The sequence below is a fragment of the Actinacidiphila guanduensis genome (genome assembly GCF_900103985.1).
GTDB lineage: Bacteria > Actinomycetota > Actinomycetes > Streptomycetales > Streptomycetaceae > Actinacidiphila > Actinacidiphila guanduensis.
Genome location: NZ_FNIE01000012.1, coordinates 57,672 through 268,203, shown reverse-complemented (window position 1 = coordinate 268,203; position 210,532 = coordinate 57,672). Strand labels below are relative to the sequence as shown.

Annotated in this window: 126 protein-coding genes and 8 pseudogenes (1 of these 134 running past the window's edge); 40 read left to right on the top strand and 94 right to left on the bottom strand. The window is 73.1% G+C overall.

All coding sequences use genetic code 11. The features are described 5' to 3' along the window. Positions 1-380, bottom strand: a 380-nt coding sequence (locus BLR33_RS25710; RefSeq protein ID WP_176930470.1) for an SDR family NAD(P)-dependent oxidoreductase, incomplete at its 3' end; no start/stop codon positions are given. A gap of 38 nt (positions 381-418) precedes the next feature. After that, a complete protein-coding gene (locus BLR33_RS25705; RefSeq protein WP_093786969.1) occupies positions 419-781 on the bottom strand; it encodes a nuclear transport factor 2 family protein in 363 nt (120 codons plus the stop codon). A 78-nt stretch (positions 782-859) separates the two neighbouring features. Here BLR33_RS25705 and BLR33_RS25700 point away from each other — a divergent pair, with 78 nt between their 5' ends. The 3 genes and pseudogenes from BLR33_RS25700 to BLR33_RS25690 form a co-directional block, all read left to right on the top strand. Continuing rightward, on the top strand, positions 860-1,654 hold the full coding sequence (locus BLR33_RS25700; RefSeq protein WP_093786968.1) for a MerR family transcriptional regulator: 795 nt from the start codon (positions 860-862) through the stop codon (positions 1,652-1,654). Between the two features lie 113 nt (positions 1,655-1,767). Further along, positions 1,768-2,247, top strand: a complete 480-nt coding sequence (locus BLR33_RS25695) for an IS5 family transposase (RefSeq protein ID WP_407639724.1) — start codon at positions 1,768-1,770, stop codon at positions 2,245-2,247. 112 nt (positions 2,248-2,359) lie between these two features. Then, positions 2,360-2,627 (top strand): annotated as a pseudogene (locus BLR33_RS25690) (transposase family protein); the annotation flags it as partial. 90 nt (positions 2,628-2,717) lie between these two features. Here BLR33_RS25690 and BLR33_RS25685 read toward each other — a convergent pair. The 4 genes and pseudogenes from BLR33_RS25685 to BLR33_RS25670 all read right to left on the bottom strand — a co-directional run bounded on the left by BLR33_RS25685 (position 2,718) and on the right by BLR33_RS25670 (position 6,956). Further along, positions 2,718-3,170: a nitroreductase/quinone reductase family protein gene (locus BLR33_RS25685; RefSeq protein WP_093786967.1), complete on the bottom strand. Its 453-nt coding sequence runs from the start codon at positions 3,168-3,170 to the stop codon at positions 2,718-2,720. 98 nt (positions 3,171-3,268) lie between these two features. Further along, positions 3,269-3,406, bottom strand: a pseudogene (locus BLR33_RS25680) (transposase); the annotation flags it as partial. Positions 3,407-3,640: 234 nt separating this feature from the next. Further along, on the bottom strand, positions 3,641-5,878 hold the full coding sequence (locus BLR33_RS25675; RefSeq protein ID WP_093786991.1) for a SpoIIE family protein phosphatase: 2,238 nt from the start codon (positions 5,876-5,878) through the stop codon (positions 3,641-3,643). A gap of 244 nt (positions 5,879-6,122) precedes the next feature. Beyond that, a complete protein-coding gene (locus BLR33_RS25670) occupies positions 6,123-6,956 on the bottom strand; it encodes an alpha/beta hydrolase (protein ID WP_218136700.1) in 834 nt (277 codons plus the stop codon). Between the two features lie 872 nt (positions 6,957-7,828). Here BLR33_RS25670 and BLR33_RS25660 point away from each other — a divergent pair. Continuing rightward, positions 7,829-8,083: pseudogene (locus tag BLR33_RS25660) on the top strand (serine hydrolase); the annotation flags it as partial. A gap of 14 nt (positions 8,084-8,097) precedes the next feature. Beyond that, positions 8,098-8,666 (top strand): annotated as a pseudogene (locus tag BLR33_RS36315) (ABC transporter permease); the annotation flags it as partial. Positions 8,667-8,697: 31 nt separating this feature from the next. Here BLR33_RS36315 and BLR33_RS25650 read toward each other — a convergent pair. The 9 genes from BLR33_RS25650 to BLR33_RS25610 form a co-directional block, all read right to left on the bottom strand. Continuing rightward, complete coding sequence (locus BLR33_RS25650) at positions 8,698-10,323, bottom strand: SagB family peptide dehydrogenase (protein ID WP_093786965.1); 1,626 nt, start codon at positions 10,321-10,323, stop codon at positions 8,698-8,700. A gap of 109 nt (positions 10,324-10,432) precedes the next feature. Continuing rightward, positions 10,433-12,865: a TOMM precursor leader peptide-binding protein gene (locus tag BLR33_RS25645; protein ID WP_093786964.1), complete on the bottom strand. Its 2,433-nt coding sequence runs from the start codon at positions 12,863-12,865 to the stop codon at positions 10,433-10,435. Between the two features lie 11 nt (positions 12,866-12,876). Further along, positions 12,877-15,717, bottom strand: a complete 2,841-nt coding sequence (locus BLR33_RS25640) for a type 2 lanthipeptide synthetase LanM (protein WP_093786963.1) — start codon at positions 15,715-15,717, stop codon at positions 12,877-12,879. Further along, on the bottom strand, positions 15,714-17,927 hold the full coding sequence (locus BLR33_RS25635) for an ATP-binding cassette domain-containing protein (protein WP_093786962.1): 2,214 nt from the start codon (positions 17,925-17,927) through the stop codon (positions 15,714-15,716). Before BLR33_RS25635 ends, BLR33_RS25640 begins: the two co-directional genes overlap by 4 nt. After that, a complete protein-coding gene (locus BLR33_RS25630) occupies positions 17,924-20,320 on the bottom strand; it encodes an ATP-binding cassette domain-containing protein (RefSeq protein ID WP_093786961.1) in 2,397 nt (798 codons plus the stop codon). The genes BLR33_RS25635 and BLR33_RS25630 overlap by 4 nt, the downstream gene beginning before the upstream one ends. Continuing rightward, on the bottom strand, positions 20,320-21,375 hold the full coding sequence (locus BLR33_RS25625; protein WP_093786960.1) for an acetyl-CoA carboxylase biotin carboxyl carrier protein subunit: 1,056 nt from the start codon (positions 21,373-21,375) through the stop codon (positions 20,320-20,322). The genes BLR33_RS25630 and BLR33_RS25625 overlap by 1 nt, the downstream gene beginning before the upstream one ends. 1 nt (position 21,376) lies before the next feature. Continuing rightward, positions 21,377-22,852 carry a cytochrome P450 gene (locus BLR33_RS25620; protein ID WP_093786959.1) on the bottom strand — a complete coding sequence of 492 codons (1,476 nt, stop codon included), beginning with the start codon at positions 22,850-22,852 and terminating at the stop codon, positions 21,377-21,379. Between the two features lie 71 nt (positions 22,853-22,923). Next, positions 22,924-23,211 (bottom strand): hypothetical protein, encoded by a 288-nt coding sequence (locus tag BLR33_RS25615; RefSeq protein ID WP_093786958.1) that lies wholly within the window; start codon positions 23,209-23,211, stop codon positions 22,924-22,926. Positions 23,212-23,401: 190 nt separating this feature from the next. Continuing rightward, the gene (locus BLR33_RS25610) at positions 23,402-23,704 is read right to left on the bottom strand and encodes a hypothetical protein (protein WP_093786957.1); all 303 of its coding nucleotides are present in this window, start codon (positions 23,702-23,704) and stop codon (positions 23,402-23,404) included. A 328-nt stretch (positions 23,705-24,032) separates the two neighbouring features. On the opposite strand from BLR33_RS25610, the gene BLR33_RS25605 reads away from it, so the two are divergent. After that, a complete protein-coding gene (locus tag BLR33_RS25605) occupies positions 24,033-27,191 on the top strand; it encodes a type 2 lanthipeptide synthetase LanM family protein (RefSeq protein WP_093786956.1) in 3,159 nt (1,052 codons plus the stop codon). A gap of 206 nt (positions 27,192-27,397) precedes the next feature. Further along, entirely contained in the window at positions 27,398-30,394 is a 2,997-nt protein-coding gene (locus BLR33_RS25600) for a helix-turn-helix transcriptional regulator (RefSeq protein ID WP_093786955.1), read from the top strand. Between the two features lie 196 nt (positions 30,395-30,590). Here BLR33_RS25600 and BLR33_RS25595 read toward each other — a convergent pair whose 3' ends face one another. Continuing rightward, positions 30,591-30,863 (bottom strand): hypothetical protein, encoded by a 273-nt coding sequence (locus BLR33_RS25595; RefSeq protein ID WP_093786954.1) that lies wholly within the window; start codon positions 30,861-30,863, stop codon positions 30,591-30,593. 576 nt (positions 30,864-31,439) lie between these two features. On the opposite strand from BLR33_RS25595, the gene BLR33_RS35320 reads away from it, so the two are divergent. Beyond that, positions 31,440-31,586: a hypothetical protein gene (locus BLR33_RS35320; protein ID WP_176930465.1), complete on the top strand. Its 147-nt coding sequence runs from the start codon at positions 31,440-31,442 to the stop codon at positions 31,584-31,586. A 343-nt stretch (positions 31,587-31,929) separates the two neighbouring features. On the opposite strand, the pseudogene BLR33_RS25590 reads toward BLR33_RS35320, so the two are convergent. From BLR33_RS25590 to BLR33_RS25575, 4 genes and pseudogenes are all read right to left on the bottom strand, one after another. Continuing rightward, positions 31,930-32,177: pseudogene (locus tag BLR33_RS25590) on the bottom strand (amino acid permease); the annotation flags it as partial. Then, positions 32,096-32,487, bottom strand: a pseudogene (locus BLR33_RS37180) (transposase); the annotation flags it as partial. The pseudogenes BLR33_RS37180 and BLR33_RS25590, both read right to left, overlap by 82 nt. Positions 32,488-32,493: 6 nt before the next feature. After that, complete coding sequence (locus BLR33_RS25580) at positions 32,494-33,822, bottom strand: class I SAM-dependent RNA methyltransferase (RefSeq protein WP_093786953.1); 1,329 nt, start codon at positions 33,820-33,822, stop codon at positions 32,494-32,496. Between the two features lie 461 nt (positions 33,823-34,283). Next, positions 34,284-36,344 (bottom strand): APC family permease, encoded by a 2,061-nt coding sequence (locus BLR33_RS25575; RefSeq protein ID WP_093786952.1) that lies wholly within the window; start codon positions 36,342-36,344, stop codon positions 34,284-34,286. A 220-nt stretch (positions 36,345-36,564) separates the two neighbouring features. Here BLR33_RS25575 and BLR33_RS25570 point away from each other — a divergent pair, with 220 nt between their 5' ends. Together BLR33_RS25570 and BLR33_RS25565 are read left to right on the top strand one after the other, a co-directional pair. Further along, positions 36,565-37,233: a potassium channel family protein gene (locus tag BLR33_RS25570; RefSeq protein ID WP_093786951.1), complete on the top strand. Its 669-nt coding sequence runs from the start codon at positions 36,565-36,567 to the stop codon at positions 37,231-37,233. Beyond that, positions 37,230-37,907 carry a potassium channel family protein gene (locus BLR33_RS25565; protein WP_093786950.1) on the top strand — a complete coding sequence of 226 codons (678 nt, stop codon included), beginning with the start codon at positions 37,230-37,232 and terminating at the stop codon, positions 37,905-37,907. The genes BLR33_RS25570 and BLR33_RS25565 overlap by 4 nt, the downstream gene beginning before the upstream one ends. A 132-nt stretch (positions 37,908-38,039) precedes the next feature. On the opposite strand, the gene BLR33_RS25560 is transcribed toward BLR33_RS25565, so the two are convergent. From BLR33_RS25560 to BLR33_RS25535, 6 genes are all read right to left on the bottom strand, one after another. Next, positions 38,040-38,765: a DUF3159 domain-containing protein gene (locus BLR33_RS25560; protein ID WP_245771666.1), complete on the bottom strand. Its 726-nt coding sequence runs from the start codon at positions 38,763-38,765 to the stop codon at positions 38,040-38,042. 66 nt (positions 38,766-38,831) lie between these two features. Continuing rightward, entirely contained in the window at positions 38,832-39,230 is a 399-nt protein-coding gene (locus tag BLR33_RS25555) for an OB-fold nucleic acid binding domain-containing protein (RefSeq protein ID WP_093786949.1), read from the bottom strand. Positions 39,231-39,324: 94 nt separating this feature from the next. Beyond that, on the bottom strand, positions 39,325-40,083 hold the full coding sequence (locus BLR33_RS25550) for an ABC transporter ATP-binding protein (protein ID WP_093786948.1): 759 nt from the start codon (positions 40,081-40,083) through the stop codon (positions 39,325-39,327). 148 nt (positions 40,084-40,231) lie between these two features. Beyond that, positions 40,232-41,002 carry a DUF3710 domain-containing protein gene (locus tag BLR33_RS25545; RefSeq protein WP_093786987.1) on the bottom strand — a complete coding sequence of 257 codons (771 nt, stop codon included), beginning with the start codon at positions 41,000-41,002 and terminating at the stop codon, positions 40,232-40,234. A gap of 2 nt (positions 41,003-41,004) precedes the next feature. Continuing rightward, entirely contained in the window at positions 41,005-41,529 is a 525-nt protein-coding gene (gene dut, locus BLR33_RS25540; RefSeq protein WP_093786947.1) for a dUTP diphosphatase, read from the bottom strand. After that, the gene (locus BLR33_RS25535; protein ID WP_245771660.1) at positions 41,526-42,131 is read right to left on the bottom strand and encodes a PaaI family thioesterase; all 606 of its coding nucleotides are present in this window, start codon (positions 42,129-42,131) and stop codon (positions 41,526-41,528) included. Before BLR33_RS25535 ends, dut begins: the two co-directional genes overlap by 4 nt. Before the next feature lie 80 nt (positions 42,132-42,211). Here BLR33_RS25535 and BLR33_RS25530 point away from each other — a divergent pair, with 80 nt between their 5' ends. Continuing rightward, positions 42,212-42,715, top strand: coding sequence for a DUF3093 domain-containing protein (locus BLR33_RS25530; protein ID WP_093786945.1), 504 nt, complete (start codon positions 42,212-42,214; stop codon positions 42,713-42,715). Here BLR33_RS25530 and BLR33_RS25525 read toward each other — a convergent pair. From BLR33_RS25525 to BLR33_RS25510, 4 genes are all read right to left on the bottom strand, one after another. Next, entirely contained in the window at positions 42,657-43,436 is a 780-nt protein-coding gene (locus BLR33_RS25525) for a hypothetical protein (RefSeq protein ID WP_245771659.1), read from the bottom strand. The two genes, BLR33_RS25530 and BLR33_RS25525, sit on opposite strands and share 59 nt — an antisense overlap. An 11-nt stretch (positions 43,437-43,447) precedes the next feature. After that, the gene (locus BLR33_RS25520) at positions 43,448-43,747 is read right to left on the bottom strand and encodes a DUF4193 domain-containing protein (RefSeq protein ID WP_033173914.1); all 300 of its coding nucleotides are present in this window, start codon (positions 43,745-43,747) and stop codon (positions 43,448-43,450) included. A 648-nt stretch (positions 43,748-44,395) separates the two neighbouring features. Beyond that, entirely contained in the window at positions 44,396-45,733 is a 1,338-nt protein-coding gene (locus BLR33_RS25515; RefSeq protein WP_093786944.1) for a sensor histidine kinase, read from the bottom strand. Between the two features lie 6 nt (positions 45,734-45,739). Further along, entirely contained in the window at positions 45,740-46,393 is a 654-nt protein-coding gene (locus BLR33_RS25510; RefSeq protein ID WP_093786943.1) for a response regulator transcription factor, read from the bottom strand. Positions 46,394-46,656: 263 nt separating this feature from the next. On the opposite strand from BLR33_RS25510, the gene BLR33_RS35315 reads away from it, so the two are divergent. Next, positions 46,657-46,830 (top strand): hypothetical protein, encoded by a 174-nt coding sequence (locus BLR33_RS35315; protein WP_176930463.1) that lies wholly within the window; start codon positions 46,657-46,659, stop codon positions 46,828-46,830. A gap of 91 nt (positions 46,831-46,921) precedes the next feature. Here BLR33_RS35315 and BLR33_RS25505 read toward each other — a convergent pair whose 3' ends face one another. Together BLR33_RS25505 and BLR33_RS25500 are read right to left on the bottom strand one after the other, a co-directional pair. Beyond that, on the bottom strand, positions 46,922-47,758 hold the full coding sequence (locus tag BLR33_RS25505; RefSeq protein WP_093786942.1) for an inositol monophosphatase family protein: 837 nt from the start codon (positions 47,756-47,758) through the stop codon (positions 46,922-46,924). A gap of 14 nt (positions 47,759-47,772) precedes the next feature. After that, positions 47,773-48,960 (bottom strand): ferrochelatase, encoded by a 1,188-nt coding sequence (locus tag BLR33_RS25500; protein WP_093786941.1) that lies wholly within the window; start codon positions 48,958-48,960, stop codon positions 47,773-47,775. A 352-nt stretch (positions 48,961-49,312) separates the two neighbouring features. Here BLR33_RS25500 and BLR33_RS25495 point away from each other — a divergent pair, with 352 nt between their 5' ends. From BLR33_RS25495 to sepH, 3 genes are all read left to right on the top strand, one after another. Then, positions 49,313-50,635, top strand: coding sequence for an MFS transporter (locus tag BLR33_RS25495; RefSeq protein WP_093786940.1), 1,323 nt, complete (start codon positions 49,313-49,315; stop codon positions 50,633-50,635). Then, positions 50,625-51,914 carry a D-arabinono-1,4-lactone oxidase gene (locus BLR33_RS25490; RefSeq protein ID WP_245771658.1) on the top strand — a complete coding sequence of 430 codons (1,290 nt, stop codon included), beginning with the start codon at positions 50,625-50,627 and terminating at the stop codon, positions 51,912-51,914. The genes BLR33_RS25495 and BLR33_RS25490 overlap by 11 nt, the downstream gene beginning before the upstream one ends. Before the next feature lie 365 nt (positions 51,915-52,279). Continuing rightward, positions 52,280-53,350 (top strand): septation protein SepH, encoded by a 1,071-nt coding sequence (sepH, locus tag BLR33_RS25485; protein WP_093786938.1) that lies wholly within the window; start codon positions 52,280-52,282, stop codon positions 53,348-53,350. Between the two features lie 345 nt (positions 53,351-53,695). Here sepH and BLR33_RS25480 read toward each other — a convergent pair whose 3' ends face one another. Then, complete coding sequence (locus tag BLR33_RS25480; protein WP_093786937.1) at positions 53,696-54,556, bottom strand: sulfurtransferase; 861 nt, start codon at positions 54,554-54,556, stop codon at positions 53,696-53,698. A gap of 91 nt (positions 54,557-54,647) precedes the next feature. Beyond that, positions 54,648-55,871 (bottom strand): ROK family transcriptional regulator, encoded by a 1,224-nt coding sequence (locus tag BLR33_RS25475; RefSeq protein WP_093786936.1) that lies wholly within the window; start codon positions 55,869-55,871, stop codon positions 54,648-54,650. Between the two features lie 358 nt (positions 55,872-56,229). On the opposite strand from BLR33_RS25475, the gene BLR33_RS25470 reads away from it, so the two are divergent. Continuing rightward, positions 56,230-57,387 carry a Gfo/Idh/MocA family protein gene (locus BLR33_RS25470; protein ID WP_245771665.1) on the top strand — a complete coding sequence of 386 codons (1,158 nt, stop codon included), beginning with the start codon at positions 56,230-56,232 and terminating at the stop codon, positions 57,385-57,387. Between the two features lie 42 nt (positions 57,388-57,429). Beyond that, positions 57,430-58,437 (top strand): sugar phosphate isomerase/epimerase family protein, encoded by a 1,008-nt coding sequence (locus BLR33_RS25465; RefSeq protein ID WP_093786934.1) that lies wholly within the window; start codon positions 57,430-57,432, stop codon positions 58,435-58,437. Between the two features lie 279 nt (positions 58,438-58,716). On the opposite strand, the gene BLR33_RS25460 is transcribed toward BLR33_RS25465, so the two are convergent. The 6 genes from BLR33_RS25460 to BLR33_RS25435 form a co-directional block, all read right to left on the bottom strand. Beyond that, positions 58,717-62,727, bottom strand: a complete 4,011-nt coding sequence (locus BLR33_RS25460) for a glycoside hydrolase family 2 protein (RefSeq protein ID WP_093786933.1) — start codon at positions 62,725-62,727, stop codon at positions 58,717-58,719. 174 nt (positions 62,728-62,901) lie between these two features. After that, positions 62,902-66,558: a glycoside hydrolase family 3 C-terminal domain-containing protein gene (locus tag BLR33_RS25455; protein WP_218136699.1), complete on the bottom strand. Its 3,657-nt coding sequence runs from the start codon at positions 66,556-66,558 to the stop codon at positions 62,902-62,904. Positions 66,559-66,780: 222 nt separating this feature from the next. Beyond that, positions 66,781-69,051: an ROK family protein gene (locus BLR33_RS25450; protein WP_245771657.1), complete on the bottom strand. Its 2,271-nt coding sequence runs from the start codon at positions 69,049-69,051 to the stop codon at positions 66,781-66,783. Further along, on the bottom strand, positions 69,044-72,100 hold the full coding sequence (locus BLR33_RS25445) for an alpha-mannosidase (RefSeq protein WP_093786932.1): 3,057 nt from the start codon (positions 72,098-72,100) through the stop codon (positions 69,044-69,046). Before BLR33_RS25445 ends, BLR33_RS25450 begins: the two co-directional genes overlap by 8 nt. A gap of 234 nt (positions 72,101-72,334) precedes the next feature. After that, on the bottom strand, positions 72,335-73,618 hold the full coding sequence (locus BLR33_RS25440; RefSeq protein ID WP_176930461.1) for an enolase C-terminal domain-like protein: 1,284 nt from the start codon (positions 73,616-73,618) through the stop codon (positions 72,335-72,337). A 172-nt stretch (positions 73,619-73,790) separates the two neighbouring features. Next, positions 73,791-74,573, bottom strand: a complete 783-nt coding sequence (locus tag BLR33_RS25435) for an IclR family transcriptional regulator (RefSeq protein WP_245771656.1) — start codon at positions 74,571-74,573, stop codon at positions 73,791-73,793. 282 nt (positions 74,574-74,855) lie between these two features. Between BLR33_RS25435 and BLR33_RS25430 the strand changes: the two genes are divergently transcribed. From BLR33_RS25430 to BLR33_RS25410, 5 genes are all read left to right on the top strand, one after another. Further along, on the top strand, positions 74,856-76,187 hold the full coding sequence (locus BLR33_RS25430) for an ABC transporter substrate-binding protein (RefSeq protein WP_176930459.1): 1,332 nt from the start codon (positions 74,856-74,858) through the stop codon (positions 76,185-76,187). Continuing rightward, on the top strand, positions 76,184-77,215 hold the full coding sequence (locus tag BLR33_RS25425; protein ID WP_245771655.1) for a carbohydrate ABC transporter permease: 1,032 nt from the start codon (positions 76,184-76,186) through the stop codon (positions 77,213-77,215). The genes BLR33_RS25430 and BLR33_RS25425 overlap by 4 nt, the downstream gene beginning before the upstream one ends. Continuing rightward, the gene (locus BLR33_RS25420) at positions 77,212-78,108 is read left to right on the top strand and encodes a carbohydrate ABC transporter permease (RefSeq protein ID WP_093786928.1); all 897 of its coding nucleotides are present in this window, start codon (positions 77,212-77,214) and stop codon (positions 78,106-78,108) included. Before BLR33_RS25425 ends, BLR33_RS25420 begins: the two co-directional genes overlap by 4 nt. Next, entirely contained in the window at positions 78,108-78,941 is an 834-nt protein-coding gene (locus BLR33_RS25415) for an NAD-dependent epimerase/dehydratase family protein (RefSeq protein ID WP_093786927.1), read from the top strand. Before BLR33_RS25420 ends, BLR33_RS25415 begins: the two co-directional genes overlap by 1 nt. A gap of 144 nt (positions 78,942-79,085) precedes the next feature. Continuing rightward, the gene (locus tag BLR33_RS25410; RefSeq protein WP_093786926.1) at positions 79,086-82,199 is read left to right on the top strand and encodes an alpha-mannosidase; all 3,114 of its coding nucleotides are present in this window, start codon (positions 79,086-79,088) and stop codon (positions 82,197-82,199) included. Positions 82,200-82,274: 75 nt separating this feature from the next. Here the strand turns inward: BLR33_RS25410 and BLR33_RS25405 are convergent, their stop codons facing one another. The 4 genes from BLR33_RS25405 to BLR33_RS25390 form a co-directional block, all read right to left on the bottom strand. Beyond that, positions 82,275-82,949 carry a thymidine kinase gene (locus tag BLR33_RS25405; protein WP_093786925.1) on the bottom strand — a complete coding sequence of 225 codons (675 nt, stop codon included), beginning with the start codon at positions 82,947-82,949 and terminating at the stop codon, positions 82,275-82,277. A gap of 111 nt (positions 82,950-83,060) precedes the next feature. After that, complete coding sequence (locus BLR33_RS25400) at positions 83,061-84,257, bottom strand: alkaline phosphatase family protein (RefSeq protein ID WP_093786924.1); 1,197 nt, start codon at positions 84,255-84,257, stop codon at positions 83,061-83,063. Next, a complete protein-coding gene (locus tag BLR33_RS25395) occupies positions 84,257-84,841 on the bottom strand; it encodes a DUF5998 family protein (RefSeq protein WP_093786982.1) in 585 nt (194 codons plus the stop codon). Before BLR33_RS25395 ends, BLR33_RS25400 begins: the two co-directional genes overlap by 1 nt. 117 nt (positions 84,842-84,958) lie before the next feature. Further along, positions 84,959-87,868, bottom strand: a complete 2,910-nt coding sequence (locus tag BLR33_RS25390) for a bifunctional acetate--CoA ligase family protein/GNAT family N-acetyltransferase (protein ID WP_093786923.1) — start codon at positions 87,866-87,868, stop codon at positions 84,959-84,961. Positions 87,869-87,983: 115 nt separating this feature from the next. On the opposite strand from BLR33_RS25390, the gene BLR33_RS25385 reads away from it, so the two are divergent. Then, on the top strand, positions 87,984-88,265 hold the full coding sequence (locus tag BLR33_RS25385; RefSeq protein WP_093786922.1) for an HPr family phosphocarrier protein: 282 nt from the start codon (positions 87,984-87,986) through the stop codon (positions 88,263-88,265). Between the two features lie 209 nt (positions 88,266-88,474). Here the strand turns inward: BLR33_RS25385 and BLR33_RS25380 are convergent, their stop codons facing one another. The 4 genes from BLR33_RS25380 to BLR33_RS25365 all read right to left on the bottom strand — a co-directional run bounded on the left by BLR33_RS25380 (position 88,475) and on the right by BLR33_RS25365 (position 93,399). Further along, positions 88,475-89,149 (bottom strand): GntR family transcriptional regulator, encoded by a 675-nt coding sequence (locus BLR33_RS25380; RefSeq protein WP_093786921.1) that lies wholly within the window; start codon positions 89,147-89,149, stop codon positions 88,475-88,477. A 218-nt stretch (positions 89,150-89,367) separates the two neighbouring features. Then, positions 89,368-90,390, bottom strand: coding sequence for a M23 family metallopeptidase (locus BLR33_RS25375; protein ID WP_218136698.1), 1,023 nt, complete (start codon positions 90,388-90,390; stop codon positions 89,368-89,370). A 235-nt stretch (positions 90,391-90,625) separates the two neighbouring features. After that, positions 90,626-92,011: a M16 family metallopeptidase gene (locus BLR33_RS25370; protein WP_245771654.1), complete on the bottom strand. Its 1,386-nt coding sequence runs from the start codon at positions 92,009-92,011 to the stop codon at positions 90,626-90,628. After that, positions 92,008-93,399, bottom strand: coding sequence for a M16 family metallopeptidase (locus tag BLR33_RS25365; protein ID WP_093786920.1), 1,392 nt, complete (start codon positions 93,397-93,399; stop codon positions 92,008-92,010). Before BLR33_RS25365 ends, BLR33_RS25370 begins: the two co-directional genes overlap by 4 nt. Before the next feature lie 190 nt (positions 93,400-93,589). Between BLR33_RS25365 and BLR33_RS25360 the strand changes: the two genes are divergently transcribed. After that, positions 93,590-96,037 carry a DNA gyrase/topoisomerase IV subunit A gene (locus BLR33_RS25360; RefSeq protein ID WP_093786919.1) on the top strand — a complete coding sequence of 816 codons (2,448 nt, stop codon included), beginning with the start codon at positions 93,590-93,592 and terminating at the stop codon, positions 96,035-96,037. A 455-nt stretch (positions 96,038-96,492) separates the two neighbouring features. Then, on the top strand, positions 96,493-97,425 hold the full coding sequence (locus tag BLR33_RS25355) for a sucrase ferredoxin (protein WP_322987192.1): 933 nt from the start codon (positions 96,493-96,495) through the stop codon (positions 97,423-97,425). Positions 97,426-97,486: 61 nt separating this feature from the next. Here the strand turns inward: BLR33_RS25355 and BLR33_RS25350 are convergent, their stop codons facing one another. From BLR33_RS25350 to BLR33_RS25240, 24 genes and pseudogenes are all read right to left on the bottom strand, one after another. Then, complete coding sequence (locus BLR33_RS25350) at positions 97,487-99,172, bottom strand: solute symporter family protein (protein WP_245771653.1); 1,686 nt, start codon at positions 99,170-99,172, stop codon at positions 97,487-97,489. Continuing rightward, positions 99,169-99,582 carry a DUF485 domain-containing protein gene (locus tag BLR33_RS25345; protein ID WP_407639723.1) on the bottom strand — a complete coding sequence of 138 codons (414 nt, stop codon included), beginning with the start codon at positions 99,580-99,582 and terminating at the stop codon, positions 99,169-99,171. The genes BLR33_RS25350 and BLR33_RS25345 overlap by 4 nt, the downstream gene beginning before the upstream one ends. A gap of 278 nt (positions 99,583-99,860) precedes the next feature. Continuing rightward, positions 99,861-100,514 carry a response regulator transcription factor gene (locus BLR33_RS25340; protein WP_093786917.1) on the bottom strand — a complete coding sequence of 218 codons (654 nt, stop codon included), beginning with the start codon at positions 100,512-100,514 and terminating at the stop codon, positions 99,861-99,863. Continuing rightward, a complete protein-coding gene (locus BLR33_RS25335; protein WP_093786916.1) occupies positions 100,511-101,665 on the bottom strand; it encodes a sensor histidine kinase in 1,155 nt (384 codons plus the stop codon). The genes BLR33_RS25340 and BLR33_RS25335 overlap by 4 nt, the downstream gene beginning before the upstream one ends. Continuing rightward, positions 101,662-102,141 (bottom strand): DUF1453 family protein, encoded by a 480-nt coding sequence (locus tag BLR33_RS25330; RefSeq protein WP_093786977.1) that lies wholly within the window; start codon positions 102,139-102,141, stop codon positions 101,662-101,664. The genes BLR33_RS25335 and BLR33_RS25330 overlap by 4 nt, the downstream gene beginning before the upstream one ends. A 173-nt stretch (positions 102,142-102,314) precedes the next feature. After that, a pseudogene (locus BLR33_RS25325) lies at positions 102,315-103,010 on the bottom strand (aldo/keto reductase); the annotation flags it as partial. Between the two features lie 91 nt (positions 103,011-103,101). Then, a complete protein-coding gene (locus BLR33_RS25320; protein ID WP_093786915.1) occupies positions 103,102-103,695 on the bottom strand; it encodes a TetR family transcriptional regulator in 594 nt (197 codons plus the stop codon). A 197-nt stretch (positions 103,696-103,892) separates the two neighbouring features. Further along, complete coding sequence (locus BLR33_RS34825; protein ID WP_143031753.1) at positions 103,893-109,466, bottom strand: hypothetical protein; 5,574 nt, start codon at positions 109,464-109,466, stop codon at positions 103,893-103,895. Beyond that, the gene (locus BLR33_RS25315; RefSeq protein WP_093786914.1) at positions 109,463-141,553 is read right to left on the bottom strand and encodes a WXG100-like domain-containing protein; all 32,091 of its coding nucleotides are present in this window, start codon (positions 141,551-141,553) and stop codon (positions 109,463-109,465) included. Before BLR33_RS25315 ends, BLR33_RS34825 begins: the two co-directional genes overlap by 4 nt. Before the next feature lie 85 nt (positions 141,554-141,638). After that, the gene (locus tag BLR33_RS25310) at positions 141,639-142,475 is read right to left on the bottom strand and encodes a type VII secretion system-associated protein (RefSeq protein WP_093786913.1); all 837 of its coding nucleotides are present in this window, start codon (positions 142,473-142,475) and stop codon (positions 141,639-141,641) included. Between the two features lie 3 nt (positions 142,476-142,478). After that, positions 142,479-142,802, bottom strand: coding sequence for a hypothetical protein (locus BLR33_RS25305; protein ID WP_093786912.1), 324 nt, complete (start codon positions 142,800-142,802; stop codon positions 142,479-142,481). A 64-nt stretch (positions 142,803-142,866) separates the two neighbouring features. Then, positions 142,867-143,307 (bottom strand): YbaB/EbfC family nucleoid-associated protein, encoded by a 441-nt coding sequence (locus BLR33_RS25300; RefSeq protein ID WP_093786911.1) that lies wholly within the window; start codon positions 143,305-143,307, stop codon positions 142,867-142,869. Positions 143,308-143,466: 159 nt separating this feature from the next. Next, entirely contained in the window at positions 143,467-147,756 is a 4,290-nt protein-coding gene (locus tag BLR33_RS36780) for a hypothetical protein (protein ID WP_143031752.1), read from the bottom strand. Positions 147,757-147,802: 46 nt separating this feature from the next. Then, the gene (locus BLR33_RS25290) at positions 147,803-148,915 is read right to left on the bottom strand and encodes a hypothetical protein (RefSeq protein WP_143031751.1); all 1,113 of its coding nucleotides are present in this window, start codon (positions 148,913-148,915) and stop codon (positions 147,803-147,805) included. Positions 148,916-149,155: 240 nt separating this feature from the next. Then, positions 149,156-150,511 carry a hypothetical protein gene (locus BLR33_RS25285; protein ID WP_093786908.1) on the bottom strand — a complete coding sequence of 452 codons (1,356 nt, stop codon included), beginning with the start codon at positions 150,509-150,511 and terminating at the stop codon, positions 149,156-149,158. 45 nt (positions 150,512-150,556) lie between these two features. Then, complete coding sequence (locus tag BLR33_RS25280; RefSeq protein WP_093786907.1) at positions 150,557-150,847, bottom strand: WXG100 family type VII secretion target; 291 nt, start codon at positions 150,845-150,847, stop codon at positions 150,557-150,559. A 44-nt stretch (positions 150,848-150,891) separates the two neighbouring features. Next, the gene (locus BLR33_RS25275; protein ID WP_245771651.1) at positions 150,892-151,227 is read right to left on the bottom strand and encodes a WXG100 family type VII secretion target; all 336 of its coding nucleotides are present in this window, start codon (positions 151,225-151,227) and stop codon (positions 150,892-150,894) included. Positions 151,228-151,292: 65 nt separating this feature from the next. Beyond that, positions 151,293-154,718 (bottom strand): right-handed parallel beta-helix repeat-containing protein, encoded by a 3,426-nt coding sequence (locus BLR33_RS25270; protein WP_093786906.1) that lies wholly within the window; start codon positions 154,716-154,718, stop codon positions 151,293-151,295. Beyond that, entirely contained in the window at positions 154,715-157,867 is a 3,153-nt protein-coding gene (locus BLR33_RS25265; protein WP_093786905.1) for a hypothetical protein, read from the bottom strand. Before BLR33_RS25265 ends, BLR33_RS25270 begins: the two co-directional genes overlap by 4 nt. A 1-nt stretch (position 157,868) precedes the next feature. Next, a complete protein-coding gene (gene eccB / locus BLR33_RS25260) occupies positions 157,869-159,200 on the bottom strand; it encodes a type VII secretion protein EccB (RefSeq protein ID WP_093786904.1) in 1,332 nt (443 codons plus the stop codon). A gap of 18 nt (positions 159,201-159,218) precedes the next feature. Beyond that, positions 159,219-160,640, bottom strand: a complete 1,422-nt coding sequence (eccD, locus tag BLR33_RS25255) for a type VII secretion integral membrane protein EccD (protein WP_093786903.1) — start codon at positions 160,638-160,640, stop codon at positions 159,219-159,221. 94 nt (positions 160,641-160,734) lie between these two features. Beyond that, positions 160,735-164,709 carry a type VII secretion protein EccCa gene (gene eccCa, locus BLR33_RS25250; RefSeq protein ID WP_093786902.1) on the bottom strand — a complete coding sequence of 1,325 codons (3,975 nt, stop codon included), beginning with the start codon at positions 164,707-164,709 and terminating at the stop codon, positions 160,735-160,737. Between the two features lie 263 nt (positions 164,710-164,972). Further along, complete coding sequence (locus BLR33_RS25245; RefSeq protein WP_093786901.1) at positions 164,973-165,623, bottom strand: helix-turn-helix transcriptional regulator; 651 nt, start codon at positions 165,621-165,623, stop codon at positions 164,973-164,975. 155 nt (positions 165,624-165,778) lie between these two features. Beyond that, positions 165,779-168,694, bottom strand: coding sequence for an AAA family ATPase (locus BLR33_RS25240; protein ID WP_093786900.1), 2,916 nt, complete (start codon positions 168,692-168,694; stop codon positions 165,779-165,781). 880 nt (positions 168,695-169,574) lie between these two features. Here BLR33_RS25240 and BLR33_RS25235 point away from each other — a divergent pair. Next, positions 169,575-170,345 carry an RICIN domain-containing protein gene (locus BLR33_RS25235; RefSeq protein WP_143031750.1) on the top strand — a complete coding sequence of 257 codons (771 nt, stop codon included), beginning with the start codon at positions 169,575-169,577 and terminating at the stop codon, positions 170,343-170,345. Positions 170,346-170,368: 23 nt separating this feature from the next. On the opposite strand, the gene BLR33_RS25230 is transcribed toward BLR33_RS25235, so the two are convergent. Both BLR33_RS25230 and BLR33_RS25225 read right to left on the bottom strand, forming a co-directional pair. Continuing rightward, the gene (locus BLR33_RS25230; RefSeq protein WP_143031749.1) at positions 170,369-173,242 is read right to left on the bottom strand and encodes a helix-turn-helix transcriptional regulator; all 2,874 of its coding nucleotides are present in this window, start codon (positions 173,240-173,242) and stop codon (positions 170,369-170,371) included. A gap of 235 nt (positions 173,243-173,477) precedes the next feature. Beyond that, entirely contained in the window at positions 173,478-174,089 is a 612-nt protein-coding gene (locus BLR33_RS25225; RefSeq protein ID WP_093786897.1) for a TetR/AcrR family transcriptional regulator, read from the bottom strand. A gap of 265 nt (positions 174,090-174,354) precedes the next feature. On the opposite strand from BLR33_RS25225, the gene BLR33_RS25220 reads away from it, so the two are divergent. The 4 genes from BLR33_RS25220 to BLR33_RS25205 all read left to right on the top strand — a co-directional run bounded on the left by BLR33_RS25220 (position 174,355) and on the right by BLR33_RS25205 (position 178,153). Next, on the top strand, positions 174,355-175,287 hold the full coding sequence (locus BLR33_RS25220) for an alpha/beta hydrolase family protein (RefSeq protein WP_093786896.1): 933 nt from the start codon (positions 174,355-174,357) through the stop codon (positions 175,285-175,287). 41 nt (positions 175,288-175,328) lie between these two features. Beyond that, entirely contained in the window at positions 175,329-176,204 is an 876-nt protein-coding gene (locus BLR33_RS25215) for an LLM class flavin-dependent oxidoreductase (RefSeq protein WP_093786895.1), read from the top strand. Continuing rightward, positions 176,201-177,169 carry an alpha/beta hydrolase gene (locus BLR33_RS25210; RefSeq protein ID WP_093786894.1) on the top strand — a complete coding sequence of 323 codons (969 nt, stop codon included), beginning with the start codon at positions 176,201-176,203 and terminating at the stop codon, positions 177,167-177,169. Before BLR33_RS25215 ends, BLR33_RS25210 begins: the two co-directional genes overlap by 4 nt. Positions 177,170-177,256: 87 nt before the next feature. After that, positions 177,257-178,153: a cyclase family protein gene (locus tag BLR33_RS25205; RefSeq protein WP_093786893.1), complete on the top strand. Its 897-nt coding sequence runs from the start codon at positions 177,257-177,259 to the stop codon at positions 178,151-178,153. A 136-nt stretch (positions 178,154-178,289) separates the two neighbouring features. On the opposite strand, the gene BLR33_RS25200 is transcribed toward BLR33_RS25205, so the two are convergent. After that, positions 178,290-179,348: a Glu/Leu/Phe/Val dehydrogenase family protein gene (locus tag BLR33_RS25200; RefSeq protein ID WP_093786892.1), complete on the bottom strand. Its 1,059-nt coding sequence runs from the start codon at positions 179,346-179,348 to the stop codon at positions 178,290-178,292. A 79-nt stretch (positions 179,349-179,427) separates the two neighbouring features. On the opposite strand from BLR33_RS25200, the gene BLR33_RS25195 reads away from it, so the two are divergent. The 3 genes from BLR33_RS25195 to BLR33_RS25185 all read left to right on the top strand — a co-directional run bounded on the left by BLR33_RS25195 (position 179,428) and on the right by BLR33_RS25185 (position 180,939). Then, on the top strand, positions 179,428-179,901 hold the full coding sequence (locus BLR33_RS25195) for an Lrp/AsnC family transcriptional regulator (RefSeq protein WP_093786891.1): 474 nt from the start codon (positions 179,428-179,430) through the stop codon (positions 179,899-179,901). Positions 179,902-180,258: 357 nt separating this feature from the next. Next, on the top strand, positions 180,259-180,654 hold the full coding sequence (locus BLR33_RS25190; RefSeq protein WP_093786890.1) for a carboxymuconolactone decarboxylase family protein: 396 nt from the start codon (positions 180,259-180,261) through the stop codon (positions 180,652-180,654). Positions 180,655-180,714: 60 nt separating this feature from the next. Further along, positions 180,715-180,939 carry a helix-hairpin-helix domain-containing protein gene (locus BLR33_RS25185; RefSeq protein ID WP_245771650.1) on the top strand — a complete coding sequence of 75 codons (225 nt, stop codon included), beginning with the start codon at positions 180,715-180,717 and terminating at the stop codon, positions 180,937-180,939. A 190-nt stretch (positions 180,940-181,129) separates the two neighbouring features. On the opposite strand, the gene BLR33_RS25180 is transcribed toward BLR33_RS25185, so the two are convergent. Continuing rightward, complete coding sequence (locus BLR33_RS25180) at positions 181,130-181,732, bottom strand: hypothetical protein (RefSeq protein WP_176930457.1); 603 nt, start codon at positions 181,730-181,732, stop codon at positions 181,130-181,132. A 665-nt stretch (positions 181,733-182,397) separates the two neighbouring features. Here BLR33_RS25180 and BLR33_RS25175 point away from each other — a divergent pair. Next, positions 182,398-182,610: a substrate-binding domain-containing protein gene (locus BLR33_RS25175; protein WP_093786888.1), complete on the top strand. Its 213-nt coding sequence runs from the start codon at positions 182,398-182,400 to the stop codon at positions 182,608-182,610. A gap of 171 nt (positions 182,611-182,781) precedes the next feature. Here the strand turns inward: BLR33_RS25175 and BLR33_RS25170 are convergent, their stop codons facing one another. After that, the gene (locus BLR33_RS25170; RefSeq protein ID WP_093786887.1) at positions 182,782-184,053 is read right to left on the bottom strand and encodes an MFS transporter; all 1,272 of its coding nucleotides are present in this window, start codon (positions 184,051-184,053) and stop codon (positions 182,782-182,784) included. Between the two features lie 108 nt (positions 184,054-184,161). Here BLR33_RS25170 and BLR33_RS25165 point away from each other — a divergent pair, with 108 nt between their 5' ends. Further along, a complete protein-coding gene (locus BLR33_RS25165; protein WP_218136697.1) occupies positions 184,162-185,088 on the top strand; it encodes a LysR family transcriptional regulator in 927 nt (308 codons plus the stop codon). 116 nt (positions 185,089-185,204) lie between these two features. On the opposite strand, the pseudogene BLR33_RS36300 reads toward BLR33_RS25165, so the two are convergent. Continuing rightward, positions 185,205-185,623, bottom strand: a pseudogene (locus tag BLR33_RS36300) (transposase); the annotation flags it as partial. Positions 185,624-185,818: 195 nt separating this feature from the next. Here BLR33_RS36300 and BLR33_RS36295 point away from each other — a divergent pair. Next, a complete protein-coding gene (locus BLR33_RS36295; RefSeq protein ID WP_322987194.1) occupies positions 185,819-186,079 on the top strand; it encodes a tyrosine-type recombinase/integrase in 261 nt (86 codons plus the stop codon). Between the two features lie 94 nt (positions 186,080-186,173). Here BLR33_RS36295 and BLR33_RS25150 read toward each other — a convergent pair whose 3' ends face one another. Further along, complete coding sequence (locus tag BLR33_RS25150) at positions 186,174-188,297, bottom strand: DNA gyrase/topoisomerase IV subunit B (RefSeq protein ID WP_093786884.1); 2,124 nt, start codon at positions 188,295-188,297, stop codon at positions 186,174-186,176. Positions 188,298-188,722: 425 nt separating this feature from the next. On the opposite strand from BLR33_RS25150, the gene BLR33_RS25145 reads away from it, so the two are divergent. After that, complete coding sequence (locus BLR33_RS25145; protein WP_093786883.1) at positions 188,723-188,953, top strand: DUF7455 domain-containing protein; 231 nt, start codon at positions 188,723-188,725, stop codon at positions 188,951-188,953. A 125-nt stretch (positions 188,954-189,078) separates the two neighbouring features. Here the strand turns inward: BLR33_RS25145 and BLR33_RS25140 are convergent, their stop codons facing one another. The 5 genes from BLR33_RS25140 to BLR33_RS25120 all read right to left on the bottom strand — a co-directional run bounded on the left by BLR33_RS25140 (position 189,079) and on the right by BLR33_RS25120 (position 195,456). Continuing rightward, on the bottom strand, positions 189,079-189,915 hold the full coding sequence (locus BLR33_RS25140; RefSeq protein WP_093786882.1) for a S1 family peptidase: 837 nt from the start codon (positions 189,913-189,915) through the stop codon (positions 189,079-189,081). Between the two features lie 101 nt (positions 189,916-190,016). Continuing rightward, entirely contained in the window at positions 190,017-191,588 is a 1,572-nt protein-coding gene (locus BLR33_RS25135) for an RNA polymerase sigma factor (RefSeq protein ID WP_093786881.1), read from the bottom strand. Positions 191,589-191,855: 267 nt separating this feature from the next. Beyond that, positions 191,856-192,758 (bottom strand): FadR/GntR family transcriptional regulator, encoded by a 903-nt coding sequence (locus BLR33_RS25130; RefSeq protein ID WP_093786975.1) that lies wholly within the window; start codon positions 192,756-192,758, stop codon positions 191,856-191,858. Between the two features lie 104 nt (positions 192,759-192,862). Further along, positions 192,863-194,671, bottom strand: a complete 1,809-nt coding sequence (locus BLR33_RS25125) for an ATP-binding cassette domain-containing protein (protein WP_093786880.1) — start codon at positions 194,669-194,671, stop codon at positions 192,863-192,865. A 50-nt stretch (positions 194,672-194,721) separates the two neighbouring features. Then, positions 194,722-195,456, bottom strand: coding sequence for an NUDIX hydrolase (locus BLR33_RS25120; protein ID WP_093786879.1), 735 nt, complete (start codon positions 195,454-195,456; stop codon positions 194,722-194,724). Between the two features lie 211 nt (positions 195,457-195,667). Between BLR33_RS25120 and BLR33_RS25115 the strand changes: the two genes are divergently transcribed. Then, a complete protein-coding gene (locus BLR33_RS25115) occupies positions 195,668-196,978 on the top strand; it encodes an alpha/beta fold hydrolase (RefSeq protein WP_093786878.1) in 1,311 nt (436 codons plus the stop codon). Here BLR33_RS25115 and BLR33_RS25110 read toward each other — a convergent pair. Both BLR33_RS25110 and BLR33_RS25105 read right to left on the bottom strand, forming a co-directional pair. Next, positions 196,890-198,137: a DUF4192 domain-containing protein gene (locus BLR33_RS25110; RefSeq protein WP_093786877.1), complete on the bottom strand. Its 1,248-nt coding sequence runs from the start codon at positions 198,135-198,137 to the stop codon at positions 196,890-196,892. The two genes, BLR33_RS25115 and BLR33_RS25110, sit on opposite strands and share 89 nt — an antisense overlap. A 129-nt stretch (positions 198,138-198,266) precedes the next feature. Next, positions 198,267-200,417, bottom strand: coding sequence for a RecQ family ATP-dependent DNA helicase (locus tag BLR33_RS25105; RefSeq protein WP_093786974.1), 2,151 nt, complete (start codon positions 200,415-200,417; stop codon positions 198,267-198,269). Positions 200,418-200,812: 395 nt separating this feature from the next. Between BLR33_RS25105 and BLR33_RS25100 the strand changes: the two genes are divergently transcribed. Beyond that, the gene (locus BLR33_RS25100) at positions 200,813-201,394 is read left to right on the top strand and encodes a hypothetical protein (RefSeq protein ID WP_093786876.1); all 582 of its coding nucleotides are present in this window, start codon (positions 200,813-200,815) and stop codon (positions 201,392-201,394) included. A 4-nt stretch (positions 201,395-201,398) separates the two neighbouring features. Here BLR33_RS25100 and BLR33_RS25095 read toward each other — a convergent pair whose 3' ends face one another. From BLR33_RS25095 to nrdR, 7 genes are all read right to left on the bottom strand, one after another. Continuing rightward, complete coding sequence (locus BLR33_RS25095; RefSeq protein ID WP_093786875.1) at positions 201,399-202,064, bottom strand: hypothetical protein; 666 nt, start codon at positions 202,062-202,064, stop codon at positions 201,399-201,401. A gap of 54 nt (positions 202,065-202,118) precedes the next feature. Next, entirely contained in the window at positions 202,119-202,805 is a 687-nt protein-coding gene (locus tag BLR33_RS25090; protein WP_093786874.1) for a ribonuclease HII, read from the bottom strand. A gap of 48 nt (positions 202,806-202,853) precedes the next feature. Next, positions 202,854-203,762: an ADP-ribosylglycohydrolase family protein gene (locus BLR33_RS25085; protein ID WP_093786873.1), complete on the bottom strand. Its 909-nt coding sequence runs from the start codon at positions 203,760-203,762 to the stop codon at positions 202,854-202,856. A 74-nt stretch (positions 203,763-203,836) separates the two neighbouring features. Then, positions 203,837-204,499, bottom strand: coding sequence for a histidine phosphatase family protein (locus BLR33_RS25080; protein WP_093786872.1), 663 nt, complete (start codon positions 204,497-204,499; stop codon positions 203,837-203,839). 113 nt (positions 204,500-204,612) lie between these two features. Further along, positions 204,613-205,218, bottom strand: coding sequence for a DUF4937 domain-containing protein (locus tag BLR33_RS25075; RefSeq protein ID WP_093786871.1), 606 nt, complete (start codon positions 205,216-205,218; stop codon positions 204,613-204,615). 127 nt (positions 205,219-205,345) lie between these two features. Next, complete coding sequence (locus tag BLR33_RS25070) at positions 205,346-208,228, bottom strand: vitamin B12-dependent ribonucleotide reductase (protein ID WP_093786870.1); 2,883 nt, start codon at positions 208,226-208,228, stop codon at positions 205,346-205,348. Between the two features lie 117 nt (positions 208,229-208,345). Then, a complete protein-coding gene (nrdR, locus tag BLR33_RS25065) occupies positions 208,346-208,855 on the bottom strand; it encodes a transcriptional regulator NrdR (protein WP_093786869.1) in 510 nt (169 codons plus the stop codon). A 595-nt stretch (positions 208,856-209,450) separates the two neighbouring features. On the opposite strand from nrdR, the gene lexA reads away from it, so the two are divergent. Continuing rightward, on the top strand, positions 209,451-210,230 hold the full coding sequence (lexA, locus tag BLR33_RS25060) for a transcriptional repressor LexA (protein WP_093786868.1): 780 nt from the start codon (positions 209,451-209,453) through the stop codon (positions 210,228-210,230). Positions 210,231-210,423: 193 nt separating this feature from the next. On the opposite strand, the gene BLR33_RS25055 is transcribed toward lexA, so the two are convergent. Next, positions 210,424-210,532, bottom strand: the 3' portion of a protein-coding gene (locus BLR33_RS25055) for an ATP-dependent DNA helicase (RefSeq protein ID WP_093786867.1). 1,919 nt of this gene lie beyond the right edge of the window; the window shows 109 of its 2,028 coding nt (coding positions 1,920-2,028); its start codon lies off the right edge, out of view; its stop codon occupies positions 210,424-210,426.

The following is a 210,532-nucleotide window of genomic DNA, read 5'->3' as shown; positions in this document are numbered from 1 at the left end:
ACCATTGCCGGCAGCAGCGCTCGATCCAGTCGGACAGCTCCCAAGAAGTTCAGGTTGAGTTCCGCCAGCCAGTGCGCCTCAGTCGCTGCCGCGAACCCGCCAGGTGGGGTTGACGACCCTCCGACAACGTGCACCAGGATGTCCAGCGCACCTCCCTCAGAGATCTTGGACACCACAACCTCTGCACCACCCACCGTGGAAGTGTCCGCCTCGATGAATCGGTCGGGGCGCTCGTAGCCGCCGGGCATGGTGCGTGCCGTGGTCCACACGTCGGCACCCATCTCTCGCAGTCTCTCCACGACGGCCTTGCCCGAGCCCTTCGAACCGCCCGTGACCAGCGCCCTGCGACCGTCGAGACGATCGCGATCTGTACCGGACATTTTTCTCTCCACTGAAGATCGAGGTGGTGCGGATTCGGTCAGGCCGGATGGTTGGCGATGACGAGTTCGGCGATGCCGTCGTCCTGCAGCGCGAAACGGTAGTCAAGCTCGGCGACGCCACCAGGGAAGGTGCCCTCGAGCCGCACGGTTACCACCCAATGGGCGTCATCGACGCGGTGAGCGCCGATCTGCTCGGTCGTGTATTCGAACTCGGACCCGGCGTCCCGCAGGAACGCGTAGGTCTCCTCTCGGCCGCGGAAGGTCTCGTCCTGGTCGACGATCACCGCATCCTCGGCGAGGAACGACGAGGCGGTGTCGGCGTCGCGGACGATGTGGGCGGCGAAGAACTCGCGCACGGTGGTCGGGAGCAGATCGGACGGGAGATCGGTGTGCTGTGTCATGAGCCCACCGTGTGACCTCGCGGCGAGGGAGGGTCAAGCCGTGGACTCTCCCCCAAGGGGAGCGTTTAGATTGACGGAATGCTGACCATCGGGGAGTTCTCGCGACTGACCCACTTGAGTGTGCGGACCCTGCGTCGGTATCACGAGGCGGCCTTGCTGGAACCTGCCGTGGTGGACGAGACCACCGGTTACCGCTACTACGGCGTCGACCAAATCCCGACCGCGCAGGTCATCCACCGGCTCCGCGAGCTCGACGTCCCCCTGAGCGATGTGCAGCGGATCCTGCGGACCCCCGACCCCGGTGTCCGAGCAGCCCTGGTCACGGACCACCTGCGACGCCTCGAGGACGCGCTCGACCGTACCCGCGCTGCGGTCGTGTCGCTGCGCCGCCTACTCCGGCCCGACCCCGCGCCGATCGACGTCGAGCTGCGTGCGGAGCCCGCCCGGACGGTCGCAGCGGTGGAGGCCGTAGTCGGGCATCGGGACATGGCGACGTGGTTCGCAGGCGCGATGGCCGAACTGGAGGCGGCCGTCGGCGCCGCCGTGACCGGACCGCCGGGCGGCATATACGACAACGCCCTTTTCGAGCAGGAGCGCGGTCACGCGCTCGTCTACCTGCCGACCGCTGCGCCACCTCGCACCGGACGCGTGCACCCCACGGTTCTGCCGGCCGCAGAACTCGCCGTCACCACCCACGTCGGCGAACATGACGGCATCGAGGTCACGTACGGCGAGCTCGGGACCTGGGTGGTGGAGAACGCGATGTCGGTGGCCGGGCCGGTACGGGAGGTCTACGTCGTCGGCCCCCGTGACACAAGCGATCCCGCTGCGTGGCGCACCGAGATCGGCTGGCCGGTCTTCCGTGTCACCTGAAGCGGTCAGTGCGGTGCGGAGTCCTGGAACGACGGGGTGCACGCCTTAGAAGTCATCTCATTTGGCGATTCCGTAGTCTGCGGCCGTGGGGATCGTGGAGCGCCTGGTGCCAGATGAGCCGTGGGAGTAAAAAGGGGGATCTGACAGGTCCGAATCCTGTGGATCGGGGCAAGTACGGCTCGAAGATCCACTTGATCACCGAGCGGAGCGGCCTGCCCATATCCGTGGGGATCTCGGGGGCCAACCCCCACGACAGCCAGGCCCTCATCCCACTGGTCTGCGGCATTCCGCCGATCCGCTCCCATCGCGGTCCGCGCCGCCGGCGTCCCGCCGAACTGCACGCAGACAAGGGCTACGACTACCACCACCTGCGCAGATGGCTCGCCTTACGCGGGATCACGCACCGCATCGCCCGCAAAGGCATCGAGTCCTCCCAGCGACTCGGCCGTCACCGCTGGGCCGTCGAACGCACGGTGGCCCGGCTCGCCGGCTGCCGCCGCCTGCAGCGCCGCTACGAGCGCAAAGCCGACCACTTCCTCGCCTTCACCAGCATCGCCTGCACCCTCATCTGCTACCGCAGACTCACCAAATGAGACGGCTTCCAAGGGCTGTCGCGCAATGGTCCGGGGCAGCGTCAGGTTGGCGCGTTCGGGGCCCTACCCTTCGTTCGGTGACCGGTGCGCTCTGGTCGACTGGTCGGGATTGGCTCTCGATGATGGGCTGACGATCGCCGACGGCGGTTACCAGGACACCGGACTCGTGATTCCGCATCGCCGCCCCGCCGGCGGCGAGCTCTGCGTGCGGAAGCAAGAGCACAACCGTTCACACAAGCAGGTCCGGGCTCGCGTCGAGCACGTCTTCGCCAGGATGAAGACCTGGAAGATCCCGCGCGACTGCCGAGTCCGGGGGCGACGGCGTCCACCACGCCATGCTCGGCATCGCCCGCCTTCACAAGCTTCCCCAGGCCGCGTAGTCAGACCCCCGACTGGCCGGTTGGGCATTCGCCAGCACACCGCAAGATGGATTGCGGGACAGCCCTTGGCCTCACCACATGGAACATCGTCTAATTCGCGTCCCGTTCCGGTTTTCTGCGAACAATGAAAACCGGAATCAGCCGACCGGCTTTTCTTTCGTAATCGGCGAACTCACTTCTAACCCTGGTGGTCTGCGCATACAGATGTGCTCGTTCCGTCGGATCCTCCACCAAAGTGGCGACGGCTGGATACCTTTCGATGCCTCTTTCGATCAGCACGTCCGGGTGTGCTTTGAGATTGTGGTACCAGGATGGCGTTCGGGGCGCTCCTCCGGCACTGGCCACTACGAAGAAGTCGCCCTCTTCGAGAGGGAAGCATGTCAGAGGGACTACATACTGCGCGCCGCTTTTCGCTCCCTTCATCGTGATGAGCACCACTTCGACCTGAGCGAGGATCGCGTTGATCCCGGGCGAAATCTTCCCTCCGTTTTTCCGAAAATCGGCAATGATCTCCGCGTTGCGTTCTTTCCAGGACACCGGCATGGATCCTCTCTTTTTCGAACCGCCCCAATGCCGCGGACGCGGCTGGCCGCCCTCGACCAGTCCGGTCCGGCCGGCCCGCCTTATGCAACTCCTCCAGCAGCCAGGTGCAGCCTGTCCCACACCCCGGCCCGGTTGGGGTCCCGCAATCGGCGCCAGCAGGTCATCCCCGATCCGAAGCCCAACTCCTGCGGCAGCCACTCCCGCCGGATCCCGGTGTGCAGCACGGACAAGATCCCTGCAGACACCCACGCCGTGGTCAGCAGACGCTCCCGTGCGGCGGACGGCCGACGCGTCCCCGCGGGCTCGCCGCGTGTCTCGTTCCCAACCATTGGGGAGGATACAGAACGTTCCTTTCATCTGACGCGCTGCGAGTCCCGTCCGCTTGGACGCCGGCCCGTGTCCGAGCGGCGCGGTGGGACGGTACGCGGGTCGACATGTGGCGAACCCGACCGGTGACCGCGTCCAGGCCCCTACCGGGTGGGTGGCAGTCCGTGCTCGGACTCGCCGGGACGAGCAGGGTCGGCGCCTGCACCCTCACAGCCCGCCACGTCGCACCTCACCAGCAGCAGCGCCATGTCGTCGCTGCTGTCCTGGTCCGCCGTCTTCTGGGCGTGGGCGACGACTTCGTCGGCGAGCAAGTCCAGTCGCCCGTCGTGGGCCTCGGCGAACTGGTCGGCCAGAAGACCGATGGAGTCTCCGATGTCCTTGCCCGGCCGCTCCACGAGGCCGTCGGTGTAGAGGGCCAGCAGGGCTCCGCGCGGCAGGGGTATGTCGGCGGTCTGGAAGCAGGGGTCCTCGTCGACGCCCAGGAGCAGCCCGGGGGGCGGGTCGAGAACCTCCGCGCGGTGCGCGTGATGGCGGAGGATCGGCGGCGGATGGCCGGCGGAGGCCAGCAGGACACGGCGCCCGGGCACGTCGACGTGCGCGTAGAGGCAACTGCACAACAGGTCGCTGTCCAGTTCCAGGAGCAACTGGTTGGTGGCGGCGAGGACCTCCTCGGGTGGTGCCCCCGTCCTGGCGTAGCTGTGCATGGCGGTGCGGATCTGGCCCATCAGTGCGGCGGCTTGGACGCTGTGCCCCTGGACGTCACCGATCACCGCTGCCGCGCTGTGATCCGCGAAGTCGATCAGGTCGTAGAAGTCACCGCCGACGTCCAGGGCGTGCGTCGCGGGCAGGTAGCGGGCGGCGACCTCGACGCCGGGCACGTGGGGCAGGCAGCGGGGCAGCAGCCCCTCCTGGAGGCCCCGTGCCACCTGTGCGTTGACGTCGTGGAGCCGGGCACGTTCCAGCGCTTGCGCGATCACCCCAGCCAGCGAGACGAGTTCCGCCCGTTCGTCCTGGGTGAAGGGCCGCTGCCTGTCATATCCCAGGATCAGGCATCCGAAGGTCCGTCCGGAGACGGTCAACGGCAGGAAGGCGAAGGCCTTCACCGCGTCGAAGCCCTGGTCCCGGGAGTAGCTGCCCAGCAACGCCGCGTTGGTGCGGTGGAAGCGCGGGACGCCGGTCTCCACAGTCCGCACGCCCTCGGTCCGGGTCGCGGTGAGCCGGCCGCTGAAATACTCGGTCATCCCCGGGGGGAAGCCGCGTGAGCCGATCACCCGCAGCCGCCCCTCGTCCACCACCGTGAGGGCCAGCCCCTGAGCACCGAGGCCGGGCCGCATCTGCTCCATGAGCGCCTCGGCCACCTCGCCGACGCCCGCCGCCTCGGTGAGCGCGGCAGCCAGGTGCAGAAGGTGGAAGAGCGTGCCCGCGCGGACAGGCGTCGAAAGCACCTCCTCCTCGGCTCTCACGCCGCGATGGACGGAGCGCGGCATCTCCCCGCGTGAATCCCGCTCGTTCTCGCCGGAGTCCTCCGGCCTGATGCGCAAACTGATGCCGGTGGCGTCAGGGCAAAGGAGAAGAGAGAGCCAGACGCCGTCCGGCCTGCGGGCGGTGACAGCGGTGGGCTGACGGTTGACGAGCGCGGAGGTGAAGGCGTTCTCGTAGGCCGGGTCCCGCAGCCAGGCCGCTGCGTCCCAGGGGTCGGTGCCCGTCAGCTCGGCGCGGTCACCGCCGAGCAGGTGGGCGGCCCGCTCGGTGAGGAAGGTCATCCGGCCACGGCGGTCGAGTTCCGCGAAGCCGTCGGAGAAACGATCCACCAGGGCGGCCACGGGCACCGGCTCCCGGGGCTTCGGGTCCAGGACGAGCGGCTCCTCCCTCGGACGGACCGGTCGGCGGCGGGCAGTCGCGTCCCGCAGCACCTGGGCCATCCGGTCGGCGGCGGCACCGATCCGCCTCAGCTCGGCGGCGGACAGTCCTTCACGCCGGCTGCCAGGCCACATCAGCAGCAAGGCCCCCCAGCAGTCTCCGTCGGTTGCGAGCGGGACGGCGTACATGGCGACGGTATAGGGAAAGGCGAGGGCGACGCGCGGGAAACCTCGGGCCAGCTCCTGGCGGTCGGCAATCCAGACGGGGCTTCGCGACCGGACCGCCTCGGGCACCGGCGCTGGCGCCGCGAGTGCGATCCGGGACCACGACTGGGCCAACCTGTCGGGGGCTCCGATCGACGTGGTCATCTGCAGGACATGTCGCTCCGGGACCTGGAGATAGGTCTGCCCGATGTGCGCGCCGGCGGTCCGTGTGACGTCGTCCAGCAGGAGGTCAAGGCGCCGTTCCGCGTCATCCCCCGTCGCAACGCCGGCCTCATTCCGGTCGTGGTCCACTGCCATCACGCCAAACGTCCCGCATTGAGTACTTTGATCCATGATAATGGCTACCGACGGTGACGGTTGTACGCCCTGGTGATGTCCAGGCCCGGGCTCGTGCGTGCGCGGAACCGTCGCACGGTAGGGCGACGGAATCGGGTCGGGGCCGCCACTCACAGGTATGGGCCCCGCGTAGCGCATGCTCACCGGGTCTCCTGCACACGCAGGAGACCCGGTGAACCGGAGTGCTCGGGCTACCGTTCCCGCCTCAGCTGTGCTGAACGGCGCTGATGATGACGTTGGTCACCGCGTCCGGGTTGGACACCATCGACAGGTGCGGAGCCCGTACGCTCACGACGTGGGATCCAGCCCTGGCGGTCATGTTCCTCTGCTCGGCCGGAGGAATGGCCTTGTCCGCGGTGCCGATCAGGGCCCAGGACGGAATGGTCTTCCAGGCCGGCTGCCCAGAGGGTTCGTTCAGCGTGCTCGCTGCGATCGGCCGCTGCCCGGCGGCCAGCACGTCGGTCTTGTTGCGCGGGACGTCGGCTGCGAGGATCTTGCGGTACAGATTCGACTTGATGTACGCGTCCGCGTCTCCGTTGCTGTTCGGAATCGGTACGAAGTCGAAGACGGTATTGGGGTCGGGAACAGCCAGGAGAGATCCCGGCTCAGCCGTGGTCAACTGGTTCACTGTCTCCCCTGTGTCGGGGATGAAGGCGTCAATGAAGACAAGCGACTTGACGTTGCTGAGGCCCGTCGCTGCGTTCGTGACGACGAACCCACCGTACGAGTGCCCCGCCAGGACGACAGGTCCCTTGATCGTCTGCAGGTACGCCCTCAGGTTCGCGGAGTCCGTGGCGACTCCCCGCAGCGTGTTGGGCGGCGCCTTTACGGTGAAGCCGCGCTTTTGGAGCCGCTCGGTGACAGCGGCCCAGCTTGAGGCATCGGCCCACGCTCCGTGGACCAGGACAATAGTCGGAGTCTGACCGCTCGACGGCCCGCCGGCAGGAAGGCTGTTGCTGGGCGAGGCGGAGCTCAACGTCAGGGTCAGCGCCGCTGCCGTCGTCAGCAGAACAAATCCGAGTCTTCGCATTCTCTTCATGTGCTCCCTCTCTTGAATTCAGGGAAACGAGTGGCGGAAAGCCTGATGGTCGATTGGTCCGCGAGAGTCCATGGAAGACGAAAACATGTGCTTCGCCTTCTCCGCGCCAATGGATTTCAAGAATCCTGATCGACAGGGTCAAGCTATCCTCACCCATGGGAGATCCGCACTTCGGGTTCGGCCACCCGGGGAGGGGAGCCGCCACTGCCCCCGCGGCATCGCTGTCGCTCGAACGGGGGCGGCACAGCAAAGGCTCACGGGGGACGTGGGACCAGCGACCAGGACGGATCGGAGCCCTCCGCATCACCGAACGGCCCGTGCGTAGTCGGGCGTCCAGCAGTTCCGCGCGCGTGGCCGCGGCCAGACCGGCTGGGCGCAGACGGGCGGCGTTCCACGCACAACTCCCGGGCCGCTGCCGTGCTCTGAGCCTGGTCGTGGGGCGGGACGTCCGGGCTGATGGCGGCCGGCGACCGCCCCTGGACGTCCACCATCACCTTGAACACGAAACGGACCGCGAACAGCGCCAGTTCGTAGCCGACCGCGACGAGCGCCGCCAGAGCCCAATGCCGCGCCACCTCGTGGCGGCACCACCGGGTGACGGCAAGCCCCGCGGGAAGGAACGCCACCCCTCCCCACGCCACCCGGCCGCCGGCAGCCGTCCGGCGTCCGCCTCATCCATCGTCGCCCCTGCGGCCCTGGGCCCGGGCCCGCGTCCTCGCGCGCGCAACGCCTATCGACAACCTCGGTTCCGGCGCCTCGGGAACCGGGCGACGGGTGGGCGTCCGCGGCGGTGCCCGAGGTCGCGCCCCGGTCCGAGCCGGCCGACGCGGAAGTCCATGGTCAGGGCGGAACAGGGCTGCCAGGATGCAGGGATCACGATACTCAAAGGTGAGGTCGCTGCCGGGTTCGACGGTGCGCGGGAGGCGTTCGAGGCCAACTTCCGGCGGGGCGGGGACATCGGGGCCGCAGTGTGCGTCTACCGGGACGGACGGCCCGTGGTGGACCTGTGGGGCGGGCTCGCCGACACCGGCACCGGGCGGCCCTGGGAGCCGGACATGCTGCAGCTGGTGCACTCCGCGACGAAGGGCCCCCTTGCGACGGCGGCCCATCTGCTCGTGCAGCCAGGGAGTTGGACCGGGTACTGATCGTCGCCTACGGCTGTACCGCGGTCGGCCGTCAGAGCGAGCCCGTGGCCATCGGAGCAATCGCCGCCCACACCTACAACCCCAGTGCAGCACCCGAATAGCACCGCCTCGGAGGGGCCGGCGCCTCCAACGACGCCGTCAACTTGGCTCTGACCGGCGTGACCTCCGCATCCTTGGCCATCGGCGTCCTTGGCGTGCTGCTCTCTGCGGGCGAGTACAGCACCGGGATGATCCGCTCTACTCTCACAGCGGTCCCGCGCCGACTGCCGGTCCTGTGGAGCAAAGCCGCCGTTATCGGGCCCGTCGCACTGATCCTCACGACAGCGGGCGCCCTTGCCGCGTTCGAACTCGGTGTGCCGGGCCTGCGCGGCCAGAAGATCGCCATGTCCCTCGGCGACGACGGTGTGCTGCGCAGCCTGTCCGGTGCGGGGATCTACCTCGCCCTGGTCGCCGTGATGGGCGTAGCCCTGGGCATGCTCATCCGCTCCTCCGCCGGAGCCATCGCAGTCCTGGTCGGCATCCTGCTCATCCTGCCGGCCTGGCCTCGCTGCTGCCCGACTCCTGGGAGACCCCCAGCGCGGCGGGCGTCGGCGGGATCAGGCGGTCCCGGAGGCGTCCGGCGCGGCGATGACCGTACGGCGCACCTGGCACCACTCGGGTGCCTGCCCGCCCTGCCAGCGCGGGTCGCCGCTGGTGGCGCGGTCGCGCTCGGCGTCCAGGAGCGCGCCGGTGGGCAGGCTGCCGAGCGCGAAGTCGCCGACTGCGCCCTCCTCGAACGGGTCCACCCCGATCGCCCGCGCCACCAGGGCGCTGTCGCCGCCGCCGAGCCCGCACGGGGCCAGGCCCATCGCCGTCGCCACCAGGTAGAAAGTCTGGTACAGCGCGCCGACGTTCCGCAGCGTGGTGGCGTAGGCGATCCGCTCGTACTTCCAGGCGAGTCGGGAGAAGCGCGAGGTGACGGTGAGGACCGCGTCGGGGGTCTCGCCACCCTTGGAGAGGGTGGCGGCGGCGAGCATCGCGTCCACAGTGGCCGCCTCGGCGCAGACCTCCACAAGGACGTGGCGCCACGCGTCGTAGTGGTAGACGGCGCGCTCCAGCCCCTCGACGCGGTGAGCGGTGACGTAGACCTCCAGGTCTTGGGAGCCGCCACCACTGGGCGACGGCCGGTCCGCGGCCTCGTAGGGCATCTGCCGCTCCGGATAGGGGCCGAAGCGGGCCCGGGTCCTGGCGGTGCGGAAGAGGAACTCGCCGAGGCGGCGGACGGTGGGGCCCGCCGGGCCGTAGGAGCGGATCGACTGGCGCGCTTCGAGGATCTCGCTGAAGCGCGGCTCGTCGGGGGCCAGGCGCAGCTCGGCGGGGCGGTACAGCGCGACGGTGCGGCCGGTGTGCGGGGGACGGACGGCGGGCTGCGGCTCGACCTCGCCGAGGAGGCGGAAGGTGGCGCCATACGGGGTGTTCTGCCAGCCGAGGCGGGAGCGGGTGTGCATCAGCAGGTCGACCGGCGACCACTGGCCGAGCACTCCGGTGTCCTCGGCGAACCTCGCGCCGCCGGACTCCTCCTCGTCGGCGGCGACGACCAGGCCGTACGCGGCGAGCCAGCGGACGAGGTCGCGGGCGGCGGGCTCCGGCAGGAGTGACTGGTCCGCCACGTGCCGTGCGAGTGGGGCGGCGGTGGCCAGCGCGCCGAGCAGCGCGGTAACACGCGGGTCGGTGAGGACGACCGCGCTGGTGGTGAAGGCCGAGTCGACGACCGTCCGCCCGCCGACCGCGTGCAGGAAGGCGGCGCGCGAAAGCCGTATGGGGGTGCTGTCGGCGAGGTCGGCCGGGGCGGCGGGGGCGGCCCCGGTCATGGGCGCGGCCTGGATGAGTTCGGTGCCGCCGAGGTCGAAGTGGCGCCGTAGCAGGCCGGACAGCGCGCCGGCGAGCCGGTTGAAGCGGGCCAGCCGGTGCGCACAGAGCACCGGGTCGGGATCGTCGAGCAGCGACTCCTCGGCGGCCGTTCGGTCGAGGCCGGACGCGAATCGGGTCATTGCCTCGGCGAGCACCGGGTCGGCGGAGCCCAGTGGGGCGGAGGCTGTGTCGGTGCGCAGGAAGAGGCGGCCGTCCGCGGCGGCCAGGGTCACGCCGTCGGGCAGGGTGTGGCGCAGCGTGAGCGTGGTGGCGGCCGCAGGGTGCGGGGCCTGGGACTCGGCCGCCGCAGGGTGCGGAGGTGCGCTGGTCATCGACGTCTCCCGGCTCGTTGCAGAAGGGGGGCAGATGGCGCGGAGGTCGCTCCGGTGGACGGAACGGCCGCGGGTAGCGGGGCGCTCGTGTGCGGCGGGGCCGGGGACGTCACAGGAACATCGCCACCGGGTTGAGGTCGGCCTCCGCCGTGGGCGCGTCGAGCCAGCCGAGGGCGACCGGCACGTCGTAGAGGCGGCCGGGCGCGAACCGGGCCCAGAAGTGCCGCAGTCCCGGCACGATGGCCTTCATCACAGGCAGCCCGATGTCGGGCCGGGTGAAGTCCAACGCGTACGTCTCCAGGCCCGCCGTCGTGCACACGTCGATCGCGTGCCGGAGATCACGGGCGATGTCATGGCTCGGCCGATGGCCGAACGAGTCGAGCGACACCGCGGACCGCGCCGCGTCCGGTGCGAGGTAGGGGTGGTCGGCGAGGCGAGCGGTGGCCCACCAGCGCAGTTGGGTGGGGTCGGGGAAGCGGTAGCCGCTGCCGTCCGTGGCCACGTCCACCACCGCGGGCAGGAACTGGTTGAGCTCCGACAGTGCGCGGCGCAGCGCGACGCGCGGGTCGAGGTGCGCGCCGAACGCCATCAGGATGTCTTCGACTGGCTTGTCGGTGCGGCGCGAGGCCGCGACGAAGACGGGGACGCCGAGGTCGTTGGTCACGTCGAGCACCCACAGTTCGCGGCGGACGCTGCGGTACGCGTCACGGCAGCGCGCCACGAAGGGGTCGTCGGAGGTGTCCAGGTCGACCGCGGGGCGCGGCACCCGGTTGTACCACCACATGGCGACCGCGTCGCGTTCGAACAGCTCCATCATGCCCTGGAGCAGCGCGTCGTCCGGGGTCGTGCCGGCCGCGCAGCCGTTGGAGTCGGCCCAGGCGTAGATCTTGTCGTGTGGCTTCGGATAGAAGTAATAGTGCTGCATCGTGGGCATGTAGCGGGTCGGGCCGCCGGTGAGGGAGTGGATCGGGGACCACTCAAGCGGCATGTTCTCATCGAACGGCACGCCGACGTACGCGAAGCTGCTGTCCCCGGCGTTCCAGCGGTCGCGTTCGCGGTACTGCCGCTCGCTGAACTGCGCGAGGCTGTTGGGGTGGATCGCCTGCTCCCCCAGTTCCCGGTAGGTGGCGGTGATCCTGGCCTCGTCGCCGTGGAAGAGGCCGGAGTAGCGCTCCACGGCCTCGCAGACCGCGCCGACCCGGGCCTGGAGCGCGGTGCTGCCCTTGCCGGACGCACGGCTGCGCAGGCCCTCGCGGAGCGCGTCGAGTCCGACGGCGCCGAGCGCGAAGTTGTGGCCGGCGATGCAGGTGTGCACCACGCCGTCGGGCAGCCGGGTGTCGGCGATCCGCGGGGTCTCGATGCCCGCGATCACCCCGGTGATCGGGCTGATGAGCTGCTCCAACTCGGCCATCAACGCTTCGGGTTCCTTGGTGCGGTAGCCGCCTTCGGTGAAGACCACCGGGAGTTCGGCCGCGAGGGTGATCGGACGTCGGCCGAGGCGCGCCTGCAGGTCCGCCTCGCCGCACTCGGGGCACTGGGCGCGGTGGACCGGCGGGTGCTTCACCGTGGAGGCGGCCAGCGGATGCAGCACCTCCACGTGGCCGTGCCCGGCGTCGAGTTGCTCTCCTGAGTCGCCAGTGGCGCCCGCGCCCGCGACGCCCGCCGCCCAGCGCTGGACCCGCAGCGCGATGGACTGCGCGGCCAGTCGGCTGGTGGACGGGACAGCTGCGGGCACCGGCACCAGCCGCTGACCGGTGCGCTCCTCGACGTAGGTCTCGACCATGCGGTTGCGGCGCAGGCGGAAGGCCAGGCAGTGCCAGCAGCCGGTGGTGCCGGGCTCGAAGAGCGGGCCGATCCAGGTGGAAGTGCCCACCGGACGGGCGAGCAGCCAGGGCCGGCCGGTGGCCCGTGCGGTGCGGTCGATCTCGGCGAGGGCGGGGTGCAGGTAGTCGTCGGCGAGGACCACGCGGAGGGTACCGGGGGACGGGGCGGGGGGTGCGGCGGGGCGGCCCGTACTCCCCTCGTCACCGGTCCGGGCGGCCTCCGCGGTCCCGGTGTCCTCGGCCGTCCCGGCGCTCACCGCGGTCGGCGCCGCGGGCAGGCAGGTGATGCCGGCCTCGGTGAGGGCGCGCCGGACCGGCTCGGTGTCCACGTCACCCACGGCCACGACCTCGCAGGTCAGCGCGGTGGCCGCGGCCAGTGCCCGGTCGCCGACGAAACCTCCGCCCTCCCACAGGGCCGCGGCGACGGGGTCGACACAGTCGTCCCACTCGACGACGTAGCCGCGAGCCCGCAGCTTGCCGAGCGTGTGGTAAACGATCTCGGGCGGATGGGTATCGGCGAGCGCGGTGACGATCTCGTCCTGGGTGTGCTTGCCGGCGAGGTACGGCACCAGGCTCTGGGTCACGGCGCCCGGTATGGCGTAGGTCTCGCCCTCCGCGAACAGATAGGCGGCGTCGGCCGGCACCATCCCGACGGTCAGGTGCGGCCGGAACCGCAGGACCTTGCGCGCGGGTACGGCGTCGTCGGTGGCGTCATTCATGGGCACACTCCTCATCGGGTCGGGCCGAGCGTGGGTCCGCCCCGGCGCGTGTCATTCGGCGGTCCCGTCAACGGGCGGTGCCGGGTGGGCAGTTCGAGCAGGCTCACGGACGCGTAGGCGTGGCCCGCGCCACGCAGCAGGGCCAGCACGACGGCGGGGATGCCGTCGAACACCGACAGTTGGTGCTCGGGCGCCGCGCGCCGGTCGGGCAGGTAGCCGACGGAGTCGCCCCGCGCGCACAACTCCGCCGCCACCATGGAAAGCTGCCGTCGGGCCCGCCGCCGGTCGGCTTGCCCCGCGGTCTCGGAGCCGGCCACGACGGCGGCGAACTCGCTCTCGGCGAGGAGCCGCGTGCTGTCCAGATCCGCGAGCGCGGCGGAGGGCAGCAGCGCCGGTTCGCCCGGGCGTTCGGGGCCGCGCCAGGCGGCGAGGGCACCCGTGTCGGTACCGCACGGGCGGAAGTCCCCGAGCACCCGTGGTCCGGGCGCTTCGCCCGTGAGCAGGGCGGCTCGCCGGAGGGCGTGGGCGATGCCGGGGGCGGCCGTCGACGGGGACGGCCCGTCGGCCGCGTGCGCCGGGGGCCGGCCGGCCAGGTGGAAGGCGATCACGGCGGCGAGTTCGCGGGTGCGCGGGAGCCAGCAGTCGCGGTCGCCGGCGGCGGCGAGTTCGGCGGCGGCGACGAGGAGGCCGGACAGGCCCTCGGCCAGGTCGGGTCCGGCCGCACCCAGCACCTCGATGCCCAGGCTCGGGTCGCGGTGCAGGGCCACCCACCCGGGTCGGCCGTCCGCGTCCCGCAGTGCCCGCCGCCACACCCGGTCGAGCAGGCCGTCGGCGCGTGCCACGAGCGCGGCGGGCGGGACGGCCGGGCGGCGGACGGGGTGGGGCGGCACCGGGCGCCGGTTGCCGCTGTGTACGTCCACCAGGTGCTGGCAGGAGTAGAGCACGGCGAGATCGGCGCCGGGCCCGTCGGGCGCGTCGGCTCCCCCGTCCGTACGGCGCTGCGCGGTCGCCGACTCCCGCGCGAGGCGACGCAGGCGGCCGGGGAACGACCAGCCGCCCCGCGGCGCAAGCAGCCCGGGGACGCGGGCTCCCGTCGACGTGAGGACGTCCTCCTCGCCGACCACGTGCCTGTACAGCGGCACGTCGAGGCGCCGCAGGTCGTGGATCTCCGCTGCGGTCATCGCCCGTCTGGCGCTCTGCTCGGGCCCGCCGGCCGTGGCCCGGAAGAGGCGCGCGAGGACCGCCTCGCGCCGTCCGGCGTCGGTCAGTACGTTCGGCGAGCCGGCGGCGCGCATCAGCGTGTACGCGTCCCAGGTCCCGGACCACATCACCCGCACCACGGTCCCGGCGAAGGCGTGCGCGGCCCCGTCCTCGGCGAGCAGCCGTTCGGCCCGCGCGGCGAGCACTGACCCGGCCTCGCGGTAGCCCTCGGCGACCTCGTCGACGTGTTCCCGAGGATCGAGGGTCCGGGTGCCGGACCACGCCATGCTCTCCGGTTGCCAGGTCAACAGCCCGTCGCTGAGGCCGAGATCGCGCCCGGCGGCGGCGAGCCGGGGCACGCCAGGACGATAGGGCATCCGCTTGCGGTCGGCGGGACTGCACGAGCCGACGTCGACGGCCGGCTCGCCGGGGCCGAGGACCACCGGGGCGGTGACCAGTCCGGTCGGCATCACGGTGCCGTCGAGGAACGCGGCGACCGGGTCGCCGGACGGCGCGAACCGCGGATGCGCCAGCGTCTCCAGGTCCACGAGCACCGGCACGTCGCCGTGCGGCCGGATGTTGTCCTGCCACAGGTCGCGGCCCTGCAAGAGGGTGCAGATCCGGATGAGATGGCCCAAGCGGCGTGCGTAGGAGGGGAGTTCGGCGGGATCAGCGCACTCGGCGGTGGGGATGTACTCCTCCCACGCGTAGCCGTCACCGAGCACCAGACCCCTGCGGTGCGGGGGACGGCCGGGGAAGGCGTCCTCGATCTGCTCGAGCAGCGTGAAGTACGCCGCGGCGCACCGCAGATCGCGCGGCTTGTAGACGGCGCGGGCGCCGGAGGCAAAACGCAGGACGGCCACACTGCGGCCGTCGTCGTGCGGATCTCCGGCATCGCCCTGGACGTGCGCGAGCGCGCCGGGTGCCCGGCCGCCGAGGAGCTTCGCGCGCAGTCGGGGCAGGTCGCGGGCGAGCCGCAGCAGCATCTCCCGGGTGGCGGCGCGCCATTGGCGCACGGCGGTGCCCATCAGGTAGCCGAGAACCGGCAGCGACTCCAGCCGACGGCACCAGTCTCCGCGCGAACCGTCGATCTCGACCGGGCTCAGGAACCGCAGGTCGAAGTCGAGGCTGGGCCCGGCCACCACGCCCACCCGGTCGGTTCCCTGGGCCGCGAGGTCCGTCACGGCGCTGTCGGACACGTCGAGTTCCGTGCCCTGCGCGGCGAGACGGTCCAGGTCGCGCCGGAGCAGGGTCTCCAGCGCGTCGTGCAGGGTCCGTTGCGGCGCGCGCAGCCCCTGGTCTCCCACCGACTGCTCGGGCAGGGCGATCAGCAGCTCGCCCAGCTCGACGGCCCATCGGGGCGGTTCGACGATGCGCCCCGGGTCGAGGTCGGCGAGCGCGGCGAGCGGGTCGGCGCTGCCGAGCACCCCGGTGGCCAGCGCGGCGCGCACCTGGGGTGCATGCAGGTCGCGGGTGCCGGCCGCGGCCAGTGCCCACTGCTCCGCGCGCCGCCTGGTGCCGGCCGTGCCGGGCGTCGCGGCGGGTGAGCGCAGCCGGTCGTACGGTGTCGCGCCGGCGGTGGTGACCCGTATCAGCAGCTCGGCCACGTCGGGCGGGAGCGTGAGGCGCGCCGGGCGGTCCACCTCGGTCATGCGGTGCCTCCTGGCGGGGTGGCGACGGGTACAGGTACGGATGCGGGCCGGTGGGCACCGGAGCCGGGGCCGTCCGCAAGGGGCTGCGGGGCGGGTTCGGCGGCGGGTCCCGCGGCATGGACGAGGGTCGCGAAGACCGAGCACCCGGCCTGGAGCGTGGCGAAGTCGCCCGTGGCGACGACGCGGCCGGCGTCGAGGACCACGATGCGGTCGGCTGCGCGCAGCGTCTCGACCCGGTGGGTGACCACGACGCGGGTGACGCCGGTGGCGGCGACCCGGTCGAGCAGGGCCTTCTCAGTGGGGCCGTCGAGACCGCTGGTGGCCTCGTCCAGGACCAGCAGCCGGGGGTGACCGGCGAGCGCGCGGGCCATCAGCATCCGCTGGCGCTGACCGCCGGAGACCATGCGACTGCCGGTTCCGACCGGGGTGAACAGCCCCATCGGCATGGCCCGCACCTCCTGCGCGAGTCCGACGATGGCCAGCGCCCGCCAGATCTCGGCGTCGTCGACAGCCGGGCGACCGCCCGCGACGGTGGCACGGATATCGCCGCCCGCCGTGCTGGCGTCCTGGAGCACGGCGGCGAGCGAGCGCCGCACCGCGACCGCGTCCAGACCCTCCAGTTCCCTTCCGTCGAACCGGACTTCGCCCTGCGCGCACGGTGCGAGGCCGAGCATGGCGCGCACCAGGGTGGACTTGCCCGCACCGGAGGGACCCACCACCCCGACGAGTTCGCCCGCGCCGGCCGTCAGGTTCACCTCGTGCAACAACTCCGCGCCGTCAGGGGCGCGTACGGTCACGCCATGCAGCGACACGGTGCCCGGGGGATCGGGAACGGCGCCGGACGGCTCCTGTTCCAACCGGACCACCTCGAGGATCCGGTCGATCACGGGCACGGCCCCGTACGCGGCGGTGCCGAGGGTACCGGCCTGGGCCACGGCCATCACGAACTGCGACAGCGCGATGTTCACGGCCAGCAGCCGGCCGGGGCCGAGGCCGCCGCCGAGCAGGTGCGGGCCCTCGAGCAGGAGGGCGTAGAGCACGGCGGGCAGGGTGCCGAGCAGCCCGGCGGTGGCCGACTGCCATCCTGCGGCGCGCAGGTCGGCACGCTTCTGCTCCGCGAAGACCGCCAGCCAGCGGCGGAAGGCGTGCTCCTCGCGGCCGGCGACACGGATCTTGTCCAGGCCGCGGATGATCTCCAGCAGGGTGCCGGACGCCCGTCCGTATGCGTCGAACACCTGCCGGTCGTGGTGGAGTTGACGACGGCCGAAGCGGGTGACGAGCAGCACCGCGAGGAGCACGGCGCCGATGGCGGGGATGCTCGCGAGCGGTTCGAGGACGGCGAGCACCACGAGGCTGGTCACGCCGAAGACGAGGTTGAGCGCGGCGGAGAGGGTGACCGTGCCCAGCATCCGGCGGATCGTGTCCACCCCGGCCAGCCGCACCACCAGGTCCCCGGCGGAGTATTCACCCAGCCGCCAGGCGCGGGCCCGCAGCAGCCGGTCCAGGATCGCCGGTCCCAGGACGGCCTCGGCGTAGGACTCCACCCGGGCGACGGCGAGGTTGCGCAGCAGCACCAGCCCGGCGTAGACGACCAGGCCGAAGCCGCTCAGGACGGCCAGTTCGCGGATGGCACCGGAACGGTGGCCGAGGACCGCCGTCAGCGCCAAGGACCCGGTCGTCGGCAGCAGCCCGCCGAGCAGGGCGGCGGCGATGCCGGCCGTGGTCAGGTACCGGAGGTCGCCGCGGCGCCGGGCATGACCGAGGACGTCGCGCAGTCGGCCGGTCGGCAGCGGCACGGTGACCTCGAACGCCCACGGGGCGAGGTCAGCGGCCGTGGCGTCGTCCCAGTCGGAGAACTCGCCGAACTCCGGATCCACCAGGCGGTATCCGCGCCGCCCGCCGGGCAGCAGCGCCACGGGGGCGCCGTCCTTCCAGAAGCCGAGCAGCGGGTGCAGGCCGTCGCGGCGCCGGTCCGCGCCGAGGCGGACCGGACGCCCGCGCAGGCCGTACTGCTCCAAGCGCTGCGCCGCGGCGTCCGCCGCGGCCCCGGGCTGCCCGGTGGACGTGGACGGCGGCGCGGGGGAGACGCCGAGGTGTGCCGCGAGCAGGCGGCAGCAGTCGTCGAGCGGGGCCGCGGAGGAGGCCGCCACGGCCCCGGCGGCGGTGAACAGGTCGAGGGGGGCGAAGAGTCCGGCCGTGTCGGTGTTCATCGCACCCCCACCTCGGTCCGGTCCGCGTCGCCCTCGGCGGCTCCGCGGCGCTCCTCGTGTGCGCCGGGGGAACCGGGGCCGGTCCGCTTCGGGCCAGGGGTGGTGGCCCTCCCCGGGGCGGGTGCGAGGTCGGCGATCGCGGGGCCTGAGGTGCCGGGGTCGCCGCCGACCCGGGGGGCGCCGGGCGCGGCGGCGGGGCCATCCGGCGCGGCAGACCCCGAGCCGCCATTGTCCGGGCCGCCACCGTCCAGGTCGCCGGCCGGCGGCTGCGCCTCCCTCAGCGTGCCACCGCGCACGACCACCTCCCTGTCGCAGACGTCCACCGCCGAGCGGCGGTGCGCGAGCATGATCACCGTCACCCCGCGGCGGCGCAGCCGGGCGAACAACTCCCGCTCCACCGCGCGGTCGAGAGCGCCGGTGGCCTCGTCGAGGATCAAGATCGAAGGGTCGGTGAGGAGGGCGCGGGCGACCTCCAGCCGCTGCCGCTCACCGCCGCTGAAGTTGTCCCCGCCCTCGGTCACGACGGCGGCGTGCGGACCGCCACGGCGGGCGATCACCTCGTCGAGGCAGGCGTCGTGCAGCGCGCGGTCGAGGGCCCCGGGGGCGGTGTCGTCGTCCCACAGCGTGAGGTTGTCGGCGACGGTGCCCGCGAACAGCTCGATGTTCTGGTCGACCCAGGCGACGCTGCGCACGAGCACGCCGCGCGGCCAGCTGCGCGCCGGCCGGCCGTCCAACAGCACCTGTCCGTCCTGGGGTTGGAGCACGCCCGCCAGCAGCCGGGCCAGACTCGTCTTGCCCGCGCCGGTCGGGCCGGTCACGGCCAGCCACTCCCCCGCGCGGACGGTCAGGTCCACGTCGCGCAGGGCGGGCCGGGCGGGGGTGTACCCGGCCGTCACACCCTCCAGCCGCAGGTGTCCAGCGAGCCGTTCCCCGGTGTCCTCACCCACCTCACGGACCGCGCCCACGTCGCTCCGTTCACCCAACAGGTCATCCAGGACATCGAGTTGGGTACGTAGCCCCGGGATCTGGAGCAGTCCGAGCACGACCGCGGACGCCGCGGCGACGAAGGACCCGGTCAGGCTCTGGATGGCGAAGAGGGAGCCGAAGGTCATGTGCGTCGCCAGGATCCGGGGCGCGGAGACGAGGGCCACCGCGCCCGCTGCACCGACCGCGAGGACCGCGGCGGCGCTGTTGATGCCCTGCTGCTGCCGGGTGTGCAGCGCGCTCGCGCGGACCGCGACGGCGTGCCGCGAGGTCCAGTAGCCGGCCACCTCGGCCTCCCCGCCACTTCCCTTGACCGCGTCGATCGACCGCATCACGGCGAAGCCGACGGCGTCGCGGCGCATGGTGAGCCGCTGTTCGATCACGGCTGCGGCCGCCTGCCGGTGCCAGCTGAACACCGGGATCGCGACGGCGAGCAGGCCCAGGCCGACCGCGGTCAGACCGACCACCCGGTCCTCGTGCACCATCACCACGCCGATCAGGGCCGCGTTGACCACGGCGGCGAGTCCCGGCACGACCTGGTAGATCAGGCCCTGCGCGAAGGCGTCCGCGGACTGCACACGACTGGCCATCGCCCCCGGCTCGCGGCGCAGCAGCGCGGCACCCTCGATGTGCAGCAGCCGCCACACCAAGTCGACCGACAGCGTCAGCGACTGCCGGATCTGGAACCTGCCGAGTATCTGGTTGAGCGCGGCGGCCACTCCCCCGGCCAGCACGCCCGTCGCCAACAGCGCCGCGCCGAATTGCAGTTGTCCGGCCGAGCCGCCGGCCAGCAGCGCGCCGGCCAGCAGCTTCAGCACCATCGCGAGCGCCAGTCCGGCCGCGCACGCCACCAGGCTGAGCAGGACCGCGACGAGCACCCCGGTCCACTGCCCGGCGAGCAGCCCGGCGATCCGGCGCAGTGTGCCGGCCCGCGCGCCGCCGGGCCGGAAGTGCGGGCCCGGTTCGGCGACCAGCACGATGCCGCTCAGGTCGGGGGCGAGGTCGGCGACCGGTCGGCGGTGCCGGCCGAGCGCGGGGTCGACCAGGGTCGCCGTGCCGCCGGACACGCGCTCCAGCACCATGAAATGACGGTCCCTCAGGTGAACGATGACCGGCAGCGGGAGGTCGGCAAGGCCGGTGACCTCCGCACGGCCGTCGCGCCACGTGGTGGTCACCCGCACGGCCCGTGCGGCGAGACCGTATCCGCGCGCGGCGCGCACCAGCGTGAGCGCGTCCACGCCGTCCCGTGACGCGCCGGTCGCCTCCCGCAGTTCACGCAGCGGGACCCGGCGGCCGTGGCAGGCGAGCACGGACGCCAGGCACGCGGGAGCGCAGTCCGTCTCCTCGGTCTGCGGCACGTACGGCACACGGCGGACGCGGCGGCCGAGCGCGAGGGGCGCAGAGCGCATCAGTGGCCCCCCACCAGCGCGTCGATCGGCCGTACGGACCCGGTGCGCACGTCGGCGACCAGCGGGATGAGCGCGGGGACCTCGGAGGACTCCTGACCGCTCAGCGCCAGGTGCGCGGAGCCGGTCACGCCGAGGGCCCGCATCGACACGGTGACCAGCCGGTACGGTCCGTCACCGGACACGGCGAGCCGAGCGGGCAGGCCGCCGAGCATGCGGCTGATCTCGCTCCCGGTCATCGGATAGCTCCCGATGCCGCGGACCGTGCCGTCCACGGTGACCACGGAGTCGCCCGAGGACAGCCGCGCGGTCACGGAGGAACCGGCGGCAGCCGGGTAGCCCCGGTCGGCCCTGACGAAGAGCCAGCCGGTGAGGCCGCCGTCGCTGAGGTCGACCGACACGACCGGCGTCCCCGGCGCCACCGCCGTGCCGGGCGCGGACACCACGCCGAGCACTGTGCCCTCGGCGGTCGCCGTGACGGGGCTGCGGCGCCCGGACGCGGTCTGCACGACGGCGACCTTCTCGCCGCGCCGCACCGCCTGTCCGGGCCGCACCGCGACACTGACAACGGTTCCGGCGGCGGGCGCGGGCACCGGGCTCGGGCCGTCGCCGTGCACGAGGACGCCGGTGAGGTGCACGGAGCTGGGCACGGTTCCGAACACCGACCAGCTCACCAGGCCGAACAGCGCGACCAGGATCATGCTCAGGGCCAGGGCGTAGCCGCTCGGCACCAGCCGGATCCGTTCCCCGGCGGTGCGGGCGGCGAGGGCGAGGCGTCTGTCCGCCGCGGCGTCGGTGTCGTCGTCCAGGTCTTCGTCCGGGTCGCCGGCGAGGTCCTGGCCTGTGTGCGGGTCCGGTTCGGAACGGAGGGCGCCGTCGACCCCGTCCGCGGCGGTTACGGGGCGCTCGGCACCGTCGGTCGCGTCGGAGCGGCGGGGCGGCGGCTCCGCCCGTCCTGCCGGTCGTCCGGGCGCCAGGACCCGCCCGGACCGGGCATCGTCCGGCGCGGGTGGGAGGACGGGCAGCCCCTTCTCGGCCGTATCGGCCGTATCGGCCATATCAGGCACTCCGTTCGCGGGTAAAGGGGTCAGCGGCGTGCGGGACCGGGCGTACGGGGAGGTACGCGTAGCCGTTCACAGGGACGTGCCGGTGCGGCCTCGCTCCAGGGAGCAGGTCCACCCGGGCGCAGCGGGCGGCAAGATGGCGCAACACAGCCGCCCCGACGAGATCTGCGTGATGGCGGCCGAGGCAGACGTGCTTGCCGTGCCCGTAGGCCAGCGCGCCGTCCTGCCGGGCCCGGGGGCCCGGTGCTCCGGGCGGGCCCGGGGCGCGCTCGGCGTCCTCGGCGACCGCGGCGGCCAGCAGGACGACGGCGGTCCCGCCGAGGGCCAGTCGGCTGCCGCCGATGGTGACGGGGCAGCCGGCCCGCCGGGCCAGCATGCGCAGCGGCGGTTCTGTGCGCAGGGCGGCGCGGAACGCGTCGAGGGCGGTGGCCGGTCGCGCGCGCACGGCCGCGAGCCACGCCGGGTCCGCGGCGACCACACGTACGGCCTGCACCAGGGCCTGGCTCAGCGTCTCCAGACCATTGACGAGGAGCAGCACGAACAGCCCCACGGCTTCGTGCGGTCGGATGTTTCCCGCGCGCGAGGCCGCCGCGATCGCATGGAGCGGGCCGTCGGCCGCCTCGGCGATAGCGCGCTCGGCGTACCCGCGCAGTCGGGCCGTCCCGGCCACGGCGGCCCGCTCGACGTCGGGTGCCACGCCGCCGGTCTGCTGTGGGCTGAGCTGGTCGCGCAACAGCCGCGCCCACGACATGAGTTGCGGCTCGTCCTCGACGGGCAGCCCCATCGTCGTGCGGGCCAGCCGGATCGGCAGCGGGTCCGCGAAGGCCGCGACGAGGTCGAACCCGGCCGGTGCCGGCTCGTGTTCGGCGGCCACAGGGCCGGACGCGCCTTCGGATCCGGATTCGGTCGCGCCCGCCGCGGAAACGGAGCCGGAGCCCGCCGACACGGCCTCGTCCCAGGTCCGCTCGACAAGCGCGGTGATCGCGGGTTCCGTCGCCTGCGCCGCTCCAAGTGAGAAGTACGGCGCGACCACCTGGCGCAGCCGCGCGTGCGACGCGCCGTCCTGAAGGCTGAACATGGCGTGGTAGAGCGCGTCGATCTCGCCGACGGGGCTGACCCGTACGGCGGGCACGGCGGGTTCGTCGGAGCCGACGAGCAGCCGCGGGTCCGCGAGCAGCGCCCGCGCCTCGCGCGCTGCGGTGACCACGGTCAGACCGGGCGCGACGGCCACCACCGGTGCGATGCGGGCCAGTTCGGCGGGCGTGCGGTGGAAGGTCCCGCCCACCGGGGCGCGGTCTCCCCGCAACCGTGCCATGATCTCGCCGACCGCGTGCCGCCGTTCGGCGTCGTCACCCGGAACGACCGTGTTGGCCGCGGCGGCAGGGCCGACAGCCGCACCCGCACCACCGTCCGTACCCGCCCCGTCCCTCGAACTCGCCCGGCTGCCTTCGGTGTTCGCCGTGCCCGCCATCGATCACTCCTAACTGCGCGTGAGGTGGTCGGACGCGGGGCGGCCCACGTCCGACCGTGATGTGCCGCCGGTCAGCAGGCCGTCATGACACAGCCGATGCAGGCGATGGTCGTCGCCGAGCTGCAGCAGGCGGGCGCGAGACCGCCGACCGCGCTGAGCAGGCCCAGCGCCTCGTCGTCGATCTCCTCCACCGGAGCAGCCGGCACCTCCAGCGGCTCCGCCGACACGATGCCGCGCTCAGCGAGCACCGCCAGCGGCTCGGCCGCGTAGCGCGCCGCGAGGTCGCCGTCGTTCCACACATCGGCCACCAGTGCGCCGAACCGGCGCCGTTCCTCGGAAGTGAGTCGGACTTCGCTCATCGCGCATCCCATCTGTGGCGGGGACGCCCGGACCGCGCTCGGTCCGGGCAGGGGGAGGACCGGCACACACAGCGAGCGGTGATCCGTGTCCTACGAACCCGTGCCGCCCTGGGCGTCGGGGTTCCGGGGCCCGGGGGTCGGACGGGGAGCACAGGGGCTCCCCGTCCGACCCCCGGCGCAGCGATGTGACTCAGCAGTTGCCGCAGCCGAAAGTGCTCGCCGTGCAGCCGGGGCACGAGACGGAGCTCGCCGACCCGCAGCAGGCGGGCGCGAGACCGCCGACCGCGCTGAGCAGGCCCAGCGCCTCGTCGTCGATCTCCTCCACCGGCGCAGCCGGCACCTCCAGCGGCTCCGCCGACACGATGCCGTGCTCGGCCAGGACGACCAGCGGCTCGGAGGCGTAGCGCGCCGCGAGGTCGCTGTCGCTCCACACCTGCGCCACCAGGGCACCGAACCGGCGCCGTTCCTCCGAACTCAGTTGAACCTCGCTCATCGCACATCCCATCTGTGACAAGAGGAGCCCGGACCGCATGGTCCGAGCGGGGAAAACGGTCTCCCGCGCGCCCATCCCCCGGGGCGTGCCCGCGCCGTCCTCGGCAGGGCGTTCCGGGGCGGCGCCGGGCTCCGGCCGACCGCCTCCGTGCTCGGCCGCACCGAGACCGTCGTCGGGGTGCTCCGAGCATCGGCCGCCGCGCACCGGCTTCCTATGGGGACCGGCCCCCGTATTCCGCCGCGCCGGCCGGCCGCGGGCCCCGCTCCCGCCGGAATATGGGGGCCGGCCCCCATAGGAAGCGCGGGCCGCCAGTGGCACGATCGCGGGCATGATGGATCCGCAGACCTGGTGGGTCGGCGGCGTGGCTCTCGCCGAGCGTCTGCCGCCACCTCCGACGCCCGCCGGCACCGCCGACCCGGCCCGGACGTGGCAGTCCGCGTACTCCTCGCCCGCGCTGCTGCGGACCCGGCTGGCGGACACCGGGCTGGACGAGGAGGGGCTGAGCGCCCTGCTCGCCGAGGAGCCCGCGGCCCTGGCCGGCAGGATCGGCAGGCCCGCGTGGGTCGCCACGGTCGAGGACGCGCTGGCGCGGGCTCCGCTCGACCCGCCGTTGCCTGCCGTCGGCTCCTGGTCGGCGGGCTTCGCCGCGGTGCTCGCGCCGTTCACCGAGGCGGCGGCCGAGCGGCTGCTGATGACCATCGGCCGGCGCGGTACCGACGGGCCGGCCGACCTGGCGGCGGTCAGGGACTGTTTCACCGACCGGTTGGGCAGGGCGCTGGTGCAGCTCGCCCGCCGGACCCTGGTGCTGGAACTCAACGTCCTCCGGGAACGCGGGCAGTTGCGCGGCGACACTGCGGAACTGCGGTTCTGCGACTTCGTCCGACAGGCTTCCGCGCGGTCCGCGCTGCGCGCCCTGGTCACCGAGTACCCGGTCCTGGCCAGGCTGCTGGCGCAGTGCTGCGACCAGGCCGTGAACGCGTGGAACGAGTTGCTCGGGCGTTTCGCCGACGACCGGGCCGACGTGGTCGAAAAGCTCCTCGCCGGCGTCGACCCCGGCCGGCTGGTCCAGGTGGACACAAGCGCCGGCGACCGGCACCAAGGCGGCCGGGCGGTCGCCGTACTGTCCTTCGAGCACGGCGCCAAAGTCGTGTTCAAGCCCCGCCCGCTGAGCGTGCACGAGCACTTCAACGACGCCTGCGGCTGGCTCAACTCCCACCTGGCCGGCCTGGACCTGCGCCGTCTGGCCGTTCTCGGCCGACCGGGCTACGGCTGGGTGGAGTACGCCCCAGCCGCACCGTGCGCGGGCCCGGCCGACGTGCAGCGCTTCTACTGGCGGCTCGGCGCGTTGCTGGCGCTGATCCACGCGCTCGGCGCCACCGACATGCACTTCGAGAACCTGGTCGCCAGCGCGGACCAGCCCGTCCTGGTGGACCTGGAGACGCTCTTCCATCCCGAACTGCACCGGCACGCCTGCGCGGACCCGGCGCAGGCGGCGCTGACGGCGTCGGTCGCGCGGACCGCGCTCCTGCCGCTCTTCCTGGTCGGCGAACACGGCGCGTTGGACATCTCCGGCCTCGGCGGCGACCGGGACACCCCGCTGCCTGAGGAGGTGACCGGCTGGTCGGCACCGGGAACGGACACCATGCGCCTGGTCAGGACCGTCGGGATGTTCCGCGGCTCGGCGAACCGGCCCCGGCTGCGCGACGCGGAAGCCGATCCCTCGCTCCACGTGGAGCCGCTGGTCGCCGGCTTCCGGGCGGGCTACGACGCGATCGCCGGACACCGTACGGAACTGATCGGCCCCGGCGGCCTGCTCGCCCGCTTCACGCGGGACGTGACGCGGGCGGTACTACGCCCCACCCGCTGGTACGCGAACCTGCTGGACGAGTCCACCCATCCGGACGTACTGCGCGAAGCCCTGGACCGGGAGCGGCTCTTCGACGTGCTGTGGCGCGACTCGGCCGGCGGCCAGGGGCTGCGCACCCTGTCGGGCGCCGAACTGGCCGAACTGTGGGCGGGTGACGTACCCGTGGCCGTCTGCTCCCCCGGGGCGACGGACCTGGCGATCGGCCCGTTGACGGTCGACGGCCTGGTCGCCGAGTGCGGCCTGGCCCGTGCCGAGCACCGCGTCGCCATGATGGGCGACACGGATCGCTTCGACCAGGAGTGGGTGATCCGCGCGACACTTGCGACCCGCCGCCGCGGCAACGGACCGCGCACCTCCGCCGCGCCGCCCGGCCAGCCTGCCGCCACCGTGCCCGACGCCGAACGGATGCTCTTCGCCGCCTGCGGCATCGCCGACCGCATCCTGGCCCGCGCGCAGGACGACGGCCGACGCGTCAACTGGCTGTGCCTGGAGCCCCTGGACGACCGGATCTGGGCGGTCCGGCCACAGGGCGCGGGGCTGCCCCACGGCTACTGCGGCACGGCGCTCTTCCTGGCGCAGCTCGCCGACCTCACCGGCACCGAGCGGTACACCTCGGTCGCGCGACGCGCGCTGGCCCCGCTGCCGGATCTGCTCGCCTCGCTGGCCGGCCGGCCGGCCGACCTGCACGCCGTCGGCGCGGGCTTCGCGGGCCTGGGCGGCATCGCCTACGCGCTCACCCTGCTCGCCGGCCTGCTGGACGACACGGAGGTGGCCGGCTGGGCCGCCACGGCCGTGGACCTGGCCGCCGCGGCCACGGCCGCGGCCGGCGCCGACGCGCAGCCCGGGGTCCTCGACGGCGACGCCGGCTGCCTGGCGGCGATGCTCGCCGTACAGCAGGCCACGGGGTCGGCGACGGCCGCCCGCACCGCCCGGGCCTGCGCCGACCGGCTCGCCGCCCAGGCACCCGGGGGCCTGCCTGCCGGCGGCTTCAGCACCGGGGCCGCCGGCGTGGGGTGGGCGCTGCTGCGGTTCGCCGCGGCCGGCGGCGGCCCCGGGCACGCTTCAGCCGGCCTGGCGACGCTGCGCACCGCGGCGGCCCGGTGCGCGACGGCCCCGGTCGGGACCGGCTGGTGCGACGAAGCGTCAGGCGCCGCGCTGGCGATCGCCGACAGCGGGCCCGCGGCGGACGTCCCCGAGTTGACCGGGCTGCTGAATGACGTGGTCGAGCGGTCCGCCGCTCCGACCGCGGGCGACCACAGCCTGTGCCACGGAGAGGCCGGCGCCCTCGACCTGCTTCTCGCCGCGACCGGCCCGGGCAGCGCGGGCCCCGGCGCGGCCCTGCCCCGCGCTGCCGCGCTACTGTCCGCACTGGACCGGTTCGGTCCGCGCTGCGGGACGCCCGACTCGGTCAGCAGCCCGGGGCTGCTGACCGGTCTGGCCGGCATCGGGCACGAGTTGCTGCGGCTCGGCTTCGGGCCCCGTGTCCCCTCGGTACTGCTGTTGCAGTCGCCGGCCCCGCATCCGCCCACCCCGACCCCGAGAAGGAGAACGTCCGATGAGCGACAACCCCCTCGTCAACGCCTGGAAGAACCCGGCCGCCCGCGACGGGGCCGCCTCTGACCACCCTGCCGGAAGCATCCGGCTGGGCACCGGTGCGGTCGTCGGCCGTCGTGCCCAGCTGCTGGCCGGCCTGGCCACGACGGGAGAGGACCCCGACCAATTCCCTACTTACTCCTTTACATTCACCTCCTGGGGCCAAGCGGGCGCATACTGACGAACTCTCCTCACCCCTGGTAGATAGTCAGAACCGGAGCTATCCTCCGCTGGTGCTCATAACATCACCAACGGTGATCGGGCGCGGCGCCGAACTCGCCGTGCTCGACGCGAGTCTCGCCGGTGTTCGTGAAGGGGACGGCCGGGCGGTGTTCCTGCTCGGCGAGGCGGGGATCGGCAAGTCGCGGCTGGCCGCGGAGTGCGCGTTCCGCGCGTTCACCAGCGGCCTGGCGGTGCTGCGCGGCAGGCCGGGCGCCACCGGCGGCGGCGCAGCGCCGTTCCGCCCGATCGCGGAGGCACTGCTGTCGTTCGTCCGGCTCGGAGGTCTCCCCGAGGACCCCGGACTCGCCCCGTACCGCTCGGCGCTGGGCGGCCTGCTGCCCGAGTGGCGCACCGCCGGGTACACGGGCGCGCCGGCCTCGCCCGTGGAGACGGCCGAGGCGACGCTGCGGCTGCTGGCCACCATCGGCCGCGACCTGACACAGCACCGGCACCCCGGCTGTCTGCTGCTTCTTGAGGACCTGCACGACACCGACACCGAGACGCTCGCCGCCATCGAGTACCTGTGCGACAACATCCGGGGCCAGCCGATCGTCCTGCTGGCCACCCTCCGCCCGGAGCACGGGCCGGCCGAGCAATTGGCCCGGCAGCTCGCCCAGCGCCGGTCCGCGGTCCTCAGCGAACCGCGCCCGCTGACCGGCGAGGAGGTCCGGATGATGGCCGAAGCGGCGCTGGCGGCCGCCGGACCGCCGCCCCACGGCACAGCCGTCCTGCTGCCCCAGGAGGTGACCGACCGGCTGGCCAGGGACGCCGACGGCAATCCGTTCGTCGTCGAGGAACTGCTCAGCGGCATGATCGCCGCCGATGTACTGCGCCGCGGGCCCGACGGCGCCTGGCACGTCACCGGCGACCTGGACATCGATGTCCCGCGCACGGTGGTGCACAGCGTCACCCAGCGCGCCGCCCGGCTCAGCCCGGACGGACGGGCGCTGCTCACCAGCGCCGCCGTTCTCGGCCGGCGCTTCTCGCTGGCCGTCTTGCAGGCGGTCAGCGGGCTGCCGGACCGCGACCTGCTGGTGCACCTGCGGGCCGGCATGGACGCCCACCTCATCTCGCCCAGCCGTCCGGTGGGTGACTGGTACGAGTTCCGGCACGCGCTGACCGCGGAGGCCCTGGTCGCCGCGATCCTGCCCGCGGAACGCGCCGCCATCGCCGCCAGGGGTGCCGACGCGATCGAACGCGCGCACCCCGGGCTGCCCGGCGAGTGGTGTGTGCTCGTCGCCGCCCTGCGGCAGACGGCCGGCGACCCGAGCGCCGCAGCACTGCGCTTCGCGCAGGCCGGCCGGTCCGCGCTGGCCGGCGGCGCCGTCAACTCCGCCGTGTCACTGCTCGAACGGGCCCTCGACCTGCTGCCGGGTGCGGACCAGGCCGCCGAACGGGCGCCGCTGGTGGAGCAGTTGGTGTACACCCTGACCGAGAACGGCCAGCTCGACCGGGCGTGCGCGCTTGCCGACGAGTTGCCCGAAGCCGGTCCCGGCGCACTGGACGCGGTCCGGGCAGCCACCTTGCAGGCCCGTATTGCTTGGGCCGCCGTGACGGCCGCGCGGTTCGAGGACGCCGCGGGGCGGGTGCGCCAGGTCCGCCAACTGCTGCGGCTCGTGCCCGACGGCGCGCGGCCGTCCGCCGTGGCGGCGCTCGGACCGGCGGTGCAGATGGTCGAGGCCCATCTGATCCTCGCCGGGGTGCAGGACAGCGACGGCGACCGGACCGACGAGGCGGAGCGGCTGGCCCGCCAGGCCGCGGACGGCGCGGAGCGCGCCGGACTCCCCGAGATCGCTTGCCAGGCATGGCAGTTGCTCGCCGTGCTGGCCCGGCGGCACGGCTTCGAGCAGGCCGACTCGTACCTGGAGAAGTGCCTCGTGCTCGCCAACGAGCACCGGCTCACCACGTGGCAGCTCGACACCCTCATGTGGCTGGGCGTCAACGACTTCATGTGCACCGGCAGCTCCACCCGGCTGGAACGGGCCCACCGAGCGGCCCTGGGCCACGGCGCCCTGGCGCTGATGTACCGGGCCGAGGCCACCATGGCCATGCAACAGGTGCTGCGCGGCGACTACGCCGCGGCCCGGGAGCTGGCCGATCGTTGTGCCGAGGGCACCGCGCGGCTCAGGGACGCCGACAACCACCAGTTCGTCCTGCTCATCCGCGTGGCGCTGGCCGCGCACCAGGGGCAGCGCCGGCAGATGGAAAGGGAGCTGGCCGAGTTCCGCCGCTGGGGAGGCGAGCGGTCGCTGCAGTCCCCGCAGGCTTTCGGCAGCCGCGCCATCTGCGCGCTGCTGGAGGAGGACTGTGAGCAGGCGCTGCGCGAGCTGGACGAGGCTTTCGCCTGGGAGCAGGGGAACCCTTCCGTCCATTTCCTCAACGGCCGCTACGGGCTGCGTCCGCTGCTGCGGGCGCTGACCGGGCAAGCGGACCCCGAGGAGCACGCGGCGACCGTCGCCGACCCCTCCGCGGCGCTGCCGTGGAACCGGCAGTTCGAACGACTCGCGTTCGCGGTGCACGAGGGCAGGGCCGGACGCAGAGCGCAGGCCGAGGCCGCGGTGGCGCAGGCACAAGAGGCAGGCGAACCGTTCCTGATGGCCCGCCGGCTCGGCCAGCGGCTGGTGGCGCCGGTGGCCCTGGCCGACGGCTGGGGTGATCCGGTGGAATGGCTGCGCGACGCCGAGGAGTACTTCCACGGGGCGGGCGTGCCGGTCGTGGCCAACAGCTGCCGCGACCTGCTGCGCCGGGCGGGCGCGACCGTCCGGCAGCGGCGCCACGGGACTCCGGGCGTTCCGGCCCGGCTGCGTCTACAGGGCCTGACCGCACGTGAGTACGAGGTGTTCTTGCTGCTCGCGCCGCGCCTGGGAAACCAGGAGATCGCCGAGCGGCTGTACATCTCCCCGCGGACGGTCGAGAAGCACGTGGCCAAGCTGCTCGCCAAGACCGGCCAGCCGCACCGGTCGGCCCTGTGCGACTACGCGACCGAGCTGATCGCCCAACCCGGCTGACCCGGCGGGCGCACCGGAAAGGCGAACGCGCCACGCAACGCCCGGTCAGACCCGCCCGGGCCCGGGCCACCGCTCACCCACCACGGCCCGCAGCCCCGCCCCCTCCACGAGCCCGCACGGCAGCCGCAGCCGGAAGTGCCGCTCGACCGAGCCCAGGGACAGCGCGGCCGCAGCGCGGTGTCGGGAGGCAGGTTCGTCAGCCAGTACGGCAGTTTGCGGTGTTCGCCGCCCGAATGGCGACACTGCCGCGAGACGCCGGTTGCAGCGCCTGCTGTACTGCGCCGCAGGTCCAGATGACCGGGGCGGGGCTCCCCTCCGCGTTGGTGCTGTCGCCGCCCACGTCGCCGTTGTCAGCGGTGGCTGAGGCGCCGGATTCGCCGTCCGGGACCAGCGGCGGCAGAGCGCGGATCGGGCCCGTGCCGGTCCAGATTTCGGCGGTTCCCGGCGGGGGTTCCGAGGTGTAGTCCATCGGTCCCTCGCCGGCGACGAGTCCGGTGGTGGGGCTGATGACGTGGAAGTAGCCGTTGGTGAAGTAGCCATGCAGGCCCGGGACTTCGGTGCCGTCCGCGGTGTGGGGGGCGTCCCAGTAAATCTCGTGGGAGCCGTCGTCCCAGGCCGAAGCCGCTTCCGACGGTGAGTTCGCGTTCGACGGTGGTGCCGTGCCAGATGTAGAGGTGGTTGTCCGGGAAGGGGCCGCCGCCCACCATCCGGCCGCTGTCGTTGACGTCGTCGGCGTAGGTACCGCCGGGCAGGATCTTCGCGCGTGCGGCGCCGATCCGGTAGCTGAAGGCGGCGGTCTTGCCGGTGTTGTCGTTCAGGGTGCCGACCATCAGGTCGTGGCGGTTGATCGCGTTACCGTGCGGGGCCCCCATGAGTGGCACCGATGTCTCTGCTGGAAATCCCGCTCAGCCCCCGAGGGCACCCCACCCTCCGGGTCACAAGGTCCGGACCATACACGGGCCGGCAGCGCAGTCCCGCAAGAAGCTCGGCTCAGTGCGTGCGGTGACCGCCTCCTCTAGCCTGTCCTGGAAAGAAAGGGGCGACCATGTCGCGAACGCGGAAGATGACGGCTGCGGCGGTGGCGGTGGCTGCCGCCGGTCTGGCCTGGAACGGCAGGGGCTGGCTCGTCTACATGTGGGTCAGGTGGCGGGAATCCAAGGAGGGCACGGTGAAAGAGGTGCAGGCGAAGTAGCCGTCCACCGCGGTCCCGCATCTCGCCTCGGGCCAGGAGCCGTGCACAGCACCAGCGCTGCCCGCCTCGAATGCCCTGACAGCTGAACAGTTGCTGCGACTTTGCCGCCCTGTCGCCTCGGTCGACAAAACGGACAGACTCGGAGTTCGGCCAATTCCGTAAAAGAAGTGGAATGCCCTCCTTTTATCTCCGTTGTACGGAGGTAGAGCATGCATTCCTCGCCTCCGGCCGCGTGAACGGGGGGGTGGCGCACCGCCATTTCGGAGCGGGCGCAGCACCGGCGGGGCCGCCCCGCAACCGTCTATTCGGCTGATCCCACCCGTAATCACCCGACACACATGCGTCACGTGCGGGTCAGTGCCTTGCGCAGGCCGTAGGCCGCGGCGCCCAGCGCGATCACCGCCCGGCCCCCCACACCACCGAGGTCAGTGGCAGGGCGAAGGCCAGGACGAGGCATCCTGCGGCGCCGAGGACCGGCACGAACCTGGGGGGCCGCCCTTCGGCGGGGGTCAGGATCCAGGCGGAGGCGTTGGTGATGGCGTAGTAGGCCAGCACACCGAAGGGGGAGAAGCCGATCGCGCCGCGGACGTGACGAGCTGGGCGGCTGCGGAGAACAGCGGAACCGCAGCCGGCGGGGCTCCCAGAGCCTGGCCAGGCCGGTCAGGGCGAGCATGGGCATCCAGGCCAGCAGGTCGAGCGCGATCTGGACAATCTCCAGCCACACCTTGTTCTGTGCGGTGTGGCGCAGGGGCAGGTTGCGCAGTCCGGTGGCCCGGGCGGCCCGGATGCGGTCCTCGGCCCGGGCCCGGAGCCGGTGACGAAGCTCCAGCTTGGTGATCGGCCGGCTCACCCCCACCGAGAAGACCCTCAACCGCGCCCTGGTAATGCGCATCGACAAACCCTCAGGTCAGGCGCCCTTGGCGGCCGGCACCAGGATCGCCACGCACTCCATGTGGTGGGTGAAGGGGAACAGGTCGAAGGCCCGCAGGGTGACCGGCGTGTAGCCCTCCTTGGCGAAGCGGCCGAGGTCGCGAGCGAGGGCGGCCGGGTCGCAGGCCACGTAGGCGATACGGCGGGGGCGGAGCCCGGCGATGTGCCGGACGGTGGCGTGGTCGGCGCCGGTGCGCGGCGGGTCGAGGACGACGAGGTCCGCCTCGGTGATGCCGGTGCGCGGCAGCACCTGCTCCACCTTGCCCAGTTCGATCCGCACCCGCTCCAGGTCCGCGAGGTTGTGCCGGGCGTCCTCCACCGCCCGCCGGGCCGACTCGATGCCGAGGACCGCGCCGCGCTCGCCGACCCGCTCGCCGAGCGCCCCGGCGAACAGGCCGACCCCGCAGTACAGGTCGATCGCGGTGTCGCCCTTGCGCGGCATCAGGCCCTGCATGACCGCCTCGACCAGGATGTCCGCCGCCTGCGGGTGCACCTGCCAGAAGCCGCCCTCGCCGACCCGCCAGGTCCGCCCCGCCGCCCGCTCGCGGACGAAGGGCCGGCCGTGCACGCGGTGCACCGCCTTGTCCCGCTCGCCGATCCGCTGCACCGACACCGGCCGGTCCAGCTCGACGACGGGCAGCCGGCCGCCGGGCCGCGGGGTGAGGATGACCTGCCGGTCACTGGATCCGGTGGCGGCGATGGCCTCCACCGTCGCGATCTGCGGCCAGGCGCGGGCCTCCACGCCGAGTTCGCTCACCTCGGGTGCCGCGATCATGCAGTGATCGATCACCTCGACGTCGTGCGAGCGGTGCCGGCGCAGCCCGGCCCGGCCCTCGGCGTCCACGGCGTACTGCACGCGGGTACGCCACGCGGGGACCTCGCCCTTGGCCACCTTGTCGCCGGGCGCGGGGGCGACCGTGCCGTCCCAGCCCGCCTCCTGCGGTGTGAGGCCGGCCAGCCGGGCCAGCTGCTCGGTGAGGACGGCGGCCTTCAGCCGGCGCTGGGCGCCCGGAGCGGCGTGCTGCCAGTCGCACCCGCCGCAACGGCCGGGGCCGGAAAAGGGGCAGGGCGCCTCGACGCGGTCTTTGGACGGCTCCAGGATCTCCACGGCGTCGGCCCGCAGGAAGCGGGCGCCCTCCTCGCCCTCGGTGACACGGGCCACCACCCGCTCGCCGGGCAGCGTGTGCCGGACGAAGAGCACCTGCCCCGCCTCCGTGCGCGCGACGCAGTGGCCGCCGTGCGCCACCGGGCCCACCTCGACCTCGAACTCGCGGCCGACCAGGGAGGGGGTGGAATCGCTCGGCATGAAGGGTCTTGCTCCTAGGACGAGGGAGGGTACGAGGTGGACGCAGGCGTCGCGGGGCCGGAGGACCGCACGGGCACCGGACCGCGGGAGCGGCGGGGTACGTGCGGGGCCGCGCGGCGCCGACTCGCCAGTCTACGGCCCGTCGGGCAGCCGACCGCCCACCCGGAAGCACCGCAGGACCCGAGGACCCGAGGACCCGAGGACCCGAGGGCTCGAGTCACGCCGGCCCGGCATCGTCCCTTGCGCAGCACCCGAGCCCGTATCCCCCAAGGCGACAGCTCTCCCGAGCCGCAGCGCCTCGAACCCAGAACCCCCGAGCGGCAACGCCCCCCAAGCCAGACCCCGAGCCGCAGCGCCTCGAACCCAGAACCCCCGAGCGACAGCGCGCCTCGAACCCCGAACGCCCCGGCCCACAGCGCGCCTCGAACCCCGGAACCCCGACCGCAGGCGCCCCGGCGAGGCTACTTCTTCGCCGGTCCCGGCGCCGTCGTGTGCTCGCTGCGCGGCGGGGCGACCGGACCGCGGCGGATGGAACCGGGCGCGCTCCAATCGGCGCGGCGCCGGGCGCGGGCGCGGGCCGCCTCGGAGGAGTCCAGCTGCCACGGCACCGAGGTGACCATGACACCCGGGCTGAAGAGCAGCCGCCCCTTCAGCCGCAGCGCGCTCTGGTTGTGCAGCAGGTGCTCGTACCAGTGGCCGACGACGTACTCGGGGATGTAGACGCTGACCACGTCGCGCGGGCTGTCGCGGCGCAGGCCCTTGACGTAGTCGATGATCGGCCGGGTGATCTCGCGGTAGGGCGAGTCGAGGATCTTCAGCGGGACATCTATGCCGAGGCGCTGCCACTCGGCCTGCAGGGCTTTGGTGTCGTCGGGGTCGACGTTGATGCTGAGCGCCTCCAGGGTGTCCGAGCGCATCAGCTTGGCGTAGGCGAGGGCGCGCAGGGTCGGCTTGTGCAGCTTGGAGACCAGCACGATGGAGTGGACCCGGGCGGGGCGGGCGTACTCGTCGGCGAGCCCGTCGTCGGCGGCGATCTCCTCGGCGACCCGGGTGTAGTGGCGGCGGATCGCGGTCATGGTGGCGAAGAACACCACCATGCCGAGCACGGCCACCCAGGCGCCGTGGGTGAACTTCGTCAGCAGCACGATCACCAGCACCAGGCCGGTCAGGCAGGCGCCGAAGGCGTTGATCGCCCGGGAGCGGTGCATGTGGCGGCGCTTGGCCGGGTCGGTCTCGGTGCGCAGGTGGCGGTTCCAGTGCCGCACCATGCCGGTCTGGCTGAGGGTGAAGGAGACGAAGACGCCCACGATGTAGAGCTGGATCAGCCGGGTGGAGTTCGCGCCGTAGATGTAGACGAGCACCGCGGCGAAGCCGGCCAGCAGCACGATGCCGTTGGAGAAGGCCAGCCGGTCGCCGCGGGTGTGCAGCTGCCGGGGCAGGTAGCGGTCCTGGGCGAGGATCGAGCCGAGCACCGGGAAGCCGTTGTACGCGGTGTTGGCGGCCAGGAAGAGCACCAGCGCGGTGACCGTGGCCAGGAAGACGAACGGGATCGAGTTGTGCCCGAAGACCGCCTCGGCGACCTGGGCGATCACCGGGTCCTGGGTGTAGCCGGAGCCGAGCGGCCGGCCGTGGTTGAGCAGGTCGGTCGCCGGGTTCTCGGCCATCCGGACGTGGGTGTCCATCGCCAGCGCGATGATGCCGCAGAACATGGTGACGGCGAGCAGGCCCATCGCGGCCAGCGTGGTGGCAGCGTTCTTCGACTTCGGCTTCTTGAACGCGGGCACGCCGTTGCTGATCGCCTCCACCCCGGTGAGCGCCGCACACCCGGAGGAGAAAGCTCTCAGCAGCAGGAAGACCAAGGCGAAGCCGCCGATCCCGGAGGACTCGGCGTGGATGGTGTAGTGCGCCGTCGGCGCGTTCATGTCATGCCCCGTGGCGATCTTGAAGATGCCCCAGGCGATCATGCAGAAGACGCCGAAGACGAAGGCGTAGGTCGGGATCGCGAAGATCGTGCCCGACTCGCGCACCCCGCGCAGGTTCATCAGCATCAGCAGCACGATCATGCCGACCGCGCCCAGCACCTTGTGGGTGACGAAGAACGGCACCGCCGAGCCGAGGTTCTCGATGCCGGAGGCGACCGACACCGCCACGGTGAGCACGTAGTCCACCAGCAGGGCGCTGGCCACCGTCAGGCCCGCCTTCGGCCCGAGGTTGGTGGTGGCCACCTCGTAGTCGCCGCCGCCGGAGGGGTAGGCGTGGACGTTCTGCCGGTAGGAGGCGACGACGGTGAACATCAGCACCACGACCGCGACCGCGATCCACGGGCTGAAGTGGTAGGCCGACACCCCCGCGATGGACAGGACCAGCAGCACCTCTCCCGGCGCGTAGGCCACCGAGGAGAGCGGGTCGGAAGCGAACACCGGCAGTGCGAGCCGCTTGGGGAGCAGCGTCTCGCCCAGCCTGTCGCTGCGCAGCGCCCGGCCGATCAGGATCCGTTTCGGCAGGTCGGTCAGTTTGGACACCCCGCGATGTTAAGGGATGTCCCCGGGCCCCGGGTCCCCCGGTGCCGGATGGAGTGTGGCGGACTTCCGCACCGGCGGCGTGCAACCTACTGGGCCCTGCCGCGCGTGTGTAGCTTGGGCCCCGGTCTGAGACGCTTGGACCAACCTTTACGCCGGCTGACGCGCACTTTGCAGTCGGCGAGGGTCGGATGAACGAACGCTGACAGCCGGAAGGACGGTCGTGCACGTCGTGATTATGGGATGCGGCAGAGTGGGTTCCGCACTCGCGCACTCCCTCGAACAGCATGGTCATACGGTCGCGGTGATCGACCAGGACCCGACGGCCTTCCGCCGCCTGGGCTCCGGGTTCGGTGGCCGCCGGGTGACCGGAGTCGGGTTCGACCAGGACACGCTGCGTGAGGCCGGCATCGAGGAGGCGGGCGCTTTCGCCGCCGTCAGCAGCGGTGACAATTCCAACATCATCGCGGCCCGGGTGGCGCGCGAGATGTTCGCCGTGGAGAACGTCGCGGCACGGATCTACGACCCCAGGCGCGCCGAGGTCTACCAGCGGCTGGGCATCCCCACGGTGGCCACGGTGCGCTGGACCGCCGACCAGATGCTGCGCCGGCTGCTGCCCTCGGGTGCCGAGCCGCTGTGGCGCGACCCCAGCGGCGGGGTGCAGCTCGCCGAGGTGCACACCTCCACCGCCTGGATCGGCCACAAGGTGAGCCGGCTGCAGGAGGAGACCGGGGTGCGGGTGGCGTTCATCACCCGGCTCGGCGAGGCCATGCTGCCGACCTCGCAGACCGTGCTGCAGGAGGGCGACCTCGTGCACGTGATGATGCGCACGGACGGCGTGGCCGAGGTCGAGGCCGCGTTCGCCAAGGGGCCCGAGGAGGCGCACTCATGAGGGTGGCGATCGCCGGGGCCGGCGCGGTGGGCCGCTCCATCGCGGGCGAGCTGCTGGAGAACGGGCACGAGGTGCTGCTCGTCGACAAGAACCCGACCTCGATCTCGGTGGAGCGGGTGCCGCAGGCCGAGTGGCTGCTCGCCGACGCCTGCGAGATCACCTCGCTGGACGAGGCCGCCCTCCAGCGGTGCAACGTGGTGATCGCGGCGACCGGCGACGACAAGGTCAACCTGGTGGTCTCGCTGCTCGCCAAGACCGAGTACGGGGTCCCGCGGGTGGTCGCCCGCGTGAACAACCCCAAGAACGAGTGGCTGTTCAACGAGTCCTGGGGCGTGGACGTGGCCGTGTCCACCCCGCGGCTGATGTCGGCGCTGGTGGAGGAGGCGGTGAGCGTCGGCGACCTGGTGCGGCTGCTGCGCTTCAGCCAGGGCGACGCGAACCTCGTGGAGCTGACCCTGCCGGAGGAGGCCGCGCTGGTCGGCACCCGGGTCGGCGACGTGGAGTGGCCGACGGACACTTCGCTGGTCACCATCATCCGCGGCAACCGGGTGCTGACCCCGGCCAAGGACGACTCGCTGGAGGCCGGCGACGAGCTGCTGTTCGTCGCGGCGCCGCACCGCGAGGAGCAGCTGGAGGACCTGTTGTCGGTGCAGGAGGCGGACGCGGAGGACTGAGCGCGCAGGAGACCGCACCCGCGACGGGCGTGCACGACGGAGGTGGCCCCGGACCTGGAAGAGGTCCGGGGCCACCGCCGTGGGTGCTCGCGCGGGAGAGCGGGAAGCCGGGAGAACCGCAGGGGCCCCGGCTCAGCCGGAGAGCGAGCCCGCCTGCCGCTCCTTCTCGGCCCGCTCCGCCTTCTCGGCCCGCTCGGCCTCCTCCATCTCCGCGATCACATCGATCGGCGGCGGCGCCTTCACCAGGAAGATCCAGGTGAGGTAGACCGACAGCAGGAAGGGCGGGATGCCGAGGGCGACCTTGACCCAGCCCAGCTGCGTGGCGTTGCCCCACCAGTACAGCGGGAAGAGGATCGCCGACTTCGCCAGCAGGATCAGGCCCCAGGCCCAGCTGGCCTTGGTGTACGCGCGCAGCCGGCCCGGGTTGCGCTTCCGCCAGGACAGGTTCTCCTTGAAGATCGGCCCGAGGATCAGGCCGAGCAGCGGCACACGGGCCGCGGCGGTGATGATGTAGGCGAGCGCCAGGCCGAGCGTGTAGAGCATGCCGGGCAGGTAGAAGTTCTTGGCGTTGCCCGAGATCATCGCGAACACCGCGCCGAAGGCGACCCCGAAGACCCCGCCGAAGGCGTGCTTGAGGGTGTCCTTGCGGGCGAGCCGGGCCACGCCCATCACCACCGAGAGCGCCAGCGAGGCGATCGCGGAGGTCTTGATGTCGTGGTCGACCGTGTAGATCGCGACGAAGACCAGCCCGGGCACGGTGGTCTCCACCATGCCGCGCACCCCGCCGAACGCCTCGAAGAGCGCCGCCTCGGTGACCGCGCGGGCCTCCTGGTCCTGCTCGGACCCGTCCGGGGCCACGTGGGCGCCCTGCTCCGACGGATCGGCGCCCTGGGGCTGACCCGCATCGTGGATCGACGTCACCTGTTACTCCTGTCCGACCGGACGCAGCTCGTACTTGGGGTTGAACAGCACCGGACGGCCCCGGTTCATGGAGATCCGGCCGGACGCGAGGATCATGCGCCCGGGTTCTATGCCGACGATGCTGCGGCGCCCCAGCCACACCACGTCCAGTGCGGCCGAACCGTCGAACAGCTCCGCCTCCAGTGCCGGCACGCCGGCCCGAGGACGGAGCGTGACCGTACGCAGCGTACCGGTCACGGAGACGATCTGGCGGTCGGAGCAGTCGCAGATCCGCGTGCAGCCGGTCGCGAGGGCGTCCTGCTGCAGCTCCTCGGAGTCCAGCTCTTCCGGGGAGGAGGAGAGACGGTCGAGCATGCGGCGGAAGCGGCCCGCTGGCCGGTCGGAACGGATGGCACCACTCATATCCTCAAGGGTACCGGCCGGTTCCCGGAGCACCAGGGTCCCGGCGGACCCGCGAAGGGCGCCGGACGGGCCCGTCCGCGGCGGCCGCCTCGGGCTATGCGGCGCCGTCGGCCACGATGCGGCCGTCGCGCAGTTCGAGCACCCGGTCGGCCAGGGCGAGCAACTGGGCGTCGTGGGTGGCGACGAGTGCGGTGACGCCCTCGCTGCGCACCACCGCGCGCAGCAGCTCCATCACCGCCAGGCCCGTCTCGGCGTCGAGCTGGCCGGTGGGCTCGTCGGCGATGAGCAGCACCGGGCGATTGGCCAGGGCGCGGGCGATGGCCACGCGCTGCTGCTGGCCGCCGGAGAGCTCGCCGGGGCGCTGGGCCGCGTGGTCGGCGAGCCCGACCAGCCCCAGCAGCAGCGCGACGCGCTCCTCGCGCTCGCGCGCCGGCACCTTGCGCAGCCGCATGGGCACGCCGACGTTCTCCGCGGCGGTGAGGATGGGGATCAGGCCGAAGGACTGGAAGACGAAGCCGATGCGGTCCCGGCGCAGCGCGAGGCGCTCGTCGTCGCCGAGGCCGGCCAGGTCGGTGCCGTCCAGGGTGATCCGGCCGCCGTCGGGGGTGTCCAGGCCGCCGACGAGGTTGAGGATCGTGGTCTTGCCCGACCCGGAGCGGCCCTTGAGGGCGACGAGTTCGCCGCGCGGCACCTCGAAGGAGACCCCGCGCAGCGCGTGCACGGCCGTCCCGCCACGGCCGTAGGTGCGCTCCAGGTCCGCCACGACGACCATGGGGTCCCCGTCGTTCCCGTCGCTCCCGTGCGGCCCCTCGGCGACCGCGGCGGCACCCCGCGCACCGGACTGCTCGCTCATCTGCTGCTCCTCCCCCTGAGCCCCGCTGGCGCCCGCCCTGCCGCTCACAGGCCCGGCCGCAGCGTACCCGTACGGTACGCCGCGGCCCGCTGCCGTGGGCAGCGGGCCGTGAAGTCGTGCGGAGCGGGGATGCGGACTCCCCCGCGGCTCAGCGCAGTTCGGTGATCTCCGGGCCGCGCCGCATCGGGTCGATGCCGTCGCCGAACTTCGAGGGCTCGGCCTGCTCGGCTGCGGCGCCGTCCGGCACCATCTGCGCGTCGTTGGGCAGCTTCAGGACGATCGGGTCGCGCGGGGCCATGGGGGCCTCGCCGCGGACTACGACGGTGTCGCGGAAGATCGCCTCCAGCACCCCGGCCGCGGCCGGCTGCACCGCACCCTGGCCGGAGATGACCCCGCGCAGGAACCAGCGCGGACCGTCGCAGCCGACGAAGCGCACCAGCTGCACCCCGTTGGTGCCGTCGGGCAGCTGGACGGGGACCTGCGCGCGCAGCTCCCAGCCGAGCGGGCCCTCCACCTCGTCCACCACGCCGCCCTGCTGGGTGATGCCCGAGGCGATCTCCTCGCGCACCTCGCCCCAGATGCCCTCGGACTTCGGTGCGGCGAACGCCTGCAGCTGGATGGCGCTGTCGCGCAGCACCACGGTGGCGGCCACGATGGACTCGCCGGCCACCTCGACCCGCAGCTCCATGCCGTCCACGCCGGGCACGAACAGTCCGCCGAGGTCGACCCGGCCCTGGCCCGGCTCCTTGGTCTCGCTGACGTCCCAGGGCCCGTCGGGCCGCGGGGCGGGCGGAAGGCTGTACCCGGACGGCTGGCCGGAGTCGTCCGGCTCCTGGGTGTCCTCGACCTGCTCGTCGGGGCCCTCGGCCTCGTCGAGCTCGTCGATGGCGTCTTCGCGCTCCTTGCGACGACGGAACACGGTCACTGTCCTTCCCGGTCGCTGACGACCGATGCGTATCCGTTGCTGGACGTGCCCGCCGACGGTGTCTGCACCGCGGCGTGACCCCCCGTGGAGCCGAAGCCCCCCGCGGCCCTGGCAGAGCCGGGCAGCTCCGCCACTTCATGGAAGCGGACCCGCTCGACCTGCTGGACGACCAGTTGGGCGACCCGGTCACCCGGCTCGAACCTGACGGTCTCGCGCGGGTCGAGATTGACCACGATCACCTTGATCTCTCCACGGTACCCGGCATCCACCGTTCCCGGGGCATTCACCATCGCCACCCCGCAGCGGGCCGCCAGGCCCGAGCGCGGGTGCACGAAGGCCGCGTAGCCGTCGGGCAGTGCCATGGCGATCCCGGTGGGCAGTACGGCCCGCTCACCGGGCGCGAGTTCGGCGCCCTCGGTGGTGGTCAGGTCCAGGCCCGCGTCGCCGGGGTGCGCGTAGGAGGGCACCGGCACGGAGTCGTCGAGCCGGCGCAGCAGCACGTCCACGGGCGGCCGGGTCACGGGTTCACCTCGAAGGCGCGGGCGACCTTGACCTGGTCCGGGTCGGCCAGGGCGGCCTTGATCTCCTCGGCGCGGCCGTTGCGGGTGAAGTGGTCCAGCTCGACCTTGATGAACAGGGCGTCGGCGCGCACCGCGAGCGGGCCGTCGGGGCCGCCGATGCGGCCCTCGGCGGTGCTGTGGATCTTGCGCCCGGCCACGCCGGTGCAGCGGGCGGTCAGGTGCAGTGTGGTGCCCACCGGCACCGGGCGTACGAAGTCCGACTCCAGCCGGCCGGTCACGGCGATCACCCGCAGCATCCAGCTCAGCGAGCCCAGCGTCTCGTCCAGCGCCGCGGCGAGCACGCCGCCGTGGGCGAGGCCGGGGGCGCCCTGGTGCTCGGGCCGGACGGTGAACTCCGCCGTGACGCAGACGCCCTCGCCGGCGGTGATCGCCATGTGCAGCCCGTGCGGCTGCCCGGTGCCGCAGCCGAAGCAGCCGTCGTAGTGCGAGCCGAGCGGCTCACCGGGCGCGGGGGCGTCGGGATGCCGGACGGGCGCGGCGGCGTCCGGCGGCGGGGCAAGTCCCTGCCGCCCCGGGCTCGGAGGTGTCGTGGCTGCACTCACGCCGCAGACCTTATCGCGGGAACCTTTGCCCACCGGCAGTCCGTGGCGGCGGGCACAGCGGGGCATGGCAGTCTTGTGGCATGCCTGGTGCGACGCAGCCCTACGACGAACGCCTCACCGTGCCGCGCTCCTGGTGGCTGATGGCCATCGGGGCCGGGGTGGGCCTGGCACTCGTCTTCTTCCCCTTCGGCCTGCCGGCCATGCTCGGCGGCCTGGTGGCCGGCGCGGCCGCCTCGATGATCGGCATCAGCTCCTACGGCTCCGCGCGGGTCCGGGTGGTCTCCGGTTACCTGGTGGCCGGCAAGGCGCGCATCCCGCTGTCGGCGCTGGGCGGGGCGGTGGTGCTGGACGAGGCCGAGGCGGTGGCCTGGCGCTCCTACAAGGCGGATCCGCGGGCCTTCATGCTGCTGCGCTCCTACGTCCGCACGGCGGTGCGGGTGGAGGTGACGGACCCGGCCGACCCGACGCCCTACCTCTACCTCTCGACGCGCTCGCCCAAGCGGCTCGCGGCCGCGCTCGGCGCGGTCAGGCCGGCGGGAGGGGCGGCGCCGGCGGCCCCGGCGGAGCCGAAGGCAGCGGGCTGAGCGCGGACTTCGGGAGCAGCGACCAGGGGATCTGCTGGGCCCGCAGGTCGCGGCGCACGCGCGCGGCGACCTTGCGGGTGTCGCGCCGGTTCATCGCGGCGCCGACGGCCGCACCGACCATGAACGGGGTCAGCGAGGGGGCGTGCCGGACGGTGCGCCGCAGCAGCCGCTGGCGCATCTCCTTCTTCATGCCGCTGCCGACGGCGGCACCCAGGGTGGACAGCCGCAGGACGTCGACGCCGCGCTGCTCGGTCCACGCCCACAGATAGGCGGTGGCGCGCTTCCTGGCGCTGCCGGGGACGCGACGGCCGTAGACCTCGTGCAGCTCGGCGATGAGCTTGTACTCGATCGCGGCCACGCCCAGGGTCTCGGCGGCGATCTCGGCCGGCATCACCGGCGGGGTCGGCAGCATGGCGGTGGCGCCCACACCCGCGCCCACCGACATCGTGCCCTTCACCGCGGCGGCGACCAGCCGGTCCGCGATGTCCTCGGGCCCGAGCCCGGGGAACTGCTTCTGCAGGGTGCTCAGGTCCCGCACCGGGATGCGCGGGGCGAGCTCGATCAGCCGCTCGGCGACGGACCCGGTGCCGACCCTGGCGATGCGGCCGCCGGCCCGTGCGCCGCGGGCGAACCCGCGGCCGATCCCGCGGGCGCCCGCCACCGCGAGCGAGGCCGCCCGGCCCCGCTCGGTGTCCCCGTGGCCTTCCCGGTTCCCGGTCACGGCGCGGCTGGTCAGGCCGCGCAGTCGCGGCAGATCGGGTTGCCGTTCTTCTCCGAGGCGAGCTGGCTCCTGTGGTGCACCAGGAAGCAGCTCATGCAGGTGAACTCGTCCGCCTGCCGGGGCAGCACGCGGACCGAGAGCTCCTCGTTGGACAGGTCGGCGCCGGGCAGCTCGAGGGACTCGGCCTGGTCGAACTCGTCGACGTCGACGGCGGAGGTGGACTTCTCGTTCCGCCGGGCCTTCAGTTCCTCGATGCTGTCCTCGTTGACATCGTCGTCGGTCTTGCGTGGGGTGTCGTAATCCGTAGCCATTTCGCTCTCCCCCTGTGGGTGTCTGTGGTGTCTCCAGCGCACGTAACGCGCGGGAGGCCGGACTTGTGCCCGACCCGAGGCGGAGATTTTGCCTCACATCAAGGCCCGTTACTCAATCGACACCCGAGAACGCCCCTGAAGGGGTGATCGCACGGGTGGCCGATCATGATCCGTGGCGGTCCGAAACCCGTCCGCCCCGACTGCCTTCACGTGTACTTCCCGTGATCATGACCTGCGGAAACATTGGATTTACCGCCGTTTCTCCCAGATCTGCGATCACCGAGCGTACAGGCGGGGCGAGGGATGTGTGCAATGCGTCACAGTGATTCGCCGCCCGGCACGAATGCCGCGATTACTCGCAAAGCGAACAGCCCCCGGCGCGTCGCCGGTCGCAGCCCGCATTCGCGGAGTGACACGCTTCACAGTCGCCCGTACGGCCCGCCCGGCGGGACATCGTGACAGCTCACGGGCCCTGCGCGGGCTTGCCGGCGGGGCCGCAGACGGTCTGCGGGGCGGTTCCTGCGGAGTTGCCCATACCTCGGCTGCCCACACCTCGCGTCGCCCATGCCTCGCCCGCACCCCGCCCCCACCGCGCCGGTGGCGCGCCCGCGGCCCGGCTCCCACCGGGAGCATCACGCGCGGGCCCGCTCACAGCGGGATCGCCACGCGCATCACCAGGCCACCGCCCTCGCGCGGCTCCGCCGTGATCACGCCGCCGTGCGCCCGCGCCACCGAACGCGCGATGGACAGGCCGAGGCCCACGCCCTTGTCGCTGCCGGTGCGCTGGGAGCGCAGCCGCCGGAAGGGCTCGAACATGGTGTCCACCTCGTACGCCGGCACCACGGGCCCGGTGTTCTCCACCACCAGCAGCGCGTGCCCCGGCTCGGCACTGGTGGTCACCGCCACCCAGCCGTTCTCGGGTTCGTTGTAGCGCACGGCGTTCTGCACCAGGTTGAGCGCGATGCGCTCCAGCAGCACGCCGTTGCCCTGGACGACCGCGGGGGCCAGCGCCTCGCGCAGCTCCACATGCCGCCCGTCGGCCTCCGCGCGGGTCTGCTCCAGCGCTCTGGAGGCCGCCTCGGCGAGATCCACGGGCTTGCGGTCCACGATCTCGTTCTCGCTGCGGGCGAGCAGCAGCAGGCCCTCCACCAGCTGCTCGCTGCGCTCGTTGGTGGCCAGCAGGGTCCGGCCGAGCTGCTGGAGGTCGGGCGAGACCTCCGGATCGGCGAGCTGGACCTCCAGCAGGGTGCGGTTGATCGCCAGCGGGGTGCGCAGCTCGTGCGAGGCGTTGGCCACGAAGCGGCGCTGGGCGTCGAAGGAGCGCTCCAGGCGGTCCAGCATCCCGTCGAAGGTGTCGGCGAGCTCCTTCAGCTCGTCGTCCGGGCCGTCCAGCTCGATACGGCGCTTGAGGTCGGAGCTGACGACGCCGCGGGCGGTGCGGGTGATCCGGCCGAGCGGGGCGAGCACGCGGCCGGCCATCACGTAGCCGAAGGCGAAGGCGACCACCGCAAGGCCGATCAGCGCCAGCAGCGAGCGCTTGAGCAGGGTGTTGAGCGCGATGTCCCGCTGGTGCTGCATGCAGGTGGCGACCGCGGTGGCGATGTCGTTGCTCTTGCTGGTGGCCACGCAGTAGTTGGGCACGATGGTGAGCGGGGCGGACGTCACCCGGAACGGCAGGGAGCTGCCCTCGTTGATCGCCTGGGCGGCCAGCAGGTAGATGATCCACAGCAGCACCACGCCGGCGATCAGGAACATGCCGCCGTACAGGACGGTCAGGCGTATCCGGATGGTCGGGCGCAGCCAGGGCGGCGGGGTCCCGTGCGGGTGCGGGTCCCAGGCGGGGCGGGGCGGGGCGCCGGGCGGCGTGGTGGGCCGCGCGGGCGGGTCGGCCGCGGTGGCGCCGCCGGGCGGTCCGGCGGGACGGGCCGGCGGCCCGGGGGGCGGGGTGCGGGGCGTGTGGGGGCCGGGGGAGGCGGGGTGCGACATGGGCGATCAGATCCGGTAGCCGGAGCCGGGCACGGTGACGATCACCGCGGGCTCGCCGAGCTTGCGCCGCAGGGTCATCACGGTGACCCGCACGACGTTGGTGAACGGGTCGGTGTTCTCGTCCCACGCCTTCTCCAGCAGCTGCTCGGCGGAGACCACCGAGCCCTCGCTGCGCATCAGGACCTCCAGGACGGCGAACTCCTTGGGCGCCAGGTGCACCTCGCGGCCGTCCCGGAAGACCTCCCGGCGGTTGGGGTCCAGCCGGATGCCGGCACGCTCCAGCACGGGCGGCAGCGCGGTGGTCGTCCGGCGGCCCAGGGCGCGCACCCGGGCGGTCAGCTCGGTGAAGGCGAACGGCTTGGGCAGGTAGTCGTCGGCGCCGAGCTCCAGTCCCTCGACCCGGTCGCTGACGTCGCCGGCCGCGGTGAGCATGAGCACCCTGGTGGGCAGGCCGAGGCCGACCACCTGGCGGCAGACGTCGTCGCCGTGGACGACGGGCAGGTCCCGGTCGAGGACGACCACGTCGTAGTCGTTGACGCCGATGCGCTCCAACGCGGCACCGCCGTCGTATACGACGTCGACGGCCATGGCCTCGCGGCGCAGGCCGGTGGCAACCGCGTCCGCGAGCAGTTGCTCGTCCTCGACGACCAGTACGCGCAAGGCGCTGTCCTTCCGTGAGCTGTGGGGATTCTTCTCCATCCTGCACCGCGGGCCCGTAAATCGGCGGTAAGGGGCGGCTGCGCACGGTGTATGCGGCGATCCGCGCCGCAGTCGCGGAAATTTCCCTGCGGTCGGTGAGGTTTCCACGGCGGACGGGGTGGGGAGGACGGCTGTAACCCACCCACCATGCTGTGCCCCGCGTGTCCCACGCGTGGCATGCGGCTTGACACACCCCGTGTCAACGAAGACGACGAGGGGGCGCCATGGACGCGTTCACGACCGGAATCCTGCAGCGCATTCACACCGCGGAGTCCGACCTGCGCCGGGCCCGGGAGACAGGTGACGAATTCCTCGCCGACGTCGAGGAGAGCGAGCTGGACGACCTGCGCCGCCTCGCGGCCGAGCACGGCGTGGACGTACGGCAAAAGGTCGCCTGACCGCGCGGTCGGCCCGCACGCCGCACGCCCCGGCCACCTGCGAGGTGCCGGGGCGTTCGCATGCCCGCACGGGGCCCACTGCTGGGCGCCGCTAGTCGTGCCAGGCGCCCAGGTCCTCCAGCATCTGCTGGAGCGGCTCGAACAGGCCGGGCGGGGCGGCCACCGTCAGCTCCTCGGCCGGGGCCAGGCCCGGGCGGCCGCCGGTCAGCGCACCCGCCTCGCGGGCGAAGAGGGCGCCGGCGGCCATGTCCCAGGGGTGCAGGCCGCGCTCGTAGTAGGCGTCCAGCCGGCCGCAGCCGACGTCGGCGAGGTCGATCGCCGCCGAGCCGCCGCGCCGGATGTCGCGCACCTGCGGCAGCAGCACCTTGACCACCTCGGCCATCGCCACCCGGCGCTCGCGCAGGTAGCTGAAGCCGGTGGCGATCAGGGCGTGCTCCATGTCGGGCGCGGGCCTGCAGTGCGCCCGCACCCCTTCGACGTAGGCGCCGCCGCCCTTGACGGCCTGGTAGGTCTCCCGGCGCATGGGGGCCTCCACGACGCCCACGACGGCCTCTCCGTCGCGCTCGGCGGCGATGCTGACCGACCAGGACGGCAGGCCGTAGAGGTAGTTCACGGTGCCGTCCAGCGGGTCGATCACCCAGCGGATGCCGCTGGTGCCCTCGCTGCTGGCGCCCTCCTCGCCGAGGAAGCCGTCCTGGGGGCGCAGCCGTCCGATGAAGGAGGTGATCAGCTTCTCGGCGGCGATGTCCATCTCGGTGACGACGTCGATCGGGCTGGACTTGGTGGCGGCGACGCCGAGGTCGGCGGGGCGGCCGTCGCGCAGCAGGGCGCCGGCCTTGCGGGCGGCCTCCAGCGCGATCTCCAGCAGTTCGGCGTCCTCGCCTGCGGCGGTGGGCCGGCCGGGCTCTCCGGTGGCGGGTGCGGTCATCTGCGAATGGCTCCTCAGTCGGTGCCCGCGGCGGCGGGCGCGGGGGTCCTGGCCGGGCAGCAGCCGGCCGGGCAGACGTCGTGGCTGGGCCCCAGGGCGCCCAGGGCGCAGCGCTCGGGGGTGCGGCCGCGCTCGGCGGCGGCGCGCTCCAGCACCAGGTCGCGCACGGCGGCGGCGAACCGCGGGTCGGCCCCCACGGTGGCGGCGCGGGAGACGGGCAGGCCGAGTTCGGCCGCCTTGGCGGCGGCCTCGGTGTCGAGGTCGTACTTGACCTCCATGTGGTCGGAGACGAAGCCGATGGGGACCATCACCACCGCCTGCGCGCCGGCCGCGTGCACCTCCTCCAGGTGGTCGCAGATGTCGGGCTCCAGCCAGGGGATGTGCGGGGCGCCGCTGCGGGACTGGTAGACCAGCTCCCAGGGGCGCTCGACACCGGTGGCCTGCCTGACGGCCTCGGCCACCACCCGGGCGACGTCCATGTGCTGGGCGACATAGGCGCCGCCGCTGCCGTGCCCCGCGACCGGCCCCGAGGTGTCGGCGGCGGAGACCGGGATGGAGTGCGTGGTGAAGGCGAGCCGCGCGCCCTCGCGCACACCGGCGGGCAGTTCCGCGAGCGCGGTCAGGGTCGCGTCCACCATGGGCTGCACGAAGCCGGGGTGGTTGAAGTAGTGGCGCAGCTTGTCCACCCGGGGCACCGGGCGGCCCTCGTCGGCCAGCGCGGACATCGCGGCGGCCAGGTTCTCGCGGTACTGGCGGCAGCCGGAGTACGAGGCGTAGGCGCTGGTGGCCAGGACCAGCACCCGGCGGTGCCCGGCCGCGGAGATCTCGCGCAGGGTGTCGGTGAGGTAGGGCGCCCAGTTGCGGTTGCCCCAGTACACCGGCAGGTCCAGGCCCGCCTCGGCGAAGTCCTTGCGCAGCGCGTGCAGCAGCTCGCGGTTCTGCGCGTTGATCGGGCTGACGCCGCCGAACAGGAAGTAGTGCCGGCCCACCTCCTTCAGCCGCTCGCGGGGGATGCCGCGGCCGCGGGTGACGTTCTCCAGGAAGGGCACGACGTCGTCGGGCCCCTCGGGACCGCCGAAGGAGAGCAGCAGCAGGGCGTCGTACGGGCCGGCGTCGGGCAGTGCGGCGGGGCCGGCGCCGCCGCGGACGGCGGTGTGCTCCGCGGCGGGGGCCGGGTGGGAGGGGGCGGGCTGATCGGACATGTCCCCGATCCTGCCACTGACCGGTGAACGCGCCGACGCGCCCCGGGGTCGCGCGGCGGAAAACGGCGGCCGGGCCGGTGGGCGGGACGGCGACCGCGGCGGCAGCCCCGGCGCTGGAAGGGCAGTGGCCGGGCAGTGGTCGGACGGTGGACGGACAGTGAGCGGGCAGGGGTCGAGCCGGCGGCCGGGGGCGCCGCGGAGGCGGGCCGTGGGAGCGCGCCCGCAGCCGTCGGCCGTGGTCGAAAACCGGTTGCCACCGCCCCGTAATCTGTAACCACCACCGATCTCGTCCTGTGCGCGGGGCCCTTCGCGGCCCTGCCGACACGGCGGAGCCGCCGCCGGGGAGCCTCACGTGACCAGCCCTTACCGCGCCGTTTTCACGACCCCTGGCGCCAAGGCGTTCAGCGCCGCCGGGCTGGTGGGGCGGATGCCGCTGTCGATGCTGGGCATCGGGATCGTGACGATGGTCTCGCAGGTCACCGGCCGGTACGGGCTGGCCGGCGCGCTGTCGGCCGCGCTGGCCCTGTCGGGTGCCGCGTGCGGGCCCCAGGTCTCGCGCCTGGTGGACCGGTACGGGCAGCGCAGGGTGCTGCGCCCGGTCACCGCGGTGACGGTCGCGGCGGTCGCCGGGCTGCTGCTGTGCGTACGGTCCGGGGCGCCGGACTGGACGCTCTTCGCCTGCGTCGTCGGCGCCGGGCTGACCCCGAGCATGGGCGCGATGGTGCGGGCCCGCTGGTCGGAGATCCACCGCGGCTCCCCCGAGCTGCTGCACACCGCCTACTCGGTGGAGTCGGTGGTGGACGAGATCGTCTTCATCGTCGGGCCGATCCTGTCCATCGGGCTGTGCACGGTGTGGTTCGCCGAGGCCGGGCCACTGCTCGCGGCCTGCTTCCTGGGGATCGGCGTGCTGCTGCTCACCGCGCAGCGCGCCACCGAGCCGGCCCCGCACCCGCATGCCCACCTGACCGGCGGCTCGGCGCTGCGGGCCCGCGGGATGCCGGTGCTGGCCGGGGTGTTCGTGGGCACGGGCACGATCTTCGGCGCGATCGACGTCACCACTGTGGCCTTCGCCGACGAGCGGGGCCACAAGGCGCTCGCGAGCCTGGTGCTCGCTTCCTACGCGCTCGGCTCGTGCCTGGCCGGCCTGGTCTTCGGGCTGGTCCGGCCCCGCGGCACCGTGGCCGGGCGGTTCCGGTGGGGGATCACCGCCATGGCGGTGAGTATGATCCTCCCCCTGCTTGCGGGGAACCTTGTGTTCCTGGCACTGGCGCTGTTCGTCTCGGGCACCACGATCGCCCCGACCATGGTGACGGCCATGGGGCTCGTCGAGCAGCTGGTACCGCGGGGGCGGCTGACCGAGGGCATCACGTGGACCTCCACGGGGCTCGCGGTGGGCGTCGCCGCCGGTGCCGCGCTCGCCGGTCGGCTGATCGACGCGCGCGGCGCCTCGGCGGCCTTCGCGGTGCCCGCCGTGGCGGCTGCCGCCGCCGCGGCGGTGGCGTTCCTCGGGTACCGCCGGCTGCGGCCGGCACCGGATCGGGAGGAGACGTACGGCGATGGGCGGGACGAGCGGCGCGGGCGGGACGGCGGGCGGGGCCGGCAGGACGGCGGGCGCGGCGGCACTGCCGGGCAGGCGCGGGGCGCGGGGTCCCGCGAGGACGAGAGTGTGGCGTAACTGGGCGGGGAACGTCACGGCCCGCCCGCGGCGGGTGGCCGCGCCGGCGTCGGTGGACGAACTCGCCGCCGTGGTGCGCAAGGCGGCCGAGGACGGGCTGAGCGTCAAGGCGGTCGGCTCGGGCCACTCCTTCACCGCCGCGGCGGCCACCGACGGGGTGCTGGTGCTCCCCGAGGGGCTGACCGCGATCAGGTCCGTCGACCGCGCCGCGGGGACCGTCACCGCCGAAGCGGGCGTCCAGCTGCGCCACTTGAACGCCCTGCTGGCCGCCGAGGGCCTGTCGCTGACGAACATGGGCGACATCATGGAGCAGACCGTCGCGGGCGCCACCAGCACCGGCACCCACGGCACCGGGCGCGACTCGGGCTCCATCGCCGCGCAGATCGCCCGGCTCGAACTGGTCACCGCCGACGGCTCGGTGCTCACCTGCTCCGCCGAGGAGCACCCCGAGGTGTTCGCCGCCGCGCGGATCGGGCTCGGCGCGCTCGGCGTGGTCAGCGCGATCACCTTCGCGGTGGAGCCGATCTTCCTTCTCACCGCCCGTGAGGAGCCGATGTCCTTCGCCCGGGTGACCGCGGAGTTCGACCAACTGGTCGCCGAGAACGAGCACTTCGAGTTCTACTGGTTCCCGCACACCGAGGGCTGCACCACCAAGCGGAACAACCGCAGCGCGGGCCCGCGCACCCCGGTCCCCGCGGTACGCGGCTGGATCGACGACGAGTTGCTCTCCAACGGCGCCTTCCGCGCCGCCTGCGCGCTGGGCAGGGCCGCGCCGGCGGCGATCCCCGGCATCGCGCGGATCTCCAGCCGGGCGCTGTCGGCCCGCACCTACACCGACATCCCCTACAAGGTCTTCACCAGCCCGCGCCGGGTGCGGTTCGTGGAGATGGAGTACGCGGTCCCGCGCGAGGCCGCGGTGGCGGCGGTGCGCGAGCTGAAGTCGGTGGTGGAGCGCTCCGGGCTGCGGGTGAGCTTCCCGGTGGAGGTGCGGGTGGCGCCGGCCGACGACATCGCGCTGTCCACCGCCTCGGGCCGGGACAGCGCCTACATCGCCGTCCACATGTACCGCGGCAGCCGCTACCAGGAGTACTTCACCGCGGTGGAGCGCATCATGGTCGCGCACGGCGGGCGGCCGCACTGGGGCAAGATGCACACCCGTGACGCGGAATACCTCCGTTCGGCCTATCCGCGGTTCGAGGAGTTCGCCGAGCTGCGGCAACGCCTGGACCCCGGACGGCTGTTCCGGAACGACTACCTCCGTCGCGTCCTGGGCGACTAGGTGATTCGGGCCGTACGTCCGTATTTGCCCGGGGCGCGCGGCCGTCCTTTGTGAGCCGGGTCACCCCAACTCCCGCCCCCCGAAGGAGATTCGACGGTGTGGCACCCACCCCCCGGTGGCCCGAATGGAGTACCGTGACGAATCCTGGCTTCCGGCGCCCGGCCGGTCGTCCGGAAGACAGTCGGGTAGGGAGTCGGCAGCGCTCGTCCCGGGGTGCCGCACCACGGTCACGCTGGGTGGCCAATCGACGACCTTCCCATAACGGCGTGTCACCATGCGGGCCCGACACGCCGGGCAACTCCGTAAGGTTGTGGCACGCTGCACCCGGGCAGGCCACACTCGTGACAACGGGAGCAGCGACGCACGTGACGTCGGCAGGCACCACCCGGGAGGTAACCGTGCCCGAACTGCGCGTCGTGGCCGTCAGCAACGACGGCACACGACTGGTGCTCAAGGCTGCCGACAGCACGGAGTACACCCTCCCGATCGACGAGCGGCTGCGCGCTGCCGTGCGCAACGACCGGGCCCGCCTCGGCCAGATCGAGATCGAGGTCGAGAGCCATCTGCGGCCCCGCGACATCCAGGCCCGGATACGGGCGGGTGCCTCCGCGGAGGAGGTCGCCCAGCTCGCCGGCATCCCGGTGGAGCGGGTGCGCCGGTTCGAGGGGCCGGTGCTGGCCGAGCGGGCGTTCATGGCCGAGCGGGCCCGCAAGACCCCCGTACGGCGCCAGGGTGAGACCACCGGCCCGCAGCTCGGCGAGGCGGTGGCCGAGCGGCTGCTGCTGCGCGGTGCCGAGAAGGACACCGTCCTGTGGGACTCCTGGCGGCGTGACGACGGCACCTGGGAGGTGCTGCTGGTCTACCGGGTGGCCGGCGAGCCGCACTCGGCGAGCTGGACCTACGACCCGCCGCGCCGCCTGGTGCAGGCGGTGGACGACGAGGCCCGCTCGCTGATCGGCGAGACCACGCAGGCACAGGCCCAGGAGCCCAGCTTCCCCTTCGTGCCGCGGATCGCCCGGCTGCCCCGGGACCGGCCGCTGGACCGCGCCATGGAGCGCACCGGCGGCGACCGCCAGGACCGCGAGGCCAGGGCTGAGGAGCCGCCCGAGGAGCGCGACTCGCTGACCAGCCTGCTGGAGGCGGTGCCGAGCTTCCGCGGCGACATGGTCGTGCCCGCTCCCCCGCCCGGCCCGCAGGAGACCGCCCCCGCGGCGGAGGAGGCCGAGGAGAGCGGCGAGGAGGCCGCCCCCGCGGCCAGCGCCGGGTCGGCGTACGCGGACGTCCTGATGCCGCGGGCGGTGGCCGGCCACCGCGACCGGCTGGTCGGCACCACGGACCGGCAGGCCGAGGCCGACGGGGTGCGCCCGGGCCGCCGCGCCACGGTGCCGAGTTGGGACGAGATCGTCTTCGGCAGCCGCCGTAAGAAGCAGGAGTAGGCCGGGGCCTGGCAGGACGGGCCGCCCTCGAACCGGGAGCCGACGGCCGTAAGGGGCAGCTTCTTTGGAAGCTGCCCCTTACGCGTGCCCGGGAACGCTTTGCGCGCGCCCAGCGTGTCGAGAGGACCGGGAGCCACGGCGATGGGCGCGGGACCTGGGCACCCTGGATGTCAGGGCCCGGCGCCATGGGTGCGATGCCCGGACCCCTTGGATGTCAGGGCCCGGCGCCATGGGTGCGGTGCCTGGACGCCAGGGACGCGGGGCCGGCACACCATGGGCGCTGACCCCGCCCCCACGGGGGAGGACTTCGGCGCCCTTGGGCGCGGGGCCCCTTGCGGACGCGGCTCAGCCCGGCTGGGGGCCCGTGGCGACCGGGCGGGCGGGGTCGGCGCCCCATTCGCTCCAGGAACCCACGTAGAGCGCGGGGGTGGGCAGTCCGGCGACCGCCATGGCGAGCAGTTCGTGGGCGGCCGAGACGCCCGAGCCGCAGTACACGCCGACCTCGGCGTCCGGCTTCGCGCCCAGGGCGGCGAAGCGGGCGGCGAGTTCGGGCGCGGGCAGGAAGCGCCCGTCGGGGCCGGTGTTCTCGGTGGTGGGGGCGTTGACGGCGCCGGGGATGTGGCCCGCGACGGGGTCGATCGGCTCGGTCTCACCGCGGTAGCGCTCGCCGGCGCGGGCGTCCAGGAGCAGGCCGCGGCGGGCGAGTTCGGCCGCGCCCTGGGCGTCGAGCACGGGCAGCGCCCCTGGGCGCGGCTCGAAGTCCCCGTCGCCAGGCGGCGGTTCCTCGGTGCTCAGCACGCCGCCCGCCGCCTTCCATGCGGCCAGGCCGCCGTCGAGCACGCGGACCCGCTCGTGGCCCGCCCAGCGCAGCAGCCACCAGGCACGCGCGGGGCCCCAGCCGTTCCAGTCGTCGTAGAGGACGACCTCGCTCCCCGCGCCGACGCCCGCCGCGCGCATCGCGGCGCCGAACACCGCGGGGTCGGGCAGCGGGTGGCGGCCGCGGGAGCCGGGCGGCGCGGCGAGCGCGGTGTCCAGGTCGACGTAGCGGGCGCCGGAGATGTGGCCGCCCGCGTACTCGCCGTGCCCGGTCGGGCCGCCCATGCGGTAACGGACGTCGAGGAGGGCGAGGTCCGCGGCGCCGGCCCCGCCCGGCGCGGCCCGCTCGACCAGTGCAGCCAGTTCGGCAGCGGAGATGATCGGTTCCATGGGTCCCATTGTGGCCGCCGGGAAGGCACCGCCGGAGCCGTACGGCCCCCTCGCGCGGACGGTCCGTACGGGCCCCCGGTACGGCGGCGGTTCAGGCGGGCTCGGCCCGCTCACCCGCCGCCGCAGGCTGCTCGGCCGGTGCCGCGGAGAGCAGTTGGGGGGCGTCGGCGAGCACCAGGCCCGCGGCGCCGCGCACCTCCGCCCCGTCGCCGAGGCCGCCGGTGACGATCTCCACGCTCTCCATCGCCGATGGCAGGGTGTGCCGCCGCACCCCCGCCCACATCGGCTCCAGGATGTCCTCGCCGGCGCCCGCGAGGTCGCCGCCGACCACGATCAGCCGCGGGTTGAGCAGCGTCACCAGGGTGGACAGCGCCCGGCCCACGGCGTCGCCGGCGTCCCGGACGGCGCGCAGCGCCCCGGTGTTGCGCTGCTCGATCAGCGCGGGCAGGTCGCGCGGGGCGACCGGCTGGCCCCAGCTGTCGGACAGCAGGCGGGCGATGGCGACGGGGCTGGCCACGGTCTCCAGGCAGCCGCGGTTGCCGCAGCGGCAGATCAGCCCGTCGGCGATCAGCGGCAGGTGGCCGATCTCGCCGGCCAGGCCGCGCGCGCCCAGCAGCAGCCGGCCGTTGCTGACGATGCCGGCGCCGATGCCGGCCGACAGCCGTACGTAGACCATGTCGCCCGTGTGGCGGCCGGCGCCGTACATCCGCTCGGCCAGCGCCCCGGCGTTCGCGTCGTTGGTGACCCGCACGGGGAGGGCGGTGCGCAGCTGGAGCTCGTGGGTGAGCCGCATGCCGACCCAGCCGGGCATGATGCCCTCCGCGCCCAGGGCGCCGCTGCCCTTCTCCACCGGGGAGGCGATGCCCGCGCCGATGCCCAGCACCCGGTCGCGGTCCACGCCGGTCTCCTGCAGGGCGCGGTTGACCAGGACGGCGACCAGGTCGAGCGTCTCCTCGGGCGCCCGGTCCACCTCCTTGGCCACCCAGTGCTCCCACAGCACGGCGCCGAACAGGTCGCACAGGATCACCCGGACGTGCTGGTGGCCGATGTCGGCGCCGATGGCGTACCCCGCGGTCGGCACCAGCGACAGGGACTGGGCGGGGCGGCCGGTGCGGCGCGGCTCGGGGTCCTCCGGGCCCTCGTCCTCGGTGACCAGGCCGATCGCGATCAGGTCGGCGATGAGCGAGGAGACGGTGGCCCGGGACAGGCCGGTGACGCGGACCAGCTCCGGGCGGCTGCTGCGCGCCGTGGTGTGCAGGGCCTCCAGGACCCGTAGCCTTCCTACCTCACGCAGGTTGACTGGCGTTTCGATCATGACCCCCGGGGTGTGTACGTGTGCCGCCGGCACCGGTGGCGGCGCCGGTGCCGAGGGCGCCACCGGCGTCCCGAGACCGGCGGCACCGTGGATACCGTCGATATCGCCGACAGCACCGTGCCGAGTTGGCGTTCGTCCCGTCAAGAGCCTTGACTTATGACAAAGTTCAGGCAGAAACTCACGAACTGTTCTATCCAACACGAAGAGTTTCAGTCGATGCCGGATGAATAACGATTGGGACGGGCCGCCAGGAGGAGCCACCTTGCCCACGCATCCCGCGCCATCCACGCCACCCCCGCCGCCCCCGCCGCCCCCGCCCTCCCCTGCCGGCGTCGGCGCGCCGCCCCTGCGGGTCGGCATGGTCGGCCACGCCTTCATGGGCGCCGCCCACTCCCACGCCTGGCGCACCGCCGGCCGCTTCTTCGACCTGCCGCGCCCGGTCGAGCTGACCGCGGTCTGCGGCCGCGACGCCGCGGCGGTCGCGAAGTCCGCCGAACGCTACGGCTGGGCCTCCTTCGAGACCGACTGGCGGGCGCTGGTCGAGCGGAGCGACATCGACGTGGTGGACGTCTGCACGCCCGGCGACAGCCACGCCGAGATCGCCCTGGCTGCCCTGGCGGCGGGCAAGCACGTGCTGTGCGAGAAGCCGCTGGCCAACTCCGTGGCGGAGGCGGCGCGGATGGCGCAGGCCGCCGAGACGGCCCGGGCCGGCGGCGTCCGCTCGATGGTGGGCTTCAACTACCGCCGGGTGCCCGCGCTCGCGCTCGCCCGCCGGCTCATCGCCGACGGCCGGCTCGGCCGCATCCACCAGGTACGCGCGCAGTACCTCCAGGACTGGCTGGTGGACCCGCAGTTCCCGCTCGCCTGGCGGCTGCGCAAGGAGCAGGCCGGCTCCGGCGCCCTGGGCGACCTGGGCGCGCACAGCATCGACGCGGCCCAGTACCTGACCGGGCAGGCCATCTCCTCGGTGGGCGCCCTGCTGGAGACCTTCGTCACCGAGCGGCCCCTGCCCGCCAGCGCCAGCGGCCTGTCCGGCACCGCCTCGGCGGAGCGCGGCGCGGTCACGGTGGACGACGCCGCGGTGTTCACCGCGCGCTTCGAGGGCGGCGCGATCGGGGTGTTCGAGGCGACCAGGTTCGCCACCGGGCACAAGAACGCGATGCGGATCGAGGTCAGCGGCTCGCTGGGCAGCATCGCCTTCGACGCCGAGGCGATGAACGAGCTGGCCTTCCACGACCGCACCGAGGACTCCGCCACGGCCGGCTTCCGCCGCATCCTGGCCACCGAGCCCGAGCACCCCTACGCCGGTGCCTGGTGGCCGCCCGGGCATCTGCTCGGCTACGAGCACACCTTCACCCACCAGGTGCGCGACTTCGTCACCGCGGTGGCCGCGGGCGAGGACCCGCACCCGTCCTTCGCCGAGGGCCTGCAGGTCCAGCGGGTGCTGGCGGCGGTGGAGGCGAGCGCGGCGGCGCTGGGCGTCCACATCCCCGTGGACGCCCCCGGGACGCGCTGAGCGCCCCACCCCCACCGACCGGCCCGACGCCTGGAGGACGCCATGGCCCGACCCGTCACCCTGTTCACCGGCCAGTTCGCCGACCTGCCGTTCACCGAGGTGTGCCGGCTCGCCTCGCAGTGGGGCTACGACGGCCTGGAGATCGCCTGCTGGGGCGACCACTTCGACATCGAGGCGGCGCTGTCCGACGACGCCTATCTGCCGCGGCTGCGCGAGACCCTGGAGCGCCACAGGCTGCGCTGCTGGACCATCTCCTGCCACCTGACCGGCCAGGCGGTGTGCGACCACCCGATCGACGAGCGCCACAAGGGCATCCTGCCGGCCAGGATCTGGGGCGACGGGGAGCCGGAAGGGGTGCGGCAGCGCGCCGCGGAGGAGATCCGCAACACCGCGCGGGCCGCGGCGGCTTTCGGGGTCGACACGGTCGTCGGCTTCACCGGGTCGTCGATCTGGCACACCGTGGCGATGTTCCCGCCGGTGCCGCCGGAGATGATCGAGCGCGGATACCAGGACTTCGCCGACCGGTGGAACCCGATCCTGGACGTCTTCGACGAGGTCGGGGTGCGCTTCGCGCACGAGGTGCACCCCAGCGAGATCGCCTACGACTACTGGACGACGGTGCGCACCCTGGAGGCCATCGGCCACCGGCCCGCCTTCGGCCTGAACTTCGACCCGAGCCACTTCGTCTGGCAGGACCTCGACCCGGTCGGCTTCCTGTGGGACTTCAAGGACCGCATCTACCACGTGGACTGCAAGGAGTCCGTCAAGCAGCTGAACGGGCGAAACGGCCGGCTGGGCTCCCATCTGCCGTGGGGCGATCCGCGCCGCGGATGGGATTTCGTGTCCACCGGCCACGGCGACGTGCCCTGGGAGCCGGTCTTCCGCATGCTCAACAGCATCGGCTACGACGGGCCGATCTCGGTGGAGTGGGAGGACGCGGGGATGGACCGCGCCCTGGGCGCCCCGCAGGCCCTGGCGCACGTGCGCGCCCTGGCGGCGATCGAGCCGCCCGCGGCTTCCTTCGACTCCGCCTTCAGCTCGTCCTCCTGACGCCCTGAGGCCCCCGATGTCCTGACTGCCCGAGGCCCCCGGCTTCCGGGGTCCGCGGGCACCGGGCCGCCGCAGCACCGCGCGCGGCCGCCCGCACGAAGACCGGCGCTCCGGCGCGCCGCCCGGGTCAGGGGGTTACGCGCCGGAGCGCCCTTGTGCGCGGTGGGGCGGGCCGGGCGGACCCCCATGGCCCCGCACCGCCCCCGCCCGGCGCGCCCCGGGTGCCGCTGCCGGCGGCGGGTCCTGACCACCGCCGCCGGCAGGCTCGTCGGCGGCCGGCTACTGGACCGCGTACACGTAGATCTCGTGCACCGACAGGTACAGCCCGGCGGCCTTGGTGTTGACGACCTTCAGGTAGCGCGCGTCCACCGGGTCGAAGGTGAGCGTCATGACGCCGCCCGCGGTGTAGGGCGCGGTGTCGGACAGGCTCAGCACCGTGGTCCAGGCCGCGTTGTCGGTGGAGACCATCAGATCGGCCGCACCGGGTACGTCGCCGCTGGAGGCGGAGGCGTCCCAGACGATCTTGTCGATGGTGTGCGGCGCGCCGAGGTCGAGCCCGTAGTACATGCCCGGCTGCCGCAGGGCGTCGCTGCTCCAGCGGGTGCTGGGGTTGCGGTCGAAGGCGTCGGCGGGGTTGCCGCTCGCCGGGTTGGTGAAGCCCTTCCAGCCGGTGGTGGGCAGTTCGCCGGAGCCGGAGCCCGCCGCGAAGGCGGCGCCCAGGCTCGCGGCCAGCACCGCGGCCAGGCCCACCTGGGTCGGCAGGGCGTTGCGCGTCGGCCACTGCAGCTGGTCGACCACCACCCGGCCCTTGCCCCGGCTGGTGTGCCACAGCACGCTGGAGGCGGTGAAGCCGACCGTGCTGTGGGCCGCCTTGCCGTACTTCGTCTGCTCGTTGCCGGAGCTGAACTGGCTCCAGGACACGGCCCTGGCGTCGGCCGCGCTGGTGCCGCCGCGCGCGGTCAGGCCGTAGCCGGCGAGCGCGCTGCCGGCGCCGGGCCAGTCAAGGTCGGCGTTGCTGATGCCGCCGGTGAGCGGGGAGCGGCCGGTGACCACCGCGCCGTGCTGGTGGTCGGCGTCCAGGGCGGTGAGTGCGGCGCCCGAGGGCAGGAAGCCGGCCACGGCGGGCAGCGTGTCCGGGGTGGCTCCGTTGATCCACAGCGTGCCGCCGGCCTCCAGCCAGGTGCCGACCGCGCCGGCGGCCGCCTTCAGCGAGGCCAGTTGCGTGTCGTTGCCCGCCGAGGCGTCCACCAGCAGGATGTCGGCGGCCTGCAGGGCGGCGTCGTCCACGGCCGCTATGACGGTGACGTCGGCGCCCGCCGCCTTCAGGGTGAGGGCGGCCGCGCCCTTGGCGTCGGAGGTCAGGACGCCGAGACGGCCGGTCGGCTGCGCCGGGGCGGCCACGTAGCCGAGCAGGTTGCGCAGGAGGCGGGCCGCGACCGGCTCGGCGGCCTGGGCGGCCACCACCGGGTACTGGCACAGCACGTAGCGGCCCTTGTCGAAGCGGGCCTCGGCGAGCGCGCCGGCGGCCAGCGCGGGGCCCGCGTCGGCGAGCGAGAGCAGGCTGCCGAAGCGCGGCTTGAGCAGCAGGGTGGACACGACCGACTCGTCGTCGGTGTGCCACCAGCGCAGGTCGTCGGCGCCGATGCCGGCCAGCACCGGGTGGTGCGGGGCGGCCACGTGCGTGACGGTCTGCCGGCTGCCGATGGTGAACTGCGGCCAGGGCAGCAGCTGCGGGAAGGCGCTCTGCGCGAGCACCAGCACCTGGCCGCCGGCCGCGGCGAACGCGGCCACCGCGGTGCGGTCGTCCTCGCTCACCGTCGGCCCGGCCCCCTCGGCGACGACCAGCACCTCGCCGGAGGCCGGGTCGGGCAGCGCGGACAGGTCGGGCAGGGTGCGGGCGGTGGCACCCAGGGCGGACAGCGCCTGCGTGGTGGCGGCGCCCGAACCGCCCTCCAGGACGGCGGCCTTGAGCGGGGCTGCGAGGCGCGCGGCGGGCGCCGGGTGCAGGCTCAGCGCGATCTCGTCGGTGAAGGAGCCGCCGCCGGAGACGGTGATCTTCAACGTGGCGGCGGTGTCCTGGCGCACGGTGGGCAGCGCCAGCTTCGCTGTCACCGTGGTGCGCCCGGTGGCCGGCACCGTGGTTTTCGCCGAACCCCTGCGGGTGGGGATGCCCTTGCCGGAAAGGCTCCAGGCGACGGTGAGCTTCTGGGCGGCGGCGGTGTCGTTGCAGACCATCAGGTCCTTGGCGAGGGTGGTGCCGCCGAAGTAGTGGGTGCGGTAGTCCAGGGCGAGCGCGGCGACCGGCTGGAAGACGCGGACCACCGCGTCGTGGATGGGGTTGGGCCGGTAGTCGGGCAGGCCGCGCTGGAAGCCGGGGTTGAGGGTGGCGGCGAACGGCCCGACGCGCTTCAGGCGCGGCCCGGAGCCGCTCTTGTCCGCCTGGGGCACCGAGGTGCCGTCGAAGGGCAGCGGCTGCATGCCGTACCAGACGGTGTTCCAGGGCGAGATGGCGGTGATCCCGGCGTAGCGGAAGCCCTCGATCTGGGCCCGGACGGTCAGCGCGTGGGCCGACCACAGCCCGTCCAGGTCGGCGTAGGCCGCCGAGCCGCCGAGGGTGCTGACGTCGGAGGGGTTGGCGTAGTACATGGAGCTGAACTCGCTGATGAGGAAGGGCTTCTTGCGGTCCCATTCGTCACCGCGGGACTGGCCGGGGGCCAGCGCGCGGGCCGACTCGGGGATCGCGGTGCTGCCGGTGGTGATCTCCAGGGGGTAGTGGGTGCTGCGCAGGTCGCCCGCGCCCTGCGGGTCGCCGTCGCCCTCGAAGTAGACCGGGCGGGTGGTGTCCTCGGCGAGCACGGCGGGCTTGAGGGCGGCCACCTGCGGGGCCCAGCTCTGGCCGAAGGCGGCCAGCATCTCGTTCTCCGCGCTCCAGGCGATGATCGAGGGGTGGTTGCGGTCGCGCACCACCCGCGCGCGGAGATGGGTGGCGCAGTTGTCCCAGAAGTCGGCGGCGTTCATGGCGTAGTTGCCCGACGAGCCGTAGATGCCGGACTCGCCGACGATCATCATGCCCAGCTCGTCGGCCACGTCGTAGTAGACCGGCGGGTAGGGCATGGCGTGCAGCCGCATGTAGTTGACGCCGGCGGCCATCGCCATCGTCATCCACAGCTCGGCGTAGGCCCGGCTGTTCTGGATCGAGCCCATGTAGTGCCAGGAGTCGCCGCGCAGGAGCTGGGGCTCGCCGTTGAGCAGCAGGGCCGGGCCGTCCACGGTGACCTCGCGGAAGCCGAACCGCTCCACGGTGGAGTCCAGCACGGGGCCGCCGCGGGCGGCGCGGACGTCGATCCGCAGCTCGTACAGGTGCGGGTCGGCCGGGCTCCACAGCCGCGGGCTGCGCCAGCCGGCCGACTCCTCCACGGTGGCGGTGCCGCCGGCGGGCACGGTCACCACGCGGCTGAGCCGCATCACCTGGCGGGCGCCGTCCCAGACGGTGTGGTCCACCCGCACGGCGGTGTCGGCGGCCGAGTCGTTGCGCAGGCCGGTGGTGGCGCCGAAGGTGCGGTCGGTGACGGAGGTGGTGACCGCGGTGCCGGCCACCGAGACGGGGTTGCGGGCCAGCAGCCAGACGTCCTGCCAGATGCCGGCCGCCTCCTGGCCCCACCAGGAGCCCGCGGGGTGGTGGTAGCCGTCGGACTGCCGGGCGGCGGCGCCGGGCGAACGCACCAGCAGGTGGACGGTGTTGGCGCCGCCGAAGACGGTCTGGTCGGTGATGTCGGCCTCGAAGGGCAGCAGCCCTTCCAGGTGGTGGGCGACCTGCGTGCCGTTGACGAAGACGGTGGTCTCGAAGTTGACCGCCTCGAAGCGCAGCACGATCCGCTGCCCCTTCGCCGAGGCCGGCACGGTGACGCTGCGCCGGTACCAGGCGGTGTCGGCGGTGGTCCACTCGGCGGGCGTCCCGAAGAGGTCGTAGGCGTGCCAGGCGGTGGCGAAGGGGCCGGAGTCCATGTTCCACTCGGCCGGCACCGGAATGGCGGCCCAGCCGTCCTGCGGCGGCGGGTAGGCGGCGCCGGCGGCCGCGGGCTGGAAGTCCCAGGTGCCGTTGAGCGAGCGCAGGACCCTGGCACCGCCGGTTCTCGGGGCCGAGGCGGGGGCGGTTCCGGGAGCGGCGACAGCGCGGGCGCTGCCGAGCGGTTGCAGGGCGAGGGCGGCCGCGGTGGCGGCGCCGATGCCGAGGAGGTGGCGGCGCGTCGGGACCAGGGCGGAGCTGGGGTTCTCGTGCGGGGTGTCCATGGTTCCTTCCGTGTGCGTGCCCGTCCGGCGGATTCCGGACAGGGGGCGGCCCGGGGTCGTGCGGGCAAGGGGTGTTCCGGCGCGTTCCGCGGGTGTTTCCGAGGGTGGGGGCACGCCGAAGGGGGCCGGTCGCGGCGCTGCGGCCGGCCCCGGGGTTCGGTGGCGGTGGTGCGGTCAGCCGCCGATGCCCACCGAGAAGATGTGCATGGCGACCTGGTGGTCGACCACGCCGTCGCTCACGTGCGGCAGCGTGAGGGCCTGCACGGTCTTGCCGGGTTGCAGGTCGACGGTGGCGGCGTAGATGTGGACGTTCTGGTTCTGCTGCCCGCCGCCGTTGTTGAGGTAGGGCGTGGTGGCGGCGATGTCGCTGCCCTGGGAGGGCGTGGTGGACCACCAGTCGGCGAGCGCCAGCGCGTAGGTCTGCGTGGTGCCGTCGGTGTAGAGGATGGTGCCGCTGCCGGAGGTGGCGCCGAAGGCGCTGGCGCCCACGAAGCCGAGCTTCGCGCCGGAGCCGCTGATCTTGACCGCCTCGCCGGTGGCCACCGCGTTGTCGGGGTCGCCGGTGCCGGCCGTGGCCGGCCAGGCGAAGGGGATCCCGTCGTGCACGGTGGTCTTCCCGGGTGTCCAGCCGGCCGCCTGGAGCGCCTGGGCGGAGAAGCTGGCGCCTTCGCCGTCGAGGTTGCCGGTCTTGGTGTTGCTGTCGTCGCTGATACCGGAGTTGGTGAAGGCGGCGGTCAGCGAGGCGTAGGGCACGGTGACCGGCGCGTCGGCGGTGTAGCTGCCGGTCGGGGCGGTGACGGTGGCGTTCAGGGTGAAGGAGGCCGGGTCGGTGCCCGCGGGGATGGTGACGTGCCAGGTGGTGGTGACCTTCTGGCCGGGGCCGACCTGGTCGAAGGAGGCCGGGGTGGTGGCCGTCACGGTCCAGCCGTCGGGCGCCTTGAGGTCGGCCGTGACGCCGGTCGCCGCCTGGGCGCTGCCGTTGGTGTAGCTGGTGGTGGCGGTCAGGGTGGTGCCGGCGTCGGCGATGGGCGGCGCGTCCAGGCCCGCGGTGTTGCGGACGACGACGGGCGCGGAGCCGGTGACCCCGCCGACGGTGGCCGAGATGGTGGCAACGCCGTCGGCGACGGCGTGCACGGTGCCGTTGCGGTCCACGGTGGCCACGGCCGGGTTGCTGCTCCTGTAGGTGGCCTTGGTGGTCTTCAGGTCCACGAAGGACTGGTCGTTGTTCACCGCCTCCACCACGCCGTCCGCGGTCAGCGAGGTGTCGCGCTGTTCCTTGGCGTGGTCGGTGTCGTCCTTGATCCACTTGTTCTTCGCGGTGAGGCTGAAGGTGTCGCCGGCGTTGTACACGACGTTCTCCGGCTGCACGGTGACGTACTGGACCTTCGGCTTCAGGCTGCCGGTGATCCTCACGTCGGCGTGGCCGGCCGGGTGGGCGGAGTCCGGGCCGACCTGGAAGCGGTAGCGGCCGTCGTAGACCACCTGCCGGGAGGAGCCGGCGTCCCAGAAGGACAGGTCGGCGGCCTTCACCGTCAAGGTGAGGTGCTGCGTCTGCCCCGGCCCCAGCACCTTGGTCTTCGCGAAGCCCGCCAGCCGCTCCTTGGGCAGTTCCACGCCCTGGACGGTGAACGGGGTGGCCGCGTACAGCTCGGCGACGGTGGCGCCGGCCGTCTTCCCGGTGTTGGTGACGTCGACGTGCACCTTGACCTGGCCGTTCGCGGTGATCTGGGTCTTGTTCGCCGTGATGCCGGTGAAGGAGAAGGTGCTGTAGCTCAGGCCGTAGCCGAAGGGGTAGGTCGGCGTGCCGGTGAAGTACTGGTAGGTGCGGCCGAGCCCGTCGGTCTCGGCGGGGGTCAGGCCGTAGTTCTGCTTGTCGGGCAGCTGCGAGTCGTCCTTGTACCAGGTGAAGTTCAGGTGCCCCGAGGGGTTCTGCTTCCCGAAGAGCACGTCGGCCAGCGCGGTGCCCTGGGCCTGGCCGTTGTAGCCGCTGAAGACGATGGCGGGCACCTTGGCCTGGACGTCGCCGAGATCGACCGGGCCGTCGGACTGGATGACCAGGGCGAGCTTGTCGTTGCCGAGGGCGGCGGTCTGGTCGACCAGCGAGTCGTAGTTGCCGGGCATCGCCAGGCTGGTGCGGTCCTTGCCCTCGTCGGCGTTGGCCTGGCTGGTGCCGACGAACAGGACGACCAGGTCGGCCGAGGCGATGTCCGCCTTGGTCTTGTCGCTGAGCACGGCGGGCGAGGTGGCGGTGGAGGAGGTGCCGGCGGCGTCGAAGACCACCGAGGCGGTCGGGTCGGCGGCGTGCACCTCGTCCTCGATGCCCTGCACCGGGCTCGTGGTGTGGTCCGGCTGGCCGGAGTACAGGCCCAGCGAGGTGGTGTTCGCCATGTCGCCGAGGATGACGACCTTCTTCGCCTTCGCCGGGTCCGCCGGCAGCAGCCGGCCGCCGCCGGAGGGCAGCTTGTCGTTCTTCAGCAGCACGAGCGAGTTGTCGGCGACCTTGGCGGCCAGCGCCTGGTGGGCGGGGCTCTCGATCTGGTCCTTGGTGATCTTGGTGTACGGGACCTTGCCCGCCGGGTCGAACTCGCCGGTCTCCATGCGGATGGTGAAGACCTTCACCAGGGCGTTGTCGATCACGCCCTCGCTGAGCACGCCGGCCTTGATCGCGGCCTCGATGTTGGCGGTGGTGGCCTCGTCGCCGGTGCAGTTCAGGTCGGTGCCGGCCCGCAGCGAGTACGCCTCGGCGCCGGCCTGGCCGGGCACGGTGGTGCCGGTCGCGGTCTCGGTCCAGGTCGGGTTGTCCGGGTCGTGGTCGGTGGTCCAGCCGGGCGGCGCCCAGTCGTGGCCGCCGGGGAACTGCCGCCAGTTGGTGCCGACGGCACCGCAGTCGGAGGTGATGTAGCCGCCGAACCCGTAGGTGCGCTGGGCGAGTTCGTTGGTGGTGTAGGTGTCCGAGGTGGACGGCGTGCCGTTGATCGCGTTGTACGACGTCATCAGGCCCGCCACGTGGGCCTGTTCGATCAGGTCGCGGAACTGCGCGGTGTAGTAGTCGCGCAGGTCGGTGTCGTTGACGTCGGAGCTGATGCCGGTGCGGTTGTCCTCGACGTTGTTGAGCGCGTAGTGCTTGGCGGTCGCGGCGACCTTCAGGTAGCCGGTCTGCGAGGTGCCGTCCTGGGTGTTGCCCTCGTAGCCGTCGATGAACTGGCCGGCCATCTGGCCCACGAAGTACGGGTCCTCGCCGAACGCCTCGTCGGTGCGGCCCCAGCGCGGGTCGCGGTCGAGGTTGACGGTGGGCGCCCAGTAGGTGAGGGAGCCGTAGTCGTCGGCGGAGGGGCCAAGGTTGTTCTGCCCGGTGCCGAAGAGCGACTTGTCGACGAAGCCGCGGGCCTCGTCGGAGATCGCGGTGCTCTCCTGGTACATCAGGTCCTTGTCCCAGGACATGGACGAGGCGAAGTTGGTGGGGAAGCTCGTGGAGTGCACCCCGCCCTGCACGCCGCCGTTGTTTTGGTCGGCGCCCAGGCTGTTGACGCCGTGCTGGCCCTCGCTCCAGTACGTGTACTGCTGCACGCCGAGCCGGGGGATGGCCGGTCCGCTGTTGGTGCTGAGCTGCTGCACCTTCTCCTGGAGCGTCATCCGGGAGACGAGGTCCGCGGCCCGCTCCTGGAAGGAGTAATCGGTATCCAGGTAGATCGGCGTCGCCGCGGTGGCGCGCGGCGCCTGGGCCAGGGCCGCGCCGCCCGACGCGGCGCTCAGCCCCACCGCGCACACCAGCGCGCATGCCGCGGCGAGCCCTGCCCGCCTGCGCTTTCGCTTGTCCATGCTGCTGTCCATGCTGCCTCCGTCGTCCGGGGAGTGCCGTGAGGTGCTGCAAGGTGCTGCGAGGTGCAGGTAGCGCCATGAAGTTTGGTGCAAGTCCGAAGAAACCAAGCGGCCCGGGTTCTTCAGTTCGGCAGTTTGTGGTCAGTTTTGACTCAACGTCAAGAGCCGGGACGCGATCGGCTTCCCAGGTTTTGCCGGATGACGGCAAAATCCCCACGCGGCCGCGAAACGGCGTCAGATGCGGTCGCGGGTGCGCAACCGGGGGGTGAACGTGGCGTGGAAGATGGTCGACGCCGCGCCGACCGCGGCCGCCTCCGCGCTGAGCACCGAGGGCTCGACCTCCACCCGGCGCAGCCGGCGCGCGGTGGGGAAGTCGTTGACCACCCGGCGGATCTCGGCCAGGTAGTAGTCCGCGGTGTCCTCGGTGAAGAACGGCCCGCCGAGCACGATGAGGTCGATGTCGAGGAGGTCCACCAGGCCGAGCGCGCCGCGCCCGACCGCGCCGGCCACCTCCCGCAGTGCCGCCCGCGCCGCGCCGTCGCCGGCCGCGGCCGCCCGCCCCACCTCGCGGTAGGCGGCGGTGCTGCCGCGCACCGGGGCCGAGGCCGGCAGGCCGCGCCTGGCGGCGAACTCCGGTACGGAGACCGGCGGGTTGCACTCGGGGACCATCTGCGGCCGCCCGTCGGGCCCGGTGCGGCCCAGCGCGATCGCGCACAGCTGGCCGAACTCCCCCGCGTTGGCGCTCACCCCGCGGTACAGGTCGCCGTTGAGGTAGAGCCCGGAGCCGACGCCGGTGCCCAGGTAGAGGTAGGCGAAGTCGCGGGCCCTGCGGTCGCGGCCGATCCAGCGCTCGCCGGCGGCCGCGGCCAGCGAGTCCTTCTCGATGATCACCGGGCAGGGGAAGTGGTCCTTGAGGAGGTAGAGCAGCGGCAGGTCGTTCCACGCCGACAGCAGCGGCGGGCCGAGCACCGTGCCCGAGGCGATGTCCACCGGGCCCGGCACGGCGACCCCGATCCCGAGGAACCCCTCCTCGGGCACCGAGCCCTGGGCCTTGGCCAGCGCCTCGCGGCCGAGGGCCACCACCTGCGCCACGAACTCCCCCGGGGCGGCGGCCGCGTCGACCGGCCGGGTGCAGGTGCACACGATCGCGCCGTCCAGGTCGATCACGGTGGCGGTGAGCACCTCGGGGTCGATGTGCAGGCCGAGCGCGTGGGCCGCGGTGCCGCGCAGCCGCACCGGGGTGCGCGGCTTGCCGGAGGTGGCCCGGCGCTGGGCGTCCTCCACGAGGATGCCTCGGTCGATCAGCGAGCGGGCGATGCGCGAGACGGACTGCTGGGTGAGCCCGGTGCGGTGGGCGATCTCGCCGCGGGTGATGGTGCCCGACAGCCGCACCGACTCGATCACCACGCACTCGTTGAACGAGCCGAGGTCGATCTGGTTGACTCCGCTGGCCGCGGCGGGCGCGGGCCCGGCGGCCTCGGCGGCCGGCTGGGGCGCGGGCCGCAGGTGCCCGGCCACGCTCTCGCGCAGCCAGCGCACCGGCCCGCCGTCCCGGCCGAGGGCGGCCACCAGGTCCAGGTAGACCCGCCGCGAGGACTCGGGGTGGCGAGTGGAGTCCAGGGCGGCCATGGCCGTCACGAAGCTGCGCCAGGCCGCGCCCGCGGGCAGCAGGTGCGCGGTGACGGTGCGGCCGGGGCCGACGGTGTACGGCGCCGGGTCCCGGCCCGCCGCCCCGCCGGCCGCGGTGTCCCACAGGGTGACCGCGTGCAGGGCGATGTCCGGGTGGCGGGCCGCGGCCTCGGCGAGGAAGGCGGCCAGGTCCGCGCTGGAGGCGCGGGGCGGGCGGTCGGCGGCGGCCGGGCGCAGCCCTTCCAGCGCGCGGGAGAGCCCGGCGAGCACGTCCTCGCCGATCACGATGGCGGCCGCCGCCGGTGCGGCGGTGTCCGGCGAAGCGGCGCCGCGGGTGCCGGCGAGCAGCACGGCCCGGTCGGCGTCGGCGTACACGCCCATCACCCACACGTCGGCGCCGGGCAGTGGCGGCCGGGTGGGCACGCGGGGCCCGTCGGCGAGGTTCCAGCGGCGGCGGACGGCGGCCACCGTGGCGTGGGACAGGCCCAGTTCGCGGGCGATGGCGCGGCTGGCGCCCGAGCCGCCGGGCGCGAGCAGCGCGCGGGTGACGACCTCGGCCTCGTCCACGGTGACCGGCCGCCCGGTGCGCGGCCGCTGCTCCAGGCCGGCCAGGCCCGCGCTCTGCCAGCGGTGCCGCCAGGTGCCCACGGTCTGCCGGGACACCCCGAGCCGGCGGGCGATCTCGGCGTCGCGCAGCCCTGCCCCGGCGAGCAGCACCACCCGCGCCCGCACGGCCAGCGGCCCTCCCCCGCGGGCCCATTCGCGCAGCGCCGCCTCCTGCGGGGAGCCCTCGCCCGGCCGTGCGGTGCCCTCGCTTCCGGTCGCAGCGGGCGGGCGGCCGGTGGTGCGGGCGGGTTCGGGCACGCGGTCAGGCACGGGACTCCCCGGGGGTGAGGCGGAGGGTGAGGATCTGGAAGGGCCGCAGGGTGAGGGGCGCGCCGCCGGGGTGGCGGGCGATCGGGCTCTCCAGCAGGTCGGTCTCGTGGACGGCGGCGACGGGGAAGCCCGCGGTGAGCGCGGCGCAGGCCCGGCCGCCGCGGGACTCGTAGAGGCGGACGACGACGTCGCCGCTGCGGTCGTCGGCGAGCTTGACGGTCTCCACCACGACGTCCGGGTGGTCCACGGCCACCAGCGGGGGCTGCGCGGGGGCGTCGGGGCCGGGGCGCAGCGGGAGGCCGAGCGCGTAGCCCTCGGCGAGGGCGTCGCCGATGTCCGCACCCGGCCGCAGGGTGTGCCGGACGCAGTGCGGGCCGCGGTCGGCGTGCGGGTCGGGGTGGTGGGGAGCGCGCAGCAGGGTGGCGCGCAGCACCGTGGTGGTGCCGCCGTCGCCGCGGGTGTGCCGGGCGGCGTCGTAGCCGTAGCCGCCGTCGCCGGCCAAGGCCACGCCGAAGCCGTGCTCGCCGACGTGCACCCAGCGGTGGGCGGCGGCCTCGCGGCCGGCCGGGCCGGTGTCCGCGTTGTCGTGGGTGGGCCGCCGCACGTGGCCGAACTGCGTCTCGGCGCTGGTGTGTTCGGCGTGCACGTCCAGCTCCCAGGCGGCCTTGAGCAGCATGTCCCGCTCCCGCCAGTCGACTTCGGTGTCGATCGCCAGGGCGTGGGCCCCCGCGGTCAGCACGAGGTCCTGGACGACGGTGGAGCGGCCGGTGCCGCGCACCACGCGCACGGCGGCCAGCAGCGGGCCGTGCTCGCGCGCCTCGACCCGCTGGGCGGCGGTGAGGTCGCGGCCGCCGCGGGGGTCGAGGTGCAGGGCGCTGGGGCCCGCGGGCTCGTCGCGGTGGAGCTGCAGCAGGTTGCCCGCGCCGCCGGGGGCGATGGCCTCGCGGCCGGAGGGCAGGTGGACCGCCGAGCGGACCAGCCCGTCGGCGTCGACGCGCACCCGCAGCAGCCCGTTGTCCAGCACGTGGCCGCCGTCCGGTTCCGCGGTGAGGGTGACGGGCGGCAGCGGGCCGAGCGGGAGGCCGGCGGGGCCGGCGCCGAGGGCGGGTGCCTGCGCGAGGACGGCGCTGCGGCCGTCGGCGAGCAACTGCGCGCCGGGCAGCGGGCGCGCCTCGGGCCCGCGGACGACGACCTCGCGCCGGGCGAAGGGGGCCGCGTTGAGCACCTGGGCGCCCTCGGCGTCGCCGACGGCCCGCCGCACCAGCTTCTCCAGCCGGCGCCGCACCACGCGGTGGGTCTGCTCGGCCTCCTCGTGCACCCAGGCGATCGAGGCACCGGACAGGATGCCGCGGCTCTGCTGGAGCAGCACCAGCTTCCACAGCCGTTCCAACTCCTCGTAGGGGTACGGAATGCCGTGCCGTACAGCGGCGGCCGCCGACCACAGCTCCGCCTCGTGCAGCAGCGCCTCGCAGCGCCGGTTGCCCTGCTTGGTGCGGAGCTGGCCGGTGTAGCCCCCGGCGCGGGCGGCGAGGTCCAACCCGCCGCGCCAGACGGGGGCTTGCGGGCGCTGCTCGCCGGCGGCGCGGAAGAACGCCGAGGGGGTGCGCAGGGCGACGCGGGGGGCGCCGTCGAGGTCGGCGTAGCGCCGGGCGCGCTCCAGCATCGCCCGATCGGGGCCGGATCCCTCGCGGCCGAAGGGCAGCAGCGAGGCGGTGGCGGTGCCCTTGTCGGCGAATCCGGCCACGGCACCGATGAGGTGATGTGCCGTCAGATCGCTTGCGTCCGGGGCGAGATGGGCGAGGAGCGAGGTGCCGTCCAGGCCCTCCCAGCGGAAGGTGTGGTGCGGTGGCGCGGCAGCGCGGGCTTCCTCCGGCCGCCGGGCGAGCAGCCAGCGGGCGCCGGCCAGGGCGGCGAGCTGCGGGAGGGCGGCGGAGGCGCCGGTGTCGCCCGGCAGCCAGAGGCCGTCCGGTTCGGTGCCCAGCTCGTCGCGGAAGTAGCGGCGGCCGAGGACGAGTTGGCGGACCAGCGCCTCGCCGCCGGCCAGTTCGGTGTCGGCCTCGACCCACATCCCGCCCACCGGCGCCCAGGCCCCGTCGGCGACCGCCTTGCGGACCCGCTCGAAGACGTGCGGGTGGTGCTCCTGGGTCCAGGCGTAGTGCTGGGCGGAGCCGGCCGCGACCACCAGGCCCGGGTACTCCTCGGTGAGTTGGGCCATGGTGCTGAAGGCGCGCGCGCTCCTGCGCACGCTCTCGCGCACCGGCCACAGCGGGGCGGGACCTGCGGGGGCGTGGCCGACCGCGGCGAAGGTGTGCGCGCTGTCGTGGGCCCGGCGGGCGAGCACGGGGGCGAGCAGGGCGCGCGCCTCGGCGGCGGTGCGGGCCACCGACCGCGGATCGACCGCGTCCACCGCCCGCTCCAGCGCGGTGCGGATCTCGTGCCGCCGGGGCAGGGTGTCGGGCAGGGCGAGCATCAGCGCGTGCAGGGCCTCGACGTCGTGGACGAGCTGCCACACCTCCTCGTCGCGCACCGCGAGATCGGCGCGGCCCAGCCGGAAGAGCGGGGTGTCGCCGGCGGTGGCGGGGTCGCCGTAGCGCCGTGCCGCGCCGTCCTCGATCCGCGGGTTGGCGGCCGCCTCGACCAGCAGGCGGACCGCGCGGCCGCCGGTGGCGGACAGGGCGACGGGCACGGCGGGCAGGTGCGGGTGCAGGCCCTGCAGCGGGATGCCGTGCGCGTCGTGGACGAGACCTTCGGCGCTGCCGGACGGTCCGGAGCCGAGGTCGATCAGCGCCTCGACCCGGCGGCCCGCCCACCGCTCGGGCACGGTGCCGCTGACGGCGAACCAGGTGGTGGCCCACGGTCTGCCCCACGCCTCGCCGGGGGCGAAGGGCGTGTACTCGGCGCGCAGCGCGACCGCGGCGGGGACCGGCTCGCCCGGGATGTGCCAGGCGCCGATGTCCAGGGGCAGGCGCTGCGGGTGGATGGCGGGGCGCAGCTTCTCGGTGAGGAACGCGGCTATGCGCTGCTCGCTCGACGCAATCCGGTCATGCATGGGCAGCCCTTCCTGTCCAGCTGGTTCCCGCCATGTAAAACCCTGTGTGTTATCAAGTCAACGGGTCTTTCCATTCCTGCTTTCATGACCACTGTGACCTGCGGAAACATTCACGTCAGGCCATTTCCGGGACATCCGCGGAATACGGTGGACGATAATTCGCCTGACACAGGGAAAACACGAAACCGGCGGGTGCGGCAGCTCGCCTGTCGCACCCGCCGGGCCGCGTTCCGGTCAGGGCCGATGCACGCTGCCGTCGGTGGCGCGCAGCAGCGCCCAGCGGTCGTGCTCCAGAGGGTCGGGCACCGGGTACCGCGCGGCCGCCGCCTCGTCGAAGTCGACGCCGTGGCCGGGGAGTTCGGAGGGCACCAGGCCGCCGTCGCGGGCGGTGGGGGTGCCGGGGTAGACCTCGTGCACCGGCGGCCGGAAGACCGCGGCCTCCTGCACACCGAAGGCGTGGCTGGAGATGTCCAGGGCCAAGGTGGCCGCCTGGGCGATCGGGCTGACATCGGCGGGGCCGTGCGGGGCGAGCCGCACCCCGCGCAGCTCGCAGAGCGCGGCGATCTTGCGGGCGGGGGTCAGGCCGCCCAGGGTGGGCACGCGGACGCGGGCGAAGTCGATGTCGGGGGCGAGCAGCAGGGCGGTGAACTGCGCCGGGTCGTGGAAGAGTTCGCCCACCGCGAGCGGCACCGGGGAGGCGTCGTGCAGCCGCTTGAAGTGCCCGGCGTCCTCGGGTGCGAGCAGGTCCTCCACGAAGTACAGCCGGGCGTCCTCCACCCGGCGCAGGAACTCCCGGGCCTGCCGCGGGTCCAGCCGCTCGTGCACGTCGTGCAGCAACTCGACGTCGTCGCCGACGAGTTCGCGAACCCGGGTGAGCACGCCCGGCACATACCGCAGATAGCCGGCGCTGTCCCAAGGCGCCTTGCGCGCCCGCACGGCTGCGGGGTCGGTGCCGGCGCCGTGGGTGCCGTAGGTGTCGGCGCCGGGCACGGCGGCCTGGATGCGCACATGCCGGTAGCCGCGCTCGCGGGCGGCGGCCACCTTGTCGGCGAGTTCGGCCGCGTCGGCGCCGTCGACATGGGTGTATGCCTCGGCGAAGGTGCGGACCCGGCCGCCGAGGAGCGAGTGCAGCGGGGCGCCCAGGCGCTTGGCCTTCAGGTCCCACAGCGCCACGTCGATCCCGCCGAGCGCGTTGCCGGTGACCGAACCACCGCGCCAGTAGGCGCTGTTGAGCAGCAGCCGGTGGATGTCCTCGATGTCGTCGGGGTCGCGGCCGCGCAGCATGGGGGCGGCGTAGTCGTCCAGCACCGAGCGCACCGCCAGGGTGCGCTGCGGGTCGCTCGCGCAGCCGAGCCCGTAGAGCCCGGGCTCGTTGGTCTCCACCCGGACCACCAGGTGGGGGCAGCCGTGCGGGGCGGTCAGGAAGGTGCGGACGGCCGTGATGCGAATCCTCGCGCCGCGCTGCTCGACCCAGGGGGCCGGGGCGAGCGGGGCGGGGCCGGTGTCGGCCAGTGCCATGCGGAACCCCCACATACAGATTGCAGGATGCCGTACCGAATCCCGAACGTAAGGAGGCCGGCCGGAGTTCGTCAACGGGTCTGACGAACTCCGGTCGGCCGATGCCCCCTGGGGCCAGGAGAGACGAAAGGGGTTTCCGGGGCCTTTCACTGACGGCCCATCAGGTGCTCCGTCAGTGCCGGCCCAGCCGCTTCAGCAGGGTGCTCAGCGAGTGCGCCGCTTCGGTGACGGCCTGCGCGACCTCCTCCACCCGGTCGTCGTCCATCCGGCTCTTGGGCGCCGAGCAGCTGATCGCGTCGGCCCCCTGGCCGTCGCCGAGCGGCACCGCGACGCAGCGGATGTCCACCGAGTTCTCCCCGTCGTCCACCGCCCAGCCGCGCAGCCGGCTCTCGGCGAGCTGGGCCAGGAACTCCTTGGGATCGACCACCGTGTCGGGCGTCAGCCGCTCCAGCGGCCAGTCCAGCCGCCGCTGCACCTCGGCCGGGTCGTACTGCGAGAGCACCGCCTTGCCCAGCGCCGTGGCGTGCGCCGGCAGCCGGCGGCCGACCGCGGAGTACATCCGCAGGGCGTGCCGCGACTCGCGTTTGGCCAGGTAGACGACGTGCGTGCCGTCCAGCCTGCCCAGGTGCACCGCCTCGCCGGTCTCCTCGGCGAGCGCGTCGAGCACGGGGCCGGCCAGACTCGTGACGTCGTCGCCCTCCAGGTAGGCGGTACCGGTCAGCAGGGCCTTGAGACCCAGACCGTAGCGGGTGCCCGACGGGTCGAGGTCCACCCAGCCGCGCGCCTGCATCGTCCGCAGGATCGCGTGCAGGCTGCTCTTGGGGACGGCCATCGCGGCCGCCATCTCGGCCAGCGACAGCCGCGCGCCGTCGGCGCCCAGCAGTTCCAGCACCTCCAGCACCCGTGCCGCGGACTTGACCTCTTCCGGCCTGCGCCCGCGCCCCGTGTCAGCCACCGGTTCCACTGCTCCTCCACTCCCCGCGCTCCCCGCACCCGCCGGCACCGGCCCCATGCCGGCTCCGCGGTGCCCGAATCTCTCGTCGCGGCACGCGCCTTGACGCTATATCAAACCCCGCCGTAAGTTCAGGTACTCCAACGCCATTCGGCCTTCTGAACGTTCGATCGCGAGGCAGGGGCTATGCGTATACCTTTTGCGGCACCTTCTGCACGAACTCTCCCAAGAAGCACCGGCCGGCGGCGCAGGACCGGGTTCGCCGCGGCGGCGGTCGTCACCGCTTTGTCGCTGGCGCCGATCGTGGCCTGCGGCGGCTCCTCCGGTTCCTCGGGCGGCGGCAAAACGCTGGAGATGTGGACCTTCAAGCAGTCCCACGTCGCCGGACTGCGGGCCGCGGCCGCGCAGTTCGCCAAGCAGACCGGCATCACCGTGAAGATCCAGGCGTACGGGCCGGACGACGCCTACACCACCAAGGTCCAGGCCGCCGCCAAGACCCACAACCTCCCCGACGTGCTGGAGGTGCACTCCGACGGCGAGGACCTCGCCCTGGGCGCCGCCGGGATCGCCACGGACATCTCGGGCGACGTCGGCAGCGACTGGAGCGGCCTGTTCCAGAAGGGTGTGCAGTCCTCCGGGACCGTCACCGCCGAGCGCTACAAGGAGTCCCTGCCCAGCGACTCCAAGTCCCACGGCGTCAAACAGGGCCAGCGCTTCAGCGTGCCCTTCACCTCGGGCACCTTCGGCATCGTCTTCGGCAACAAGGCCAAGCTCGCCGCCGCCGGGATCACCCGGCCGCCGGCCAGCTACGAGCAGTGGCTCGCCGACCTGAAGGCCACCAAGGCCAAGGACGGCGCCTCGGGCGGGGTGAGCCTCGGCCTGAAGGTCCGCGCCACCGGCCTGACCTGGGTGCTCCAGCCGCTCGCCTTCTCCCTGCTCGGCACGGACGGCTACCACGCCCTGTTCGGCCAGGACCCCGCCACCGACTTCGCCTCCGCAGCCGGCCGCGAGGTGCTCTCGCTCTACGACCGCCTCCAGCCCTACTGGATGCCCGGCACCCAGGTGCTCGACATCGACGCGGCCGACCAGGCGTTCGCCCAGGGCAAGTCCGACTGGGACATCGGCGGCACCTTCACCCTGGCCTTCCTCCAGCAGAACGGCATGAACCCCGACGACGTCATGGCCTTCGGCATCCCCGGCCCGGCCGCGGGCGCCGTGCCGAAGCCGGCGCTCGGCCCGCTGGCACTGACCGGGCTGACCGTCGCCTCCACCAGCTCGCACCGCGCCGAGGCGGAGAAGTGGATGCGCTTCCTGTCCCAGCCGTCGGTCGCCTCCGCCTTCGCCAAGGCAGCCACCGAGGTGCCGGCCACCGAACTCGGCCCGGACGCCACCCAGGTGATGGGCCCCACCCTCGCCGGCATGACCAAGACGTTCGAGGGCACGCCGCAGACCACCTACGACCCGAGCGACAGCTCCTTCCGCGCCCCCGGCTACGACCAGGACTCCATGAGCGACATCCTCGCCGACCTCACCCCGCTGGCCCAGAAGGGCGTGGCCCCGACCGCCAAGGCGATGGCCGAGCTCAACGACTCCTTCTGGAAGAACGCGAAGAAGTGACCCCCCTCTCCCACGGGCTCCCCCGCCCCGCCGCCACGACGGGCCCGGTCCCGGCCGGCCGGGACCCCGCCGGCTCCGGCCCGAAGGCCCGCCCCGCCGCCACGGCGGCGCCCCCACCGCGCCGCTCCCCGCGCCGCGGCCGCGAGGCCCTGTCCGGCTGGCTGTTCGTCGCCCCCGCGCTGGCCCTCTTCCTCCTGATGGGCCTCTACACCGTCGGCTACGGCTTCCTGCTCAGCTTCGCCCAGTGGAACGGCTTCGCCCCGCACTGGACCTGGGTCGGCGTCCAGAACTACAAGGACCTGCTGTGGGCCAACCCGCTGTACGCGCCCCGGGTGCGCAACGCGGCCGCCCACACCCTCTACGTCATGGTCGCCGTGCCGCTGCTGACCGTCGCCGTCTCCTTCCCGCTCGCGGTGCTGCTCAACTCCGCCCGGCGGATGCAGTCCCTGCTGCGTTCGGTGTACTTCGTGCCCTACGTGACCAGCGGCATCGCCGTCTTCTTCGCCTGGCAGTACATCCTGCAGCCGGACGGCGCGGTCAACACGCTGCTGAAGTCCCTGGGTCTCGGCTCGCTCGCCCAGCCGCAGGGCTGGCTGGGCAACCCGCACACCGCGCTGCCCACCATGATCGTGGTGACGGTGTGGCTGGCCGTGCCGGTGGCGATGCTGCTGTACCTGACGGGGCTGCAGGGCATCGACCGCAGTGTGCTGGAGGCCGCGCAGCTGGACGGCGCCGGCTGGTGGCGCACCAACGCCTCCGTGGTGTGGCCGCTGCTGCGGCCGATCACGCTGGTCGTGGTGCTGCTCAACCTGCGCGACTCGCTGCAGGGCTTCCAGACCTTCCTGGTGATGACCAACGGCGGCCCCGGCGACCACACCAACGTGCTCGGCCTTGAGGCCTACCGGCTGGCCTTCCTGAAGGACCTCGCCCCGACCCTGGGCGTGGCCAGCGCGCTCGGCTGGCTGCTCTTCGCCGCCGCCCTGGTGCTCGCCCTGGTCAACCTCCGACTGCTGCGGAGCAGGACATGACCACGATCCCCCTCGACCGGGCCGCGAAGCCGCGCGGCCGCACCGCCCCACCCGGCTCCGGCGGCGCCCTGGTCCGCAAGGCCGGCGCCAGGACCGTCGTCGCGGTGCTGCTCGCGCTGTACGGGCTGGTGAGCGTCTACCCGTTCCTGTGGATGATCTCGGCCGCCTTCAAGGACCAGGTCGAGGTGGTCCGCGGCGGCCACCTCATCCCCCACCACCCGACCCTGCACACCCTGACCACCACCTGGAACCAGCTGCACTTCTTCCGCTACTTCGTCAACAGCCTCGAAGTGACCGCGATGACGGTGGTGCTCACGCTCGCGGTCTACGCGGCGGCCGGCTACGCCTTCGCGGTGCTGGACTTCCCCGGCCGCGGCGCGCTGCAGAAGCTCTTCATCGCGCTGCTGTTCGTACCCGGCGTCACCGTGATGCTGCCGATCGTGCTGCTGGAGGACAAGCTGCACGTGCTGGGCACCCACATCGGCCTGGTGCTGCCCTTCGTCAACGGCGGCGCACCGATGTCGGTACTGCTGATGACCGGCGCATTCGCCGCGATCCCCAGGGAACTGCGGGACTCCGCGCGGGTGGACGGGGCCAACGAGTTCGCCGTCTTCAGCCGGATCTACCTGCCGCTGGCCCGGCCCGCCCTGATCACGGTGGCGCTGCTGACCGCGATCCCGACCTGGAACGAGTACCTGCTCACCCGGGTCTCCCTCAACGACCCGCACACCTTCACCCTGCCGCTCGGCCTGCAGACGCTCGCCTCGGAGAACGTGCCGCACTACAACGAGCTGATGGCCGGCGCGCTCATCGTCGTCGTCCCCGTGGTGCTGCTCTTCGTCTGCCTCCAGCGGTACTTCGTCGGCGGCCTGGTCGGGGCGGTGAAGGGCTGATGCGGGTACTCGTCACCGGCGCCGCCGGGCACATCGGCCGGCACACCGCCGCCGAACTGCTCGCCGCCGGCCACGAGGTGGTGCTCACCGACCTCCTGCCGGCCGACGAGCCGCAGGCGCTGCGGGTGCACACCGGCGACCTCCAGGACCCCGAGCTGGTCCGCGCCGCCATGGCGGGCGTGGACGCGGTGGTCCACCTCGGGGCGATCCCGCACCCCAACGTGCCCGACCCGAGCGCCCTGTTCGCGCACAACTGCCACACCGCGCACCGGGTGCTGGAGGAGGCCGGGCGGGCCGGGGTGCGCCGGGTGGTGGCCGCCTCCAGCATGGCCGCGGTGGGTCTGGCCTGGTCGCCGGTGCCGCTCTCACCGGCCTATGTGCCGCTGGACGAGGCGCACCCGGTGCTGGTCCGCGACCCGTACGGGCTGTCCAAACTGGTGCTGGAGGAGACCGCCCGCGCCGCTCACCGCCGCTTCGGCACGGACACCGTCTGCCTGCGCTTCCCCTTCACCGGCAACGGCGAGCGCCTGGCGCGCTTCCTGGCCGCCTGCGCCGCCGACCCCGCCGCCCAGCGGCACGACCTGTGGGGCTGGCTGCACACCCTGGACGCGGCGGCGGCAATCCGCCACGCCCTGGAGCGCGACCTGTCCGGCGCCCACGTCGTGGGCGTCACCGCACCCGACACCACCTCGACGCTGCCCTCCGCCGAACTGATGGCGGCGCACCATCCCGGCGTGCCCCTGCGCCCCGGCGTCACCGGACACGCCACGCTCTTCGACAGGACCGTCTGCACCGACCTGCTGGGCTTCACCCCCGCCCGCACCTGGCGTTGAGACCGAAGGAGAGCCGATGCCCCGCGCGCACCCCTCGCGCCGCGCCGTCCCGGCCGCCACCGCTGACCGCTCACGTCCCCCGCCCGGCCCGACGCCCGCCGCACGACCGACTCCCTGCCGAACCCCAGCAGAAAGAGCACCCCTGTGCATGACGACCGTCACATCGTCGAACCCCGGATCACCAAGTTCCTCTCCCACGTCGTCCGGCCGGCCGTCCACGGCCCGCTGCTGACGCCGGACCTGGCCGCCTGGCACGTCCCCGGCGAACCGGTGCCGGTCGCCGAGGCGCTGGCGGCGCCGTACACGCCGGTGCGGATCGGCGACACCTGGGGCGGGCCGTGGTCGACCAGCTGGCTGCGGGTCAGCGGGCAGATCCCGCGGGAGTGGGCGGGGCGCCGGGTGGAGGCCGTCTTCGACCTCGGCTTCGACGCCTCCAAGGGACCCGGCGGCCAGGCGGAGGGCCTCGTCCACGACGCGTCCGGCTCGCCGCTGCAGGGCCTGCACCCGCACCACCGCAGCGTGCTGCTCGCGCAGCCGGCGGCGGGCGGCGAGCCGGTGGACCTGTACGTGGAGCTGGCCGCCAACCCGATGATCGAGGGCGCCAAGGCGGTCGGCACCCGCTTCGGGTCGAAGGAGACCGCGGGCACCGAGCACCTGTACCGCCTGGTGGAGGTGGGCATCGCCGTGCGCGAGGAGGCCGTCTGGCACCTCATGCACGACATGGAGGTGCTCGACTCCCTGATGCGCGAGCTGCCCGCGGGCAGCAGCAGGCGGCACGAGATCATGCGGGCCCTCCAGCAGGCCATGGACGCCGTGGACCCCCACGACGTGCCCGGCACCGCGCAGGCCGGCCGGGACCGGCTCGCGGAGGTGCTGGCCAGGCCCGCGCACGCCTCCGCGCACACCGTGACCGCGGTCGGCCACGCCCACATCGACTCCGCCTGGCTGTGGCCGATCCGCGAGACCGTGCGCAAGTGCGCCCGCACCTTCACCAACATGACCACCCTCGCGCAGGAGTACCCCGAGCTGGTCTTCGCCTGCTCCTCCGCCCAGCAGTACGCCTGGATGAAGGAGCAGCGCCCGGAGGTCTTCGAGCGGATCAGGAAGGCGGTCGGCGAGGGCACCTGGGCGCCGGTCGGCGGCATGTGGGTGGAGGCCGACGGCAACCTGCCCGGCGGCGAGGCGCTGGCCCGCCAGCTCGTCCACGGGCGGCGGTTCTTCGCCGAGGAGTTCGGCATCGCCCAGCAGGGGGTGTGGCTGCCGGACTCCTTCGGCTACACCGCCGCCTACCCGCAACTGGCCGCGCTGGCGGGCGCCTCGTGGTTCCTCACCCAGAAGCTGTCGTGGAACGAGACCAACCGGCTGCCGCACCACAGCTTCGCCTGGGAGGGCATCGACGGCACCCGGATCTTCACCCACTTCCCGCCCGTCGACACCTACAACGCGAGCCTGACTGGCGCCGAACTCGCCCACGCCGAGCGGAACTTCGCCGACAAGGGGCGGGCCACCCGGTCGCTGGCCCCCTTCGGCTTCGGCGACGGCGGCGGCGGCCCCACCCGCGAGATGATGGAACGGGCCCGCCGGCTGCGCGACCTGGAGGGCTCGGTACGGGTCGAGGTGGGCGACCCCGACTCCTTCTTCGCCGCCGCCCGCGCCGAGTACCCCGACCCGCCGGTCTGGCGCGGCGAGCTCTACCTGGAGAACCACCGGGGCACCTTCACCAGCCAGGCCCGCACCAAACACGGCAACCGCCGGGCCGAGGCGCTGCTGCGCGAGGCCGAGCTGTGGGCGACCGCCGCCGCCGTGCGGGCCGGCGCCCCCTACCCGTACGAGCGGCTGGAGTCGATCTGGCGGCGGGTGCTGCTGCACCAGTTCCACGACATCCTGCCCGGCTCCTCGATCGCCTGGGTGCACCAGGAGGCCGAGGCGGTGCACGCCTCGCTGCAGGCCGAACTCGCCGACGTCATCGGCACCGCGCTCGCCGGCGGCCAGGGCCTGTCCTTCTTCAACGCCGGGCCGTATCCGCGCCGCGAGGTGGCCCGGGTGCCCGGCGCCCTCATCGTGCCCGACGCGGCCACCGTGGACGTCCAGACGCTCTCCGACGGCGGGCACGCGGTGCTGGTGGAGGCCCCGGCGCTCGGCTCGGGCGCCGCGGTGCCCTCCACGCTGCCGCCGGTGCGGGTGGTCGAGGACGGCAGCGGCACCGTCCTGGACAACGGCGTCCTGCGGGTGGTGGTCGACGCCCGCGGCCTGGTGCGCTCCGTCTACGACCACCGGGCCCGCCGTGAGGCGATCGACCCCGAGCGGCCCGGCAACCTGCTCCAGCTCCACCCCGACGACCCCAACCTGTGGAGCGCCTGGAACATCGACGGCTACTACCGCGACACCGTCACCGATCTGGTGGAGGCCGACTCGGTGGCGGTGGTGGACGCGGGGCCGCTGCTCGCCTCGGTCCGTGTCGAGCGCTCCTTCGGCGCCTCCCACCTGGTGCAGCACCTCGAACTGGCCGCCGGCTCCCACGTGGTGACCGTGCGCACCGACATCGACTGGCAGGAGCGCGACACCCTGCTCAAGGCCGCCTGGCCGCTGCGGGTGCACGCCGAACGGGAGAGCGCCGAGATCCAGTTCGGCCACGTCCAGCGGCCCACCCACGAGAACACCAGCTGGGACGCGGCCCGCTTCGAGCTGTGGGCGCACCGCTGGGTGCACGTCGGCGAGCACGGCTGGGGCGCGGCCCTGGTCAACGACTCGACCTACGGCCACGACGTCTCCCGCCAGGTCCGCGCCGACGGCGGCACCACCACGACGGTGCGGCTGTCCCTGCTGCGCTCCCCGCACAGCCCCGACCCGCAGGCCGACCGCGGCCGGCACGGCTTCTCCTACGGGCTCGCGGTCGGAGTGGACGTCGGCGGCGCCGTCGCCGCCGGATACGCCTTCAACCTGCCGCTGCGGCCGGGCGGTTCGGCCCCCGCGGGCGGCCCGGCGCTGGTGGACACCGGCAACCCGGACCTGGTGGTGGAGGCGGTCAAGCTCGCCGACGACCGGTCCGGTGACGTGGTGGTGCGGCTGTACGAGTCGCGCGGCGGCACCGCCCGCGGCCTGCTGCGCACCGGCTTCCCCGTCGCCTCCGTCCAGGAGGTGGACCTGCTGGAGAACCCCTACGAGCCGGCCCGGCCGCTGACCGCGGACCCGGACGGCGGGCTGCCGCTGGAGCTGCGGCCCTTCCAGATCCTCACGCTGCGGCTGCGCCGGGCGTGAGCCGGCGGGTCCGGGCGGGTGCAGGCGGCGCCGCCCGGGCCCGTCCCATCGGCCGGGAGGGGGCGGGCCGGGCGGTCAGCCGTGGTTGACGGGCAGCACGTCCGGGGAGAGCGCGCCGGCCGCGGCCGACGCCCGGGTCATCCGGCGGCGGTGGTGGCGCCGGCACAGCACCTCGTAGCCCACCTCGGCGGCGACCGTGCCCGCTGTGCCCGCCGCGCCGCCCTCCACGTCCCCGATCACCACCTGCGCGCCCTCGACCACCATCACCCCGCCGGCGGTGCGGGCGTTGTGCGTCGCGCGGGCGCCGCACCAGCACAGCGCCTCCACCTGGAGCGCCTCGATGCGGTCGGCCAGCTCGATCAGCCGCTGGGAGCCGGGGAAGAGCCGGGTGCGGAAGTCGGTGGTGATCCCGAAGGCGTAGACGTCCATGTCGAGTTCGTCCACCACCCGGGCCAGCTGGTCGGCCTGCTCGGGGGCGAGGAACTGCGCCTCGTCCACCACCACGTAGTCCACCCGGCCGCCGCGGCTGAGGACGCCGACCGCGTGGCCGTACAGGTCCATCGTGTCGGTGACCTCGACCGCGTCGGTGACCAGGCCCAGCCGGGAGGAGAGCTTGCCCCGCCCGGCCCGGTCGTTGCGGGTGAAGATCAGGGACTGCAGGCCCCGCTGGTCCCGGTTGTGGACGATCTGGAGCGCCAGAGTGCTCTTGCCGCAGTCCATCGTGCCGGAGAAGAAGACCAGTTCGGACATGGGACGGGCGGCGGCCTTTCGGATCGGGGACACGGGTGGTTGCCGGCGGCCGGCGCGGGGACGGCGGGCAGGTCACGGCGGGGTCGGGGCGGCGTTGCGGGCGGACGGCTCTCAGGAGCGTACTTCGAGCAGCGGCACCAACTGCTCGACGGGGGCCATCGAGCCGTGCAGCCCGACCATCCTGGACTCCCCTGGCTCGCTGCGCAGGGCCACCACCGCGACGTCGTCGCGGGCCACGGCCACCACATCGCCGATCCTGGGCAGCACCCGGTGCTCGACGCCGGGCCCGAACCAGCCCGCGGCCACCGCCTCCTCGCGCCCGGCCACCCACATCCGGTCGCCCAGCACCTCGCGCCAGACCGCGAGCACGTCGGCGGCCGCCCCGGGCACCGCGTACACGTGCCGGGCCCTGGCCTCGCCGCCGAGCACGGCGACGCCGGCCCGCAGCTCCCAGTCCTCGTCGAAGTCGATCCGGGACTCCTCGTCGAACGGGATGTCGATCATGCCGTGGTCGGCCGTGACGTACAGCGCGCTGCGCGGCGGCAGTTGCTCGGCGAGGCGCTGCGCGAGCCGGTCCACCATCGCCAACTGGCCCCGCCAGGCGTCGGAATCCACGCCGTGCCGGTGCCCCATGGCGTCCAGCTCGCTGTAGTACGTGTAGACCAGCGCGCGGTCGGCGGCGCCGAGCAGATCGGCGGCCAGGTCCATCCGCTCCTCGCCGGTGAGCCGGCCGTGGAAGGTGCCGCCGGACAGGGCGACCTTCGTCAGCGGAGTGGTGGCGAAGGTGGGCGAGGAGACCTGGCCGGTGGCGATGCCGGCGGCCGCGGCGAGCCGGAAGACCGTGGGGTGCGGCTGCCAGACGGCCGGCGAGGTCCACGGCTGCCAGCGCAGCTGGTTCATCAGCTCGCCGGTGGCCGGGTCGAGCGTGGTGTAGCCGGCCAGGCCGTGCGCGCCGGGCGGCAGACCGGTACCGACGGAGGCCAGCGAGGTCGCGGTGGTGGCGGGGAAGCCCGCGGTCAGCGGGCGCCCGGTGCCGCCGAGCGAGGTGGCCAGGAGCGAGCGCAGGTAGGGCGCCTCGTCGGGGTGCCGCTCGATCAGCTCCCAGCCCAGGCCGTCCACAAGGAACACGCAGACCCGGTCGGCGGGTTCGAGCACCAGGCCGGTGGCGGGCATGCCGGGGACCGCGAAGCCGGCCACGGCCGCGGGGATCACGTCGCACAGCGCGCCGGTGCCGTAGCGGGGGACGGGGGCGGTGCGCGGGTCGAGCGGTGCGGGTTCGTGGGCGCCGTCCGGCAGCAGGGCCGGCATCAGTCCTGGGCCGCTGTCGCCTCGGAGAGCGCCTGCGCGAAGGCGAGCGTCTGGCGTACGGCGTCCGGCCCGTCGCCGGCCTCGCTCACCCGCAACGAGAGGTCGTCGGCGGTGGAGGAGCCGGTGTAGCCGTGGTCCGCCTCGCAGTTGGGGTCGCCGCACGCGGCGGGCTCCAGGTCGAGCCGGGAGACCGCGCCCCAGCCGATGGTGAGCACCACCTCGCGCGGCAGGGTGCCCGGCGTGTAGGACTCCGGGTTGGCCACGACCCGGCTGACCACGACAGAGGAGATCCGGCCGAGCTTGACCGACTCGGTGGAGGTGGTGGTGTAGGGGCTCGGCGAAGTGTCGTCGGCGGCCTGCTCGTCGGTGTGGCTGACGATGAAGCGGCTGTCGGTGAGCACCAGGACGGTGACGTGGCGGCGCACCTCGTTGGCGTCGAAGGTGGTCTCCTGGTTGACCAGGTACGACGCGACGGGCTCGCGCCCCACCGCGGCCTCCACCGCCTCGGCCACCAGGGCCGGGTAGTAGCCGCTGCGCTCGATCGCCGTGCGCAGGCCCTGCGTCGTGGTACCGGTCTTCGCCATGCCGTCCATCCTAAGGGCGCGGTGCGACTCCGGGCGTGCTCCGGGGCCGCCCGCCCACGGGCCGGTCCGCCCCCCGGCCACCGGGCGCCGCGGCGGTTCCGGTCGCCAGTAGGACGATCAGTAGGACGACAGGGCGCGCGGGCCGAGGTCGTCGCGCGCGGGCGGCCTGGCCAGCCGGACCGAGGCGCCCAGCACGCTCAGCCCGTCCGCCGCGACGACCACCGGCTCCAGGTCCACCGCCACCGCCTCGGGCAGGTCCTCGGCGAGCATCGACACCCGCAGCAGCAGCTCCTCCAGCGCCGCGGTGTCCACCGGTTCCGCGCCGCGCCAGCCGAACAGCATCGGGGCCGCTCTGATCGAGCGCACCAGCTCGGCCGCGTCCCGGTCGGTGGCGGGCACCAGGCGGTGGGCGAGGTCGCCGAGCAGCTCGGAGGGCGCGCCTGCGAGGCCGAAGGAGAGCACCGCGCCGGCGGCCGGGTCCACCCCGGCCCGCACCACCGTGTCCACCCCGCGCGGGGCCATCGCCTGGACGACCGGGCGCAGTTCGGCCGGCACGCCGAGCCGGGCGGTCAACTCCGCGTAGGCCCGCCGCAGGTCGCCCTCGTCGGCCAGGTCCAGCCGCACCCCGCCGAGGTCGGCGCGGTGCCGCAGGTGGGGCGCGGTGGTCTTCAACGCGACGGGGTAGCCGAGCCGGGCGGCCGCGGCGAGGGCGGCGTCGACGTCGTGGGCGGGCAGCGCCGGGCGCACGCGGATGCCGTAGCGGGCGAGCAGGGCGGCCGCGTCCGCGTCGGAGAGCAGCACCTCCTTGCCCTCGGGGCTGCCGGCGGGCAGCAGGCGGCGGACGTCCTCGGCCGCGGCCGCCTCGTCGATGCCGTCGAGTTCGGGCACCCGACCGGGCTCGGCGGCGGCCGAGCGCCAGGCCGCGTAGGCGGCGGCCTCGGCGAGCGAGCCGACCGCGCGCTCGGGGGCACGGTAGGCGGGCACGCGGGCGCCGGGGCCCTCGGCCGCGCTGAGCCGGTCGGCCATGGCGTCCAGGGCGAGGTGGACGACGATGACCGGCTTGGCGGCACCGGCCGCGGCCCGGCGCAGCGCGCGGGCGAGCGCGGGATCGTCGCCGGCGTCGGTGTCGGGCACCGGCCGCGGGAGGGACGGCGGCGCCGCGGGGGCTTCGGGCGGCGTCCCCGGGCCCGCCTCGGGGACACCGCCCGGGTCCGTGGCGGGAGCGGTCCGCGGGGCCGTCCCCGATGGCGCCTCCCCGCTCGGTCCGGGGTGCGCTCCCCCGTCCGCTCCGGGCTCCTCTTCCCCGGCGCGTACGGCGACGCCCACCCGTGGGATCGCCGTGACCACCACCGCGTCGCTGGCCGGGTCGGCGAGCGCGGCCGTCAGGGCGGCGGCGAAGTCCTCGGGGCCGGCCGCGGTGGTCAGGTCGAGCGGGGCGGCGGGGCTCAGCCCGGCGGTGAGGGCCGCGTCGTAGGTGAGCAGGCCGAGCGACTCGGAGTTGCCGAGCACCGCCACGCGGTCGCCCGCGGGCAGCGGCTGGAGCGCCAGGAGCAGGCCCGCGTCGAGCAGTTCGGTGACCGTGTTCACCCGCAGGACGCCGGCCTGGCGGAAGAGCGCGGACAAGGTGGCGTCGGGGATGCGGGCGACGGGCACGGCGTGGCCGGGCGGCACCGAGCCGGAGTGCACGGCGCCCTTGACCACGACGACCGGCTTCTGCGCGGCCGTGCGGCGGGCCAGCCGGGTGAACTTGCGCGGGTTGCCGAAGGACTCCAGGTACATCAGCACCGCGTCGGTGTCCGGGTCGTCCTGCCAGAACTGCAGCAGGTCGTTGCCGGAGACGTCGGCGCGGTTGCCGGCCGAGACGAAGGTGGACGGGCCGGTGCCGCGCCGGTGCAGGCCGGAGAGCAGGGCGATGCCGATGGAGCCGGACTGCGCGAACACCCCGAGCCGGCCGCGGCGCGGCAGTTCGGGCGAGAGCGAGGCGTTGAGCCGGACGGCGGGGTCGGTGTCGATGACGCCGAAGGCGTTCGGGCCGATCAGCCGCATCCCGTGGCCGCGGGCCTGGCGCACCAGGTCGCGCTGGAGGGCGCGGCCCCGCGGCCCGGTCTCGGAGTAGCCGGCGCTCACCACGACCAGGCCGCGCACCCCCGCGGCCCCGCACCGGTCCACCACCGCGGGCACCTTGGCGGCGGGCACGGCGACCACCGCGAGGTCGACGGGCTCGCCGATCGCCGCGACGTCCGCGAACCCGGGCACGCCGTCCACGGCCGCGCCCTCCTGCGTGAAGGCGGGGTTGACCGCGAAGAGGCGGCCGGTGAAGCCGCCGCCGGCGATGTTGCGCAGCAGGGTGCGGCCCACACCGCCGGGCCGGCGGCCCACGCCGATCACGGCGACGGACGAGGGGCGCAGCAGCCGCTGCACCGAGCGGGCCTCGGCGCGGTGCTCGCGGGCCCGCATCACCCGCACCGACTCGTCGGTGGGCTCCAGGTCCAGGTCGAGGTGGACCACGCCGTCGGCGAAGCTGCGGTGCTGGGTGTAGCCGAAGTCGGTGAAGACCTTCACCATGCGGCGGTTGTCGGGCAGCACCTCGGCGGTGAAGTGCAGGATGCCGCGCTCGCGGGCGACGGCGGCGATGTGCTCCAGCAGCGCGGAGGCGACCCCGCGGCCCTGGTGGGCGTCCTGCACCAGGAAGGCGACCTCGGCGCGGGTGCCCGCGGGGCCGGAGGCCGGGCGGCCCTGTTCGTCGGTGCGGTCGTAGCGGACGGTGGCGATGAACTCGCCGCCGACGGTCGCGGCCAGGCCGACGCGGTCGTCGTAGTCGTGGTGCGTGAAGCGGTGCACGTCGCGGTCGGACAGCCGCGGGTAGGGCGCGAAGAAGCGGTAGTACTTCGACTCCTCTGAGACCTTCTCGTAGAAGTCGACCAGCCGCCCGGCGTCGTCCGGGCCGATCGGCCGGATGTGGGCGATGCCGCCGTCGCGCAGCACGACGTCCGCCTCCCAGTGCACGGGGTACGGCTGCTCGCTCATGGCCCCAGCGTAGGGCGGCCGGGTCCGCGAGGGTGTCTGCTCGCGTCGCCGACGCGCAGGGGGCACGCTAGGTAGCACCCGTGACAATCCCTGCGACGACCCGAAGGACGGCACCATGGCTGAACGGCACGTCAACGTCGGCTGGGCGGAAGGTCTGCACGCCCGCCCCGCGTCCCTCTTCGTCCGCGCGGCCACGGCCGCGGGCGTACCCGTGATGATCGCCAAGGGCGGCGGGCAGCCGGTGAACGCCGCCTCGATGCTGGCCGTGCTCGGCCTGGGCGCCCAGAGCGGCGACGAGGTGGTGCTCAGCTCGCAGGCCGAGGGCGCGGAGGCGGCGCTCGACCGGCTGGCGAAGCTCGTGGCCGAGGGGCTGGAGGAGCTGCCCGAGACCGTCTGAGGGCACGACTGGGCAGCAGCGCCCGACCGGACGCCGGGCGGTCGCGGGACAGTCCCGGGGCCGCCCTTTTCCCTGCTATTCCGTGCGATACTCCCCGGCCGCACGCAGCAGAATTCCACGGCGCCGGACAATCCCCCACAGATTGTCCGACCCGTTTTCCGCGTAATCCCCGGAACGGAAATTCCAGCACCTTGTATACGGTGCGAATGTTAAGCGCGGCGGCGCACCGCGTGTACGGGATGTTTCAGGATCCTCACCGCGGTGGCGCGCTCCACATGGAGGGTGGCGAGCCGGCGGGCCCGCTCGGCGTCACCGCGGGCCACCGCGTCCACGATCGCCGCGTGCTCCTCCCATGCCTGCGCCGCCCGGGTGGTGTCGCCGTCGCCGTAGACCCAGGCGATCTTGTGCCGCAGCTGGGTGAGCAGGGCGGCCAGGGTGGGGCTGCCGGACGCCTGCGCGAGCGTCTCGTGGTACCAGCCGCCCAGCGACGGCAGGTCCGACAACTGCCCCTGCTGGGCGCGCTCCTGACCCAGCCGCACCAGGCCGCGCAGCACCTTCAGGTGGGCCTCGCTGCGGCGCTGGGCGGCCCGGGCGGTGCCCATCGGCTCCAGCAGGCCGCGGATCTCCAGCAGGTCGGCCGCCTCCTGCTCGGTGGGCTCGGCGACCGAGGCGCCGGCGTGCCTGCGGGTGCGCACGAACCCCTCGGACTCCAGGGTGCGCAGGGCCTCGCGCACCGGCACCCGGGACACCCCGTAGCGCTGGGCCAGCAGCTCCTCGGTGAGCCGGCTGCCCGGCGGGAAGAAACCGCCGACAATGTCGTCGCGGATCGCCGTGCACACCACCTGGGCGGAGATACGCCGCCCGGTGCCCTCCGTGCCGTTCACGCCCGTTTCCGCATCGCCTGGACTCCGTTCTCTCCCCGTAATCTGAACCGACTCTATTCCAGCACGGCGGGGAACGGAAAAGCAGCCCCGGAATTCTTGGATTGTTTTTGGACAGAGGCGTACGAAGGCCCCGTCCGCGGGGTGCGGGACGGGGCCTCGGGGGCGGTCGAGGGGGCTCCGGAGGGGCCCGGGAGGGAGTCGGGGGCGGGCCCTGGGGATCAGATCGAGACGCCGTGCTCGCGGAGGTAGGCCAGCGGGTCGATGTCGGAGCCGTAGTCGGGGGTGGTGCGGACCTCGAAGTGCAGGTTGGGGCCCGTGGTGTTGCCGGACTCGCCGGACAGGCCGATCTCCTGGCCCTCGGTGACCGTCTGGCCGGCCGTGACCAGGGCCTGGGAGAGCTGGCCGTAGAGGGTGTAGCTGCCGTCGGCGTGCCGGAGCAGCACGTCGGTGCCGTAGCCGCCGTCGTCGCCCGCGGAGACCACGGTGCCCGCGGCCACGGCGTGCACGGCGGTGCCGACCGGGACGAGGAAGTCCACGCCGGTGTGCGAGCCGCTGGACCACACCGAGCCGGACGCCTTGTAGCCCGCGCCGATGGGGGCGCCGGGGACGGGGAGGGTCCAGCCGGAGGCGCGGGTGGGGGCAGCGGCGGGGGTGCCGGTCGAGGAGGGTGCGGGCCGCGGCGGCTTCGCCGTCCGGGTCGGCCCGGCGGTCCCGCGCGTGCCGCCGCTCGGCGCCGTGCCAACCGGGGACGGGGAGGTCCTGGGGGCGGCCTCGGGCGTGACGGCCGCCGTGCCCGGCGTCGCGGGCCGGGCCGTCCTCGCGGCCTTCGCCGATTTCACCGCTTTCGCCGCTTTCGGAGTGCCCGCGGGCTTCGGCTTCGCCGTGGCGGATGCCTTCGGCGTACCGCTCGTCGCCGGCTTCGGCACCGCGGCCGACGTCCCGGCGTCCGGCTCGGCGCCCCGCGTACCGGACGCGCCCGCGGCGGGCTTCGTGCTGCCCGCGCTCTTCGGCGCGGCCTTCGCCTGGGCGCCGGCGGCCTGTGCGGGCGCGCCGGAGACGTCGGCGGTACGGGTGAGGCCCGCGGAGCGCCCGGCCGTGTCGCCGGAGCCACCGGAGGACGTCAGCGCGGCGGCGGCCGCGCCGCCGGCGCCGAGGACGGCGAGCCCGGCCAGGGCGGCGCCCGCACCGATCCGGCGCGGCCTGCGGTGCTTCCCGCGCTCGGCGGGTCGGGGGAACGCCATGGGACGCCGCTCCTTTCGCTGATCAGGTGCCTGACCGGCACGGACGCGACGCTAACCGGGCACTCGGCGCCGTATCAAACAGATCGGCCGATATGTAGCGCAGGCCACAGCCGCTCCCCAACCGCACCCACGCTGCCCAAAACAGGACCAAGTGCACACCCTGGAACGCCGGGACCCCGGCCGTCCCGCGTGGTGCGGGAGCGGCCGGGGTCCGGGTGTGCGGCGGCGTGCGGGTTCAGCCGACGACGGTCACCGGGCCGATGCCCAGCTCCCGTACCGGGTCCGCGATCGCCGAGGCGTCGCCGACCAGCACGACCACCAGGCGGTCCAGCGGGAAGGCGTTGACGACCGCCGCCGTGGCCTCCACCGTGCCGGTGGCGGCGAGCCGGGCGTAGAGCGCGGCCTGGAAGTCGTCGGGCAGCTCCTGCTCGACCTGGTCCAGCAGGGTGCCGGCGACCGCCGCGGCCGTCTCGTAGCGCAGCGGGGCGACACCCACCAGGTTCTGCACGGCGACGTCGCGCTCGGCGTCGGTCAGGCCGCCCTCGCCCAGCTCCCGGATGACCCGCCAGGTGTCGGCGAGCGCCGGGCCGGTCACCTCGGTGGCCACCGAGCCGCTGATCGCCAGCAGCGCGGCGCCGGTGCCGTCCGCGGAGGAGAGCAGCACCTGTGCGAAGGCCCGCACCCCGTAGGTGTAGCCCTTCTCCTCGCGCAGCACCCGGTCGAGCCGCGAGGTCAGGGTGCCGCCCAGGCAGTAGGTGCCGAGCACCTGCGCGGCCCAGACCGGGTCCTGCCGGTCGGGGCCGGTGCGCCCGATGAGCAGCTGGGTCTGCACCGCGCCGGGGCGGTCCACGATCACCACGCGGGCGGTGTCGTCGGAGGTGATCGCCGGGCGGGCGAACGGCTCGGCCTTCGTGCCCGTCCAGCGCCCCAGCGTCTCGTCCAGCAGCGCGGGCAGGTCGATCCCGGTGAGGTCGCCGACCACGACGGCGGTCGAGGTGGCGGGCCGCACGTGCGCGCGGTAGAAGGCGCGCACCGCCGCCGCGTCGATCCGGCGGACGGTCTCCTCGGTGCCCTGGCGCGGCCGGGAGTGGCGGGCCTCGGCCGGGAAGAGCTCCTTGGACAGCGCCATGGCGGCGCGGCGGCCGGGGTTGGCCAGCTCGTGCGGGATCTCGTCCAGCCGGTTGGCGACCAGGCGCTTGATCTCGTCGTCGGGGAACGCCGGGGCGATCAGCGCCTCGGCGAGCAGGTCGAGCGCCTTGTCCAGCCGGGAGGCGGGCACTTCGAGGGAGACCCGCACGCCGGGGTGGTCGGCGTGCGCGTCCAAGGTGGCCCCGCAGCGCTCGAGTTCGGCGGCGAACTCCTCGGCGGTGCGCTTGTCGGTGCCCTCCGACAGCGCCCTGGCCATGATGGTGGCCACGCCGTCCAGGCCCTCGGGCTCGGCGACGAGGGGGGCGGCCAGCAGCAGTTCGACCGCGATGACCTGCTGGCCGGGGCGGTGGCTGGTGAGCAGGGTGAGCCCGTTGCCGAGGGTGGAGCGCTCGGGCGCGGGGAAGGCCCACGGCTTGGGCTCGCCGGCCTGCGGCTGCGGGTGGAACGTCATGACGCCGGCGGTGTCGCTCACGCCTCGGCACCTTCTCCCTGGTTGTCCTGGTCCTGTGCGGCCGCCGCGTCCCCGGCGGCCTCGGTGACCTCGGGTTCCTCGCCTGCCTTGCCCCCGGTGGGCTCGTACACCAGCACCGCGCGGTTGTCCGGGCGCAGCCGGGCCGCGGCCACCTCCTGGACCTCCTGCGGGGTGACGGCGAGCACGCGCTGCACGGCGGTGAGCGCGAGCTGCGGGTCGCCGAAGAGCACGGCGAACCGGCACAGTTCGTCGGCCCGGCCGCCCACGGTGGCCAGCCGGTCCAGCCACTCGCGCTCCAGCTGGGCCTGGGCGCGCTCCATCTCCTCGCCGGTGGGCCCCTCTTCGGCGAAGCGGGCCAGTTCCTCGTCCACCGCGGCCTCGATCGCGGCGATCTCGGCGCCGCTGGACGCCTTGACGTCCAGCCAGCCGAGCGAGGGCGCGCCGGCCAGCCGCAGCAGGCCGAAGCCGGCGGTCACCGCGGTGCGGTCGCGGCGCACCAGCCGGTTGTGCAGCCGGGAGGACTCGCCGCCGCCGAGGACGGTCAGCGCCAGGTCGGCCGCGTCGCAGGCGCGGGTGCCGTCGTGCGGCAGCCGGTAGGCGGCCATCAGGGCGCGCGAGGGCACGTCCTCCTCGACCACCTCGCGGACCTCGCCGCCCATGGTGTCGGGCAGTGAGCCGTCCCGCGGCTGCGGCTTGCCGTCGTGGCCGGGGATGGTGCCGAAGTACTTCTCGATCCAGGCCAGTGTCTGCGCGGGGTCGATGTCGCCGACCACGGAGAGCACCGCGTTGCCCGGCGCGTAGTACGTGCGGAAGAAGGCGCGCGCGTCCTCCAGGGAGGCCGCGTCCAGGTCGGCCATGGAGCCGATCGGGGTGTGGTGGTAGGGGTGGTCCTCGGGGGTGGACAGGGCGGTCAGCTTCTCGAAGGCGGTGCCGTAGGGCACGTTGTCGTACCGCTGGCGGCGCTCGTTCTTCACCACGTCCCGCTGGTTGTCCAGCGACTCCTGGTCGAGCGCGGTGAGCAGGCTGCCCATCCGGTCGGCCTCCAGCCACAGCGCGAGCTCCAACTGGTGGGCGGGCATGGTCTCGAAGTAGTTGGTGCGCTCGAAGCTGGTGGTCCCGTTGAGGGAACCGCCGGCGCCCTGCACCAGTTCGAAGTGGCCGTTGCCCTTCACGCTCGCCGAGCCCTGGAACATCAGGTGCTCGAAGAGGTGGGCGAGGCCGGTGCGGCCCGGTACCTCGTGGCGCGAACCGACGTCGTACCAGAGGCACACCGCGGCGACCGGGGTGAGGTGGTCCTCGGAGAGCACCACCCGCAGGCCGTTCGCCAGTCGGTGCTCGGTGGCTGTCAGGCCGCTGGAGTGCGCCTCCGGCGTGGCCGTGTGACCCATGGGCAAGCTGTCCTTCCGGTCGCTGGCATGTGACTGCGTAGAGTGCTGCCACTCTAGGGAAGCGCGGGCGAGGTTCGCGAAGTTCCCGCGTGCAACGCGCGCGTGCCGGGTCGCGGTCCGCGCTGTCGGCGGCGAGGTCCACAATGGTCCGCGAGCCCCGACCAGGTACCGACGAAGGAGCGCCGCCGCGATGGCCCGCCGTACGACGAAGAACCCGCCGCCCGACGACGACTTCGAAGAGCGCATCCTCGACATCGACGTCGTGGACGAGATGCAGGGCTCCTACCTCGAGTACGCCTACTCGGTGATCTACTCCCGGGCCCTGCCCGACGCGCGGGACGGCATGAAGCCGGTGCACCGCCGCATCGTCTACCAGATGAACGAGATGGGCCTGCGGCCCGAGCGCGGCTTCGTCAAGTGCGCCCGCGTGGTGGGCGAGGTGATGGGCAAGCTGCACCCGCACGGTGACTCGTCCATCTACGACGCGATGGTGCGCATGGCCCAGCCGTTCTCCCAGCGGCTGCCGCTGGTGGACGGGCACGGCAACTTCGGCTCCCTGGACGACCAGCCGGCCGCCATGCGGTACACCGAGGCGCGGATGTCCGGGCCGGCGCAGCTGATGGTCGAGTCGATCGACGAGGACACCGTCGACTTCGCGCCCAACTACGACGGGCAGGAGCAGGAGCCGCTGGTCCTGCCGTCCGCCTATCCGAACCTGCTGGTCAACGGCTCGTCCGGGATCGCCGTCGGTATGGCGACGAACATGCCGCCGCACAACCTGGGCGAGGTCGTCGCCGCCGCCCGGCACCTGATCCGGCACCCCAACGCCGACCTGGACACCCTGATGCGGTACGTGCCGGGTCCCGACCTGCCCACCGGCGGGCGGATCATCGGCCTGTCCGGCATCCGCGACGCGTACGAGACCGGCCGCGGCACCTTCCGGATGCGGGCCACCGTCTCGGTGCAGGACGTCACACCCCGCCGCAAGGGCCTGGTGGTGACCGAACTGCCCTTCAACGTCGGCCCCGAGAAGGTCATCGCCAAGATCAAGGACATGGTCGGGGCGAAGAAGCTGCAGGGCATCGCGGACGTGAAGGACCTCACCGACCGCGAGAACGGGCTGCAGCTGGTCATCGAGATCAAGAACGGCTTCAACCCCGAGGCCGTGCTGGAGCAGCTCTACAAGCTGACGCCGATGGAGGAGTCCTTCGGCATCAACAACGTGGCGCTGGTGGACGGGCAGCCGCTCACGCTGGGCCTGAAGGAGCTGCTGGAGGTCTACATCGACCACCGGTTCTCCGTGGTGCGCCGGCGCAGCGAGTTCCGCCGCACCAAGCGCCGGGACCGGCTGCACCTGGTGGACGGCCTGCTGGTGGCGCTGGTCGACATCGACGAGGTCATCGCCCTGATCCGGGGCAGCGAGAACGCCGCGCAGGCCAAGGAGCGGCTGATCGGGCGGTTCGGCCTGAGCGATGTGCAGACGCAGTACATCCTCGACACCCCGCTGCGCCGGCTGACCCGGTTCGACCGGATCGAGCTGGAGTCCGAGCGGGACCGGCTGAACGCGGAGATCGCCGAGCTGACCCGCATCCTGGAGTCGGACGCCGAGCTGCGCAAGCTCGTCTCGGCCGAACTGGCCGCGGTCGCCAAGCAGTACGGCACCGAGCGCCGCACCGTGCTGCTCGACTCGGCCGACACCCCGGTGGCCGCGGTGCCGCTGGAGGTGGCCGACGACCCGTGCCGGGTGCTGCTCTCCTCCACCGGGCTGCTGGCCCGCACCACCGACACCGACAGCCCGCTGGGGGGCGACGGCAAGCGGGCCAAGCACGACGTGGTGGTCTCCGCGGTTCCGACCACCGCGCGGGCGGACATCGGAGCCGTCACCTCGGCCGGGCGGCTGCTGCGGATGGCGGTGATCGACCTGCCGCTGCTGCCGGAGACCTCGGGGCTGCCCTCGCTCGCCGGCGGCGCGCCCATCGCGGAGTTCCTGTCGCTCGCCGAGGACGAGCGGGTGCTGTGCCTGACGACTTTGGACGAGTCCTCGCCGGGGCTCGCCCTCGGCACCGCGCAGGGTGTCGTCAAGCGGGTGGTGCCGGACTACCCGTCGAACAAGGACGACCTGGAGGTCATCACCCTGCGCGAGGGCGACGAGATCGTGGGGGCCGCGGAGCTGCGCACCGGTGAGGAGGACCTGGTCTTCATCACCGACGACGCCCAGCTGCTGCGCTACCCCGCCTCGCAGGTGCGGCCGCAGGGCCGCGCGGCGGGCGGCATGGCGGGCATCAAGCTCGCCGAGGGCGCGCGGGTGATCTCCTTCACGGCGGTGGACCCGGCGGGCGACGCGGTGGTCTTCACGGTGGCCCGCACGGAGGGCACGCTCGACGGGGGCGGTGAGGGCACGGCCAAGCTCACGCCCTTCGACCAGTACCCGCGCAAGGGGCGGGCCACGGGAGGTGTGCGCTGCCAGCGGTTCCTGCGCGGCGAGGAGGGCCTGCTCTTCGCCTGGGCCGGCGCCGCCCCGGCCCGCGCCGCCACCTCGACGGGCGCCCCGGCCGACCTCCCGCCGAAGGACCCGCGCCGCGACGGCTCCGGCGTCCCGCTGGCCAAGTCGGTGGCCGCGGTGGCGGGCCCGGCGTAAGGGGCGGGCCACCGGCGCTGTGCCGTGAGGGCTCCGGGTGGGCCCGGGCCCTCACGGAAGGGCGGTTTTCCGTGGGGGCTCGTATCCCGCCGGAGGTCGTACGAGCTGGCGCGAGGCGGGACAAGGTGCCGCCGGGTAGGACGAGGTGCCGCCGAGCCGCGCGGATTACGGCGAGGCCGCGCGAGGCGCCGCGGGATGGCACGAGGCCGTACGGGGCGGCGCGAGACTGTTCAGGGCGGCGCGGGCACGTACGAGGCGCCGCGGGACGGCACCAGGTCGTACGGGATTCACGGGACGGTCCGAAGCTGTTCACGGTGGCGCGGGCACGTACGAGGCGCCGCGGGACGGCACGAGGCCGTACGGGATTCACGGGACAGCGCGAGGCCGTTGACGGTGGCGGGGGGCACGTACGAGGTCGTACGGGCCCGGTGCGGCTCGCGGCTAGGCTCGGGGGTGTGACCGTGAGCCCGACGACCTGTACCGCTGCCTCCGCCGAGCTGGCCGAGCCCCTGAGTGCCACTGCTGCGACCGCGCGGACCTGGCTGCTGGTCGAGCAGCCGGGCCCCTGGGGCGCCAAGGCCCTCACGTCGAGCCATCTCGACCCCGAAGTGGGACGCGCGTTGGAGCGGCTGGCGGCGGGTACGGGCGTACGGCTCGGGCTGATCCGCCGCCCCGGCCGCCACGCGGACACCGGCCGGCCCGCGCGGCACCGCGTGATCGCCGCGCACACGGCACCGTCCGACCCGTGGGTGCGCACCGCTGATCTCGCGGACCCCGCCGACCTGGCCGGCCTCGACTTCTCCGCCCTCGACGCGGGCGAGCACGGCGGTTTCGGGGCGCCGCACGACGGGCCGCCCCTCGCCCTGGTGTGCACCAACGGCACCCGCGACCGCTGCTGCGCCCTCAACGGCCGTCCGCTGGCCGCCGAACTCGCCGCCTCCGGCGACCACGACGTCTGGGAGACCACCCACCTGGGCGGCCACCGCTTCTCCCCCACCATGCTCGTCCTGCCGCACGGCTACTCCTACGGCCGTCTCGACGCCGCGCTCGCCAAGGACGTCCTCGCCGCCGCCGACGCCGGCCGGGTGCTGACCGGGCCGTGCCGGGGCCGCTCCACCTGGAACCGCCCCGGCCAGGCCGCCGAACTCGCCGTACGCGCCCGCACCGGTGAGGACGCGGCCGCCGCCCTCGCCGTCGCGTCCGCCGAACGCACGCCCGAGGGCTGGTCGGTGCGGGTCGTCCACACCGACGGCCGCGCGTGGCACGTCAAGGTCGCCGAGAGCGCGGCCGAACCGCCCCGCCCGGAGAGCTGCGGCGCCGCCCTCGGCACACCGCTGCGCATGGACGTCCTGGCCGTGGACCCGGCCCAGCCGGCGGAGCCGGCGTGAGCCGCGCGGCTCGCGGAGCCGGCCCGGCCTGCGCGGCCGCCGACACGCACCGGGCGGGCCCTCACACCGCCCCGGCCCCCGTCAGCGAGCGGACCTCCGTCTCCGCGTAGGCCGCCTCGTCCGCGGGCTCCTTCGACAGCACCGTGCCCAGCCATCCGGCGAAGAACCCGAGCGGGATCGACACCAGTCCCGGGTTCTCCAGCGGGAACACGTGGAAGTCGACCCCGGGGAAGAGCGCGTCGGGCCGGCCGGACACCACGGGCGACAGCACCACCAGGACCAGCGCCGGGACCAACCCGCCGTAGATCGACCACACGGCTCCCCGCGTGGTGAACCGCCGCCAGAACAGCGAGAACAGCAACGCGGGCAGGTTCGCCGACGCGGCCACCGCGAAGGCCAGCCCGACCAGGAAGGCGATGTTCTGGTCCTGCGCGAACAGGCTCAGCGCGATCGACACCGCGCCGATCCCCACCGCGGCGAACCGCGCCACCCGCACCTCGTCGCCCTCCATCTCCCCCTCGGCGTCGGCCCCGTCGCCCTCCCCGACGGCCTTCGGTGCGGCTTTCGGCCCGGTCTTCGGGCGGCGCCACGACGCATACAGGTCGTGCGCCACCGACGCGGACGAGGCCAGCGTGATGCCCGCGACCACCGCAAGGATCGTCGCGAAGGCCACCGCGCCGACCACGGCGAACAGCACCGCCCCGCCGGTCGTGCCCGAGCCGCCGCCCAGCGCTTCCGCCAGCAGCGGCACCGCGGTGTTCCCGGCCTCGTTCGACGCCCGCACGTCGTCCGACCCCACGACCGCCGCCGCCCCGAACCCCAGCACGATCGTCATCAGGTAGAACGCCCCGATCAACCCGATCGCCCACACCACCGACCGCCGCGCGGACCGCGCCGTCGGCACCGTGTAGAAGCGGGACAGGATGTGCGGCAGCCCCGCCGTGCCCAGCACCAGCGCCAGACCCAGGCTGATGAAGTCCAGCCGCGACGTGCCGCTCTCGCCGTACTTCAGCCCCGGTGCCAGGAACGATTGCCCCTTGCCGCTGCCCGTCGTCGCCGCGCTGAGCAGGTCGTCGATGTTGCCGTGGAAGCGGACCAGCACCATCACCGTCAGCGCCACGGTGCCGCCCATCAGCAGCACGCTTTTGACGATCTGGATCCACGTGGTCGCCCGCATCCCGCCGAACGACACGTAGACCACCATCAGCGCCCCGACCCCGATCACCGTCCAGGTCCTGGCGGCCCCGGTCCCTCCCAGTAAGAGGCCCACCAGGCTGCCGGCGCCCACCATCTGCGCCACCAGGTACAGGATCGACACCGTCACCGACGCCGTGCCCGCCGCGATCCGCACCGGGCGGTGCCGCATCCGCGCCGAGAGCACGTCCGCCAGCGTGTACCGCCCGACGTTGCGGACCAGTTCGGCCACCAGCATCAGCACCACCAGCCAGGCCACGAAGAACCCGACCGAGTACAGCAGCCCGTCGTACCCGAACAGCGCGATCAGCCCGGAGATCCCGAGGAACGACGCCGCCGACATGTAGTCCCCGGCGATCGCGAACCCGTTCTCCGCCGGCGTGAACAGCCGGCCCCCGGCGAAGAACTCCACCGACGAGCTGCGCCGCCGCCCCGCCCACGCGGTGATCACCAGCGTCACCGTCACGAACAGCGTGAACAGCACCAGCGCCAGCCCCTGGTGGTCCCCCGTCGACTCGGCGAGGTACCCCGCCGCCACCTGACGTCCTGTCACAGCCGCTCCTGCCCGGTCCTCGTGGCCAGCGCCCAGCGCAGGTCCAGCGCGGCCTTGTCCCGCCGCAGCCGCGCGTGCCGCGCGTACATCCACGTCAGCAGAAACGTCGACGCGAACTGCGCCAGCCCCGCCACCATCGCCACGTTCAGCTCACCGGCCACCTGACGGCCCATCAGCCCTGGTGCCGTCGTCGCCGCCACCACGTACAGCAGGTACCAGCCCACGAACCCCACGGCCGCCGGGAAGACGAACCCCCGGTACCGCCCCCGCACCTGGGCGAACGCCGCGCTGCGCTGCACCTCCAAGTACGCCGCCGCCCGCCGCCCGAGCGCCTCCTCCCCGCGGGCGTGCGGCACCGCGCCCTCCCCTGCTGCCTCCTCGGGTGCCGCCTCCCGCCCTGCCTCCGGCAACTCCGGCTCCTCCGGACCCGGCACCGCGAACCCCGGAACCGAGAGTCCCCGGGCGGCGAACCCCGGGCCGCCAAACCCCGGTTCCGCGTCTCTACGGTCCCCGGTCCCCGGCACCTCCGCCGCGGACTGCCGCCATGGGTCGTCCAACCCCAGCGCTCCCGGATCCCGCCTGTCGTGCTCGTCCACGAACTCTCCTTGCTCCCCGGCCGGTTGGCAGTGGGCACAATCATGGACAGAGCGGGAAGATCCAGGTGCAACAACTCTTTACTTTCACCACATCAGGTGATCCCGTTCCGGTAGGCGTACCCGACCGCCTGCGCCCGGTCCCGCACCCCCGTCTTGGCGAACAAGTTGTTGATGTGCGTCTTCACCGTGGCCATGCTGACGTGGAGCCGCGCGGTGATCTCCGCGTTGGACAACCCCTCCGCGACCAGCGCCAGCACCTCCGCCTCCCGTGCCGTCAACCCGTCCGGCAGCTCTCCCTCCTTCCACTGCCTCGCCTCCCGCGGCCCCGCCGCCGACAGCGCGTCCAGCACCCTCTTCTGCAGCGCCGGCGACAACCCGGCCCGGCCCGCCGTCACATCCGCGATCACCCGCGCGATCTCCTCACCTCCCGCGTCCTTGGTCAGATAACCCCGCGCGCCAGCCCGCAGCGCCGGGAACAACGAGTCGTCGTCGGCGTACGTGGTGAGCACCACCACCTGCGTCCCCGGGAACTCCGCCCGGATCCGGCGCGTGGCCTCCACCCCGTCGACCCGCGGCATCCTCAGGTCCATCAGCACCACCTCGGGTCCCTGCTCGGCCACCAGCCGCACCGCCTCCTCACCGTCCGCCGCCGCCCCCACCACCTCGATCCCGGGGAGCAGCCCCAACAGCATCACGATCCCCTCGCGGACCACCGTCTGGTCGTCCGCGACCACCACCCGCGTCATGCGGGCACCCTCAAACGCACCACGAATCCCTCCTCCTGCGGCCCTGCCTCGAGCGCGCCGCCCAGCAGCTCCGCGCGCTCCCTCATCCCTCGCAGACCGTAGCCCGCGCCGGAGGCCCCCAAAGAGTTGTCCACAGGGGCATTTCCACCGAAATCCCGGAACTCCAACTCGACCTCCTGCGGCCGGTACTCCAACCGCAGGGCGACCCTCGCTCCCGGCGCGTGCTTGCGGACGTTGGTCATGGCCTCCTGCGCCACCCGCCGCACCGCCAGACCCGCCTCGGCCGGCAGCGGCCTCGGCTCCCCGGCCACCTCCAGCCGCGCGCCCTGCGCGTCCACCATCTCCCGCAGGAACTCCTCCACCGGCGCCATCTCACCCCGCAGCGCCGACAGCGCCTGCCGTGTCTCGGCCAGCCCCTCGCGGGCCATCCGGCGCGCCGCCACCACCCGCTCCAGCACCAGCTCCCGCTCGGCCCCGCGCTCGATCAGCAGCCGTGTCGCCTCCAGGTGCACGGTCTGCGCCGACAGGCTGTGCGCGAGCACGTCATGGATCTCACGGGCGATCCTCGCCCGCTCGGCCAGCGCGGCCGACTCCGCCTCCGCCGCGCGCGCCGCCCGCTCCTGCGCCAGCAGCCGGTGGGTGTTGCCGCGCGCCTCGGCGTCCAGCCGCACGGTGTACCCGGCCAGGGCGAGGCCGGCCACCGTCAGCGTCGTCACCAGCCAGTTGTCCCCGCTGGCGAAGAAGGCGAAGGACAGCAGCGCCACCGCGGCCGCCGGCACCCCCGCGAACAGTGGCAGCCGCTCGATCGCGAGCACCGCGCACGCGCACCACAGCACGACCGCCGCGACCGGCGCGTCCAGCAGCCGTGCCGTACCGCCGCCGGCCATCAGCAGCGCCAGCAGCCCGACCGCGGGCCAGAGCAGGTGCCGGAGCGTGACCCTGAAGTAGCCCCACACCACCACGTAGGCCGCGAGGATCCCCACCACCGCCGCCGCGGTGGCCAGCGGTCCCAGCCTGCCTTTCGCGACCACCGCCCACACCGCGCCGCCGAAGACCGCCAGGCGCACCAGGCGCCCGACGCCCTGCCGGCTCGGGGGCCGGGTGTCACGGGAGAGCGCTTCCTGCGACGGCCAGGTCGTCCAGGTGGTCATGAGACCGTACGGTACGACGGCTGGAGGCCCTGGGCCCGCCAGACCAGCACGCCGCCGCGTATCAGCAGCGTGAGGGCGACCGCCAGCATCACCGAGGCCGAACTCTGGTGGACACCCACCGCGGCGGCGACCGCGTACAGGGCCGCCCGTATCGCGATGCCGGCCACCCACACCACCACGGTCGTCCGGGTGCCCTGCACCATGGCCCGGCCGTCGTCACCGGTCCACATCCGCGTGGTGGCCGCCCAGACCAGCCCCATGGCGGTGCCCACGACCAGCTCGGCCGCCAGCAGCGCCACCGACGCGTCCTTGTGGTGCGTGTCGATCAGGCTCCCGCCGTCCCGTATCGCCAGCACGACGAGGACGGCCGGGATCAGCCACCAGCGGCCTCCGCGCACCGCCCTGGGCCGGACCTGGCGGGCGATCACCACACCGATGACCGCGGCGATCACCAGGGCATTGACCGGACCGGACATGACGAACGCCTCCGAAGCGCGACACTGCGTGGACAAGGGGTTGTCGGCCGGCCCCGCGCCGACCCGCTCGCCCGGCACCGCCCACATCCCCGAATCTACGGAAATCCCGTGCTCCGGTGATCAAGCCCGGGGTTGAATTCGCCTCTCCACCCCTGGGTGGAGACGCGCCCCGCTCACCCGCTCAACCGGCCGCCGCGACCCCGTTGATCGTCGTGCTCCGAGCGTGTCCAGCAGCGTCCAAGTGCGCTCGCCCAGGTGCCGGCCGACGAACATCCCGGGGCCGGAACCCGCCGGGCTCGGGTTCTCCCGCGTGTACTTGCCGCTGAGCACCCGTTGGCGAGCGGGCTCCAGGGCATCACGCCCAGACCCAATTCCCGCGCAGCTCCGAACAGTTCACCCTCCGAGGTGCGTTCGAGGAAGTTGCACTCGGCCTGGATGGCGGCGATCGGGGTCCAGCCGCGCCACTCGGCGAGCGTGGCCATCCGCGCCACTGCCCAGGCCGGCGTGCCGGACAGGCCCACGTAGCGCACCTTGCCCTCGCGGACCAGGTCGTCCAGCGTGGAGATGGTCTCCTCCAGCCGGGTGTGCCGGTCCCAGTTGTGCTTCCAGTACAGGTCGAGGTAGTCGTTGCGCAGCCGGGTCAGCGACTCCTCGACGTGGCGGCGGAGCGCCTTGCGTCCGGTGCCGCCGTTGTTCGGGTCGTCCGGGTCCATGGTCAGGGCGAACTTGGTCGCGATCACCAGCCGGTCGCGCAGGCCGTGACGCTTGGCGAGGTGGTCGCCGATGACGCGCTCGGAAGCGCCGTCCATGGAGCGATTGGCGGTGTCGACGAAGTTGCCGCCCGCGTCCAGGTAGCGGTCGAGGATCTCGGCGGACGTCCGGTTGGTTCATTTACGGCGCGGCCCCCGCAAGGCGCCTCCGGAGGCGTCACACCACTCGCACGATGCCGCGTCGTCCGCGCTACCGCGTCGGGCCGGCCGCGGCTTCCTTGCCCGACATGGCCCGGCAGATCGCCGAGACGGCCGCGACCACCACCGCGCGGTGGGCCGCCTGCCGCTCCTGCGGGTCCTCGCCGCCGATCGCGCGCAGGCCCTGCGGGACCGTGGTCCAGGCGGAGCTGATCGCCACCACGATCTCCAGGATGTCGACCGCCGTGCGGTCGTCGGGCAGGTCCAGCACCCGGCGCAGCGCAACCGCCTTGTCGAGGTGGGACCGGACCTCGTCGGGAGCGACGTCGCCGCGCTCCAGGCTGCGCCACCGGGTGAGCCGCAGCAGGTCGGGCGCGGCGTTCAGCGCGTCGAAAAGGTCGCCGGCGTAGCCCGGGAGGTCGTCGGGGTCGTAGGGCACCGTGTCGGCGAGGACGCCGATCCGGTCGACGAGCACGGCGTCGAACAGCTCCTCCTTGGAGCCGAAGTACGCGTAGATCGCCTGCTTGTTGGCCGACGCGGCGGCCGCGATACGGTCCACGCGAGCGCCCGCGAGTCCCCGCGCCGAGAACTCGGCGTAGGCCGCGTCGAGCAGGCGGGCACGGGTGGCGGCGGAATCGTACGGCATCCGCCCAGATTAACGATCCAACCGGATGGTTGACCATCTTCGGCCCCCACGGCCGCTTCCGGCGTGTGGCGGACCGTCGCCGAGGCCCACGGCGGTCCGCTCCCCCGTCTCCCCCGGTCACGCGGGACCGCCGTCCGGCCCCGCCAGGTGGTACGAGCCGAAGCCATGCCCCAGCGCCTCACGGCGCCATCAACTCATCACGCGTCGGCCGGGCTCGGCCGCGTCACCTCGCGCCGTGCCGAGACCGGTGGTTCGGTCACCGCCCGGCCGAAGATGTCCGGCAGGGCCTCCTCCAGGCCGTCGGCCAGGTGGTACGTGCCGGTCGCGTCGGGCTCCTTCTGCACCGGGAGCATGCCGTAGAGGCCGCCCGGGGCCTGGACCCGCAGGATGCCGCGCGGGCCCTGGAACTGCAGTTCCAGGTCGAAACTGTAGTAGCGGAACCGGCGGGTCTCGATCCGATTGTCCATCTCGATCCCGTCGCGGCGTCCTTCGTACTCGGTGGAGTCGTCGAACGAAACCTCGGCCGGCAGCATGGCGAGGAAGGCTTCCTCCCCGGGCTCGCCGCCGGCGGCCTGCGGACCGAGGGAGTAGAAGAAGCCGCCGCTGTTCTTGACCGTGTCGACGGTCTCCTCGTCCATCTGGACGTACCGCCGCGCCTTGAACACCGCGCCGTCCTTCGGCCCGATCACCTCCGCCCTGCGGATGTTCATGCCCACCAGGGCGGTACGGTCGCCGGCTCGGAGGTTGCCCTTGCCGGTGCCGCGGGTGACCACGTCGTCGCGTCCGACCGGCGCCTCGTACACGTGGGCGAGCAGCTCCAGGATGTTGGGGAGCAGCATCGCGGCGCTGGTGAAGTTCTGGTAGCGCAGGCCGCGCACCGTGCTGAAGTCCAGGCCCGGTATCCGCCAGGCGCCGTCCGCCGACAGGTCGGCCGGCGGCCTGAACGGCGCGGCGGCCAGCGCCGCCCACCGGTGCACCGCGGCCGCGCCGGGGAAGGCGAACGGGTGCAGCGCGTGCGCCAGCTTCTCCCGCGGGGTGGTGGGCGTCCGGTTGCGGTCCGGGGAGGACAGGTCCGGGGTGATCGGGGCCAGGTGCCAGGCCGCGCCGGTGCCGTGGACCGGTTCGAGGCGGGGGGCCGGCCCTTCCTGGACCAGGTGGGCGGGCACGAGGACCCGGAGCGCGCCGGCCATGCGCGCCTCGTCCGACCGGGCGAGCGGCCGCGCCTGGTACCAGAGATCGGCCATCTCCCTGCCGTACCGCAGGAGGTCGGCGCCGTGCAGCAGACCGGCCCGGGTGGTTCGCAGTGCGACGGCGACCGCCTCGGGCAGTTCGGTGCTGACCGCCAGGTGCACGGTGAAGACCAGCGGATGCTCGAACTCGTGCGACTCGTCGGGGTTGACGCGGAAGATCTTCTGGACCTTCTCGGCGTCCTCGGCCGAGCGCTCGGTGGCGTGCCGGTAACCGGCGCCGCCTTCCAGGCCCCCGAGCCCGGTGTCCTTGCCGCCCTGGACATGGCCCTCGACGCCCCCGCCGTAGCGGGTCTCCCGGGACTTCGTGCGGGACGGCACGTCCTGCCCGTGGGCCCGCAGGGTCAGCTTCACCTCGGGTCGCGGACGGTCGGAGGTGTGGGGCAGGACCTGTGCGGTGACCTTGATGCCGAGGTAGCGGGTGGACCCGAACGCCCCCGGCAGCGGCAGCGGCAGCCATCGCACCACGCCGGCGTCGCTCAGCAGCATCGTGTACTGGGCGCGCAGCGCCTCGTTGCCGAAGGACGCCTCCAGCTCGTGCAGCGGCAGGTTCGCCCGCTCGACGCCGTCCTTCTTCTCGGTCCGCAGGACTCCGTGGTGGCGCAGCGTCGTCTTGATCCAGTCCAGCACGTCGCCGCCGCGCAGCCGCTCGGGGTATCCGGTGCCGGGCAGCAGGGCGGGGTGGACGTGGCGCGGCACACGCGGCGACGGCGTCTCCAGCGGTGCGAGCCCTGCCAGTGCTGCCAGCCCCAGGTCATGGACCAGCCGTTCGGGCACGAGCGTGTCGAGCCCGTGCCCGACCCGCAGGTAGCGGCTGGTCGACGTAAGACTGCTGCCCTTCCAGCGCAGCAGGGTCACCTCGAACACCGGGTCCATCCGGAAGCCGTACTGGGTACCGCCGTACACCGCCCGGGAGACGGACACTCCGGTCTGTTCCAGCGCCTTCTGCCGCTTCCACGCCCAGTCGGCCTTGGCCTGGAAGTGAGCTCCCACGCTCATGAACGGCTTCTCGTGCTGCTCGCCCTCCTCGCCGGCGCCGGACTTCTCCTGGTCGCCGCCGGAGCGGCTGAGCAGTCCGTGCCCGACGTGGATCAGCGGTCCGGCGGCCGCCTCCGGGCCGGCGCCCCATCCGTGTCCCCGGTGGCGCTTGTGGTCCACGCCGCCCTGGGCGTAGTGCTCCAACTCGGCGGACTCGGCGGGGCTGAGGGGGCGGGGCCGGTAGCCGCGCAGCCGGAGCCGGAAGGCCTGCTTCCTGCCGTCGACACCCGTCGGCAGATCGATCACCCGGCCGGTGCCGGCCTCGGTGTCGAAGTGATCGGCGAGTGCGGAGGGAGTTCCCATGTCCTTGAGGGCGTCGGGCCAGTTGAAGCGGTCCTCGGCCCACCGGGCGGGCAGGCCGTTCGCCCGCGCATACATCTCGGCCGCCATCCGGGGCAGTTCGGGCAGGGCGAAGAAGGCGGGGGTGACCCCCGAGGCGCCGCCGACACCGAAGTCGACGACGTCGTCGTCCGGCCAGAAGAGGAGTTCCTCGGTGCGGCCGGCCAGTTCGAGGGTCTGCCGGTCGATCGGCTCGGCCGGGACGTGCTCGTGCGGGACGACGACGCGGGCGACGGTGTCGCCCGGCCGCGGGACCCACCAGGCCTCCGCGGGGGCGGGATCCGGCCGGTCGATCCACCAGCGCTCGGTGGGGCCGCCGGCCGGCCGCACCGCGAGTTCGTAGACGACCTCGTAGACGTGCTCGTCGACGTCCCCCCGCGTCCTCGCCCGCCAGCCTGACTTCACCGTGCCGCCGAGGTCGTGGCCGTGGTCCTGCTCGTAACTCCCCTCGCCGCGAAGGGAGAAGAACTGGAAGCGGACCACCTTGCCCAGCGGGCGCTGCAGCGACGCGCCCGCACCGGCCTTCGTCTCCCACTTCCCGCCGCGGTGCCCCGACACCTGGGCGCTGTACAGGCCGCGGACGTCGACGGTCATCGGGTAGCTCTCGGGTTCGTCACCGATCCGCTCGCGCACATGGGCCTGCGCGAAGAGCTGGTAGTCCCGCCCGCCGACGGTCACGGTGTGGTCGATGCCGTACATCAGCGCCGCCAGGTCGGTCTCCAGCGTGGGCCTGCCGTACCAGTTGACGAGATCCAGGTCGGCCTGCGACCAGTCGGCGCCCCGGCCTCCGGTGCGCGCCGCGTCCAGCTCCACGAGCTTGGCGCGCAACTGGTCGTGGACGAGTTCCGCGCCCGGCAGCGCGATCAGCCGGCCGAAGCCGAGGCCGCGCCGGGTGGCCGGCGCCAGGGGCTCGCGGGGGTGTGGGGCCGGCAGCGGGAGGTCGAGCCGGGCGGGCCGCCGGTAGGCCGAGGCGGGCAGCGGGAGCGCGGCCTCACGCAGCAGCGCCCGCACGTGCGGCTGCGCGCTCACCGGCCCGTCGTCGGACTGGCCGGCCGCGCGCAGCGCCGGCGTGCGGACCGCGCCGAGCAGCCGCCGCTCGAAGTCGGGCGCGTCCGAGCGCGGTACGGCGACCTCGCTGTCGACCTCCTCCCGCACCGGTTCCACCGTGTGCGTGGTGGAGCGGATCTCCACGGTGACCGCCTGGTCCGCCAGGTAGCGGCTCAGCAGGCCCTTCTGTTTGAGCACCGTCTGCCCGCCGGACTGCTCGACGAGCCGGTGGCCGGTGTCGCGCGCGTCGCCGAGGGTGACGGTGAGCATGGGAGCACGTGAGGATGCCTTGGAGTGATCCTCCGGGTTGTGCAGCCCGGTCAGGTCGAAGCCGGCGCCGATCGCCGCCTTGCTGGTGCTGTGCCGGCCCTGTGTGATGTGGAGGGTGCTGCCCGAGTCCTCACGGATCTTCGCGGTGACGTCGCCCAGGTACTGAAGCCGCTCGATCGATCCGCGGATCACGAAGTGGGCTTCGAACGACCGCGGCAGCCCGGCGGCGTTCCGTCCCGCCGGGACGGACACCTTCTCGGTGACGATGCCGTTGCCGCCGAAGGGCCGGCTGCGGTCGAGCACCGTCTGCTCGTTGAGGAGGTCGTGCACCTTGTCCACGGCGGCCAGGACCGCGGGGGCGGGCAGCCCGGCGCCGAGCAGCCGCCGTTGCAGCGAGGCGGCGACGGGGATCAGGTCGATGGCGTTGAGCACCTCGCGGGCGGCGCCGGGCCGGCGCCTGCGGGAGCCGCCGCCGGCGAACGCCACCTCGGCATCCGGGCGCGGCGCGTCCGCGTTCGCCAGGTCGCTCGGTACGTCGAGGGCGAGGCGGCCGGGGGACACCGGCACGTCCCCCCGCTCCACGCCGTCGACGAACACCAGGACGCGTACCCCGCCGTCGAAGCGGGTCTGCTTCTTCGCTTCGAGCTTGCGGCCGACGACGACGGTGCGCTTCCACCCGGACGAGCGGGTGTTGGCAACGCTCGCGGTCAGTCTCGGCACGACGGGCAGGAACGCGCTCGCGACCGATGAGGCGATGGAGAGCACCGACAGCATGGCCGCGTCGATGCCCTTCTCGACCTCGTGCTCGCGCTGGAGGCTCGTGGTGGTGGTGGCGTAGCCCGCCCCGAAGACCTCGACGTCGCCCTCCTCCGGCTGCACGGCGGGCACGAGGGCGGCCGGCACCGGGCGCAGCCACACCAGCCTGCCGTCCAGCACCAGCGTCCTGCCGCGGTTGAGCAGTTGCTGCCAGGTCTCCTTGGACTTGGTGGCGAGCACGTCCTTGAGCGCGTCCCGGAGGCCGGTGCGCAGGGCCGGACCGTCCTCCGGCCGGAGCGCCGCACGGGCGGCCTGCCGGGCCGCCAGGTCGAGGGCGGCCGGGTCCGCCCAGGGGTGGACCGTGACGATGGCCGCCGCGCCGAGCGCCCCCCGCTCCATGTACCAGGGCGCCTGATGCGGTGACGGCTCCGGCAGGATCTCCCCCCGCGCCGGGTCCTGCTCCTCCGCTTCCTGCTCGGGCGGCTGTTCCTCCGGTGCGATGGCCGTCCACGCGGCGGCGTCCTCGAGTGCGCCACGGGACGCGACGACCGGCGCTCCGAGCAGGTCCGCCACCTGTTCGGCGAACACCGTGTCCTTCTCCGGCCGCGGGCTCGCCACCGCGGGCATGAGCAGCGCGACCGGTTGCCCGGCCTGCCACGAGGTGTTCTCGCGGATCCACTGCGCAGTGCCCTCGGCGTCCAGCGGCTCCCCGTCGACGACGGCGATCGCGTGCTCGGGGTCGTACTGCCCGTACACCGCGAGGAGGCCGGGCGCGGCGGCGGTCGCGCCGGCGGGAGTTCCGGTCGCGGGGACAGTCGAGCCACTGGCAGCCTCGTTCGCGGCGGCGGTCGGGGGGCCGGCGGTCTCCGTCGCCGCGGCGGTCGGGGGGCCGGCGGTCTCCGTCGCCGCGGCGGTCGCCTCCTGGCTGTCGGCGCCGGGAGCCGCCTCCCGTACCGCGGGATCCCAGGCCGGACCCTCGCGCACCACCACCGGCTCCGGCTGCGGCCCCCCGTACACGACAGCGGGATCCACCGACTCGATGACGTCATCGTCCTGGAGCGGCGAGACCGTCACGCCCGCGCTCGCGGGAGCGGCCGGTGCGGAGTTGGCGATGTCCTGGCCGGCGGGTGCGCCGGGGGTCCGGCGGGGGTCCGTGTCCGGCCGGTGGCCACGACGAACTCGTACCGCTGACCGTTGCCGTCCGTCCGCCACTCACGCGACGTGACCACGAGGTCCGTGGCCCACGGGAACATCGCCTGCCGCAGCCCCGGGCGAACCGCGGCGAACGACACATCACACACCGGCGAACCGTCGACCCGAACGACGATCCGCCGCATGCCGGGCCCGGCCTCCCGCGTGTCCAGCTCCGCCAGCGCATCCTCCGAACTGCGCACCGCCGTCTCGAACGCCCGAGCCACCGCAGGAATCGCCGCAGCAGGGACGTCCGGCGCAAACATCCCGAAGTACACCGGCTCGCCCGCCGGCAGCGCCGGCAACCTGCCCAGCGCCTCGGCCAGCACCCCCTGGTGCAGCAGCGGCGAGACCCCCAGGTTCCGATCGGGGCCTTGGGTGCCCACGAACAACGCGGCCAGATGGGCCGGCAACAGCCGGTCCAGCGGCGAACCGCCATGCGTCTGGATCCACGCGACCACTGCCGCCACCCGGTCCTCCCAGCCGGGGGCCCGCGACCACCGCACACGCGTCCGGCCGGTCCGGTCCGCCGACGCCCGGATCATCGCGGAAAGATCGTCGGGCACCGCCGTGCCACCCGTGGCCTGTGCGGCGAACCTCGGGTACATCTGGTGGTGCGGGGGCTGCCAGGCGTGGCCGTGCGTTCTCGTGAGGGCCTCGTGGCTGCCGGAGAACGGCGCCAAGTTCGTGTCCACCCAGTGGTACATGTCCATGAAGTCGCCGTTCAGGGCCTCGTTCAGCCCGTCCACGGGTATGGCCCGGCCGTCGCCCGCGACATTGTCGGAGTAGTCGCGGAGGATCCAGCCGACGGTCGCGTACCCGGCGGGCACGCGCCACGCGACGACCGCCCTGAGCAACTGGCGGTCGAGCACGGCCGCATCGGCATCCTGCGGGACGGAAATGACCCCCCGCAGCGCCGCGAACAGCGGCGCCACGGTGCGCGACGTGCCCGGATGCACCAGGATGCCGCGTGCCCTGAGCGCATCGACCTCGTCCTTGCTGCCTCCGGCGAGGACGTACTCCGGCCGCGGGGGAAGGCCGTAAACGGCCGTGCCGATCGCCTCCATACGGCTCTGGAACGTCTGCGGGTGCCGCACGAGCACCGGGTACCTGCCGGAGCCGATCAGGGCGTCGTGGAAGCGCGTCACGAAGGCGTCCACGTCGGGGGCGGCGGAAAGTCCCGTCGCGATCGCCGCCTCATGGCCTCGCACGATGGCCTCGAAGCCCTGAGCCTCGACCAACTCACCGCGTCCCGACCGCCGGCCGGCGAAGGGCAGCGCGGCCCGCCGTTCGGCGGCGGCCGCGTGTTCGTCCCACGCCTCCTCACCCGGCGACACAGGACCGGCGGCCCCGTCGGGTACCTCGGTCATCACCACGTCCGTACCGGACCCGCCGTCCGGGCTGGTGTCTTCGTCCGAGTCGATGTCCTCGTCCGAGCTGACATCCTCGACCGAGCCGGCCTCCTCGACCCAGCTGACATCCTCGTCCGACCACTCGCTCTGCGGCGCCTCTTCCTGATCCGGCACGCCGTCTGGCCGCGGCGCAGCGCCGTCCTGGGTCGCGGCCGGTGCGGGGCCGGCGGGTGCGCCGGGGGTCCGGCGGGGGTCCGTGGTCCGGCCGGTGGCCACGACGAACTCGTACCGCCGACCGTTGCCGTCCGTCCGCCACTCACGCGACGTGACCACGAGGTCCGTGGCCCACGGGAACATCGCCTGCCGCAACTCCGGCCGCCCCGAAGCGAACGACACATCACGCGCCGGCGAACCGTCGACCTGAACGACGATCCGCCGCATGCCGGGCCCGGCCTCCCGGGCGTCCAACTCCGCCAGCGCATCCTCCGAACTGCGCACCGCCGTCTCGAACGCCCGAGCCGCCGCAGGAATCGCCGCGACAGGGACGTCCGGCGCAAACATCCCGAAGTACACCGGCTCGCCCGCCGGCAGCGCCGGCAACCTGCCCAGCGCCTCGGCCAGCACCCCCTGGTGCAGCAGCGGCGAGACCCCCAGGTTCCGATCGGGGCCCTGGGTGGCCAGGAACAGCGCGGCCAGATGGGCCGGCAACAGCCGGTCCAGCGGCGAACCGCCATGCGCCCGAACCCACGCGACCACCGCCGCCGCCCGCGCCCGGCCGCTGCCGAGCAACACTTGCGCACGTCTCTCAGTTATCTCCGCAGGCCGGTCCGATCGCGAGTATTCCTCGATCGTCTGGGTCAGCTCCTCGGGCACCACCTGGGCACCGGCGGTGTACACCCGGTGGTGGAAGGGCTGCCAGGCTTGGCCGTACCCCCTCGTCGGCGTCCTGTCGCTCCCGGTGTACGGCCCCAAGTCCGTGTCCACCCAGTGGTACATGTCCAGGACATTGCTGTTCAGGGCCTCTTTCAGGGCGTCCGAGGGGATGGCGCGGCCGTCGCGGCCGTCGCGGGCGACGTTGGCGGTGTAGTCGAGGAGGATCTGGCCGACGGTCGCGTACCCGGCGGTCACGCGCCACGCGATGACTGCCATCAGCAACTGCCGGTCGAGCACGGCCGCATCGGCATCCTGCGGGACGGAAATGACCCTCCGCAGCGCCTCGAACAGCGGCGCCACGCTCTGGACCGTGCCCGGACGCACCAGGATGCCGCGTGCCCTGAGAGCACCGATCTGGTCCTGGCTGTTCCAGGCGAGGACGTACTCCCGCCCCGGGGAAACCGCGTAGACGGCCTCACCGATCAGCTCCATCCGTCTCTGCAATGTCAGCGGCAGCAACTGCCGGTTCCGGGCCACCGCTTGGCGCCGCGCCCGGTACCCGTCGTTCGTCACCAGGGCCTCGTGGAAGCGCGTCACGAAAGCGTTCACGTCGAGGCCGGCGAAAATTCCCCTCGCGATCGACGCCTCATGGCCCTGCACGATGTCCTCGAAGCCGTCGGCCTCGACCAAGCGCCCGAGTGCCGGCCAGAGGCCGACGGATACAGGACCGGCGGCCCTTTCAGGTGCCTCGGTCATCACCACGTCAGTGCCGGACCCGCCGTCCGAGCTGGAGTCCTCGACCGAGCTGGACTCCTCGCCCGAATCGATGTCCTCGTCCGAGCCGGCCTCCTCACCCGAGCTGAAGTCCTCATCCGAGCTGAAGTCCTCATCCGAGCTGGACTCCTCGCCCGACAACTCATTCTGCGGCGCCTCTTCGCGCTCCGGTTCCTGCCCCGCTTCCTGCTCTCCTTCCTGCACCGGCGGCGCGTCAGCCATGAGTTCGCCGCCGGGATGCGGTGCGGTGGCCTGAGGAGCAGGCGCTGCCGGTGCGGAGTTCTCGTCGTTCGAGCCGGCGGGGCGGGGGCCGGCGGTGACATCGGTGACGACGACCAGCAGGTAGGGCAGGTCGTCGCTGTCCTGGAACCGTCCGACCATGTCGACCTTGACCTGCGTGTCCCACGGGAACATCGCCTGCCGCTGACCCGGACGGCCCGAGGCGAACGACACGTCGCGCACCGCCGAACGCATGACCTGCACCACCACCCGGGGACGGCCGTCGCCGCGGTCGGGCAGCAGCGCCAGCGCGTCCTCCAGACGGCGCACGGGCGTCTCGATGGCCGGAATCGTGATCAACTCCGGTACGCCGAAGGCCGGTTCGAGTCCCTCGTCCGGCAGGCGCATCCCGATGTACACCGGCTGGTCCTCGGGCAGGGCCGGCAGCATGTCCAGCGCCTCGGCCAGCATTCCCCGGTACAGCGGCAGCGACTGCCGTACCGCACCGGCCAGTTCGCGGGCTCGCCGGACCAGCTGCTCACGCGCGGCGGGGTCCTGGGGCGTCCGGCTCAGCTGTTCGAACTCCTCGTCCTGCATGAGCAGGTACGGGAAGTCCCGCGAGCCGAGCGCCAGCAGGCCCTCGACCATCTCCGGCAGCTCCGCCTCGAGCGCGGCATCCGCCGGGACGGTGCCGTCCCCGGTCACGTCGCCGCCGTACGTACGCAGCAGGTGGTGGTCGGTGCCGTGCGTCGCCAGGGACAGTGCGGTCATGTGTGCCGGCAGTAGACGGCTCATCACCGAGACCGGGTGCATGGACAGCCACGTATGCAGCGCGGTCCACCGCTCAGCCCAACTGTCCGCGCCCACCTGGTCCGCCAGGCCCGTCGGAATCGGCGGCACTTCCCCGGCCGACACGGCGAGCACCCCGATCGCTCCGATAAGCCCCTCGGGCAGTGTGAGTCCGCCGGTGGTCTGCGCGGCGAATTCGGACGGGTACATCTGGTGGTGCGGCGGCAGCCACGCGTCGCCGTAACGCTCGTTGAGGACGCGACGGCCCGCGGTGAACGGCTCCAGATTCCCGCGCACCCAGCCGTAGATGTCGATGGCATCGCCCAGGAGGGCGTCGCGCAGCGTGTTCCAGGCGACGCCCCGGTTGTTCGTGTCGTCGCCCACGACCGCGACCGAGTAGTCGTGGAGGATCTCGGCGAGGGCGTGTCCCATGGCCCCGCGCCTCGCGATCTCCGCCGCCAGCAACGGCTTGTCGTCGACCGCCGCGGCGCCCTGCCCGTCGAGCGCGTGGTGGCGATAGGCGGCGAACAGCAGCGCCATGCTGCGGTACGGAGCGCTGCCGACCGGGATGCCGCGTTCCGCGAGGTACGCCGCTCTGCGCTCGTCGCCGGTGGCGGCGGCATGCCCGGGGCCCGGGTGGAGCGCGGCGTCGATCGCGTTCATCACGTCCACGAGCGTCGCCTGTTCCGGCACGGTCACCTGGTAGCCGGCCCCGGCCAGCGCGGCCGCGAACCGCACCGCGACGTCGCGCAGTACGGGGTTGCCCGCGAGGGCATCGAAGACCGCCCTCTCGTGCGCTTCGGCGATGCCCTTCCAGGAAGGGGACGCGAACAGCATGCGGCGTCCCGCCCGGCGGCCGCCGAACGGGAGGCCGGCCCGTGGCCGATCGAACGAGGTCGCCGCCTGCCCGGTGACCGTCAACCACTCGGCGGTCGCGCCGCCCTGCGCCCTCTGGATGTAGATGTCCGGCTGCGAGGAGCCGGGGTAGAGCGTCGTCCCCACCGTGCCGGTCGACGCGACCACCGTGCCGCCCACGCGCCGGTGCGCCGCGTACTGGGCCACGGACCGGACAGCGGGGGCACCACCGTCGGCGGCGTAACAGACCAGAAGCAGCAACGGCAGGGACGCCGGATCGAGGCCGAGTTCCCGGCTCGTCTCGTCCGCCCAGACGCCGCTTCTCCCGCCGCCTGGGAAAACGTGTCCCTCGGGGCCGAAACCACGCCGGAGCCCCGGCCTGCCGTGGCCGGCGCTGACCAGGAACGCCGGTCGGCGGTCGTTGCCGTACCGCGGGGTGACGGGGGGCATCTCGACCTTGGAAACCGTGCCGTCCGGCTCTTTGACGAGGTAGAGCGGGACGCGGTGCAGGTTGCGGTAGGCGGCGGCCCGCCCAAGCCAGTCCACGCTGCCGAAGATGGCCTCGCCGTAGGGCACTCCCTCCTCGGTCGTGAAAAGCCTGCTGATGGGCGTCTGCCGCCATGCCGGCCCGGTGCTCCGGCCGACCGGCTCCAGGGGAACGACGAGGTATCGCCGCCCCGACGCCGTCTGCGCCGACTGCGGCTTCCCGGGGCGGAGCAGCGCGCCGTCGGGGAAGAACACCTGTGTGCCCGGACGCCGTCCGAAGGGCCCGGCCGCCCGCGCCTGCGACGCCGCGTCCACCCGGAATACCACCGGCAGCCCCGAACCCAGCAGGCGGGCGGCCCGGAACGCCTCGTCGACCGCCGACCGGTCGTCCGAGGTCGCCCGGAACAGACCGGGAAGCCGTACCAGCCCGGAGTCCTCGACGTACTGGGTCGGCACCGGCCCGGCCCACCACACCGGCTTCTCAGCCTCGGGCAACATCAACAGCGCCCGGCGCGCCATCTCCGCGATCTGCGCCAGTTCCGCCACCAGACGGTCCGTGGCCACGACATCCGCCAGCCACTCCGGATACTCGTCGTCGTACCCCGGGTTCAGCACAAGATCGGCCACCAGCGGATCGCGCAGCAGCACCAGCGCCACCTCGTCGGCGGGCGCCCCGCGGTTGAGCCGCTCGAGCCGTTGCCGGACCAGTCCGCGCAGCACGTCCTTGCCGTTCGCGGCAGCCGTCACGTCCGGGTGCATCAGGGCCGCGTCGTCACCGCCGAGCAGGTACAGGGCGATGAGGTGACCGAGGGGCGGAGCACCCCGGTAGAAGGGGCGGTGCTCCTGCATCCACTGGATGAACACGGTCCGGCGCTGCCACCAGGCGTCCTGGTCCCGCCCGCCCAGGACGTACCGCACGGAACGGTCCGTGACATCGTTCCTCAGTTCGTCCGCCGTCACCGCCTGCACCCCGGGAACCTGCGGGTCCAGCAGGGGCTGCGCCCACTGTGTGAACCTGATCTCGTGCGGGAAGCGCAGCAGATCGGGATCGTTGCCCGTGGGCTGCAGCAGGAACGGCACCAGACCATGGAATTCCGCGACGTCGGCCTCCACCGAGTCGGCCGTCCTCAGATCCGGTTCCATCCACCGGGGTGGAACGGAGTCGTCCTGGTCGATCACGCCGACGCGCTGGGCCGCGCCGAACACGTCCGCCAGCGTCAGCTTCCCCCGCATGGCCATCCACGCCGCCAGCGCGTTGCGGAAGCCGATCGTAGTCGCGTCCCGCCCGCTGTGATCGCCGACCGAAGCGCCGAGGGATGTGACGCCGATGCGCGGGTGGAGGAGCAGCATCGTCTCGGCCGACTGGATCAGTGCCCCCCGCTCGGCGGACTGCGCCTCGGGGACCGGATATCCCAGCGCGTGCAGCTTGGCGGTCAGCGCCGGTTCCGGGCGCGGCGCCCACATGCCCCACTGGGTGGCGTAGAACACCATGCCCCGGGCCACCGCTTCCATGACGGCCGCCAGCGTGGGCGGCCGCTGTCCGTTCTCCTCCTTCACCACCAGCAGCGCGTCCAGCGCCTCTGCCGTGCCGGTGCCCGGTGAGAAGAACTTTGCCGCGGCCTCGCCCGGAGCGATCTCGGCCACGGCCTGCACGAGCGCCTTGAGGGTGGCCTGCGCGGCCCGCCGCCATACGGGATTGGCCGCCACGGCACCGCCCACGGCCCGCTCGTACGTGGTCGCCGCGGCGAGCCACGCGCGCCGGTCGTCGTCTCTCTCCCCGAAGTACAGGCTGGGGAACAATGCCTTGGCCTGGCGCGACTGGCCGATCACCGCGGACGGCAGCGACGACGGGCCCGGCTGCGACGCCTGCGAGGCAGAGCCCTGCTGGGCCGGGGCCGACTGCTGGGCGGACGGCGCGCCGCCGCGCAGGCGCCGGCCCGCAGGTCGGGCCTCGTCCGCGGTCACCGGGCGGACCCGGATCTCGGCACCCGGGTCCGGGACCAGATCCAGCACGATCTGCTGGGCCAGCAGGTTCAACGTCGCGTTCTTCAGGCCCTGACGCGCCCGCAGATACGGATAGCCCTTCTGCAGGTCCCCGGTCGTGAACGGATTCGGCGGAAGGCTGTTCCGTGCCAGCTCCGCGTTCAGCTCGGCCAGCAGCATTCCGGCACCCGCGTCGTCCAGTTCCGGCTCCGGCGGGTGCTGCCACCACCAGACGCGGTCCGTCCGCGTATCGGGTTCCCGTTCCGCCTCCGGCTCGGACCAGGCGACCGCGCTCTTCCCCTTGCCCTTGCCCGGCACCGACCACGGGACCTGCTTCTGCGCAGACACCGGCCACGGCGTCGCCGCCGCCTTCCCGCCCCGCGGACGGCGGCCGGCGACGCGCGGGCTCCATGGCGCGACCTCGACGGGTCCGGCGACCGGTGCGGAGGCGGCGGGGTGGGTGTCGGCGGGACGGGTCTCGGCGGTCGGGTCGGCGGCCACGATCCACTCGAACGGCTCGTGCTGCGTGTCCTGGTCCCGCAGGTGCGAGGTGACCAGGACTTCGGTGTCCCACGGGAACATCGCCTGCCGCAGACCGGGACGGCCGGAGGCGAAGGACACGTCACGCGCCGCCGATGCCTGGACCTCCACCACCGTCCGCTGGTAGCCGGCCACAGGAGGCAGCGTCGCGAGCGCGTCCTGCGGGGTGCGCAGAGCGAGCTGGAAAGCCGGGATCACCAGTCTCTGCGGCACCGCGTCCGAGGCCGGGTCCCCCGGGCGCCAGTGGACGCCGACGTAGACCGGCTCGCCCGCGGGCAGGTGCGGCAACTTGCCCAGCGCCTCGGCCAGCATCCCCGCATGCAACGGAATCCAGGACCGTACGGTGGGCGCCAGTTCCGCGGCGCGCCGGACCAGCCGCTCGCGCGCCTGCCCGTGCCGCGGATCGTTCGGGTTCCGCAGGGCGGGGTCCGCGCTCAACTGCAGGAACGGGGCGTCGTCGGCGAGCAGGTACGGGAAGTCCGCCGATCCGCGGTCCACCAGGTCCTCGACGACGCGCGGCAGCTGCGCGGCATGCGCTTCCGCGCGGGTGAGCATGTCGTGGTCGGGCTGATGGGTCGCCAGGAACAGCGCGGTCAGGTGGGCGGGCAGCAGACGGTCGAGCGGCGATTCGGAGTGCTCCCGGACCCACGCGTCCACCGCCGTCCGCCGTTCGGCCCACGTGCCCGCACCCACCTCATCCGCCAGGTCCGGCGTGACCGGCGCCAACTGCCCGGTCATCACCCCTATGGCCCGGACGAGTCCCTCGGGCACCGTCAGATCGCCGGTGGTCCGGGTGGCGAAACCAGGGTGGTACATCTGGTGGTGCGGTGGCAGCCACGCCTCGCCGTACCGTGCGATGAGGTCGTCCCAGGCGCCGGGGACCGGGACCAGGTTCCGGCGCACCCAGTCGTAGATGTCCACGGCGTCGCCGAGCAGCGCGTCGCGCAGGCCGTCGAAGGCGATGCCCCGGTTGTCGTCGGCTACGGTGCGGGAGTAGTCGTGGAGAACCGCGGCAAGCGTACGCCCGGTGGGCCGTCCCAGGGCGATGGCCGCCAGCAGCAGTTTCCGGTCGTCCACCGGCTCGTGGTTCGGCCGGCTGAGGACGATTTTCCGATAGGCGTCGAACAGCGGCGCCATACTGCGGAACTCACCACTGCCCACCAGGATGCCGCGCTGCGCGAGGAATTCGGCTTGTTCCTGGTCGTCTTCCGCGAGGGTGTACGTGCGTTCCGCGCCGGCGGCGTGGACCGCGGTGTCGATCGCAGCCATCAGGGTCACGAGCGTTGCCGGGCCCTGCGGCGCGACCACCGAGAAGCCGGAGCGGTTCAGCTCGTCGGCCAGCTCCTCGACGAAAGTGAGCAGTTCGGGGCTGTTCACCGAGGCGTCGAAGATCGCCGCCTCGTGGCTCTCGGCCTTCTGCTGCCATTCGGGGCTCTGGAACAGCTGGTGACGTCCGGATCGCCGGCCGCCGAACGGCAGTCCGGCACGCTCGTGAGCGGCCGGGGTGAGGGCCTGCCGCTGGAAGCCCAGCCAGGCCGCGCCCGGCCCGCCGACCACGCTCTTGGCATAGATCTCCGTCTGCAGGGTCTTGAAGATTCTCACCCCTGAGGCTCCGGTCGCCGCGGTGACCGATCCACCCGCACGCTGGTTCGCGGCGCCCTGGGCGAATGACGGAAGACCTGCCTCACCGCCTGAGGCGGCGTGGCAGACCAGGAGCAACTGGCGTTTGGTGGGCGCGAGCATGTCCGCGAGACGGCCCGCCAGCCCACCGCTCACCGACATGACGCCCTCCGGGCCGAACGCTCTCCCCCGCATACGCCCGCCGTGGCCGGTGAACACGACGAAGGGTGGCTCATCGGCAGTGGACCCCGTGGGGACCGGAGGTTCGACCGGGTGTTTCCTGCCGTCCTTGTCGTGGACGACGTAGTTCGTGAGGCCGGGCAGGACCGAGAGGGTCCGCCGCCAGGCGCTCCAGTCGAGCGCGCTGTCAGCGGAGTGTCCGATGACCGCTCGACCGCCGGTCTCCGTCTCGACGCTGATCTGCCGGAGCATGTACGGCTCCTGCCATGCCGCCCTGGTTTCCTGCTGGACCTGCTCCAGGGAGACCAGGAAATACTCCCGGCCCGACGCGAGGTCGCGCACCCGCTCCCATTGCGTGGGCCGGAACAGGGCGCCGTCGGGGAAGGCCGCCTGCTTGCCAGGATGCCGGGCAAACGGCCCGAACTCCCGTATGCCCACCGGCTGTTCCACCTGGTACACCACCGGCGCCGACCCCGACCGGTCGGAGTACTGGAAAGCCTGCTCCCTCGCGGCCCGGCCATCGGACGTTGCCTGGAACAGCCGCGGAACGCGCACCGGCTCGGACGAGGGCACGAGGCCGGCCGACGCCTGCGCGACCCACCACACTCCTCCCTCCGCCTCGGGCAGGGTCAGCAGCGCCCGACGCGCCATCTCCGCGTGCTGCGCCAACTCGGCCACCAGATCGTCGGTGGCCAGCTCATGCGCCAGCTGCGCCGGCCGATTCTGTGTATGCGGCTGGGCACTCTCGACGAGCTGACCCACCCGTCGATCGCGGAGCATCACGTAGGGCAGTTCCGCCACCGGCGCACCCTGGTCCAGCCCCTCGAGCAGCGACAGAATCCGCCGTTCCAGCTCCGCCCGGCCCTCGGTGGGGGGAACCTCCGTCACCGCCGGATCCATCAGCACCGCGTCGGCACCGCCCAGCAGCTGGAGAGCAGCCAGGTGACCGGCAAAGGGAGCGTCGCGGTAGCGGCGGCGGTGTTCCTGCATCCATTCGATGAAGACCCCACGGCGCTGCTGCCACAGGTCCCTGTCCTCCCGCGAACCCACGGCAATGGACGTGGCATCGGATGCGAGATCCCGCCGCAGGGTGTCCAGGTCCACCTCCGAACCGACGAGGTCGGGGTTCAGCAGGTCTTCCGTCCACGCCTCGTATCCGGTCTCGTGCGGGAGACGGATCCGCTGCAGGTGACGGCTCTCGGAATCGAAGAGGAACGGCACCAGACCGTAGAATTCCGCGGCATCGGCCTCCACTGAGCCGGCCGTGCTCACGTCCGGCTCCATCCGCCGTGGCGGCGCGGCCATGTCGGTGTCGACCACACCGGCCCGCTGCGCCGCGCCGAGCCATTCCACGAGTGTGGGTACGTCGGCCCGATCACCGGGCTGACCCTGCTGTCCCTGCAACAGTTTCGAAGCGATCGCGGCGTTGCGGAACACGACCGCGTAGGTGTCCTGACCGCTGAAGTCGCCGGTTCGCGCGCCGAGGCTTGCCACCTTGATACGCCCGTGAACCAGCAGCAGTCTTTCGAATTCCGCCAGGCGTGCCGCCTTCGCCGCCGACAGGTTCTCGGCGACGGGATAGCCCAGTTCGTGCAGTTCCCGGGTCAACTCCGGGTGCAGGGGCACCACCTCCAGATTGTTCCGATCGGCGTAGAACTCCGCACCTCGCTCGACCGCGTCCATCACGGCGGTCAACGAGGGCAGCTTCTTGCCGCCCTTCTCATCCGTCACCAGCAGCGCACGCAGGTCATCGCGCAGTTGATCCAAGGAACGGCCGTCCTGCGGGAAGAACTCCCGCGGCTCCTCACCCTGCGGGACCAGCGCGGCCACCTGCTTGACGAGCGCGTGGAGGGTGGCCTGCGCGGCGTGCAGCAGGTCCGTGGAACCCGCCATCGAGAGCCCGACCCGCCTTTCGTACCGCAACGCCGCCTCGACCCAGTCCTCCCGGTCTTCCTCGTCCTCCCCGAAGTACAGGCTCGGGAACAACGCCTTGGCCTGCCGCGACTGGCCGGTCACCGCGGGCGGCAACGACGACGGGCCCGGCTGCGCCGCCTGCGAGGCGGGGCCCAGGTGGGCGGACGCCTGCTGGGCGGAGGGCGCGCCGCCGCGGCCCCGGGGCGGTGCCAGGGCGGCGATCAGATACGCGATGGCCTCACCGCGGTGGTGGGGGTTACGGCGCTGCTGCCAGCGCGGCAACAGGTCGTGCGAGGAGGCCACGAGCTCCGGGGTCGCCGTGTCGGGGTCGAGCCGCAGGGTGCGCAGCACACTCCGGGCCCGATCCAGCACCGCCGGATCCCAGGCCGGGCCCTCGCGCAGTTCCGCCGGCTCCGGCTCCTCGTACACGGCAACGGGTTCCGCCGGCTCGATCGCGTCGGTCGCGTCCTCCTGCCGCTGACGCGGGCGGGACGGCGCGGGGGCATGCTGCGGCACGGCCGTGTTCGGCGGCCGCCGGTCCGCCTCCGCCGGCTCCGCCGCCGCCCCGGCGGCCTCCTCTGTGGCCCCCTCGACAGCGGCCTCGGCGGCGCCCTCGGCGGCCTGCTCCGCTTCCGCCGCCTCCTCGATCGTCGCCGGGGCGGGCGGATCGGCTTCGGCCGGAAGGGGCGGGAGGGGTTCCGTGGTGCGGAAGAGGAGGTCGACGACGAGCCAGCGGGTGCCGTTCGGGCCGTGGACCTCCAGGACCGCGACGCCGCGGGCGCGGTGGCCGGTCAGGCCGGAGCCGTCGGCGTCCTCCTTGGGGGTGCCGACCCGCAGCAGTTCGCGGCGCTGGCTGGAGGTGCCGAAGGCTCCGCCGAGGCTGCTGCTGCCGCCGGCCAGCGGGACGGTGAGGTTGCCACGGTCGGTCCCGGCGGTGTTGGCCGGGAAGCCCCCGAAGGTCAGCGAGACGCTCAGGCCGCCGTCCGTCTGGGTGCTGAAACCGTCCGCGGACAGTTCGACGCGGTCGATGGCGACATTCTTGCCGGTGGTCTCCGGGCGCGCCGAGAACACCGTGATCTTCGCCCAGGTGTTCTTCCCGCCAGGGCGCCGCAGGAACGGCGCGACCTGGGCGGGCGTCAGCAGGGTCAGCCGGTTGTCGGCGACGAGCTGGGTCAGGCGCAGCAGCATGTCCTCGCTCGACCGGGAGGTGCCCGCGCCGATGAGGGGTGTCAGCGAGGTGTCCACCGCGCGCAGCGCCCGGCCCACCAGGTCGAGTCCCTCCGCGCCGCCGAAGCTGAGGACGTGGATCGACCGCTTCGGCGCCCACTGCGGCCCGTCGAGCAACTGCCGGACCTCGGGCGGCACCTGGTCCGGGTCGATCTGCAGGACGTGCGCGTCCGGAGCCTGCCCCGGACGCAGCGTCGGGTCGAAGTCGTACAGGGCCGGCCGGACCCTCTGGACGCGCGGTCCGCCGTCGCCCGTGGCCTCGTCGGCGACCGGGGCCTCGTCCGCGTCGAACCGCAGGCTGACGGAGGCCGGTACGAAGCCGCCGCCGTGGCGGTGCGGGCTCGGGAGGTGTGGAAGAGCGGGCCCGAGCAGGTCGAGGATGCCGGTGACGCGCCCGGTCCACATCAGGCCGTTGCCGATGCCCGTGAGCCCGGCGTCGATCAGCCGCACCAGCAGCGCCTCGTCCAGCGGCCGGGAGGTGACCGTCCACTCGTAGATGTACGGCACACCGTTGAACTCGACGCTGTCGCCGGTTCGTTTCCAGCTGCGCACCTCGCGGGAGGAGGTCTGCGTCGTGGTGACGGATCGGCTGCGGGAGGCACTCAGCACGGGCACGGCCTGGTTGCCGCGGACCTGGCCGGCCGGCTGGAAGGCCAGCGTGTCGCGGCGGCTCCTGCCGCTGCTCACACTGGTCGCGCCGGGCTCCCGCAACGCGGCGCCGTCACCGCTGGAGCGGCCGAAGACATTGTCGGTGCCCGACGTGGGGTCCACCATCCGCCCGCGCAGGGCACTCAGGTCGGTGCCGGGCGCGGGCCGGGCGGTGAAGGCGACCTCCACCAACTGGGGGCCGAACAGGGAGCCGTGGACGAAGTGGAACGCGGTGACGCCCTCGGGTCCGGCGTTGGGCAGGGTACGCAGACCGAGCGAGGTGGTGTGCTCGTTGATCCGGGTCAGCACCTGCTCCCGGTAGCCGGCGTGGCCGGGCTGCGTGGCACCGGGCGCCTGCGCCTCGACGGCGGCGACGACGGCGTCGTGGAACGCCTTCCTGCCGCCCTGCAACTCGACCTCGGTGACCGCGCCGCCCCCCATGGATCCACCGCCGTCCACGTACCAGGAGGGCAGGATCCGGTCGAAGGGCCGGCCCTGGGGCAGCTCCGGGAAGTCACCGATGGCCAGCAGTTCGGGGTGGTTGCGCAGGTCGTTGTCGACGAGCAGGAACTCCACCGCGTCGGGCACCTCGACCACCCGGGTGCCGGCCAGGTATGGCCCGGGGCGCAGGGTGCCGGTGAAGACGTTGTTCAGGCCACGGCGCACGCTGACGACGTAGACCGCCTTCGCGGTGAACCGGTGCATGCGCGTGGTGTCCTCGGTCGTGACCCGGAACGCGCCGGTGTTGTCGCTGACCGTCGAGCTCTTGGCGGCCGACCTGTCGTGCCGGCCGATGCCGGTCGGGTTGAACGACCGGCGGGCGGTGCCGTACTGGCCGCCCGTCGTGGCGGTGAACGAGGGGCCGGAGCTGACCGATTCGGTGAGCCGGGCGGCGCCGGTGGACTGCAGCCAGCGTTCGCCGTCCATCTTCGGCGGCTGCGGCATGAGGTGGACGTCGGTGAGATACCCCTGCACCTCGATCGTCACGTCGGTTCCGGCCAACGCCCCGGGCGTACCGCCGCCCTCGACCACGTACGAGTCCCGGAAGACGCGCAGCGCGTTCGCCGCCATGTGCTGGGGGGACAGCCCCGCCCGATGGGTCTGCTCCGTGGGCGACTCCGGGTGCGTGGCGGGCTCGCCCACCGCCACCTGCTTCACGAACCGCCAGGTCGCAGCGGCTCCTGACCACTCGGCCACCCAGCGCCCGGCGATCACGCCGGCCGTCAGGGCCACGTCCGTCCATGTGAGGGTACCCTCGGGCTCCGCGCCGGGGTGGGTGGCGCCGGATGCCTCGCCCTGCGGGAAGGCGCCGGGCATCGTCCGGGTCGGATCCTGCTCCCGGTCCTGCTCCGGCTCCGGCTCCGCCGCGCGCTCCGGTCGCGCGTCGGCGGATGCCGGGAACTCCGCCCGGCCCGGCTCCGGCTCGGCGTCGGCGGCCGTCCGCGGCGGCAGGTGCGCCGGCTCGGGCCGCCGCACCGGGACGAGCGGCAGCCGGTCCGGCCCGACCTCGGCCTCCAGGTCCGGCTCCGCACCGGGCTCCGCGGCAGAGTCCGCGCCGGGGGCCGTACCGGGCTCCGCGGCATCGGGAGCGTCGTCCTCCGGGAAGGCGCCGGGCAGCCGCGGCATCGGCTCCCGCTCCGCCGCGCCTTCCATCTCGGCCGCCTCGTCGTCCAGCTCGGCCAGCACGTCGTGGACGACCCTCTTCAGCGCCTTGCCGCCCTCGGTCCGGTCGAGCAGCGCCGTCTCCGGCAGCCGCAGCACACCGTCGCGGTAGACGAGCCCGTCGCCAGGCCGGGCCAGCCGGGTGGTGTCCTCCTCGGTGAGGTCGCGTACGGCCGGTTGCTGCGAGTCCCTGCCGGACACGTCGGCGACCGGCTCGGCCAGCGTCCTGTACGTCGGCACCGACAGCCGTACCGACCCTTCCGCCGTCACCGGCTCGGGGTCGTCACCGTGGCTGAAGGAGAACTCCATCCGATGGGTGACCGGCACACGGAACGCCTGGGTGCCGTCCTCGGTGGGGCTGAGGGTGTAGTACTCGTGGCCGGTGCCGGAAGCTGATCCCCGGGTCGTCGTGATCTGCCGGTGGTACCCGGGCTGGAAGGTGACCTGGTTCAGCGGCTGGGTGGCCTCGCGACCGCCGAGCGGGTTCGTGACCGAGCCGGTGACGCCGCCGCTCACGGCCAACGGGGTGGTGCTGAACTGCTCGTCCCCGCTGATCGTCGAACCGGTGTAACTGAGGTCCTGCGCATCCGGCAGCACCTGCTGGTGCTCCACCCCGTCGTCGGCGCGGGGCCCGGTGTACCGGCGCTCCGTGCCGATCGTCACGGTGAGGCGCCGGCCCCCCGCCGCGGCGGGCAGGGTGAACGTCGTGTCGTCGGCGCTGCCCTCGATCATCTCGTCCAGCGCGGAACGCAACGCCAGCCGCTGCCGCATCCCGTCCAGCTTCTGCATGTTGAGCAGCCGGGCGACCTGTGTCTCCTCCGCCACCGCGGGGTTCAGCGCCTCGGACACGGCGGAGTGCGGGGGCAGGAATCCGTTGTCCCGGAGCCACTCCTCGAGCCGGGCGAACAGGGGCTCGGTGCCGCTGACCCCCAACGGCGTGGTCGACACGCCGAGCGAGCGCAGGTGGAGCAGGTGGGACGGCAGATACCGGCGTTCGGATTCACCCGGAGCGTGTCCGAGCGTCGCGAGTGACGGCACCTTCATGGTCACCGGGTACCGCTGCTCGGGGTCGGCCAGCGGTGTGCCATGCGCGGGGCCGGCCTCCTGGCCGGCCGGGCGCACCAGGCGTACCGTCAGCTTCGCCCGAGCGGCGACCTGGAAGAGCGGCTTGGCGGTGCGCAGCGAGTGCACGATCCGCGCGCTGCCGCCGCCGGTCAGCGTGTGCACGAACTGGTGCTGGACCCCGGTCTGGAAGGCCAGGCCGCCGCCGCGTCCCGCCACTCCCGTCTCCGGGTCCGGCTCGCCGCCGAAGAAGAGCGAGAGGCCGGGGATCGGCAGATTGATCTCGACACCGTTGACCACCGACGAGCTGCCCTGCATCCGCACCGAACGCAGGACGTAGGACTCCATCACCGCGTTCTGCGTGGGCGGCCCGGTGATGGCCGGGCCGCCTTCGGCGTCTTCGAGGTCCAGGCCCAGCCTCAGGTAGCCGATCACCGCGCCCGACGCGTCGTACAGCAGCGGCGAGGGCACCGAACCGCCCCACGCCGACGGCACGTTGGCCCGCAGGTTGCCCTCCTTGAAGAACTCGCGAAGCGCCTTCCGCGACTCGTCCGAGAGGTTCCCCAGCCGGTCCTGGAAGGAGGCCATGACGTCGGCAAACAGCTGGTCGTGGTCGGGGATGGCGGTCACACCGTGCAGCGGGAACTCGTCCAGCAGCCGCCCCACCGGCGCGGGCACGGTCGCCGGGTCGGGGTCGGCCGCGGCCGGCTGCGGCAGGGCGGCCCGCTCGGACAGGTGCTTGGGGAACCACACCGTCAACGGGCCCGGCGCGGACTCGTCCACCGACTGCCAGTTGTCGTAGGGCACGCGGCCCGCCAGCAGCTCCTCATAGGAGTTCCCCAGCCGGAACTCCCAGTGCATCTCGTACGCGTACGGGAAGCTGCGCTCACGGCTGCGCAGAATGGACATGGACTGCACGACGCGCCCCGTCCGCACCTCGTTGCGCGCCTGGTTGTAGACGATGCCCAGCCGCGGGCCGAGGGCGATCTGCCGCAGCTTGCCGCGGTCGACCTCGAAGTCATGGGTGTATCCGGCCGAGCCCGGCCGCAGGCTGCCGTCCCCGGTGTCGTCCTCCGATTCCCCGATACCGAACGCCCAGCGCTGCACCGTCACCGGCGGGCCGCCGTCGGGCATCAGCGCCATCCCCGGGTCCACCGCGCCCACCACGGTGGTCGCCAGCCGCAGCGAGACCGGGTACCGCACGCCCTGGTATGCCACCGCCAGCGGCAGTCCCGACCGGGTGAACAGCTGGGACCACTCGGCGGTCAGCAGCGCCTGCGTCAGCACCTGCTCCACGTCGGCGTGGAACTGCGCGTCCGGCTCGTTGTCCCCCTCCACGGCACGGAAGACCTGCTGTCGCAGCCACTCCACGACGGGCTGCGGCACCGGTTCGATGAATTCCATGCTCCGGACGCCGTCGCGCCGGGACCCGAACTTCCTGACCGCGTCGCTCAGTTCGGCGTACGCCTGCTGGGCGTCCACCAGGCCGTCGAAATCCGCCGGCCGTTCCAGCGCCTCGTCGGCGGCGGGCATGCCGGACTGCGCTGTCCCGGCGGGTCCCGAGGTAGACGCCGCGACGACGACGGCCTGTTCGGCCGGCTCCCGGGCCGCCTCCGGCTCGGACCAGGCGACCGCGTCCCTGCCCGTGCCCTCACCTTGCTGCTCGGCCGCGGGGGACCGCGGATGGACCTGCTCCGCACCGGACTGGTGCGGCGGCGTGGCTTGTTCATGTCCTGGCTGTTCACCACCCGGCCGCTCCGACCGGCGCTGCTCACCAGCGGGCGCGAAGATCTCCGGGTGGAGCGTGAGCAGATCTCCCTTCAGCGTCCCCTCGGGCGTGAGCGGGAACATCGCGGTCAGGCCGCCGGGGATGTCGACATGCAGCTGGCGTGTGGGCCGGTGGAGCGGCGTGAACACCGCCTTGACGTCGAAGCGGTAGTAGCGGAATCGGCGGGTGCCGTCCTGGCCGTGGTGGTCGTTCGGAGCCGCCGATACGATGGGCCGGGGCGGGCCGGAGGGCTCCGCCTGCGAGGGCGTGATCTGCCAAGGGGTGCCGCCCCGCTCGGCGCCGGAGGGGTCGGACACGGTCATGATGTGCCCGCTCAGCGCCGACTCCTCGGTGTGGTCCTGCCGGTGGCTGCCGGCACGGTGGCTGACGTCGGCCGCTCTCGGGCTGATCACCGTGCCGCCCGACAGCTCGAAGCCGACCCGCACCTTGCGTCCGCCGACACTGATCTCGTACTCGTGTGTGAGCAACTCCGCCATGTGCGGCCGGAGCTGGGCACGGCTCGTGCTGCGGTCGTAGGCGAGACCGCTGGTGGTGGTGAAGTCGGCGCCGGCGATGTGCCAGGGCTCGCCCCGGTCGAGGGCAGGCTCCCGGCTCGCCCGCAGTGCGGCCACCTTGGCCCAGCGGTTCACGGCCTGGGCCGCGTCGACCTCCCAGGGGTGGAGGTTGTTCAGCAGCGCATCGGAGGGCGTGGAGGCGGGCGGCCGGGCGTCGCTCCAGCGCGGGTCGTGCCCGTAGTCGCGCCGGAACACCGGAGCCGTCGGCCCGCCGTCCGCGTGGGACGGGGCATCCTCGGTGAGGAACCGCGGCACGAGGAAGCGGACGTCGCCGCTGATCTCCTGGCCGGGCCCCTCACCGGTGTCGTGCCAGATCCACGGCCGGCCGGCGTGGGCCAGTTCGTCCAGCGTCTCCTTGAATCCGAGCTGATCGGCCAGCACCGAGGTCAGGGCGTAGACACCGTCGATGGGCAGGGCGAGGAGTCCGAGGATCTCGGGCATCTCGCGGACCGTGCCGAGTTCCACGGAGAAGTGCACCTGGTGCTCGAACTCCTCCGAAGGGCCACCACCGTCGGCCTCGTAGACGGTGACGTCCCTGTGGACCGCGTGCCGCTCCTGGACGGGTATGTCGTTGTATCCGAGATAGGCGGAGCCTGCGTTGTGCCCCTGCTGGGGGACCTCGCCCGCCAGTCCGCCCGACCCGGCCATGGCGATGCCCGTCTCCACGGGCCGCACACGCACCTCGCCCCGGCGGAGTTCGCTCGCGGACTCCTGGCGCAGCGTCAGTTGTACGTCGTCGCGCGGCCGGCCGGCATGCGCCGGGTCCAGCCGCACTGCCTTGACGTTCACGTACAGGTACCGGGTGGAGCCGGCGAGCGTGGGGATCGGCAGCCAGGTCCACAAGCCGTTGTCGAAGAGATGGCCGTTCTGGGTTTTCAGCGCCTCCGAGCGGTAGACAGCGCGCAGGGCCCGCAGGACTTGCTCGGGTGCCTCGGCCTGCTCGCCGTCGCTGAAACGCCGGGCCGGGATGACACCCCGTGCGCGCAGCCGCTCGGAGATCCGGTCGAACACCCCGTCCGCGCGCAGCAGCTCCGGGTGCACGGAGGCGAGCGGTACCCGGCCGCCCAGGTAACTCTTCGTCACCGGGGCGGGGTCGGTCTGCCGGCCCTGCGGGGGGAGGATGTCCTCCAACCGTCGCTCCGGAACCTGGATGTCCAGCCCATCCTTCACGAGCACATGGACGGTCGCCTGCTCGACCAGGTCCCCCTTGCGCCGGGTGAGGGTCACCTTGAAGGCGGGGTCGGTGCGCAAAGTGGCGGGCGGGCCCGTGTACGCGGCGTCGGTGACCGCGGTCGCACCCGCGCCCTGCCCGCGTACGGTGGCCCACTCCCGGCTGACCCCCGCGACACCCGAGGGCCCCGCCCACACGGCGGGGGCGGCGCCACCTGAGGCGAGCTGGACCGAGGGGCCCGCGCTGAAAGTTGCTCCCGCGTTCACGCCCCACCGTTCCGCGGTGGCATGGTGGGCAACGGATGTCAGGGCGTCGTTGATCCTCGTGCCCCCGTCAGGACTCTCGATCCGGCGCGGCGCGAGGGCCGTCAGCTGCAGGTTGAGGCTGTTCTCCCAACCGTCGTGCGGGGGCAGCGCGATGTCGTTGCCCCCTGTGTCGGCGAGCAGGCCGAAGGAGTCGGTGAGCTGGTCGGAACGGACCGCGTCCAGGATCTCCCGAGGCTGCTTCGCGAAGTCCTCGGCGTCTGCCTCCGGCATTCCGTTCATCCGGAAGAACAGCCGGGTCGCGGTGCGTGCCAGGTCGGGCATGACGAGAAACGCCGGGTAGAGCCCGGCGGTTCCACCGCTCAGGTCCAGTCGCCCGCCGGTCGGCGGCTCCCATGTGACCACCGCCGTCCCGGCCTGCCGGATCTCCGCGTCGGTGGGCGGGATGCGGGGAACATGCTGCGCGGGCAGCACTACCTGGGCGACCAGATTGTCCGCGTCGTGCAGCCACCAGTGTTCGGCGGTCGCGCCGGGCCGGTCGAGGGGAAGCAGCGTCACCTCGTACGCGGCGTCGTAGACGTGCTCGTGCACACCGCCGGTGTTCGTCAGGTCACGGCGCGACTTCGCCGTGGTGCTGAAGCTCGTCGTACGCCACTGCTCGTATCGCCCTGTGAGGCGGAACCCGGCCAGCTGAAGCCGGAGAAGCGTGGCCAGGGCGATGCGCACGCCCCCGCTGACGGAGACCGCGACCCGCCAGAAGTGTTCGCGCACGCCGGCCACGGTCTCGCCGACGGCCGCCTGGCTGCTGACCTCCATCGGGTACGACAGCTGCTGGAGGTGGTCCATCAGATGCCCGCGGACACCGATCTCGTAGCGAAGCCCCCCGTACGTGACCTCCGTCTTGAACCCCGACAGCGTGCCGCTGAGGGAGCTTTCGAGGGCGGGCCTGCCGACGTTGGCGGCGAGCTGCTGGTCGGCGGCCGAACGGGCCTTGAGCGGGTCACCGCGACCGGTCATGCGGTCCAGCAGGCCCCGCCATCCACCGCGGCGCCCGGTCAGCAGGGCGAGCCGTCCGCGGAGGAAGTCCTCGACCAGTTCGGCGCCGGGAAGCGCGACCGCCACCGCGAAGCCGACACCCTTGCGGGAGGCCAGCGCCACCGATTCGTGCGGATCGCGGTGCGCGGCGTCGGGAATCCGGCCGACACCGTCCGGGGGACGCACGGTGACCTGGTGGGGGCCGGGCGGCAGTCCCGCCGTCTCCAGCAGCGCCCGCACATGCGGCTGTGCCTGCACGGGCGTCGGCCACACCTGCGGCCCGGCCTGGGCCCCCTGGCTGCTCTCGGCCTCGGCCGCGGCCTGGACGTCCCCTTCGACGACGGCCTGGACGTACGGCGAACCGATGTGGCCGAGCACCCGCCGCTCGAAGTCGGCGGCGCCGTGGCCGCCGCGCCACGGTACGCCTACGGCGGCGGGCACGATGCTCGACAGCGTCCCCAGGGCCCTGTGGGTACGGGAGGACCACTCCACGTCGATCTTCAGGTCCGCCCGGTAACGCGCCAGGTCCTGCGCACCCTCCAGGGTGACGTAGCTTTCGGCCACCGAGGCCAGCGAGTGGGTCCAGCGGCGTTCGAGACCGAAGGCGCCGATGACCGTCGGCAGGATTCCCTGGGGCGTCATCAGGGCGGACCCCTGACCGACCAGGCCGCCCGTGCCGTAGCCGTACAGCATGTCGGCCGCGCTCCGCCCCCCGCGACCCGCGAGGACTGCGAGATCGCCGCCGGATACGTGCTGGGTGATGACGCCGGTGCCCTCGCTGCCCTGCGCCACGTGCAGGAACTGCAGGCTCCGCACGGACAGTCGCACCCGGGGATGTCCGCGGAAGGACTCGAAGCCGGGAAGATCCTTGCCGACGCGGATCTTGCGGCCCGGGTCGCCGCTGGTGAACCACCACGGGCTGCGGCCCCGGGCATTGCGCTCGTTGAGCACCGACTGCGCCTGTGCGGTGACGTCCTTGGCGACTGCCGCGCTCAGTCCTGATTCGATCAGCTTGCGCTGGAGGTCGGCCACCGGGCCGGTCAGGTCGATGGCGCCCAGCAGTTCGCCGCCCCTGCGGGGCCGCTGCGAGCCGTAACCGCCCTGCGGCCGGACCGGCTCCTGGGCCATCGCTGGGCGCGATTCGCGCGCCGTGGAGTGGTCCGAGGGGATCGCCAGGCGCACGCCGCGGTCGACGACCGGCGGCAGCCCTCGGTCGCGCGGGTGCTGCTCGACGCCGTTGACGAAAAGCCGCAGCCGCAGACCCGCCGTGAACGCGTTGCCGCCGGCGACGGACAGCTTCCGCCCGATCACGGCCTTACGGTTGACACCGGTCAGGCCGATCCGGAACCCGCCGGCCTTGAACTGCGGCAAGCCCGCCACGGCCGCGGTGGCAGCCGCGGAAGCGAGGTTGAACCCCGTCAGCAGGACAGTTTCCAGAGGCTTGAACGTGGCCTTCTCGTACTGCTGGCCCGAACCCACCGCGGCGGGCGCGAGGTTCTGCCACGGAACGGGGCCCGCCGGGCCGGCCGGCTCCTGGTAGGTGACCGAGTCCAGTACCGGCCGCAGCCACACCAGCTTTCCGCCGACGTCCAGCAGGATGCCCTTGAGCAGCAGCTCCATCCACCGGTCGGTGGGGCGGTCCTGGTCGCCGCCCTGGTCGCCGCCGTCCCTCAGCATGACGCCGATCGCCGCGCGGACCGCCCGGCGCTCGGGCTCGGACAAGCTCGCGTCGAGGTCGATCCTGCCCATGACGGTGTCCGCCGCCCGGTCGGCCGACTCCTGGGTCCATACGGGGACGTGGGTGACCGTCGCGTCGCCGAGCATTCCGTGCTCGGTGTACCAGGGGGCCCGCGGCCGCGAGGCGGCTTCCGGCCCGTTGGCCGTCGCCCCGTGGTCCGAGGCCGGCTGCCCGACGTTCCGGACGGACGGCGCGGGCACGGCCGGAGCCTGCTGCTCCGCCGCCTCCTCCTCCGCGATCGGCTCCAGAGCCGTCCCCACGGAGGGTGCCGGCCGCGGCGTGTTCCGGTAGGTGGGGCCGGAGGGCGCCGGCTGAGTCCGCACCTGCTCCGCAACGCGCCGCGCCGGGACAGACCGCGCTGCCGCCGGGTCGCGGACCGCGACCGTGGCCTCGGGGCGTACCGGATCCTGCGCGAATGCCTTCTGGTACCGCGCCTGGACCGTCTTCCCGTTCACCGGCCGGCTCGCGACGACCGTACGGCCGTCGCCGGTCCGCGCGGAGAGCACGATCCGCAGACCGTGCGCCACGTCGACCCGCGACGCGCTCTCCCCGGACGAGGTGTCCCTGTACGTCGACGGCACGGGCTCCGTCGCCGTGCCCGGCAGTTCGGCGGCGCCCGCCGGCTCGAACCGCACCCGGGCCACGGTCGTGGTGTCCCCCACGGTGATGCCGGACCGCAGATAGCTGCCCCACGCGCGCTCGTCGGTGGACTCCAGCGCGAGCGTCACCTCGCGGACCAGGTCGTCCTTCAGCCCCTGGGACAGCCAGGTCGGCCCGGCCGCCTCAGCCGGCGCGCCCTGTTCCGGGCCGCTGACCGGCGCCCACCCGAACGCCTCGACCGCCGCCCGCGCCTGGGCCGCCGCGTCCACCGGGCGCCCGACCTTCACCACCTCCAGGTCGCCCAGCGCCTGCACGTCGCCCGCGCCCCGCGCGTACGAGGACACGGAGGACGGCTCACCCGGCTCGGTGACCGGCCCGGCCTCCCGTCCGCCCGGCACGGTGACGGCCGGTTCGGGGACCTGCGGCTGCGGGGGTTCGGCGGCGGCCTGGGTGTCGGTGAGGTGGGCGAAGTCGCGGTAGGCATCCAGCGCGTCCTGACTCAGCCCAGGGGTGGCGACCGGGTTGGCCCGCAGGGGGATCGGCGCGGGCCCGAAGAGTGTGGCGAGAAGACCGATGAGCTCGGCGGGTTCGGTCTCCCGCAACCGGTCCGCCCCGTTATTGCGCTCCTGGCCGGTGTACGGGTCGCGACCGGCGTTGGTGCCGAGATAGGCGTTGACGGCCTGGGTGAAGAACTCCACAGGACCACGCGAGGAATAGTTGTCGGCGGTGGGTGTGCGCGTGCCGTCAGGCCACTGCACGTCCCACCCGCCGGCGTACTTGGCGTCGTACACGGACTGCACGAGGGCCCGCTGCTCATCGGTCAGACCCCACGCGTGGATCACGTGCGCAAACTCGTGCGTCGCCACGGAATACCCGTCCGGATAATGCCCGCCGGGAAGGCCGACACCTGCCGTCTCACCGACGAGGTTCTCCTCGGGGATGGCGACCAGGGCCCCCTGACCAGGATGGGTGGTCAGCCCGCGCAGCTCGCTGACGGGCCGGTCACCACCGCTCTCGGAATGCGCGGTGAGGCCCTGAAGGCCCGCGAACTCCGGCAGGTCCGTGACACGCAGACCACGCGGCACAACCACCACCCGCACACCACTGCTGCTCAACCGACCCACCGTCGCGGGGTCCCGCAGCATCGGACCGAGCAGCCGACTCACCTCGGTACGGGCGCTGGCCGGCTGCTCCACCTCATCGGGTACGCGAAGCCGACTCGCGATGAACTCCACTGCCTCCGGCGACAGTTCGACGCCGGCCGCCTGGCTGGAAGAGGTTTGCGGCCCTCCACGCGACAGCAGTCGGCTGCCCTGCCCCGTCGGCGGCGCGGCATACGGCCCCAGGGCATACCGCGCCGCGGCCGCAGCGGCCAACTGCGCGTAGTTGGGCGGCGGGTCGATCTGCTGAAGGTACGGGTCCAGCTCGATCGTCATGAAGAGGTCGCCGTCGTAGAGGGGCCGCTCGCTGACCCGTCCGACCTGTGCGTCGATCCAGAAAATCTGGCCCTGGTAGTTGACCGCGTTGTACTCGTGCGGATTCCCGTTCAGCTGTCGGAACGCGATGATCGCGGATGAGCCGTGACCCCTCCCCAGCAACCGGTTCGCCACGGCCTGGTAAACCCCCGCCGCGCTCGCCGTGTTGTGCGTCCGCCACCGCGCGTTCAGCCACTGCGCCGTCCGGTCGTTCCCGGTGCTCCGGCTCTCCGGGTCGTCCGGATGCAGGACCGCAGCGGCGACCGTCGGCCGGCCGTGCCAGGTCGCGACGAAGGTACGGGACACCTCGACGCAGTTGACCCGGCGGCCACTGGAACGGCGGGTACCGGGAAGAGGAGGCCGCCCGTTGATGCGCTGGACCCAGTTGGCGGATCCCAGATCGGTGAGGATCGTGTTCCGCGGTTGACGGGAATTGAGGCTCCGGACCGGCCCGGCCAAACCGTAGGTGAAACCCCGTGGATCCGGAAACCGCTGGTAGCCTCCGTGCGCGTCGCGCGGGAAGTCCTCCTCCAAACGCGCCTGCAAAGACGCCTCTTGCCCTGGCGACGGACGCTCCAGCCAGCCCGACGCGTAATCGCCCTCCCTGAACTCCGGCAGAGTGTCGGCCGGGAAGTCCGACTGCGGCGCGTATTCGCGGCCGGCGGTGTATCCGCTGTACGGGGACGCCTGGGAATACTGCATCGGCGGCGCCGCGAACGGACCGGGGGCCTCCTGCGTGGTCTGCTGAGCTGTCTCCTGGGCGGGCGCGTTGCCCTGCCACGAAGCCGACCTCGTACCGGAACTCCCACCGGTGGACAACGCCGCGGGCTGCTGCCGGGCCGGGTCCTGCGGTACGTCGGTACGGGCCGCCGTGCCGCTGCCGTCGTAACGGGCGACGCCCAGCGGTGCCTCGGGGCCGTGGCTCCACACGATGGGGGCGTCGGGCAGCACCGGGGCCGGGGTCAGCCGCACTCCGTGCGGCTCCAGCGCGGCACCGAGGCTCGGCTCCAGCGGAAGGTCCGCCGCGCCCTGCCGGGTCTGGATCCACCCCGCACCGGGCGGGGTGTGCAGGGTCATCGTCCCCCTGCCGGTGACTTCCGGCACACCGGCGACGATGTCCGCGGCGGAGTCCTGCACCGGGTGACCGTAGGGTGCGATCACCACCGCGCCGGGCGAGTTCAGCGCTTCCGCGACCTGGCCCGCGAACGACGGCATCCCCGCCCACAGATGAGCACGGCCCGCCTGACCGGCCACCAGCACGACCGGCACCGGAGAGTCCGGCTCCCACGCCGTGTTCCGGCCGATCCAGTCCGCGACACCCCTCGCGTCACGCCAACGACCGCCCACGAACAGCGTGTTGTCGGCGACCCGATACATGCCCGGGACCAGGACAGCGCCGTCGGCGGCCGGCATCAACCCCGAGGCACGACTGGCGGTGGGCAGTTCGGCGCGCTTGGGGAACCGCGGCGTGCCGGTCGCACGGTCGCCGGTGGGGGCCGGAACGTGCGAGGACGCCTCGCTCGGCTGCACGCCGGTGATCGGGGAGCCATCCGCCGACCTGCCGTCAACACCCGCGCCTGCGGCTTCGGGGGCGTGGTGGTCCGTAGCGGACGAGGGGCCGTCGACGACCTCGTGGACAGGGCCGGTCGCGGGGGCCGCGGTGGCATCGGTGGCCGTGGCGGCAGCCGGCCCCGGCCGGGCCTCCGCCGGCGGCTCGGTCGGTACGTCGGCGCCCTGCGGCGAAGCCTCCGGGTCCGGCGCCGGACGCGGGCCGGAGACGATCTCGCCGGCGCCGGGCGCCCCGCCGTCGCCCGCGGCACGGGGGTTCGCGGTCGGCACGCTCGCCCCGGCTGCCGAACCGGTCGGCGCCTCAGCCGCGGACCCGACAGCAGGCTCGACGGAGGCCCCGGCCGCCGGCTCGGCCGCGAGCTCGACTGCGGATTCCGCGGACTCCGGCGCGGTCTCCGCCTGCGTCTCCGTCCCCTGCGCGGTCTCCGCCGGCGCCTGGTCCTGGGGCCGGGCGGACACGGTCTGCTCCTGCGGAGCCGGCTCGCGAGGGGCCTGTTCACCGGTGCGATCCGCGGGACGGTTGACCACAGGCGTGGTCCGCGGCGGGGACGGCTGCCGGACCGTCGTCCGGACGGGCTGCGGGCCGTCGCCGAGGCCGGCCTCGGCAGGGGGACGCGGTTCCGACCGCGGTTCGGATTCGGAGGAGGGCTCCGGGGCCGGTCCGCGCGAGGTCGCCGGCTCCGATGAGGCCCCGGGATCGGCTGATGTCGCCGATTCCGGTGGGGCCTCCGGCTCGGGCGAGGGTCCGGGCTCCGGCGGACGGAGCGGTGCCGGAGCGGGGTCGGAGGACGAGAGCGAGTCCAGCGTGTTTTGGAAGGTGTTCTCGTGGTCCTCCTCGTGCTCGAGCCATGCGCCGATGTTGTGCTCGTGCGGCGCGAAGAGGTTGTCGAAGGTGCGGACGGTGTCCTTGCGGAAGTCGTCGGCGGTTTCCTTGTAGAGCGCGTCCGCGGGCGAGAGCCTTTCCCCGACGGCTGCTTCCAACTGCACGTCCTCGTCCCAGCGCAGAGGATGGAAATCCTCGGCGGCGCCCTCAAGAACCTCCCTCAGGTTGAATTCATGGTCGAACCTCGCCTCGAGCGAGGCATCGAGCCGGGCGCGGTTGTCGTCGTAGGAGCGGGCGGGACGCTCGTCGTCACCATCCCACCGGGGCTGGCGGTGGGCCCGGGTGTCCGGCTGTTCCAGGTGGCCGAACCAGTGCTCGTCCACCATCTTCTCGTTGACGTGGGTGAGTTCGGTGGTCAGGCGGTCCTGGGCGCCCTCGTCGAGGGACCGCAGGTACCCGTCCTCGTAAGAGCCGAACGCCTCGTTCAGCCGCTCCTGCAGATCGGCATTGCGGAACTGCCGGAACTCGGCGTGCCCGATGCGACTGCCCAAGGTGTCGAACATCCGGTCGACGGTCTGCTGCCAGTTGTGCGCGAGTTCCTCATGCACGCGGGCGGCCGCCGCCGGATCGAAGGCCTGCCATGCGCGCTGGTAGAACATGTGGAGGTCGTCCTGGAACTCCTGACGGAGCCTGGCGAGGTTCTCCTCGTCGAGTACGTGCTCCGGCAGCCGCTCGGTGACGGGCTCGGGGTCGACGATCTCGTTCAGCTGCCGCGTGGCCTGCGCGACCTCCCTGGACGAGTCGGCAAGCAGTCCGATCCGCTGCGGCAGGTTCTCACGCAGCGCCGAGACCTCCGCGTCGATCGCCCCGTTGCGCGCCGCTTGGTCGTCGGGGAACTCCTTGTGGGCGCGGTCGACGATCGAGCGGACCTTCGCGAAGGTGTCGGCGCGCAGGTGGGACAGCGACGTCGGTACGAAGCCGTCCTCGCCGGGACGCGGCTTGCCGTTGTCGGTGTCGTAGGTCGGATCCTTGTAGCTGTCGGTCTCGTAGTCGTCACGACCGGGCAGGCCCTCCGCTTCCTGGAGGTACCGCCCTCCGAACAGGTCGTTCTCCCGTACCTGCTCAACGGCGTCGGCGAAGTCCTTTTCCATGCGGACCAGCTCGGCATGGCGTGAGGATGCGTTGGCGAAGTAGCGGTCGGCGGTCGCCATGTGCTGCTCGTAGGCTCTGTCCCACGCCACTATGTCGTAGCCCTCGGGGCCCTTGTCCTGCCACTGCAGCTTGAAGTCGTCGAGGACGGCGCGGAGGAAGTCCTGCTCCGCCTGCCGGTGACCGATGCTGTCCTCGGGCAGGTACCGGCCGCCGAACAAGTCCTTCTGGACGAAGTTCCGGTAGCCGTCCGTCAGGGCCGCGGCCGCATGACCGGGTTCCTCGTGCTGGAAGTAGTACAGGAACTCATTCGTACGGGCGTCGCGGCCGGCGCGGTAGTCGCTCCACCGGACCACCGGCTCGCGCGGAGACGGACCGGTCTCCGGCGGCGTGGGAATGTCGCCGGACGGATCGTTCCCGGGTCGGGGGTGCTCGTTGTCGTGCGCGGCGGGCGAAGTCTCGGTTCCGGGCCCAGGCGGATCGCCGTCCCGGGTCCGGGCCGAGCGCGGAGACGTGACGGCCTCGGCGGCATGCGGCTGCGCGACCTCGCTTGTGGGCACCGGTCCCCCGGCGGAGGCGAACGCCGGGTCCGCCGCCGGATACTCGGAGTCCGTGCCGAGGATCGACGTCGCGTCGCTCCCGGTCTCGCTGCCCGTCGAGGATCCCCCGGACAGGCTGTCCGTCTCCGTGTCGGATTCCGACGAGGTCACGTCCTGTCCACGGATCGGGGTACCGGCGGGCGGCGGACCCTCGGAGATCGGGTGCGGCCCGCCGGGGGTCAACTCGGGCTGCGGGCCGGTCTCCTGGCCGCCGGGTTCGGACGAACTGTGCTCCTGCGGACCGGACTGCCGCGGCCCTGCCCCCGGCGCTTCGGCCTCCGGCGGCCGCGACGCACGAGGGGGCGCGCCCGTACCGCCCGTCAAGGTGGTCCGCGGCGCCGGCTGCGATCCGATGCCGGTGTGCGTCGAGCCGCCGCCGGGCTGCTGCACGATGCCGGCGGGCTGCTCCGGGGACGTGGTCCCGTCCGCGGGCGCGGCGGGCGTCCCGACCTCGCGCGGCTCCGGCACGGTGGGCGCCCCGGGTTCGTGCACCGCCCCGCGAGAGGGCGATGGCACCGCCGACGCCGGGGACTCGTGCGCCGTGGAGGGCGTGCCCTCGTGCGTTCCGGCCGCGGAGGCGCCGGTCGGCGGAAGGTGCGGCGCGGGGGCCTCGACCTCCGTGTGCGGGAGCGGTGTACGGGACGCCGGGGCCGACGCCTCGGGCGCGGGCGCCTCGTGCGCGGGAGGTTCTGACACGTGCGGTTCGGACACGGCGGGAGCCGCAGACGGACGCTCCGGCGGCGTCGCGACGCCGTGCGGTCCCTGGCCCGCGTCGGCCGGCGGGGGCGCCGACGGCTCTCGCGCGGGAGGGCCGTCCAGGCTGCCGCGCGGTCCCGCGCTCCCCGACTCCGCAGGCGGGCCGTCCGGACCGCGCAGGCCGGCGTCCGGGGGCTGTGCGGCGGATGGTTCGAAGAAGCCCTGAGGAGATTCCGGGACCGGTTTGAACTCGGCCGGGGGGAAAAGACCGCGCGACTGGCCGCCGGCCGGGGGCGCCTCCGAGGGCGGCGGCTGGGACGCTACCAACTGTTGCTGCGAGCCTCGCGGGTCCTCAAGCCCCCGCAGCCCGCCGTAAGGAGCGGTTTGCGGCCCCGGGTCCGCCGGGATCTGCTCGTGCGAGCCCTCGCCGGCTGCCGGGGGCGGCGTCTGCGGCCCGTTCTGCTCCAGCCAGGAGCCCACCCGGTCCCCTTCTACGGGGCCCTGGCGGAGCGAATCGAAGGTGAACCGCGTCCCTTCGGGAGCGGGCGGAGCGGACCTGCTCAAGTCGGACGTGACCGGCGGCGTGCCGGACGCGGTCCGGGACCCGTCCCCGAACTCCGAGACCGGCGGAGGTTCCGAGGGGTCGATGTCCGAGACGGCGACGTCACGCCCCAGCCACCTGTCGTCCACCGAGGACACCACGCTCGTTGTGTCCCAGGCCTCCCCCGGCGGGAGATCGCGGCCGTACCGCTCCCCCGCACCGCCGGAGGGCCCGGTCGGATCCGCCGCGCCGCGACTGCCGCCGCCGGGCTGCCCGGGAAGCGCCGAGGAGCCGCCGGCACCACGGCCGCCGGTGCTCCCGGCGACCGGAGGACCGCCGGCGGGGATGCCCTGGGCCTCCCCGCCGTTCTCCCCGAAATCGCCCAGCAGGGCTTCGCGCCCGCTCGCGTCGGAGCCGCCGACCGACCCCTGGTACGGCCCGTACGGCGCATACGGCTCGCCGTGGGACGAAACCGTCTCGCTGTCCCAGCCATCGAGATCATCGCCCAGCGTGTGCGGTTGGCTGTCCGGGTTCTCGACCGAGAGGCCGACGCGGGAGCCGGAAGCCCCGGACCCGTACCCACCAGCGGCACCCGTGCCCGACGTCTCGCCGGACGAGCCGCCGCTCTCCGTACCCTCGTCCTGGAAACCGTCCAGCAGCGGAGCGTGCTCGCTCGCGTCGGAGCCCCCGACGAACCCCTGGTACGGCTCGTACACCCCGTACGACGAACCGCTCTCGCTGTCCGGCCTGCCGAAGCCCTCGCCGAACTCCTCGCCCGGCGCGCGCGGCCCGCTGCCCGGGCCGCCGACCGAGAGGCCGACACCGCGACCGAAGGGGCGGGACCCGCCCGCACTCTCGGGAGGAGCGGCCTGCGGGCCCGGCGTCTCGGTGGACACGTGCGGGAGGTCGCCGCCGAGATCGGGCGGCGTCTCGTCCATCTCCGGGATCTTGGCGTAGCCGTCGTCCTCCGGGCCGCCCTTGCCGCCGCGCAGCGCCGGTATGTGCCCGATCGCGCCGCCGACCAGGCCCGCGACGAAACCGAGTCCGGGGGAACCGTCGACGCCGAACGCCGCGTCCGAGGCCGCCGTCCCGGCCGCGCCGCCGAGGCCGCCCAGCACCATCTTGCCGAGGAGCGAAGAGACGATGGCCTCTCCGGGCTTGCCGAGCGCTCCCACGCCCGCGAACAGTCCGCCGGTGATGGCTCCGGAGATCGCACCGGACCCGACGGCCATGATGAGATCGCCCCAGTCGAACTGGTGCCGGTGTCCCTCGGCGAACTGGATGCCCTGGGCCGCCGCGGACATGAGACCGCCCAGTCCCGCGCTGATCGCGGCGGCCAGTGCCACTTCCGCGAGGATCCCCAGGATGATGCTCCGGCCCGCGGCGAGCCAGGCGCCGATCGCCCAGGGGGCAAACCAGGCGAGGAAGGCGATCTCGGCCGCCAACGACGCCAAGGTCATCAGGATCATGAGCTTGGCGTACTCGATCTTGACCGCGAACTCATCGATCTTGTCGGCCAGTTGTTCGCTGGCCGACGCCACGTCGTCCAGGTTCGCCTGGAACTTCCGCAGATAGGACTCGAACTGCTCCGCCGTCGCGCCCGACACTCCCGCCTGCACGTCGGAAAGCACTTTCCCGAACCGCTCGGAGATCGAGCGCAGCTCTTTCGCGTAGTCCTTGTGCGCCTGGCACAGGGCCCACAGCTTGTCCTCGTCCGCCTTGGGCCAGGTGCCGCCGGCCAGGGCGGCCACCCATTCCAGCTCCGGCGGCATCATGATGCTCATGCGTGCCACCCGCCCTTCCGGGCATGCCACTGCACGGCGCCCGCCGCGGAACGGGCAGGCGCCGGGACGGCGGACGGGGAGCCGGTCAGAGGAAGTCGCCCCTTTCGACGTCGGCCGCGGCGGCGGAGCCGTCACGCGGGGTTGCGACGGGAGCGGACGGCACGGCGACCCCGCCCGGACCGCCCGAACCGTCGTCGTCGGCGGGGGCAGCGGTGTCCTCTGCCGCCGCCGGCGCGGGCAGCAAGTCGTCCAGGGCGCCGAGCCAGCTGTCCTCGTGGTCCGCGACACCGGCGGCCTCGACCGCCTCGCGCAGCGGCCCGAGTTCCAGCGTCATGCTCACCGGACCGGAGGGGTTGAGGAAGAGCAGATGCCCTTCGGGCACCAGGTCGAGCAACTCCGGGGCCTTCATCGGCCGGAAGGACAGCCGGCCCGCGGTCTGCAGGTGCTGCGGTGAGGTGAACACCGGCACGACCGGGGTCTCGTCGTCCGGCGCCAGGGCGGACAGCGGCGCGCCGCCCGGCGCCACGAACACCGCGACCTCCTGCACGGCCAGGGCGCGGGCGATGTCCTCGGGCGGTCCGTAGTCGGTGGTGGCCAGCTGGATCGCCGCGTCCACCGGGTCGGTCGGGTCGGCCCAGCCCAGGGCCCTGGGCGAGGGGCGGTACTCCTCGTTCTCCTGCCACTCGACGATCTCGCCGTGTTCGTCGGACCGCCAGCTGCCGATCATCGCCCACTCCGGCGGCTCGCCCTGCCCCGCCCACGTGGGGTCGATCAGGCCGAACCAGTGGTCGGGGGCGAGCCTGGCGGCTTCCACGACGTGGTCGGGCGGCGTCGGCATCGCGTAGGGGGCCTCTCCCTCTCCTTCGGCCCCTTGCGGCGCTGTGCTCGCCATGCCCTGGGGGACTTCCGGTGCACTGCTCATCCGTCACGCACCATCGGTCGGTTCGATCGTCACCTGCTGGCCGGTGATGACCGCCTGGGCTTCGATGGCGTTCAACGCCGCCACCAGGTCGTTCAGTTGGCCTGCCGCGTCATCGAGCGCCGCGCCGCCGTCGGTTCCGGCCTTCAGCGCGTCGGAGTGGGGCTGCAGGTATTCGCCCGCGAAACTCTTGCCGTTCTTGTCGTCACCCCACGGCTGGCCGAGAGCCTGCGACCGTTCGTCCAGCGTGTGGGCCGCCTGCTTCAGCGTCCACGCCAGTTCGCCCAGGGCCTCGGCGGCCAGATGGATCTTGTCGGTGTCGACGTGCACCGGACCGTCCCCAGAGGACCCGGAGGATTCGGACGACGAAGAGGCGCCCCCGTCGTTCCCGCCGCTACTCACGTCCGCCGGCCTTCGTCGCGCCCAGTCCCCGTTCGATGTACGCCCGGACGGCGTCCGGCATGCGCACGTCCTCGGGGATCAGCGCACGCGGGTCGATGTCGCCCCGTGCCAGGGCGGCCGGCGTCAGGCCGCCGGGCAGGGGTCCGAGGGCTGTCTCCATCACCTGTTCCAGCGCCTTGGCACGGGCCTTCTCCAGGGTGCTGACGATCACCTTCGAGAGTTCCTTCGGCGCCATCGTGCGGTACGCGCTGGTGGGGAACTCCAGGGCGGTCACCTGGCCCTGTGCTCCGACGGTCACCTTGACCGAACGCCGGGGCGCGGTCGCCGTGGCCTCGATCTCGTTGATACGGCGGTGGGTGTCCACCGCCCGCTCCCGCGCGGTGCGGTACTCGGTCAGCAGATCCTCGATCTGCTGGTCGTAGGGAGACGGCATGGGTGTCCTCCTGCCTGCTGTGGTCCCACCGGTCGGACACGGTCGAGTCAAGTCCGGCGGGAACCCGGATTCCAAGGGGCCACGGCCGTGGTTGACCGCGTGAACAGCCGCTTCTGCCCTCGTGCACACCGGCCGCCGCCACGCGGCGGCGGCCGCAGGTCAGCCGGGGGCGCCCGTACGGCGGGTGCCGGCCCCCCAGATCTCCTCGCTCTGCCGCAGCAGGTCGGCAACGCTGCCGGACTCGCGCTCGTCCGCCTTCTTGCCCTTGGCGCCCTTCCGGCCGTTGCCTCGGTCGTCGGAATCCCCCGGCTCGCCGGAGTTCTGCGCGGCCGGCGGTTCGTCCGGCCCGGTCGCGCAGGTGAACTCCATGCGCCGCGGGGTACCGGGCCCGGTCGGCTTCGGCTTCCAGGCGGGCCGTACCGGTTCGCCGAACGGCTCTGCCCCGCCTGCGGAGTCGAGGCGCCCGGCCGCGTACGCGGCGCCGACGGCCCCGATGAGGGCGGCCGTCTCCTGGTCCGCGGTGAGAGCGCCCGACCCGGCAGCGTGGGCGGATGCCCCCGCGGCGGGTTCCCCGAGCAGGTGCAGCAGCGAAGTGTCCGGCGCGTCCCAGGAGGACACGTCGTCAGCTGCCGGTCCCGCGGCGGCGGTTACGGGGTCGGCCGGTGCGCCGGCACCGGTACGCGCCGCGTCGGTGCCGGCGGCAGCGGGAACATCGGCGGCGGGTGTACGCACCCCGGAGGCCGTGTTCTGCACCGGCCCGCGGGCCGATCCCTCGGCCGGAGGGTGCGCCGAGGCCTGCGCCGAGGCCTGAAGCGGACTGCTGCTCGGACCGGCCGGGCTGCCCGAACCGGCCGTGCCGGCCGCCCCCGCGAACTGCCCCCGTACGGGCTGGGCAGCGGCTGCCGTGCCGGCCGACCCGGCGACGGCCGCGCCTGCCGGGTGGGTGAGCGTCTCGTACGCCTCGCCGTCCGCCGGGTGGCCGTGCGCCGGGGAGGCGGCCACGCCGGCGGGCTGAGCACGCGCAACTGCCTCCCGCCCTGCTTGCGGCGCGATCTGCTCCGCGCCCGTCTCCGCCCGCACGTCTCCCGCGCCCGGAGCACGCGGACCCTGCGCTTCGAGCCGCAGGGGGACTGCCGCGGGCGGGACGGCGGCCGCCTCGGACACGGCGCCGACCGTCGCCAGGACCTCCGCCTCTGATGCCTGCGCCCCCTCCTGGGGGCCGGCACCCTGAGCGGCGGTCGCCGGAGCGGCGTCCGAGCGAGCGGCGTTGGGCGTACCGGAGCCCGCAGGAGCGGCCCCTTCTGAGCCGGTGCCCGCCTCGGCGCCTGTCGCTGGAACAGCGCCCGCGGGAGTGGCCCCCCACAGCTCGGTCCCCGCGTTGACCACGGCGTCCGGCACACCGGAGCCCGCAGGAGCAGTCCCGTGCGGACCGACACCCGGCTGCGCAGCACCCGCCGGGATGGCTCCCGCCGAAGCGACCTCTTGCGAGGGCGAGCCGGCTCGCGCCTCGTCGGACGTCGTCGGGCCATCATCCGCTGACGTGGCGTCCGGCGCGCCGGCGCCCTCGGCCGGGGTCGTTTCCCACAGTGCGCCCTGCCATGCCGCGGGCTGCTCGCCGCGGCGGTCGTCCGCCCCCGCTCCGGAACCGGCGGCGGCAGCGCCCCACGCCCCGGCCGCCAGGAACGACAGCCCCTCCAGCAAGGCGGTCGCGGACTCGTCGGCCGGTGACGCGGTGTCAGCGGCCACATCCGGGCCCGCGGGCATGCCGGTCGGCGCGGCGGCGGACGCGGAGCCTGAGTCACCCGCCCCGGCCGCGGGTCCGGCCCCGGTCGCGGCGTCGGTGCCGGGCAGCCGCAGTTGCCCACCGCCCGGCGCCGCGCCCGGCGAGGAGCCGGCGTCGACGTCGTGCCGCACCGGGGTGACCGACCAGGGCTCGCGGTCGCCGGCCAGGAGTCCGGACGCGTCGGACGCGAGCCGGTCGCCGTCGCTGTTCCCCGCGCCCATGCCGCCCATGCCGCCCATCGGCATCATGGGCGGCATGGGCGTACTGGCGGCGGTTGCGCCCGGGCCCTGCGCGGGCGTGCCCTCGCCGGCCGCAGAACCGTCCAGACCGTCCGGACCCGCCGGGGAGGACGGCCCGCCCGGCAGATCGAGGCCCGGAGCACCGGACGTCGGAGCGCTCGACAGACCGCCCGACCCGGCTACGGACGTGTCCCCGCCCAACAGGTCCTGCGAGGACTGCGGGCCAGGCAGGTCGAGGCCAGGACCGCCTGACGCCGTACCGTCCGGCAGACCGCCGACTCCGCCCAGCGACGTGTCGCCCTGCCACGGCTGCGCACTGCCCTGCAGCAGACCCGACGCATCCGACGACGGCACGTCCGAACCGCCCGCACCCGCACCGCCCGCACCCGAACCCATGCCGCCCATCGGCATCATCGGCATCGACGAGCCCACAATGCCGGGACTGCCGACGCCCTGAGCAGGTGTATCCGCTACGGACGCCGGGGTGTCGAGCCCGTCCATTCCGCCGAGTCCGCCGAGTCCGCCGAGTCCGTTGCCGGCGGACTGCAGGTCCGGCAGGTCGAGGCCCGGCCCGCCCGACGCCGTACCGTCCGGCAGGCTGCCGACTCCGCCCAGCGACGTGTCCCCCAGCCACGGCTCCACACTGCCCTGCAACAGACCCGACGCATCCGACGGGGGCACATCCGAACCCCCCGCACCCGCACCGCCCACACCCGAACCCATCCCACCCATCGGCATCATCGGCATCGACGAGCCCACAGCCCCAGGAATGCCGGCGATCTGGCCGGTCGGGTCGGAAGCGAGAGAGGTGTCCGTGTAGGGCTGGAACTGCTCGCCGAGGTTCGGTGCGGCGGTTCCGGTCGTGTTCAGGGCGGGCAGGTCGGCGCCGGGGTAACCGGACGCCTCGGAGGGTCCGGAGTATCCGGGAAGGTCGACGCTGCCCGGGCTGCCCACGGATCCGCTGCCGAAGTCGTCGGCACTGTCCGGATACGGCGAGAGGCCCTTGCCCGAGTCCTCCGACCCACCGGACTTGCCTCCACCCGCGCCGGTGCCGAGCGAGAGGCCGGGATACGGGACAAGGCCGGGCACGTCCCCCGTGGCGGGCCCGGTGCCGCCGGGATTCAGGGCCGCGTCCATGCCCGGGTCGAGCGTGCCGTCGCCCGGCAGGCTCCCGGCGCTGTCCAGCGAAGGGTCCCCCTGGTAGTCCTGCACGCCCGGGTAGTCGGAGGGCAGGCCGCCGTCGACGCCGCCCGGCCCGCCGCTGCCGAGGCCCGGAAGGCCGCCGACCGTGCCGGTGTCGCCGCCGGGATACGACGCAGGACTGTCCGCACCCGTGCCGCCGAAGTCCGGCAGGTTTCCGCCGGCGCCATCGGAGCCGCCGCCCGGGTACAGCGCAGGACTCGCCGATGCCGCGAAGTTCGGCAACTGCCCGCCGGCGTCGCCCGAATCGCCACTTCCGGGGTACGGTGCCGCGCTTCCTGGATCCGATGAACCGAAGTCCGGCAGATTCCCGCCGTCTCCGCCCGAACCCATGTCGGGGTACGCCGTAGGACTGTCCGGACCCGACGAGCCGAAGTCCGGCAGATTGCCGCCGCCCGCACCCATGTCGGGATACGGGACGGGATCGCCGTAGCCGCCGGAGTCGCCGTAGCCTCCGTAGTCCGTGGGGTCGGTGCCTCCGGAGCCGTTGACCGGGTTGGTGGGCGGCGCGGAGTAGCCGACATTGCCGTTGCTGACCTGGTAGTTGTCCGCCAGCGTGTTGAGCACCGCTTGCATGTCGCGGGTGAGCAGGTCCGTGATCTTCGGCGTGGTGTGCGCCTGGCTGACAGCGACCCGCCCGTTCGGCATGACGAGATCGACGCCGTTCCGCCGCCCCCAATCCAGAGCCTGCTGCGCATACCAGAAGTCGATGTCGTTGAGCTTGTCGATGGCCCCTTTCAAGTGCGCCGCGTTGTCCGCCAGTTGCTGCGGAACGTCGTAGTCGCCGGTGCCGTCGGACAGCGTGTCGGCCATGTCCTGCGTCTGCTTCGCCAACGTCTTCATGGCGTCGCCCAGGGCTTGAGCAGCCGCGCCCTGCCAGGGCCCGTCCGGCCCCGTCAGCGCCTCCACCTGCTGACCGAGATTCTCGGCCGCCCTCTGGAGCACCATCTGCGTGAAATAGAAGGCGTCCGCGGCATCCTGGATGGTCTGCGGATCAGAAGTCGCCGAACCATCCACCGCTGGGTTGTCAGGATCGGAGCCGGTGACGTAGCGCATGACGTCTTTCCAGTCCAACTGGCTGTAATCACCGGTCCCGGAAGACGTGCCGCTGTCCGAGCCGCTGCTCCCGCCGTCCGTCCCGGAGCCGGAACCTGAGTCGGTGTTTCCGCCGTCCGCCCGGGAACCACCGCTCGCGCTGTCCGTCCCGCTGCTGCTGTCCTCGGCCATGCCCTACGCCTCCCATCCCCCTCGCGGCTTGTGGTTTCGTGACCGCCTAGAACCCGGGCAGTCCGGCCGGCTCCTTCTGATCCGTGAGCACCGCCGGGCCGGGCCCCTCGTCCACCGTCAGCGGGTCCACCTGCTCCCGCCTCAAGGTCCGGTAGCCGTCGTCCGGGTCCGACGTCGCCGGGTCGGCGTGGCCCTTCACCAGGGTGCGGTAGGTCTCCGGATCGTCGCCGGTGTCCTGACCCGGGCCGTCACCGGCCTTGTGCAGGACCCGCGCGGCGGAAGCCTTGTGCAGTACCCGCGGGGTGGCCGTGTCGGCGGACGGACCGGACTGACCGGTCGACGGCACGGCGCCGGGGACCGACGTCGCCGCATCGCCGCCCGACGCGCCACCGCCGTCGCCGACCGTCTGCGTACCAGTCGGCGGCAGGTACCCCGCCGCCGCGTTCGAAGTGCCCGATGACGCGCCACCACCGGCGCCCGAGCCCATGTCCGGATACGAGACAGGAGGTTCATAGCCGCCGGTGCCACCAGTGCCGCCGGTGCCGCCCGTGCTTCCGGGGGCTCCGTACGCCGTGGGGTCGGGGCCTCCCGACCCGTTGGTCGGGCTGGTGGGCGACGTGGAGTAGGCGACGTTGTCGGTGTCGACCCGGTAGTTGTCCGCCAGCGTGTTGAGCACCGCCCGCATGTCCCGATCCAGGAGGGGAGGGATGTCGGGAGTCTGGCTGACCGCGACGCGCCCGTCGTCCATGACGATGTCCTTGCCCTCAGCAGCCGCTTCCTTCAGCGCCTGCTGCGCGTACCACACGTCGATGTCGTTGAGCTTGTCGATGGCCCCTTTCAAGTGCGCCGCGTTGTCCGCCAGTTGCTGCGGAACGTCGTAGTCGCCCGTGTTGCCGCCGGAGAGCGTGTCGGCCATGTCCTGCGTCTGCTTCGCCAACGTCTTCATGGCATCGCCCAGGGCTCCGGCCGCCCCGCCCTGCCAGGGCCCGTCCGGCCCCGTCAGCGCCTCCACCTGCCGGCCGAGATTCTCAGCCGCCCGCTGAAGCACCGTTTGCGTGAAATAGAAGGCGTCCGCGGCGTCCTGGATGGTCTGCGGATCAGAAATCGCCGAACCGTCCACCTCGGGTTTGTCCGGATCGGAGCCGGTGACGTAGCGCATGACGTCCTTCCAGCCCAGCTGGCTGTAATCACCGGTCCCGGAAGACGTGCCACTGTCCGAGCCGCTGCTCCCGCCGTCCGTCCCGGAACCGGAACCATTGCTCCCGCTGTCCGTCCCGGAACCGGAACCGCTGTCCCCGGTGTCCGTCCCGGAGCCGCCGCTCGCGCTGTCCGTCCCGCTGCTGCCGTCCTCGGCCATGCCCTACGCGCTCCCATACCCGGCTTGTGCTGTCGTGACCGTCTAGAACCCAGGCAGTCCGGTCGACTTCTCCCGCACCGAGCCCTTGTCCAACGTCGTGTCCGGCATTCCGTCCGCCTTGACCCTCACATCGGGGTCCGGCGTCCCATCGGCCCTGACCCGCACGTCGTCGGCCTTGACCCTCACGTCCGGGTCCGACGCCCCGTCCGCCCTGACCTTCACGTCGTCCGCCTTGACTCTCACGTCGGAGTCCTGCGGCGCCGACGGATCCAGACGAACCCGCACCGCTTCTCCCGGATGCACCACCGGACCGGGACCTTCAGCCACAGGCGCAGGCTCCCCCGTCAGACCGTACGTTGGCGAGGAACCGTCGTCCCAGTCGTCCGGCGCCGGCGGCTTTCCCGCAGACGGGGCGGCGCTGGGCAGAGCACCCCACATGCTCGGTGTGGCAGCCGAATCACCATACGAAGGGTCGTACGTACTGCCCGACGCAGCCGACGTATCCCCCGAGCCGCCATACGAAGTGCCGTACGGACCACCCGACGCGCCCGACGGGTACGTACTGTCCGGCACGCCCGACGTGTCCCCGGACCCACCGTACGAAGCGCCGTACGAACTACCCGACGTACCCGACGTGTCCCCCGGCTCCCCATACGGAAGGCCGTACGGACTACCCGACACACCCGATGTGTCCCCGGACCCACCGTACGAAGCACCGTACGGGCTACCCGACATGCCCGACGTATCCCCGGACCCATACGGAAGGCCGTACGGACTACCGGACACACCCGATGTGTCCCCGGTCCCCGTGGTGGTCGTACCCGTACCCGTACCCGAGTCCCCGGTCGCCGACTGGAGCTTCTGAATGTCGCTTTGGGCGTCCTGAATGAGATGAGTCAGGTCGCTGCCCGCCTTCGCGTTGAGCTCCTCGATCGTCGAGTACTTGGCGGCGATGTCCCTGATCCCGTCGGCCGTGTCCTTCAGGGCCTTCCGCAGGGCGTGCAGAGACGTCAGGTAGTTCCCCTGCAGACCCTCACCGCCACGCGGACCGGTGATCTTGGACGTGAGGGTCTGCGCCTCCACGAACTGTTCGCCTCCGGCTCGAAGGGGCTGGAGGTCGTTCACCTTCTGCCTGGCCGTGCCCAAGTCTTCGTAGATGGTTTCCAGGTTGTCGGCGAAGACCTTCAGCGCGGTGGTGTCCGCGGACACGGTCCCCGAGCCGTTGCCCAGCACGCGAGGAACATCGGGCATGTCCGGTATCCGCTGGCCGGTGTCGACCGTGCCGCTACCGGGGACGTACGCGCCGCCCGGGTACGACTGCGGCTGGTACTGGTCGTCCCGTGAGTCCGAACCGTCCGCGTTCTCATAGGGACTTTCGACGCCTCCTGGCAAGGGCATGGGTGATCACCTCCTCCGCGGTGCGATGTCCACGGTCCACCTGCCTCACTGCTCCCAGAGGCTGGTGCCGTACTTCTCGCCGCTGGTGTAGTACTCGCCGATGTTGCCGACGGCGGTGGTGGCCTGTCCGAGCTGGACGGCCATCTGGTCGGCCGCCGTGTCCCACTTCGCCTTGGCCAGGTTGTACGCGTCCCGCGCGTCGCTGGACCACTCGGCGAGGTGCTGCTTGGCCGCGTCGTCCAGGTCGCTCAGGGTGCTCTGGATCTTCGTGGTGATGGACCGCATTTCGCCCTCGACGAATGCCATCTGCTCAAGGCTCACCTGATAGCTGGTCATTGCTCTTTACCTTTCGCTGGATGAGGAGTGCCGGGGAGGGCGGGTCACATACCGGGAAGGCCGGCCGCCATCGCCTGCCTGACGGCGGTCGCGGCGTCGACGGTCTCGCTGTGCACCTGCTCGTAGTGGCCGGTGTTGGCTTCGAGCTTCTCGTAGACCACCTGGAGCTGCTGCTTCACGACGTTGCAGTTCTCCAGCCACTGGTTCAGCGCGGGGATGAACGACTGTGCCGCGTCACCGGTCCAGTTGCCTTCAAGGATCTGGGCCTGCTCACTCATCCCGTTGTACGCGGTCGAGATGTCCCCCAGCGCCGTCTCGAAGTTGGGCAGTGCGGCGAGCATGCCCTGGATATCGACATTGGTCTGTCCGTTGGTCGCCACAGTCCGTTTTCCTTTCCGTCCGAGATGCCGCACGCGGGATCACGGCGGCGATACCGACTGGTTCCTCAGCCCATCGTGGTGGCCGCTCTGCCGGCGTGGAACGACGCGGCTTCGTCGTTGCCTGCGGATACAGGGGGCATTGTCTGCGTGTGCGCAGCACTCGTGGCCGGAGCGGTCCGGGCGTCCCCGGACGACGAAGTCCGAGCCGCTCCGGGGCGGGAGGACAGCGGTCCGCCACCGGAGCCCGACGGCGCCCGCTCGGCCATCCGGTCGGCGAGCCGGTGTGCTCCGCGCGCGCCGTCGGCGAGCGGCCGGTCGGCCAGCCGCGCCGCCAACGCGGTGCGGGTGGGCTCATCGACCTTGTGTCCCCGGGTGGTGAGCCGCCGGCAGATCAGTTCCGTCAACTCCTCCGCGGTGTACGCGGGGAAGCGCAGGAACAGGTCGAAGCAGCGGGCGACGTCGGGGCGTTCGCGCATGAGTTCGCCGAGCCGGCCCTGGGCGCCGCGCAGCACCAGTGCGGTCTGCGGAGTGCGCTCCACGACAGCGACGACTGCGTCCCACACGGCGGTGCGCTCGGCCGCGGGGCGCGCGGTGAAGGCGGTGTCGAGGTCGAGTTCCAGGACGCCTCCGTCGGCGTCGGCCCACAGCGCGGCGGTGTAGGCGCGGGCCTCCCCGGGGCCGCGGGCGAACACCTTGGACAGGGCGATCCGGTGCACCGCCCCGTTGCGCAGCACGCCGGTCTCGGCCAGGCATTTCGCGTACAGCGCGGACACGGCGGTGCGACCGCTGCCGGTGTCGCCCGCCAGCACGATGTTCGCCGGGGGGGCGGGCGGCACGCCGTCGCCGCTCGCTCCGACCAGTTCGTTGACGCGCTTCAGCAGGGCCGCGCGGACCTCTCCCAGACCGCACAGCCCGGCGAGGCGGCGCATGGCGGGCGGCGGCTCGGCCGGCGGAGCGGCGAAGCGCGCCGCCGGGGCGGGCTGTTGCGGGCCGGGCCGGGCGGCGGTCCCGGCCCCGGGCTCCGGCACGTCCTCGACCCCCGCGGGAGAGACGTCCTCCGCCGCGGGCACGTCCGCCGCGGAAAGGCGGTTCAGCGCGGTGCTGTCGTCCGCGGAGGAATCGGCCGCGAGCCGCGACGCCTGATTGCTGATCATGGTCTCGAACAGCGAGCGCGCGACGCGGCCGTTGCCGAAGGTCGGCCCTTTGGGGATGGCCTCCAGGTAGCGGGTGAGGGCGTCCAGCGCCGAGTCGTCCATCTCGTAGTAGTGCTTGCCGCACAGGCCCTGCACGATGGTCACGAGTTCGGAGACCTCGTAGTTGGGGAACTCCACGGTGCGCGCGAAGCGCGAGGCCATGCCGGGGTTGGACGCCAGGAACTGGTCCATCTGCTCGGAGTAGCCGGCGACGATGACGACGATCTCGTCGCGGTGGTCCTCCATCAGCTTCATCAGCGTCTCGACTGCCTCCTGGCCGAAGTCGGGCCCGCTGCCCTTGGACTGGTTGGTGAGCGTGTACGCCTCGTCGATGAACAGCACGCCGCCGATGGCCTTGGTGAACACCTCGGTGGTCTTGATGGCCGTGCCGCCGATGATCTGCGCGACCAGGCCGGACCGGGACACCTCGACGATGTGTCCCTGGGCGAGGATGCCGAGTTCGGCCAGCACCGCGCCGTAGAGCCGGGCCACGGTGGTCTTGCCGGTGCCGGGCGGGCCGGCGAAGACCAGGTGGCGGCTCATCGGCGGCATGGGCAGGCCCAGTTCCTGCCGGCGCTGGGCCATCTTGTTGAGGTTGATCAGCCCGGTGACCTCGCGTTTCACGCTCTCCAGGCCGACCAGGGCGTCGAGTTCGGCCAGCGGCCCGGTGGCGCCGGCCGCGGTCCCGCGCCCGTCCACCGGATCGCTGTCCGGCCCGAGGGCCGGCTCGCGGGCGGACTCCGCCGCGCCGGCGGTGGCCGGTACGCCGTCCTGGCTGCGCAGCCGATTGATCTGCGCGCCGCCGTTGCCGCTGACGTCGCAGCGCTGGACCAGCACCGGTTCCTCGGAGTTGCTGCGGACGCCGTCGCCGACGTTGCCGGTGATCACGCAGTCGGTGAGGTCGGCGCGCCCGGAGATCTGGACGTTGACGCCGTGTCCCCGGGCCTCGTGCACCCGGCAGCCGGTGGCGATGAGGGTGCCGCCGCCCAGTACCCGTGCGCCGTCTCCGGCGGTGCCGGACACCTCGCTGTCGCGCAGCAGCGCCTCGCCGTCGGTGCCGGCCAGGACGCCCGCCCCGGTGACGCGGGAGTCCGCAGCGGCGATGCGCGCGCCGCCCGACACGGCGAGGCCCCAGTCGCCCGCGGCACGCAGCCGGACATCGGTGAGACGTGCGGTGGCGCCCTCGTTGGCTTCCAGGCCGACGCCGTACTCCGCGTCGATGTCGCCGGAGTTCAGGGTGAGTCGGGCGGAGCCGGTCACCCGAAGCCCGGCCGAGCCGTCCGCCACGGACAACTCATGGAATTCCGCGGTGGATTCGCCGCTCACCTGTACGGCGGTCCGCTGCGCGCCGCTGATCCGGAGCCGGTGGAACTCGGCCCGGCTGCCCTCCTCGACGATCACCGCCAGCGGGGTGCCGGTGATCGCGCAGTCCTCCAGCCGGGGCGTGGAGCCGCCGGTCACCTGGAGGCCGCTCGCGGCCGCCGAGTCCAGCGTGCAGCCGCGCAGTTGCGGGGACGCGCCCCCACCGATGTGCAGCGACTGCCCGCCCGATCCGGTCAGTCGGCAGTCGATGAGCGTGGTCATGCCCTTGCTGGTCAGATACGCGTCGAGGCTCGCGGACAACGTCACGGTGGTGCGCATCAGCTCGGCCCTGGCGTCCTGCTCCACGACGACCGCGGGCTTTCGGCTGCCGGCCACCGTGGTGTTCTCGACGGTGACGGTGCCCTGGCCGTTGACGCAGATGCCGTTGCCGCCGGAACGTTCGACGGTGCAGCCGCGTACGGTCAGGCGGCCGTTCTCGGCGACGACGACCGCCGACGAGCCGAAGTCGCGCGCGGCGATGTCCTCCAGGGTGTTGTCGGCGGCGGAGGTCACCACGACGCCGGCGCCGCCGGGGTTGGTGACCGTGCAGTTCCGGGCGGCCAGGTGGCCGGACTGCCAGGCGATGACCGCTGCCCATGCCTGGTCGCCCGCCACGGTGCAGTTCTCGACGGCGGTCTGCCCGCGGCGGATGTCGAGGACGGCCGCGTTGGCGTCGGCCCCTTGGAGGGTCAGGCCGGTCAGCCGCACCGCGTCGGCCTCCACCACGACGGTGCTGCCCATCGGCGATTCCAGCCGTACGCTGCCGGGCGTGCCGTCCCCGGACAGCGTGACCGCCCGGCTGAGGGTGAGCGACTCGGCGTACGTGCCCGGCGCGACGGCGATCACCGCGCCGTCCGGCGCGGCGGCCAGCGCCTGGGAGACGGTGCGGTAGGCGCCGGACTCGGTGGCGGAGACGCGCAGGACCTGGCGGATCATGGATTCCCCCCTTGCTGTGACGTGGTGCCGGGTCCGAGTGCCGGCGTCGGCGCGCCCGGATCGCCGGGCGGTCGCTGGAGCAGCCCGGGGGCGGCCCGGAAGGCGTCCGCGTGCTCCGGCGGGAGGGGATCGCCCATGGCGTCCTCGTCGCTGGTGTCCTCGGCCTTCTGCCACAGCGCGTGCAGGTGGTCGAGGCCGGTGAGCGCGATCTCGTCCAGCGGGACGCGTTCCTCGCGGGGGTGTCCCTGTTCGTCCAGCTCGGCCGCGGCCATCTCCCGCATCAGCACGGCCGGGCGGTCGCCGCCGACCGTGCGCAGCACCTTGAACCGGGTGCCGGGCGCGAACAGCAGGCGGTCGGGCAGCTCCGGGACCACGAGTTCGGTCCGCCGGGCCGTCAGCGACCACAGCACGATGTCGGTGTCGCCGGGCAGTCCGGGCCGGATCGAGGACAGGGCAGCGAGGAAGGACCGCTCGACCACCACCATGTTCTCGCGGTACCAGGCGCGCTCGGCCGGGGTGAGGGCGGCCCGCACGATGGCGCCGCCCCGGTGCGAGGGCAGGCGCCGCAGTCCGCTGGCGGCGCACCGAGCCAGCGGGACGTGCGGGCCGGTGGCGGCCGACCTGATGGCGGTGTCGATCGCCGTGGTGCTTCCGGTCAGGTACAGGCGGACGGCCGCGAGGTCGGTGAGGGCGTCGCCCACCGAACTGCGCGGCCCGCCGTGCAGGCCCGGCGCCTCCGACAGCACGCGCGAGACGAGGGCCGCGGCGGTGTCGTAGCGGGCGCCGAGGTTGCGGCGCAGCCAGTCGCGTTCCCGCTCGACGCCCTTCGCCGGCGGCAGCACGTCGGCGGCGGGGGCGGGCTGGGGCTGCACCCGGACCTGGCCGTCGATGGGGGGCACGGGAGGCGCCGGGAAGGCCGGCGGCTCCGAGACGGGGCCGGCCGGTCCGGCTTCCGGCCGCGTGGCGGAGATGTCCCCGGCCGGGGCCGGGGCCGCGGCGGACCGCTGCGGGGCCGGCGACTCCAGTCGGATGCGCGGCGCCGAGACCGCGGCCGCCGGGCCGCCCTGCGCGGAAGGCCAGGCGTCGGGCGGCGCCGTTGCGCCGCTCTGCGGGGCGGAGGGCACAGGGGCACCCTCCGCCCCGCCGCCAGCCGGAACCGCGCCTCGGGGGAGTGACGCGGCCGGCGGCGGTCCGGAATCCGCCGAAGGCCGCGAAGCAGCCGACGACGGGAACATGGGCGGCGGTGTTGCGACCGCGGATCGGGGCGCGGGCCCGGCCGGGTCGGGGCCGGGCCGGGCCGGGTCGGGGCCGGGCCGGGCCGGGCCGGGCAACGGCGCGGTTCCACCCGCCGACCCCTCGCGGTCCGAAGCGGCCGCCGCGTCGGCCCCGGTGGCCACAGGTGGCGCCCCGGGCGCATCGGCAGCGCCCGGGACGCCGGCCGGGGAGGGCGGAAAGCCGGGCGGGGCAGGCGCAACACCGTCCTGCCCACCCGCTGGCCCGAGCCCCGGCCCCCTCGCGACGCCGGGGTCCGGCGACGGCGGGTCGTCGGTCCAGGTGGGCCCGGGCTCCGGCAGGGGGGACGCGGGTGCCAGCCGGGCTGTCCGCCGCGGCGCCGGGCCGGCGGCGGTCGAGGGACCGCCCTCCAGGGACCAGCCGCCGGCCGGTCCGGGCTGCCCCGGTGAACCGCCGTCCGCCGCACCGCCGTTCACCTGCCCGGCGCCGGGCCCCGCGGCGATCGCCGGAACGGGCCCTGCCGCCTCGACCGCCGGAGCGGGCGCCACACTCGCCGCCGGGTATGTCACGGGCGAGGGGCCCCTGTCCGGCGGTGTGCTCCGCGCCGCGCTGGAGGGCATGACGCGACCGCTCGTGGCGAATGTCGGGTCGAGCGCGTTCACCAGGTCGTAGGCCACCGTCCGCATGCGGTCGGCGACCGCCGGGTCGTCCTGGTCGTAGAGGATGGCGGGGTACGCGGGGTCGGCGGGCGCGGTCCGCACCGCGTAACCGTCGAACGGCTCGACGGGCGGTCGGACCCACAGCCCGCTCTGCACGACCTCCAGCAGCACGTCCGGCGCGTACCGGTAGACGCCTTGCGCCACTTCGGTGACGGCGCCGGCCGGCACCCGGGTTCCGAGCGCCACCGGCGGCACGGGGTGGCCGCCGGTCTCCGCGCGCGGTGTGTAGCCGAACCCGTCCGCGTACGGGCGCCAGCCGAGGCTTCCGTCGGCGAGCAGGGTGCGCACCTCGCGTGGGGCGCCGTCCTCGCCGGGCGTGGGGACGCCCGCGTGCACGATGACCCGCTGGCCGAGCCGGTCGGCCAGTGCCTGGCCCAGCGGCTCGCCATCGGGCACGGCCACCGGGCCGTACGGGACGAACCGCACCAGGTGCCGCGCGCTGCCGGGCACCGTGGCCCAGAAGGCGGCGATCTCCTCCAGTGCCAGGGCGCCGGAGGTCCCCGGGCCGCCGAGCACGATGTCCAGCAACTCCGGGTCGGCGGCCAGCAGTTCGAAGAGCCGTTGCCGGCCCCCGGCGGAGGCGGCGTCCTGCGGGCCGCCGCGGATCCACACGCCGCCGGGCAGCGGTTCCGCGACCGCTCCGGCGCCGATCCGCTGCGGTCGGTCGGGGACCGAGTACTCCCATTGCGGCTTGGGGAAGCGCCGCGAGTCGGGCGCCGCCGACAGGTTGGGGCGGAAGCGCAGCCAGCCGGTGCCGTGGTCGGCGGGCACGAACAGGGCGCCGCCGGCCGCCGGGACGACGGTGCCGTCGGGAGCCAGCACGATCCGGTCGAGGCGGTCGGCGAGCCACTGGGCGGCTCGCCGGACGTCCTCGCGGGTGCCGCGTCCCGGCACCAGCCGGAAACTGACGCCCCTGCGGTCCAGGACCCTGGCAACGCTCTCCCACACCGAGTCCTCGGGACTGGCCGGCAGGTCGAGTACCACCAGGGTGTGCTGCGGGTCGGCGGCCAGCCGCCGGGTGAAGGACAGGGCCCGGCTGTCGACGAAGCCGCGCGGGTGGACCAGCAGCGCGTTGCCGACACTCCTGGAGTCCACCGACGGCCCGGCGGCGCGCAGCGCGGCGCGGGCCAGCCGGGCCGACAGCCGGTGGGCGAGGTCGCGGCGGGCCGCGGCGCGCTCGTCGGGGGCGCCGGTCATGTCAGTTGACTCCGGGCACGGCGACGAGCGCCTTGGACCGGCTCAGCTGCGGGCCGGTGGTGATCTGGTCGAGCGTGGCCTGCGGCAGTACCCGCGGGGTCAGGCCGCCGTAGCCGAGCGCGCCGGGTGCGTCGCTGCTCAGGGGGTACTTCACCGCGCGGTCCGTGATCAGGTACGGCGTGGGGGACTTCGCGTCGTGCGGGCCTTTGGGCGGTGCGGCCAGCACCCCGGCCTCGGGCGGCAGGAGCACCGCGGCGGTGGTGTCGGCCGCCCGGCCGGTCTCATGGACCACTCTGCTGTAGAGCAGGGAGCCCTTCATGTTCTCCAGCAGGCACAGCGCGGAGTGGCCGGCGGTGGTGTCGGTGCCGGTCAGCAGGTCGGGGATGCGGTGCAGCAGGGAGGTGTCGGCGGAGGACGGCAGGGCCGCCACGGCGCTGGGGCTGACCGCCATTGGGTCCTTGCCGCCCGCGGCGGCCAGCAGGGCGGACTCGGTCGCGGTCAGGGAGGCGACGCCGTCGGATTCCAGGACGTAGTAGTGGCTGGTGCCGGAGACGACGGTACGCAGCAGGGTGCCCGTCTTCTCCGCCTTGCCGGCCACGGTACGTTCCGCGCCGCCGGCCCCCGCGATCTTGGCCGCGGCGATAGCAGTCCCGGTGGGCAGGGCGTTCAGCCACGCCGAGGTGGCCGGGACGGGCTGTTCGGTGTCCATGCCGAGCGCGAGGAGCGCGGACCGGTCGTCGATGGGGTGCTTGGTGTTCTGCCACAACACGTAGCGCTTCCCGTCCGGACCGGCCACCAGCGCGTAGTCGGAACCGGTCGCCGCGTGCACGGTGCCCGGCGCGAAGTCCAGCGTCTCGCTGACGTCCTTGCCCGGTCGCAGGCAGTCCGCCCAGGCGCCGGTCAGCAGGAGCCCGGCCGCGTCGGGAACTTCCTCGGGCGCGCCGGGGATGCCGATGGTGGAGCCGCGGGGTACACCGGCGAGCGCGGAGCGGCCGACGTCGTGGACGCCGGCGCCGCCGGAAGCCAGCAGCGCGGAGGCGTAGTTGGCCGTGGGGTGGAGCTGCCCGTCGGCGTAGAAGTACCGGGTGCCGGTGCCGCTCTCCACGATCAGGGCGCCGTTGGTCGCCCAGGAGTGGTCGCCGGCCGGCTTGAGGTAGCCGTATGCGGCGGCGGCCAGTACCAGCAGGCAGGCGAGCACCACGCCGAACGCGGCACCGAGCCCGGCCCTGCGCATGGGGGTCTCGCCGGTGCCGGAGTCGGCGGTGATCAGCGCGGAGGCCATCCGCCCGGTGGCGAACTGGTACGCCTGCAGGTGGTCGCGTCGGGTCTGCACGGTTCCCTCAGCTCTCCCTCAGACCGCGTTGCGTACGTGGGCGTAGACGTGCAGCAGCTGCAGCAGCAGCGGCAGCAGGGCCAGGGCGGTGAGCAGTTCGAGAACGTCCGCGGTGTGCCCCCACACGGGGAGCAGCCGGGTGTGCGGCAATCGCCACGCGCCGACCAGCAGCAGCACGGCGGCGACCAGCAGCCCGAGCAGGAGGGCGCAGCGGGTGCCGGTGCCGCTCGCCGCGGCGGTCCACGCCAGCACCACCGACAGCATGCCGAGCACGCCGGAGAAGGTGACCGGCACACGCTGCCAGACGACGTTCAGGGTCTTGGCCCGCAGCAGGGCGGCGCCGGAGAACACCAGCGGGAAGGCGCGGGCCACCCATCCACCGGCGAAGGCCAGCAGGGCGAAGTCGGCCACGCAGAGCAGGGCGACGGACACCGTGAACACCGTCAGCAGGGCGTCGGCCGCCGCGGCGCGCCGGGTGAGCGACTGCTCGGGGTGCGGCTCGACGTCCTCCTGGAGTTCCGCCGCGTTGTGCGGCAGTTGCGGCACCCGCACCCGGGCCAGCCGCAGCGCCGCACGCGGCGCGAGGTGACCGAAGAGGAAGGCGGCGACCGCGACGACGCTCACGCTGCGCACCGCGTCCCAGCCGGTCGCGGCGGCCAGTCCCGCGGTGAGCGCGACCAGCGCGGGAGCGAACAGGGCTGTCCCGGTCACGGCGAGCGGTACCCGCGCGGTGGGCAGCAGGACGACGGCGGCCACCAGCACGCCGCAGACCGCGCCGAGCGCGATGCCGCCAGTCCTGGGCGCGGTCAGTCCGGTGTCCGCGTCGGCCGCGGTCAGCCCGGCGAGCACGGCGAGGACGCAGGCGCCCAGGCCGGTGACGACCGCGATGCCGCGGTCGGCCGACCACCGCTGGTCCAGCGCGCAGAAGACGCCCAGGCCGACCGCGGCGACGCCGTAGAGCACCGGCACGACCGCGCCGTTGCCCGCACCCCTGCCGGCCAGCGGCACGGCGGCGGCGAGGGCGAGCAGCACCAGGCAGGCCAGTGCCAGGAACAGCCGGCGGGTGGTCTCCGGGCGCCACCGGTCGGTGCGTGCGCCGACGGCGTGCGCGACACCGTCGGAGGCGTCGTCGAACTCCAGCTCCGGCATCGGGTCGTCGGCGGGCCGCAGGTACAGCACGTCGCCGTGGAGCAGGCCGGCGGTCTGCGGGGTGGCGTCGAGGGCCAGCGGCGGTTCACCGAGGCGTTGCAGCGTCCAGGGGCCGCCCGGCCTGGCCGGGTCGGCGGGGACGTGGCGCAGCAGCACCGGCAGCAGCGCGGAGATCCGCGCGGTGACCGGTACGGCCAGGTCGGCGCGCCCCGCGGGCCCCGCGATGGTCAGCCGGCACACCTCGGTGCCGTACGGACCCGGGGTTCGGGCGGCCGGGATGGCGGTGGTCATGGTGCTCCTGAGAGGGCGGTCGTGGGACGCGGACGGGGCGACCTAGTGTCTCGACAGGGGGCGCCGTGGGTTGGGTTCGACGCGGAAGACCTCGTCAGGGGCCGGCATGGCCCACCTGCATCAGCCGGACGCCGCGGCGGGTGACGAGTTGGGCGCGGCCCGGCGGGAGGGTGCGGGGCCGGGCCTCGCCGATGAACTTGCCCTCCTCCTTGGGGTAGGAGTGCAGCAGCGCCGGGCTGCCGAGTTCCCACATGCGGCGCAGCACCGGGTCCATCATGGCGCGGGTCGCTCCGGAGGTGGACCGGGAGATCACCATGTGCAGGCCGATGTTGGCCGAGTGGGCCAGCATCGGGGAGAGGGCGGCCAGCGGCGAGCCGGTCCCGGGCGAGCCGCCGTACAGGTCGTAGTCGTCGATGAGCATGAACAGTTGCGGGCCGGTCCACCAGTCGCGGAGCGGCAGCCGTTCGGGGGCGACGTCGGGACCGGGTACGCGTTTGCCCACCGAGACCGCGGCGCTGCCGGCCAGCGAGGTCAGGGCTTCGCCGTCCACCGCGAAGCCGACCCGGTACTCCTCGGGCACGGCGGCCAGCAGGTCGCGCCGGGTGTCGGCGAGCAGGATCCGGGCCTCCTCGGGCCGGTAGCGGCGGATGACGGCGTCGATGACCACACGCAGCACGTTGGTCTTGCCGGTCTCGGCGTCGCCGAACACCATCAGGTGCGGGGCTGCGGCGAAGTCGTGCCACACGGGGGCAAGGCGCTGCTCGTCCCAGCCGAGGCACACGCGCAGGTCGCCCTCGGGTGCCGGAAGCCGGTCGAGCGGCAGCCTGGCCGGCAGCAGCCGCACCCCGGGTGCCGGGCGGCCGGGCCAGAAGGCGTCGATCTCGGCCACGGCGGCCTTGGTCGCCTCGGTGAGGTTGTCGGTGCTCTTGACGCTGTCCAGCCGCGGCAGCGCGCCCATGAAGTGCAGCTTGGCCTTGGTCAGACCGCGGCCGGCCTGGTGGGGGACGGTCGCGGCCGGTTTGGAGCCGAACTCGGACTCCATGGGGTCGCCGAGCCGCAGTTCGAGCTTGGTGCCGAACAGGTCACGGGCCCGCGGGCGGATCTCCGACCAGCGCACCGCGGAGGCGACGACGTGCAGCCCGAACGACAGGCCGCGGGCGGCGAGATCGGTGATGCGTGGTTCGAGGTCCTCGAAGTCCTGCTTGATCGTGGACCAGTTGTCGACGACGAGGAAGACGTCGCCGTACGGGTCGTCGATCTCGCCGCTGTCGCGCCTGCGCCGGTAGGCGTCCATCGATTCCAGGCCGCGTTCGGTGAAGCGCTGTTCGCGCACCTCGAGCAGCTGCGTCAGCTCTTCGACGGTGCGCTGTACCCGGTCGCGCTCCATCCGGGTGGCGATGGAGCCCACGTGCGGCAGGCCGGCGGTGGACTGCAGGCCGCCGCCGCCGAAGTCCAGGCAGTAGAACTGCACTTCGCGCGGGGTGTGGGTGAGGGCCAGCGACAGCATCAGGGTGCGCAGCATGGTGGACTTGCCGGTCCGCGGGGCGCCGGCCACCGCCAGGTGCCCGTCGGCCCCGGACAGGTCGGCGATCAGCAACTCGCGCAACTGCTCGAAGGGCCGGTCGACCATGCCGAGCGGCACCCGCAGGCCGCCGAGCGCCGGGTAGTCGCCGGCCGTCATGCCGCGGTGCGGGTCGGGCACGATGCCCGGCAGCAACTGGTCGAGGCTGGGCGGGGATTCCAGTGGCGGCAGCCACACCTGGCGGGCCGGTGGACCCGCCCCCTCCAGGCGGTCGACCAGGACCTCCAGCAGGCTCTCCTCGTCCTCGCCCGCGGGCTCCGGGCGGGACTCGGGGCCCGGGGCGGGCCGCTCGTCGCCCGATTCCAGGGCGTCGGGGATGCCGGGTGCGTCCGGCAGGCGCTGGTCCAGGTCGAAGACCACCACGTGCTCGGCGCCGAGCGCGGCCTCCGCGGGCCGGGACGCGGTGGCGGGTACCGGGCACGGCCCGGAGACGTAGGCGGCCTTGAAGCGGGCCAGGTTGGTGGTGTCGACCTTCAGGTAACCGTTGCCCGGCGCGGACGGCAGTTCGTAGGCGCTGCCCACGCCGATGACGCTGCGGGACTCCATCGAGGAGAAGGTGCGCAGCGCGATCTTGTACGACAGGTGGCCCTCGACGCGGTGGATGCGCCCCTCGTCGAGCCGCTGGGAGGCCAGCAGCAGGTGCACCCCGAGCGAGCGGCCGAGCCGGCCGATGGTGACGAACAGGTCCACGAACTCCGGCTTGTTCGCCAGCAGTTCGGAGAACTCGTCGACGACGATCAGCAGTGAGGGCAGCGGCGTCAGCGGCGCGCCGCCGAGCCGGGCCTTCTCGTACTCGAAGAGCGAGGCGTGGCCGCTCTCCCGGAGCACCTCCTGGCGGCGGATCATCTCGCCGTTGAGCGAGTCGCGCATGCGGTCCACGAGGTGGAGTTCGTCGGCGAGGTTGGTGATCACCGCGGAGGTGTGCGGCAGGCGGTCCATGTTGAGGAACGTCGCACCGCCCTTGAAGTCGACCAGCACGAAGTTGAGGACGTCCGAGGAGTGCGTGGCCGCGAGCCCGATGACCAGGGTGCGCACCAGCTCGCTCTTGCCGGAGCCGGTCGCGCCGATCAGCAGGCCGTGCGGGCCCATGCCGCTCTGCGCCGACTCCTTCAGGTCCAGCTCCAGCACCTCGTTGTCCTCGGTGATGCCGATCGGCACGCGCAAGCGGGCGCTCTGCGCGGCCCGGGTGCGCCACAGCGCGGCCACGTCGAAGGAGCGCGGGTCGCGGATGCCGAGCAGCGTGCCGAGGTCGAAGTCGTTCTCCAGCGGCTCCTCGACGAGTTCGACGCCGCCGCCGGTGCGCATCGGGGCCAGTTGGCGGGCCAGGTCCTCGGCCGCGGTGAGGGGGAGGGTGTCGGCTCGGGCGGTGACCGAACCGTCCGCCACCGGGTACTCCACCTCGCCGTCCCGCACGGTCAGCCGCAGCACCTGCGGGCCACCGGTCATCGCCCCGGTGGCGTCCAGCAGCACCAGGTTGCGGATCCCGCCGTTCAGCAGCCGGGAGGTCTCCGGGATGAGCACGCGGTAGGCGACGACGACCACCAGCGGTTCGGTGGGCCGCGGCGGCGAGCCGGGGTCGTACTCGGGGCGGTCGGTCACCTCCGGTCCCAGCAGGTCGAACAGCGCGTCGGCGTCCTCCGCCACCAGCCGCAGCGGGCCGGCCTCGTCCTCCCGCTGCGGCCGGGCGTTGTGCGGCAGCCACTTCAGCCAGTCCCACTCCTCGCGGCCCACCGTGTCGGTGAGAACGGCGATGTGCAGCTCGTCCGGGGCGTGCAGGACGGCGAGCTGGCCGATCATGGCCCGCAGCAGGCCGAGCGCCGCCGGGCCGTCGCCGGCGAACTCGACGCTGGTGAAGCGGCGCAGCGGCACCGACACGGGCACGTGGCCGACGGACTGGAACGCCCTGGTGAAGCGCCGCAGCGAGACGGCCGTCAGCGGTTCGAGGTCCTCGACCGGTTTGGTCTCCGGCGGCACCAGCACCAAGTCGGCGCGGCTGGCGCCGACGCCGATGCGGATCCGCCCGAAGTCGTCGTGGGCGCCCCGCCGTTCCCACAACCGGGGGCTCGCGACGACGGCCCACAGGTCCTCGGGGCGCGGGTTGTCCCAGGAGGCCGCCGCCCGCTGCTCGGCCGCGGCCTGCCGGGCGCGTGTGCGCAACTGGGCGAGGTAGCGCAGGTAGTCACGGCGCTCCGAGCGCATCCTGCGCCTGCGCTCGGCGCCCCTCCTGCCGAGCTGGCTCAGGCCCATGCTGATCATGGCCGTGCCCATCATCCCGGACATCATGAACGTGTACGGCGACCGGGTGCCGACCGTGAACATCATGGCCATGGCGCCCACGCCGAGGGCCATCGGGATGTACATCAGTGCGGAGGTGAAGTCCGCGGTGGCCGGTTCGCCGAGCGCCGGGGGCTCGGCCAGCTCGATCTGCCCTTCCGGGGCCTGGGGGCCGGAGGCACGGGGTGAGCGTTTCACGACCACAGTGCTCATGGACTGTCCTTCACGTACGTGGGCACCTCCGCGGAGCTGCGCCCCTTCGGCAGGGCCGCGCTTCCGGCTCGCGCCCAGGCTATGGAGCGGCGGCCCCGCACCAGCTCGCCCGAGGAGGCGCGTTGTCCATGCGGACAGTGCGCTCTGCCCAGCCATCCAGCGACGGCGGTCCCGGCCGGCATCGCACACGTCGGGCCCGGAACCCGGGTGCACGGCAGGGAGTGGACGTGGTTCGGCGTCGTCCCGCGCCGAATGCAGGGCGGTCAGATGAGGCCGGTGCGGATGGCGTACGACACGGCGTGCGCGCGGTTGCGCAGATCCAGCCGCTTCATCAGGCCGTAGAGCACGTACTTGATGGTGCGCTCGGAGAAGCGGAGTTTATCCGCTATATCCGACAGCTCCCAGCCCTCGGCGAGCAGCCGCAGGACGTCCACTTCGCGGGCGTTCACTCCGGAGGCGCTCAGCCCGCGAGGGGCCAGCACCTCGCGCTGGATCACCCGGATCTGCTCCATCAGCGCGCCCTGGAGTGGAGGGGGCAGGCTCCCGCCGCCCTGGGCGACGGCGATCAGTGTCCGGGCGAACTCGGCGGCGGTGAAGGAACCCCGGACGAGCACCGCGCGCACCCCGCGGTCGACGGCCGCCGCGACATCGGCCTCCCAGCGCCGACCCAGTACCACCACGAAGTTCATGGCGTCCCGCCCGGCCCCGGCGTCCTCGGCGAGTCTGCGCAGCAGGCCCAGCGTGGACGCGTTGGCCACTTCCGCCGCCACCACCATGACATCCGCCTCGCCCGCGACTTCCGTGAGCGACAGCCGACGGTCATGACCCAGGTAGCTGACCAGCCCGGCACGCGTCAGGCCGTCGGACGAGTGGACCGCCACCCGCACGGTGTCAGCGAGCACTTGCTGCTGCATGTACACCCTCCTGGTTCGAGGTTTGAACCGCTCCGGAGAGGATGCTGTCACGCGCACATCGGTACATGACCGACTTGTCGGGCCCCTGTCTGCTAGCCGCAGGGAAATGTGGCACCCGCCGGCCGTGCGACGGCCTCGCCCCACCTCGCCCCACGTCACCAGTCGGCAGTCGCCGCGCCCCTGCGGAGCACGGCGGCAACGAGCTCCGTACGCGAGCGCGCCCCGGTGCGGGCGAACAACCGGGTCAGCCGATTGGCGACCGCGTCCGGACTGAGCCCGAGCACAGCGGCTATCCGACGGTTCGTCAATCCTTCGGAGACCAAAGTGGCCAGCAACCGGTCGCCCTCCGACGTGGCCCGGTCCTGGTCGGGCACCGGCACCCTGGCCCGCCGCATGTCGGCCCGCGTCCGGAAGCGCCACAGCGGAGCGCCCACCTGGCCGAAGAGTTCATACGCCTCGGTCAGCAGCGCCGCCGGGCTCTCGCCGAGCCGAGCGGCGGCCAGCAGCGTCGTCGCGGTCTCGAACGGCTGCCCCCGGTCGCGGGCGAGCGCGACGGCGTCCGTCAGGTATTTGCCTGCGGCGTCCGCATCGCTCACCGCGTGCAGCCGGGCCGACGTCACCAGCCACAGCAGCCGGCTCCGCCCGCTCTCCGTCCGCGCCGCGATCTCCTCCAGCCGCCGCAGGCACGCCGCCGCGCCCCTCAGGTCCCCCCCATCGGCGAGCAACACGGCCAGCTCGGCGAGGAGTTCGTCGACCGCGAAGACCTCGCCGTGTGCCCAGGCGGTCTCCAGGCCGCGCCGCAGCACCCGCACGGCTTCCGCCACATCGCCGAGCATGCGCGCCATGTCGGCTTCCGCCCGGTCCAGCAGGTGGCGGGGCTCGGCGGTCCCGCCCAGCCCGTCGCGGATGTCGGCGATCAGCCGCCGGGCGGCACCGATCCGGCCGCGGGCCAGGAGTATCACCGTGGCACGCTCGGGATAGAGGTGGAGGTGCAGGCTGGACGCGACCGGGTAGCCGTTCGCCCGCAGCCAGCGCAGGTGCGCCATCGCCTCGTCCCACCGGCCCTCCAGCCGGCGCCACTGGAACCGGGCGTGGACGGGCATGTCCTCGACGGTCAGCCCCCGTGCGGCCAGCAGGTCCTCCGCTCCCCGCAGATCCCCCGAGTTGAGGAGCTGCTGCACCTGGGCCAGGGTCACCGTGTACCGGCCGGGCTCGGACATCAGGCCGATCTCCGGTGCGGCGAGGAATCGCCGGAACCGTTCCGGACGCCCCAGCACCAGTTCGGCCATGCCCCGGCAGACCTCGGGCAGCACGCCGGCCGCCCCCGCTCCCCACTGTCCTTGGGATCGTGCGTGGACTCTCTCTGCCGCCCGCCACCTGCCGAGCGAGCACAGGGCCAGGGCACGGCCCAGCCGGACAGCCGCGGGAGGCAGCCGCAGCGGCCACCACCAGCGCGCCTCGGTCATCCGGGACAGCTCTTGGAGATCGCCCGCGGCGGAGGTCGCCCCCACCAGCGCGCTGAGGCAGATCTGGACGGTCTCCTCGTCAGGGCCGCCGCGCCCGGCGGCCGCCTGCAGCAGCTCCTCGACGGCCCCCCGGACGGAACGGTGGTCGGCCACAAAGGCAGCGTGCAGGGCCCGGCTGAGCAGCAGTCGGTCGCGAGTGGCGGTCTCGCCGGCCATCTGCCCGGCTGCCTCCAGCCAGCGCAGCGCGCGGCTGCGTCCGGCGCCCCGGCTCGTCCGCCCCACGGCGGCGACGAGTTCCGCCACCGCCCGCCCGGCGTCGATCATCCGGCCCGCCTCGACGATCCGGTCCGGCAGATAGGTGGCCGCGTCCGCCTCCGCCACGACGCGGGCGGCCCACGCCGGGCCGGCCGTCCCGTCGCCGGGCTCGCCGCCGGCCGCCCACAGCTCCTCCACCGCCGCCGCGGCCAAGCGGCCCCGTTCCATCGGCCCCAGCCGCTCCCGCAGGACGTGTTCCGTGAACGGGACCGTGAACGTCCACCCGCGGGCGGCATCGCCTTCCCGCTCCGGCAGCTCCTCGACGATCCCCGCCCCGACCAACTCATCGAGCCCGGCCCGGACTTCGGCCGGCGACAGCCCGGTCACCCCGGCCGTCAGCCGGAGTGCGGCCCGGCCCAGCGGCCACAGGACACTCAGGGCCGAGGCGACCGTGGCCGCCGACTCACCCAGCACGCACAGCGCCTCGGTGAAGCGATTGTCCTCCGGACGGGCAGGCAGCAGGGCGGCGATGTCGAGGAGCGCCTTCTCCCCCGCCCTTCGCATGTCGCCCTGCCGGGCCCACTCGGCCAGCAGGGCGTCGACGGCGGCGGGCACGCCCCTGCTCATCCGGTGCACCAGCCCGGTCAGCGCGTCGTCAGGAGCCGTCGGCAAGCGCCCGGCCAGTATGACGGCCACGTCCGCCGCTGCCAGCCGCCCCAGTTCGATGACGTGCGCGGCGGGATGACGCGCCGGCAGCCCGGCCGCGTCGGCGCCACCCGGCACCGCCCTGCGGCTCACCGCCCCGCCGGGCCGAAGCAGCGACAGCACCAGACGTACGCCCGGCGCCGCCCGCGCCATGTCGAGCACGCCGAGCAGTTCGACGGAGGAGGGGTCCGCGTACTGCACGTCGTCGACGAGGACGACCGTCGGCCCGGCATGTTCCAGCGCACCGGTGAGCGCGTCGGCGGCCGCCGCCCGGTCGCCGTGTTCGACAGCGGCCAGCATCCCCGCGAGCGGGTCGCCCCCCCGCCGTTGTCCGCCCGGGGCGACCCGGCGCTGCTCCAGCGCCATCGCCAATCGCAACGCCAGCAGGTAGGGCCGCCGGCCGTCGCCGGGCTCGCAGTCCACCGAGAGGACCACGTGGCCCGCCGCGCGCTGCCGCCGGGCGGTGGCCCGCAGGAAGGCGCTCCGCCCGGAGCCACGTTCGCCGAGGACGAAGACGAGTCGCGGCCCCTCGGGGTCGTTCAGGCTCCGGTCGATGTCCTGCGATTCCCGGTCCCGGCCGGTGAGGGTGTCGGCACTCACCGGCGCCGCGCCCGCCGGGGGCTCCATGACGGCGATGTCGCTCACCTCGCCTCCTCCTGGTGGCGGCCGACGGCCGCGTACGCCATCGGCGCGAAGCGGCCGGGCCGGGTGGACACCGCGTCACGACGGCTCGCCGGTGGGGTCGGCCCATGGGAAGGCATGCCGGTCTCCTGATGGTTCGGGTCCGGGCACGGCCTCCGCGCGGCGAGGCGGCGGACACGACGCCGTTCCCGGAGGCGGCGTCGCAACGGCGCGACCCGGCGGACCGGACCGCCGGGTCGCGGTCGCGGGTCGCGGCCGGCCGTGACCGGACCCGGTCCGGATTATTTTCACCTGCAGCCGCAGGTGGGAAGCCACCGGGCGACGCGCTGCCTGTCTGTGCGGATCGGTTCTGTACGACAGGGAAGAAGGCGGCACGCGGACCCCTCAGCAGGTCGGGCGCACCGTCCCGGCGGGCTAACATCCGTCACCGGGCGAGCCCGGTCCCGGCCTGTGCCCGGTTGGTTGCTCCCAACCCCTTCCAAGGAGGCGCGCCGTGTCTTCCTCGTCTTCCTCGTCCTCCTCTTCATCCTCGTCATCCTCGTCATCCTCGTCATCCTCCGAGCAGCGAGATCCCGCCGGCGGCGCCGAACACCCGGGAACCCCGGCCGGTACGCCTTCCGCGGGAGGCGGTGAGGCGGGGCCCCGGCCTGGCGCCGGTGCCGGTGGCGGTGTCGGCACAGCGGTCCGTTCGCTGCTGCGGCGCCCCCGCACGGAGGTGAGCCTGCGGCCGGATCCCGGTTCGCCCGCCATCTGGGACCGGGACGACCACGTCCTGCCCACCGCGGCCGGTGGACCGTCCGGGTCCGGCGGCACCGCGAAGCCGCCGGGGCGTCCCACGCGTACGGTCGTGTGGGCCGCCATCTGCGGCGCTACACTGCTGTCCGTGCCCTTCGTGGTGGTCACCGCCGGCGCGCACGGCGACAAGCCGCGCGGCAGCACGCACACCACGCTCGCCGACAACGACCGGCCGGCGGCCGCCGCGCCCGGCACCGTGGCCGCCACGCTCCCGCCGTCGCCCTCCCACACCCCCTCATCCACCCCTACGCCCTCCCACAAGCCGTCGCACGCGCCGTCGAGGCCGGCCGGACATGTCACCGGCCACACCTCGCCCCGCACCACCAAGGCGGCCCCGCCGCCGGTCAGGGCGAGCGCACCCCACAAGCCCACCGTCGGCGAGACCTTCGGCGGCGCCGACCATGTCCTGCTGAAGAACCTCGCGACCGGCATGTGCGCGGATCTGCCGCAGTACGGCAAAGGCTCCGTCGGCGGGGTGATCGACCAGTACGACTGCCGGGCCGGCGCCGCCGACAACCAGGAGTGGGCCCTCAAGGTCGTCGGCACCCCCAAGGGCCCGGGCGGCGCGCGCCTGTTCACCATCAGCAACGACACCGACCGTCTGTGCATGGACATCCCCTGGTACGGCGTCGAGCCGGCCGGCACGAGGGTGACGGAGTACACCTGCGACGCCACCACGGACGACAACCAGCTCTGGTACCTGGCCTCCGGCCAGGGCGACCACTACCGCATCCGCAACTACGCCTCCGACAGCATGTGCCTGGGGGTGGCCGGCGGCGCGGGAACCCCGCACGGAGTGAGTCTGATCGTCGAGACCTGCGCGTCCACCTCGGACGACTGGGCCCTCACCACCGGCTGACGGGGGCCACGACCCGCGGTCCGTCACCGACGTCGCGGGTCCGCCGGCAGCCCGAGCCCGGCGAGGCGTCCGTCCAGCCAGGCCGCCGCGAGTTCCGACCGCGAGCGGCAGCCGGTCTGCCGGAACAGCCGGGTCAGGTGCTGTTCCACCGTCTTCTCGCTGCACGCCAGCCGGACGGCGATCTGCCGGTTGGTCGCGCCGCCGCCGACCATCTCGACCAGGCGCAGGTCCAGTTCGCCCGCCCCTTCGTCGGCGGCGCGCCTCCTGGGCGACGAGAGGGTCAGACCGTACGCCCTCGCCCGGTGCCCGAGCGGGGACCGCTCGATGTGCCGGGCGCCCAGCGCGTGGGCCTCCTCGATCGCGGCGGCCAGCCACAGCTCCGGTTCGCTGTCGGCCAGGGCCCCCATGTCGAGGCAGAGCAGCCTCAGCGGCAAGTCGCCCCGCTCCCAGGCCAGGTCGAGCACCTGCCGGACGCGGTCCGGGGCGCGGCGCAGCACCGACCTGGCGAGCAGCAGCACCTCACCGGCTCTCGGTGAGCCCGACTCCTCGTACAGCGCCTCCAGTTCCGACACGGCCCGGTGGGTGATCTCCGGCCGGTCCTCATAGCCGCCGTACAGGAAGAGCCGTCCCAGGAGCCGCTCCAGGCCCTCCAGCAGACCGCTCTCGCGCGCCCGGCGCACATCGCGCCAGCCGCCGTCGAACGCCTCGTCCGGGTCCCCCGACCGATAACGCACCCCCAGCCGGACCCAGCCGCCCAGCGGATGCACCACGGTGTCGGGAACCTGGCCCAGCCAGGCCAGGGCGCGCTGCTGGTCCCCCGTGGCGCAGTGGATCTCGGCTGCCAGCACGCGGGCCAGCACGCTGGGGCCGGCCGCCCCCGGGCCCCGGACGTACGCTTCGATGCGGCGGGCGCACGCGAGGGCCTCCTCCCAGCGCCCGGCCCGGTACGCGTCCACCATGGCGTGGTAGCGCTCGGCGACGGTTCCCCAGCCCGTCCGGCACACCTCGCTCAGGACCGCGGCGAACGCGCCCGCCAGGTCACCGTAGCCCGCGGCGATGCGCATGGATTCCAGGGCCGCGTCGCCGAGCGCCTGCGGCAGCAGGTCATCGCGAGCCGCCCGCAGCGCGTCGCCGCCGCTGACGACCGCGGCCAGGAGCCGCAGGTGTGCGGAAGACGGCATTGCGGCATCAGGAGGGCAGACCGCGCTGTGCGCAGCGATGACGTCCGGCCCGCCGGCCGGCTGTGCGGCCCGGCGTTGCGCGGGGACCCGTGCCGGCGCGTCCCGGTGCGGCCCGGGCATGACCGGCCCGATCCCGTAGCGGCTGCCCAGCGCGGCCAGTTCGGCGCCACCGGGCAGCTGCCGTACGACTCTCCAGGGCTCCGCGCCCTTGCCGTCCGCCCAGAGGTGCTCGTACAGCGCGGCCACGCCCCATGTTGCCGCGGGGTCGGCCAGGTCGGCCGGAACGGCGTCCGGCCGGGCAGCGGCGGTGGCGCACAGCGGCTCACCCAGGGCGAGCAGACCGGCGGGATCCGCGTTGCGCCAGGCCAGCACAGCCGCCGTCTGCAGGATGCCCACACGGCCGGGGTCATCCCCCGGCAGCCGTCGGAGCGCCGCCAGGTAGGCCCGTACCGCGCGGTCCGGCGCTGTCCCGGCGTAGGCACCCGCGGCCGTCAGCAGCAGGCGGGCGGCGTCCGCGTCCTCGACCAACTCCCCCGCGGCCACCACGTGTTCGGCCAGCCGCGGATGGTCGGCACCGGCCGCGGGGCCCATCCGACCGAGCGCCGACGCGACGATCCGGGCATGCGCCGACGGCAGGTCGGGAAGAGGCGGTGGCGTCGCCCGCAGCGCCGCGGCGAAGGCCGGCACGGCGAACGCCAGGCCGCCGGACCCGTCGATGGTCAGCACGCGATGCGTCACCAGCCAGTCCACGGTCCGCGCGACCGCGGCGGCGTGCCCCGGCTTCCACCGCGCCATGTCCTGCACATCGCTCAACCGGAAGTCAGCGGCGCCGGTCAGGTGCGCGAAGACAACCGTACGCATCAGCACTTCCTCATCCAACGGAAGGCCGGGGCAGGCGACTCGGCACACCTCCGCCAGGGTCCCGGTCGGGCGGAGGCAGTCCTGTCCACCCACCAGCAGGATGCGGCCGTCCAGTTCCAGCAGCCCGGCGTCCTCCACCAGCGCGTCAAGGACGCACAGCACTGCCTGGGGATTACCCGCCAGCGGCCCGAGCGACCGCGTGACCGCCTGCGCCACCTCCGGTTCGGTGGGGCGGCCGAGCCGCTGCTCGACAAGTGCCCGTACGTCGTGCCCGGTCAGCGGCGCCAGTTCCAGCACCCGGTCGGCGGCAGCGAGCAGCCCCGGGTCGGCGTGGCCGGGCGTCTGCGTGTCGTAGGCCATGACCACCGGCAGGCCCGCGGGGCGGAAGGCGCGGAGCATCAGGCCCAGTGCCGAGGCGGTCTTCGCGGGCATCCGCTCGCAGTCGTCGAGGACGAGTGCGAACGGGACGTAGTGGGCCGCGTCGGCCAGCATCCGGCCCATGGTGGACAGCACGGTCAGATCGCCGTCCCGTCCGTCGGTTCGCAACTCCGCCCGGCGGATCTCGGTGATCCGCACCGGGAGCCGGCCGTCATGGATCCCGGCGAGCACCCGGCAGACGGCGTCGACGAGGGCGGGTACCCCGGGTTCGCCTTCCGCGGACTCCCAGGCCAGCCGCCGCACCGTGACGCCTTCGCCGGCCGCGATCTGCCATGCCTCCTTCAGCACGGCCGACTTGCCTGCTCCCGCGGCTCCGGTGATCGCCAGCGTCCGCACGGGCCCGACGCCTCTCAGCGTGTCGGCCACCGCGCCGACGTCGTCGTCCCTTCCCACCAGAGTGGACCGGTGCTGTGACAAACCATCACTCCTTCCACGCCAGGCACATGCGCACGCACAGATACTTCTCCATCGTTGTAACGTCCGCCTTCCGGGGAGCCATCCAGGCTCCGACAGAGATACAGACGCAGAAAAAGGAAGGCCGGCCCGCCGGCGGCACGGCAAGCCGTCGCGCCGGCGGATGCCCTGGGCAGCGCACCGGCGAGCCTGCGCACCCGCGGATGGGCCCGGGTGCGTCACGCGCCGACGCAGAACACTAGGTCGGCTCGTTGCCCGCCGCCGGCGGGGCGGCCTGGGCGAGGCCGTCGAGCAGCAGGTCGATCATGTCGTGAGCCCGGTAGTCGGGGAAGGTTCCCACTCCGATGCACAGATTGCCGATGCCGAGCATGAAGTCGTAGGCCCGTACGTCGGCGCGCGTGGAGCCGGCGGCGGCGGACGCTTTCAACAGCTGGTCGAGCACGGGCAGCAGGCGTTCGACGAACTCGTTGTGCAGGGCCTCGAATCCTGCTTGGTCCGAGTGCAGCGCCTCGGCAAGACCGTGCTTGGTGACCAGGAAGTCGGCGAACCGGTGAACCCACCGCCGCAGGACCTCGTACGGCGCGCCGCCGGCGGGCTCCGCATGAGTGACGGCGGAAAGCGCGTCGAGCTGGTGCCTGAAGACGGCGACCACCAGGTCCGCCCGGGTGGGGAAGTGGCGGTAGATCGTGCCCATGCCGAGGCCCGATTCGGCGGCGATCTCCCGCACGGGTGCGTCGATCCCCGTGCGGACGAACACGGCCGCGGCCGCGTCCAGGAGCTTGCGCTCGTTCCGGCGGACGTCGGATCGCTTGCGTGCCGCAGGGGTCGGCGGTGTGTCGGCGGTGGACATCGGTGGTACCTCCCACTTGCGAAGCGGAGCGCAATTCCGTATTGTAAGTCGGAGCGACGCTCCGTATTCCAATGATGCCAGACGCCGCGCGGCAGCGATCGGTGTCGCATCTCCCCATCAGCGGTCGAGTCGTCGCAGGGCCCCGGGTGGCCGAGTTCCTCGACCCGCCCCAGCGGCGCCCACATGACAGCCATGCCCGGAGTTCCTGGGCTCTCCGATCCTGCGAACGACCGGAGCAACCACCCTTGAAAGGCAGGACGCTCCCATGAGCGACACCACGTCCGCCGGCGGCGGCAACGACGTCACCACCCCGGTCATCTCCATCCGGCCCGTCGCCCTGGCCGCCCCGGACCGCGGCCAGGACCTGCACGTACGGGTCACCGCGCCGACGACCGGCCAGGAACTGCCCGTCGTCCTCTTCTCGCACGGCATGACCCTGACCATGGACGACTACGCGCCGCTGGTCGACTACTGGGCCGCCCGCGGGTTCGTCGTCGTCCAGCCCACCCATCTCGACTCGCTGGGCCTGCCCCCCGACGACCCGCGCACCCCTCTCATCTGGCGTATCCGCACCGCCGACCTGACCGGCATCCTGGACCGGCTCGACACCGTCGAAGCCGGCGTACCCGGGCTGGCCGGCCGTATCGACCGCGACCGCATCGCGGTCGCCGGGCATTCCTGGGGCGCACAGACCGCCAGCACGCTCGTGGGCGCACGGGTGGTCGGCGCCGACGGCATTCCCGGTGAGAGCATGACCGATTCGCGCGTGAAGGCGGCGGTACTGCTGTGCCTGCCCGGTACCGGCGGGGCCGACCTGAGCCCGCTCGCCGCCCAGTACTTCCCCTTCATGAGCCCCGATTTCGCCGAGCTGAAGACGCCCAGCCTCATGGTCGCCGGCGACCGTGACCAGTCCCCGCTGACGGTGCGCGGTCCTGACTGGTTCACCGACGGCTACCGGCTCAGCCCCGGGGCCACCGATCTGCTGACCCTGTCCGGCGCGGAACACGGACTCGGCGGCATCCAGGGATCCCACGACACGCGGACCACCGACGAAAGCCCCGAACGTGTCGCGGTCGTCCAGCAGGCCACCCTGGCGTATCTGCGTACGGCGCTGGGCCTCGACGACGACGCCTGGCCGGCCGCCCGTCGGTCGCTGGCCGCGGCCGGTGACCCGCTGGGAAGCGTCGATTCGAAGTGACCGCGACTCTCGCCTCGGCCGGGGAACCCAGTTTCGGAATCATGACCGCTCCGGCCCAGGTCGCCTATGCCGACGTCCTTCGGGTCTGGCGCGAGGCGGACGGCATCCCGCAGATCGAGCACGCCTGGCTGTTCGACCACCTCATGCCGCTCGGCGGCGACCCGAACGGGCCCGCCTTCGAGGGCTGGACCCTGCTGTCCGCTCTCGCCGCCCGCACCGAGCGGTTGCGGCTCGGGGTGATGGTCACCAGCAACAGGTTCCGTCCCCCGGCCGTGCTGGCCAAGATCGCCGCCACGGTCGATGTCGTCTCCGGCGGTCGGCTCGAGTTCGGTATCGGCGCCGGCTCACGGCCCGAGCCGGCCGCCCGGCGCGAGTACGCGGCTCACGGCCTTCCCTTCCACGACCCCGTCCATGCGGTCGGCAGCCTCGCCGAGGCCTGCGCGATCATCCGCAGACTGTGGACCGAGCCCGCACCTTTCGACTTCCGCGGCGACTACCACCAGTTGACGGGCGCGTTCTGCGCTCCCAAACCCGTCCAGCGCCCGCACCCGCCGATCCTCGTCGGTGGCCAGGCCACCCCGACGCTGCGCGTGGCCGCCGAACACGCCGACGTGTGGAACATGCCCGGCGGCAGCATCGACAAGGCGATCGAGCGCAGCACCCAGCTGGACCGGCTGTGCGAAGAGATCGGCCGCAACCCGGCCGAGATCACCCGTTCCATCGTCCTGCCCGTCTCCTACGACCGGCCCCGGGACACCCGCCACGCCGTCCGGGCGGCGCTGGACGGCGGGTTCGGCCACATCGTCCTCGGACTGCCCGCGCCCTACCCGACCGAGGTCGCCCGCTGGGCCGCCGACACCATCATCACCCCCCTCTCCGGCAAGACCACCGCCCCTGAACCGAGGAACCACCGATGACCGGAACGCACCCACCGCTCGACCCGGAGCTCGCCGCAGTGCTGTCCGTCGTGCACGAACACCTGTCACCGACCATCACCGCCGAGGACATCGAGGGCCTGCGGGCCCACCCCATGTTCGCGGTCCGCGACGAGGATCTGGCCCGCGACGGGACCGTCCACCTGCAGAACCTGTCCGTACCCGGCCCGCCCGGCGCCCCCGAGATCTCGCTGCTCGTCCTCAGGCCGGTGGACGCGGCGCCGGGCGCGCCCGTCTTCTACTACATGCACGGCGGCGGCATGATCATCGGCGACAACCGCACCGGAGTCGGCGGCGTGCTGGACTGGGCGGTCGACAACGGCGCAGTGGTGGTGTCGGTGGACTACCGCCTGGCACCGGAACACCCCGATCCGGCCCCGGTCGAGGACTGCTACGCGGGTCTGCTGTGGACCCACGAGCATGCCGCCGAGATCGGCGGCGACCCGGAGCGCATCGTCGTCACTGGGGCGAGCGCGGGCGGCGGGCTCGCGGCCGGCACAGCCCTCCTGGCACGCGACCGCGGCGGCCCCCGGCTGCTGGGTCAACTGCTCATGTGCCCGATGCTCGACGACCGGCTCCTCACGCCCAGCAGTCACGAACTCGACGGCGAGGGAATCTGGGACGCCACCAGCAACAGGACCGGGTGGAACGCGCTGCTCGGCGACCGCAGGGGCGGTGACCGGGTGAGCGTCTACGCCGCCCCGGCCCGGGCGACCGACCTGACCGGCCTGCCCGCCGCGTTCGTCGATGTCGGCTCGGTCGAGACCTTCCGCGACGAGGACATCGACTACGCAGCCCGGCTGCTCCAGGCCGGCGTCCAGACCGAACTGCACGTGTGGCCGGGCGGTTTCCACGGATTCGACGGCATGGCGCCACAGGCCTCGCTGTCGCGGACCGCATCGGCGACCCGGGCCGCGTGGGTCCGGCGGCTCCTGACCACCAGCTGACATCCAGCAGACGGAGCCGGCGCGAACGCGCACGGCGCCGAACTCCTTTGCCCGACCGACCACAGAGAATCCTGAGAGGAACGAACGATGGACACGGACGACGTCGCCGGACCGCACGGAGAAGGATCTCCGACCAACCGGGGCCGCTGGGGCGCCGACGACGACCGGGGCACCCTGAACTTCATCACGGCCGCGGCGCGGGCCCGCGGCGTGGCCGAAGCGACGACAGGCCGTGTCGTCTCCCTGGCTCACCCGATCACACCGGTGCCCATGGCCGCACCCGTCGCGTTCGCCGAGCACGGCATGCCGTCCGCGGTCCTGCAGGCACTGACGTTCATCGGTTCGCCCACCCCGGCATTGACCGATGTGCTGCTGATCAACGTCCACCACGCACGGTCGACGCACATCGACGCCCTGGCGCACATACCGGTCGACGGCACCGTCTACCCCGGCGTCTCCGTCTCGGACGCCACCGCCGGGGCGACGGTCAGCCGGAGTTCGTCGTCGGCGTTCATCGACGGGATCGTGACCCGGGGGGTGTTTCTCGACCTCGCGCCGCGAGGACGTCTTGCCGAGAACCATGTGGTGACCGCGGACGACCTGGCGGCGGCCGAGGAGCGCCAGGGAGTGCGAGTCGAGTCCGGTGACGCGCTCGTCGTGCGCGGCGGATGGGTCGCCGCCGACGATCCTTTCGGCCCCTTGCCGACCACCTCGCTCAGCGCCGTCGCGTGGATGGCGGAGCGCGAAGTGAGCCTGTACGCAGGCGACATCGGCGACAAACTCCCCGAACCGTCAGGCCCGGCACCCGCGTTGCACAACACGGCCCTCGCCCAACTGGGGATGCCGCTGATCGACTGTGCCAACGTGGCCGGGCTCGCGCGGGTGTGCGCCGAGATCGAGCGGTACAGCTTCCTGTTCGCAGTCGGCACGATTCCCGTACGCGGCGCCACCGGACTCCCCGTCAACCCCCTCGCCGTCTTCTAGGTGTGCTGTTCCACCGCCTGCCCGGGCCCGGACAAGACCGGAAGCGGAGATCACACCATCACATGACGGCGCAATGACGTTGCCCCCCGTGCGACGCCGGCAGTGGCGTTGGCCGGGGACGTTCCCACCTCGGCCGTCAGGGCCCCTGAACCTGCGGGGCGGCCGAAGCGAGCCGGGCCTCGGCGATCTGCTGGGCGGCCCGGTGCGGGGTCACGCCGGTCGAGCGGGCCAGGTCGAGAATGTGGCTGACCGTGTCGCCGATGCCCTCCACCCGCTTGCGGGCGGCCTCGTGGCTGTGGCTCTCCGACTCCCGGCTGAGCGCGTAGACGATGCCGCCGGCACTGGCGACGTAGTCGGGTATCCACACGACGCCGTGCGCTGCGAGGGCATCGGCGACGGAATTCACGGTGAGCTGGTTGTTGGCCGGGCCGACGACCAGAGGGGCGGCCAGCCGGGGCACGGTCTCTTCGCTGAAGACACCGCCGACGGCCGCCGGGACGAAGATGTCGGCGGGTGCGGACAACGCCTGATCGGGCTCGACCCATCCGTACCCGTTCGCCAGGGCGGCCTCCCTGCGGGACGGGTCCACGTCCGACACCACGACGCGAGCGCCTTCGGCGGCCAGGCCCTCCGCAATGCCGCCCCCGACCGAGCCGAATCCGCTGATGACCACCGTACGTCCGGCGCAGGAGGAGTCGCCGAACACGTGCCGGGCACCGGCATGCAGGGCGGCCAGAACCCCTACGGCGGTGGGACCGCCGGAATCGCCGGTCCCGCCGTGCTCCTCAGGGGCGCAGTAGGCGTAGGGCGAGAAGCGCTTCAGGACCACCATGTCGTCAGGGCCGGTGCCGATGTCGGGGCCGGTCCGGTACGACCCTTCCAAGGAGGCGATCACCTGGCCCAGATCCTCAAGGGCGGCCTCGCGGACATCGGCGGTGAGTTCGGTGTCCTTGCCGAGGGCGATCACTGCCTTGCCGCCACCGAAGTCCAGGCCGGCCACCGCGGCCTTGTAGGTCATGGCCTCCGACAGGCGCAACGCGTCCGCCAGCCCGTCCTGCCAGGTGTCGTAGCGGCGCAGCCGGCAGCCCCCGACGGCCGGGCCCAGGGCCCGGGAGTGGACAGCGACGACAAGCGGCAGCCCCGAGCGGCTTCCGCGACGGACGACGACCTCTTCATGTGCAAATGATTGGCTCACGCCCACGAAGCTAGACTGACGTGCAGACCAACCGGCGTTGAGCCGAATGAAATTCGGGCCACGGGGCGTGGAGGCAGTCATGGACGAAGTTGATTCGGCGATCGTGCATCATCTGCAAGTCGATGGCCGGCTCTCCAACCGCGCACTCGCGGAGAAGCTCGGCATCGCGCCGTCCACCTGCCTCGAACGCACCAGGCTGCTGCACCGACGCGGGATCATCCAGGGATACAAGGCCCAGGTCTCCCTAAGGGCCCTCAACCGCCCGGTCCAGGCCATGGTTTCCGCCCAGATCCGGCCACTGCGCCGGAACGTCGTCGCCGCCTTCGAGCAGTCGGTGACCCGGCTGCCGGAAGTCGTCTCGGTCTACACGATGGCCGGCAGCGACGACTTCCTCGTGCACGTCACGGCCCAGGACATCGACCATCTGCATGCCTTCCTCCTGGACCAGTTCACCAACCGGCGCGAGATCGTCGGCTTCCGCACCGCGATCATCTACCAGCACCTGACCAACCCTGTTCTCGACCCTCTGCCGCCCACAGACCCGCAAGGCTGACCTCGTTCTCTCCCGGGTCCCCGACAGAGTTTGCTGCCGGGGAGCCGGCGAGCTCGTGCCGACGTGCCTCGTGGGCTGAGCGGTTGGTTCGCCGGAGGAGCCAAGGCCCGGACAAGGCCCCCGTTCCCCCTCGCCGGCGCTGGCGCGACCGGTCGGCGGCTACTGGGCGGACACGGTCGCGGGGGCAGGCGCGGCGAGGCCGGCCCTGCTTCGTCTGGCGGGTCCGCGACGGGCTCGTCGCCGACGCCCACGACTATCTCGACCGCCCCCTCCCGGTCGCGGCCCCGCGGCACGCCTGACACCGCCGCGGCTCCTGACACACCACTCCCGGCACGACCCCTTGGAGAGCAACCCCGCATGTCCGCCAACACCGTCGACCCGGACGAGACCACCGCCGTCCGCCGCCACGGCGAGGACGTCGTGCCGTCACTCAGCGGCGGCGCCCGCCCGACCTCGCTCGACGGCGACTTCCCGTTCCTGGCCAACGCCGTCAACGCCTACGCGGTCGGCGAGGTCTTCGCCCGGGACATCCTCGACGTCCGCACCCGCCGGCTCGCCCTCGTCGCGTCCTTCGCCGTCCTCGGCCTGGGCGACTTCATCAAGATCCACGGAGGCTACGCCCTCAACGCGGCCGCCACCGAGAACGAGCTGAAGGAGATCGTCTACCCGACCACTATCCCCGGCGGCTTCCCCCGCGCCATCCATGCATCGCAGGCGGTCGCCGAACTCCTCGCCTCCCGCAAGGCGGCCTGACACATCGCGAAGCCCGACGGCCGGCACGGCCCCGTAGTCCAGCGGGCCGGTCCCTTGCCCGTGGGGTCGACGGGACCGGGTCCGGCGACCCGCCGTGGGCGTACCAGCGTCCACGGCCTGTCCCAAGAGGCCGCAGCCACGCTCCTGGCCGCCCGTGCAGAACAGCCGTCCCGGGACCTGGACGACGTCGACCGCCGCGCCGGGCTCAACGCGAAGCTCCTCGAACTGCTCGCCACTGCAGGCGCCCTCACCAGCCTCGACGCCGCCCGGCGGGGGGCGACCTGACGGGAGGCGACCTGGCGGGCCGGCGCCCACGCCCCGCATCAGCAGCTCGTGCTGCCTGGCCTCGACACCCACCCCGACGGACCTGATCTGATGCGCGGATTAGCGCGAACGCAAGGCATGGGGCTGCCCCCGACGCTGAGAGGTGTCGGGGGCAGCCCGCTGAGTGAAGGTGCCCTTCCGGGCTTACGGCTCACTCCCAGCCGACGACCTTGAAGTCCTGGTTCACGAAGACGTGGTGCGGCCAGTTGATGCTGATGTTGTGCACCTCGTACTCACCGTCGTCGAGCTTGACGACACGGTCGGCGATACCGCCGGGCACGACGGCCTGGGCGGCCTGGGTGGCCTTGTCGGCGGTCGGGCCGCTGACGATGGTCCCCTCGCCCTCGGTGTAGTCGGGGATGGTGCCGACGGACTTGTCGGGCGACGGCGTGCCTTGTGTGAAGGCGATCACGCCCGCCTTCTCGGACGCCGCGGCGCCGCCGTCGCCGTGCGGCTGGATCTCGACCTTGGACGCCGTGATGGCAGTGCTGTCGACCAGGCCGAGGACGAGGACGCTGGCGCCGTCCTGCACCTGCTCGGCCGAGGTGCGGTGGTTGCTGCGGGTGAACACGGTGTGCGCGTCGTCCGTCGCCGTGACCGAAATACCGGTGGCCGTCTTGAAGGTGAAGCCGGTGGCGGAGGTCGACTGGACGATGCCGGTGGCGCCGCCGTCGGACGGGTCGCTGCGCTGGCCGCCGTCGCTCGGCAGCGCGGTCGGCGTCACGGAGGCGGTCGGCGAGGGAGTGGACGCCATCGAAGTTCCGACCGTGACGAAGCCCGCGAGGGCAGCCGTCGCCGCGGCTCCCGCGATGAGCACAGCCTTCTTGTTCTTCCGGTGGCCCCCCTTTCGGCGCGTGTGGCCGGCTGTACTGGCCCCTTCGCCGTCGTTCGAGTGGGATGAGTTTACTGCAATCACGAAATGGCTCCTCAGCTCGGATTCGAACCATCTCGATCATGACTGCCGAGGATGTGAGAGCAGTTGCATTCTCCTGAGAGCGACCTGTGTTTTTCCGGGTGCGGCATCGGGGTGGCGCGAGGGCTGGTCAGTGGCTTTCGGATTGTTCGCGACCGACTTGACCAGAATTGAGAGCGTCGCAGAACGGGCAGATCGGGGGAGGACCCATTTATGCGCGGCCTGTGGTGCCCGGTGCCGCACCTTTGACCTCTATCATTCTTTGGTGTGATCGCGCGTTATGACCCGATGGTTGCCCTGGCCTGTCCGGCCGGAGCGATCGCTCGCTCGTCGCGCATGGCAGGCCAGAAATACACTCCGGAGGACCAGGCAGACACAGTTGGCGCAGGAGGCGACCTCCTTGAGCCGGACAGCGGACGAAGAAGACCGCGGATGCCCGCGTCCCCGCCTTCGGCTTTTCGACCCACTGGCAGTGAGCATTTTTCCTCAACCCGCAATGGTTCCGCATCGCCGGTCCGCCGCTCACCACGTACGAACTGCCCCTCAGGGAAATGGGGGACATGGCCGCACGCCTGCTCCTGCAGCGCATCGACCAGGAGGACGCCGGCCAAGGGATCGCTCCGCGCGCCGTCCGTTTCGAGGGGCCGTGTGTCGTCCGCGAGTCCACAGCGGCCTGCCGCGCCAAGCCGCTCCCCCAGGCCCTGAGGGCGGGAACCTGATTCGCTCACGGGTGTCTGCGACTGCCCTCTTCCGCCGACCGCGGCCGAGCCCGGTAGGTGGTCGGGCAGCTGCGCGGTCGGGCCTGTCGACATGTGCGACGCGGCGCACGCCGGCTTGCCAGTCCTCCGCAACGACCCTTCGGGGATCGGGTGTACGCGGCGGGAAGGCGGTTACTGGAGTGGCGTGCCCGGCTTGCTCCGGATGTGACGCGCGCTGACGCTGCGGCCGCAAAGCACCACGGCGAGGGCCGCGATCACCACGAACGCCAGCATCGCCGTACGGGCGGGGACGTACTGGGTGGCGATGCCCAGGCCCACCACAGGAACCGACAGTCCGATGTACGCGCCGAGGAAGAAGCCGGCAAGCACCTCGGCGCGTGAGTCCGGCGGCGCGGTCGACCCGACGGCGGTGAGCGCGCCCCGGAAGACCAGACCGCCGCCAGCGCCGGTCAGTACCCCGCCGATCACGAACATGGCCAGGCTGGGCAGCCACATTCCGCCGACGAGGAGCGCGAGCCCCGGCACCAGGACCATAGGTCCGGTACCGAGGGTGCGGGGCATGCCGGCACGGCTCATGGCGATCTGGGCGACGGCACCCGCGGCGAACGCGGCGAACGCCACCGCGCCGGCCACCGCGTGCGAGTGCTGGTGCATGGTGCCGGCCAGGAACGAGGGCGCCAGCGAGTTGAACACACCGAAAACGGCGAAGGAGGCGATACCCGCGGCGGTGGCGAGGAAGAACATCGGGCGGGCGTGTCCCGGTACCGCGATGCGCTGCGGCCGGTACCGCGGTGCGGGCTGCGGGCGTACGGCGGTCTCCGGCGAGACCAGGACAAGGACGGCGAGCACGAACAGGGCAGCCGCGAACAGGATGTAGGGCAGCCGCAGCGGTTGCGGCGCGTACTGGGCCAGGAGCCCGGAGACGAGCGGCCCGAAACCGATGCCACCGAGGTTGGCCGCGGCAGCCACGACCTGCGCACGACGGGATGAGCGCCGTTCAACCGATCGCCCGATGTGCAACTCGGCGAGGTAGGCGGTCGCGGTCGCGGTGGTCAGACCGACGGATATCCCGCTGACAACTCGGGCCACGAGGAGTCCGGCTAGCCCGGGAGCGAACAGGAAGATGAGCGCGCTGACCACATTGATCAGGAGGGCCGGGACGAATACCCGCTTGCGCCCCACCCAGTCCGACACGTGTCCGCCGAAGAAGAGGCTGGCGATGACCCCCACCGCGTACACGGCGTACACCACCGTCAGCATGATCGTGGAGAAGTGGTCACGCCGCTGATACAGCACGTAGAGGGGTGTCGGCACCGCCGAGAAGCCCATGTTCACCAGGAAGGCCACCGCGGCGGCCCAAAACCCGAACGAATGGTGCCGGCGGCGGGCGTCCGAGGGGCGCTTCCCCTCGTGCTCGGGCCCGGCGGTGATGACAGAAGACATGAGGTGGTTCCTTGTCACGTGGTCCGTGAGAGGAGCGCGAAAGGGTTTCCGCGTCCGACCTCATCAGCCTCCGATCCCGACGCTTATGCTGTCCAACGAAAAATATGCATGACGGTAATGGATGCGGAGCATGACATGGAACTGCGAAACCTGGAGCACTTCGTGGCTGTCGCCGAGGAGCGCAGCTTCACCAGGGCCGCCGCACGCCTGCACCTGGTGCAGTCGACACTGTCCGTCTCGGTCCGGTCGCTGGAGCGCGAGCTGGGCAGCAAGCTGCTCGATCGCACGACCCACCACGTCGACCTCACCGATGCGGGTCGGGCCCTCCTGACAGAGGCGCGCACCGCGCTGGCCGCGGTGGAAAGCGCCCGCGACGCCGTCGCCGCGGTCCACGGTGGGCTGCGCGGGACGGTACGCGTCGGCATCATGCATTCGCTGACCCTGATCGACCTGGCCGCAGTACTGACCCGCTACCACCAGGAGCGCCCAGACGTACGAATCGTCCCCAGCCCCGCCCAGGGCGGCTCCATGGAGCTGGCACGCCAGGTGATCGACGGAGAACTCGACCTGGCTTTCGCTGCGCTGCCCAGCGACTATCCAGCCGGCCTGACAGTCCAACCGCTGGCGTCGGAACCGATGCGACTGGCCTGCCCGGTCGGCCACCCGCTCACCGAACGCCGTATCGTGCCGCTCACCGAGCTCGACAACGAGTCGTTCGTCGACTTCCCCCCGGGTTGGGGCACCCGGCTCAGCGCGGACCGAATGTGCCAGAAGTCCGGTGTGCACCGACGGGTCACCGTGGAGGTCGCTGACGTCCCCACGGTCGTCGAGCTCGTCAGAGCCGGGTTCGGCTTCGCCTTCCTGAGCGAGTCACTGACCACGGGCACCCGCGCAGTCGCGCTCTTGCCGGTACGGCCGGAGCCGGTCTTCGAAATCTCACTGATCACGGCGGCCGACCGCCGCCCCTCCGCCGCCGCCCAAGCGCTCATCGACCTCATACTGACCACCTTCGCGGCTCCCCGCCGGGGCGTCTGAACGGCCCATTGGGCGCACGGCACAGAGGCGACCGAGGCGACCGAGGCCATCGTTCCGAACGGCAGCGCGGGAGCCGTTCGACAGGCTCCGGCCCAGTCCCCGCCCGCTGAGAGGAGCTAAACCAATGCGCGGACGGGTCGGTGGGTGATGACGCAGCAGGCGAGCTTGAGGAAGGCCTCGTGGATGTCGTCGCGGACTTTCCAGCGGATGCGCAGGCGCCGGAAGCCGTGGATCCAGGCGTTCGTCCGCTCGACCGCCCAGCGGTGGACGTCCAGGCCGGAGCCGTGTGCTGTGCCGCGGCGGGCGATGATCGGCTCTTCCACAGCATGCGGGGTACTTGTCGTAGTCGTAGCCGCGGTCGGCGTACACCTGCCGGGGGCTGTGCAGGGGCCGGCCCGTCTGCCGCGGACGTGCGGTATCGCGTCCAGCAGGGGCATGAGCCGGGTGACAGCGTTGACGGGTGGCGGTTGCCGCCGGTGAGGGTGACGACCAGCGGGGTGCCGTGCGCGTCGGTGATCACGTGGTGCTCGGAGCCCCACGGTCGGCAGGCCGCGATGCCGCGACCGCCGAAGACCGACCGCTCCTACCGCACCGTGCCACTCCCGAAGATGGCCGTAGAAGCCCTCAAGGCGCACCTGGAGGCGTTCCCGGTGGCGGCTGGCGACAACTGGCTGTTCACCACGCCTGAAGGCGGCCCCATCGCCTCAACGCCTTCAGAAGACGCGTCCGGCTGCCGGCCTGCGAGAAGGCCGGAATCCCGGCAGGCGTTGGGCCGCACGCCCTGCGGCACCACTACGCCAGCCTGCTCATCAAGCACGGCGAGTCCGTGAAAACCGTCTCCGAGCGCCTCGGCCACACCAACGCAGCCATGACGCTCAACATCTACACCCACCTGTGGCCCGACTCCGAGCAACGCTCCCGCGCAGCCGTGGACAAGGCGTACGCGGACAGCCCCCACAAGGGCAACGCGCAAGACCAGCAGGCCGCATAGCCCCTCCCCCGAACCGACCTCACGGCAATTCGGCTGCGGACTCTGTGCGGACCGCAAGGGTAGTCCCGGGCCCGCCCACACGCTCCGCCGCGGGTCAGACGTCGATCCGCGCGCGGTCCAAAGTGCCCGCCGAGTTGGTGATGAACTCCTTACGGGGGGCCACCTCGTTGCCCATCAGGAGGTCGAAGGCGCGCTCGGCGGCTTCGAGGTCGCTGATGTTGATGCGGCGCAGGGTGCGGTGGCGGGGGTCCATCGTGGTCTCGGCCAGCTGGTTGGCGTCCATCTCGCCGAGGCCCTTGTAGCGCTGGATGCTGTCCTTGTAGCGGATGTTGCGCCGCTGGAGGTCGAGCAGGGTCTGCCGCAGCTCGTTGTCCGAGTAGGTGTACAGGTACTTGTCCTGGCCCTTCTTGGGCTGCACCAGCTCGATCCGGTGCAGCGGGGGCACCGCGGAGAAGACCCGGCCCTCCTCGACCATGGGCCGCATGTAGCGCTGGAAGAGGGTCAGCAGCAGGCAGCGGATGTGGGCGCCGTCCACGTCGGCGTCCGCCAGGAAGATCACCTTGCCGTACCGCGCCTGGTCGATGTCGAAGGTGCGGCCGGAGCCGGCTCCTATGACCTGGATGATCGCGCCGCACTCGGCGTTCTTGAGCATGTCCGAGACGGAGGACTTCTGCACGTTGAGGATCTTGCCGCGGATCGGCAGCAGCGCCTGGAACTGGGAGTTGCGGGCGAGCTTGGCCGTGCCGAGCGCCGAGTCGCCCTCCACGATGAACAGTTCGCTGCGCTCGACGTCGTCGCTGCGGCAGTCGGCGAGCTTGGCGGGCAGCGAGGAGGTCTCCAGGGCGGTCTTCCTGCGCTGCGCCTCCTTGTGCTGGCGGGCGGCGATCCGGGTCCTGGCGGCGGCAACGGCCTTCTCCAGCACGGCCCTTGCCTGCGCCTTGGAGTCGCGCTTGGTGGAGGTCAGGAACTCCTTGAGTTCCTTGGCGACGACCGCGGCCACGATCCGGTTGGCCGCGGAGGTGCCCAGCACCTCCTTGGTCTGGCCCTCGAACTGCGGCTCGGCGAGCCGGACGGTGACCACGGCGGTCAGGCCCTCCATGGCGTCGTCCTTGACGATGTCGTCCTCGGCGACCCGGAGCAGCTTGGTGGCGCGCAGCACCTCGTTGACCGTCTTGGTGACCGACCGCTCGAATCCGGTGACGTGGGTGCCGCCCTTGGGCGTGGCGATGATGTTGACAAAGGAGCGGGTCGTCGTGTCGTAGCCGGTGCCCCAGCGCAGGGCGATGTCGACGCCGAGTTCGCGGGTGACCTCGGTGGCGGTCATGTGGCCGCGGTCGTCGAGGACCGGGACGGTCTCCTTGAAGGTGCCGGTGCCGGTGAGCCGCAGGACGTCGCAGATCGGCTTGTCCGGGGCGAGGTACTCGCAGAACTCGCTGATGCCGCCGTCGTAGTGGAAGACCTCCTCGACAGGCTGCTCGGACTCGATGCCGCGCTCGTCGCGCACCACGATCGTCAGGCCGGGGACGAGGAAGGCGGTCTGCCGGGCCCGCTGGTGGAGCGTCTCCAGGGAGAGCCTGGCGTCCTTGAGGAAGATCTGACGGTCCGCCCAGTAGCGCACGCGGGTGCCGGTGCGGGTGCGGGGGATCTTCTTCGTCTTCGTCAGGCCGTCGGCGGGCTCGAAGGGCGCGTCGGGACCGGGCCCGCTGAAGACGCCCGGCACACCGCGGCGGAAGCTGATCGCGTAGGTGTGGCCGCCGCGGTCCACCTCGACGTCCAGCCGCGCGGACAGGGCGTTCACGACGGAGGCGCCCACGCCGTGCAGGCCGCCGGAAGCCGCGTACGAGCCGCCCCCGAACTTGCCGCCGGCGTGCAGCTTGGTCATCACGACTTCGACCCCGGACATGCCGGTCTTGGGCTCGATGTCGACCGGGATGCCGCGGCCCTGGTCGCGGACCTCGACCGAGCCGTCGGCGCCGAGGACGACCTCGATGTGCTCGCCGTTGCCGGCCAGCGCCTCGTCGACGGCGTTGTCGATGATCTCCCACACGCAGTGCATCAGGCCGCGGCTGTCCGTCGATCCGATGTACATACCGGGCCGCTTACGGACCGCTTCCAGCCCTTCCAGGACGAGAAGGTGCCGCGCGGTGTAGTTGGAGCCGTCGCGATCACCAGCGCCCGCCAGCAGCGCGGAGGATGGCACGGATGTTTCGGCGGTCACGCGGACAACTCCTCGATCCAGGTCTTCAGCTGTTCAGCCATGTCGGTGAGAGGGTACCGAGGCGGAGCAGGTGGGAGCTGTCGCGACCCGGTATCCGGCCTCTCATCCTAGCCCTGGTCGATCAGGCGTTCGATAACCCGCACGAGTGATACACATGTCACGTTCCCAAAGAGGCATGAACCATTTAGGCTCCGGGCACGTCCTCTCCAACAACCCGGCACCCAGTCGGGGGGCAAGTCCGGACACCGCACCACACATGCCCCCATAACGCAGCATCTGACGCACCTGACTCCTATTCGCCGCCAATCGGTAACACCCAGTCACCCCGAGGTCGGTTTCGAGAAAAAGCCGTCAGCGGGAACGTTTTCGGCCTGGTTGGATGTTGACCCTGGTACGACAGCTCGTCGAGCTAGAGAAGAGGCGACGTGACTACTGTTCTGACCCCCGCGAGCCCGCTGACGGCGGGAGACCGCTGTGACCGCTGCGGCGCTCAGGCCTACCTGCGCGTCGTGCTCATCAGCGGTGGAGAGCTGCTCTTCTGCGCCCACCACGGCCGCAAGTTCGAGCCCGAACTGAAGAAGATCGCAGCCGAGATACAGGACGAGACCGGCCGGCTCACCGAGACCCCGGCGTCGGCGGGAGCGGACGAGCGCTGACACACCGCACCAGCGACGAGTTCTGACCGCGGGCGGATGGACCCCACCAGGGGGTGTCCGCCCGCAGGCATGCCCACTGTGACGCCGGGCTCACCGGTCGTCACCTGACGCGTTCCGACGTGCGCTCACATGTGCTCGGCCACCAGGTCGGCCATGGCGGACACGCGCGTGTACACGCCGGGGTATCCGGCAAGAGCGCAGCCGTTGCCCCAGGAGACGAGTCCCACCAAGCGGCCGGCCACGACCAGTGGGCCGCCGCTGTCCCCCTGGCAGGCGTCCCGCCCGCCACCGTCGACCCCCGCGCACACCATGGACGCCGGCTGGTAGGTGCCGACGGAGCCGCCGGGGTAGGCGTGCTCGCAGTCGCTGTCCGCGAGGATGTCGACGCTCGCCGTGTGCAGCGTCGTCGGGTAGTCGCCGTTCCCCGTGGTGTCACCCCACCCGTACACCTCGGCGGGAGTGCCCGCCTGGTAGTCGGCGGTGTCCGAGGACTGCGCCAGCGGGATCGAGGCGCCGCTCGGCAGGTCGTCCGCAAGGGTGACGACCGCGATGTCGTTCGCGTTGGTCGTCTGATCGAAGTCCGGGTTCACCCAGACCTGCGACAGCTGAAGCTCCTCGCCACTGTCGCCACTGAGGTCCGTACGGTCGGCGATGACCCGCAGATCGGGCAGTTGGTGCCAGTCGTCCACACCGAGGGCCTCCTCGCCGAAGCAGTGCGCCGCCGTGACCACGGTGCGCGGCCCGACCGCCACACCTCCGCAGAACTGACCCGAGCGGTCGGCGCCGAACCGCGAACGGCTGGAGAGCGCCACCACCCAGGGTTCCTGCTGCGTGGTCGTCGGGGTGCCGCCGACCACGACCTCGTGGGCTGCCGCCTGCCCGGCCGGCAGCACGAGGGGCACGGCAAGGGCGGGCAGCAGCCCGACTATCGCCGCGATGACGGTACGGACGCGGAAACGCATACGGCCTCCTGACTCTGTGAACAACTCCGTGCACCCAGAGTTGTCCACCGGTCAGGAGGCCGCATCCGCAGATCGATCGGCCGCGCCCCGAAGGGGACGGGTCAGTCGAGGTAGTCGCGCAGCACCTGGGAGCGCGACGGGTGGCGCAGCTTGGACATCGTCTTCGACTCGATCTGGCGGATGCGCTCGCGCGTGACCCCGTAGACCTTGCCGATCTCGTCCAGCGTCTTGGGCTGCCCGTCGGTGAGCCCGAAGCGCATCGAGACCACGCCCGCCTCGCGCTCGGAGAGGGTGTCGAGGACGGAGTGCAGCTGTTCCTGCAGAAGCGTGAAGCTCACCGCGTCGGCGGGCACCACCGCCTCGGAGTCCTCGATGAGGTCGCCGAACTCGCTGTCGCCGTCCTCGCCCAGCGGGGTGTGCAGCGAGATGGGCTCGCGGCCGTACTTCTGGACCTCGATGACCTTCTCGGGGGTCATGTCGAGTTCCTTGGCCAGCTCCTCCGGGGTGGGCTCGCGGCCCAGGTCCTGGAGCATCTGCCGCTGGACGCGCGCCAGCTTGTTGATGACCTCGACCATGTGCACCGGGATACGGATGGTGCGCGCCTGGTCGGCCATCGCGCGGGTGATCGCCTGGCGGATCCACCACGTGGCGTAGGTCGAGAACTTGAAGCCCTTGGTGTAGTCGAACTTCTCCACCGCGCGGATCAGGCCCAGGTTGCCCTCCTGGATCAGGTCCAGGAAGAGCATGCCGCGGCCGGTGTAGCGCTTGGCCAGCGAGACCACCAGGCGGAGGTTCGCCTCCAGCAGGTGGTTCTTGGCCCAGCGGCCGTCCTCGGCGATGATCTCCAGCTCGCGCTTGAGCTTGGGGGCGAGCTTGTCGGCCGCGGCGAGCTTGTCCTCGGCGAACAGGCCGGCCTCGATCCGTTTGGCGAGCTCGACCTCCTGCTCGGCGTTGAGCAGGGGGACCTTGCCGATCTGCTTCAGGTAGTCCTTGACCGGGTCGGCCGTGGCGCCGGCGACGGCGACCTGCTGCGCGGGCGCGTCGTCCTCGTCGTCGTCGGAGAGCACGAAGCTCTCGGACTCCGGCTTCTCCGGCTCCTCCTCGCCGACCTTGCCGGGCGCCACGTCCTCCAGCAGCTCCTCCGCCTCGACCGCCTCGTCCTCGCCCGGCTGGGGGGCCGCGGTCTTCTTGGCCGCGACCTTCTTCGCAGGGGCCTTCTTGGCAGCCGTCTTCTTGGCGGCGGTCTTCTTCGCAGGCGCCTTCTTGGCTGTGTTGTCCGCCTCCACCGTGGGCTCCACCGTTGTCTCGGCCTCGACCACCGCCTGTGGGGCGGGGGCCTTGGGCGCTACGGTCTTCTTGGCTGGGGCCGCCGCCTTGGTGGCGACCGTCTTGGTGGCAGTACGCTTCGCCGGGCTCTTGGCTGCGACGCTCTTACGGGTGCGCTTGGGCGCCTCAGCGGCTGTCACCATCAGCGTCACACCCTCCTCGTCGAGGACCTGGTTGAGGCTGCGCAGAACGGTCTTCCACTGGGTTGCCGGAATCTCCGCTTCGAACGCCCGACGCACGTCGTCAGCGGAGATCTGGCCCTGGGCCTTTCCCTGCTCGATGAGCGCCATCAGAGACTCGGATTCGGCGATCTCGGACGGGAGCGTACGGGATGTGCTGGCCGACACGAACAACCTCTCGGAACGATGGGAACGACTCGGTGGAACCGCACGGTCATCCGACGCCGGACCCGGCATCGGATGTTCCGGTGAACATTCCGTGTGCGGCAGCCACCTCTTAAGTCATCGCACTGCCTCGCCAAGCGTTACGCCAAGCTTACGTGGCCCGAGTCACACCCCAAATCGTAACGGTCCCTGCCAAAGCCTGGCATCTGCCACTGGCCGGCCGCCGCGGGTCCCCTCCCTTACGGGCGGGTCCGCGGCGGCCGCGGGCCCTCAGTGCTCGCGGGGGGCCGGCACGACGTGGTCGGCCGGGGCCGCCGCCTGCTCGGCGGGCGCGGCGAGCAGCTGGCGCATCGCCGCCTCGGCGGTGCCGCCGTCGCCGGCGGCGAGCGCCTCGACGATCCGGTGGTGCAGCCCGACGGAGGTGTCCCCCAGGCGGTCGCAGCCGCTGGCCGAGCCGCCCGAGACGTGCAGCGCGGCCGAGACGATGCCGGACAGGTGCTCCAGCATCCGGTTACCGGCGAGCTGGAGGACCAGCGAGTGGAACTCGACGTCGGCGCGGGTGAAGGTGAGGCTGTCGCCCTGGGCACCGGCGTGGGCCATGATCTCGGCCATGTCGACCAGCCGCTGCTGGACGTCCTCGCGGCCGTGCCCGGCGGCCAGGCGCGCGGCGACCGGCTCGATGGTCGCCCGCAGCTCGACCAGCTCGCGGCGCTGGTCCTCGCGCTGGGGCCCGAAGGCGCGCCATTCGATGATGTCGGGGTCGAGCAGGTTCCAGTCGCCGACCGGGCGGACCCGGGTGCCGACGTTGGGCCGGGCACTGACCAGGCCCTTGGCCTCCAGCACGCGCAGCGACTCGCGCACCACCGTGCGGGAGACCTCGAAGCGCTGCCCGATCTCCTCGGGGACCAGCGGGCGGTCGGCGCCGAGGTCGCCCGAGACGATCATCTGCCCGAGCTGCTGGACGAGTTGGCCGTGCAGTCCGCGGCCCCGGCTGCTGCCGGCCCGCCGGCCCATCCGGCCCATGTCCGGCTCGACGCCGTCCCAGGACGTCAGCCCGGGGCGGTCGGCGCCGGGGGCCTCGGGGTACGGATAGCGGTCCAGCTCGCCCGGGCCGGCGATACCGGAGTCGGCCGAACGGGCCGCGGTCATCATCGAATGCGCAAGGGTACTCACGCATCCTTTGTCGGCGATGCCGGTGCACGCCTTGAGGGCTTTGCTGAAAAGCACACGAAAGGGTGAGCACTCATCACCTGATCATTGACGCTTTTCCTGATGAATCATCCCTTCTTGCCGGTGAGCGGGGCAGTTTGCCCGGTTTGCAAGGCAGTTGAGCGCCGCTCCTGACGCCGCCCGCGCAACGTGCTTGCCGCGTACGCCCCCGCGAGGGCGAGCAGCACCAACGCCAGCCCCAGCACGAGCGGTTGACCGGCGAAACGCAGCACCGCGGAGACCCGCCCGCCGCCGTCCTGCGACGCCCCGCTCAGCACCGACCACAACGCGTCGCCGGCGTCGGCGAGTTCGGTTGCCTCCTGTCCGCCGAGCAGCGCGCGCACGCCGGGAACGACCAGCAGTGGCACGGCCAGCACCGCGCAGAAGCCCAGCGCGGTGGTGCGGAAGAGCGCGGCCGCGAGCACGCCGGCCCAGGAGCAGGCGACGGCGAGTCCGGTCCAGACGGCGAGGGCCGCGGGGTGAGCGGCGGGGTCCGGGGCGCGGCCGTGGCCTGCCAGGAGGTGCAGGGCCGCGAGGTCGGCCGCGGTCGCCGCCGCGGCCAGCAGGGCGGCGGTGAGGGCGCCCACCGCGAGCTTCGCCGCCAGCAGGCGCAGGCTGCGCGGCTCGGGACCGTAGCCCGGAGCCAGGGCCGGGTAGCGGAACTCCTGCCCGTAGCTGAGCGCGCCGAGCAGCCCGGCGCCGACGGCCGCGGCGGGCAGCGGCAGTTCGGGCGCCCAGCCCGACAGCAGCCGCAGCGGCGAGGTGCCGGCGGTGCCGGTGCGTACGAGCAGGGCGGTGGCGAGCAGGGAGCACAGCAGGGCGGCGGCCACGGTGGGCCACGGGGTGCGCACCCCGTACGCCCGGCGCATCTCGTACCCCACCGGCCGCACCGGGCCGGGGCGGTGGCCGATGCGCCGGGGGGTGCGCACCACCGTCCGCCGCAGCCGGGGCCGTTCGCCCTCGCCCTCGGTGCCGGCGTCGCCCGGCGCCCGGCCCGAACCGTCTCCGGTCCCTCCCGACGCCGGCCGCTGTTCCGGGGAGTCGGCGAGCTGGTGCAGCAGGATGCCGTGCCGGTAGGCGGTCTCGCCCACCGCGGCCGAGGTCGTCCCGTACACCGCGATCCGGCTGCCACTCGCGGCCACCACCTCCGCGCCGTCCCCACGCAGCAGTTCGGCGAGCCGCTGGGCATACGGCGAGCGCACCGCGACGTACGGCCGCAGACGCGTCCGGGCGAACTCCGAGGCCGCCTCCTCGGCGACGATGCGGCCCTTGTCCATCGCGATCACCCGGTCCGCGGTGCGGGCCAGCGCTCCGGCCTCCCTGCCGGTCAGCAGCACCGCTCCGCCGGCGGCCGCGTGGCGCCGGGCGAGTTCGTGGACCCAGGCCGCTTCCCTGGGCAGCAGGCCCCGGGCGGGGTCGTCCAGGACCAGGGCGCGCGGCTGCGACAGCAGGGCGACGGCGAAACCGAGCCGCCGGTCCATGCCGAGCGAGTACGCCTCCAGCCGCTCGTCGGCCACCGCGTCGAGCCCGACCACCTCCAGTACCTCCTCCGCTCGTCCCGACGGCAGCCCGTACGCCGAGCACAGCATGCGCAGATGGCCGCGCGCGGTACGGCGCGGGTGCCCGGGCACATCGCCGAGCAGGGCGCCGATCTCCCGCGCGGGCTGGGCCAACTCGTGCAGCGGCCGCCCGTCGACCAGCGTGACCCCGCGGCCGGCCTCCGCGCCGAGCAGCAGGCGCAGCGCGGTCGACTTGCCCGAACCGGCCGGCCCGAGCAGCCCGGTCACCTCGCCCTGCCGCACCTCGAAGGTGAGGTCGGCGACCGTGGGCCGGGCCTTGCGGCGGGCATTGCTGGTCAATCCGATGGCCTGGATCACCCCAGCACCATAACGCCGAAATGCCCAGCAAAACGGGCAAAACTCCTGAATCAGACTTCCGGTCGCAGCATCGGCGGATTGAGCAGTGCCGCACCGCCGGCCCTGAACAGCTGGGCCGGGCGGCCGCCCTGACGCGTCGTCGTCCCACCGGTCGGCACGAGGAAGCCGACCGTCCCGGTCACCTTCCGGTGGAAGTTGCGCGGGTCGAGCGCCACGCCCCACACCGCCTCGTACACCCGCCGCAGCTCGCCCACCGTGAACTCCGGCGGGCAGAACGCCGTGGCCAGCGACGAGTACTCGATCTTCGAACGGGCCCGCTCCACCCCGTCCGCGAGGATCCTGCCGTGGTCGAAGGCGAGCGCCGCCGTCTCGCCCGGGTGGTCGGTGCCGCCCTCGTCCAGCAGCGTGTCGACCGGCGCCCACCGCGCGCTGCGGGCGTCCCCGCCGGCCCGCGGCGCCGGAAGGTCGGGCGCCAGCACCAAGTGGGCGACGCTCACCACCCGCATCCGCGGGTCCCGCTTCGGGTCGCCGTACGTCGCCAACTGCTCCAGGTGCGCGCCGTTCTGCGCACGCAGCCCCGTCTCCTCGGCCAACTCCCGAGCGGCCGCCTGCGAGAGGTCCTCGTCGTCCCGCACGAACCCGCCCGGCAGCGCCCACCGCCCCTGGAACGGGGGCTCCCCGCGGCGCACCGCCAGCGCGCACAGTGTGTGGTGCCGGACAGTGAGCACCACCAGATCGACGGTGACGGCGAAGGGCGGGAAGGCCGACGGGTCGTAGGGCGCCATGCCGCGATCTTAGTCGTCTGCCTGACGATAAACAGCCTGATCGCAGCTCTCGACGATCAGGTCGCCGCGATCCGGACAACGGTCCCGGGACCGCCGCCGCGAAGCCCGCGCAGCAGACCCCGCTGCGGGGGCAGGCCCCTGTCCGTCTACCGTTCCCACCTGGGCCGCCGCCGCAGCCCCGCACCGCCCCGCACCTCCCGGAGAGACTTCCATGGCCGTCTTCCGCCAGCCCGGCACCGTCGTCACCGACCACACCTTCACCCTCCCGCTGGACCACGCCGACCCCGGCGGCGAGCTCATCGAGGTCTACGCCCGGGAAGTCGTGGCCGCCGGCCGGGAGCACGACAATCTGCCGTGGCTGGTGTATTTGCAGGGCGGGCCCGGCGGACGCTCCCCGCGGCCGATCGGCCGGGACAGCTGGCTGGAGCGGGCCCTGGACGACTACCGGGTGCTGCTGCTGGACCAGCGGGGCACGGGACGGTCGACGCCGGTCACCCGCCAGACCCTGCCCGCCCGCGGCGACGCCAGGGCGCAGGCCCGCCACCTCACCCACTTCCGGGCGGACTCGATCGTGCGCGACTGCGAGGCGATCCGGCGCTCGCTGCTGGGCGAGGACGGGCGCTGGAGCGTGCTCGGGCAGAGCTTCGGCGGCTTCTGCGCGATCACCTATCTCTCCTTCGCGCCCGATTCCCTGCGCGAGGTGCTGATCACCGGCGGCCTGCCCGGCCTGCGGCGCACTGCCGAGGACGTCTACCGCGCTGCGTACCCGCGGATGGAGCGCAAGAACCGCGGCTTCTACGCGCGCTACCCGGAAGACGTCGAGGCCGTGCGCGCCATCGTGCGCCACCTGCGCACCACCGACGTCCTCCTCCCCGGCGGCGGGCGGCTGACCGCCGAGGCGTTCCAGTCGCTCGGACTGATGCTCGGTTTCAGCAGCGGCCCGCACACCCTGCACTACATGGTCGAGGACGCCTTCGTCCCCGGCCTGCCGGCGCCGGTGCTCTCCGATACCTTCCTGTGGGACGTCCAGCGGCAGCTGTCCTTCGCGGGAAACCCCCTCTTCGCGGTGCTGCACGAGCCCATCTACGGGCAGCGCTCGGTCTCCCCGGGGCCCACCGCCTGGGCCGCCGAGCGGGTCCGCGCCGAATTCCCGCAGTTCGATGCCGATGTCGCCCTGGCTGCGGGCGAGCCCGTCCTGTTCACCGGCGAGACGATCCACCCCTGGATGTTCGGGACCGACCCGGCGCTCGCGCCGCTGCGCGAGGCCGCGGAACTGATCGCCCGGCACGAGGAGTGGCCCGACCTGTACGACCCGGACCGGCTGGCGCGCAACGAGGTACCGGTGGCTGCGGCGGTCTACCACGACGACATGTACGTGGACACCGCCGACTCGCTCGCCACCGCCCGCGCGGTGCGCGGTCTGCGGACCTGGGTCACCGACGAGTTCGAGCACGACGGCCTCCGGGTGAGTGGCGGCGCGGTCCTCGACCGGCTGATCCGACTGGCGCGCGGCGAGCTGTGACGGCCCCGCGGACGCGCTCGCGCCGCTCGTGGCGCAGACAGCTCCGCAGAAGTTCGGGGTCCAGGCCCTCGCAGACCGAGGTGTGCAGCAGCCTGGCGAAGGTGTACTGGGGCTCCAGGTCCAACGCCATGCGCAGGGCGACGCGGGCCTCGGTCTCGTCCCCGCTCGACCAGGCCACCCAACCGGCGAGGGACAGCGGCGCCGCCGCGTGCTCGGCGTAGGGTCCCGCGCAGCGCCGGGCGAGCGCCCGCCACAGCCGCAGCGCGGCGTCGGCCTGTCCGGGCTCCATCCACTCCGCGGCCCTGTCGCGTGCCGTCCTGTCCTGCAGCCCGAGGATGATCGCGGCGGCCTCCGCATCGGTCAGCAAGGCGTCGTCCCGCGCGTCACCGCGGGCCCGGTCCTCCAGCCGGGGCGCCTCCTGGTAGCGGCGCAGGGCGGCCCGGGCGAGCCCCACGGTCCGTCTGCGCAGCTCTTCCGCGCCGTCGTCGCCGAGCATGCGCGGCACCAACTCCGCGCAGGCGGCGTCGAGTGCGACCTCGTGACCGTGGTGCCGCTCGGTGGACGGTCTCAGCCGGGCCTCGATCGCCGCGAGCGAGGCGGGGGCCGGGATTCCCATGAGTGTCGCCGCGGCAGCGACCTCGCTGCTGCCGGGGGCGGGCAGGGCGATACCGTCGGCCGGCATCGGCGCCGAGTCGGGTCTGCAGTACGACCACCAGCGCCCTGCGGACAGGCACAGCGCCTCGACCACGGGCACGTCCAGGGCGCCGCAGGCCACGCGCAGCCGCTGGGCCAGCGGTCGCAGCCGCTCCATGACCTCGCCCGGCCGCTCGCCCTCGACCGGGTCCCGGCAGAGGAAGGCGACGATGCCGTCCGGCCGTCCGCCGCGTCGTTCGCTGCCGCCCACCAGGCGCTCGGCGAGCTGGGTGGCGGCGGCCGGCCAGTGGTCCGGGTCCTCGGGCAGGCTCGCGTGCACGCGCCCGCCGAATCGGCCGAACTCCCCGTGCAGGGCGACGAGTACGACGCCGTCCTTGATGTGGAAGCCCATGAGGTAGGGAAGGGCGTCCGCGAGGTCCGCGGGTCCGCGCAGGGTCACGGTGCCGACCGGCGACTGCGCTGTTGTCGATGACTTTCCGTATGCGTTCTCGTTGCTGTGTGTCATGGCTCGACTGTGACGCACACAGCGGGGCCCGTGGGCAAACCCACCCGTTCGGCTGTGGACAACGCATCGCCGGGAGCGGCCGCCACGGACCGGCGGCGACGGAGTTCCGGGCCGCGTCAGCCGCGGACCTCAGGCGGCCGCTGCCAGCACCAGCGGGAGCACCCCTTCGCTGCCCGCCAGGCGCAGGAGGCGCGCGGCGACCGCGAGGGTCCAGCCGGAGTCCGTGTAGTCGTCCACCAGCAGGACCGGTCCCGGCGAGCTTGCCAGGGCGTCGGCCATCTCCGGCGGCACGGCGAAGGCCGCGGACAGCGCCGCAAGACGCTGAGCGGAGTTGCTGCGCCGGGCCGCGTGCGCGCCGGTGTAGGCCAGGGTGCCGAGGAAGGGCAGGCGGCCGACGGAGGCGATGCCCTGGGCGAGGGAACCGACCAGCTGCGGACGGGTGGCGGAGGGCACTGCGACGACCCCTACCGGCCGGGGTCCCGCGTCCGGCACGTCCGGCGCCCAGCCGCCGGGCGAGCGCGCCCAGTCGGCCAGGACCGTCACCGCGGCCCGCAGCACGTCGTCGGGTACCGGTCCGTCCGGCGCGCCGTCCGCCAGCAGCGGGCGCAGCCGGTTGCCCCAGCCGATGTCGGAGAGCCGGCCGAGGGCGCGCCCGGCGGCGGCCTGCTCCTTGGCGGGGATGCGCCCCTTGAGGTCGATCCCCAGAGCGGCCATCCCGGTCGGCCACATCCGGCGCGGCTCGACGTCGACGCCCGGGCGCTCCAGTTCCTTGACCGCTCCCGTCAGTGCCTCCGCCGAGACCGAGGCGTCGAGCCAGCCGCCGGCGCAGTTGTCGCACCTGCCGCAGGGCGCTGCCCCCTCGTCGTCCAGCTGGCGGCGCAGGAACTCCATCCGGCAGCCGGTCGTCCGGGCGTACTCGCGCATGGCCTCCTGCTCGGCCTTGCGCTGCCGCGCCACCCAGGCGTAGCGCTCCGCGTCGTACTCCCAGGGCCGCCCGGTGCTCTCCCAGCCGCCCTTGACCCGCCGGACGGCGCCGTCGACGTCGAGGACCTTGAGCATCATCTCCAGACGCGTGCGCCGCAGGTCCACCGCCGCCTCCAGGGCGGGTGCGGACAGCGGCCGGCCGGCCTCGGCGAGGGCGGCCAGGGTGCGCCGGACCTGCTCCTCGGGCGGGAACGCGGAGTCGGCGAAATAGCGCCAGATCGCCTCGTCCTCGCGGCCCGGCAGCAGCACCACGTCGGCGTGCGCGACGCCGCGGCCCGCGCGGCCCACCTGCTGGTAGTACGCGATCGGGGAGGAGGGCGAACCGAGGTGGACGACGAAGCCCAGGTCGGGCTTGTCGAAGCCCATGCCGAGCGCGGAGGTCGCCACCAGGGCCTTGACCCGGTTCTCCTGCAGGTCGGTCTCGGCCTGCAGCCGGTCGGCGTTCTCCGTGCGGCCGGTGTAGGAGGCAACGGTGAAGCCGCGTTGCCGCAGGTAGGCGGCCGCCTCCTCGGCGGCGGCCACGGTGAGGGCGTAGATGATCCCGGACCCCGGGAGTTCGTCCAGATGCTCGGCGACCCAGGCCAGCCGGTGCGCCGCGTCGGGAAGCCGGACGACGCCCAGCCGCAGGCTCTCGCGTTCCAGTGGACCCCGCAGCACCAGTGCCTCGCCCGCCCCGGTGCCCAACTGCTCGGCGACATCGGCGGTGACCCGCGCGTTCGCGGTCGCCGTCGTGGCCAGTACCGGCACCCCGGGGGGCAACTCGGCGAGCATGGACCGCAGCCGGCGGTAGTCGGGGCGGAAGTCGTGGCCCCAGTCCGAGATGCAGTGCGCCTCGTCGACCACGAGCAGACCGGTGCTGGCGGCGATCTTGGGCAGCATGTGGTCGCGGAAGTCCACGGAGTTCAGCCGCTCGGGGCTGACCAGCAGGACATCCGTCTCGCCTCGCTCCACCTCCGCGTGGATGTCCTGCCACTCCTCCGGATTGGCCGAGTTGATCGTGCGGGCCCGGATGCCGGCCCGGGCGGCGGACTCGACCTGGTTGCGCATCAGCGCCAGCAGCGGGGAGACGATCACGGTGGGCCCCGCCCCGCGCCGCCGCAGCAGGGCGGTGGCCACGAAGTACACCGCCGACTTGCCCCAGCCGGTGCGCTGCACCACCAGGGCGCGGCGGCGCTCCTTCACCAGCGCGGCCACGGCCTGCCACTGGTCCTCCCGCAGGCGCGCCGCGCCCCCGGGCGCGCCGACCAGTTCGGCGAGGACGGCATCGGCTTCGGCGTGCAGACCGGGATCGTTCATGGTCCCCATGCAACCCGATACGGCTGGCAATCGGCCACCTCACCCGCCGCCGCGGGCGATCCGCGCTCCAGACGACCCCGGACAACGGCAGACGACCGCGGACGGCTGCGAGGGACGATGGCCCACCGCGGACGACGGGCACCGCGCAGCTGCCCCGGCAGGCCCCGGCCACGATGGTGTTCCCGCTGGTCCGGGCGGTACGGCGCGGACGCGCACAGGTTCCGGGGATCTATGCGGCGGACGGGACCAAATCGGTCGTTGATGCCAATTGCCCGTTGCCGCAGGGCAGTACGGCAGGAAGAATTGGCAGCGGATGATCCCCCGACCGGCTCTTCGAGCCCTTCGACCGGTGTGCGCCCGCGCCCGGTCTACGGGTGCATCCGGAAGGGAGGACCGTGGCCATCGGGTTCGCTCCGGACACGTCCGACGGTTCCTCCCGGGTGTCGCGCACCGTGGAGCCCGCCGAGTGGGCGGGCAGCGGCGTGCCGATGCTCGCCAACCCCCGCGACGTGATCAAGGACCTCTGCGCCCGGCACCTGCCGTCCCCCGAGACGGCCGTGGTGGCCGTCTACGATCCGGACGGCCGGATCAGGGCCAGCGCGTCCTTCGCCGGACGCGTCGGCGTCCTCGACGGCTGGGAGCGGCGCAACGCCCTGCTGTCCCACCTGCGCCGGGTCATCCCGCACGACCTGCGGCTGCGCCGCCCGGTGCGGACCGCGGTGCTGCTGGTCTGCCGCGACGGCGACCCCGGCTGGACGGCCGAGGACGGCGCCTGGATGTGGGGCCTGCGGGACGCCTGCGCCCTGCACGGCCTGCGCTGCGGGTCGTACGTGACGCTCACCGGCGACGGCTGGAGCGTCCTCGGTGAGAGCCGCGCCGGGCGGACCCCGCGGGCCCTCGCACCGGCCCGGCAGGCGCCCGGCGCCCTCCTGGCGGAGGGACCGGCGCTCTCCGAGCGCCAGGCCGCCGTGCGCTGAGCGCTCAGGCGGAGGCGCCGAGCAGGCCGTTGATGCGCGCGGGGTCGCCGCACACGATCAGCAGCACCGAGGCGCGGGCGAGCGCGCCGGCCAGCGCCTGGGCGATCCCCTCGTCGTCGCCGCCGTTGAGCGCGACGATCACCACGGGGCGGCCCGTGGCGCGCGTGGCGCGGATGTCGGCGTAGAAGACGTCGTCGGCGGCGTCGTGCTGGGCCCAGTAGGAGTCCTCGCCGAAGGACAGCTCGTGCGCCGCCCAGGGATGCTGCTCCCCGGTGGTGAGCACGAGCACCTCGCCGGGCGAACGGCCCGTGTCCAGCAGCAGGTCAACCGTTTCGTCGGCGGCGTCGACGGCGCCGTCCGCCGGAGCGGGGATCAGCTGGATCTGCGGGGCGGCGCTGTCGGCGGGGCGCTGCTTGGGCACCGTGGCGGCCGGAGTCGGCGACCCGACCGGGGTCGCCGGTCCGGGCTTGGCCGCACCTCGGCCGGACCCGGGCCGCCCGGGGCCGACGCCGGCGGTCCCTGCGTCCCTCGACGGTGCGGGGCGCGGCGCCGCGGGACGCGGGGGACCGGGGACTGGACGGGGGGTCGACGCACTCCGGCCGGCGGCCGGAGCAGTGCGGGGACCCGGGACGCTCTCGTGAATCTGAGGCTCCTCGGGGGTGAGAGGCATGAGTTGATGTCTATCAAACGCGCTCGGAATGCGCAGCGGGGGGTGGGCCGTGAATCAGAAATCGAAACCGAGTTGTTCCCCTGTGTCGCCGTCCTCGCGCACCTTCTTCAGGTGCTGCCACCGCGGCATGGTGTCCAGGTAGGACCAGGACAGCCGGTGCAGCGCGGTGGGGCCGTGCTCCTCAAGTGCCGCGCGGTGAACGGGCGACGGATATCCGGCGTTGTCCGCGAAAGCGAACGGGGTGTATTCCGCGCCGAGTTCGGCCATCGCACCGTCGCGGTGCACCTTGGCGATCACCGAGGCGGCGGCCACCGCGACACAGGACTGGTCGCCCTTGATGACGGTGCGCACCGTCCAGGGGCCGCCCAGGTAGTTGTGCTTGCCGTCCAGGATGACCGCGTCCGGCTGCTCCGGCAGCGCCTCCAGGGCGCGTACCGCGGCGAGCCGCAGCGCGGCCGTCATCCCCAGGTCGTCGATCTCCTCGGAGGAGGCGTGCCCCAGGGCGTAGGACGTCACCCAGTCGGTGAGCACGGCGGCCAGCTTGGTGCGACGCTTGGGGGTGATGAGCTTGGAGTCGGTCAGGCCCTCCGGCGGGCGGCGCAGTCCGGTGACGGCGGCGCACACGGTGACGGGCCCGGCCCACGCTCCCCGGCCCACCTCGTCCACTCCCGCGACGGTGCGTACGCCGAGGGTGGCGCGCATCGAGCGCTCGACGGTGTGGGTGGGCGGTACGTACGGCATGACGCTCTCAGCCTACCCCTCGGCAACCGGCCGCCTGCAGTGGGGCGATCAGGACCATCGGGCCCACTCCGGGAGTGCTTCGGTACGGTCCGTCCAGGTCCGCGATGGTTCGCCCCCCGGGCGGGAGGCGACGATGCCGCCGACGATGGCGCAGGTGGTGTCCACGTCGCCGCCTGCCCGCGCGGTGGTCCAGAACGCCCGCTCGTAGTCGCCCAGATGGCGCGCGGCGGACCACAGGGCGAAGGGGACGGTGTCCTGCGCGCTGGTGCGGCGCCCGCAGCCGAGGACGGCGGCGACGGTGGCCACGTCGTCGTAGTCGAGCATGTCCACGGCGCGGCGGACGCCCGCGTGCACGGCGCTGGGCGGCACCAGGTCGAGCACCGCGCCGAGCAGTCTCCCGGCGTCGGCGGGGCAGTCGGGCCCCACCGCAATGGCGGCGGTCGCGGCGACGGCCACTGCGCCCGCCACCGCCTCGTGGTGATGGTGGGTGGTGAGGGCGGACAGTTCCGCCTGTCGGGCCGCCAGTTCGGGTTCGCCCGCGTACCAGGCGCCCAGAGGCGCGACCCTCATGGCGGCCCCGTTGCCCCAGGAGCCCTGTCCGTCGAAGAGGCCGGCGGCGAGTTCGCGCCAGTCGGCACCCTCCTGCCGGATCAGGCGCAGCATCCGGTTGACGGCGGGGCCGTAGCCGCGGTCGAAGTCGTGGTGCTCGGCGAAGGAGCGGGCGAGAGCATCCTGGTCCACGCCTCCATGAGTGGCGAGGACGGCGACGACCGAGCAGGCCATCTCCGTGTCGTCGGTCCACGCCCATGGTGCGGGCGGCAGGGTGCCCTCCTGGAGGGCGGAGTGATTGCCGGGGACGAAGAACTGCGATCCGAGGGCGTCGCCGACGGCCAGCCCTCGAAGGGCGGCCATGGCGCGCGACAGGCGCTCCCCCTCGGCAGGGGTGGCTGGGTTCATGGCGCCGAGAACTCTGGCAGCACATGTCGCCCGGGTCAATCGCCTTCGCGTGGCAACACGGGGCCGGCAGCGCGCTACTGCAGCCCGCCGCCCGGCGGGTTCGGCGTGCCCCAGCGCTCGAAGGGCCGGTCCAGGATGTAGCGGCCCGAGTCCTGCAGCAGCAGGGCGCGGGTCTCGGCGTTGGAGGGATTGGACAGCGTCTCGAACTCCTCGACCGTCCAGTGGAACCAGCGCATGCAGAACAGCCGCATGGTCAGCCCATGGGTGACGAGCAGGACGTTCGGCGGGAAGTCCGGCTTGTCGAAGGCCCGGTAGAGCGTCTCCAGGAAGGCGCCGACCCGGTCGTAGACATCGGCGCCGCTCTCCCCCATGGCGAAGCGGTAGAAGAAGTGCCCGTAGGAGTCGCGGGCCTTGCGCTGGCGGTGGATGTCCTCCTGGTCCTGCCAATTGCCCCAGTCCTGCTCGCGCAGCCGCGGCTCCTCGCGCGCCTGGACCCGGCACGGGTCGAGACGAAGCTCCTCGAAGGTGTGCCAGGTGCGCCGGTAGGGCGAGACGAACGCCTGGACGCGCTCGGTGCCGAAGAGCGCGCGCAGCCCGGCGCCGGCCGCCGCGGCCTGCCGCCGTCCTTTCGCGGTGAGCTCCAGGGCGTGGTCGGGCACCCGCGCGTAGATGCCGTCGTCCTCGTTGCCCTGGGACTCGCCGTGCCGGATGAGCACGATGCGGCGAGGGCGTCCCATGGGCGCCACCCTATTGCGCGTCCCGTCCCGCGGCGCGCCGGTCCAGGGAGTGGACGCCCATGCGGCCGATGGCGGGCCCGGCGGCATGGGCCACCCTTGGCGGCAGGTGCGCCTCAGACCGTCCAGTCCTGCACGACGTCCACCACGTCGCCGGTCACCGACAGGACGTCGCTGTCGAGTTCGGCACGCTCCGACAGCCGCGACACCGCGCCCTCGCGGTACTTGCCGTGCTCGGTCGCCGTGTCCCACATCGACAGCACCAGGAAGGAGTCGTCCTCACCCTGGCCGAAGGAGCCGCGCAGCATGCCGGGCGAGCCGGCCATCGCCGGGTTCCACACCCGCTCCTGCATCTGGGTGAAGTGCTCCACCCGGCCGGGCCGGACCTTGCACAGCGCGACACGCAGCAGGTCGGCGTCGGTGAAGTGCGGCTCGAAGCCCACCTTGACGTCGAGCCGGTGCTCGAAGAGGCGCACCGCCAGCAGTTCGTACGTCCCGTGCAGCGCCTGGGCGATGCCGTCGTGCCCCGCGGCCATGAAGCCGTCGTACGTGCTGCGGTCGTCCCAGAAGGCGAAGAGGTGGGCCACCCCTGGCTGCGCCCGGCTCCACCCGCCGCCCTGCCCGCGGAACCCCGCCTGCTGGCGCAGCACCGCCCACCTGCGCTGTCCTCGGTCGAACCCCGCCTGATCGACGACACCGCACCGCATCCACTTCACCAACACCGCGCCATCGTAGTGGCGTTGGGTCCGCGGCGGGTGAAACGCGCAGGGAGGCGCCCCGGCGGTGTGCCGGGTACGCCTCCCTGGGGTGCGCTCGGGCAGCCGCCGCAATGGAGGCGGCTGCCGTCCGTCAGCTGCAGCCGCTGGTGGAGCCGCAGCCCTCGCAGAGGTAGCAGCTGCCCGCGCGGCGCATCTTCGTGCCGCAGGAGAAGCAGAGCGGGGCGTCGGCGTTCAGGCCGAGCTGGATCTCCAGCAGCTCCGTGGAGTTGTGCGCCTCCTTGGGCGCGGGTGCCGCGGCGGCGGGCTTCGCCACCGACAGCGGCTTGGGCGCCTCCATCTGGCGCGGCGCGGACTGGGCCAGGCCCTCGACGTCCATCTCGTCGTCGGCGGCCTCGTACGAGCCCGTGTCCAGGTGGCGCTGGCGCTCCTCGGCGGAGTGGATGCCGAGCGCGGAGCGCGTCTCGAAGGGCAGGAAGTCCAGCGCCAGGCGGCGGAAGATGTAGTCCACGATGGACTGCGCCATCCGCACGTCAGGGTCGTCGGTCAGGCCCGCCGGCTCGAAGCGCATGTTGGTGAACTTCGAGACGTAGGTCTCCAGCGGGACGCCGTACTGCATGCCCACGGAGACGGCGATGGAGAAGGCGTCCATCATGCCCGCCAGGGTCGAACCCTGCTTGGACATCTTCAGGAAGACCTCGCCGAGGCCGTCGTCGGGGTAGGAGTTCGCCGTCATGTAGCCCTCGGCGCCGCCGACGGTGAACGAGGTGGTGATCCCCGGGCGGCCCTTGGGCAGGCGCTTGCGGACCGGGCGGTACTCGACGACCTTCTCCACCTGGGCGGCCGGCGCCTCAGCGGGGGTCTCCGCCTTGGTGTCGCTCTTCTTCTTGGCGGACAGCGGCTGGCCGACCTTGCAGTTGTCGCGGTAGATCGCCAGGGCCTTCAGGCCGAGCTTCCAGCCCTCGTAGTAGACCTCCTCGACCTCCTCGACGGTGGCCGACTCCGGCAGGTTGACCGTCTTGGAGATCGCGCCCGACAGGAAGGGCTGCGCGGCGGCCATCATCCGCACGTGGCCCATCGCCGAGATCGCCCGCTCGCCCATGGCGCAGTCGAAGACCTCGTAGTGCTCCTGCTTCAGGCCGGGCGCGTCGATCACGTTGCCGTGCTCGGCGATGTGCCCGACGATCGCCTCGATCTGCTCCTCCTGGTAGCCCAGGCGCTTCAGGGCGGTGGGGACCGTGTTGTTCACGATCTGCATCGAGCCGCCGCCGACCAGCTTCTTGAACTTCACCAGGGCCAGGTCGGGCTCCACACCGGTGGTGTCGCAGTCCATCATCAGGCCGATCGTGCCGGTGGGCGCGAGGACCGACGCCTGGGCGTTGCGGAATCCGTTCTTCTCACCGAGCCGCAGGACGTCCTGCCACGCCTCTGTGGCGGCCGCCCACACCGGGGTGTCCAGGTCGTCCATCCGCTTGGCGGTCGCGTTGGCGTCCGAGTGCTGCCGCATGACGCGCTTGTGGGCGTCGGCGTTGCGGGCGTACCCCTCGTACGGGCCGACGACCGCGGCCAGTTCGGCGGAGCGCTTGTAGGAGGTGCCGGTCATCAGGGAGGTGATGGCGCCGGCCAGGGCGCGCCCGCCGTCGGAGTCGTAGGCGTGCCCGGTGGCCATGAGCAGCGCACCCAGGTTGGCGTAGCCGATACCGAGCTGGCGGAAGGCGCGGGTGGTCTCGCCGATCTTCTCGGTCGGGAAGTCGGCGAAGCAGATGGAGATGTCCATCGCCGTGATGACCAGCTCGACCACCTTGGCGAAGCGCTCCGCGTCGAAGCTCTGGCCGCCGTTGTCGTCGTGACGGAGGAACTTCAGCAGGTTGAGCGAGGCGAGGTTGCAGCTGGAGTTGTCCAGGTGCATGTACTCGCTGCACGGGTTGGAGGCGGTGATCCGGCCCGTCTCGGGGGAGGTGTGCCAGTGGTTGATCGTGTCGTCGTACTGGATGCCGGGGTCGGCGCACGCCCAGGCGGCCTCCGCCATCTTGCGGAAGAGCGACTTGGCGTCGACCTCCTCGATGACCTCGCCGGTCATCCGGGCCCGCAGCCCGAACGGCTTGCCCTGCTCGACGGCCTTCATGAACTCGTCGTTCACGCGGACGGAGTTGTTCGCGTTCTGGTACTGGACCGAGGTGATGTCGTCGCCGCCCAGGTCCATGTCGAAGCCGGCGTCCCGCAGGGCGCGGATCTTCTGCTCCTCCTTGACCTTGGTCTCGATGAACGCCTCGACGTCGGGGTGGTCGACGTCCAGGACCACCATCTTGGCGGCGCGGCGGGTGGCGCCGCCCGACTTGATGGTGCCCGCCGAGGCGTCGGCGCCGCGCATGAAGGAGACCGGTCCTGAGGCGTTGCCGCCGGAGGAGAGCAGTTCCTTGGAGGAGCGGATGCGGGAGAGGTTCAGGCCGGCGCCGGAGCCGCCCTTGAAGATCATCCCCTCTTCCTTGTACCAGTCCAGGATGGAGTCCATGGAGTCGTCCACCGACAGGATGAAGCAGGCCGAGACCTGCTGCGGCTGAGCGGTGCCGACGTTGAACCAGACCGGCGAGTTGAAGCTGAAGACCTGGTGCAGCAGGGCGTAGGTCAGTTCGTGCTCGAAGATCTCGGCGTCCGCGGGCGAAGCGAAGTACCCGTTGTCCTCGCCGGCCTTGCGGTAGGTGAGCACCACGCGGTCGATGAGCTGCTTCAGGCTCTTCTCGCGCTTGGGGCTGTTCACCGCTCCGCGGAAGTACTTGCTGGTCACGATGTTGACCGCGTTCACCGACCAGAAGTCGGGGAACTCAACGCCGCGCTGCTCGAAGTTGATCGAGCCGTCGCGCCAGTTGGTCATGACGACGTCACGGCGCTCCCAGACCACCTCGTCGTACGGGTGCACGCCCGGGGTGGTGTGGATGCGCTCGATGCGCAGGCCCTTGCCCGCCTTCGGCCCCTTGGTGCGTGAACCGCGCGCCGGACCGCTCGTCGTCTCTGTCATGCCGCCTCCCTGTATGGGCGAGAACGCCCTGATGTGCGCGGTTCTTCCCCGCGGCGCATTACTGTCTGCCGCCTCGGCACCCCGGGGGCGCTCCGGCAAATCCGTGTCCCCGGGCCGCTAGTCGGCGGCCGCGGGCGCCGGGACCCCGAGGTCCTCGTCGAGCCCGCCGGGGGTCCTGGGTGGGAGCTGCTCGCGCAGCTCGGTGATGGCCTGCTCGAAGTCGTCGAGGGAGTCGAAGGCCCGGTACACGCTGGCGAAGCGCAGATAGGCCACGAGGTCGAGCTCCTGGAGCGGGCCGAGTATGGCCAGTCCCACGTCGTGGGTCGACAGCTCGGCGCTGCCGGTGGCCCGCACCGCCTCCTCGACGCGCTGCCCGAGCTGGGCCAGTGCGTCCTCGGTGACCGGGCGGCCCTGGCACGCCTTGCGGACGCCCGCGATCACTTTGGAGCGGCTGAACGGTTCGGTGACGCCGCTGCGCTTGATCACCATCAGTGACGCCGTCTCCACGGTGGTGAAGCGCCGGCCGCAGTCCGGGCACTGCCGGCGACGGCGGATCGATGCCCCGTCGTCGGTGGTGCGGCTGTCCACGACACGACTGTCGGGGTGTCTGCAGAAGGGGCAGTGCACGGCTTCCGACTCCCTCCCTCACCCGCGGTGAGCGCACGGCGAACAGGCTCACGCAGGGCCTTGGCAGGCCCCCCGGAGCAGCCTCAAGCATAGGCGATCACGGTGGCGAAAGGGCCACCGGACCACCCAGCAACCACAACTTGTGGTGGGCGAGACCTATCCAACCACTAGATCTGGTGCCCGTACATCAGGGGGGTGGTTCAGCGTGTCGCGGTTGCGGAGGGCGGCCGGACGCCACCGCAGCGTACGGGAATCGGCATCGCGGCCCGCCGAGGGGGCGGCGGTGACACACTGATGGGCATCGGCGGCAGGCGGTGGCGGGCGGTGGAATCCGGCCACCGCTCCGGGCCGCGTGAAGGCCGGGCATATGCCTGCGCCAGGAGGGCCGCCCACCCTCAGGGAAGTTCTCGGGCATCGAACTTCCATTCGATCAATACACCCGGTACCTTGATCACGTCAGCGGATTTACGCTAATTCACTCGAACGTGTGTTTGGCGCAACCTTTCGAAACCCACTACCGTTGTACTAACTGCCCGCGCGCGGACGCGGGCCGACCGCAGCCCATGCGGTGGAGAACATCTCGAAAGGGGCCGCCGTGAGCACCACCGCAGAGAGCGCCGCTGCGACATTGACCGCCCATGACCGCTCTCCCGACGGAATCGGCCTGCTGGACGCGATGAACGACGACAACGCCCCGAAGCCCGCACGCGCCCTTCCCGGACGGCCCCCGGGAATTCGCGCCGACAGCTCCGGACTGACCGAGCGCCAGCGCCGTGTCATCGAGGTCATCAGGGACTCGGTGCAGCGCCGCGGATATCCGCCCTCCATGCGGGAGATCGGCCAGGCCGTCGGCTTGTCCAGCACTTCCTCGGTCGCCCACCAGCTGATGGCCCTCGAGCGCAAGGGCTTCCTGCGGCGCGACCCGCACCGGCCCCGCGCGTACGAGGTCCGCGCCTCGGACGCAGGCCACCCGCAGCCCACCGACACCACCGGCAAGCCCTCGGCGTCCTATGTGCCGCTGGTCGGCCGCATCGCCGCGGGCGGCCCGATCCTCGCCGAGGAGTCGGTCGAGGACGTCTTCCCGCTCCCCCGCCAACTGGTCGGCGACGGCGAGCTGTTCGTCCTGAAGGTGGTCGGTGACTCGATGATCGAGGCCGCCATCTGCGACGGCGACTGGGTGACGGTACGGCGCCAACCCGTCGCGGAGAACGGCGACATCGTGGCCGCGATGCTCGACGGCGAGGCGACCGTCAAGCGCTTCAAGCGGGACAACGGCCATGTGTGGCTGCTCCCGCACAACGCGGCGTACCAGCCCATCCCCGGCGACGAGGCCACGATCCTCGGCAAGGTCGTCGCCGTCCTGCGACGCGTCTGAACCGCGGCGGCCGCACCGCCGCAGAACCGGCGCCCTGGGCCCCGAGAACGCCGTACGGCGCGTCATCGGGGCCTTCCCCTTGGCGGGGCTTGGTCGGGGATTCCCGCCAGCCTCCCGGGCTCGCAGAGCGCCCTCCCGGGCTCGGGCAGCCGCCGAGGGCACTCCGAGGGGCCCGTTGGGCGAGGATCGCCTGTTACGCCTGCTCGCCGGCCTCCTGCTTGGCCTTCGCGTCGATGGCCGCCAGGGAGCGGCGCACCTGGTTCCGGTCCGTCGTGTACCAGAAGTCCGGCATCGAGGAACGC

Excerpts from the sequence above, each read along its gene's own strand:
- BLR33_RS25415 (WP_093786927.1), top strand. The coding sequence starts at position 78,108 with ATGCGGGTACTCGTCACCGGCGCCGCCGGGCACATCGGCCGGCACACC.
- BLR33_RS25270 (WP_093786906.1), bottom strand. The coding sequence starts at position 154,718 with ATGATCCGCCAGGTCCTGCGCGTCTCCGCCACCGAGTCCGGCGCCTAC.
- BLR33_RS25300 (WP_093786911.1), bottom strand. The coding sequence starts at position 143,307 with ATGCCGTCTCCCTACGACCAGCAGATCGAGGATCTGCTGACCGAGTAC.
- BLR33_RS25335 (WP_093786916.1), bottom strand. The coding sequence starts at position 101,665 with ATGACCACCTGGACGACCTGGCCGTCGCAGGAAGCGCTCTCCCGTGAC.
- BLR33_RS25400 (WP_093786924.1), bottom strand. The coding sequence starts at position 84,257 with ATGCCGGCCCTGCTGCCGGACGGCGCCCACGAACCCGCACCGCTCGAC.
- eccD (WP_093786903.1), bottom strand. The coding sequence starts at position 160,640 with ATGACCACCGCCATCCCGGCCGCCCGAACCCCGGGTCCGTACGGCACC.
- BLR33_RS25480 (WP_093786937.1), bottom strand. The coding sequence starts at position 54,556 with ATGGAACCGATCATCTCCGCTGCCGAACTGGCTGCACTGGTCGAGCGG.
- BLR33_RS25180 (WP_176930457.1), bottom strand. The coding sequence starts at position 181,732 with ATGGCGTCCACTCCCTCGCCGACCGCCTCCGTGACGCCGACCGCGCTG.
- BLR33_RS25470 (WP_245771665.1), top strand. The coding sequence starts at position 56,230 with ATGGTCGGCCACGCCTTCATGGGCGCCGCCCACTCCCACGCCTGGCGC.
- BLR33_RS25515 (WP_093786944.1), bottom strand. The coding sequence starts at position 45,733 with ATGTCGCACCCCGCCTCCCCCGGCCCCCACACGCCCCGCACCCCGCCC.
- BLR33_RS25095 (WP_093786875.1), bottom strand. The coding sequence starts at position 202,064 with ATGCCTCTCACCCCCGAGGAGCCTCAGATTCACGAGAGCGTCCCGGGT.
- BLR33_RS25440 (WP_176930461.1), bottom strand. The coding sequence starts at position 73,618 with ATGGCACTGGCCGACACCGGCCCCGCCCCGCTCGCCCCGGCCCCCTGG.
- BLR33_RS25205 (WP_093786893.1), top strand. The coding sequence starts at position 177,257 with ATGGACACGGACGACGTCGCCGGACCGCACGGAGAAGGATCTCCGACC.
- BLR33_RS25530 (WP_093786945.1), top strand. The coding sequence starts at position 42,212 with ATGCCTGGTGCGACGCAGCCCTACGACGAACGCCTCACCGTGCCGCGC.
- BLR33_RS25280 (WP_093786907.1), bottom strand. The coding sequence starts at position 150,847 with ATGACCAGCTATCAGGTGAGCCTTGAGCAGATGGCATTCGTCGAGGGC.
- BLR33_RS25395 (WP_093786982.1), bottom strand. The coding sequence starts at position 84,841 with ATGGCGAAGACCGGTACCACGACGCAGGGCCTGCGCACGGCGATCGAG.
- BLR33_RS25320 (WP_093786915.1), bottom strand. The coding sequence starts at position 103,695 with ATGCCGTACGATTCCGCCGCCACCCGTGCCCGCCTGCTCGACGCGGCC.
- BLR33_RS25650 (WP_093786965.1), bottom strand. The coding sequence starts at position 10,323 with ATGACCAGCGCACCTCCGCACCCTGCGGCGGCCGAGTCCCAGGCCCCG.
- BLR33_RS25265 (WP_093786905.1), bottom strand. The coding sequence starts at position 157,867 with ATGACCGGCGCCCCCGACGAGCGCGCCGCGGCCCGCCGCGACCTCGCC.
- BLR33_RS25285 (WP_093786908.1), bottom strand. The coding sequence starts at position 150,511 with ATGCCCTTGCCAGGAGGCGTCGAAAGTCCCTATGAGAACGCGGACGGT.
- BLR33_RS25225 (WP_093786897.1), bottom strand. The coding sequence starts at position 174,089 with ATGTCCACCGCCGACACACCGCCGACCCCTGCGGCACGCAAGCGATCC.
- BLR33_RS25340 (WP_093786917.1), bottom strand. The coding sequence starts at position 100,514 with ATGACGCGGGTGGTGGTCGCGGACGACCAGACGGTGGTCCGCGAGGGG.
- BLR33_RS25630 (WP_093786961.1), bottom strand. The coding sequence starts at position 20,320 with ATGCGCTCTGCGCCCCTCGCGCTCGGCCGCCGCGTCCGCCGTGTGCCG.
- BLR33_RS25635 (WP_093786962.1), bottom strand. The coding sequence starts at position 17,927 with ATGAACACCGACACGGCCGGACTCTTCGCCCCCCTCGACCTGTTCACC.
- BLR33_RS25390 (WP_093786923.1), bottom strand. The coding sequence starts at position 87,868 with ATGAGCGAGCAGCCGTACCCCGTGCACTGGGAGGCGGACGTCGTGCTG.
- BLR33_RS25385 (WP_093786922.1), top strand. The coding sequence starts at position 87,984 with ATGGCTGAACGGCACGTCAACGTCGGCTGGGCGGAAGGTCTGCACGCC.
- BLR33_RS25670 (WP_218136700.1), bottom strand. The coding sequence starts at position 6,956 with ATGAAGAGAATGCGAAGACTCGGATTTGTTCTGCTGACGACGGCAGCG.
- BLR33_RS25170 (WP_093786887.1), bottom strand. The coding sequence starts at position 184,053 with ATGTCTTCTGTCATCACCGCCGGGCCCGAGCACGAGGGGAAGCGCCCC.
- BLR33_RS25360 (WP_093786919.1), top strand. The coding sequence starts at position 93,590 with ATGGCCCGCCGTACGACGAAGAACCCGCCGCCCGACGACGACTTCGAA.
- BLR33_RS25595 (WP_093786954.1), bottom strand. The coding sequence starts at position 30,863 with ATGGACTACACCTCGGAACCCCCGCCGGGAACCGCCGAAATCTGGACC.
- BLR33_RS25555 (WP_093786949.1), bottom strand. The coding sequence starts at position 39,230 with ATGAGTGGTGCCATCCGTTCCGACCGGCCAGCGGGCCGCTTCCGCCGC.
- BLR33_RS25460 (WP_093786933.1), bottom strand. The coding sequence starts at position 62,727 with ATGGACACCCCGCACGAGAACCCCAGCTCCGCCCTGGTCCCGACGCGC.
- BLR33_RS25330 (WP_093786977.1), bottom strand. The coding sequence starts at position 102,141 with ATGTCCGGTCCGGTCAATGCCCTGGTGATCGCCGCGGTCATCGGTGTG.
- BLR33_RS25605 (WP_093786956.1), top strand. The coding sequence starts at position 24,033 with ATGATGGATCCGCAGACCTGGTGGGTCGGCGGCGTGGCTCTCGCCGAG.
- BLR33_RS25115 (WP_093786878.1), top strand. The coding sequence starts at position 195,668 with ATGGCCGTCTTCCGCCAGCCCGGCACCGTCGTCACCGACCACACCTTC.
- BLR33_RS25420 (WP_093786928.1), top strand. The coding sequence starts at position 77,212 with ATGACCACGATCCCCCTCGACCGGGCCGCGAAGCCGCGCGGCCGCACC.
- BLR33_RS25085 (WP_093786873.1), bottom strand. The coding sequence starts at position 203,762 with ATGAACCCAGCCACCCCTGCCGAGGGGGAGCGCCTGTCGCGCGCCATG.
- BLR33_RS25105 (WP_093786974.1), bottom strand. The coding sequence starts at position 200,417 with ATGAACGATCCCGGTCTGCACGCCGAAGCCGATGCCGTCCTCGCCGAA.
- BLR33_RS25580 (WP_093786953.1), bottom strand. The coding sequence starts at position 33,822 with ATGCCGAGCGATTCCACCCCCTCCCTGGTCGGCCGCGAGTTCGAGGTC.
- BLR33_RS25080 (WP_093786872.1), bottom strand. The coding sequence starts at position 204,499 with ATGGGACGCCCTCGCCGCATCGTGCTCATCCGGCACGGCGAGTCCCAG.
- BLR33_RS25195 (WP_093786891.1), top strand. The coding sequence starts at position 179,428 with ATGGACGAAGTTGATTCGGCGATCGTGCATCATCTGCAAGTCGATGGC.
- BLR33_RS25645 (WP_093786964.1), bottom strand. The coding sequence starts at position 12,865 with ATGAATGACGCCACCGACGACGCCGTACCCGCGCGCAAGGTCCTGCGG.
- BLR33_RS25190 (WP_093786890.1), top strand. The coding sequence starts at position 180,259 with ATGTCCGCCAACACCGTCGACCCGGACGAGACCACCGCCGTCCGCCGC.
- BLR33_RS25505 (WP_093786942.1), bottom strand. The coding sequence starts at position 47,758 with ATGACCGCACCCGCCACCGGAGAGCCCGGCCGGCCCACCGCCGCAGGC.
- BLR33_RS25120 (WP_093786879.1), bottom strand. The coding sequence starts at position 195,456 with ATGGCGCCCTACGACCCGTCGGCCTTCCCGCCCTTCGCCGTCACCGTC.
- BLR33_RS25550 (WP_093786948.1), bottom strand. The coding sequence starts at position 40,083 with ATGAGCGAGCAGTCCGGTGCGCGGGGTGCCGCCGCGGTCGCCGAGGGG.
- BLR33_RS25210 (WP_093786894.1), top strand. The coding sequence starts at position 176,201 with ATGACCGGAACGCACCCACCGCTCGACCCGGAGCTCGCCGCAGTGCTG.
- BLR33_RS25475 (WP_093786936.1), bottom strand. The coding sequence starts at position 55,871 with ATGATCGAAACGCCAGTCAACCTGCGTGAGGTAGGAAGGCTACGGGTC.
- BLR33_RS25500 (WP_093786941.1), bottom strand. The coding sequence starts at position 48,960 with ATGTCCGATCAGCCCGCCCCCTCCCACCCGGCCCCCGCCGCGGAGCAC.
- BLR33_RS25455 (WP_218136699.1), bottom strand. The coding sequence starts at position 66,558 with ATGGACAGCAGCATGGACAAGCGAAAGCGCAGGCGGGCAGGGCTCGCC.
- BLR33_RS25165 (WP_218136697.1), top strand. The coding sequence starts at position 184,162 with ATGACGGTAATGGATGCGGAGCATGACATGGAACTGCGAAACCTGGAG.
- BLR33_RS36780 (WP_143031752.1), bottom strand. The coding sequence starts at position 147,756 with ATGGCCGAGGACAGCAGCAGCGGGACGGACAGCGCGAGCGGTGGTTCC.
- BLR33_RS25685 (WP_093786967.1), bottom strand. The coding sequence starts at position 3,170 with ATGCCGGTGTCCTGGAAAGAACGCAACGCGGAGATCATTGCCGATTTT.
- BLR33_RS25215 (WP_093786895.1), top strand. The coding sequence starts at position 175,329 with ATGACCGCTCCGGCCCAGGTCGCCTATGCCGACGTCCTTCGGGTCTGG.
- BLR33_RS25615 (WP_093786958.1), bottom strand. The coding sequence starts at position 23,211 with ATGAGCGAAGTCCGACTCACTTCCGAGGAACGGCGCCGGTTCGGCGCA.
- eccCa (WP_093786902.1), bottom strand. The coding sequence starts at position 164,709 with ATGAGCACTGTGGTCGTGAAACGCTCACCCCGTGCCTCCGGCCCCCAG.
- BLR33_RS25620 (WP_093786959.1), bottom strand. The coding sequence starts at position 22,852 with ATGGCGGGCACGGCGAACACCGAAGGCAGCCGGGCGAGTTCGAGGGAC.
- BLR33_RS25610 (WP_093786957.1), bottom strand. The coding sequence starts at position 23,704 with ATGAGCGAGGTTCAACTGAGTTCGGAGGAACGGCGCCGGTTCGGTGCC.
- BLR33_RS25565 (WP_093786950.1), top strand. The coding sequence starts at position 37,230 with ATGAGGGTGGCGATCGCCGGGGCCGGCGCGGTGGGCCGCTCCATCGCG.
- BLR33_RS25675 (WP_093786991.1), bottom strand. The coding sequence starts at position 5,878 with ATGGCAGTGGACCACGACCGGAATGAGGCCGGCGTTGCGACGGGGGAT.
- BLR33_RS25405 (WP_093786925.1), bottom strand. The coding sequence starts at position 82,949 with ATGTCCGAACTGGTCTTCTTCTCCGGCACGATGGACTGCGGCAAGAGC.
- BLR33_RS25640 (WP_093786963.1), bottom strand. The coding sequence starts at position 15,717 with ATGACCGAGGTGGACCGCCCGGCGCGCCTCACGCTCCCGCCCGACGTG.
- BLR33_RS25315 (WP_093786914.1), bottom strand. The coding sequence starts at position 141,553 with ATGAGCATCATGATGCCGCCGGAGCTGGAATGGGTGGCCGCCCTGGCC.
- BLR33_RS25445 (WP_093786932.1), bottom strand. The coding sequence starts at position 72,100 with ATGCATGACCGGATTGCGTCGAGCGAGCAGCGCATAGCCGCGTTCCTC.
- BLR33_RS25520 (WP_033173914.1), bottom strand. The coding sequence starts at position 43,747 with ATGGCTACGGATTACGACACCCCACGCAAGACCGACGACGATGTCAAC.
- BLR33_RS25140 (WP_093786882.1), bottom strand. The coding sequence starts at position 189,915 with ATGCGTTTCCGCGTCCGTACCGTCATCGCGGCGATAGTCGGGCTGCTG.
- BLR33_RS25465 (WP_093786934.1), top strand. The coding sequence starts at position 57,430 with ATGGCCCGACCCGTCACCCTGTTCACCGGCCAGTTCGCCGACCTGCCG.
- BLR33_RS25625 (WP_093786960.1), bottom strand. The coding sequence starts at position 21,375 with ATGGCCGATACGGCCGATACGGCCGAGAAGGGGCTGCCCGTCCTCCCA.
- BLR33_RS25365 (WP_093786920.1), bottom strand. The coding sequence starts at position 93,399 with ATGGGTCACACGGCCACGCCGGAGGCGCACTCCAGCGGCCTGACAGCC.
- BLR33_RS25695 (WP_407639724.1), top strand. The coding sequence starts at position 1,768 with ATGAGCCGTGGGAGTAAAAAGGGGGATCTGACAGGTCCGAATCCTGTG.
- BLR33_RS25310 (WP_093786913.1), bottom strand. The coding sequence starts at position 142,475 with ATGAGCAGTGCACCGGAAGTCCCCCAGGGCATGGCGAGCACAGCGCCG.
- BLR33_RS25375 (WP_218136698.1), bottom strand. The coding sequence starts at position 90,390 with ATGGCGTTCCCCCGACCCGCCGAGCGCGGGAAGCACCGCAGGCCGCGC.
- BLR33_RS25090 (WP_093786874.1), bottom strand. The coding sequence starts at position 202,805 with ATGCCGTACGTACCGCCCACCCACACCGTCGAGCGCTCGATGCGCGCC.
- BLR33_RS35320 (WP_176930465.1), top strand. The coding sequence starts at position 31,440 with ATGTCGCGAACGCGGAAGATGACGGCTGCGGCGGTGGCGGTGGCTGCC.
- BLR33_RS25290 (WP_143031751.1), bottom strand. The coding sequence starts at position 148,915 with ATGCGCTACGTCACCGGCTCCGATCCGGACAAACCCGAGGTGGACGGT.
- BLR33_RS25705 (WP_093786969.1), bottom strand. The coding sequence starts at position 781 with ATGACACAGCACACCGATCTCCCGTCCGATCTGCTCCCGACCACCGTG.
- BLR33_RS25245 (WP_093786901.1), bottom strand. The coding sequence starts at position 165,623 with ATGCAGCAGCAAGTGCTCGCTGACACCGTGCGGGTGGCGGTCCACTCG.
- BLR33_RS25070 (WP_093786870.1), bottom strand. The coding sequence starts at position 208,228 with ATGACAGAGACGACGAGCGGTCCGGCGCGCGGTTCACGCACCAAGGGG.
- BLR33_RS25700 (WP_093786968.1), top strand. The coding sequence starts at position 860 with ATGCTGACCATCGGGGAGTTCTCGCGACTGACCCACTTGAGTGTGCGG.
- BLR33_RS35315 (WP_176930463.1), top strand. The coding sequence starts at position 46,657 with ATGGACGCGTTCACGACCGGAATCCTGCAGCGCATTCACACCGCGGAG.
- BLR33_RS25110 (WP_093786877.1), bottom strand. The coding sequence starts at position 198,137 with ATGACACACAGCAACGAGAACGCATACGGAAAGTCATCGACAACAGCG.
- BLR33_RS25220 (WP_093786896.1), top strand. The coding sequence starts at position 174,355 with ATGAGCGACACCACGTCCGCCGGCGGCGGCAACGACGTCACCACCCCG.